The sequence below is a fragment of the Maribacter litoralis genome (genome assembly GCF_003075045.1).
Lineage (GTDB): Bacteria > Bacteroidota > Bacteroidia > Flavobacteriales > Flavobacteriaceae > Maribacter > Maribacter litoralis.
The window spans coordinates 692,056-922,741 of record NZ_QCZD01000002.1; the positions used below are offsets into that span (position 1 = coordinate 692,056).

Below are 230,686 nucleotides of genomic sequence, written 5' to 3' on the forward strand. Positions count from 1 at the left end.
GAACAACAATCAGGATCATCCTATGGATAACATTGATGATTGGGAAGATAATTTATTGGAGAGATACCCTGATCCAGAAGAGCCAACAAAAGAAAAAGAAGAGTTTAGAAATTATGTAGACTCAGAAAGGTTAGATACGGTCAAAGAATTTTATAAAATAAATCACGAATTTCAAACGTATGACTTTGTAGTTGAAAAGGAAAAGGAATTTCTGCAATTTAATAAGAGAGAAATGTCTATTTGGGAAGCCGTTGATTTTCTAAATACATTGGTAGACGATAGTGACCCGGATATTGATTTAGATCAATTACAACATTTATTGCAGACTTCAGAGGCTATAAGGGCCGACGGTCACCCAGATTGGTTTGTGCTTACAGGTTTTATTCATGATCTAGGAAAAATTCTCTGCCTGTTCGGCGAGCCTCAATGGGCTGTTGTGGGCGATACCTTCCCTGTTGGCTGTGCCTTTTCCGATAAAATCGTATATCCGGAATTCTTTAGCGCAAATCCTGATGCCACAGACAGTAGATATAATACCAAATATGGTATCTACGAGCCAAATTGCGGACTGGACAACGTGAAAATGAGCTGGGGACATGATGAATATCTATACCAAATAATGAAAGATTATTTGCCCGAACCTGCGCTATATATGATTAGATATCATTCTTTTTATTCGCAACATAGAGAAAATGATTATACATATTTAATGACGGCAAAAGACATTGAAATGTTCGAGTGGGTCAAGAAATTCAACCCTTATGATCTATACTCTAAAGCACCAGTACCGCCAGATGCGAAAAAATTACTTCCATATTATAAAAAACTGGTAGCGAAATACCTACCTGAAAAGTTGAGTTTTTAATTTTTATTTGAGTTTGGCAATGCTCTAGCATTTTTACTAGGGCATTTTTTTTGCCTTCATCTATTTATTAAACCAACTAACGATATGTATACAGCTATTACATTTATTGCTTTTACCGCTTTTGTGGCACTTTACTCATGGTATAAACTGAGAAAAGAAAAACTGGATTCAAAAGACGGTTATTTTCTTGGTGGAAGAAGTTTAACAGGTGTTGTTATTGCCGGGTCAATGTTGTTGACAAACATTTCAACTGAACATTTAATAGGTATGAACGGCTCGTCTTACAAAAACGGATTTATTATTATTGCCTGGGAAGTTACTTCGGCCTTGGCATTGGTAGTTGCCGCAATCTATTTTGTGCCAAAGTATTTAAAAATGGGGCTGACCACAATACCTGAGTATCTAGAAACTAGGTTTGACAGTACTACCAGAACGTTGGTAGCGTTATTTTTAATGGTATCATTTGTAGTAACGTTATTACCAATTGTACTTTATACCGGAGCCATAAATATTGAGAGTATATTTAATATTTCTGAAGTTCTAGATGTTACCAAAGAAGAAGGCCTTTGGGTGACAGTAGTATGTATTGGGGTTTTAGGATCTGTTTATGCCATATTTGGAGGTTTAAAAGCTGTAGCTATTTCAGATACGATTAACGGGTATGGATTATTGATCGGTGGTTTGGCAATACCTATAATCGCACTGGTAGGTATTGGTGATGGCAATCCTTTTGAAGGTTTGTCTAAAGTATTTAACCACAGTCCAGAAAAATTTAATGTCATTGGGGCTAAGGATTCCGTTTTGCCATTTGAAGTACTTTTTACGGGATTGATCATTAATCAATTATATTTCTGGAGTATGAATCAAACAATTATTCAACGTGCATTAGGTGCGAAGAATTTGGTTGAAGCGCAAAAAGGACTGCTATATACAGGAGTTTTAAAAATACTGGTACCGATAATAATAATTTTGCCAGGGGTAATTGCTTTCTATTATTTTGGAGATTCCATGTATGATAATCAAGATATGATTTATCCCGAATTAGTAAAAAAAGTATTGCCCATTGGTTTTGTTGGGGTATTTGCAGCCATAATTATGGGTGCTGTGCTAAGTACTTTTAATAGTGTTTTAAATAGTGCTGCCACCATATTTAGTATAGATGTTTTTAAAAGACATTTCGGTAAAAATGCAAGCGATAAAAAGTTGGTGAGAATAGGCAAATTGACATCAACTATACTTGCGGTATTTGCCATTTTGGTAGCGCCAATGGTAGCCAATGCTCCAGACGGTCTTTATCAGTTGTTACAGCAGCTCAATGGTATTTTCTTTATACCCATAGCATCAATAATGTTGGCAGGGTTCTTTTTAAAAAAGATATCGGCCATGGCAGCTAAAGTAGCCTTGCTCATAGGTTTGTTATTCTATATTTTGACAACCTTTATATTTAAAGTAGACATTCACTTTGTGCATATATGGGGAATAGAATTTGTATTGAACATGTTGGTAATGTTTGCAGTTTCTTATTTCTACCCGAACAAGAAAGCTATTAAAGAAGAAGCACATGATTTTGTAGAGATGAAAGAATGGAAGTACACAAAACCGATGGCAATAATTTTGTGTATTATTACAATTGTAATTTATGTGCTATTGGGCACGAATTAAGACTTTGCTATGGGTAAATTATGGGTAAAAGGCTTTGGTGTATTCTTTATTTTAGTCCTGCTTTCTTGTAAAGAGAATACCAACAAAAAAGAAATTGCAAAAATTCTTCCGGTAGATTCGCTATTGCAAATTCGGTATCAGAAGATTTTAGATTACCCTGTAGATTCTGTGTCTATACCAAGAAGTTTTGACCCCAAGATAAATAAGATATTTAAAGTAGCACCTAAAGATTGGACGAGCGGATTTTACCCAGGTAACCTTTGGCAGTTATACAAGTTAACAGAAAATGAAGCTTTTAAGTCAAAAGCAAGAGATGTAACAGCTTATATTGAAAAAGAAAAGTTCAATGATGGTACCCATGATATGGGCTTTAAAATATATAGCAGTTTTGGTGAGGGGTTTGAAGTTGCCAAAAATGAACATTATGAAAATGTGATTCTCGAGAGTGCAGGTACGTTGGCAACCAGATTTAACGAAACGGTAGGCAGTATACGTTCATGGGACTTTAATAAAGATATTTGGGAGTATCCGGTCATTATAGATAACATGATGAACCTAGAGCTTTTATTTGAGGCTACTAAAATATCGGGAGATAGTGCTTTTCATAAAATTGCTGTACAACATGCCAATACAACCCTAATAAATCATTTTAGGGATAATAACAGTAGTTTTCATGTAATTGTGTATGATACTGTCTCTGGTAATGTAATTGATAAAGTTACGCACCAAGGCTATAATGATAGTTCTTCATGGGCTAGAGGACAGGCTTGGGGTATTTACGGGTTTACTATGTGTTATAGATATACTAACAACCCCGTTTATTTGGAACAAGCGGAAAAATCTGCTGAATTTTATTTGAAACACAAAAACTTGCCAGATGATGGAATTCCTTTTTGGGATTTTGATGATCCAAGCTTACCCAATGCGCTAAAAGATGTTTCTGCTGCTACTGTCGTAGCTTCAGCATTGGTTGAATTAACATCTTTTACGAACAAGAGTTTGTATTCAGATTATTCAAAGCTTGTAATGAGAACGTTAAAGAGCAATGAATATATTTTATCGCCTGAAAAAGAAGCTCCTTTTATTTTAAAACATAGTACTGGCAATTGGCCTAAAAAGGATGAGATGGATGTGTCAATTAACTATGCAGACTTCTATTTTTTAGAATTGATGCTAAGGTTAGAAAATAGCAAGCATAAAAAAACCCCATAATCATATGGGGTTTTTGTTGTGACCTCGACAGGATTCAAACCTGTAACCTTCTGAGCCGTAATCAGATGCGCTATTCAGTTGCGCCACGAGGCCATTTTTAATTTTCCCTTAGCGGGGTGCAAATATATTTCTTTTTACTTTTACCACAAAATTAAGAACACAATATTAAATGGATTTTAAAAGCTTTATTAGAGATGTGCCTAATTTTCCAAAGGAAGGAGTCATTTTTAAGGATATAACCCTCTTGTTGCAAAACCCAGAAATGCTGAAACAAACTGCCGAGGCATTAGCGCAATTACTGAACGATCAAAAGATTGATAAAGTGGTCGGTATGGAGAGTAGGGGTTTTATTTTTGGTCCTATATTGGCAAGCAAGTTAAATGCAGGTTTTGTACCTATTCGTAAGCCCGGTAAATTACCATCTACAACCTTAAGTGAAACTTATGATTTGGAATACGGTACCGATACTTTAGAAATCCATACAGATAGTATTACTAAAGGAGACCGAGTATTGATTCATGATGATGTGCTGGCAACAGGTGGTACGGCAAGTGCAGCTTGCAAATTGGTAGAAAAACTAGGTGGTACTATTGTACAGTGTAACTTTTTAATAGAATTATCTTTTCTTGAAGGCGTTTCTAAAATAGCAGATTATCAGGTGAAATCTTTATTGACCTATTAATCGAGTGCTTTAGTGGTTATAAAATAGCGCCATCCTATTATAGCCATTTGTAGCTTACTTGCTTTAGAAAGGTCTAATTGTTTTTTACTGTATGAAGGTAATAGTGCTTTGTTAAGCTTGGCGATAAATTTGTAGAACTTCTTTTTCAATGTATTGATTTTTACAAAAATACATAATTATCAGAGGTATTGTTCATGTCGCCCTATGGTAATGGCAAAAGAATTAAATCTTACCTGATTAAAGTACCAAGGTTGTTATTAAACTGAAAATGAAAACAATTATAAGTTTAATTAAGGCTATCATAAATGTGGTTTTAGTTGTTGTTATTGATTGTTCACACAAGGTATTATAGTCTACATGTTCAGGCAAGAAATTTGCGTTATTTTATTGTAATTGACTATGAATTTATAAGTAAAATGATGAATTCAATTTAAATAAGAAATTTGTACTCTATAAAGTTGTTTTAATTTGTAGTTAAAAATGTGTATTCGATTCTTAAGTGAAGGAATTCAAGGGGTATTTTGATTGAAAATACAATTTTGTAGAAGGCAAATGGTTCAATATCGTAAGTTTTGTTCATTTTCGTCATTTAAAGCAAAATCCGAAGTAGACATTACTTCGGATTTCATTCGAAAACAGGAGCTATTTTTAGATATTATTTTTTCAAAGTAATTTCAATAACTCCGTTTTTACCTTCTTCGCCATATTTAGCTTTAGCGCTTTCACCTTTTAATACATTCATGGATTCAATTGTACTTGAATCTAAATTAGAAACTGCTTTTGAATCCCATTTTTTACCGTCTACATAAAACAATGGCTCTTTGTCATCGTCATTTGTTGTAAACTTAAAGTCTTTTTCAGTCTCTTTAGAAATTTTAAAATCGTAATCCCCAGATGATGAGGTTGCTATCGATATCTGTTCTTTATTGTTTATGACATCGCTTTTAGAAGAGGAGACCTTATGTTTTACATCTGCATTGTTTATGGAAATACTATTTTGTTTAGTGTCTAAAAATATATAAATGTTATCAATGGTATCGTTATCCGAAGCTGAGTTAAAACGGCTACTTACTTCGCCTTTACTTTTACTTCCTCCAGTTATTTCCAATGAAATATTCTGTATTTCCATCTTTTTATTTCTAACCGTGGTATATGAAAAATCAAAATTTTCTTTGGCTAGATCTTTTTTGATTTTTATTAGTTCGGCATCTGTGGTGTTTTTATCTATTAGAATTTCAATAGTATTTTTTGATAGGGTAGTACCCTCCGCTACATAAATATTGTTGGTATTGAAGCTAATAAGAAACAATGCTAATAATGGAACTATTAAAAAGCTTTTAAACAGATTTACTTTTTTTGACTTTTGTTGATTGATCATAACTATTCGTTTTTTGATTAATGAATTAAAAAAAGGATTAATGATTGATAAATTTTGTTGGCCAGTTGCCTGTTTTAGTAATACATATTGGTATTCTTTTTTATTTTGTTTAATCTCTTTGTTGTCTGTATCTGCCAGAAATTCAAGATTTTGTTTTATAGCCGTGCTATAGCGCCATGCAATAGGATTAAACCATTGTAGTGCTGTAAAAATCTCCATTAAAAGTACATCGTATGAATGTTTTTGTAGTACGTGTACTTCTTCATGTGAAATAATGGTATCTAACTCTTTTTGACTATGTAATTTGGGGTTATATATGATTGTTGAAAAGAATGAAAAAGGAGTTACTTTGTCTGTGGTGATAACATGTTTAAAACCTGCATCATCTTTACGGATTGCGGATTTAATGATTCTTTTTAATGTAATTAGTTGGAATAGAAATCTGGTCAGAAAAAAACTTGTTCCCAAAATATAGAAAGCTAGTATAATGGTAAATGGAGATATAGTATCTAAACCGTCCTGTTCATTTAGTAAATCAATACTATTTGCGTTACCAGAAATATCTTGAGTAGGAAGCTCTACAGTGTTTGTAATATAAATTAAGGGCAAGAACACAGCGCTTAATAAACCTAACAGTAGAAAGAACCTATTGAATTTGAAAAATGTTTCCTTTCTTAATAGTAGGTAGTAAATAATGTAAAAAAGACTTAAAACAAAGCTGGACTTTAGTAGGTAATAGCAAAAATCTTCCATTTATTTTCCGTTTTCAATGAGGTTGATTATTTCCTTCAATTCATCCACAGATATTTTTTCTTCTTTGGCAAAAAAAGAAACTATGTTTTTATAAGAATTGTCAAAGTACCCCACCATTTCCTTATTTACGTAGGCCTTATAATAATCCTCTTTTTTTATCAGTGGAAAGTATTGATGTGTTTTTCCATAAGCTGTAAAGCCTACAAATTTCTTGTCTTCTAAATTTCTTACTATGGTAGAAAGTGTATTGTAGTGCGGTTTGTTTTCCGTTATTTCTTCCATAATGTCTTTGACAAACGCTTTATTTAAGCGCCAGAGAATTTTCATGATTTCTTCCTCTTTGTTCGTAAGTTTTTCCATATTTAAAATGTTTACACATCTAATATAAACTATTTTTGTAGTTATAAAACTATAAAAATAGTTATTTAACGAAATTTTTAGTTTTCATTAGGTGTCAAATATCATATGCCCGCAAAAATGTTCTATCTATATTTGTTAAAATGTTTTACATGCAAGATTTTTTATTCATTGTTTGCGGACTAGCTTTATTGATAGCAGGTGGAAACTGGTTATTGAAAGCTGCGGTCGATTTATCATTGAAACTTAAGATTCCAAAAATAGTAATAGGTATGACCGTTGTATCTTTTGCAACATCGGCACCAGAATTAATTGTTAGTATAAATGCTGCATTAGATGGTTTTCCAGATTTGGCCTTAGGTAATGTGGTGGGTTCTAATATTGCAAATTTAGGTTTGGTACTTGCTGTTACTATATTATTGAGTCCTATAGAAGTGAGTAAGAGTTTTTATACTACGGATTGGCCGGTAATGATGCTTGCTTCATTACTTTTTTTCTTCTTTATATATTTTGATGGAGTGCTTCAGCAATATGAAGGTATTGTAATGGTGGTATTTTTATTTCTTTTCTTGGTGTATTTGCTGCGCTTTCAAAAGCCAGCGGTGGTGGATCCTGAAGACGAGCCAGATGTTATGATGCCAACGTATAAGACAGCCCTATATTTAGGCCTAGGTGGTACAGCACTATGGGGAGGTTCTGAGCTTTTAATAAACGGAGCGGTTGGTCTTGCCACTTTATTTGGAGTAAGTGAGCGTGTAATTGCAATAACCATTGTTTCGGTAGGTACTAGTATACCCGAGTTAGCGGCATCAATTATTGCTATATTAAAGAAAGAAAAAGCAATCTCTTTAGGAAATTTAATTGGTTCCAATATTTTTAATCTTTTAGCGGTATTGGGTATTACTTCTATAATTACTCCTATTTCTGTGATGGATGAAGGGCTTTTAACAAATGATATCTTTTGGATGTTAGGTATTTCCTTTCTTGTTCTCCCCTTGGTTTTTATACCTAAAGGATTAAGATTGGGTTGGAGAGATGGAGTGGTACTTTTAGGGATGTATTTTGCTTTTATTTATATAACCATAAGGTAATTGGAATATGGTTAACGCTAGGGAATAAAAAAACGCCCTGGAAAAAATCCAAGGCGTTTTTAATATAATCTACAATTAATTTGGTATTATACTTTAGCAGATTTAACCGTTTTAACGATAACACCTGCAATCTTGTATGGATCACCGTTAGAAGCTGGTCTTCTATCTTCCAACCATCCTTTCCAACCGCTTTCAACAGTTGCGATAGGAATACGTATAGATGCACCTCTATCAGAAATACCGAAGCTGAAATCTGTAATAGCAGCAGTTTCGTGATCACCTGTTAATCGCTGGTCGTTAAACTCTCCGTAAACAGCAATATGTTCTTTAACCACCGGTCTAAATGCCTCACATATTTTTTCATAAGTTGCTTGGTCTCCACAAGTTCTTAACGTAGTGTTAGAGAAGTTTGCGTGCATACCAGAACCGTTCCAATCCATGTCTTTACCTAATGGTTTTGGGTGGTATTCAATATAGTATCCGTAAGATTCAGTAAGTCTGTCCAATAAGTAACGAGCTACCCACAATTCGTCACCAGCTAATTTTGCGCCTTTAGCGAATAATTGAAACTCCCATTGTCCACAAGCAACTTCTTGGTTAATACCTTCAAAGTTAAGACCTGCAGCAATACATAAATCAGCATGCTCTTCTACAATGTGTCTACCGTGAGTGTTTTTACCACCAACAGAACAGTAGTACATACCTTGTGGTGCTGGGTAACCACCTCTTGGGAAACCTAAAGGTAATTCAGTAGCAGTATCCATAATGAAATACTCTTGCTCGAAACCGAACCAGAAATCATTATCATCATCATCAATAGAAGCTCTACCATTAGATTCGTGCGGAGTACCGTCTGCATTAAGTACTTCAGTCATTACTAAATATCCATCCTTTCTTGCAGGATCCGGAAAAATAGCAACTGGTTTAAGCAAACAGTCAGAAGAACCACCTTCGGCCTGGCGTGTTGAACTTCCATCAAAAGACCACATTGGGCAATCTTCTAATTTACCACCAAAGTCATTAACCACTTTGGTCTTGCTTCTCATGTTTTGGGTTGGAAAATATCCATCTAACCAGATGTATTCTAATTTTGTTTTGCTCATAATGTGCTCGTTATAATTTAAAATAAGTTACCAACAAAAATATGTTTTTTATCAATCTGTATGAATTTTTAAGGGGGTAAATCTGTAAAAATTAAATTTATTTCTATACACCCCTAATTTTTGTCGGGTATTTTATCATATTTATATTTATACAGTGTAATTTTGTCAAATTAATAATGAATTTAGATATGATGTCATCGAGATTTAAGGCAATAGCAGAAAGTCAAAATAGAAATATTATTGCTATAGAAGAGAAAGGTAGAAGGTCAGACTTGTTCGGTATCAATGTGTTCAACGAAAAAAAGATGCTGCAATACCTTACCAAAGATGCCTTTGAAGGTTTAAAAGGGGCTATGGATTCCGGTTCCAAAATAGATAGAAAAATAGCCGATCAAGTAGCGGAGGCAATTAAGGGTTGGGCCATTACAATGGGGGCTACTCATTATACACACTGGTTTCAACCATTAACGGGTTCTACGGCCGAGAAACATGATGCTTTTTTTGACCTTATGCCAGATGGTACGGCCTTAGAGAAATTTGGAGGCGGCCAATTGGTTCAACAAGAACCAGATGCTTCTAGCTTTCCAAGTGGTGGAATTAGAAATACATTTGAAGCAAGGGGCTATACCGCTTGGGATCCATCTTCTCCTGCCTTTATTTATGGTACTACATTGTGTATACCTACTATTTTTGTCTCTTATACCGGTGAAGCTTTAGATAATAAAGCGCCATTATTAAGAGCTTTGGGAGCGGTAGACGAAGCAGCAACCGCAGTTGCTAAGTATTTTGATAAAACCGTTACAAAGGTCAATGCAACATTGGGTTGGGAACAGGAGTACTTTTTAATAGATAAAGCTCTTGCACATTCTAGACCCGATATTATGATGACCGGTCGCACTTTGGTAGGGGAAACTCCTGCAAAAGGCCAGCAATTAGATGATCATTATTTTGGTGTTATACCTAGTCGTGTATTGAGCTTTATGAGCGATTTGGAACAGGAATGTACAAAATTGGGTATACCGGTAAAGACTAGACATAATGAAGTTGCGCCAAATCAGTTTGAATTGGCACCGGTATTTGAAGAAGCGAACTTGGCAATTGACCACAACCTTCTTCTTATGGATGTGATGGATAAAATAGCCGATAAGCACCATTTTAAAGTGCTGTTCCATGAAAAGCCGTTTGCTGGGATCAATGGGTCTGGTAAACATAATAATTGGTCATTGCAGACCAATACTGGTGTTAATCTGCTGAGTCCTGGTTCTACACCAATGAAGAACCTGCAATTTTTAACCTTCTTTATCAATACGATTAAAGCCGTTGATACTTATGAGGAGCTTTTAAGGTCGTCTATTGCATCTGCCAGCAATGATCATAGGCTGGGTGCCAATGAAGCGCCACCTGCTATTTTTTCAATATTTGTAGGTTCACAGCTTAGTAATGTCTTAGATGAGTTAGAAGGGGTATCTAAAGGTAAATTATCTCCCGAGGAAAAAACGGAACTTAAGTTGAATGTAGTAGGTAAAATTCCAGAAATTTTAATGGATAATACCGATCGTAACAGAACTTCTCCTTTTGCATTCACCGGAAATAAGTTTGAAATGCGTGGCGTTGGGTCTAAAACAAATTGTGCCAAACCCATGACCATTTTAAATACAATAGTTGCAAAGCAATTAAGGGATTTTAAAAAGGAAGTAGATGCGCTTGTCGACAAGAAAAACCTTAAAAAAGATGAAGCTGTTTTTAATGTGCTTCGTGAATATATAAAAACATCTAAAAGAATTCGTTTTGATGGTGATGGCTATAGCATTGATTGGGAAAATGAGGCTAAAAGAAGAAAATTAAGCAATAATAAAAATACTCCCGAAGCTCTTGAGGTGTTGACCTCAAAAGATAGTCTTGCCCTTTTTGGCTCTATGAACGTAATGAGCGAGGTAGAGGTTAACGCCCGCCATGAAGTGGATCTTGAAAATTACATTATGCACGTACAAATAGAAGGTAGGGTGTATAATGAGTTGGTCTACGGTTTTATTGTGCCGGCCGCATTGGAATATCAAAATAAGCTGATAAAAAATGTATCGGGATTAAAAGAAATTTATGGAGCTGCCCATAAAAAATTCTCCGAAGGGCAATTGACCATGATAGAAGAAATTGCAGAGCATGTAGTAAGCATCAAGAAAATGGTTGACGCTATGGCAGATGCTAGAAGAAAGGCTAACGCATTAAAAGATACCAAAAAGAAGGCTCAGGCATATTGCTATAATGTAAAACCCTATTTTTCAGACATTAGAACCCATAGTGATAAATTGGAAAAATTGATGGATAATAACATATGGCCGTTAACCAAGTATAGAGAATTGCTATTTATAGAGTAAGTCTTATTCATAATTTTTAAAAATGAGGGAATATTAAGCTGAACAGAGGTTACAGTTTTAATGATTCCCTTATTTTTGCCACAAATTTATATTATGTCTACATCAAGCAGCGAAAGATATCAGCAACGTGGGGTCTCTGCCTCTAAAGAGGACGTACACAACGCGATTAAAAATATTGACAAAGGTCTTTTTCCTAAGGCTTTTTGTAAAATAGTACCTGATCATTTAACGGGAGATGAAGACTATTGCTTGATCATGCATGCAGATGGTGCCGGTACCAAGTCTTCTTTGGCATATATGTATTGGAAAGAAACAGGAGATATTTCTGTCTGGAAAGGTATAGCTCAAGATGCGTTGATTATGAATATAGATGATTTGATATGTGTTGGTGCTACAGATAATATTATGCTTTCATCAACTATAGGTAGAAATAAAAATAAAATTCCGGGTGAAGTTCTTTCTGCAATTATTAACGGAACGGAGGAGTTAATCGGTGATTTAGCTGAATTTGGTATTACCATACATTCTACAGGAGGCGAAACTGCCGATGTGGGCGATTTGGTTAGAACCATTATTGTTGATTCTACGGTTACTGCTAGACTTAAAAGAAGTGATGTTGTTGATAATGCCAATATTAAGGCAGGTGATGTAATTGTTGGGCTAGAATCTTTCGGTCAGGCAAATTATGAAAAAGAATATAATGGCGGTATGGGGAGTAACGGACTTACTTCTGCTAGACATGATGTTTTTTCAAATTACTTAGCTGAAAAATTTCCTGAGAGTTTTGATGCCGAAGTACCTGAAGATTTGGTGTATTCCGGTGATGTTAAATTGACAGATGCTGTTGAGAACTCTCCCATCGATGCCGGTAAATTAGTTTTATCACCTACGCGAACATACGCACCAATTGTCAAAAAGATACTTTCAAAATATAGTGCGGATCAAATACACGGAATGATTCACTGTAGTGGTGGGGCGCAGACCAAGATTCTTCATTTTGTAGATAATCTTCATGTAATTAAGGATAATTTATTTGATGTGCCACCGCTCTTTCAATTAATTCAAGAACAGTCTGGTACAGACTGGAAAGAGATGTACAAGGTGTTCAATTGTGGGCATAGATTAGAATTATACCTTCCGGAAGAGATTGCAAACGATATCATTGAGGTTTCTAAAAGTTTTGGGGTAAATGCACAGATTGTTGGTAGGGTAGAGGCATCAGATTCAAAAAAACTGACAATTTCAAGCAAGTACGGCACCTTTGTGTATTAGCACATACGATTAGCGCAAATAAATCGTTCTTTTTGTATAAACCTATCTTGCTATGGAAAGAAAAGAATTTTTAAGAACCCTGGGCGCGGGTGCTGCATTTGCTATAACGTTTCCTTGTTTGGGCAGTTGTTCTAAAGACAATGAAGTTGAGGGAGATATTGTTGCGCAACCTACAGATGTAGATTTTACTATTGATCTTACTTCTGATGAAGCTTCCAATCTAGCTGAAAATGGCGGATTTATTTTAAAGAACCTTGTAGTCGTTGTTAGAAATTTAGAAGGTGAATTTGTGGCCGCTACTCAAATATGTAGCCACGAGCAGTACGACCAAGTAAGGTTTATAGATCAAGAAGGTGGTATTTTTTATTGCGATGTGCATGGTTCTAAGTTTTCACAAACGGGCTCGCCATTAAATGAAATTCCTAATAGCACATCAAAAGCATTAAAAATATATAATACCTCACTTGAAGGTGATATTCTACGTGTCTTTGAATAATCTATTAAACTACCCTATTTAAACCAATAACTCCAACCTAACTTATTATTCTTTAATGATTAACATGACCCCCAAGTAGAGAAAGTAAGTGAAACATATTTGTGCTTTATTAATAGTTTTGATGACCTGCTTTACGTACGGTCAAGATAAAAAGTACGTTACGGTAAAAAAGTCGTACGAAGTTATGGGCGGCGATTTCGATATTACTGTAATTTCCGTAGATGAGGAGCTGGGGTATATTTACATACAAGAGGCTTTGGCAGAAGTTCAAAGAATTGAAAAACTCATTTCATCTTGGGATGCGGAATCTGAAACTAGTTTGATCAATAAAAATGCGGGTATCAAACCTGTTCCGGTAAGTTGGGAACTTTTTAAATTAATAGAGCGATCCATACAAATCTCTGAGATTACAAATGGGGCTTTTGATATCACTTTTACGCCCTTAAATGATTTATGGAAGTTAGATGGTTCTATGGAGTCCATGCCAACAACTGCAAACGTAAAGGCTAGACAGGCAAGAATAGGATACAGGAATATTGTTTTAAATAGTAAAGACCAAACCGTATTTCTACGTAAGAAGGGTATGCGAATCTCCTTTGGAGGTATAGGCAAAGGTTTTGCTGCAGATAAGGCAAAGGCCTTATTGGTGTCGAAAGATGTTAAAGCCGGTATTATGAATTTAGATGGCGATATTACTAGCTGGGGTACAAAAGTAACCGGTGATAAATGGTTGATAGGGGTGGTAAATCCCGATTTAAAAGGAGGTATTGCCTCATGGATTCCTATTCTTGAATCTTCTGTTGCAACTACATCTAGTGATGGAAACTTTATTATGTCAGGTAATAAGAAATATACCCATATTCTTAATCCGAAAACAGGATTTCCTGCTACTGGTATCAATAGTGTTTCTGTATTTGCAAAAAGTGCGGAATTATCAGATGCTTTGGCAACTTCTATTTTTGTAATGGGGCTAGATGCTGGTCTGGCGCTTATTAATCAACTTGGGGATACAGAGGTAATTATAGTTGATAGTGCTAATAAAATGTATAAGAGCAATGGCATTCTGCTCAACTGAGTAAAATACATTCAAAGAACTACATTCTTTATTTTATTTCTAAGGTCGATAATCACTTTAGCGTGTCCGTAATTTTATTGTAAATTTGCCGTACAAGTGAAGTAAGCATATGATAGACAAATTAAACATAGTAAAACAACGGTTTGATGAGGTTTCAGACCTTATTATCCAACCTAACATAATATCTGACCAAGATAAATATGTAAAGCTTACTAAAGAATATAAAGACCTTAAAGATTTAATGGATAAGCGAGATGAATATCTAGAGCTTACCAATAATATTGCCGAAGCTGAGGAAATTATTGCCGATGGCAGTGATGAAGAAATGCTAGAAATGGCGAAGATGCAGATGGAAGAGGCTAAGGGTTCGCTTCCAAAGCTAGAAGAGGAAATCAAATTGATGTTGATACCAAAAGATCCTGAAGATGCAAAGGATGTGGTAGTTGAGATCAGAGCTGGAACGGGTGGTGATGAAGCCAGTATTTTTGCTGGTGACCTTTTTAGAATGTATACCAAGTATTGTGAAGGCAGAGGATGGAAAACCAATGTGATCGATCTTAGTGAAGGTACTAGTGGTGGATATAAAGAAATACAATTTGAAGTATCGGGTACCGATGTATATGGAACCTTAAAGTTCGAAGCTGGTGTTCATCGTGTGCAAAGAGTACCACAGACCGAAACCCAAGGTAGGGTACATACAAGTGCCGCAACGGTTATGGTTTTACCAGAAGCTGAAGATTTTGATGTACAAATAGACCCTAAAGATGTTCGTATAGATTTTTTCTGTTCGTCTGGTCCTGGTGGGCAATCTGTAAACACTACATATTCTGCAGTACGTTTAACGCATATTCCAACAGGCTTGGTTGCGCAGTGCCAAGATCAGAAGTCTCAACATAAAAATAAGGACAAAGCATTTAGAGTACTTCGTTCTAGATTGTATGATCTGGAATTGGCGAAGAAACAAGAAGAAGATGCTGCCAAACGAAACTCTCAAGTGAGCAGTGGTGACCGTTCTGCAAAAATTAGAACGTATAACTATCCACAGGGTAGGGTAACCGATCATCGTATAGGTCTTACGTTGTACGACTTGTCTAATATTATTGATGGAGATATCCAGAAGATAATCGATGAGTTGAGTTTTGTTGAAAATACCGAAAAATTGAGGGAAGCCTCCGAGATATTTTAAGATATGACTACCCAAGAATTGGTTGCCCAAATACACAAAAAACAATCGTTTTTATGTATAGGCTTGGATACGGACTTAGAAAAAATTCCTGCTTTTTTATTAGAGGAAGAAGATTCCATTTTTGAGTTTAATAAAGCAATTATAGATGCCACACACGATTTATGTGTGGCATATAAGCCTAATATAGCCTTTTATGAAGCCTATGGCGTACAAGGGTGGTCTGCATTGCGCAAAACAATTAAATACCTAAATAAGAACTATCCTGAAATTTTCACCATTGCTGATGCCAAACGTGGTGATATTGGGAATACTTCAACCAGATATGCAAAGGCATTTTTTGAGGATTTAAATTTTGATTCCATCACAATTGCCCCGTATATGGGAAAAGATTCCGTTGAGCCATTTTTACAGTTCAAGGATAAACATACTATTTTACTTGCCTTAACTTCAAATGAAGGTGCCTTTGATTTTCAAACCAAAAAAACCGATAATAAAGAATTGTATAAAGAAGTATTGTCTGTCTCTACGACCTACAAAGGCTCTGAAAATTTAATGTACGTGGTTGGTGCCACTAAAGCAGAGTATCTTAAAGAAATTCGAGAAATAGTACCAAACAGCTTTTTGTTGGTGCCTGGTGTAGGCGCACAAGGTGGTAGCTTGGTAGATGTTTGCGAATATGGTATGACAAAAGATATCGGACTACTTATAAATTCTTCGCGCGGAATTATCTATGCGTCTGACCAGGAGGATTTTGCAGATACCGCTAGAGAAAAGGCAAAAGAATTACAAGAAGCGATGAAAAAAGAATTAGATAAACTAAACTAAGTCTTCTAAAGTTTTTTTGATTTTCTGTGCTTTCGATTCAAAAAATTCGCCCAATTGCGTATTTGATTGAATGGTGGATGCTTTCTCTAAAAACATTTGATATTGATACTCCAATAGGCTTATCATGTCTGTATTTGCTTCTAAAGGTGTTACTGTTCCTACTTTACAATATTGCTTTTCCATAATCCTGGTTTTAGTTTCTTACAAATATACGTTCAGATTCAGGTTTTGGATGTGTGTATGTGCAGCGGTACACCTAATTTATAGGTAATATGTCTTTTTTTTAACAAATACCGCTAGAATAATTTAATTGAATGGGCATACTTGCTGAATTTTTATATTCTTAAACAGATTGTGAAAAAGAATATATACATTGTACATTACAACTTATTTTAAATGAAAACCTGTGCTCCACTATATTACTTACCATCATAAAACCGCTACTGAGTGGGTCACATTTGTACACGGTGCAGGTGGTAGTTCTTCTATATGGTATAAGCAGATACGAGAATTTAAAAAGCATTTTAATGTTTTACTGTTAGATTTAAGAGGGCATGGTAATTCTAAACCTAGTTTAAAGAATGTATTCGATGAAAAGTATACGTTTAATGTTATAACCAATGATATTGTTGAGGTAATTGATTTTGAGAATATTCAGAAATCTCATTTTATAGGAATTTCATTGGGTACTATTTTGATAAGAAATTTAGCGGAGAATCACCCTGAACGTGTAGAAAGTATGGTGATGGGCGGTGCTATAATGAAATTGAACTTAAGGTCTCAGATTTTAATGAAACTAGGTATCATTTTTAAAACGATTATACCTTACTTATGGCTGTATAAGTTCTTTGCAATTATCATTATGCCCAATAAGAATCATAGGGAATCTAGATTGCTTTTTGTTCGTGAAGCAAAAAAGTTATATCAAAAAGAATTTATTAGATGGTTTAAGCTGACGTCGGAGATAAATCCGTTGTTGCGATTTTTTCGGTCGGCAGACATCAATATCCCCACATTATACGTAATGGGAGAAGAAGATTATTTGTTTTTGCCAAGTATTCGCAAAATAGTAGACTTACATAAAAGTTCACAATTGGTAGTGGTTGAAAATTGTGGTCATGTGGTAAATGTTGAACAGCCCAGATATTTCAACGAAAAAGTAATAGACTATTTAAGTGGGCAATGCTCAATTTAGTTTTCTAACTAGTGTACTCGTCATTGCTGTGCTTAAAAGAGTATAAAATAACAAAAACCGATGCTCCCACCGGTTTTTACTAACTAACTAACTCAAAAAATAACTAACTCAAAAAATTGAAAATGAATGCTTTAATACTGTTCTGTTAAGTTTTAACGCATAACTTTTTAAGTTATTGTAGCTCAGTATAAAAAACTACTTTTTATCTTGAAGAGCGAATACTTTTTTAAGTACATCTGTAGTTCTTGAAGAAAATTGTGTTCTAATTTGTTCCTCTTCTACAGCGATCATTTTATATACACCAGATAGTGCTTCTTGGGTAACATAATCCGTTAAATCAGGATTAATATTGTTGGTCAATGGTATAGTGTTGTATTTGGTGATTATGGAACTCCAAATTTTATCAGCTCCTACTTTTTTGAAAGAATCACTGATTACGGGGTTGAATTTGGCATATAATTCAGTATTCGTTTTGGTTTCTAAATAGGTTGTTGCAGCATCGTTATCTCCTAGAAGAATATTCTTAGCGTCTGCAAAAGACATATCTTTTACGGCATTTACGAAAATAGGGGTAGCTTCGGACACTGCATCTTCAGCGGCACGGTTTAACACCTTTAAGCCTTCATCTGCTAAACTGCCTAAGCCAATATCTCGTAAGGTCTTATCTACCTTTTGTAAATCTTCGGGCAGTAAAATTTTAACCAATTCGTTTTTATAGAACCCGTCAGTTGCGGTTAATTTGCTTACTTGCTTTTCTATCCCTTGGTCTAAAGCTTCTTTTAAGCCATTGGCAATGGTTTCGTTGCTAAGTACGGTGTCTGTAGATGTAGGTAGTTGATTTACAACTTGCTGTAATTCATTACACGATACTGCTAATAGCATGCAAAGTGCCAAACTGATTTTTTTAATCATTATTGTATTATTTAAATAGGGTTTACTTTAGTATTTACGAGAATATCACTGTTTTATTGTTGTACACCATTGTTTTGCGTGCAATATGGAGTTTTACTCCTCTAGACAGTACAATTTTTTCTAAGTCTCTACCCTTGGTAATAAAATCTTCAATAGAGTGAGAATGGGTTACAGTGGTAACATCTTGTTCAATTATTGGACCGGCATCTAGTTCTTCAGTTACATAATGGCTAGTTGCGCCAATGATTTTCACACCTCTTTTAAATGCCGCATGATACGGTTTTGCTCCTGCAAATGCTGGTAAAAAAGAATGGTGGATATTTATTATTTTGTTAGGGTATTTGTCGATAAGTGTACCGCTCACAATTTGCATATATCTTGCTAAAACAATAAAATCTACATTATACTTTTCAAGAATCGCTATTTGTTCTTGTTCGGCAGCTACCTTATTTGCTTTGGTAAAGGGAACATGAAAAAACGGAATGTCAAATTGATCGGCTATGTACTTTAAGTCATTATGGTTGCTAAGAATAAACGGAATTTCTACAGCCAGTTCGCCAGATTGGTATCTACTTAATAAATCATAAAGGCAATGATTATATTTCGAGACAAATATTGCCATTTTAGGTAATTTGTCATCGGTGTGCAAGCTCCATTCCATATTATATGGTGTAGCCAACTCCTTTTGAAACAAAGTCTTAAAATGTTCTAGATTAGATAGGTCATCTTCGAATTCAACAACGGTACGCATAAAGAATACGTTGGCAGGTTTGTCTACATGCTGATCAAGATATACAATGTTACCCTGGTTTCTATGAATAAATCCGGTTACGGTGCTTATAATACCCGCTTGATCCGGACAATGAACTAGTATAGTTGTTTTCAATTGTAAGGTATTTTTGAAGTCAAAAATAGCCCATAATCCTTTAAATACTTGTTATAAAACGTTGTTATGTAATATTTTTTGGATAATTATGAATGTTCAGCTTTCCAAGCCTTGTAAGATTTTCTAAAGCTTTTGATCTCTTTTCTTAACAGGTTGATGTATTCGGTTTCCTTTACTCCATGTTTTTCAAGACCCATGCAGTAAGAGTTAATGTTTCTTATAATAATATTGATGTACGAAATGGTTTCTTTGCGCTCATTAGTACAGTTGGAGTATTCTACTTGAGCGATTTTTTGAGGTATAAGAATAGAATCCGTCAAAATGGAATTGGCCATTATATCCCTAAGACTTTTTGATTCGCAAAGGCGCATTAAATCTTTATTGAATGTAACGTACGAGGCAATCTCTCTGCTCATTGTGCAGAGTTCCAGTGCTTTTCTGTAAATAGGCAGATGTTTTAAACTTCTATATGCCATTGTGTGGGGTATTGTTAGTGTCATATAAAATTACGTTAGTTATTTGATAATATTCTATTGAATGTAAACGTAATTTGTATTTTTACCTTTGATAACAAATAATTAAACAAAAATACTTTTGAATCCAAAGATAGATGAGCTTAATTGGAAAATACTGAAACAATTGCAGGATAATGCAAGGGAATCTTTTGCTAATATTGGTCGTTCTGTAGGGCTTACGGCACCTGCTGTAGCCGAGCGTGTAAAGAAAATGGAAGACCTGGGTATTATACATGGTTACAAGGCAGAAGTGTCTCATGCATTAACAGGTCATCAGTTGAAAGCGATTATTACGTTAAGGGCGTTTATGGGAAAATTAAAACCCTTTTTAGCTGTAGTGCCAAGCTTGCAAGAAGTCATAAACTGTTATAGAATTACTGGTAATGAGAATATTGTAATGGAGGTGGTGCTTAAAGATCAATTTCATCTAGAAAAATTTATTGATCAGCTTATTCAATATGGTGAAACTAGAACCCATATTGTTCTTTCTCAGGTGATTTCCAATGCCCCAATGCATAAAATTAAATGATTTTAATCTTAAACGCTTATTGAAGCTTGGGAATAAAATCATGAATGGAAAATGAAAGTTAGCTAGTAATTAGACCTTGGTAAATGCTTCTAGATAATTTTGGCTAGATTTTTGATAGAAATTAAATAATGAAAAAAATACTACTTCTCACTTTCGTTTTAACCTCTACGGCAATATTTTCTCAAGAATTGAGGCTTTTAAGAGGTGCTATTTCAGAAAATATTATTGTTAACGATACGGTAAACGAAACCTACTCTCTTTATTTACCTACTAAATTTGAGGTCAATAAGGTTTGGCCTGTTGCTTTTGTAATGGACCTTAAGGGTAAGGGTAAGGCTGCAATGTCAATGTTGGTCAATGCCGCCGAGCAAGAGGGCTATGTTTTGGCTAGTTCAGATAATATGAGCGATTCACTATCTATCTCAGAAAATGTTCTTATAGCCAACAGAATGTTCAACTCTGTTTTTAGTACTATACCAACTGAAAAAAACCGTGCTTATACGGTAGGTTTTGGTAGCGGTGCAATGTTCGCTTCCATTCTGCCGACTTTTATAGGTAAACTAGATGGTGTAATTTCTATTGGGGCGGCTATTGGGAATGTGGAAATTTTGAACCCAAAGAAGCCTTTTCAATTTGTTGGGCTGGTAAATAGGTCCGATTATAATTTTACCGAAATGAATAATAGTAAGGATCTGCTGAATAAATTAAAATTCCCCAATGAACTTATTGTTTTTGATGGTGAACGTTTGTTACCGGAAAGTGACTTAATCGTAAATGCATTTAGAATGTTGACTTTAACAAGTATGGCTAAAGGTCATATAGTAAAAAATGATAGTTTGGTGACTTCGTCGTATAATCGGTTTTTAACCTTGGCCAATAATCATCTAAATGACCAAAAACCACTTTTGGCAAGGTATCAGCTATTGGATATGGAAAAAATCTTCAATCCTTTTATGGAATTAGATTCTTTGAAAGCCACGCAAAAAACAATGAAAAGAAGTACTATTTATAGACAAGCCAATAGAAGTCAGAACAGTTATTTTTTAAAGGAATCTTTTACTAAAGAAGATTATAGCTATTATTTAGAAGAAGATGTTATCTCTTATAATTATGCAAATTTAGGTTGGTGGAATTTTCAAATGCAAGAGTTAGATAAATTAGATAAGAGCGCCAACCTTTATGAGCGACAAATGTCTAGTAGGTTACGAGGTTATATCAATGCATTGGTGTCAGATAATATTGATTTTGTTTCCGCCCAGGAAAATTTAGATTTTGAAGCCCTTAATTTGCTGTATATGGTGAAGACTATTACTTCGCCAAAAGAATTTGATGCATATTTGAAGGTAATTTCCATTAGTTCTAAAATGGAAAATTATGGTACAGCTCTTTTTTATTTAGAAGAGTTGCTTAAAAATGGCTATACAGATAAAAATTCGTTGTATTCGCTAGAGCACACAGCTCTATTTAGAATTATGCCGGAGTTCAACGAAATGGTTGAAAAATATCTAAAAAGTGCCAGGTATGATGTTATTGAACGGTAAGGTGTGGTACATTTTCTAGATTCCAGTCTATTACCAAACCTTTAGCTAACGACTTTGCAATTTCTTTTCCGTAAAGAACTTCACATAAATACAAGGCTGCTTCAAAACTTTTTGCTCCTCCGGCTGAAGTGATATATTTTCCATCATGTACAAAAAGAACATTGTCCTTGATGTTAAGATGAGGAAACATAGCTCTGTAATTTTCAACATCACTTGGAAAAGTAGTGGATGCAACAGTGTCTAAAATTCCTGCTTTAGCTAAAGGAAAAGCGCCATCGCAATGACTGGTAACGTACAATGCATTTTTATCTACCTGTTTGATAAAGTTAATCATTACTTCATCTTTTAAGTCGTTATCCATGCTATGTTCTGCACTTGGTACAACCAAAATGTCAATTGTGGGCAGGTCATCTTTTGTATAATCATAGTCTGGTAAAATGCGCACGCCCTCAAAAGTGGTAATGGGTTCTAACGTATTTGCTACGGTAAAGGTATTCATCGCCTTTATGCCGTCTCTAAATTTTGTATGTTGAAATATATCGAACGGTGCAGTAAATTCTGTGTTGAAAGTGCCGTTCATTATAAGAAATGCAACGTTGTAATTTTCGGGGTTTAGCTCGGGCAGTGTTCTAACTACTTCATTGGTAGTAGCTTTTTCGTTTTCGTTTTTTTGTTGATTACAACTAATTAGTATAATCGGTAATAGAAATAAGAGGTATATAGATTTCATATGGATATATTTCGACTTCTAAAGTACAATGATAAGTGAAAAACTTACAATGATTATATTGTATTTTTGATGTGTAAAAGTAGAGAAATGAGAATAAGTATAATAGGATTATTGTTGTGTATAGTTGTTTCATGCGGACAAGAGAAAAAGTATCATGATGCAAAACCTGATATAAAATCAATAACTAAGTCAGATAAATTAGCGGATATTTTACTTTTTCAGGAAGAACTGAACGCTGAATTCAAAAACCCTGAAACTTCTCCTTTAGCAGATAGGTTTAGAATTGATTTTGAAACATTGAATTTCTTTGCCCCTGATACTAATTATATTGTTGAGGCAAAGTTGATAAGAACTCCGGATGCACTGCCTTTTTCTATGCCAACTACCACAGGGCGAGAGTCAACAGAAGTTGTATATGGTATTGCCAAGTTTACTTTAAATGGTAAAGAACATGAATTGGAAATTTATCAATCTCCAGAGTTAATTACCCAAGACAAATATGAAGATTATTTGTTTTTACCTTTTACCGATAAAACCAATGGGGAAGAAACTTATGGTGGTGGAAGGTATTTAGATTTAAGAATACCGAATGGCAGTACAATTGTTTTAGATTTTAATAAAGCCTATAATCCGTATTGTGCCTACAACAAAAAGTTTAGTTGCCCAATTGTACCCAAGGTGAATCATCTGGACACTGAAATTAGGGTAGGGGTAAAAGCTTTTGAACATTAATCGATGAAAATAAAAAACCTCGGCAGGTATTGCCGAGGTTTTAAAACTTAAACTATAAAATCAACCATTAATTATATCAACAATTAGAAAGAGTAGATGGCTGCTACTAAGAAAGAAGATAAGCTTTTAGAAGCTGCACCATCTGCATCAAAGTAAGGCTCTACATCGCTACCCCAAGAATCTAATCTAATTTCTGGCTTAATGATCAAGTTGTCTACTGAGTAGCTACCTGTTAATGTTAATGCAAGTACACTTGGGTCGTCATCTACTAAATCAGACATTACTGTGAAATACTCACCTCTTAAACCAATAGAAAAGTCATCTGATGTTGCGTATTGTGGGTATAGAGCTACACCAGAAAAGCCTTCGCCATCATTGTCTGCATAAGCAGCATTTATTCCTAAGAAGAACTCATCAGAAAGATCAAAACCACCTGTATAGTCAATTTCGAATCCTAATGCCTCTCCACCATCATAGTAAAGGTTTAAGTACTGACCTGCATAACCTAATTGAGCTCCTGCAGAGTAAGCACCGGTTAGGTTGTTGTTCGTGTCAGTTACGTTCATAATAGCCAACATTAAGCTGAAATCATCAGAAAGTGCGAAATCTGCTTTTAAACCAACATGAGAAAAAGGTCCACTAGAGAACAAGTAAGATGTGCTGTAGTTAAAGTTACCTACAGGAGAAATTACTTCGTACCCTAAGTATGTATTGAATCTACCCATTGTTAAAGTAGTAGCATCAGATACGTTCCAGTAAGCATATAATTGATTAAGGTTGTAACCACCAACTGCATCATCGCCTCTAGGTCCAAAAACAACATCTGCAACTACACCTGTTGATTCTCCTTCGTAAGCGGCAATAATATTTGCCATACCTAGTGCGAAACCTAGTTCATTTGCAAATGAACTACCAAATGATTGAGGTGTAGCATCTGAAGCGCTTAAATTTGTTTGGTAGTATGCATCTACAGATCCGCTAATGCTTACTTTTTTCTCTTCTTCATCTTCTTGAGCTACCACACCGGCAGCTGCAAAAAGCATAAGACCTGTTGCAAAAATATTTTTTACGTATTTTGTATTTATAATCGTTTTCATAAGTTTTGATTTAATCCCCATTGGGATGAATTAATTTTGAGAAATTTATTTATTGAAAAGGTTATGTAACGGAGCGTTCTGCAAAACGCTCCGTATTTTTTTTAGTGTTGGTTCATTCTGAAATCGGCATAAGCATCCATTCCGTGCTCATGAAGATCTAAACCTTCAACTTCTTCTTCTTTAGAAACTCTAAGACCTATAGTAGCTTTAAGTACACCTAAGATGATACCAGAAGTAACAATACAGAACCCACCTACGATCAATACACCGTATAATTGCGTCATGAACTGAGCTCCACTAGCCATGCTACCGAAGATACCTACAACCAATGTTCCCCAGATACCACAGATCAAGTGAACCGCTACTGCACCAACAGGGTCATCTAATTTTAATTTATCAACCAAAGCAACACCACCTACTATAATGATACCTGCTATGAAACCAATGATAACAGCTTCGTTAGGAGACATTAAATCAGCTCCTGCAGTAATACCTACTAAGCCACCAAGAATACCGTTTAAGAACATTGTCAAATCTAAGTTCTTATAAAGAATAGTAGAGGTGATCATTGCTCCAAAACCACCTGCTGCGGCAGCTAAACTAGTTGTAACCAATACTAAAGATGTTAATTCTGGATCGGCAGATAATACTGAACCACCGTTAAAACCGAACCAGCCTAACCATAGTATTAATACACCGGCGGTTGCCATTGGTATACTGTGACCTGGTATTGCGTTTGGCTTACCGTCTTTACCGAATTTTCCAATTCTTGAACCTAAAAGGTATATTGCTACCAAAGCAGCCCATCCACCAACTGAGTGTACTAATGTAGAACCTGCAAAATCATAGAATCCCCAAGAATCCAAGAATCCGCCGCCCCATTTCCAAGCACCTACTATAGGGTATACCAAACCAACATAGATTACTGTAAATATCATGAAAGCTCCAATTTTCATACGTTCTGCTACTGCACCAGATACAATTGTAGCTGCTGTTGCCGCAAACATTCCTTGAAAAAGGAAATCTGTCCACCATGTATAACCACCATCTGAATAATCAGGCGTCATACCGCCTTCAGGGGCATCAATACCAAAACCTGCAAATTTTAACAAGCCCATATCTCCATCTTCAAAACCTGGGTACATTAAATTGAAACCCCATGCGTAATAAAGAAGTAGACCTCCGGTAATAATGAATATGTTTTTAAATAATATGTTAATTGTATTTTTTTGTCTTGTTAAGCCAATTTCTAAAAAGGCAAAACCTGTATGCATGAAGAATACCAATGCGGTAGCCAACATCATCCATACGTTATTTGCTGTAAATAATCCTGCGTCCATTTCGTTTAGTTTTTAGTTAGTTATTTTTTATTTAGTTAATACCGGCTAAACCGTCTTCCTTAGTTCTAATTCTGTATGCTTGAAGGACTTCAGAAACAAATATTTTACCATCTCCAACATTTCCAGAGTATGCGGCTTCAAGAATTTTGCTCACCGTTTTTTCAAGAAAGTCATCAGATACTACTATTGTTAAGTATCTACGCTGAATATCAGTAGTACTATAAGATATACCACGGTATACGTGACCTTCTTTTTCGTTACCAACACCTGTTACATCCCAGTAACTGAAGAAATTAACTTCAATACTGTGCAACGCTTCTTTGACTTCGTCAAATTTTGATTTTCTAATAATTGCCTCGATTTTTTTCATTTGAATAAGTTTTTGATATTGCCAAATATATGTTAAAAACATTCACACCCTAAAAATATTAGGGGATCATCGCTAATTTTTATCAGTATCTTAAATTATACCCCCTAATTTTTAGGGTTATGCTATTTATGAATGAATATTTTGATGATATCGAGAATTGGAAAAGACGATTTTAGGTTTATCGTCGAATAATCGGCAGGAAAATGCATAATTATCTAACGATTGTTTAATAAATCGGTAAATACCTGAAAAAATGTATAAAAATAAAATAGTGTATGTTGAATGTTAGTTCTATAACATTCTGCAGATCCAAAGACCTAAAGAGATCGCTAAAATTCCAACTGCCACACTCATACCCATGTATAGTGACATTTGTAGAAGAGAAGATTCTTTAAAAAGAATATTGCTTTCCAAAGCAAAAGTGGAGAAAGTAGTAAAGCCTCCGCAAAATCCGGTGGCCAATAATAATGTTTGATTTTCTGAAATGTAATTGTTCTTTAAAGAGAGACCTATAAGGATACCAATAATTAAACAACCGATAATATTAACGAGAAATGTACCTAAGTAGAAATTTGAATAGTAGGCGTTAAGGTTTTTTGATATTAAATATCTTAATATGCTACCTAAACCTCCTCCTAAGAAAACCAGTAAAATTTGTTTCATACCTTATAAAGGTAAAAACTAAACTGCTTTCTTGTAGCTGGTGGTAAGTAAATCTAATGGATAGATAACAGAAGTTGGTTTTTTAGATAGCTTTTGAGCAGATGTTTTCGATTTTTGAGAAACACTTATTAAGCTAACTGCGACCAATGCAACGTTGATACCTACTAGCACTAAAAAAATTGTAAGAAATGTCATCATAATTTATTGCACCTTTATAGATGAATAACGCAAAATTACGGTATTTGGTATATTAAACGAGGATATTGGCCGTTTTGTTGTGAAAACGTTAATTTTTGTGGTGTAGGAAAAAAATTAACTATTCTTTTAGGAAAAACTTTATAAAGAGCAGCAAAATCAAGAAAAGTGCAAAGGAAATACCGATCCATTTAACACCCTTAAAGTTTTTGCGATGAAATTCTAGATCTTTTCTGTAAGAAATGATGATTATGATGGCAAAAACCACTGCAAATAGGATTGCAAAAATGATTTGTCCGGTGCTAAACATATTTTAATATTTTTACGCAAAGCTAACCTAAAACGATAAATTAAAGATGAAAAACAAAATCAATGCGGTTAAGGAATTTCATAATTCTTTTGGTCTAGGTGTTTCTGAGAAAATGATTGCAGATTTGGGTGCAGCAAAAAATATGTTGCGTTTTAATCTAATGGATGAAGAAAACAAGGAATATTTAGAGGCTGCCCAAAATAATGATTTGGTTGAAGTGGCAGATGCCCTTGGCGATATGTTATATATATTGTGTGGTACTATATTAGAACATGGTATGCAATATAAGATTGAAGAGGTGTTCAATGAAATACAGCGTAGTAATATGAGTAAGCTGTGCGAAGATGGTAAGCCTATTTATCGTGAAGACGGTAAGGTTTTAAAAGGTCCTAATTACTTTAAACCTAATATAGATGAGATTTTAAGTAAATAAAAAGGGGGGGCAATTTGCCCCCTTAATTGTTTTTGTTAAGATTTTACTTGGTAGCGCCATCCAAATTTATCTTCAGATTTATTGTACTGAATATCTGTAATTATTTTCTTTAAGCGTTCACCAAAACTGTTTTCAAGTTCTGGTAAGTCATAATCAGTGTCTCTATAGCCAAAGCCGGCAATAGGTGAAATAACGGCAGCGGTACCTGCGCCGAACATTTCTTTTAGAGAACCGTCTTTTGCGGCGGCAACAACTTCTTTTACCGTAATTTTTCTAACCTCGGTCTTAATGCCTTGGTCTTTGGCAATTTCCAAAATACTCTTTCTAGTGATACCGTCTAATATACGGTCACTGGTTGGGCCGGTTAATAGTGTGTCATTAATTCTTATGAAAATGTTCATTGCACCAGCTTCTTCTATATACTCATGGCTGGTGTCATCTGTCCATATTACTTGATTATATCCTTTTTCAATGGCTAATTGGGTAGGGTAAAACTGACCTGCATAATTACCACCTGCCTTAGCATAACCCACACCGCCATTGGCAGATCTAGAATATTTTTCTTCGATAAGAACCTTTACCTTGCCAGAGAAGTAAGCACCAGAGGGCGCACAAGCAATGATGAATTTATATTCATTGGCAGGCGAGGCATGAAATCCATTCCCTGAAGCGAACATAAACGGTCTAATATAAAGTGATCCCCCATCTTTGGTAGGTATAAAATCCTTGTCTAAATTTAGCAGTGTTGTTAAACCTTCCATAAAGTAATCTTCTGGAATTTGTGGTATGCACATTCTTGCTGCAGAAATGTTTAAACGCTTATGGTTGTCTAACGGTCTAAATAAAAAGACGTCATTGTTCTTGTCTTTATAAGCTTTCATTCCTTCAAAAATTGATTGTCCGTAATGGAAAATCTTAGCTGAAGGATCTAGTGTAATGGGTTGGTATGGTGTAATTGTTGGAGTTTCCCATGCTCCATTTTTATATGTACAGACCAACATATGATCGGTAAATACAGACCCAAAGGCTAAATTGTCAAAATCTACTTGGTCAATTTTTGAATTTTTAACCTTTTCTATTATAATATCTTTCGTTGCAATACTCATGAAATACGTAACTTTAGTTGAATAAAATTAAACAAATATCCCTACTAGGCCTTCTTTTTTAGTTGAAAAATGATCAGTTTTGCAGGTATATCAACATTTTTGAGATTTATGAAAGGATTTAACATATTACTTGTCTTTTTGTTTGGCTTTTTTTCATGCTTTTCACAGCAAAATACTAATGTCAATTCGTCACAATTCTATGGTGATGAGTTCGAAATCACTTCTTTAAGTGATAAGAAAGAGGTAATGAAACAATTTGCGGCCATGCCGGTTTCAGATTCTTTGAACCTTCAGTTTAAAACTAAGGTGAAAGAAGTTTGTAAGGTAAAGGGCTGTTGGATGATTGTTGAATTGTCAGAAGGTAATCAAGCGATGGTACGTTTTAAGGATTACGGTTTTTTTATGCCTGCCGATATTCTGGAGAAAGAAGTTGTTTTGAACGGATTGGCCTTTGTTGAAGAAATGAGTGTAGATGATCAAAGACATTATGCTAAAGATGGTGGTAAAACGGCCCAAGAGATAGCACAGATAACAACTCCAAAAAGAACTTATAGTTTTGAGGCTTCTGGAGTTTTAGTACCCAATTAATTGGAAAGGGAAATTATTACAACGGCCGATGGTTCTACAACCATCCAGATTAAAGATTGGCAAGAGCAGTATCATTCAAAGCATGGTGCTATTCAAGAGGCTTATCATGTCTTTATTCACTCAGGTTTAGATTTGTACAAAAATCAAACTATAGATATTCTTGAAATTGGTTTTGGTACCGGCTTAAATGCCTTGATTACTTTAATCGAGTTCCAGAAAAGAAACTTAAAGGTCAATTATACTGGGGTAGAGGCTTATCCGGTTTCTAACGATGAGCTAGTTCAATTAAACTATTTGGAACAACTCAATGCACAAGCGCTAGAAAATAATTTTAGGGTTATGCATGCATCGCCATGGGAAGAAGTTGTTGCTCTAACTCCAGATTTTAATCTTACTAAAGAGCAAAAGTTATTCAAGGACATCGATGTGATAAATGCTTTTGATTTGGTCTATTTTGATGCATTTGGTGCACGGGTACAACCCGAACTATGGACGGTTGAAATTTTTCAAATTATGTTCAACGCTGTAAAAAGTGGTGGCTATTTAGTTACTTATGCAGCAAAAGGCAGTGTTAGAAGAGCAATGCTTGAGGTTGGTTTTTTGGTAGAACGATTACCGGGTCCCCCAGGAAAAAGAGAAATGCTTCGAGCAAAAAAAACATAGTTATTTAAGCATTAATATAACTTTAACGCGTTGTAGGTCAATAAGATTGGCGACAATGTTAAATCGAAATTAAATTGCATATCTACGAGCGTCAAAAGCAATATCTTTATTCCATGAAAGTATTGATAACAGGTGCAACGGGTTTAGTAGGTAGCGAGTTGGTATCTCAATGCCATGAAAAGGGTTATGCTGTTAATTACCTTACTACACGAAAAAATAAAATTGTTTCAGAAGTAAACCATAAAGGTTACTATTGGAATCCATCAAAAGGAGAAATAGATCCTAAGTGTTTAGATGGTGTTTCTGTCATAATAAATTTAGCTGGTTCAAGTATTTCTAAAAGATGGACGAGAAGTTATAAAAAAGAAATTATTGATAGTAGGGTCAATACCCTTGATCTACTTAAAAAGACACTTCTAAAGATTGAGGGGCATACCGTTAAATCTTTGGTGTCTGCCTCTGCTATTGGTGTTTATCCAGATTCCTTAAGTAATTATTATACGGAGGAAGAAACCAAGGTCGATGATAGTTTTTTAGGCGAAGTTGTAAACCTTTGGGAAAAAAAAGCCAATGAATTTAAATCTTTAGGGTTAACCGTTGCCAAAGTTAGAATAGGTTTGGTAATGTCTAAAGAAGGTGGTGCGTTGCCAGAAATGGCAAAACCGATTAAATATTATGTTGGGTCTCCGTTTGGTACTGGAGAACAATGGCAATCTTGGATTCACGTAGTAGATTTGGCAAGAATATTTGTTCATATCGCCCAGTATAAATTAAAAGGAGTGTATAATGGCGTGGCTCCAAACCCGGTTACCAATGCCAAAATGGTCAAAGAGATAGCAAAGGCATTAGAGCAACCTTTGTTTATGCCAAATGTTCCAAAATTTGTAATGTATACCGTGTTGGGTAAAATGGCTTATATTTTATTTGCCAGCCAGCGTGTTAGTAGTAAGAAAATAGAAGAAGAAGGCTTTGTATTTAAATATGTGAATATTTGCCAGGCTCTTGGTAATATATATGATACGAGTACAAAATGCGTTGATGACAAAAGTAATGTGACAAAACAATTTGTTTCATAAATAAAATAGATTCTTACCTAGATAAATTATCCGCTTTTGGCGGATTTTTTTTTATTCTTTTGTGACATTTTGACATTTTTAAAGAATTGGCAGTACTTTTGCCTGCTTTTAAACAGCGATTTAAATTACAATTAATTATGAGTGATAAAGAAAACACTTTAGACGAAGAATTCTTGGAAGACGAGCTTTTGGAAGGCGATGCACAAGATCAGAATATAGAGGCTGAAAAGGAAGATGTGGAGGAAGAAAAATCTGTAGAAGAGAGGCTAAGTGAAGAGCTTGCAAAAGAGAAAGATAAATTTTTAAGATTATTTGCCGAATTTGAAAACTATAAAAGGCGTACTTCTAAAGAACGTATGGAGCTTTTTAAAACGGCAGGTCAAGAGGTTATAGTTTCATTATTGCCCGTTTTGGATGATTTTGACAGAGCAATGAAAGAATTGGCTAAATCTGATGATAAGGAGGTTTTTAAAGGAGTTGAGTTGATCAATGTTAAGTTTAGAGAGACTTTGAAGGCTAAAGGCTTAGAAATGGTAGAAGTTAATGCAGGTGATGTTTTTGATGCAGAAATACATGAGGCCATTACTCAAATACCTGCACCCGATAAAAAAATGAAAGGTAAGGTCATAGATGTTATCGAAAAAGGATTTAAGTTGGGAGACCGTATCATTAGGCATCCAAAAGTAGTAGTAGGAAATTAAATAATTGGAATGAAGGAAGATTATTATGAAGTATTGGGCATTAGTAAAAACGCTACTGCTGCAGAGATAAAGAAGGCTTACCGTAAGAAAGCATTACAATTTCACCCAGATAAAAACCCTGGTGACAGTACTGCTGAAGAGAAGTTTAAAAAATCTGCCGAAGCATATGAGGTGCTTAGCGATCCAGATAAGAAAGCTCGTTATGATCAATTTGGTCATGCTGCTTTTGAAGGCGGTGCCGGTGGTTTCGGTGGCGGCGGTATGAATATGGATGATATCTTCAGCCAATTTGGTGATATTTTTGGCGGTGCTTTCGGAGGCGGCGGCTTTGGCGGTTTTGGCGGCGGTGGCGGTCAAAGAAGGGTGAAAGGAAGTAACCTGCGCATTAGGGTTTCCTTGACCTTGGAAGAAGTTGCCAACGGTGTTGAGAAAAAAGTCAAAGTAAAAAGAAAAGTACAGGCAGAGGGCGTTACCTATAAAACGTGTACTACCTGTAACGGAAGAGGACAGGTTACCAAAATTCAGAATACTATTTTAGGTAGAATGCAAACCGCAGCGGTTTGTAGTACTTGTGGAGGTAGTGGTCAAATTTTAGATGGTAAACCTGGTGATGCAGATGCACAGGGGCTAAAGGTTGCAGAAGAGACTGTTTCTATTAATATACCTGCCGGTGTAGAGGAAGGTATGCAGTTAAAAGTGCCGAATAAAGGTAACGATGCTCCTGGTAACGGAGTACCGGGCGATTTGTTGGTAGCCATTGAAACACAAGAGCATAGTACCTTAAAAAGAGAAGGTGATAATTTACACTACGATCTTTATATAAGTATTTCAGATGCCGTACTGGGTACATCCAAAGAAATAGATGCTGTGGGTGGCAAGGTGCGCATTAAATTAGAACCTGGTATACAATCTGGTAAGATTTTAAGATTAAGAGGTAAAGGTATTACCAGCTTAAACGGTTATGGTGCCGGTGATATTTTGGTACATGTAAATGTTTGGACACCTAAAGAATTGAATAAAGAGCAAAAAGAATTCTTTGAGAAAATGCAGGGCAACGATAATTTTGAGCCTAAACCAGAGAAATCGGATAAGTCCTTTTTTGAAAAAGTTAAAGATATGTTCTCTTAATTGCGAATTATTTGGTTATTAAATAAAAAACGTATATTTGAGATAATATTGGGCAACCAATATTAATTTTCTTTTTCATAGCAATTTTTTTCCCATCCTTGATTCATCGAGGGTGGGTTTTGCTTTTTTAGGCACCTAGTTTTCTCTACTATTTACCATAGAATTGTTTTTGGTATAATCATAAAGAGTACAGCAGGTCAAAACATTTCAATATCTTTGTAGAAATTGAGTACATGAGTCACATTTTGGTCGCTAATGATGTCACCAAACAGTTTGGGAGCCATACGGCATTAAAGAACGTTTCCCTAGAAATTCCTAAAAATAGTATATACGGTTTATTGGGGCCGAACGGTGCAGGTAAGACTACATTGATCCGTATCATTAATCAAATAACTTTTCCTGATCAAGGTTCTGTGTATTTTGATGGTGAACTCTTAAAGACCGAACATATTGCCCAAATTGGGTATTTACCAGAAGAACGCGGTCTTTATAAAAGTATGAAGGTTGGTGAGCAAGCACTGTATCTTGCGCAACTAAAAGGTCTTTCTAAAGCAGAAGCGAAAAAGCGTTTAAAGTATTGGTTTGAAAGGTTGGAGATCGGCGACTGGTGGAACAAAAAAATACAAGAACTTTCTAAGGGCATGGCTCAAAAAATACAGTTTGTGGTAACGGTACTTCACGAACCTAAATTGTTGATTTTTGATGAACCGTTTAGTGGTTTTGACCCTATAAATGCCAACATTATCAAAGAGCAGATCTTAAGCTTAAAAGATAAAGGAACTTCGATCATATTTTCAACACACAGAATGGAATCGGTAGAAGAATTGTGCGAGCATATTGCCTTAATTCATAAATCGGAAAAAATATTGGACGGTAAACTGTCCGATATTAAAAAAGCCTATAAAAACAATATTTTTAAAATAGGTTTAGAAACCGATAATCAAGAACTATTGATAAATGAAATGAAAGATAAATTTCAGATTCTTACCCAACATTATGATGATTTGGAAAATCAGTTGAATTTAGAGGTACAATTGCCTTCCAATGAGTCAAGGGAAATTTTATCATTTCTAGGTACAAGGGCAAACGTTAATGAGTTTAAAGAAACTATACCTTCTGCAAACGATATTTTTATAAAAACTATTCAGAACAAAAATATCGATCATGAATAAATTGCCACTAATAATTAAAAGAGAATACATAGCCAAAGTACGTAATAAGTCTTTTGTGGTTATGACCTTTTTGAGTCCCTTTTTAATGGTGGGTATGATATTGTTGATTGCATATCTAACCCAATTGAACGACAATGACAAAAAGGTGATTGGGGTATTAAATGAGAGTGGATACTTTGCCAACGAATTTGTAACATCTGAAGCTACTTCTTACATAAATTTCTCTGATATTTCATTAGAAGAGGCAAAGGATTCTACCTTGAGTTTGGGTTTTTACGGACTTATTTATTTGCCTAAAGAATCGAACCTAGAGAAGGTAGCGAAAAGAGCTTTTTTCTATAGCCAAGATGCTCCTAGCTCTACAGTACTTGATAAATTGGAGTCTTCTATTAATAGTAGGCTACGGCAAGAAAGATTGCGTGAGTTGGGTGTGTCTCCAAAGGAATATGCGGAAATGGATCGTGATTACGCCATTAATATAGAAACCTTCGATGGTACACAGAATGTAAAGGGCATCAATGAAATAAAAGCTATCATAGGCGGAGCATTTGGCTACCTTATAATGATGTTCATTATTATTTATGGCGGATTTGTCATGAGGAGTGTCATTGAAGAAAAAACCAGTAGAATAATCGAAGTCATTATTTCATCGGTTAAGCCATTCCATTTAATGATGGGTAAAATTATTGGTACCTCATTGGCAGGTATAACTCAATTTGGAATATGGATTATTTCTGGTGGGATTTTACTGGTGGTTGGTTTGGCAATTTTTGATATTGATCCCGCTAGTTTAACCAAAGGCGGAGCAGTAGCGCCTGGTATGGTAGGTGGTACAAATGTAAATGTTGATTCGCTAACTCAAAATGTGCAGTTATATGCACAAGAAATATTTGAGATTCCCATTATAGCTATGTTGGTATTTTTTATTATTTATTTCGTTCTGGGGTATTTAATTTATAGCTCTATTTACGCGGCTATTGGAGCTGCCGTAGATAATGAGACAGATACCCAGCAATTTATCTTTCCAGTAATACTTCCGTTGATGTTGGCTATTTATGTGGGATTCTTTTCTGTATTTAGTAATCCTAACGGACCTATTGCAGTGGCTTTTTCACTATTTCCGCTAACCTCACCAATAGTTATGTTAATGCGTTTGCCTTGGGGTATTGGTGAAGGTGGCGTACCATTATGGCAATTGATTACATCTATTTTAATTTTAATAGGTACTTTTATAGGTATAGTATGGGTAGCGGCAAAAATCTACCGAGTAGGAATATTAATGTATGGTAAAAAACCTAGCTATAAAGAATTGTATAAGTGGCTTAAATATTCGTCATAATGCAGGAAGGTACAGAAAAAATTAAGGAGATAATTGAAGATGATGTCTGGGGTACAATAAAGAAATTTTTAGATCTGGGTTATCATTTTGGTGAAGGAGAAAAATCAATTCATATCACCGTAGGTTTACTTTTATTACTTACGGTAGCCTTCTTGCTTACCAGTACCATATTACAAGCAATACGTAGATTTTTTACCAGAAAAATGGAAGTAGATGATAAGCTTAAGTTTATCAGTATTTTCAAATTTATTAAGTATTTGGTCTATGTAGTGGTTATTCTTTTTACCATGAGTGCCGCCGGTATAGATATTACTATTCTCATAACGGCATCGGCTGCATTGTTTGTAGGTCTGGGGCTGGCTTTACAAGAAATTTTTCAAGACATTATAGGAGGTGTTTTTATCATTGTTGACAAGTCTTTAAGAGTTGGCGATATAATTGAAATTGATGATAAAGTAGGTAAAGTTTTTGAAATTAAATTACGAACTACAAGAGCGATCACTAGAGATGATAAAGTGATAATTATACCTAATCATAAATTTATTAGCGATATAGTTTATAATTATACTCAAAACCATAAAACCACCAGAGAATTGGTTCGTATTGGTGTAGCTTACGGTAGTGACGTTGACCTGGTGACTAAGATATTATTAGATGTGGTAAAGTCACAAAGAAGTATATTAAAAAGCCCTAAGCCCTTTGTTATTTTTGAGGACTTTGGGGATTCTGCACTTGTTTTTGCCGTCAACTTTTACATATCAGATAGTTTTACCGACCCTAAAATAAAAAGTGAAATAAGGTATAAGATAGATGCTGAGTTTAGAAAGCATAACATTTCTATTCCTTTTCCACAAAGAGATGTTCATTTGTACCAACAGGCACCTTTTCAACATAGCAATGTATTAAATACGGACAGTAATGAAAAAGCATAAGAATGCTTTCCTTCCGTTTCTGTGTGTAATGATGTTGATTGTAGAATCAATTTTTTCTCAAACACCAGATGTCTTTAGAATGGAGTACATGCTAATGCCCGAGAATAGTGGCGAGGTTGAAACTTCTCGTATAAAGTTAGTTCTCAATGTTCCAATAGCAGTCCGTGATAAAAAGGATTACGTGGTTGTGGGGGCAGAGTATAATAGGTACAATTTTGAGGTGCCCGATGATTTGTTTCCAGATTCTGGGGATTTGAGTAAATTTCATGTTTTAGATGTCAACTTCGCTTATTTATATAAGTTAAGTGAAAAATGGAATCTTATAGGAGTTGTAACGCCACGTTGGTCTTCAAATTTTGTTGAGGAATTACAAGACGATGATTTTAACATGAACTACACGGTTGGTGCGTATAAAAATGTAAAAGATATAGAAAAACCTTATATGCTTGTAATGGGTATATCATATAATGGCACATCTCCTATAGATGTTCCATTGCCATTTGTTTACTTTGAAAAACGATTTCACCCCAAGTGGTCTTACGTATTGGGTGCTCCAAAATCTGGCATGAAGTTTTTTACCAAAAAGGGACACTTTTTTCAAACGGAGATTTTTTTAGATGGATATTACGTCAATATTCAAAATGATATATTGTTACCTGGTAATAATTTGTCTACAGATGTATCGTCTACGGCATTATTATTGACATTAGGTTATCAGTATAAAATAACTAAGGATATGTCCGTTTACTTTATAGGTGGTAGATCTATTTATCAGAATAGCGCATTAAGAAACATAGAAAGAGAAGACATTTTTACGTTGAACGATGCAGCGGGACTTTATTTTAGAACAGGAATTAGAATAGGAATTTAAAAAGCAGTTATGTCAAAAATATTAGTAATAGAAGATGAAGCGGCAATTAGAAGGGTATTGGTCAAAATTTTGTCTGAAGAAAGCGAGTCCTATTCAGTAGAGGAAGCAGAAGACGGATTAAAGGGTATAGAAACCATAAAGAACAATGACTATGATTTAGTGCTTTGTGATATTAAGATGCCAAAAATGGATGGTGTGGAAGTATTGGAGGCCGCTAGAAAAATAAAGCCAGAAATTCCGTTCATCATGATATCTGGTCATGGAGATTTAGACACTGCTGTAAATACAATGAGATTAGGTGCTTTCGATTACATATCAAAACCGCCAGATTTAAATAGGTTACTTACCACCGTTAGAAACGCCTTAGACCGAAAAGTCTTGGTAGTCGAGAATAAAAAACTGAAGAAAAAGGTGAGTAAGAATTATGAGATGATCGGTGAAAGTGGTGAAATAAACACCATAAAAGAAATGATCGAAAAAGTTGCACCAACAGATGCACGTGTTCTAATTACTGGTTCAAATGGTACGGGTAAAGAATTAGTAGCGCATTGGTTACATGAAAAAAGCGCTAGAAGTTCGGCACCTTTTATTGAAGTAAATTGTGCGGCTATACCTTCTGAGCTAATAGAAAGTGAGCTTTTTGGACATGTAAAAGGGGCTTTTACATCTGCCGTGAAAGATAGGGCAGGTAAGTTTGAAGCTGCAAATAAAGGTACCATCTTCTTAGATGAGATAGGTGATATGAGTCTGTCTGCACAGGCAAAAGTATTGAGGGCGTTACAAGAAAGTAAAATCTCTCGCGTAGGAACAGATAAGGACATTAAAGTAGATGTGCGTGTAATTGCGGCAACCAATAAAGACTTAAAAAAGGAGATAGAAGAAGGTAATTTCAGGGAAGACTTATATCATAGACTAGCGGTTATTCTTATACAAGTGCCAAGTTTAAATGATAGAAGAGATGATATACCTTTATTAATTGAGCACTTCACCAAGAAAATAGCGGAAGAGCAAGGCATGGCGGGCAAGAGCTTTTCAAGCAAAGCGATTGATTTACTAAAAGCTTATGATTGGACAGGAAATATACGTGAACTTAGAAACGTAGTTGAACGTCTTATAATTTTAGGGGGTCAAGAGGTTTCAGAAGATGATGTAAAATTGTTTGCTAGTAAATAAGGTTCTATTTAGTGGCAGAACAGTTTCCAATTTTGTTTAAAGCTTCTTGGGTAATTTCCTTGGTGCGTAAATTGTAATATTTGCTTCCTTCGGTAATATTAGGGTTTAATAATTGTGCTTCGCATTCTTCATAAATTTTAGTTGCAAAGGCAGTGGCCTCTTTACAATCTACACTTTCAACAACCCTATCAAGTGAAATTCTATATTTCTCGAGTGAGCTGTCTATGGTTTCAAAAAGGCTTTTGCCTTTTTTTGCCATCTTATCAGTATGGGTACTTGTAGATGATGTAGTTGTATTAATAGATAGGGCATCATCTGAATAAGCACTATGGTGAGTATCGTGAGACTCCAATACTGTAATGGTATTGTTGGTAAGTGTTATAGATTCGTTTAAGTAACTAATGGTACCTTCTAATGTTGTTGACCTTGTGGCAAGCGTTAAAATCTCAATATTCTCATATAAAGTTGTTTTTGCAGACTTACAGCCACAATTATTTAACTGCGCTTTAGACTTTTCTAAGGCATTCAAAGCTTTATAAGCATAAAACCTTGCTTGGTTAATATCTTGTGTTTGTAATGCTGCGGTAAGCTGAGATTTTGCATAACCCATATTAGAGTTGGCATATTCGCATTCCACATTTGTAGCAAACGAGGATAAAGAAAATAGCACAACAGTGCAGAAAAAACAGATATTTTTCTTCATAAGTAGGTTTTTTAGGTATAAGGTTTGGGACCTTACAGGGTTAAATTTAAACGCTTTACCCTGCTGAAAATATTATTTTCGATACAATACCATTCAATCAGGTTAAACGGAATGTGTTAAAATTAGATTTTATCAGTTTTCTTAATTATTAGTATTCGTTGCCATAATATTTTATATTTCAGTATGAATAATATAAACATAGAAAAATATAGAGCTACTAAAGATTTTAAAATATCTGAAAATGAGACCTTTGAAAATTTTAATAAATCGGATAAAGAACTGAAAAAAGATTTATCAAAAATTAGGAGAGAGCTTGGTGAGTTTCAAGATACTATTTATGCCCACGGTAAATATAGTATTTTGGTTTGTTTACAGGGTATGGATACCGCTGGAAAGGATAGTCTTATTCGTGAAGTATTCAAAGATTTTAATGTTAGTGGGGTAGAGGTGCATAGTTTTAAAGTACCGACAGAATTGGAATTGAGTCACAACTACCTTTGGCGTCATTATTTGGTCTTGCCCGCTAAAGGTAAATTTGGGGTGTTCAATAGAACGCATTATGAAAATGTTCTTGTAACTCGGGTGCATCCAGAGTACATTTTAAATGAGCATATTCCAGGTATACATTCGGTAGATGATATTGATCAAAAATTTTGGGACAAAAGGTTTGAGCAGATCAATGATTTTGAAAGGCATTTAGCCGAAAACGGAACACTGATTTTTAAGTTTTTCTTAAACTTATCAAAAGAAGAACAGAGACAACGACTATTGAGAAGACTAGCTATAAAAGAAAAACACTGGAAATTTTCTCCTGGCGATTTAAAAGAACGAAAATTATGGTCGGTGTATCAAGATTGTTATGAAGAGGCGATCAGTAAAACTACTCATGATCATGCACCTTGGTTTGCGATACCCGCAGATAATAAAAAGGCAACACGTGTAATCGTTGCATCTATTTTATTACAATCGTTAAAAAAATACAAAGATATTAGGGAGCCAATGTTAAGCGAAAAAATAATGGCTAATTTAGACAGCTATGAAGAACAACTACAAAGTGAGCAATAAACTAGCGGTATTATTCATAATCGCTTGTTTGTCTGTGGGCAGGTCACAGAGTAAAGATGAGGTTCAAATCAAAAAGATGTACGATTTGGCGCTAACCGAAGGTAAAGGCTATGATTGGTTAAATTATTTATCCAATCAAATTGGCGGTAGATTATCTGGTTCGGTACAAGCACAACAAGCTGTTGATTACACAAAAGCCCAGTTAGATTCTTTAGGTGTGGACAAAGTATGGTTACAACCGGTTATGGTACCTAAATGGGTTAGGGGAACTCCTGAGTTTGCTTATTTTGAGACGACACCTGGTAGTACCACAAATGTAGCAATATGTGCATTGGGTGGATCTGTTGCAACACCTTCAACTGGTGTAAAAGCAAAAATTATTGAAGTTGATGGAATTGAACAGTTGTCTACATTGGGCAAAGATCAAATAGAAGGAAAAATTGTTTTTTTCAATAGACCGATGGATGCTACTCAAATTAATACATTTACCGCATATTCTGGCTGTGTCGATCAACGATATGCCGGAGCATTGGAAGCTTCTAAATATGGTGCTTTAGGTGTAATCGTGCGTTCAATGAATCTAAGATTGGATATTTATCCGCATACGGGATCTATGAGTTATGGTGATCAACCAGAATCTGAAAGAATTCCCGCAGCTGCGATAAGTACAAATGGAGCCGAACTGTTGAGTACTTCCTTAAAATTGAATCCTGATATAAATTTCTACTTTAAGCAGAATTGTAAACTGTTTAAAGACGTGGAATCTTATAATGTTATTGCTGAAATTAAAGGTTCTGAAAAACCCGATGAAATTATTGTTGTTGGCGGACACCTAGATTCATGGGATCTTGGTGATGGCTCTCACGATGATGGTGCGGGCTGTGTACAAAGTATGGAGGTGCTCAATCTTTTCAAAAAAACGGGCTACAAGCCTAAACGTACTGTTAGGGTTGTTCTTTTTATGAATGAAGAAAATGGACTGCGAGGTGGCAATAAATATGCAGAAGTTGCCATCTCAAAAAATGAGAAACACATATTTGCATTAGAAAGTGATTCGGGAGGTTTTACTCCTAGGGGCTTTACTTTTGATAGTTCGCAAGAGGATTTTGAAAAAGTGTTGACTTGGAAAAATTTGTTCAAACCATACTTGGTTCACTATTTTGAAAAAGGCTTTGCAGGTGCAGACATTGGTCCGCTGAAAAAAGATGGAATGGTAATGGCGGGTCTAAGACCAGATTCTCAGCGTTATTTTGACCATCACCATGCGGAAAATGACACGTTTGAACATGTGAACAGAAGAGAACTGCAATTAGGTGCCGCTACTATGGCAAGTTTAGTTTATTTGGTAGATTCTAACGGATTTTAGTATCTGGTTACAGAAGGAGTTCGTCGGTTAATGAATTGATTTCAATACAGTTTGTGAAATGTACAAACCGTTAAATTTCTTTACCTTTGCGGCTTACTAAAAAATACAATAATGGAAGAAGGAATTTACGCCAAGTTCAATACAAGTAAAGGCGAAATACTAGTTAAATTAACTCATGATAAAACACCTGGTACAGTAGGTAATTTTGTTGCTTTGGCAGAAGGTGATAAAGAAAATAGTGCCAAAGCTAAAGGTGAGCCGTATTACAACGGTTTAAAATTTCATAGGGTTATTCCAGATTTTATGGTTCAAGGAGGTTGTCCTCAAGGTACCGGTACAGGTGATGCAGGCTATAAGTTTGACGATGAATTTCATCCAGAGTTAAAGCATGATACTCCAGGTGTTCTTTCTATGGCAAATGCGGGTCCTGGTACTAACGGAAGTCAATTTTTTATTACTCATGTACCAACACCTTGGTTAGATAACAAGCATACTGTTTTTGGTCATGTAGAAGCTGGTCAAGAAGTAGTGGATGCAATAGCTCAAAACGATGTTATTGAGTCTTTAGAAATTGTTAGAGTTGGTGAAGCTGCAGAAAAATGGGATGCTTTAAAGGCATTTGAAGATTTTAATGCGTCTGGTGAAGCTAGATTGGCAGAAGAAAAAGCTAAACAAGAAGCTGAATTAGAAAAGGTTGCCGCTGGTTTTGAATCTACCGCATCTGGACTTCGTTATAAAATGATTCAAAAAGGAGATGGTGCTAAGGCAGAAAAAGGACAAAAAGTTTCTGTTCATTATGAAGGTTCTCTTCTAAACGGCCAAGTTTTTGATTCTTCATACAAGCGTAATTCTCCAATTGATTTTCAATTAGGAATTGGTCAAGTAATACCCGGGTGGGACGAAGGTATCTCTTTATTGCAAGTAGGTGATAAGGCACGCTTTGTTATCCCATCAGACCTTGCATATGGTTCTGCTGGTGCTGGCGGTGTTATACCACCAAATGCTACATTGATATTTGATGTAGAGCTAATGAAAGTAGGGTAAGAACCTTACGTTCATATAAAATAATCCAACACCTATAATTTTATATTATGGGTGTTTTTTTGTGTAATAGATTTTACTTTTTTCGAGTAACGAAACTACCTAAAAGTAAAATGATGTTGATTAGCATTAACACTAAAAATACGGTCAAAAATGTGGTCATAAATACAGGTATTAGGTTGGGGAACCTATTTTGTTTATTCAATAGATATGTATTTATGTAAAAGGTTGCGTAAAGGTTGAACAAAATTTTAAAAAAAGTTAAGCATAAAAAAACCCGAACTAATTAGCTCGGGTTTCATACTATAAAAAAGTTAAATCTTTACCTAGTCAATTACTTTCACATTAACGGCGTTTAATCCTTTTTTACCTTGTTGTAGTTCAAATTCCACAACATCACCTTCTCGAACTTCATCGATTAAGCCAGAAATGTGTACAAAATGATCTTCGTTTGAACCATCTTCAGTGATAAATCCGTAACCTTTGGAATCATTGAAGAATTTTACTGTTCCTTTACTCATAATAGAAAAATTAAATATTAATTAAAGTGCGAAGATAGTTTTTTTTTGTTTAACTACTTAAATTCTTATAGGTTATCTTAAGGTTAATAATCAACGTCTAATGTATTGAGAATGAACTGTTTTTTATGACTATGCAGTAGGGTCTGGAGTCATTCTTAAATAAGGTTTTACCTCTGTTACCCCTTTAGAAAACATGTCTTTTGCATCTGCAGTTGATATAGCCGGACTAACAACTACTTCCTTGCCTTGTTCCCAATTTGCAGGTGTTGCAACTTTATGATATGCTGTAAGTTGTAAGGAATCTATTACTCTTAACAGTTCGTAAAAATTTCTTCCCGTTGATGCAGGGTAGGTCAAAGTTAGCTTAACCGTTTTATCCGGCGCTATGATAAATACAGAACGAACAGTAAGATTGTTATCTGCATTTGGGTGAATCATATCATACAAATCGGAAACTTTTTTGTCTTCATCGGCAATTATCGGGAAATTAACTACAGTGTTCTGTACTTCATTGATGTCTTTGATCCATTCTGCATGAGAAGCGGCACCATCAACGCTAAGTGCAATCATTTTTACGTTTCTTTTGTCAAATTCATCCTTAAAATTGGCAGCAGTTCCAAGTTCTGTGGTACAAACAGGGGTGAAATCTGCTGGGTGAGAAAATAATATTCCCCAGCTATCCCCAAGATAATCATATAAATTAATTGTTCCCAATGAACTATCTGCAGTAAAATCAGGAGCTTTGTCTCCTAAGCGTATTGTTGCCATAATGCTATATATTTAGATGTTTTAATTTTATCCTATAAAATTAGTAGATTAAAAGGCTATGGCTAAAGTTTTAGGGTTAAAAGTCTATTAAATTTTTTTACTTTTATTCAATGGAAGAACTGGAAAAATTGAAATACCCAATTGGTCACTTTAAGTGTCCGGAGAATATTACCAACGATAATGTACTTAATTGGATAGAGGTTTTGGAAACCTTACCAAAGCGCCTATCGGATCTTGTGGAAAATTTTTCTGATTCTCAATTGAACACTCCTTATCGTGAAGGTGGCTGGACGGTTCGTCAAGTAGTGCACCATATGGCAGATAGTCATCATCATAGCTACACGCGCTTTAAATGGGCCCTTACCGAAAATAGACCTTTGATCAAAGTGTACCAAGAAAAAGAATGGAGTAATTTGATCGATGCAAAATCAGCGCCTATTGATTTGTCACTTTCTTACTTAACCGCTTTACACGCTAAATTGGTGTACCTTTTAAAAAGACTAACTCCAGAAGATTTAGAAAATAGCTACATTCATCCAGATGGTAATGTAAATGTTTCTGTAGCAGAAAATATAGGAAAATATGCGTGGCATAGTAACCACCATTTTGCGCACATTAAAACCTTAGCGGATAGGGAAGGTTGGTAGGTTTTTATAGAGTTCTTTTCAAAAGATACATCGGCTTTTCTTCTTCAATGACATTGCTAAACGGTACTGTGCTTTCATCAACAATTTTAAAATTATTGGCTAGGTAAAACGGCAATGCCGGTCCTTTTTGCATAGATTCTAAAAAAATTGCTTTTTTAGAAAGGTTCTGGGCTATACTTTCCACAAACTTTAAACTTGCGCCACCAATGCCGTTGCCCGCATATTCCTTTAGAATATAAATTTTATCTAAATAAAGCGCATCGTTTTGATCATAGTCCATTAAGCTTTTGTGCAAAGTGACTTTTAAAAGACCGACATATTCAGTATTTAATTTTATTAAGAAAAGAACGGTGTTTTGGTCTTTTTCCTCTTCTTCTAATATTTTCTTCGTAAAACTATGTTGAATATAGGTTATGGTATTGCCCTTGGGCCATAAGTGACGATAATGCTGATTGTAAGATTTTATACCTATTTCAATGTATACATCATGTAGCGTGGATGTAAGTTCTTGAAATTGAATGTTTTCTTGCATTGATTATAAAAGAGTATAAACTTAATGGTTTGTTTTCCACTTTATGTTACAGCCTATACTTGGCTTTTGGGTAGGATTTACTTTTTTTCCCTCAATGAGATTTTCTATGGCGGTTCTTAAATCTTTACCGTCTAAGGGTAGTCCATTGCCCGGTCTTGAATCATCTAGTTGACCTCTGTAAACTAATTTTAATTCCTTGTCAAAAAGGAAGAAATCTGGTGTACAGGCGGCATTGTAAGCTTTTGCAACTGTTTGATCTTCATCATATAAATATGGGAACGTATAATTCTCCGCCTTTGCTTTAATTCTCATAAAATGCGGAGCATCTTCAGGGTATTTCTCAACATCATTACTTGATATTGCAATAAACTGAATACCTTTCTTTTGATATTCAATTGCCATTTTTGTGATTTCGGGGTTGACATGAATAACAAATGGGCAATGATTGCATATGAACATGATTACAGTACCTTTCTCACCATTGAGGCTATGAAGGTTCATGGTTTTTTCACTTACCGTATCCAATAAACTAAATTCTGGCGCTACCGTACCTAGTGCCAACATTTTACTTTCTGTTCTTGCCATAACAACTAAAATTTTAATGTACTAAGTTAACAAATTAATGGTGCTTCCATTTACTTTACGGTATTCATAAATTGTTTAAATCAAATATCATGGAAAAGTCATACGTATCATTATCCGTTGCAATTAAAGCTTTACAAGCCGAAGGTTATACCGAAGATTTTAATCTTTGCGATGCAGGAATAGAGAATAAGAGTAAAAAAAACATTCATAAAGCTACAGAATTGGAAGTGGTGAAATTTTATCGTTTTGAGGGTATGAGTAACCCAGATGATAATACTATCTTGTATGTTATAGAAACCAGTACTGGTGAAAAAGGACTTTTGGTAGATGCTTATGGAATGTATTCTGGTAATGTACCCAAAGATTTAATAGAAAAACTTAGATTAACATAATGAACAACACAATTTCTTGGGACGACTTTGGTAAAATAGATATGCGAACAGGAACCGTCATTGCTGTATATGACTTTCCGGAAGCGAGAAACCCTTCGTACAAGCTACATATTGATTTTGGACCAGAAATTGGTGTCAAAAAAACTTCTGCTCAAATCACCGAGAAATATAAAAAAGAAGAGATAATTGGTCTTCAGGTAATTGCCGTTGTCAACTTTCCAAAAAAGCAAATTGCCAATTTTATGAGCGAATGTCTTATATTGGGAGCTGTAGAAAACAGTTCGGTAGTATTGCTTCAACCACAAATGGAAGTACCTAACGGATTAAAAATTTCCTGATTTTTTGACTGATAGTATTTTAGATAATGTTCATATTAATTTTGATTCAGGCTCCCTTTGGGTAATGAACCTTGTGTTGGGTTTGGTTATGTTCGGTGTGGCGTTAGAAATATCCATTTCAGATTTTAAACCTTTATGGTTAAAACCCAAAGCATTGATAGCTGGGCTGGTTAGTCAATTTATTGCATTACCTGCCATAACTTTTTTGTTGGTTTATGCAATAGACCCTTTGCCCAGTATTGCACTGGGTATGTTTATGGTTGCGGCATGCCCCGGTGGTAATATTTCTAATTTCATATCTTATCTTTCTAATGCCAATACTGCCTTATCTGTTAGTTTAACGGCTATGGCAACCATGCTGGCCATAGTTATGACTCCGCTAAATTTTCACTTTTGGTCTATGTTGTACACTCCAAGTTCTAGCCTTATTAATGAAATTTCTATTTCTTCTATAGAAATGTTCAAATTGGTTTTTTTGTTATTGGGATTACCTCTTTTGCTTGGCATGCTTATCAATTATAAAATACCCGAGTTGGCGTTGAAAATTGCCAAAAAACTCAAGATACTTTCTTTGGTATTCTTTATTTGCTTGGTTTTTATTGCCTTATACAACAACAGGGTTATTTTTATGGATTATATCTTATATGTATTTTGGATTGTTTTAGTGCATAATCTTATAGCATTTTCTACAGGATATAGTATAGGAAGATTATTTGGATTGGCGGAAACTAGTGTGCGCTCTATTACCATAGAAACGGGTATTCAAAATTCTGGTCTTGGACTTTTATTGATATTCACATTTTTTGACGGATTGGGCGGTATGGCGCTTCTTGCTGCGTTTTGGGGAATTTGGCATATAATTTCTGGATTAATATTAGCTGCTTTTTGGAATAGAAAATCAGTTGTAAAAGAGACTATAGCTTGAGCGGATTCACATATTCATTGGTAAAATCGATTATAAAAACAGGACTTTTCGGATACCATAAAAAAATTATGGTAAGCGGATTAGAGAATATTCCTAAAGATAAACCCGTAATGTTTTTACCTAATCATCAAAGTGCGCTGATCGATGTGTTATTAATAGCCACCGACTGCAATAGAAAACCATTTTTCTTAACCCGGTCAGACGTATTTAAGGGTAAATTATTAAAGCCTATTTTTTCCTATTTTCAAATGCTCCCTATTTATAGAATGCGCGATGGCAGAGATACCCTTTCTAACAACGATGCTATTTTTAATTCATGTGCAGATATACTACATAGAGGAGAAGCGTTGCTCTTGTTTCCAGAAGCAAATCATAATTTAAGACGTAGGGTAAGACCGTTAAGTAAAGGTTTTACGAGAATTTTGATAAGAACTTTTGAGCGTTATCCAGATTTAGATGTAACGTTGATCCCTGTAGGTTTAAATTATAAGCATGCCGATCAGTTTCCAGACGAAGTAGCGATCATTTACGGTAAGCCTATATCTGCTAAAAGTATGTACAATGCGAGTGATTTAAATATGACCAGCCGTACCATTAAGAATAGGGTTTCTTTAAGTTTAAAACAATTAACGACACATATACCAACCGTAGATAATTATGAACACATCATAAATCGTCTTACTAGCGATAAGGTAGATTTTCTAAATCCTGTAGCGGTAAACAAAAAAGTTGAACTTTATGCTGATGAAGTAGCTGATGATTTCAAATCAATTACCGAGATAAATAATCGTAATGGGTTAAGATGGATGTTTACTTTATTGAACTTCCCGTTTATTATGGTATGGCGTAAATGGTTGAAGCCAAAAGTTCCAGAGAATGAGTTTATGGGAACATTTAGATTTGCCTATACCTTACTAATATATCCTATTTATCTATTGTTACTTTTAGTTGTGCTGTCCATTTTTCTTTCATCAAAAGTAGCTTTATTAGTATCGGTAATTTTAATAATATTGAACGTATGGTTCGTAAAAAAAGGTTTGCGATAATTTTTATAAATAATTCAAAATAAAAGCGGCCCTTAGTTCTAAGGGCCGCTTTTATTTTGATTGTCGTTCTTTGCTAGATATCTTCAAAACTAACATCTGTAAAACTAGAAGTGCTGCTCGTGGTCTTTTCCACTGATTCAACAATTTCTTCTTTCTTGAAATCTTTTTGATGTCTTTCTGAAATCACTTCCGATCCTTTTTCGTTGATGATGAAATCCATCATTTCTTCAACGTTTTCTTTGAAAGCTTCAAAGTCTTCTTTGTATAAATAAATCTTATGCTTTTTGTAATGGAACGAACCATCGTCATGCGTAAATTTCTTACTTTCTGTAATAGTCAAATAGTAATCGCCAGCCTTAGTACTTCTTACATCGAAAAAGTACGTTCTTCTACCTGCGCGTAAAACTTTGGAGTGAATTTCTTCCTGATCTGATAAATCTCTTTCGCTCATTTCTAATGTTTAGTGTCGTTATACTATCAAAAATGAAAAAAAAAACGCTATCCGACAACAATTTTCTAACTTTCTTTCTCTGAGAGCTGTTTGTGGTAGAGGTCTTTATAGTAACCTTCTTGAGTATTTAATTCGTCATGCGTACCCTCTTGAATAAGTCTACCGTCATCTAAAACTAAAATTTTATCCGCGTTTTTGGCAGAAGAAACTCTATGACTTACAATTAATGTAGTTCTATTCTGAGAAGCTTTTTTAAGGTTGTTCAATATTTCTTCTTCGGTTTCGGTATCAACGGCAGAGAGGCAATCATCGAATAAATAGATCTGTGGTTTTTTGATCAAAGCCCTCGCAATAGAAACTCTTTGTTTCTGTCCGCCACTTAAAGTGATTCCTCTTTCACCTAAAATAGTATCATATTTTTTAGAGAAACCCATTATGTTTTCATGTACCACGGCATCTTTGGCAATGTCTATTATTTCTTGGTCTGTAGCATCTTCCTTCCCGAATTTAATATTGTTCTTTATACTGTCTGAAAACAAAAAGGCATCTTGGGGTACGGCACCTATAGATTCGCGTAGGCTTGTAAGGTCAACATTTTTAATAGGTTCGTCATCAATTAAAATTTCTCCCGATGAAGTGTCGTACAAACGGGCTACCAAATCTAGAATTGTAGATTTACCTGATCCTGTTTTGCCTATAATAGCTGTTGTTTCGCCTTCATTAATGGTAAAGGATAGGTCTTTAATAGCATTGATGTTGGTGTCTTGGTAAGTGAAATCAACATTTTTAAATTCAATTTTACCTTTCACATTGAGTTTGTGCGATTCGGTATTCTTTATTTCAGACTCTTGATCCAAGAATTCATTTATTCTCTTTTGACTTGCAGCTGCCCTTTGTACTATAGAAGTTAACCAACCTACTATGGCCACTGGCCAGGTTAGCATATTTACATATAAAATAAATTCGGCAATAAGACCAACTTCTATTTCTCCTGCCAAGTACTGCTTGCCACCTATATATATGACCAAAATATTACTGATACCTATTAAAAGAATCATTAACGGAAAAAACCAAGCGTTTACTTTGGCAAGACTTACACTTTTTTCTTTGCCCTCAATGGCAAGCTTTTGTAAGTCGCTATTGGTTTGTGGTTCCAGTGCATAGGCCTTTATTACTGAAACACCAGAAAATATTTCTTGTGTAAATGTAGATAAGGTAGAGAGGTATTGTTGTACAATAGTACTTCTCTTATGTATTACTTTACTTATTTGATAAATTAATACAGATAAAAATGGAAGTGGCAATAATGTATAAGCCGCTAAAGTGGGTGCCTTAATAAACATTAACGGTATTAAACAGGCAAAGAGTGTTAAAGTCTGTATGCCGTACATAATTGCTGGTCCTGCATACATACGTACTTCGTTGACATCTTCACTAATTCTGTTCATTAAATCTCCTGTTCTATTCTTTTTATAAAAGTTGAGACTTAGTTTTTGGTAATGATCGAATATTTCATTTTTAAGGTCATACTCAATATATCTAGAGATATTAATGATCAATTGGCGCATTAAAAAAGTAAAAAAGCCCGATAGTATTGCAGCACCTATAATAATGAGTATATACTCCATTAACAGTTCTTGTGCGGTAGATTTTTCTATTTCTGCCTGTATGTATTGTTCAACTACGGTAATAGAGTTGTTTACATATGATGGCATGATCAGCTGAAAGAGCCTGGCTATAATGGTAATGATAATTCCTAGAAAAAGCTTAAACCAGTATTTTTTAAAGTATTTGTTAAGGTGTTTAAGTTCTTTCATAGAATGGAAAAAAAAGAATATTATAGTTTTCTTTGGTCAAAGATAGTTTTTTGCCCTAAAACCATATGTTATAAATAAGCTAAGATAAATACGATTGCTATTGTGACCCTTTAAATAGATACTTACCTTTGCGGCTTTAAATATTAATTTATTAAAAAAGTTCTTTAAAATGCTTACAAGAAGGCACATTAGAGTTAAGGTAATGCAGAGCATTTACGCGCTCATACAATCTAAAGATGATTCATTACAAAAACAAGAGAAGTTTTTAAAAGTAAGCATAGAGAATACCTATACGCTCTACTTGTTATGGTTAAGCCTTTTTGTAGAAATACAAAAAAGAGCCGAAGAACAAATCTCTCTTTCCGCTAAAAAATACATAAGCGACAAAAAAGAAGAGTTTCCCAACCCGAAGAAATTTGTTCAAAACAGATTGTTGTTACAAATTGTCGAAAACAAAACGCTAGAGGAGGAGATTTCTCATAGAAAGTTAGACAATTGGTACCTAAATGAAGAGTATGTAAAACTTATTTACAAGGATATCATTGAAAGTGATGTGTACAACAATTACATGTCAACCCCAGAAAGTGATTACGCTGCTGACAAAGAGTTGATATTGACCTTGTTTAAAAGCATCATTGCTCCTAACGAGAAAATTTACGATTACTTCGAGGATGATAAATTAACTTGGGTAGATGATATTCCTATTGTGAATACCTTTATTTTAAAGCATTTAAAGAAGGTAAAACAAGTACATCCAGAATCTTACTTTTTGCCTAGTCTTTTAAAAGATGATGAGGATATGACCTATGCAATGCAGTTATTGTCCAGAACATTATTAAAGAATGATGCCTTGGAAAAGGAGATAGACGGTAAAACCCCAAATTGGGATAAAGACCGTATTGCAGGTATAGATAGTATACTTTTAAAAATGGCTATTTGCGAGTTGCTACATTTCCCCTCAATACCAGAGAGAGTGACCATAAATGAATATTTAGAAATTGCCAAAGAATATTCTACACCAAAAAGTAGCATTTTTATAAACGGTATTCTTGATAAGCTTACTAAAGAATACAAATCTGAAGGAAAGCTTAACAAAATGGGTAGGGGTCTATTATAAAAATATTTTATAATTTTACATTTAATTGATAAATCTAATATAGTATGAAAAAAATAGTTCTAATTGTTGGTCTTGTATCAATGGTAGCTTTTACTTCTTGCAAAGACAATGCTTCAAGTAAAATTAAATCTGATAATGTAGCTGAAGCGGCGGTAAGAGATGAGGCAGCTAAAGCAGTACCGGTGATGTCTTTTGAGAAAGCAGAGCATGATTTTGGTACAATTGAACAAGGTACTCCACAAGAGACCGTTTTTAAATTTACTAATACAGGTAATGCACCGTTAATTATTACCGATGCTAAAAGTAGCTGTGGATGTACGGTTCCTAACCCTCCAAAAGATCCTATTGCTCCAGGTGAATCTGGTGAGTTAAAAGTAAACTTTAACGGTTCTGGTCAAAACCAGGTAACAAAGACCATTACGGTAACGGCAAATACGGAAAAAGGTTCTGAGCTTTTAAGAATTAAAGCTTTTGTTAACCCAAAAGGTGCAGCTCCATTAGGACCTGTTAAATAATTATAAATTATAGATATACCAAAGATGGGTGATATAGGGCAGTTTCTTCCAATGATTTTAATTTTTGTGGTCGCATATTTTTTTATGATCAGACCTCAAATGAAAAGACAGAAGGATGAAAAGAAGTTTTCGGCAGAATTAAAACGTGGTGATCGTGTTATTACCAAAAGTGGGCTGCACGGAAAAGTAGTAGATTTAAATGATAAAGATTTCTCTTGTGTTTTGGAAACAATGGGCGGGAAATTAAAATTCGATAGATCTGCCATATCCATGGAAATGAGCAACAAATTAAATGCTCCGGAAAAAAAGTAATTTTTTTTCTAAATTCATATACAAACACCGATGGAAACATCGGTGTTTTTTTTGTTCAAATGTTGGTATATTTAAGTACACTTAAAACAACAACATGTTACACAACAGAAGAAATTTTATTAGAAAGGGAACCGCCGGTCTGGTCATGACGGGGGCTTCATTTATGTTTCCCATGGAATTATTATCGATGATGCGAAAAAGGGTAGGTCCCAATGACACCATAAATGTGGGGTTAATTGGCTGTAAGGGAATGGGTTTTTCAGACCTAAGTTCATTTTTGAAAATGAGCGAAATCAACGTAATAGCTTTATGTGACGTTGATGAGAATGTTCTTCGTGAACGTACAGAAGATTTAAAGAAAGCAGGAATAAAAAAGCCTAAATGGTATGGTGATTATAGAAAGCTTTTAGAAAATAAAGATATCGATGTAGTTATTATAGGCACACCTGATCATTGGCATTGTCTACAATTAACCGACGCTTTGCAGGCAGGTAAAGATGTGTACTGTGAAAAGCCTATTGCCAATTCTGTACAGGAGGCCAATATCATGTTAGATTTTGTGGAGTCTAGAGATAGAATGGTGCAAATTGGACAATGGCAGCGCAGTCAACCACATTTTGTAGATGCTATTAAATATGTACATTCTGGTGCTTTGGGCGAAATACGTTTAGCAAAAGCTTGGGCATACCAAGGCTGGATGAAACCTGTGCCAGTAGTAGCGGATTCTCCGGTTCCTAAAGGGGTTGATTATAAAATGTGGCTTGGTCCGGCTCCAGATAGGGCTTTCAATAAGAACAGGTTCCATTTCGATTTTAGATGGTTTTGGGATTATGCAGGCGGATTAATGACAGATTGGGGCGTACACCTAATGGATTATGCTTTATACGGTATGAAAGCGGGAACACCTAAGTCGGTTATGGCATTGGGTGGAAAATTCGCTTACCCAAATGATGCATCTGAAACTCCGGATACCTTACAAACTGTTTACGAGTATGACGGATTCTCAATTCTATGGGAGCACGCTACTGGTATTGATGGTGGTAATTATGGTAGAAACCATGGTATTGCTTTTATTGGAAATAATGGAACTTTGGTTGTAGATCGTAATGGTTGGGAAGTTATACCCGAAACCGAATTTCAAGGTTGGGGAAAAGACGGAATTCCTAAAATAGAGGCGGTTTCTCATGGTAAGGGTGATTTTAGGGGGCTAGACCTACATACCCAGAATTTTATTGAGGCGGTTAAAAGCAGAGATGGTTCTATGTTGAACGCACCTATAAAAGTAGGATATGACGCTGCATTGGTTTCCCACATGGGTAATGTTGCCTTTAAAACTGGTGACAGAATTTATTGGGATGAAACTTCGGGTAAATTTAAAAATGAAGAAGCAAATCAATTCTTAAAGGCTGCCTATCATAATGGTTGGGAGCTACCTTCATTATAAAATAACTATTTACGATAAATGTCATTTAGACCTTTACCGTTCAATATTAACGGAACTATCTTTTCTAATCGAGATAGTTTCGTTTTTTCTTGTTTGGCAGTTGCAATATAGTCGGCGTAATCTTTTTGTTTGGAATAGGTTAATTTTTTGAAAGCTACTTTTAAGTCTTCATTGTTGTCAAAGACAATAGATAAATGCTCAGGCATTACAATTTTGGTTTTTGGCTTTTTTGAAACCTTAAGTTGTAAGCCTTTTTTCTGGTTTTCCATGGCTTCTAAAATGTAGGCTGTAACAGTTTGCTCTTCTATGTCTGATGTTTCGTGAAACTTCCAATGTCGCATAGCTTTAGTTTTACCTTCTTGTGCATTTTCTAAAACTTTTTTAGGGTCGTTTAAAAATACGCCGTTGAAAAACCAAATTCCAAAATGGGACTTGAATTTACAAATGGCAATAATATTTTTATTGTCAACTGTATATGTAGGGAAACTCCATTTGTAGGTTTCTGTCATTCCACAAGCCAAAGCAAGTTTTCTCAAAGTTGCCACACCACTTTTGAATTGATGTTCTTCATTATAGAAATTGTCTAATTTTACTTGCTTTTCCATAGTATTATTGGTTTGCAGTAAGCTCACAAATTCGAACAATTACTTCTACGGCTTTTTGCATACTTTCTACCGGTACGTACTCATATTTTCCATGAAAGTTATGCCCGCCAGCAAAAATATTGGGGCAAGGCAAGCCCATATAGCTCAACTGAGAACCATCGGTGCCACCACGAATGGGTTTGATTATGGGTTCAATGCCAATATCTTCCATGGCTTTTTTTGCCGTTTCAACGATATGAAAAACAGGTTCTACCTTTTCCTTCATATTAAAATATTGATCGGTTAATTCTAGTTCAATGCAATTATCGTATTCATTATTGTATTTTTTAATAATGTCTTGTACCAATTCTTTACGTTCGTTGAAACGCTTTAAATCGTGATCTCTAATTATAAGTTCTACGGTGGCATTTTCAATTTCCCCATTGATATGGTGTACATGAAAAAAACCATCTCTACCATCGGTTTCTTCCGGTATTTCATGTTTTGGAAATTCACTTACGATCTTATTGGCAATTAAAACGGCATTCACCATTTTGCCTTTTGCATACCCGGGGTGTACACTTCTACCTTTAACCGTAATTTTGGCTTCTGCAGCATTGAAATTTTCATATTCCAATTCACCGATTTGGCTACCATCCATAGTATAGGCCCATTCTGCATTAAATTTTTCGACATCAAATTTATGTGCACCCCTGCCAATTTCCTCATCTGGCGTAAATCCAATTCTTACAGGGCCATGTTTTATTTCCGGGTTATTGATTAAATACTCCATTGCAGTTACTATTTCTGTAATTCCCGCCTTGTCATCTGCACCTAAAAGGGTAGTGCCATCGGTAGTAATAATGGTCTGCCCAATGTATTGTAAAAGGTCATCAAAATACGATGAAGAAAGAATAATGTCTTTTTCTTTATTAAGCACTATATCCTTACCATCATAATTTTCAATAATCTGTGGTTTTACGTTTGTGCCTGAGAAATCTGGTGATGTATCAAAGTGCGAAATAAACCCAATGGTAGGTACATCGTGAGTTACATTTGAAGGCAAAGTTGCCATAATGTATGCATTGTTATCGATGGTAACATCGGTCATGCCAATAGCTTTTAACTCAGCTACTAATTTGTTGGCTAAATTCCATTGTTTTTCTGTACTGGGTGTAGTGTCGGAAGAGGCATCGCTTTGCGTGTCTATCGTAACATAGCTGATAAAACGGTCAATAATATGCTGCATCGTATTAGGCTTTTATCAAAAATAAGCTTATAAATTGTAAATTGGTAAACGTATGAATCTATTAGTGTAGCATGAAAAAATATAAATTTCTAATTTGGTCGGCATTTATTTTGGTGAGTGTTAGGGTTAATTCGCAGGCAGATTGTGTTTTAGGAGTAGGTATAACCAACGATTCTATTATTTCTGAAATATTTCAGTTAAATGAAATGCAAAAAGAAAAACTGACAAGTTTTAGTGCAGAGCTGAAATATAGAAATGATGTTTTGAATAATGAACTGCGAAATGTAAAAGAGAGGCATCCGCAGGGCAGTGAAACAGAACTACGACAGCTAGCGGAAAAATATAAAAACGTAATGGATAGTATGGGTAAGTTACAGACTATGATAGATAAACGAATGCTCACATTATTCAACCCTAAACAATATGAATTATATCAGTCTTTATGCAAAGAAGCTTATAGGTCTCCATATATTATTGTGCCAACTGTATATACAGATAGTATTGTTGACAAAAACTGATAACCTTATGCTTAACATTCTCATTTACAGTTTGTATTTTTGCAGCTTCTAAAATATATACATGTACAGGCTTATTATCAGACCTATTTTGTTTCTGTTAGACCCAGAAAAAGTTCATTACCTCAGTTTTTCAAGTATCAAGTTTTTTTCTAAAATAGGACTTTCAGGTCTTATTAAATCAATGTTTGCTGTAGAGGATAAACGATTGGAGCGTGAACTTTTTGGTTTAAAATTTAAGAATCCGGTTGGTTTGGCTGCTGGTTTTGATAAGAATGCCGTTTTATATAATGAGTTGTCCGATTTCGGGTTCGGTTTTGTAGAAATTGGAACGCTTACACCTAAACCCCAAGATGGTAATCCAAAGAAAAGACTTTTCCGTTTAAAGGAAGATAAGGCAATCATTAACCGAATGGGCTTCAATAATCACGGAGTTTTTGAGGCGGTAGAAAATTTAAAAAAGAACCATAAAGTTTTGATCGGCGGCAACATTGGTAAGAACAAAGTAACTCCGAATAATGAAGCTATTAAAGACTATCTTATTTGTTTTGATGCCTTGTTTGATCATGTCGATTATTTTGTGGTAAATGTAAGTTCGCCCAATACACCAGGTTTGCGAGAATTACAAGATAAAGAGCCTTTAACGGCATTACTAAATGAGCTACAATTGGAAAATGCGAAACACAGCCAACGTAAAGATACTGTTCGTAAGCCAATTTTATTAAAAATAGCACCAGACCTAACCGAAAGTCAATTGCTAGATATCATTGATATTGTTAGCGATACTTCAATTGATGGTGTAATTGCAACCAACACTACTATATCTAGGGATAATTTAAAGTCTCATGCCTTAATAACCGAAGAAGCAGGAGGTTTAAGTGGTGCTCCTTTAAAAGATAGAAGTACAGAAGTTATTCGCTTTCTAGCGGAAAAAAGTAACAAGGCATTTCCTATTATAGGAGTTGGTGGTATACATTCTACGGAAGATGCATTGGAAAAATTAGAAGCTGGGGCAGACTTAATTCAATTATGGACAGGTTTTGTATATGAGGGCCCTGTCTTGGTAAAAGAAATAAATAAAGCCCTTTTAGAAAAAGCGGGCAGTGCTTAAAATAAATAGTAAAAAACAAAAGCCCTTGTATCGAGATACAAGGGCTTTTGTTTTGGGAATCCGATTTTTATTCTTGGGTCCAATAATCTACCACAAAAACATCTTCTAAATACGGCGTCAATACGGCTCCAAAGGCTTTATGGTCTGGGTGCGGTAAATAAATGGCACGATCTTCTTCGCTCTTAAAAGTTAAAAAGAAAGCGTGTGTGAAACCTTTATTTAATCCTTCAGGGCTATTGTTCAACCCCCATTCGTACCCTTTAATCTGCTCAATTTTTGAGGGTAATGCGCTAAAGGCATCTTCTACCTTTTTTATTTGTTCTGGGGTTGTACCCTCTTTAAATTTAAAAAAAACGGTATGCCTTAATAGACTATCTGTTTTAATCATTTTTGTCGCGGTTAAGTGTTCGTTGGTGCTAGCAAATGCATTTGACGTGATCGCAATACTAAGGAGAAATAGGAGTACTTTAATTTTCATAACGTTGTTAATTTTAAACAAGATATCAAAAATAGGTGTAAATCATGCTATTTCGTATTTTTCGAGCTGAACTAAGATTTACACAAGTGAATTACGAAATTCTTATAGCCTTTACAATGGCGACCTTTCTTTTGGCTCTTTCTCCAGGTCCAGATAATATATTTGTACTTATACAGAGTATCAGTAATGGTAAAAAATCTGGATTGGCCGTAGTTGCCGGACTCATGAGTGGTTGTTTGGTGCATACATCCTTATTGGCTTTTGGGGTTTCTGCAGTTATCAAAAATAATCCCACCATATTTACATGTATTAAAGTATTCGGTGCCGCTTATTTAATTTACTTGGCCGTCATGGTTTATAAAGGGGGAGATGCTATCTCTATTAAGGGAGAAGGATATAAAAAAAGTATGGGTTCTTTATATAGGCAAGGTTTTATAATGAATGTGTTAAACCCGAAAGTGACGATTTTCTTTTTAGCTTTCTTTCCTGGATTTCTTTTTTCTGAAAGTCTTAGTAGTGTAGTACAATTTTATATACTAGGCTTTCTTTTTATTTTGGTTTCCTCTATGGTGTTTGGCGCAATAGCAATATTGGCAGGGCAAATAACCAGTTTTTTGACAAATAATAAACGAACTGGCTTTGTATTAAAGTGGATCCAGATAGTAGTGTTTGTAGGTATTGCGATTTATTTAGTTTTAGGTTAGTTTTATTAAAATATTAGTAGCATTTACTTGTTTAGAGTTCGTATTTTTACATAATGTTTAATTCAGAGGTTAAAATAGTTGAGTGTCCAAGAGATGCCATGCAAGGCATTAAGCATTTTATACCTACCAATGAAAAGGTAAGGTATCTACAATCTTTGTTAGGCTGTGGTTTTGATACCCTAGATTTTGGAAGCTTCGTATCACCAAAGGCAATACCTCAAATGGTAGATACTGCTGAGGTATTATCTAAATTAGACCTGTCAAAAACCAGCTCTAAATTACTATCTATTGTTGCCAATGTTCGTGGTGCACAAGATGCAGCTAGTCACCCTGAAGTTGATTATTTAGGGTTTCCATTTTCCATTTCCGAGAATTTTCAAATGCGAAATACCCATAAGACCATTGCTCAATCGGTTGAAACCCTTCAAGAAATTTTCAATATTGCCGATGCCGCGAACAAAGAGGTGGTAACCTACATTTCTATGGGTTTTGGTAACCCTTATGGTGATCCTTGGAATGTTGAAATTGTTGGTGAATGGACTGAAAGGCTGGCGAAAATGGGAGCCAAAATATTATCGTTGTCAGATACCGTGGGGTCATCTGATCCAGAAACTATTTCTTATTTATTTTCCAATCTAATCCCTAAGTATCCAACTATTGAATTCGGTGCGCACTTGCATACTACGCCTACCAAATGGCATGAGAAAGTGGCTGCTGCATACGAATCTGGGTGTAGACGTTTTGATGGTGCTATACAGGGTTTCGGTGGTTGCCCAATGGCTAAAGACGATCTAACCGGTAACATGCCTACCGAAAAAATGCTATCATACTTTACTTCTCAAAAAATTAGTTCCGGCGTAAACGCCATGACCTTTGAAGCAGCTTATAATAAAGCTACAGAGCTGTTCACTCAATATCACTAATCCTCTGTTGTATTCCTCTTAATCATATTATTATTTTGTTAAGTTTATTTAGATTTAATCTACTTAACGTTGTGAAAAGTTAAAAAATGTTATAGTTTTGACCACTATTTAAAATAAGTCTTAATTAAAAAAGAAAATGAAAAAGAACCTATTCGTATTATCTTCTATTGCCAGTTTACTAATTATTTCATGTAGTGATGATGATAGTTTAGAACTGACTACATGTGATGATGGTGATTGTGATCCTGTTGAAACAACAATTGATAATCCAGATTCATATGTATTTACTAGAGATAATGAAAGCACCGTTAGCTTTGACGGCCAGACTACAAGATTAAAAATGGGTGCCGAAATTTTAAGCGCATTCACAGATGTAACATCAACATCAGATCAAATTTTAAGTATGTATGCTCATGAAGAAGGAGCCAATGATTTTGAAGAAACAGAGTTAAATGCGTCTGATAAAAGTGTAAAAAGTAAAACAGCTGCATCGGCAGATTTCTTTTCTACCAATGCAACCGACCAAACATTGATCAGAGCAGATTTTGATGGTTTTATCACGGCACAAGTAAATGAGGTGTTCCCAAATTGGGAAGTTGCCGCATCTGCAGGTGTAGCGGGTCAAATTGCCGATGGTAGTTCAACGAGATATGTAAATGCACAAGGTTTGGAGTACAACCAAGCTTTTAACAAAGGTTTAATTGGGGCGCTTACTCTTGATCAAATAATCAACAATTATTTAAGTACTGCGGTTTTAGATGAAGGTGATAATAGGGCAGATAATGATGCTAATGTTGTAGCGGAAGGTGAAATCTACACAAATATGGAGCATAAGTGGGATGAAGCTTATGGATATGTTTATGGTTTAAATGCAGATGCTGCAAACCCAAATGATGATTTAGGTGCAGATAGCTTTTTGAATAAATATGTTGGTAGAGTAGAAAGGGATGATGATTTTGCCGGTATTGCCGATGAAATTTTTCAAGCCTTTAAATTGGGGAGAGCTGCGATTGTAGCGAAGCAATATGATGTTAGAGATGCGCAGGCAGAAATTATTAAAGAGAAACTATCTGAAGTTATAGGCATTAGAGCGGTATATTATTTGCAACAAGGAAAGAATAGTTTGAATCAAGAAACTCCAGATTTTGGTGGTGCTTTTCACGATTTATCCGAAGGTTACGGTTTTGTTTACAGTTTACAGTTTACAAGAAAAACCAATTCCACAGAACCTTACTTTACCAAAGAAGAAGTTGATGCTTTCTTGGCAGATTTAATGGATGACGGAGAAAACGGACTTTGGGATGTTGAAGCGGCTACATTAGATGCTATTTCTGCTGACATCGCGGCTAGGTTTAGTTTTACTTTAGAGCAAGCTGCCGAATAAATTGGCTGAAAGTCAGGAAAAAAGCAATTCTATCGAATAAGATTGAATTGCTTTTTTTATTTTTGCATTTAATTAGAATAAATAAAAATAATAGATGAAAAAGATTATTGGGATTTTGTGTGTTTTGGCCTTGGTTTGGGCTTGTTCCAATGATAGTGAAACTGATGAAGGCGTAATCGTTGACCCAGTAGATGAGGTTTCTTTTGAACGTAGCGCTATGTTGATCAACTGGGCGGATAATATTATTATTCCCTCATATGAAGCATTTACAGGTGACTTAGAAACTTTGTTGAATTCTTTTGATACGTTTAAGGCAGAGGTTAACGAAAGTAATTTGATAGCCTTGCGGGCATCATGGTTGAACGCCTATAAAACTTGGCAACATGTTGAAATGTTTGAAATTGGTCCTGCGGAATCGGTAGGTTTTCAGTTGAACATGAATATATATCCAACGGATAATGAGAAAATCGATGGGTTTATAGTGGATGGAAGTTATGACTTATCCTTATCCTCTAACAGAAGCGCTAAAGGTTTTCCTGCGTTAGATTATCTGTTAAACGGTTTGGGCGAGAACGATGCTGAAATTTTAGGCTTCTACAACGGTGAAAACAAAGAAGCTTATCTAAAATATACAGAAGATGTTTTGTTAGACATGCAGGCTTTGACGGAAACTGTAGTGTCTGATTGGACAAATGGTTACAGAGATACTTTTGTAGCCAATGATGGGGTCTCGTCTACGGCATCTGTAGATCGTATGGTAAACGATTATATTTTCTATTATGAGAAATATTTACGAGCAGGTAAAATGGGAATTCCTTTAGGCGTTTTCTCCGGAAGTACTTTGCCAAGAAATGTTGAAGCGTATTTTGACGGAAGTATATCCAATGATTTATTTCTAGAAGGTTTAGCTGCTGTTCAAGACTTTTTTAATGGAAAACACTATAACTCTAGTACACAGGGAGAAAGTTTGGCGTCTTATTTAGACGCATTGAATACAGTTAAAAATGAAGAAGATTTATCTACCTTGATCAACGATCAAATGAATACGGCAAAAAGTATGGTGGTTGATCTTTCTGCATTTAGAGCAGAGATTGAAGATAATAACCCACCTACCAATATGCTTTTAGCTTATGATGAGGTACAAAAAGCAGTACCTATGCTTAAGGTAGATATGGTTTCGGCAATGAGTATTAGTATTGATTTTGTTGATGCCGATGGTGATTAATGGAATCGGTAATAAATAAATATTTTAAAGCTCCAACAGAGACCGCCCCTTTGGCGGTCTTTCGTATTTTATTTGGTCTAATGATGTTTTTTAGCATTGTTCGATTTTGGAGCTATGGTTGGATCGATAAACTTTATATACAGCCAAAATTCTTTTTTTCATACTATGGGTTCGAGTGGGTAAAGCCATTGGGAGTATATACTTATCTCATCTTTATAATTTGTGGTTTTGCTTCACTACTGGTGGCTCTGGGCTATCGGTACAAATTAAGTATTGTTATATTCTTTTTGAGCTTTACGTATATAGAACTAATGGATAAGACTACATACTTAAACCATTATTACTTTATAAGCTTACTTAGTTTTTTAATGATCTTTTTGCCGGCAAATGCATCGTATTCCTTAGACGCCTATCTCAATCCCAAAAAAAGTTTTGAATATGTACCAAGCTGGACAGTCAATAGCATTAAGCTAATTTTAAGCATCGTATATTTTTACGCAGGACTGGCGAAATTAAATTCAGATTGGTTGCTAAAGGCCATGCCTTTGAAAATTTGGCTGCCGTCAAAATTCGATACTCCGTTTATAGGTGGTTTACTTGGCGAAGAATGGTTGCAATATTTGTTTAGTTGGTCTGGCGCTATTTATGATCTTACCATTCCCTTTTTATTGCTATACAAAAAAACAAGACCGTATGCATTTGTAATGGTGGTAGTTTTTCATGTATTGACCAGGGTTCTTTTTCCTATAGGTATGTTCCCGTATGTGATGATTGTTTCTGCTCTCATATTTTTTGACGCAAGCTTTCACGAAAAAATCTTTAAATACATTTCTAAAGTATTTAAAATAGATAATTCTAGATTTTATAATCAAGCTGTTTTCGAAGAACGGCCTTCATTTAAGGTTAGTTTTAAACATATTGTCATTACCCTATTTTTTTGCTTGCAACTAACCATACCATTTAGGTACTTATTGTATCCTGGTGAGTTATTCTGGACGGAAGAAGGATACCGATTTTCTTGGCGGGTTATGCTCATAGAAAAATCTGGCTACGCACAGTTTAAAATAGTAGATGGAGAATCTGGCAGATGGTTTTATGTGGATAATACAGATTTTATCACTCCGTTTCAAGAAAAACAAATGGCATTTCAGCCAGATTTTATTTTAGAATATGCTCATTTTTTAAAAAATCATTTTGAAAAAGATGGTCATAAAAATGTGCAGGTATTCGTAGATTGCCAAGTTAGTTTAAATGGTAGGTTAAGTACAACATATATAGACCCTACTATTGATTTAGCGAAACAAAAAGAGTCTTTTTTACATAAGAATTGGATAACACCATTTAAAGATGAAATTAAAGGAATTTAGTTATTTACTTTTAGTATTAGTATCATTTCCATTATTTGGACAACTTCAAATTTCTGGTCAAGTAACCGATGAACAGGGAAATCCTATTCCGAATGCTGAACTATACATTAAAGAATTAGAACGCTTAGAAACTACAGATTCTGAAGGCACTTTCTTAGTGGAGAACATCGTATTGGGCACCTATACAATTGTAGTTTTTGCTTACGAATTTGAAATTCTAGAACAGGATGTTGTCATTAACGGTAACACAACTTTTAATGTGCAGTTACAGCGTTTAAAGGTAAATGCGCTTTCAGAGGTGGTTTTGACACAGAAACGTGAAGAGGTTTTTGCTTTAAAGCAATTGAAAAAAGTAGAAGGTACAGCCATCTATGCCGGTAAAAAAAGTGAGGTAGTTTTACTTGAAAGTATTACCGGAAATCTAGCTGCTAACAACCCAAGACAGATATATAGCCAAGTAGTAGGACTCAATATTTATGATAACGGCGATGCAGGGTTACAATTAAATATTGGTGGTAGAGGATTAGATCCCAATAGAACGGCAAATTTCAACACCAGACAGAATGGTTATGATATTAGCGCAGATGTTTTGGGCTACCCAGAAAGTTATTACACTCCGCCTGCCGAAGCTTTGGAAGAAATTCAAGTAGTTAGGGGCGCGGCATCATTACAATATGGAACACAATTTGGCGGATTGGTGAATTTTAAATTCAAACAGCCCAACCCTAACAAGAAGATTGAATGGGTTAGCAGGCAGACAGTGGGGTCTTATGATTTAAAAACCTCATTTAATAGCCTTAGTGGTACGGTAGGTAAAATAAGTTATTATACATATTTTAATTATAAAGAGGGTAGTGGTTTTAGACCAAATTCTAATTACAATAGTAGAAATTATTTTGCGCACATAGGGTATCAAGTTTCTGATAAAACGAAACTTACGCTAGAGACTACATTTCTTAATTATTTGGCGCAACAGCCAGGTGGTCTTACAGATGCCCAATTTATTGAAGACCCTACTTTTAGTAATAGGGAGCGTAATTGGTTTGATGTGGATTGGAAATTATTTTCATTGCGTTTGGATCATAAATTTTCTACAAAAACCGATTTGAGTTTAAATATTTTTGGTTTAGATGCTTCAAGAAGTGCTCTTGGTTTTCGTACCAATAGGGTATCGCAACCAGATGACCTTGAAGAACCAAGAGAATTGTTGATAGATAATTTTCAAAACTGGGGTGCAGAAGCTAGATTGCTTACTAGGTATAAATTGGGTAATACGGAATCGGCTCTTTTATTAGGTTCTAAAATTTATAGAACCGATAATAATCAAAGACAAGGTCCTGGTACAACGGCTTCTAATGCAGACTTTAATTTTGCAGATGATGAATTTCCAAATTATGAAAGACAATCTCAATTTAATTTCCCTAATTCCAATTTAGCATTCTTTGGTGAGAATATTTTCAATATAACTTCAAAACTTACCCTAACACCTGGTTTTAGATTAGAGCATATTAAAACAGAAAGTATTGGAAGTTATAAGAATATTGTACTTGATCTGGCAGGTAATCCACTTTTAAATGAAGAGGTGGAAGATAATAGGGAGTTCGATAGAACTTTTTTGTTATTAGGGGTTGGGGCTACATATAAGTTAAATTCCTGTATTGAGTTTTACGGTAATTTTTCTCAGAATTATAGGTCGGTTACTTTTAGTGATATACGAGTGGTGAACCCTTCTTATCAAGTGGATGAAAATATATCTGATGAAGATGGTTTTACGGCAGATATTGGATTTCGAGGTAGATATAACAACGTATTGTCTTACGATGTTAGTGCCTTTAGCTTGTTGTATGATAATAGATTAGGTGAAATTTTAAAAAGTGAAACACAGACCAATGCTTTAGGTGAAGAAGTGGAAACAGGAAGTATAGTGCGTTTTAGGGGTAATATAGGTACTGCTTTTATGTATGGTATTGAAAGTTTTGCTAATTGGAGTATCAAAGAAACTTTCCTTTCTGCTAGTGATAAACTGAAACTGAATTATTTTGTGAACTTGGCGGTGACCAATTCTGAATATTTATCTTCAGAAGAAACCAATGTAGAAGGTAATAAGGTGGAATTTATACCAGATGTAAATTTAAAAACCGGACTCAATTTTGGCTATGGTAATGTATTGGGCAGTTTGCAGTATACCTATTTATCCAGTCAATTTACAGATGCTACCAATGCACCACAAGATGTTAATGATAATCAACGTGGTATAGAGGGTGAGATACCTACGTATGATATTTTAGATTTCTCATTGTCTTATACTTATAGAAATTGGAAGTTGGAAACCGGTATCAATAATGTCATGGACAATAGCTACTTTACCAGAAGGGCAACAGGATATCCAGGACCAGGCATTATACCTTCAGAACCTAGAACTTATTATGCTACTCTGCAGTTTAAGCTGTAGCATATTCCAACAATTATGGGTTTTTGTCAAAATGTTTCAGAATATGAAAGCGCTTTAAATATGAAGTGATCGTTAAGGTATCGTGTAAAATAGATTTACCAACTTTATTCACTATATTTGCACGCAATTAAATCCTTAATTGCTATGCAAGCCCACCAAAACAAAATTCTAGGAGAAGGTCTAACTTACGATGACGTATTATTAGTACCTGCTTATTCTGAAGTGCTACCAAGAGAAGTAAGTATTCAGACAAAATTCACAAAAAATATTACGATAAATGTGCCGATTATATCCGCTGCGATGGATACGGTTACCGAGTCTAGAATGGCAATTGCCATGGCTCAAGAAGGTGGTATTGGTGTTCTGCACAAAAACATGACCATTGAGCAGCAAGCAATGAAGGTTAGAAAAGTGAAGAGAGCTGAGAGCGGAATGATCTTAGATCCCGTTACGCTACCTTTAAATTCTCAGGTAAAAGATGCTAAGGCTAGTATGAAGGAGTTTAGCATTGGTGGTATACCAATAGTTGATGCCGAAGGAAAGCTTTTAGGTATTGTTACCAATAGGGATTTACGTTTCGAAAAAAATAATGAAAGACCAATTGCTGAGGTGATGACTTCTGAAAATTTGGTCACTGCAGATGAAGGTACTTCACTATCTGAAGCGGAAGATATCTTACAACAGCATAAAATTGAGAAGTTGCCAGTGGTATCTAAAGATAACACCCTGTTGGGTTTAATTACATTTAGAGATATTACAAAGTTGACACAGAAACCAATTGCCAATAAAGACCAATATGGTCGTTTGCGCGTTGCTGCTGCACTAGGTGTTACCGGCGATGCAGTTGATAGGGCAGAAGCTTTGGTAAATGCAGGTGTAGATGCGGTAATTATAGATACGGCACATGGTCATACCAAAGGTGTTGTTGCTGTTTTAAAAGCGGTAAAACAAAAATTTCCAGAGTTGGATGTTATTGTTGGTAACATTGCAACTGGCGAGGCGGCCAAGTACTTGGTTGAAGCTGGTGCAGATGCTGTTAAGGTAGGTATTGGTCCGGGTTCCATATGTACAACAAGGGTTGTTGCAGGTGTTGGTTTTCCTCAGTTTTCTGCAGTTCTAGAGGTTTCTGCCGCTATAAAAGGTTCGGGTGTTCCGGTAATTGCAGATGGTGGTATTCGTTATACAGGTGATATTCCAAAGGCTATTGCAGCCGGAGCGGATACGGTGATGTTGGGGTCACTTTTAGCAGGTACTAAAGAATCTCCAGGAGAAACGATTATCTATGAAGGTAGAAAGTTTAAATCTTACCGCGGTATGGGGTCTGTAGAGGCAATGAAGCAAGGTAGTAAGGATCGTTACTTTCAAGATGTTGAAGATGACATCAAGAAATTAGTACCTGAAGGTATTGTAGGTCGTGTGCCTTATAAAGGTGAATTATACGAAAGCATTCACCAGTTTGTTGGTGGTTTACGTGCAGGTATGGGGTATTGTGGTGCTAAAGACATTGCTACGCTGCAAGAAAACGGTAGATTCGTGAAGATAACATCTAGTGGAATCAATGAAAGCCACCCTCATGATGTTACTATTACAAAAGAGAGTCCTAATTATAGTAGATAGTCATTTCTTTTAAATATGAATAAAAAGAGGTCATTTAGACCTCTTTTTTTATGCTTAGATATTTTTATAGCGAGTTTTCTAATTTTTTTCCAGAAGTTGAACTCTTCTTAAATCATCTGAGGCTTGTAGTACTTTAGATTTTAATGAAGGTTTTAAATCAGGATTTTCAACCAAGAAATTCTGTAAAATGTCATTTGCTTCTGATGAAGTATAATTGCCAACGGTACTGCTTAACCACCGTTTTGGGAAGAAAATATCTCCCGTTTGTTGTATTTCATCCAATAAGTCAAGGCTGGACCTTAAATAATCTATGGATTCATTTTGGTGTAACGGGTGGTTTAAGTTGTTCAAGGCAGCTGTAACCCATGATTCTTTTGCTCTGTTTTTTTCTTGTTGAAGCGATTCAAAAAATTCCTTTTTGGTTTCAGGATCATTTGAGAGAGAAGGGAGTAAAAACTTAAATCTATCAAGTTTGTCGTTGTTGGTAATTGCCTGTTCTGCTGTTTTAAGAATTTGCTCACTTTCTGAGTGATTGTACAACGCTAAATCCATTGCTAATTCTGTATAATTATCAGCGTTGAGCTTTAGATTTTTGATGGCTAATTCTTTGTTCCAAATTTTAAATAAATTTTCTAAGGACTCATCGGTATAACCTAAAGATACATAGGTTGAGTACAGGGTCTTTTTAATGCTAGTAGGTAATTCTTTATGTAATCTAGTCCATATATGACCCGTAATTCTCTCTTGATAAAAAATGCGTTGTTCTTCTGTAAGATACTTCCAGAATACAGATGTGGTATATCTAGATATGAGATTAATTAGTAACTCATTTTTTTCGGTGTTCAATCCTTCAATAAACAATTTGGCTGCAGCGGTAGGGGTAATGGTACCGTTGAGCATATTTTCGTAAGCATTAATATATGCGTAACCACGGGCAACTTGGTCTTCTAATTTAGGTATGATTTCAATGTCTTTCACTTTCAGCGGAAAAACACCATAACCTTCGGCATTTGAGTTGTAGATAATCGAAATTGGCTTTGCCAAACCTATAGCTTCCTTTATATGAAAAGTTGCATCGGTCATTTGTACGGTAAATGTTTTAGAGCTATCAGGATATATAAAGGATACATCAAAAGTTTGTGACCATACATGTTCAGAATTGTCTTCTGCAGTCTGAGTCAGTTTGAACGAATTTATCTTTTCATTGTTATCGTAAGTAATCTCATCTTTAAAAATTGGTCTACTTGAATTATTCACCCAAATATTACTCCAGGCTACCATATCTGTTGACGATTTTTTATTAAGAATTTCAATTAGGTCGCCCCACTCGGCATTTTTAAAGGCAAAGGTTTCTATATACTCCTGTATACCTTCTTTAAAAGCATTTTTGCCTAAAACGGCTTCTAATTGGCGCATCATTATTGGTGCTTTATTATAGATGATACTTCCATAAAGAGAGCCAGCATTGTTCAAGTTTTCTAATTTTTGCCGAATAGGGTTAGTACCTAAAGTTCTGTCTTCACCATATGCATTTGGGTAATGGGTAATCATAAAAGCCGATTGATGGTCTATATTCGGGAAAGCGGGATTCATAATTTTATCAGCCATAAAATTTGCAAATACCTCTTTCATCCATACATCATCAAACCAGTTCATGGTAACCAGATCTCCAAACCACATATGAGATGTCTCATGAGCTATTAATTTTGCTCGGCCAAGTATTTTATTGGCTGTGGCACTTTCATCTAAGAACAACGAACTTTCCCTGTACTGTATAGCACCAACATGTTCCATTCCACCATATTGAAATCCGGGTATGGCGGCATAATCCATCTTTTGAAAAGGAAATGGGTGTGAGGTGTATTTTTCTAAAAATGATAATGACTGTTGATGTAGGTCAAAAATAGAGTCCAGACTGTAATTAATTTTAGTAGTATCGGTTTCTCTATACAACATGCTCATTTCCATATTGCCCGGTTTTTGACTCGCCGATTTAAATTTACCTGCTACGAACGAGAATAAATATGTGCTCATTTTATCTGAAGCATTAAAGGTATGCTCAATAAAATCGCCTTTTTGATTACGGCTAATTTCTTCTGTACCACATAACACCTTCCAATCTTTCGGAGCGGTAATATGTAGGGTGTATCTACCTTTTATATTAGGTTGGTCAAAACATGGAAATAATGTTCTAGCGCGGTCCGGCACAAGAAGCGTATATAAATAATCCTCGTTTCTGTTCAAAGAAAGTTCACCTGCTATAAAGCCTATGGTAACAGTATTTTTGCCAAGTGTTAAATGCTCTTTTGGTAGTATAATGTGCTCTTGCTCATGAAGAATGGTTGCACTACCACCATTAATGGAGACTGATTTAATTTTAGAAGTTTCCTCTTTAAAATCTAAGTAAACAGGCTCTTGAAGTTGTGCTAAGTCGAAATCTAAGACGAGTTGAGAGAGAATAGGGTCTTGTTGGTTAAGGGGGATGTCAAAACTTAAGTTGTAATGAACATTAGTAACTTGCGATGCCCTGTACATAGCCATCTTCTCTGGAACTCCCGCATCTGGAGTCTTTGAAACGTGATGCTCAGTAGTGCATGAACAGATTAATGTGGCTAAAAAGCAAAAATAAATTAAAGTCCTCATGTAATAGCGTTATTGTTATTGTGAAGTTACTTGAATGGAAAATGCTTTCCAATTTTTGAACAACGTATAACGCTATTTGAGATTTGTATTATGAATTAAAATACATGCAATTTGGGCTTGCTGAATATTATTAGACCAAAGTGCAGGAAATTATTTTCCGGCTTCACCGGCATAAGCTTTCCAGTCTTTTTCTTTATAGATATCATCACCAAAGTAACGTGCTATTTCCATAAAAGGATCTGGTTTTTGATATCCAGGAACCGGTGAAAGCATATTTAATTCTTCGTCTAAGAAAATAGTTGTTGGGTAACTAAGGCGACCTTGCATCAAAGCAGCGGCAAACTCATGATATCCTTTTCTGCCAGATGGAACAAATTTGTATGTTTTTCCTTTATACTCAATGGGTTCTTTTCCTTCTCCATCAAACTTTACCATGTAGTAGTTTTCAGCCATATAAGCGGCTACTTCTGGATTTTGAAAGGTGTCTTTGTCCATTTTCTTGCACCATCCGCACCAATCAGTATATACATCAATGAATACTTTCTTAGGGTTTTCTTCAGTTGCGGTTAATTGTGCAGCTTCATCCCAAGTAATCCATTTAACCTCTTGCGCACTACTTAAGGTGGTAACAAAAAGTACCGCTATGAATAAAATCGATTTGGTGAAAAATAAAGAATACGCTTTCATGAGTTTTTTATGGATTAGTCCAACTATTATACCAAAACTAACGTATTTTTAATTGCTTTATTTCACTTTTGCCGTTTCTTTAACAGCGAACAAATCTTTAACATCTACTTGGTTGCGAATTAAATCGTCAAAAGTTTCTCTTTCACGTATAAGAATTGCTTTGCCGTTGTGCCATAGAACCTCTGGCGGTCTAAATCTTGAATTGTAGTTACTTGCCATGGTAAAGCAATATGCACCTGCATTTCTAAAGCACAGAATATCACCTTCTGTAATTTCGTTTATTCTCTTATTACTGGCAAATGTATCTGTCTCACAGATATAACCAACAACAGAGTAGTAACGCTCTCTACCACTTGGGTTAGAAATGTTTTTTATAGTGTGCGTAGCGCCATAAAGCATAGGTCTGATCAAATGATTAAACCCTGTGTTTATACTGGCAAATACAGTAGATGTTGTTTGTTTAACGACATTCACTTTTGTAAGGAATACACCAGCTTCACTAACTAAGAATTTACCAGGCTCAAAGGCAAGGGTTAAATCTTTACCGTATTCTTTACAGAATTCGTTGAAGCGTTTGCTTAATTTTTTACCAAGTTCTTCAACATTGGTCTCTATATCACCTTCTTTATAAGGTACTTTGAATCCGCTACCGAAATCAATGAAATCTAAATTTTTGAAATTACGTGCGGTTTCAAATAGAATTTCAGAAGCATATAAGAATACATCGATATCTAAAATATCGCTACCGGTATGCATATGTATACCGTTAATATTCATTTTCGTCAATTCAACGATACGAAGCAAGTGCGGAATTTGATGAATACTGATTCCGAATTTAGAATCTATATGTCCTACAGATATATTAGAATTACCACCTGCCATAACATGCGGATTAATTCTAATACAAACAGGGATGTTTGGATGCTTACTACCAAATTGCTCTAATATAGACAGGTTGTCAATATTTATTCTAACGCCTAATTTGGCGGCTTCCTCAATCTCTTCTAAAGAAACTCCGTTTGGGGTAAATATGATACTTTCCGGTTTAAAACCAGCCAACAGACCTAATTGTACCTCTTGTATAGATACAGTGTCCAAGCCACTGCCAAGACTGTTCATTAATCTAAGAACAGTAATATTAGAAAGTGCTTTGGCTGCGTAATTAAGTTTCAATTTCTTTACTGAACCAAAAGCATTGGTCAATCTATTAAACTGTGAAACTATTTTTTCCGAGTCATAAACATACACCGGATCACCGTAGGTTTTTGCAATCTGCAATAAATCCTCATTTCTCATATGAACAATTTTTATGCGAATTTACTTTTCTAAATGTATAAGTACAAAAAATAATAACAAAAGTTATGAAAAATAACAAATTGTGATATTTGAAACATTATTATCGAATCGTATTTTTTGGCACAACGTTAATACCTTTGTACTTTTAGTCATATGAAACTACCATTATTACCATTACAGTCAATATTTTTTCCGGGTGAAACCGTGCCACTACATATCTTTGAAGAGCGTTATAAGCAATTGATAAATGATTGCAGAAACGAGGCTATTACATTTGGCATACCTGTGTTCATAAACAATAAAATGGAGTATGGTGTAGAAGTTCAGTTGGTAGAAGTGGTAACTACTTATGAAACCGGAGAAATGGATGTAGTATGCGTGGCACGGCAAGTTTTTAAACTACTGGCATTTGATAATATTATGGAAAACAAATTGTATGCCGGCGGTATTGTAAAGTTGATGGAATACGATTATGAAGCATCCGAAGAAAAAAAGCAAACGATTATAAATGGTATAGAACAGTTATACGCTATAATGGAGGTGCCATATACCAAATTGAACGTAAAAGAGTTCAATAGTTTTACTTTGGCCCATAAAATCGGACTATCGTTTGAGCAAGAGTACCAACTATTACAGATACCTACAGAAAATGATCGATTAAATTTTATAGGGTTACATTTAACTTCTACAATTACGGTTTTATCTGAAGTAGAACGTACCAAAAAGATTATTGAGCTTAATGGACACTTTAAAAATTTCGACCCTTTAGATTTTAAGGATATTGAAATTTAAAATGATGAACGAAAGAAAAATTCAATTCATTTTTAAGTGTTTTGTGTTTTTATAAGGTTAATTATAATAGTTATCCTAATTAATCCTCAGTATTTTTAGATTATTACTTCCTGTTTCCTATTTTTGCTTAACAATTAAAATTCACCGAATATATGAACCTTCACGAATATCAAGGAAAAGAGATATTAGCAAGTTTTGGGGTGCGCATCCAAAGAGGAATAGTTGCCCAAAATGCAAAAGAGGCTGTTGAGGCTGCAAAGCAATTAACTGCTGAAACCGGAACTGGATGGCACGTTATTAAAGCACAAGTACACGCAGGTGGTCGTGGTAAAGGTGGTGGTGTAAAATTAGCCAAGAACCTTAAAGAGGTAGAAGAAATAGCAAACCAAATTATTGGTATGAACTTGATTACACCGCAAACTTCTGCGGAAGGTAAAAAAGTACACCAAGTATTGGTTGCTGAAGATGTTTACTACCCAGGCGAAAGTGAAACTAGTGAGTTTTACATGTCCGTTCTATTAAATAGAGCTACAGGTAAGAATATGATTATGTACTCCACAGAAGGAGGTATGGATATTGAAGAGGTTGCAGAAAGTACACCACATTTAATATTTACGGAAGAAATTGATCCAGCAACAGGACTTCTAGGTTTTCAGGCAAGAAAAATTGCTTTTAACCTTGGTCTATCTGGTACTGCATTCAAAGAAATGACAAAATTTGTTGCTTCTTTATATAAAGCATACGTTGAAAGTGATTCAAGTATGTTCGAAATTAACCCTGTGTTAAAAACGTCTGATGATTTAATCATGGCTGTTGATGCTAAGGTTTCTATTGATGATAATGCATTATACCGTAGAAAGCAGTATGCTGAAATGCGCGACCTTAGAGAAGAGAACGCTATTGAAGTTGAGGCGAGAGAAGTTGGTCTTAACTATGTAGATCTTGATGGCAATGTTGGTTGTATGGTAAACGGTGCAGGTCTTGCAATGGCAACTATGGATTTGATTAAGATGGCAGGTGGTGAGCCAGCTAACTTCTTAGATGTTGGTGGAACCGCAGATGCAAAAAGAGTAGAAGAGGCTTTTAGAATTATTCTTAAAGACCCTAATGTGAAAGCAATTCTTATTAACATATTCGGTGGTATCGTTCGTTGTGATCGTGTTGCACAAGGTGTTGTAGATGCTTATAAGAATATGGGCGACGCTATGCAGGTGCCAATTATAGTTAGATTACAAGGTACTAATGCTGAAATGGCAAAAGAGATAATAGACAATTCTGGATTGGCAGTAGAATCTGCTGTACAGTTCCAAGAAGCTGCAGATAAGGTAAAAGCTGTATTGGCTTAAATCATCTTTATTATAAGTTTAAGGACCATTCCATTGGAATGGTCTTTTTTTATGCGTTATTTTCAGTTAAACGTTTTTGATAAAAATATACTAACAGCGCCATATAGATGAATATTTTATTAAATTAATATTAAATAGATGTTAAAATTATTATATTCCTAATTATTATGGTTAATTTTATTATATGTTTAATAAATCTTATTTAAGTCAAATTATTAAAAATATATAATATGAAAAATTTAAAACTATTATTGGTTTTTGTTTTTGCTCTTGGAATAGGTACTGTTACGGCTCATGAAAAGGTGAACAATGAAGACAAAGGAGCTAAATGGATCACTACTCAGATTTATGAGATGTTGGCCGATGAAGAAATTCCCGATCAAATTAGAGGAGCAAGGGCCGAGATTAAAATTGCTTTGGCAGATGATGGTGTATATAGATTGTTATCTGTTAAAACCAACAATAAACATTTAAAGGATTTTATCAAGACAGGAATTGATTTTGAAAATCTTGAACCGGGAGATAAGGATTTAGTGTATGTTGTTCCTATTGAAATAGCGGAGTAATACTACACATTTATCTAGACTTAAAGAAAGAACGCTTATATGGCGTTCTTTTTTTGTGGATTTAGGTATCCTTATTTTATCGATATGATATTTATTGTATGCTTAAATTTAAATAAACGTAATCTAATCTATGTTTAATCTGTGGTTAATGTTACTTGATTGAAATAAAGGTTAAGACTTTAATTTCTTGTTTTTTGAACGATTTGAATTTCTAATTTTGAGGTGTAAATTGAGGAATTAATATTAAAGAGATGTTAAAAGTAAATCAAATTGTAACATTATCATTTTTCAGTCGTCTTTTTAGTAATTCATCATCAATCAATTATTAATCATGCTTCAGATCATCTGAAGTAAAAAACAAAAAGTCATGAGAAAATTAAGTTTAGTAGTCGTAGCTGCAATGCTACTTGCAACAGGTAATGTTTTAGCAAATGATGTAGCAGGTGAAAACCCTACAAAAAAATTATCTGTACAGATTTCAGAAATGTTATCAGAGAATAATTTTTCTGAAGAACATAACGATTTAACGGCCCAAGTACGTTTTACTTTAAATACAGATGGGGAAATCGTTGTATTGTCTGTACACACAGAGTTTGATAAAATGGAAAGTTTTGTCAAAGCTAAATTAAACTATCAAAAGGTTAATTTGGCAAATGTAGAGGAGGGTAAAGTGTATACTATTCCTGTGCGTGTTAAGGCATAACCAAATTTTGGAAATGCTTTTTAAAAAATCTTGATACATAGAGATGTATCAAGATTTTTTTTTGTTTTTATATTTTACAGAATCAATAGCAGTATCAACCTTTTTCATCTGTTTTGCTTTAAAATCGTTCTTTTCAGAATTTCTTGTCGCTGGTTTAGAGGTTGACTTTGCCATGGCTAATAAAACTTCACCTGGTATTTTAGGGTTATCTCTAGTGCCTCGTAAGTGAATAACCAAACCGTTTAAGAAATTACGCAATACTTGATCACCGCACTCCATATAATTAGGGTGATCTTCTTTTCTGAAAAATGCCCCTAACTCACTTTTAGAAATTTTAAAATCTACAAGTTGTAGAATATCTACAATATCATCATCCCTAAATTTTAGGGCTACTCTTAATTTTTTAAAAATATCATTATTGGTCATATCGCAATTTTATGCCTGCAAGGTATTATAAAAATATGAGGTGTTATCAATCATTCATATTATTCATGTGCGAGCAGCTGTTGTCTTTTTAAGTATGCTGTTAGTTGAATGTATAAATATATATCTGGTTTTGGTAATCAAAAAAAACGTCACATCCATATGTTAACTTGGTCTATGGTATACTTTAGTCATAAAAATAAAGTTATAATATTATTATATAATTTATTTGAATATTCATATGCCTACTGAAAAAGAGAAGCTTAGTATTTTGTCGGAAATGATTTCGTTTGCTAAAGTAAACAACGAAATTAAGGATTCTGAATATGATTTCTTGTTTTCTGTGGCACAGCAATTACGGGTGACCAAGAAAACTTTTGATAGTCTTTTTACTACAAATGTGGAGCATATAATACCCAAATCTCAATCAGACAGGCTTTTACAATTTCATAGGTTGGTTCTTTTAATGAACGTAGATAATGAGCAAGAGGATGAAGAAGTGAATAAAATTTATGACATTGGTTTAAATATGGGGTTGCCGCCGGGAGCCATTCAGCAAGTTTTGACTATTATGCATAAGTATCCTGATAAGATAGTGCCACCTGAAATTTTGATTGCAATCTTCAAGGCACATTACAATTAAGACCACGAGAAGTAATCGGTTTCTAATTGTTCATAATCTCTTTTATTCATAATATTAGCTTTAGCATCTTGTCTCAATTGAGTGATTTCTTTATCAAGAATGTTCAATTGGTCTGAGTGTATAACATGTAATTTTAAAGTTTTAAGCATGTGCATTAACTTACGCATTACTGTAATATCATGCTTGCAGTACTGTCTATAAGTAGCCATAACATTATAAAGAATTTCTGAAAACGTTGGGCATTTTTGACTTACCCAATTAAGCGAATCTTTATCCGTCAAATATTCGATGTCCTTTTTCTGCATAAGGTCAATAAATAAAGAGCTTAGGTAATCAATTGTGTTTAGGGCTGTTCCAGGGTCATTTATACCTGGTGACATTGCTTTAATTCCTATTTCTGAAATTTGCCTAAAACCATATATGTAATTCTCTCCAATGAGCTCTATATGACTAAAGAGCATTGTTTTTTCTAGTTTGTGTTTTAGATTGTTATCTATTGGTTTTTCAGTAAAAAAGCTTGTTGTTCCATCAATGATAAATTGTCCTTTGTGAAGAGGTATTTGAATTTTTAAAGCATTTTTTTCGCATAGTTCTAAAAGGTCATCTTTTAATAATCCATAGTAATACCCTTCTTGGTTAATTTTATGTGCTTCCCAGTGTTCGGTTGATGGAAAGTCTAAATTTTTATTTTTTTGGTTTTCTATAATTGTGGCTAATTCAGATTTAGTTCTGGCATGTATTGCTGTAAGTATGTTGCCAACTTGTATTGATTGGGAGATATGGTGGATAAAATAAATAAATGCTGCCAGGCAAAGAACTGTTAGTATAATGCCTATAAGAACTGAAAACCCTGGCGTTTGATATTCATTTTCGGTAGGTTCTATAGAGATCAATATGAAAATATTGTATAAAATGGTCGCAATATATAGCCCTAATACAATTTGATGTTTTTGGTCTGAAATAATACCTGGTAGCACTCTAGGTGAAAAATTGCTTGAAGCTTGATTAAGTAATACCATTACCATTGAAAAACTGAACACGGTTAATGATATCAATCCGCCAATTAAAGTGCTTAGAATCGTTTTGGCCGTATCTGTGTCGTCGATTACCAGAAAAGGAGCGACATCAATTAGAAAAGAGGAAATGTTGATGGATTCTAAATAGATCAGCAAAAAGGCCAATGCCAATCCTCCCAATGCAATTATGGAGGGAAAGAACGCAATCTTAGATCGTATTTGTTTAAAAAAGTTTAGAAGTCTATCCATGGATGAAAGTATGTCTTAAAACTAGTTTAAATGTCAGCCTTATTTGGACTGATTTGCGTAAATAACAAGCTCTTTTAGGTGTAAATTGCCATTTTGACAGTGTTTTAGATATTAAAATTGCCAAAATGGCACTAAAATTCGTGTGGTACGTATTTTGTCCATTACTAATCGAATTTGTAAATCAAATAATTTAAAAAATATAGTTATGAGTTTAGTAAAAAGAAATGACGTGTTGTTTCCGGCTTTAATGAATGAAATATTCAAGCCAGACTGGTTTGGCGGTATTGAAAACAATAGAGGTTCTGTACCGGCAGTAAATATTAGAGAAAGTGAAAAAGAGTATCACTTAGAACTTTTTGTACCAGGTAGAAGTAAAGAAGATTTTACCATTGAAATAGATGAAGCTGTTTTAACTATTTCATCTGAAGTTAAAAGTGAGAACGAAGAGGTGAATGATAACTATACTAGAAAAGAGTTTAGCATTTCATCTTTCACACGATCATTTACTTTACCGGAAACAATTGCAACCGATAAAATCGATGCAACGTATGAAGGAGGAATTTTAAAATTCAATCTTCCTAAAAAAGAAGAGGCTTTGCCTAAGCCAAAAAGAATGATCGAATTAAAGTAGTTTTTTAGGTTGGTTTGAGTTGTTTAGTTAAGTGCTTTGAGAAATCAAAGCACTTTTTTTATCGTTAGATTCTTTCGCTAAATCTCCTATCCATCTAAGATTGAAAAGATTTAAACATTATAATTTCTAGGTCTGTTATAAATGCTGATTAACTCATTTGGGGTTTTTAAAGCGGCAATTTTAATTCTTAGTATTGACTAAATTTAGGATTACAATCGGTGCGATAATTCGTTGCGTTTTAAGGTTAGGGCAGGAGCTGTTATTAGATTTTTAAAGGTACTTGTGAAAATTATTTGTTGGAAATAAACACAAAATAAATTTTGAAAATCTTTAACGGAAATTGATGAATTTACTTGAATTTCATAGTTTAAAAAAATACCGTAAATTCGTGATAATAGCACTAGGATTTGTACTTAATGGTTAAGCTGTAGTTTTATAACTATATTGAATTTCTACAAAGTTGAATTCTTCGCTATATTTCTTCTAAAATCACCTGTTTAATTCAATTGTACCTGTTTTAGTCTTGTCTAAAAAAATATGGTAAAAAACTAATTACCAGTTTTTTAATTGTATTTGAGTAAAGCTTTAATTTGTATTTTGAATATTTTATCTAAAAATTGATAGATACAATTTATTCTTGCTCTTGAAGCGCTTTAATTTCATCCCTAAGCTTTGCAGCTTGCATAAAATCGAGCTCTTTCGCTGCCTTTTCCATTGCCTTTCTTTTATCTTTAATCAGCCTTTCAATTTGTTCTTTTGTAAGATAATCCATGTCCGGTTCGGCGGCTCTCAATTCCTCTTTTATAAAGTGATATGTGGATACCGAATTCTTTGAAAGAACATTGTCCAAACTTTTATTTAAAGCTTTAGGCGTAACGTTATTTTCTGTGTTATAATTTATTTGTTTTTCTCTTCGATAGGCAGTTTCGTCAATTGTTTTTTGCATACTCTCAGTTATCTTATCTGCGTACATGATCGCTTTGCCATTTAAGTTTCTTGCTGCTCTACCAACGGTCTGTGTAAGTGATCTGTTGCTACGTAAAAAACCTTCTTTGTCTGCATCTAAAATAACTACTAAAGAAACCTCAGGTAGGTCCAATCCTTCACGTAATAAATTCACTCCGATCAGTACGTCAAAAATACCTTTTCGTAAATCTTGCATGATTTCTACTCGCTCCAGAGTATCAACATCACTATGTATATATCTACACCTAATATTAATTCTATCTAGATATTTAGCCAACTCTTCTGCCATTCTTTTGGTCAGTGTAGTCACCAATGTTCTTTCATCTTTTTCTACCCTAACCTGTATCTCTTCCACCAAATCATCAATCTGGTTTAAGCTTGGTCGCACTTCTATTATCGGATCTAAAAGTCCGGTTGGTCTAATAACTTGTTCAACATATACGCCTTGACTTAACTGTAATTCATAATCCGCAGGTGTGGCACTTACATATAATACCTGATTCTGTAATGCTTCAAACTCTTCAAACTTCAAGGGTCTGTTGTCCATAGCTGCTGGTAAACGAAAACCATACTCTACTAGATTGACCTTTCTTGAGCGGTCACCACCATACATGGCATGCACTTGCGGAATAGTAACGTGGCTTTCATCGATTACCATTAAATAGTCATCTGGAAAATAATCCAATAAACAGAAAGGCCTTGTACCCGGTTCTCGACCGTCTAAATATCTGGAGTAATTCTCGATCCCTGAACAGTAACCAAGCTCGCGTATCATTTCCAAATCAAAATTGGTGCGTTCTTCTAATCGTTTCGCTTCGAGTGGTTTTGCAATATCCTTAAAGTAGTCTATTTGCTTCACTAAGTCATCTTGAATATTATGGATTGCATTTTGTAACACATCTTTTGATGTTACAAACATGTTGGCAGGATAAATATTTAGATTCTCATACACCTCGATAATATTATTATTGAAAGGATCAAAGGCTTCTATTTCCTCAATTTCATCTCCAAAAAAGTGTATTCTATAGGCATGGTCGGCATAACTTGGAAAAACATCCACAACATCTCCCTTAACCCTAAAGTTGCCATTTTTAAAATCGGCCATAGTCCTAGAATATAGCGATTGCACCAATTGATGCATTAGCTTTGTTCTGGCAATTACCTGATCCTTTTTAATAGAAATGACATTTTTTTGAAATTCAATAGGGTTACCAATACCGTATAAGCAGGAAACAGAGGCAATGACAACAACATCTCTTCTGCCAGAGAGTAAAGAAGAAGTGGCACTCAATCTTAACTTTTCAATATCCTCGTTTATAGAGAGATCCTTTTCAATATAAACTCCACTAGTAGGTATATAGGCTTCTGGCTGGTAGTAGTCGTAGTAAGAGACAAAATATTCAACGGCATTATCTGGAAAAAACTGCTTAAACTCAGAATATAGCTGAGCCGCCAACGTTTTGTTATGAGCCAAAATCAAGGTCGGTTTCTGAACTTTTTCAATAACATTGGCCACCGTAAAGGTTTTACCCGACCCCGTAACACCCAACAAGGTTTGGTATTTTTCATTTTCATTTAGACCTTTTACCAATTCATTTATGGCATTTGGTTGATCTCCAGTGGGTTTGAACTCTGATACTACTTTGAATTTCATGCTATAAAATTACGAAAGAAGCACCATTTAAAAGGGTTCGATAAAAAGAATCGTTACAACTATCGCTTTAAAGTAAAATGACCGGTGATTTCTTGTTCATTCAATAGTCTGGCTCTAAACCAATACTCAGATTCTGGCAGTTGATTGCCGTTTAAATTTCCGTTCCAACCATCTGTATTCGGATTTATTTGGGCTAAAAGAGCACCAAACCTATCAAAAATGTGAATTACTAAAATGTTATTTTCCCTCATTTCGGTTGGGGGTATAAATTGCCAGTAATCATTAATACCATCTCCATTTGGTGTGAAAAAATTAGGGAAGCCGTTTACGGTAAAATCTTGCTGAACCAAATAATCTGATATGCCACAACCTCCTTTGTCGCGCACAAATACAGTATGATTTTCAAGTGAGATATTGGCAAACCTATTGGAATCTTGATATAGACCATCCTCGTCATCCAATGCATATTCATAATTTCCATTTGTAGTAGTTCTAATGGTATAGTCTAATGAGTTTGCGTTTATTTGTACTTCAACATCTTCTATTTTGGGTGCTTGAGAGATTATTACGTTAAAAGTTTTTGATGAGGCACATTCAACTATTCGCCCAGAGTCCTCAATATTTATATAGGCTTCGTACAAATATTCACCTTCTTCATCTATCACTACTTCTTCAGTAGTTGCAAGTAACGTTTCATTACCTCTATCGTCTAGTTTATACCATCTATACCCATCTGCCTCATCGGTTGCCGCTATACGATTTGAACTATTTCCTTCGCAAATGGAAATTGAATCCGGCAACGTTAATTCAGGATTTAAAACTACCAAATCTCCACTTGTTGGGTCGTAATAGGGTCCACAACCCAGTAATGTTGAAAATGTTTCTTGTGTACAGCCTATCGCTTCTCCTGCTTCATTGAATGGAACAATGGAGATAAAGAACGTTCTATTTGGTTCAAAATCGATGACCACTGCCGAAGTATTGAATAATATGGCATCTTCTAAAATATTGGTTTCAAAAGGTGAAGTGCCTATAGACACTTTATAACCAGTAGCATTTGGTACGGCATTCCACTCAAGTGTGGGACTCAAAGGTACATTGGTTTCTCCATCAAAAGGAGAAATCATGCTGGTGCATATCGGTAGAACAGCTGCAGCCGTAGTAGTGAATGAAACTGTGCTACAACCTATTGCCATACCTATTCTGTTGTAAGGTATTATAGTTATATAAATATCCGTTTCTGACGGTAAATCGGTTAGTGGGTTATATGAAAGTGCATTGTCAATATCGGTACTTGCTAGTAGTTCACTACCGTTCAGAGTAGTACCAATCGATAAAAAATACCCTGTAGCATTGGTAGCTGCATTCCAAGTAATGTTGGTGCCGGTATTGACATCTATTGCATTATTTGCAGGTATGCTCGCTGGTACACAGTCAGGCACATCGGTTAAACTTGCCGTGGTAAAGCTTTGACTATCACAGATTATATTGGGTTGGTTAAAGAAGAAAAGGGTAATCGTAACAAATATTTCTGTATTCTCAGGTAGTCCCGTAGTTGGAGTGAACGTGGTAGCTGCACCAACATTCCTCTCATTTAAAATGTCATTACCACCTTCGGTCGTTCCCAATGAGATGATATATCCTGGCACTCCGGCTACCGCTTCCCAGGTAATGGGGGAGCCTACCGGTACCATAGTAGCACCATTTGTAGGACTAAGCAATGGCGGACACTCTTGGGAAAAAGAAGAAAAGTTACTACTTAGAAACACAATGAAAAGTAAAGGCAGAGCCATTACCTTGGGAAAATTTATGTTCCAATTTTCTTTCATAGTATTTACGTGAACAATACAATATACTACAAAATGAAAATTTACAATCTGTTAGACCTGATAAATAGGTCCATGTGTTTTTTCTAATGGATGAATTAAAGGTCGCGTCTCTTCAATATAGCATAAGAACCATAGATAAAAATTGCCGTCCAAATTAGGACTATAAGTACCTCGTACCAATGAACGTTATAGTTTAAAGCTAATTTTTCTCCCATTTGGTTGGCTACCGATTGTACGGCGCCTAACCTAGAAAATGGTTCTTTAATTAGGTTGAACATTGACTGTAAGGGGAAAAAGTTCATGATGAAATCAGTAGTTTCCCCGTCAAATAATTTCCAACGGATGATACCTCTAAAAATACCCTCAAGCACTTGCCATAGAATTAAAAAACCTAATGCAAATGCTGATCTTTTTACTAACACCCCTAGAAATAAACAGAACGAAAAGAATCCCGTTAATTTTACAAAAAAAGCAAAAAGAAACTCTAAATCGGTTAAAATGATTGATATTTCATTGAAATCGGAGTAAAATAGCCCTAAAATCAGTGAAACAATAAATACGAATATTGTTGATACCAGTGAAAAGGAAATAACGGTCAAAAACTTAGAAAGTATAAATTCCTTTTTAGAAAGACCATCTATTAAATTTTGTTTAATTGTCTTGTTACTATATTCATTTGACATCATTGATACGATGACAATCGCCAAAAATAGTTTGAAAAATGCGGTGATAAAGGTGTTAAAATGCCAGATATACGGAAAGTTGAAAATACCTTGGTCTGCCAAATGAAACTTAATTGGTCCTATGTCAAATTTTATAGCGGCAACCAAAGCGATAGAAGTCAACAGAGCGAAGTAAGATATGATTAACACCTTACTGGCACGGTTGTTCCATAATTTTATAAATTCTATTTGAAGTAATCTTATCATGATGTAAGGGTATTAAGATTTGACATTTTTGGTTAGTGCTAAGAACTGCTCTTCTAAACTTTCTTTTCTTTTTACTAAATGCGAAACAATGATGCCATTATCAAAAAGCAACTTATTTAATGTTTGTGCATCTAATTCAGTATTTAAAAAAGCTGTGACCAAACCATTTTCTTCTTTTATTTTACCAAAATGTTCATTGCTGTTTAAGTAAGAGAATAGTTTATCGGTATCGGAACACTTTAGTTCAAAAAAGCCAAAACTGGCTTGTAAACTATCTACCCTGCCAGAATATAATTTTTCTCCTTTTCTTAAAATGACTACGTGAGAGCATACTTTTTCTACTTCGTCCAATAAATGCGATGCTAATAAAATGGTTGTACCCTTTGCCGCAATAGTCTTTATAATTTCCCTTATTTGATGAATTCCTTGCGGATCTAAACCGTTAGTAGGTTCATCTAAAATTAAAATTTCGGGGTCGTTGAGTAGGGCAGAGGCAATTGCCAAACGCTGCTTCATCCCCAAGGAATAGGTTTTGAATTTGCTATTTTTTCTATCCAATAAACCTACGAGCTCAAGCTTTTCCTCAATTTTTTCTTCTGACACCTCTTTTATTTTACAGACCAATTTTAGGTTTTGTAAAGCTGTCATGTACGGATAGAAATTTGGGCGCTCAATTATAGCCCCAACTTTTTTCAAGGCTTCATGTGTAGAAGTGCCGCCACCGAACCAAGCAAAATCGCCACTGGTTTTGTTGACTACATTTAATACAATGCCTAATGTTGTGGATTTTCCGCTACCGTTGGGCCCTAAAATTCCGTAAACGTTCCCTTTCTCAATAGTGAACGAAAGGTCTTTTACCGCAGTAAGGTATCCGAATTTTTTGGTAAGATGATTGACTGATAGAATAGTACTCACGTCAAGTGTTTTTTGATTGATTATGCTTACTTGACGACTAAAATGGTAGAATGTTACAAAAATTATTACATTCTTGTTGCTCTGAAGGTAATTCTTCTATTGGTAATGACGGTTGTAGGGGTTTTAAAATTGACCGTTACACTTTCTGAAGGGTCGTCTGTTGTAATATTACTATCCGTCTGATCTTGAGAATTACTAATGTTATTTGTGTAGTTTGCCGTAGAAGTATTTACATCTGGCAGCGTAACTCGTGTTACCAATGTTAAGGTTTCAAGATCGCCACTTGCCATATCGCCAATAGACCAATTTGGATAAGAGAAACTTCCCTTGGAAATAGATGATGATACAAAAGAGATTCCGTCGGGTAGAACATCGGTTATAACAACATTTGTAATTGGGTCAACACCTAGACTCTCTACAGTGATGGTAAAAGTGACCTCATCACCATCAACCACAGTATTTGTATCCGCAACCTTTTTAATGACTACATCAGAAAAACAATAATATGCTGCTATGGGTTGGGAATCATAGGTACAACCACCTTTGGTTACCCGAACAAAATAATCGCCAGCTTCGGTAGGGTTATAGCTTGAAAATATTGCACCAGGAACTATAGATCCGTTCTGGTACCATTGATAAGCATCAAAATTTGCATCGACTACAGTAATGATCGCTCCTGGTAAACATCCTCCACCATTAACTTCGAGATCAACTTCGGGCACAGTGTCAAATCCGGAGAAATATCCTGCAATACCACGGTTGGAGTTTACACCGAAAAAACCTACGGCAATAGGACCTGTGGACTGCACACTTACATTACCTGTTAAGTTTGAAATATAAAAAGTTTTCCAATCCGTTGATCCGGTAACGGGTATTGAAGCAGGTAATGTTACGGCACCTGAGCCATCGTTTACCGAAATATTTTCGTCTGGGGTAGAAGTGGAGGCAATTATGGTTATACCTCCGGTAAGAGTCGTACCGGCAGAATTCGTAATATCTGAAATGTTATCTAAGTTATCTGGTAATAAACAATTGACAGGGGCAACAAAGTTTAAGCCAACGGTCTGCACCCCAGAACTACCCGCTAAGTTTTGATACGCATAAGCATCTTTTGAGGTTGTGACCAGCATGTTGGCACCTGCCGAACCGCCAGAATAATTTGAACCCGGAACCATAAAATAGTCTCCGTTATTGATTGTTGCTATTGGGGTAGTGGAACCGTTTACGAATATTTCGGTATTATTTTGAGTACCGATAATAATTGGGAATTCTGTGCTGTCTCTACCATTTCCCCTAATAAATACATACTCTTTACCAATTTTATTTATTGGCACGGGTTGATCTATACCGGCATCTCTACTTCCTGTTGAGGTGGTAACTACACCATAATTTAATCCTCCATTGCTAATGGCGATATCTTTAGTTGAAACGATAGATGCGCCTAACCATCCATCTATATTTGCCGAAACTTCATTTGTATAGGCTTCTAATACAAAACTTTCATTTTTGTTTAAAGTAATTTGGATATTATCACTAGTGATACCGTCTCTATCGTTTTGTAATCTAAATTCACAATTTGGGTCGTATCCGGTAATATCAACAACGGTATTGTCTTCTGTTGCCATTATACCAAGTGAGGTAGAAATATCTGAGGTTGTGGCATAATTGGGAGCGCCACCCCATTTAAAATTTGTACCCAAAGCCTGTCTACCTTTTGAGGTTAATGATGTTGCCTGTGAGCCAGAGGTACCTCTATAATTTACATAAAATTTTTCTCCGCCAGGTGATTCAAACCGGAGTCCGCTACTGTTTATTACAACCCCTGTATTAGCACTTTTTACCATAGTAACATCGTTGTCACCATTGGCAAGGTTGTAAACACCTGGTGCTATGTTTGATATTGAAAAAGTTGCAGCGGGCGTAGTTGCGGTACCTATATAAGCATTTACAGTAAAGGCAGTCGTTTCTGGAGTAGAAAGATAAATGGCTTGCTGCTTTACCGATGAGTTGTTACTACCTTGTTTTAAAGGTGGTAAATAGTGAAGATCGCTTAACTGGGAAAATCCAGCTGCAGAGACCATCATGAATACTATAAATAAAATTAACTTTTGCCTCATTGTATGTTTGGAGTGCGGGAAAACAAAGAAACTCACAATACCTTTAAATCACAATTAATAGTTGTCAAACACCAGTAATCTGTGGTATTCATATAAAATAGTAGAGGTGGTAAAAAATTACCGCCTCTACTTTTTAATTATCTGTAAAGTGTGAAGTTGCCCACCATTTCTCTAGTGTCTGCTTCACCGTTTAACTTAATTATATACCAATAATCTCCAGTTGGCAGTTCATTGTTTTGATAAAAGCCGTCCCAACCATCTTCATTGTCTTTAAAGGTATAAACGGTTCTACCATATCTGTCATAGATCGATATGAATATTTCAGGATATATTTCAATATTATCCGGCATCCATAAATCATTTTCCCCATCACCGTTCGGCGTAAAGAAATTAGGAATTTCAATATCGATGAACTCTATGAATATACTAGCAGTAGACTCACAACCATTCTCATCGACTACGGTTACATCATAGGTATTGGTCTCGGTAATATAGAATACATTATCTGAGCCCATATCCCTGTCACCTAAATAGAAAGTATAGTTTTCTCTACCGCCGGTAACAGTTGCGGTTATCTGATTTATGTTGCTTTCTTCAACTGTTATCTCAAGAGGTTCAAATGCCTCTATTTCTATGTCATAAGTAGTTAAACATCCGTTTGCATGCGAAATACTTATGTAATGAGTACCTGGTGTCAACTCTCTGAACATTGGAGTCAATTGCATTTCTAAAGGATCAACGGTATCCAGACCAAATAAGACATCGTTTTCTATGTTAGGGTCGTTAAGAACAATATTAACATAGTTACTAGGTATATTACCATTACAACCGTATATAGGTTCAACAGTTGCACCAAGATCAACACCTGGGTCTATTGTAACTATAATGGTTTCATCACAACCTTGGGCGTCTTCAATAAAAATGATATAATCACCTGCTGCCAAGTCTGTAAAGCTCAATCTGTCTTGTACAAAGTCCGTTTCGCTTTCTAGGCGAGTGCTGTAAGGAGCAGTACCACCAATTATGGTTAAATCTATGGTTCCATCTTCTTCGCCTACACAGATTTCCGGAGTGCTTTCAATGGTCACTTCAAGAATTTCTGGTTCGGTAATAGTCGCTTCTATCAATTCAAAACAACCGTTAGAATCTTGAGCGATTATGGTGTAATCACCAGGAGCTAATTCATCAAAAGTGTTATCATCACTAAAGCGATCCAAGTTTGGTGATATTGCATATTGATAAACAACTGATCCACCAAGCATATTAACAGTTATACTACCATCATTGGCACCGTTACAAGTAACATCAACAAAAGTAGTGTTATTCGTATCGATCAAAAGTGGTGCAGGTTCGGTAATATTGATCATCGCCGACGATACTTCACAATCATCGCTCTGAACTCTTACGTAATAGGTACCTGCAAACAGGTCTGTAAATAGACCGGAAGATTGGTTAGCACGTACCTCTGCGGTAAAACCGGCATCCGAGAATAGTGCATATTGGTAATTACCTAATCCGCCTTGAGCTTCTGCATTAATAACACCGCTATCATCACCATTACAACTAATGGTAGGGTTGTCATTGTCCAATTCGACTACTAACGGCTCAATAGGATTTACGGTTATGCTGTTGCTTATGACGGAAACACATCCTAAACTATCTATTATATAATATTCATATGTTCCTGGTTGAATACCAGTGAATAAATGAGTGTTTGGTCCGTTGGTTTCATTCATAGCATTAAAGGTAGATGTACCATCTGTATTCCACATATATGGTCCTGTACCACCAGAAGCGGTTAATAACAGTTCTGTATCATTTAAACATGTGGCTCTTTGTGCAGTGACCAACTGACCTTTAACCTCAACAGGCTCAACAATTTCAACAATTGCAGTTTCGTCTGAGCAATTCAAATCATCTAAAACGGTAACACTGTAATATCCTGATCTTAAATTACTAAATGTAGCAGAGGTTTGTGTACTTGTTGATTCCAACAGGGTGGCACCTGTACCATTGCCATCATAGGTATTAAGAATGTACCTATAATTTGTGGAAACTGACCTTGGTGTAAACCCAGCTGTAATTTCTCCATCCGTATCACCTTCACATTCTAAACCTTGAACGGACTGAATATTAGCTACAATCGGTTCTGGAGGAGTAAGGGTGAACGCATTGGTAAAGGTTTCAGTACAACCTAAACTGTCGGTTACCTCTACTGTGTATTGACCATCACTTAAACCGGTAAATAAATTACTGTTCACTTGGTTAGCTGTGTAAGTTGTTGTGGAACTAACATGTCTTAATACAATATCAAAAGGACCTTCACCTCCATTAGGTGTAATATTTGCAGTACCCATGTCATTACTACAACCTACATCTGTGGTTGCTATTGTTGCCAATGTTATTGCAGCACTTGGTGATGTAATCGTAAATGATCTTTCTTGAATACATTCAGGAGTTCCAACTTGTGAAGCTCTTAAAATATAGCTACCTGCAGCTACAGGTATAGAAGCCGTAGTTCCCGTTCCTGTAAATATGCCTTCATCATCGGTACGCGTAGTATCGGTACCATCGGCATTTACTACTTCCCAATTGAAATCACCGGTATAAGTAGCATCTGTAAATGTTACTTCTATAGCCCCATCTGTTCCAAAACACACTACATCTGCAAGTTTGTTCACTTCGATTTCAAATGTATTTGGATCTTCGACAATATGGGTTCTTGTAATTTCACAACCGGTTGTTACATTTCTAATACCAATAGTATAGGTGCCAATTGCCAAGTTGGTAAATACATTGTTACCTGTTTGGTATGTAGCAGATGGCAATATTCTAAATTCATAGTTAGCAAGATTTGCCGTGGAATTGGTAACTGTACTAGTTACATCTATTGTTATATTTTCACCACTGTTAACACAATCTAGATCTCTATCAACATTTACTGTTGCATCAATAAATGTGTCATAAGGGTCTATGGTAACTATATGTTCTGCAGAACACCCAGCGTCATCATAAACACGAACAATGATATCACCACCGGCAGCATCTGTATGGGTATAGGTTAAACTACTTCCATTTTGTAACACAGTAGACGTTGCGTCATCAATGAATTCAAATCGATTGTACGTTCCACTACCACCACTAAATGTTGAAGCATCTATGGTAATTGTGGCATTATTAGTGTCGTTACCGTTAGCACAACCAAATTGGTCAGGAACGGGAGCTGTAAATGTTACGGCCGTGTTTTCGTCAACAACCACTGTTTGTACCGTTGTACAGTTATTTGGTCCTGTTGCTGTTACATCATAAGTGCCACCTGGTAAATCTATAAAAGATTGTGTGCTTGCATCCCATGATGCACCAGCAGGCATTGGAGTTAAAGCATAATCAAGTGGGTTGTTTCCATTGTTAACTTGAACCATTTCTATGCTGCCATCATCTGCACCATTACAGCTAACAGGGTTAGGAGTAGGGGTGAAATCTGGTTGAATGGCATCTGGCACAACAACAGTAAAACTTCTAAAACATTCTGGTGTTGTTGTATCTGTATCAAAAACATTTACGGTGTACGTACCTGCAACATCTATCAGTACATTATGTAAGGTAGTACTTGGTGTTGTTAGTGCTTGACGAGCAACTTTTACTGTACCATCACTATTTAATATACTAAACTCATAATTTCCAGAACCAGAAATACCTTCTATAGCTATTTCGGCCTCATATCCTGCACCGCAACCTAATTGTTTAGCTAATGTTGCCGAAGCTTGTAGGGTAGGGTGTACATCTATATTAATTGTATCGGTACAACCAGTTTCATCTTTAATATACACATCATAATTACCGGCTGAAACAGAATTGAAATTATCATCAGTTTGATACGTATTGCCGCCATCGATAGAATAAAGAATTGTACCTGTTCCACTTGCTGTGACGGTAACAGTAGCAGTTGTACTACAATTGGCAATAGCAATATTGTCAATAGTCGGTGCAGCCGTAAAGCTCATGGTAACATCATTAAGTGGGTAAGAGCAACCATATTGATCTTCTACCGTAACGGTATAAATGCCTGCTGGAGAACCTGCGGCAATCTCAATAGGGTTGTCACCGGTTGCCGTAATTGAGGTAAAAGGACTAGGGCCAGAAATGGTATAGAAGTAATCACCTCCACCTCCTTGTACGTTGTCAACTAATATTAAACCTGGGTTGTCACACGAAATATCTTGAATAGATTGGGTGTCTCCTGTAATCTCATCCAACATTTCTAGAATTTCATTTTCACTTGCACTTATACATTGTGGAGCTCCACCATTATATTGTTGTACCTCAATATAATATTCATCTTCTGGTAAGCTTGTCACATTTATCGTACTAGAATAGCTAACAATGCCGCCACTATCTCTAATAACATTGCCGTCTATATCATATAAGAACCATTCCATATCAGGTTCTATGGAACCATCTGAATCTGTAATAGTATACTCTATTGATCCATTACTTGAGCCTTCACATGCAGGAGTAATAACTGATGTAATCACCATTGGGTTCGTGATGATATCATTTACGTTAACACTACTCTGTCTAACACAACCTACAGCATCTCGTACATAGAATGCATAAGTTCTGCCTGGTACTAGATTATTGAATGTATGTGTAATACCTGCAGCATAAGGCGTTGTCCATCCGTTTACTGGTGTAACTATATTGAAATTGGCAGGGTCTTCCGAATAAGTATATTCATAAGGTGCAGTACCATTTTGGCCACGAACACTTACTTGTAGTTCATTACAGTTTACAATGATTGGTAGTATAGTTATGTCTAGATCATCTAAAGGAAAAGGAATAATTAATCGTGGTAAATCTGTCTTACAGATAGTATTACCACTACCATCTACCGTTCTTATAGATGGTTCAACTTCTTGACCAGAGGTGTATCCTCTAAATTGATCAGATGTTTGCCAAGTTGTACCACCGTCATCACTAAATTCTAATGTGCCTAAAGTAGTTGGGTAATTAAGAATGTCAAACCCAAAATCATTGGGGTCACCTGTACATGCAATTGGTGTTCTTCCTTCTGCATCTGCTGTAAGTTCTGCTGGTGCCGAAATCGTTACGGTTTCTGTTTCAGAACATCCGCCTTCATCGGTAATAATTACATCATACTCACCTGGTGCTAGGTTATAATATGTTTTAGTAGTTCCCACTACATCAGTTTGTACTTGATCTGGTGTACCATTGGTTTTATCTACCAATCGGTAATCGAAAGGAGATAGTCCGTCATTAATAGTAACCTCAATATTACCCGTGCCATCATGACAATCTGGGTCGGTTGCTACTGCGGAAATATCCAATACTGGGTTTGCTGAAATAGTTTCGGTTACCATAGCTTGGCAAGCATCTGTACCATTTGCTTTATCCCTTACATAAATATCATAAGCTCCAATATCTGCCAAGGCAATTGTTGTAGAATTACTAGCTGAGAAATCGGCATTGGTAACTGCATCGCCAGATGGAACAAAAGCATACATGAAATTATTATCTCCTCCCGATGCCGTTGCAGTCAAGCTACCGTCGGCACATAAACTTGCATTTACGGGTACTACACTTAGAGAAATTGTAGGTGCAATGGTAATGGATTGTACGGCTGTAACACAACCATATTCATCATTTACCTCTACATCATAAGTACCTTCGGATAAGTTGCTGAATGTATATGTTACGTCTGTTACAGTAGCAGGTGTTTGCCATGCTCCTCCATTGATTCTAAATGAGTAATTACCATTACCATCAGTAACCGTTGCTGTAACGGTTCCATTATTTTGACCATCATAACATTGTGTTGCCGTTAAATCAAAAGCAATAGTCTCCGGTTGAGTTACGGTTACGGTAGCAGTTGAAACTGCTTCACAATTGTTGTCATCCCTTACTCTTACATGGTAGGTACCTGCTGGTACGTTCAAAAACTGTGTAGAGGTAGCGTAGGTTCTTATTACCGTATTATCTGTTAATTCTAATTGATATTCATAACCTGGTGTGCCTTCATTTGCAGATGCTTGTAAAGTTGCTCCGGTATTAAAGCAAGTAAATTCAGCTGTTTGTTGAAGATCTGCCGTTAATGCGTTTGGCGAAGTCAACGTTGCAGATGTTGCTGAGGTTGCGGTACATGAATTGTCATCTACTTTTTCTACCATTACAGTATACGTACCATCTGCCAATGTTGCAGGGGTTGTAATCGGTGATGTGGTTTCCGTTGTCCATGTTGTTCCACCGTCAACAGAATATTGATACCCAACAGTAGGGTCGAAGTTAGAAACCTCAAAACGGATACTACCATTATTGCTACCGTTACAAGTAGGATCTGTACTCCCTAAAATGGCAACTTCAAAAGTTTTTCCTGTTTCTACTATTACCGTAATGTCTTCTGTTTGCTCACATAATTCAGGAGTCTGTGAAGCCTGAATATCATCTAATACCAAGAAATTACCGTTATCACTATCTAGGTTGGTACGTAAAACTACTCCTACAGCAGTATTGGCTCCTGGATTAAATGTAACCGTTCTTAAGTGCCAATCATCTGCATTGTTATTTTGTGGGATGGCTGCCGTAGCCTGACTGCTAATTACATTACCAGATCCATCTACCAACTCTACCAATACCTCTGGGTCGTTACCTGAAGCATTATCAACTAAAATGTTGTAGGCATAGAATGATATCGTAATATCTTGGTTGGCAAGTGCTTCCAATCCGGTTCTTGACCATAAAACATTGTTGTTCCCTGCAGAGGTACTTACGCCAATTGCCATAAACCTACCATCGGTTATACCTGTATGGTCATTAGGGCTTCTCCAAGATGTATTAGGGTTGGTAATTTGGTTCGTTACTGCATATTCCGCATTTACAAGTATTCCTGCAGGTCCTAAATTACAGTCCGTTTCAGTTCCATCTTGTGGTTCGTAGCAATATCCTGGTCCTATTTCCGCTATCTGTGTAGTTACGCCTGCACCAAAATCCTCTAAAAATAATGTGCTTTGCTCTGCAGAAATAGTACTGGTATACCCTACAGTTATCGTTTGGGTACCAGAAACCACATTATTAAAAATGTTATTATCTACTGGTGTGTTATCTGTACCGTTTAGTTTGTAGGTATAGGTAAAATCAGTAGTGTTAGAAGGTGTAATTGTCACTACTCCGTCACCATCACATTCATAGGTGATATCATCGGTAAAAGTTGGGTCTATTACCGAACTTGGCACTGTGATTTCTAAAGGTGTTTCGCAACCTAAAGCATCTTTTATTGCCAATTGATAAGTACCGGGAGCTAAACGTTGCTCATCTACACCAGTAAATGAATTGCCACCATCAAAACTATATGTATAAGGTGATTGTCCGCCACTAGCATTTAGTATTTTAACCAAAGCCGTAGGATTGGTGGCGCCAGATGTATCACATGAAGCATCTTCAATTATTGAAGGTGATGCTGTTAACCTAAAAGGCTGAGTAACTTCATATTCAATAGTCTCAGTACAAGCGTTACCAGGATTACTGTTGGAATCCATTACAGTAATGGTGTAATTACCGGCAGAAATATTATTGAAAAAGTTTTCCGTTTGGTAAGTGATACCACCATCAAGACTGTATTTATATGGAGCATTTCCACCTGTTGCATTGATCGTTAATACGGCTGTAGATGAATCTGCACAAGTAATATCTGAATTTGAAGCAGTAATTGTTATAGAACCTAAATCTTCCATAGAAACTATATTCGAGAATCCATAACATCCGTTATCATCTCTAATTACAAATACATAATCACCATCTTCATTTGGTACATAAGTAGAAGGTGTACCTTCATATCCAAATAAGAAAGATGGATTAGATGTGAAATCAGCATCTGGAATAGTAGTCTCGTCGGCATATGGAGCAACACCATCTTTACTATAGATAGCATACTCATATCCTGTTGTACCACCAGTGGCGGTTAAATTAATTATACCAGAAGTACACGTAATATTTTCCTGGTTTGTAGCTGTTAATCGTAGCTCAGGTATTTCATCTACCGTAATAGTACTCTCATCGCTACAACCATCTACAGTGGTAGTTACTATAACATAATCGTCTGCTGCAAGACCAGTAAACGTATGGGTATTATCTGTGGTAACTAATTTGTTTGCTACTAACGCACCACGGCCACCACTGCCATTGTCGAAATATAGTTCATAGCTATATTCTGGTGATACATTCAAGGCCTGTATTGCTATGGTTCCTGCATCGGTACAATCAAACGGTGTGGAACTGGCGGTTACCTCAAAAACCCTGTCTGAAATACCTATTTCTTCTGTTTCAAAAACACAACTGTTGGCTATTGGAGAACCTGTTGTAGGGTCTAATTGTGTAATTTGAACTTTATAAGTTCCGCTCGTAGCTATATCAAAGTTAGGACCCTGACCTGCGCTGAAAGGTACTGCTATATTGTTGTTTTCTACATCGAATAACTGGTAACCATAACCACTACCTAAATCAATAACTCTAATAGAACCGTCTGTATCACAAATGATATCAGATGAATCTGGTTCAGGAATGTCCAGTGTATTTTGGTATGTGTTAAAATAAAAGTCACTATAACATCCGCCTTCATAGCCTATAACTACTCGGTATTTACCACTTTCGGTAACAGTAAAATTATCGGCATCTGTCACCTCGTTCCATGTCCATCCACCATTATTATTAGCACAATTATCGCTTACATCTCCACAAGTAGCAACGTTACAACTAGTTTCGTCAAGTTTCTCCCACTTTATGGTTAAAGCATCGGTTATACCTAATTGAATAAATGCACTATCTGTTTCACCACAAAGAAATATATGTGGCATTGAACTGTTATCGTTAGAACATGTTACTGTTTCCCCTTGGATGTCGTTATCAGGATTACTATCACTATTTACTTGATTTAAATAACTGATAATTGGGTTGGTCTGTGTTTCACCATATCGTTCTACAGTAATCAATTCGGTATGGTTCGCACAACCGGATGTTGACGTTTTTTCTACAATGTAATTTCCTACTGTTGTAATCGTCAAGGTATTTGATGTACCATCGTTTAAAATAGTATCACCAGCATCTATAGCACCATCATTATTGGTGTCAATTGCCCATGTGTAGGTATCAAAACCTAAACCAGCGGAAAGAGTTCCACTAGCACCACAAAGCTCTACCGTACGTGCTACGTTACAATTTGCCAATGCATCAGATACATTATTGGCTGCAACCTCTAGGGTAGTGGTACAAGCACCTGCAGGATTGCTACCGTCTTCGTCTGAAAAAGTATTTGTATTTAATGTACCTGTATATGTAGCATAAACATGATTTTCCAATTGAGAAGCACATGCCGCAACAAATTCAGAACAGTCCCCATCAACTGAAACCGTAATTTCTATTTTATATTCTGGATCGTCTATTTGAACCAATCCGTCCGGTACGGTAAAAATTATAGTTCTCGTGCTCTCTTCATAAGTACTCGTTACTCCGGGAGCATCGTCAACACTAATATTATCTAATGTCACATTTTCAGGTAAAACATTTTTAATGGTGAAATTTGTGGCATCGTCATCTCCGGTATTCTGAAAACGTAATACATAATTGTAAGTATCGCCTAAATCAACATCTTCGCCATTTATATCTGTACCACTCAATGTTTCTGAGGTATTGCCTAAAACAATTACCGGGGCAAATACTTGAGTATAAGATGCCGCGTTTACGGTACCATCGGTAGGGTCGACTGCAGGCACACCTGTACCGTATTCACCACCATCGCCACCGTCAGTAGCATCATCTTTATAATATTCGTTGGCATCGCTACAGCCATCACCATCGCTATCTAAGTCCAAATGATCTGGATACCCATCCATATCCGTATCTAGATTCGCACAAAATCCAGAAAAGGACGCTGTATTATAGGATAAAAAGGCAACATCTGCATTAGAACTTAATTGTAGTCGTAGGTATGCCACGTCTGCCAAATTAGCTGTGGGTATACCGAATTCTGACAATTCTACTGTTGCTAATCGGTAATCTCTCGTGGTGTTATTATAGAAAATACTTCCGTTTGCGTGATAAATATCTAATCTGTACGAACCAACAATACTGGCCAGTGCTCCACCACTATAGGCTTGCACACGTACGGCATTTCCTAGAGGAGCACCTGATGCATCATAAAGACTTACAACGTGACCAACACCACTTGGGTCTGCAACTTGAGTTAATAATATATCTGGTATACCATCACCAACGTTGGTAGCTACGATAGGGTCTATTTCATAAGTCCATGTATCGCCGATGTTAACAATACCGGAACCAAGGTCCAATCCATTTTGACCGTGGGTCAATAAAGGATTCAATGGATCTGTGGTAGGATCGTTAATAATCGTTAAGCCTAATGCGTTGTCATTATTGCCATCATTTAAATTAGATTCAAAGGTTGCCTCGCCATAAATATTGTTAGAAGGTGTCAAGGCCATCCAGCTAGATTCTGTAGCAGAAATATCCGCAATTCCATCATTATTGGAATCTATGCCGTCTGATAAACCATTACCGTTAGCGTCATAAAGGTTATCGTCTGCAACCCCAGTGGTAAACGTGGTTCCACCGGTGGTGAATGCCAATAATTCATGTGATAAGTTTGGCAATACGGGATTATTTGACGAGGTAGAACTTCTCCAAAAACCAGAGAAATTGGAGAAAATTTCCGTTACCGCAGTACCACCTTGTACAGTGCTAGACGGTGAAGTGAAATTTACATCACTGGATATAATACACATTTGTTCAACAGCATCATAAATACCATCATTATCATCATCTAAATCAACACTATCTACAACACCGTCATTATCGAAATCGTTATGGACTATAATTCGTGCAGAGGGCTCATCTCTTGTAAGATTTGCATCCGTTTGGTCTTGTGTATTAGTTGCGATATTAACTAGGTTTAGTAAAGGCAAAATATCTATTTCATCTGCAGTTACTTCTAAAGTTAAAAAGGCAACTTCACCAGGAGCCAACGTTCCAATATTCCAAACACTACCATTAAATGTACCTGTTATTGTTGACGCTTGTACTAATGATAGCCCGGCGGGAATATTATCTGTAACCTGTAAATTGGTTATATCATTATAGTATAAATTCTCTGCTCTAATGGTAAATGTGGCAGTTTCCCCTTCAACTATTTCGGGTTTGTCTACAGTTTTTTCTATAAGAACATCTGGTTCGCAATAAAAGATTTTTATGGTTTGAGAATCATAGGTACATGGTCCTTTGGTACCTCTAACATAATAATCACCTGCTATGGTCGCTGCATATTCAAATGAATTTGCACCAGGAATGATTTCACCATCAAAGTACCATTGGTAAGCATCGAAGTTATCGTCAGAAGCTTCAAAAATACTTGAACCGGAAAAACACTCTCCTTCAACACCACCATTAATTTTTAAAACAACTTCTGGTACGGTGTCAAATCCTGAAAAGTATCCTGCAACCCCTTGAGCTCCATTATAGCCAAAAAAACCAATGGCCATTGGTCCGGTTGAGGTAACACTTATGTCGCCATCTAGATTTGGTATGTAAAAAGTTTTCCAATCATCTGATCCGGCAACGGGATTAGAAGCCGGTTTTGAAATTTCTACTCCGTCTTCAAATACCTTTACATTAGCATCAGGAGTGTTTACTGAAGCAATAATGGTCAATCCGCCTGTAACCGTAGTTCCTGCGATATTTCTAATATCTGGTATGTTGTCCATTACATCTGGTAAAAGACAGTTGACCGGCGCAACGAAATTTAAACCTTGGGTATATAAATTACTAGATCCCGCCATAGATTGGTAGGCATAGACATCTTTTGAAGTTTGAACGAACATATTCGCCCCCACTGTATTTGAAGAATAATAGCTGCTAGGTATTTTAAAATACTCTCCATTGTCAATAGTTGCAATTGCGGTTGTGCTTCCGTTTACATATATATGTGTATTGTCTGCAGTAGCAATTACCAATGGGAATTCCGTAAGACCATTTGTATTTCCGTTTCCTCTAATAAAAACATATTCTTTACCAAGCTTATTGATCGGTACAGGTTGATCTATACCTGCATCTCTATGACTTTGTCCATCTTGACTACCAAAGTTTATAGAACCATTACTTATCACAATATCTTTTGTAGAAACAATCGATGCCCCGATCCATCCATCTTCGTGAGCTTGTGTATGGGTGTTACCAATGTAGGTTTCATACACAAACGATTCATTGGCGTTCAGTGTAATTGTATGTGAATCAGCAGTAATACCAGCTCTGTTACCACCAACCCTAAATTCACAACCGGGGTCATAGCCAGATAATACAACAGTGGTATTATCTTCGGTAGCCATTATACCCAAGGTGTTAGATTTTGATGAGTGAGTACCTTTGTTTGGAACACCGCCCCATTTAAAATTAGTACCCATTGCTTGTCTACCCTTAGCGGTTAAAGAAGCAGCTTGAGAACCAGATTTTCCTCTGTAGTTGACATAAAATTTCTCTCCATTTGCCGATATAAAACGCAAACCGCTATTGGTCAACACTACTCCGGTATTATTATTGTCAACAAGCGTAATGTTATTGTCTCCATTACCTAATGTCCAAACACCTGGGTTCAGGTTATCTATGGTCATTGTTCTTTCAATAGTGTTGGATGTACCTCTGTAGACGTAAACGTCAAATGGTGTAGTCTCAGGTGTTGATAAATATATTGCTTGGTTTTGAATACCTGCGTTATTTTGACCCTGCTTCATTGGTGGTAAATAATGCAAGTCGCTTAATTGTGCAGTTCCTAAAAAGGAGCTAAAAGCAAGCAGAAAAAACAATAGGGATTTAATACTGGTTTTATTCTTAGTAATCATCGGTATGGTTTCAAGTAGTACTTAAAACAAATAAAGAGACCTTTTGTCTCCTATCTAAAAAAATGTTGTATAACCGCGTATTATGTGAATGTAATCGCAAATTCCATATGCTTGGGAAAAATAATTATCCCGAAATGTTTATTTTGTTAGTAAATTCGTTTTATGTCAGAAGAAAAACTAATGTCAAAAAAAAAGCCGGCTTATCCAGTAAGTGAGGCTTTGGATGGCTACTTGGATCACTATAGTAGAAAAATTGAAATCCCTATATTTTACGACGATTTGCTTAGGTTTTCTGGATCTGTTGTCGTGTACGATAAAAATGATGAAGATACCTTATGGGTAAGAGCATATTATTCTGAATTTGATAGAAAGGAAATAGACGATAGTTTAAAGAAAGTTTATTCTATTTTGCTTTCTGATGGTAGTGATAATATTCATCAATACTTGAATGTTGATGCTGTAGATTTCTGTACGTTCGGAAACTCGAAACCTTTTCGGGTGAAAATCCGTAATGTTTTAAACGATAATTTTACGTATTTCTATATTAAAAAAACCGATGCATCTCGTATATATGGGTTAGAATTGGAACATATGCTTTCCCCGTACAACCTTAACTTTTTGGTGTATAAAGACACTTTAATTGAAGAGCATATTGCCGGTATACCGGGTGATGAATTCATAAAACATAACTTACCAAAATGTACACCTCGTGAAAAAGCCCAACTGGCAAAGGAATTCGTAAAGTTCAATGAACGTTGTATGATTCGTCTTTTAGGAGATATGCGTTCATATAATTATGTTATTGTACCAACGCATGATTTTGATCATGTGGTGTATAAAATTAGAGCAATAGATTTTGATCAACAGTGTTTTGAAGGTAAGTTAAAAGTATATAGGCCACAGTTTTTTAAGGAAAACTATCAAATGGTTGAGCTGGTACGCAGTAAATTAACACACGATTCGGTTGATCAATACAAACTAGAAGAGCGTTCTATGGTAGCCAAAAGAATACTAAGTTCTGGTAATAGAATAAAGAAGTTACGTGCAATTTGCAAAACAGATGAAATCTCTACTCCAGAGAATATAGCAATGCTTAGAGAACAAATTGAGGAGCTTACCTTGGATATGGATTTCCAAAACTGCAATACGATGGGAGAGGTGCTAGATTTAGCGTTGAACTTTGTTAGAAGAAATTACGAAGATGTAAGTGTAAGGCAAATTATTGAGCATAGAATTAAAGCACATAATTAGGGAGTACTAATTTATGTAAGTAAAAAGTCCAATTTTCATATGTGAAAATTGGACTTTTTAATATAAAATATGCTGTAAATATTAGCTTTTCTGTTCTTTGTTGAAGTATACCAAATAGTAATACATTTGTCTTTCTTCATCCCATCCTTTTTCCACAAATTTCTCGGCAGATTCAGGGTTTATGAAATCCATTTTTATTTGAATATTCGTGTCTAGATTAATGACGTTCTTTATTTTTTTACGAGCATCCGATACCGCTTTGTTCGCAATATCAAAATTAGATACATCTTCAATGCTGAATTTAGGTCCTTTTTCTGTTTTGTAATGTTTAAACTCAGGAATCAATTCTGGGTTTTCCATTACTTCATTTAAAAAGGTGGTCTCCTCAAAAGCGTCATTTTTTGCGAAATGATTTACGGCACGGTTCATAAACAATACTTCTTGTTGTTTATCTTCTGCAGGTAAAACCACATCTTTTGCAAAATTCTGACAAAGTTTTAAGTAGTTTTTCGTTTTAAAGTTATCATCTGAAAGTGGATCAACCCCTAAGAAATTTTCTAACCAGTACTTGGTATCGTACTTATTACTGTCAACAGATAGAACTTTATAACCTTCCTCTTTATCTACATTGAATATTAAGCAACCTTTATCTAGCTTATTAATATTGATACCTTGCTGAATTACGATATCTAAGTTGCTACCTTTTTCTTCAAACTGAATAAAATCGTGTTTTAGCTCACTTTTAAAGATACCAATAGCATCTACCTTATTATTGTCTAACAAAAGACCGGATAGATATGCTACATACACCTCTCCACTCTTTATATGTGGGTGGTTAGATTGCTCAAATAACAATGAAGCCACTTTTTTAGAGTTTAAGTGTGCCTTAGAAGGATCCTCGAATACTTCACTTACAATTTTAAACAATTCATTGAATTCTACGTCAACTTCATTAGCGAGTTTATAATAGTTTTCTTCCTTTTCCCTAAAGGGTTTAAAGAAATATTCTTTTAATAAACCGGTGGTTTCATCGTTAAGTCTAAAAGGTTCTTCAGATAGAAAAATGCCTTCATTCTTATTTTTGTTACCAACTCTGTGTATAGAGATACTTTCTATTTGGGTAGCATATAGGTTGATCATAAAATGTTCTAAATTAAATGGTTATATGTAAATTTTGATTGAGATGAAATTGCTGGTTTAGTTCCAGTTTTCGTCAAAATCCAAATCGTCATAGTTATCAAAGGTATCATCAAAATCAAACGCACTGTTCTCTGCCTCAAAATTTTTCTCTGGCGGAGTTTCAGGTAATTCACCAAAAGTAAATAAAACATTAGGGTAGGCACGGCCATCTTCTTTTGGCTGTATATCCGCAAGTTCAACAAAGAATGTCCACATATTCATGAAATCATAAACATAGATCAACTTTGGGGTGTTTTCTGTCATAACATCCTCTAAGAACGTTTCGTTCATTAGTCTAACATCTGATCCAGATTCACTCATGTCGAAAAGTGCAATTTCTTCGTCTTGTTTCCACTCTTCATCACATGTATAAAAAGATGCCATTTCATTGCCTAAAAACCCAAATGCTTGAGTAATAGCGTTATGAAAGTCTTCTAGGGAATTGTGAGCTTCTATCTCCAAATCTCTAAAAATATCTTCTTCGGCGTCTAGAATTACACGAATTTTATAAATCATACCTTATTTTTTGCGGGAGGGCAAAGTTACGAAGTTTTAGTGTTTTTCCTAGGCTTTAATGCATCTAAAAGTATGTAGAATTGAACTCCAAATAGAATTGACGCCAACACCAAGTGTAAGGGCTGACTGGCAAAGGGGAAATCTAAATAGTTCATGGCAATACCTGTAATTACTTCTACAACCAATAAAAACAAGACCCAGTAAATTTTAAAGTGACCTAAATTCAACCTGCTAATTCTGTATACTAGATAGAAATTGACTAAAAGCACTATGATAGAAAATGATCGGTGCACGTAAAATAAAGCTTCAGGATTCTGCAACCATAAACTTTTGGCATCATAGCCGAAAATATCTATTTGCTCGTCAACAAATTGACGAACTTGCGTACCCATAGCAATTTGTATAAGGGTCAATACCAGTGCCATTACACTAAAGTTTAAAACAGTTTTGTCATACTTTATTCGTTTATTCTCATTATTGGCCAAATAGATTACATATAATAGCATTGCTACAATGACCAATGCCATGAGCATATGTATGGTTATTTTAGCGGGTTCTAAAACGGAATATACTACTGTAGCGCCTAACCAAGCTTGAAAAACCATACCTATTACAACTAGCCAAGATAAGATAGGAATACGTTTTTTCTTCTTCCAATATTTAATTGATATTATGGCAAGAATTAGGGTAGCCAAACCTGCTAGGGCACCAAATAGTCTATTAATGTATTCGATCCAAGTGTGCCAAGGGTTAAACTCGGCATAGTCGTGCTTTGTATACATCTCCCAGTTTTCTGCGTTAAATGAATCTGCGGTAGTGAACGTTTTTTTTGATACTTGTAGTGTTTCTTTCCAAATGATTACCTGACCTTTTTCAAAGGGTCTATTGGCCTGCCATTGAATTTCGGTAACTTCTGTTGGTGGTATATAATAGCCGAAACATTTAGGCCAATCTGGACAACCCATACCACTGCCGGTCATTCTAACCACTGCGCCTGCAACAATAACCAGGTAGACTAAGACTAACGATATTTTGGCAATTTTTCTAAATGTTATGTCCATACGTATCCGTTCTATTTAGCAACTTGTAAACCTAATTCAGCACCTTTAATGTACATGAATTCTTGTGCTGCTTTATATTCATTTGGAATTTCTCCCTCCAAAATAGCCTCTTTAATGGCTTCTTTTATAATACCGATTTCTTTAGATGGTTTTAAGGAGAAAGTCTCCATAATTTCTTCCCCGGAAATTGGTGGTTGAAAATTTCTTACATGGTCACGAGCTTCTACCTCTTCAATTTTCTGACGTACGATTTTAAAGTTTTGATGATATCTACGCTGTTTTTTAGGATTCTTTGTAGTAATGTCGGCTTCGCACAAGGTCATTAAGTCTTCTACATGGTCTCCTGCATCAAAAATTAGTCGTCTTACAGCAGAATCCGTTACAAAATCCTCCGATAAAACTATAGGTCTTGAGCTCATTAAAACGAGCTTTTGTACATACTTCATTTTATCGTTCAATGGCATGCGTAGTCGCTTAAATAATTTGTAGACCATTTTAGACCCAACAAATTCGTGGCCATGAAATGTCCAGCCAATTTTTTTATGGAATCGTTTTGTAGGTGCCTTTCCGATATCATGTAGCAATGCGGCCCAACGTAGCCAAAGGTTATCGGTAGCTACAGAAATATTATCGACCACTTCTAGCGTATGCCAAAAATTGTCTTTGTGTTTTTGACCTTCTATTTCTTCAATTCCTTGTAAAGCTGTAAGTTCTGGAAGAATTAACTCCAATAACTCCGTTTTGTGCAGTAGTGAAAAGCCGATAGAAGGTTTTGGGCATAGCATTATCTTATTGAGCTCATCTAAAATACGTTCGTTGCTTACAATCTTTAAACGGTCTTTATTTTCTGTTATCGCCTGCAAAGAGGGTAGTGCAATTTGAAAGTTTAATTGAGTTGCAAACCGTATCGCCCTCATCATACGTAATGGATCGTCTGAGTAGGTAATGCCCGGCTCTAAAGGAGTTTTTATAATTTTATTCCCTAGATCCTCAATACCGTTGAAAGGGTCTAACAGTTCTCCGAAATTAGAGGTATTCAATGAAAGAGCTAAAGCATTTATTGTGAAATCCCTTCTTTTCTGATCATCTTCTAAAGTACCGTTTTCGACTATGGGTTTGCGACTATCTCTGGTATAACTTTCTTTACGGGCACCTACGAATTCTAGCTCTATGCCTTCACTTTTGATCATGGCGGTACCAAAATTCTTAAAGACGGAAACTTGTGGTTTTCCTTTTAATTTAGAGGCTACTTTTTCGGCTAGGGCTATACCGCTGCCAATAGCAACGACATCTATATCTTTAGGTATTGTTCTTTTTAAAAAATAATCTCTTACAAAACCACCGATAACATAGCAGTCTACAGAAAGTTCTTCTGCAGCTTCTGAAATAGTTTTGAAAATAGGGTTGTTTAAAGCGTCTATATGGCTCTCTTGCATGTTCTTATTCTCGAATAATCTTCACCGTATTGTTATTAGAAAGTCTAATAATAGATGAGGCGGAGCTATTCTGTTTCTCTCTGTGCAAATTTACCACATAGTCTACACCTTTTAAAATGGCTTGATCTATATTTTGGAAAGATTTTGGAGTGCTGTTTCCCGATACGTTGGCAGATGTGGATACTATAGGTTTTTTAAACTTGCCAATTAAATATCGACAGAATTTATCGGAAGCTACCCTAACTGCCAAAGTGTTATCGCCCGCAATAAGATTTTTGGCAATACCGCGCGGATTGTCATAGATTATCGTTGTTGGCTTTGTGGAGAGGTCCATTAGGTCGTAAGCAAGCTCAGGAACTTTTTCTATATGCTTTTCGAGCATTGCGTCATTTGCCACCAAACAAATAAGTGCCTTACTATCATCTCGTTGTTTCAGTTGAAAAACTTTCTTAACAGCTTCTTCGTTAGTTGCGTCACAGCCAATACCCCAAACAGTATCGGTAGGGTAGAGAATGAGTCCGCCATTTTCTAAAACTTCTATGCAACTGTTGATTTCGTTATTCATCTTTTTATAAGGTAAAATTATAGAAAAGTCTCTGGTTTTATTTTGTAATGTTCCGTTATAGCTTTCCATTGGATTTTGTTTTTGTCACCTCCGATATTGGTTTTTTTTAAAGAATGTTTTTGAGAACCAATTATTGGTATAGGAGTTTTTGCTCTATTACTTGCTAAAATAGCCTTTGTGTCCTTTAATAGAGACATAGCTTTAAACCACAAATCATCGGCTTTTGGAGCTAATTCTAAAAACAAATTATAATCTGTGACCTCATTGTACAAACTATTTGGTGGGTAAAGTACGCCTTCAGCACCAATGGGAATAACGGCGGCCTCATTGATTATTTCTTCGCTGACCCAATGTTTGTAAGAAAGTAAATCGCCATTCGGAGAATATTTTATGTACCTCGTTTGATTGGCAATTATGTTTTTTGGGTTTGCCTTATGTTCTTCATATAACAAACTGAGCCAGTTAGCTCTATACATCATATCATCGTCACATGTTATGATTGTATCATTGGGATAAAGTTCCAAACTGTGAATTAATTTTCTATGTGAGCAAGTTAAATCGGAATATAGAATAGAAAACAAGTCAGATTCCAAGGATGCCAATTTGTTCGGAATTTCATTTTTCAATGAGTGATGAAGCCATAATACTATTTTTTTTGGTCTTACATTTTGATTGAGCACACTTCTTATGGTTAAATGTAACTTTTGCAACCTCGATGGAATGGAAGTCAAAGATACAATCACGGGAATTTCTTCTTTAACTTCTTTAGTCATGCTTTTGGAAGATTTTGATAAAAGTTTAGCAGAACTATATATTGAAACCGGTATTTCCTTTAACTTCATTTTCAATGTAGTAATTTGATCTACATAAAATAGACCATCTTTTCTTACTCAAAGATAGATAAGAGTTTTATATTTTTGCAGTAATTTGAAACCTAGCATGGAGATTCCTAAAATAAGTATCATTGTAAGTACGTATAATGCCGAAGAGTGGTTAAAAAAGGTGCTTTGGGGCTTTGAGCAACAGATTTTTAAAGACTTTGAGGTAGTTATTGCTGATGACGGTTCTAAAGAGCCTACCAAAATACTTCTTGAAGAAATGGCGAAAAAGGTTCATTACCCAATTGTTCATGTTTGGCAAGAAGATGACGGATTTCAAAAATCTAGAATACTCAATAAAGCGGTTACTGCTTGTTCTGCAGATTATATTATAATGACCGATGGGGATTGTATTCCGAGGGAAGATTTTGTTCAGGTGCATTATATAAACAAAGAACCTGGTTATTTTATATCTGGAGGATACTATATGCTCCCAATGAATATATCTAAATTGATAACCCTAGATGATATAGAAAAACAACGTTGTTTCAACATTCAATGGTTGAAAGAGAAAGGAATTCCGCAGACCTTTAAAAATAATAAGTTGACAGCACGTGGTATTATTTCTAAGATTCTAAATTGGGTAACACCTACCAATGCTAGCTGGAACGGTCATAATTCTTCTGGCTGGAAAAAAGATATTGAAAATGTAAACGGTTTTGATGAGCGCATGCAATACGGTGGTCAAGATAGAGAGCTGGGTGAACGTTTGTTCAATTTCGGCATAAAATCTAAACAATTACGCTATAGTGCCGTATGTGTTCATTTAGATCATAAAAGAGGGTATAAAACACCAGAATCCATTGCAAAAAATGTTGGGATAAGAAATGCTACCAAAAAAGAGAAAAGTGTGTGGACACACTATGGCATAACCAAGTAATAGGCAAGCTCATTTTTTTGCTCTAATCTTTTAAGTTCTCTGTAACGTTCCAATACACCCAAAGAATTTAAATAACAGATGGTAAAACCTTTTTTACCGTCAAGAATACCAAGTCGTAATATGTAATGATTAAAAAACTTCCAGCTTGTCTTTAGCCCCATCATTACATAACTAAACTTCTTTTCTTTATAAAATGATTCAATAGCCTTTAAGCGACCGTACTTCAGCATTTTTCCTTTGTAATCTTCGTAGTTTTTGTAACAGTAATGCGTGAGTTTTTCTTTAAGAATTCCAGATGTTCCGTCAACGTCTAAAGTTTCATGAACGATTTTACAATCAGAAAAAACTGCTTTACTTTTTCTAAAAAGTCTGTAATTTTTATCTGTTTGCCATCCGCTGAAATTCAACTTTTCATTTTTGAACATGAATTGTCTATAAAACCAAAATGCAGCAATATCTGTATCACTGGATATGGTTTCCGTTATTTCATTTTGCAAAACATCAGAAACAATTTCATCAGCATCTAAAAACAAAACCCAATCATTTTTAGCTTGTTTTAAAGCAAACGATTTTTGAGCGGTAAAATTTTCAAACGGATTTTGAATAACCTTTACTTTTGAATGCTGTTTTAGGTATTCATAAGTTCCATCGGTACTATAAGAATCAACCACAATAATTTCGTCAGCAAATGAAACGGATTCAATACACTTTTCAATGTAGCCAATTTCATTATAAGTAATGACTAATGCGGTAAGTTGTTCTTTTTTGGTACTCATACAATCCAATTTGGTAGGTTTGCTCTCATTGGAGCGAACAAAGTTATAACAAAAAAAGAATTAAAAAATTGTGTTAAGAAGTAAAATTCTTACATAATTGAATGCTAGCCATATAGACTTAATCTTTTTTATAAGAGAGTGTATTTTATTTTGGTTGCGTTTAAATACTGAAAAGTTTTTATCTTTTATAGTTAATAAACTAATCATGTAATTTTTTTGCCTAGTATTCAGAAAAAACAGGATTAAAGTATTGTGTTGATAATTATGAAATACTACAATATTTGTGTTTCGATATATGAAATGACTTGCTCGTTAAATAGAGATGGAATAAATTCTTGATATAAGTATTCTACATTTTCTTTTCTCTCTTTCTTTGACTTACCTTGAATTAGCGTCGGTTTGAAATCTTTAAGGTGTACAGCCCAATTCTTTGGATTTTGATGATAGGTAAACCAAGCTTCCTTGGAAATCCAAGGGGAGAATATTGCAAAATTTGGAACATCTAATGCTTTAGACATGTTTGAGGCACCACCTTCATTACCTAGATAACCGTCACATTGTTTTAGTAAGGCTAAAAAACTCCTAAGTGAATTACAAAAAACCTCTTCATGAATACAACTTTTAGACTTTTCAGAACAATAATTAAGAAACTCTTTTACTTTAGGTTTTTGTTCAGGAGTATAATTAAGAAGCATGTTAATATTTGTTGCTTTGGTAATCTCATTTATTAATTCTGCTAAATATGCCAAAGGGTAAGTTTTGCTGTTGCTACTGCCCATAAGACCAACCATCAATAAAGGTTTGGATAAATCCAAGTTAGATTTAAATAGAAGCTCTTTAGCTTGGGAAACCTCTTTTTCCTTAAAGAATATTTTAGGTGCTAGGTTCTTCTACTTTAAATTTTGGATTAGTGGACTCAGTAGAAGTAATCTATTTTCAACAGCTAAGCCTAATTCGCTATCGGTAGAATTTGAATACCTAAAGAGATCTGTGTAAATAAATTTTGAGTACCATTTTTCGTAAGAAATCTTTGTTTTCGACTTGGCGAAGTAACTTATTAGGTTGCTTTCTGTTTTGCAATATACATCGATTACAGCGGCATATTCTTCCTGTTTAAAATCCTTGAGGAATTTATAAAACTTGATTTTACTTCTTTTGTACTCTTTTTTAAAAAGTATTATTTTATCAATGTGAGGATTGCCTTCTACAACGGGTAACGTGTGTTCGTTGATTACATAATGTACTGTGGCATCGGGGAAATGAATTTTTAGATGTTCACAAATTAGCGTACTATTTAGTACATCGCCAATCATTTTTTGTTGAATCACTAAAAATTTATTTCCCGCCACAAATAATACTTTATTAAAATGGATATAAATGTAACTGTTATTTAAACCGCAACATCATACTCTCTAAGCGCATCGTTCAATGATGTCTTTTTGTTCGTGCTTTCTTTTCTTTTTCCAATTATTAATGCGCACGGTACTTGAAATTCACCAGCTTGGAATTTTTTAGTGTAACTACCAGGTATTACAACTGAACGCGCTGGTACAATACCTTTGGTTTCCACTGGTGTTTCTCCTGTTACATCAATGATTTTAGTACTCATGGTCAAAACTACATTAGCACCTAAAACAGCCTCTTTTTCAACTCTAACACCTTCAACAACAATACAGCGAGAACCAATAAATGCACCGTCTTCTATAATAACAGGTGAAGCTTGTAACGGTTCAAGAACACCGCCGATGCCAACACCGCCACTTAAGTGAACGTTTTTACCTATTTGTGCACAACTACCAACAGTTGCCCAAGTATCTACCATGGTACCTTCATCAACATATGCGCCTATGTTTACATAACTAGGCATTAATATTGTACCTGCTGAAATAAATGCACCATGTCTTGCTACGGCATTAGGTACTACTCTAATTCCTTTTTCTTTGTATCCTTTTTTTAATGGCATTTTGTCGTGGTACTCAAAAATACCAGCTTCTAAGGTTTCCATTTTTTGAATAGGGAAATACATAACTACTGCTTTCTTTACCCATTCGTTGATCTGCCACCCGTTTTCTGTAGGTTCGGCACATCTTAATTTTCCTAAATCTAAAAGGTTTACGACCTCTCTAATGCTATCTTGGGTAGCAGACTCTTTTAAAAGGTCTCTATTTTCCCATGCTTTTTCTATTTGAGCTCTTAATTCTGTCATTTTCATAAAATTTCCTCAAATATAAGTTGAAGTACAGTAATTACCCATGTGCAAAAGCACATATAACAAATTATCCTTTATTTTTGCCAAAAATTTAGTTTGGGAAAGATCCTTGCAATTGATTACGGAGAAAAACGTATTGGGCTGGCAGTTACCGATGATATGAAAATGATAGCGTTTGGTTTAACTACCGTAGCTACTGCCAACATATTTGAATATTTGGCAGACTATATTCCAAAAGAAAATGTAGATACCATTGTTGTTGGTGAGCCTAAACAGATGAATAATACCGCTTCTGAATCTGAAGTGCATATTGCACCTTTTTTAGTGAAATTGGCAGATAAATTTCCGGGCATAGCTATTAAAAGGCACGATGAACGTTTTACATCAAAAATGGCATTTCAGACCATGTTGGATAGCGGATTAAAGAAGAAACAAAGAAAGAACAAGGCATTGATCGATGAGATCAGTGCAACGATTATTTTACAAGATTTTTTAAAAACAGTTAAATGATATTACCCATTATTGCTTACGGTGATCCCGTATTAAGAAAAGTTGCGGATGATATAGATAAAGATTATCCAAAACTGAATGAATTGATTGCCAACATGTGGGAAACCATGTATAATGCTAGTGGCGTAGGTCTTGCAGCTCCTCAAATAGGGCTGCCAATTAGAATTTTTTTGGTAGATACTACTCCGTTCAGCGGTGATGAGGATTTAACACCGGAAGAACAGAAACAGTTAGACGGGTTTAAACGTGTATTCATTAATGCTACCATTGAGGAGGAATCTGGCGAAGAATGGGCTTTTAATGAAGGTTGTTTGAGTATACCCGATGTTCGTGAAGATGTTCGTAGAAAAGAAAGAATTAAAATTAGTTATTTGGACGAGAATTTTAAAGAGCATGTTGAAACGTATGACGGACTATTGGCACGCGTAATTCAGCATGAATATGATCATATAGAAGGGGTGTTGTTTACCGATAAGTTATCTGCTTTAAAGAAAAGAATGCTTAAAGGTAGGTTGACCAATATTTCTAAAGGAAAGATTGGTGTTGAATACCGTATGAAATTTCCGTCCATGAAAAAAGGACGTTAAAATCGCATCATTATTAATAGAAAAGTATAATATTTGTCGACTAAAATTTTAAAAGAGTATATGGGTTTAGAGAAAATTTTATCCGTTGCAGGAAAACCAGGTTTATATAAATTAATTACCCAAACTAGGACAGGATTTGTGGCAGAGTCTTTATTGGATGGAAAAAGAATTACGGTAAGCTTGCGCAGCAGTGTAAGTGTGTTATCTGAAATTGCCATTTACACACTTGAAGAGGAGGTTCCTTTAAGAGATGTGTTCAAGAAGATACAGGAAAAGGAAAATGGTGGCAAAACATCTATTGGTCATAAAGAGGAAAAAATCAAATTAGAGGAGTATTTTTTTGAAGTACTGCCTAATTATGATGAAGATCGTGTTTATGTAAGTGACATTAAAAAAGTTATTCAGTGGTATAACATATTGGTAGATAATGATATCACCGATTTTTCTAGTGAAGAGGTAGAGAGTGAAGAAGCTACAGAGGAAGAATAATATTCCTTAGTTGATAAAAAAAAGCCTTGATGAATATTCATCAAGGCTTTTTTTTATAGGTTTACTTTTTTAATCTTTTTCTATGGTTTCGTATGTGTATTCGCTTTTTTTCCAATCTATTAAAGCCGAAGGATAATACTTTACATCCATGCGGTCTAAAAATGGAGCTTGGTCTGCCAATCTTACCTTGTAATCTTCCCAATTTCTGTTTTCTTTTATACTCCAACTTAATTCTGAGTAGCCAATAATTCTAGGGAAAGCCAAGTATTCCAATTCATCTATATTGCTAATAGTTTCTGACCATAATGGTGCTTCAACACCTAAAATATTCTCCAATGGAATGCCATATTCTTCCGGGGTCCAAATATATGCTGTATCTACAGGTATGTATGCCGCCCAGTGTAAGCCGAACTTAGAAAGAGTGTCGTACTCCATATCCAAATAAGCCTTTTTTGCAGGAGAAACAATAATTTGCATGCCTTTATCCACTGCTTTTTTAGCATTCTCTTCACTGGCCCACCATTGGGAAATGGAGGAGGAATCTACATCTGCAATGGCAACTTCATCCCAACCGATCATTCGTTTACCATGCTTCTGTACTATTTTTTCAACTTTATTGATAAAATGTATGTAGTCATTCTTTTTGGTAACATGGCTTTCGTCTCCACCAACATGAAAATATGGACCCGGAGTAATTGCAGATATTTCGCGAACTACATCGTCAATAAAAGCATATACGGTATCTTTTCTAGTATCAAAAGTGCTAAAGCCAACGCGCATACCTTCGTAAAGTTTAGGTGTTTTACCATTTCCATTTAAGAAAGGATAAGAAACAGAGGCAGCATTGGTATGACCGGGCATATCGATTTCTGGGATAATAGTCATGTATCTTTCAGCTGCATAACGTACAATTTCTTTGTAATCTTCTTGGGTGTAGTATCCGCCAGCTTCTCCACCAACTTCTGTGCTACCACCAATTTCCGTCAATTTGGGCCACGATTTTATTTCAATTCTCCAACCTTGGTCATCACTTAAATGTAAATGGAGCACATTAATTTTATAATAGGATAATAGGTCAATATATTTTTTAACATCATCAACACTAAAGAAATGTCTTGCAACATCTAACATAGAACCTCTATAGGCAAAATTAGGATTGTCAACAATTTTACCGGATGGTACAGGCCATATTTTTTGAAGCGCCAAAGTGTCGTTGCTCTTTAACGGTACTAATTGTCTCAATGTTTGTATGCCTCTAAACGCTCCTTCAGCGGTGTTTGAGTTGATGATAATAGAATCTTGATTAATATATAGCTGATATGCTTCTGGTGTTTCTAAATCGGTGCTATCGCTTTGATTAATATAGATTACACGCTCAACACTGTTAGAGCCTTCGCTATTTACAGGTATGCTTAAGTTGATTTTATCCTTTAACTTTTCCGCCAAAAAAGTGCCGACCTCTTCAAAACCTGTCGCATTTTTAGAAGTGTATATTGCCGTAAATTGATCTAATGCAAAAGCGGAATTTGTAGGTATGGTTTTTAATGGCTTTGGTATTAAACTAACTTTTGATAAATCTGTGGTAGGCATTGCTATTCGCTCTTTCTTCTTTTCGGTACAAGCAATTAGTAATAAGGTTAAACTTGCAAAAAATAGACTTCGAATACAAAGGGTTTTCATTTTGTTGTGTAATTAGGGTTGGTTTACTAAATCTTTCATGGTTTCATACCAAATATCATAACCTTTTTGGTTCATGTGCAACCCGTCTTCGATAAAAATATCGGTCTTTAGTTTACGTTTGTTCAGCATGGGTTTCCATACATCTACAAAGAATAAATTTGGATCGTTCTGAGTAAAACGCTCCATTTTTCTATTTAACCTTTTATATTTTCTACGAATTTTCCATCGGCTAATACTTGGTTTTGCCGAGATCAATATAACTTGTGTAGCGGTGTTTTTTGCTTTTATTCGACGGATGATATCTGCAGTGGTATCAAGAACATCAGAAGGTCTTTTCTTGGCCCATAAGTCGTTGTCGCCCTCATAGATAAAAACTTTTTTGGGGTTGTACGATAAAATTAATTCATCTACAAAATACAGAAGGTCAGATGCTTGTGAACCCCCAAATCCACTATTGATTATTTGGTGGGCTGGAAACTCTTCTTGCAATTTTCTCCATAAACGAACGCTTGAACTACCTGTAAAAACAATAGTTTCTTTGCTAGCGTCCCAGATGCTGTCATATTTAGCTGTAATGCTATTTACTTCTTGGGTAAACATATTTTCTTCTTGTCCAAAACTGGTTATGGCTAGAAGAAAAGTGAACGCGGTTAATAAGCTGGTTTTTTGTAAGTTTTTAAAAATGGGAAGTGGGTAGCACATGCTAATTTATTTATTGATAGTTTCTGTAAGTTTTTCTGTAATAGCCCATTCGTAAAATTGCGATATCCAATTATCTGAGGCAAGGTTTTGGGTTTTCATTCCAAATCCATGACCGCCTTTTGAATACATGTGCATACCGGTATTTTTACCATTTGTTAGCCAAGCCGAATATAAATCGGTACTTGGTTTTGCCAAACCTAAAGGGTCATCAGAAGCACAAATAACCAACATAGGTGGTGCATCTTTTGGTACGGTATACTCTCCGATTACCGTCATCCAAGGGTAAACCGGCACAATAAAATTTGGTTTGTTGTTTTCTGTGGCATTAAATGTCACCCCCATAGTTACCGCACCACCTGCAGAGAAGCCCATAAACCCTATTTTATTGGGGTCTAATTGCATGTTAGAGGCATTTGTTCTTACATAGGTAATAGCAGCAAGACCATCTGCAATAGATAGTGGTAAGACTGGGGCTACTCTTTCCCCGATCTTTGCAGGGTTGGTTGCACCTTCATCAGTAATTTCTTTGATGCCATCTACACCCGTAGGTACTAATCTATATTTCAAAACAAATGCTGTGATTCCTTTTTCATTCAACCACTTGGCAACTGCTCTACCTTCACTTTCAATACTGAGTCCGTAAAGTCCGCCACCAGGCGCAACAATTATGCTAGTACCATTAGGTTGGTCTGCTTCAAAAACTTCTAACCTTGGTATGGCAACATTGGTTACTACTTCATTTTCCCAGATATCAGAGTAATATTCTCTTTCAGCCGTTGACCAAGTTACAGCGGCATTTTCTTCATAGGGCAATTCTACCATTTTCTGTGCAAGTACATTCATGGAGATAAAAATACAGGTAAGTAAAATAATTTTCTTCATATTCTTTTTTTTTATTGCATTGTTTCTATAAGCATATATACTAAGGCAGCTAATACTCCACCAATAATAGGGCCTACAATTGGCACCCAAGCATAACCCCAGTCACTTTTACCTTTGTTTCTAATTGGCAGTATGGCATGCAGCAATCTGGGACCAAAATCTCGGGCAGGATTAATAGCATAACCTGTAGGACCTCCCAACCCAAAACCTATACCCATTACTAATAATGCAACAGGTAGAGCATCTAAAGAGCCTAATGAAACTGGGCTATCGCCCACAGTACCACCGGCAATATAAAAGACACCGAACACAAGGGCAAAAGCACCGATGATTTCAGTCACCATATTCCAAAACGGACTTCTAATAGCTGGCGATGTACAAAAGGTAGCTAAAATAGCACCAGTATCTTCCGTTGCTTCATATTGTTTTTTATAGTTGAGCCAAACAAGAAAATTTCCCATCATGGCACCTAGGATCTGAGCTACAATATAACCTGGTGCCAATGACCAAGAGAATTTGCCGGCTACGGCCAAGCCAATGGTTACAGCTGGGTTCAAATGTGCACCACTGGTATCGGCTGAAATGAAAACACCGATAAATACCGCAATACCCCAAGCAAGTGAAATGCCGGTCCAGCCCGAATCACTCCCTTTTGTGCCTTTTAGAACTAAGTTGGCAACTATACCGTTTCCTATTAAAATCAGCATTGCAGTGCCAATAAATTCAAAAATAAATGTCATCATAGTTTGGTGGGATTTTAAGGTGTTTAAGATAATTAAAATCGAGGAATTATGAATAATTAAACAAGTTTGTTGTGGTATTGATAATTAAATAGGTCGAATTGTATGAATATCAGCACTTAGAAGCTTTATGCTTCTTAGTAAAAAAGGAACAAAGTTTTATTTATAGCTCTGCCTGAATTAAACACCATTCGAATTCATAATGTACTTAACTAGTACCTTACCCCGTTGACATTCATTTTTAAAGTGTAGATTGCTCCCATTGCTGTAATGAATAAAACATCTTGATTTTTACCGCCAAAAGTGATATTGGCGGTCCAGTTTTCATCAATGGGAATATGATGAATTTGTTCTCCTTTTGTGTTGAATACCGTTACACCTTCACCAGTTAAATATATGTTGCCTAGGTTGTCAATGGTCATACCATCCGAACCCATTTTTGTAAATAACTTTCGGTTGGTTAAGGTGCCATCTTTATTAATTGTAAATGTGTAAGTTTTCTTGTCTCCTATATCTGCAACATAAAGTGTTTTGCCATCGGGTGTGCCGATTATACCATTAGGTTGAACTAGGTCTGATGCTACAACGGAAACTTTTTTTGTGTCAGGAGCTATGTAGTACACGTTTTTATCCTCAAGTTCAGCTGTGGTTCTTGACCAATAATCCCTTTGGTAGTATGGGTCGGTAAAATAAATACCTCCTATGGGATCGACCCAAATATCATTAGGTCCGTTAAGTTTTTTACCGTTATAGTTTGTGAGTAAAGTATCAACGTTTCCATCATTATCAATTCGCCAAAGTTCATTTTTTTCATCGGCAGCGGCTAGTAAATTTCCGTTGTGGTCAAAATATAGACCGTTAGCTCTACCTGCCGGTTCTTTGAATACACTTAAAGTGTTGTCTTCTGCATTCCATTTAATAATCTTATCGTTAGGCTGATCGGTAAAATAGACATTACCTTCCTTATCTGAAGCAGGACCTTCGGTAAAGCTGTAAGCATTAGATACTTTAACCAATTCTGCCCCATTTTTGACAATAGATGTTTGCTGGGCTTTACAAGATAAAACAACGATTGTTAGAGCAATTGTGCTTAAAAAAGAATAAGTAGTTTTCATAGGTGCAGCTTATAGATTACGTAAATAATTCATGTTGTGCTGCATACTTTCAAACGGAGTGCTAGCATATTCTTCTTGTTCAATGTAAATATGTTGAACTCCCGAAAGTTCTTTTAACTCAAGCATTAACGGTACATCAAGTACTCCTTTGCCAAATTCGGTACTTTCTTTTTCATGCATATCCATATCTTTTAAATGCCATAAAGGAAACCTGCCCGGGTATTTTTTAAAATAGTGAAGCGGTTCTTTCCCGGCAACAACTACCCATCCTAAATCTAATTCCATATGTACCAATTCTTTTTCGGTATTATCCATTAGAACATCATAAAGTACCTCTCCATTTTCAGTTTCAAACTCATACTCATGATTGTGATAGCCAAATTTTAAACCATGCTGTCTACAGGCTTCTCCGGCTTTATTGAATTGTTCGGCTACTTTTTTGTAGTTATCTATAGTCTGACCTTCAGTCGGCAAGGATGAACAAATTAAATACTCTTGTCCAGAAGCTACCGCATCTGCCATTGTTCTTTCGAATTTGTCATCTAAATGGACATGACCACTGGTGAGTGACATACCTAATGCTTGACACGTTTTTGCCATTTCAGCAGGAGATAACCCATAATAGTAGCCTTTGTTAGAACCTGCGCTTTCAATTTCTTTAAAGCCCAAGCTGGCAATCATTTCTAAAGTTTTCTTCGGATTTTTTAGCATACCATCTCTAAATGAATAGAGCTGTACGCCATACTTTGAATTTTTAGCGGATGCCATTCTTAATTGTGGCATTATTAAGGTAGCGGCACTTAATAAGCCTGCATGTTTGATAAAATTTCTTCGTGTTTTCATTGGTGTTGTTGTTGAGTAGTTGTAACAGTTGTTGTTTTAAATTATCGATAGCTGAAAAAAATATTCCCGTTACAGATAATTAATCTTAAATGTACGAAAACAAAACAGCATTTTTAGCGAGACAATTTAGGGTTGTGTACTTTTGTTAAAACACCATTTATGAACAGCAGGAAGGAACAATTAGAGGCGATAGATAGATTGTTGACCATTATGGACGAATTGCGTGAGCAGTGCCCATGGGATAAGAAACAAACCATGCAGTCACTTAGGCAATTGACTATTGAGGAAACCTATGAATTGGGAGATGCAATTTTAGATAATGACCTTAATGAAGTTAAAATGGAGTTGGGCGATGTTCTGTTACATATAATCTTTTATTCAAAAATTGGTTCTGAAACCAATGATTTTGACATTGCAGATGTTGCCAATGCCATTTGTGATAAATTGGTGAATAGGCACCCACATATATACGGAGATGTTAAGGTGTTAAATGAAGAAGATGTAAAAAGAAATTGGGAACAGATTAAGTTAAAGGAAGGCAAGAAAAGTGTTTTAGAAGGTGTGCCAAGAAGTTTGCCCGCATTAGTGAAAGCAAATAGAATACAAGATAAAGTAGCGGGAGTAGGGTTCGATTGGGAAGAGCCACAACAGGTATTTGAAAAAGTTCAGGAAGAATTAGAAGAGCTGCAAGTAGAGGTTCAAAAAGGGGATAGTGAAAAAATAGAAGCGGAATTTGGAGATGTTCTTTTCTCCATGATCAATTACGCGAGGTTCTTAGGTGTAAATCCTGAAAATGCACTTGAGCGAACAAACAAAAAATTCATAAAGCGTTTTCAATTTCTGGAAAACAGTGCTAAGGAAATGGGTAAGGATATGAAAGATATGACTTTAGAAGAAATGGACGTTTATTGGAACAAAGCTAAAACTTATGAATAAGTGTTAATTATTAAATTCAATGTTCATAATTTTTTCTAAGTCTCTATGCTTAATGGGTTTAATGAAGTAATTTGAAATTTCTGGAAATGACTTGGCTATTTCAACATCTTCAGCATTAATAGAGGAGGTTAACATTACTATTTTAATATCCTTTTCTATCTGCGAAGCTACTTTTTGAAAATCCTTTATAAAGTCGAAACCATTTAAAATTGGCATGTGTAAATCCAAGAAAATAATATCTGGTAATTCATCTGTTGAACGAACATTATCCTGAATAAATTTTAAGGGTTGCAATGAGTCGGGGAAATCAATAATCCTAGTCACGGATAATTGATTTAGATAACGCTTCATTACATATTTGGATATATCGTCATCGTCGATAATCCAAACCAATGGATCTTGGTACATATTTTATGGTTAATGGTGTGTTAGGTTGATATAACGACATCCTTTTGCATAATAGTATTGATCTAATCCTATAGATTGAAAATTTAACAGTTTTTGGAGTGGACTATATTACTTATGAGATTAACTGTTTGTGTGTTATTTATCTGATTTTCAGTAGCGTATTTGTTATTTTTATACTGGTTTTACATATCATACAGAGGTTAATTTAGTGTAAAGTTAAAGTGTTTTTTTATTTACTTTGACTATCATTTTTAATGATAATTAATTAAAAAAATCAACGATTTTAACCACCTTTAGATTAATAAAAGTTATTCGATTAACCCTACCTTTGACAAAATTTCAGATTAGGTTTTGTTAAAAAAGTATACCAAAGAATTTCGTTATAATATTAAGCTTTCCGTTCCGGTAATTTTAGGAATGTTAGGGCATACATTTGTTCAATTGGCAGATAATATAATGGTAGGTCAGTTGGGTACTGCAGAATTAGCAGCGGTATCTTTGGGCAATAGTTTTGTTTTTATAGCCATGTCTTTGGGTATCGGTTTTTCAACGGCAATTACGCCTTTAGTAGCCGAAGCTGATGGTGCCGGTAATAAAGAAAGTGCTAAAAGCGCACTTAAACACGGTCTGGTATTATGTACTGTTTTAGGGCTAACCCTGTTTGGTCTTATTCTTTTGTCAAAGCCTATAATGTATACCATGAAACAACCCTTAGAAGTGGTTGAACTGGCTTTGCCTTACCTTGATTTGGTCGCATTTTCTTTGGTTCCACTTATTATTTTTCAAGCTTTTAAGCAGTTTTCTGAAGGTCTTTCACAGACCAAGTACCCCATGTATGCTACAATAGTCGCTAATGTCATCAACATTATTTTAAACTACCTGTTAATATTCGGTAATTTCGGATTTCCTGAGATGGGTATCGTAGGTGCGGCTATAGGTACCTTGGTGTCAAGATTTTTTATGGTATTATACCTTTGGTTTATTCTTAAAACCAAAGAAAAGTTCAAATATTATGTTACAAAATTCAATTTTGCCAATTTAGAGCAAACGGTCATAAAGAAAATTGTAGAATTGGGTTTTCCTTCTTCTTTACAGATGTTTTTTGAGGTAGGTATTTTTACCTCGGCAGTTTGGTTAAGCGGTGTATTAGGTAAAAATGCCCAAGCGGCAAACCAGATTGCATTGAACTTGAGTAGTATGACCTTTATGTTCGGTATGGGATTAGGGGTTACCGCTATGATCAGAGTGGGTAATCAAAAAGGCTTGGCCAACTTTAAAGAATTGCGCCGTATTGCCCAATCTATTTTCTTACTGACCTTTTTGTTGGAAATCGTTTTTGCAGCTTTGTTTTTAATAGGTAGGCATTGGTTTCCTTCATTATATTTGGATATTGATGATATGACGAATTTTGCCGATAATACCGAGGTTTTGGTAATTGCGGCAGAATTACTGTTGGTAGCAGCTTTCTTTCAGATTTCAGATGGGGTACAAGTTGTAGTTTTGGGAGCTTTGCGTGGTTTGCAAGATGTGAAAATACCAACCTTGATTACCTTTATATCTTATTGGATCATAGGTTTCCCAGTAAGTTATTATCTATGTCTTCATACAGATTTAAAAAGTACTGGAATATGGATCGGTCTACTTACAGGGTTAACGGCATCTGCTATTATGTTGTATCTTCGATTTAATTATTTAACTAAAAAACTAATTGCTGCTTAAACTGCAGTGGATTCAATACAATTATAGACTAGATTTTTATGGAATTTCCAAAATTTTTATTGGGCGATAATACTGATTATCCAACGGCAATATTTGTAGTACATACCGAGTTTCCAAGGTTTATAATCAACCTGGAAAATGATGAGGTAGAGTGGCTTGAAGAATTTTCTAAGGAGGATGAAAAAGAATTGGAAGAAGAGGCTGAAAATTTAATTGAGGCGGCAACCGCTTTTTATGATCGCGAAGTTTCTAGGTACGAAGATTAACTACTATGCTTGAAGAGCTATTACAGTTAGATAAGGACTTTTTTTTATATCTTAATGGATTAGGTACGCCACAATGGGATAATTTTTTTCAATTTGTTTCACATAAGTTCAGTGCTATACCATTGTATCTTTTTTTACTAATTCTGTCTTATCAGAAATATGGTGGTAAAAGAACTTTCGTGCTTTTAATTACCGTAGCCCTTTTAATTACGGTTACCGATCAGTTAGGTAATTTTTTCAAATATGGAGTTGCAAGGTTACGGCCATGTCATGATCCAGAAGTTGAGCCATATATGCGTTTGGTAAAGAGTTACTGTGGCGGTAAGTTCGGTTATTTCTCGGCACATGCTTCTAATTCTTTTGCCCTAGCAGTTTTTTTTGGTAGCATTCTAAAAGCTAGCATTAAGTATTTAGGCTTCTTTCTTGTTTTATGGGCGGCATTGGTAGCATATAGTCGTGTATACATAGGTGTTCATTTTCCGCTAGATATTATTACGGGGGCTTTAATAGGCTCATTGTTCGGCTGGTTGTTTGTAAAGTTATTTATATTTGCACTTCGCAAATTCTCCCTATGATATCTAATCTAAGGTACTGGTTTTTAATAGTTTTAATTTTTTTGGTATACGTTGCAGGTATGTTCGTAACGTTATTTGAAAATGATTCTGCACAGTTTTCTGTAATGGCCATGCGAATGGTGCAGGAGAATGATTTTTTCAGCCTGTTTAAAGGACCCGAAGAGTATCTAGATAAACCGCACATGCATTACTGGTTGGCAGCGTTAGCTTATAAAATTTTCGGAATTACCGAATGGTCATACCGTATTCCTGGAGTGCTGGCTACCTTATTGGCAGCATATAGTTGTTATGGTTTGGGCAATTTGCTGTATAATAAAAATGTAGGTAAACTTTCCGCTTTGATATTTATGACGGCACAGACCATTGTTCTTGGGGCAATCGATGTTCGTACCGATGCGGTTTTAACGGGTTTCAGTATTCTGGCTATATGGCAACTAGCCGCATATATTGAAAAAGGTAGTGCAAAAGCTATTGCTATTGGGGCGTTTGCAGCGGGTATAGCCTTCTCGACCAAGGGGCAAATAGCATTGCTGGTTATAGGTCTACCCATCCTATGTCATTTGTTCTACACGGGAAAATGGAAAGCTTTTATCAGTTGGAAGGTGTTATTGGCACTTGTAATCTTTGCAGTGACCATAACCCCTATGTTATATGCTTATTACCTTCAGTTCGATATGCACCCAGAGAAAGTTATTCGTGGTAAGGCAAATCGTAGCGGCATATTCTTTATTTTTTGGGAACAGAGTTTTGAACGGTTGAGCGGTGAAGGTATTGGTAAAAATAGTAGTGATTACTTTTTCTTTTTTCACACATTTCTATGGGTCTTTCTCCCATGGACCATATTAGGAATTATAGCATTCTATAATCAGATTAGAGCATTCATAGGTCAAAAATTCAAGTTTAAACAAGGGAAGGAATTTTTAACCGTTGGCGGTATTACCTTAATTTTTATAATTATAAGTTTTGCCCAGTTTAAACTTCCACACTATCTAAATATCACAATTCCTTTATTTGCTGTTATCACTGCAGCATATATAAATAAGTTGTACACTGCGAATAATAAAAAAACCGTAAAGTCTTTAATGATAGGGCAATACTTTGTACTGAGTATCGTCTTTATTGCTTCAGCCTTAATATGCTTTTATGTGTTTAAACTGCGTAGTTTGGTGGCATACTTCTTTTTATTGGTTGCGGCAGTCATAATAGTTTATTATGCTCTAAAAAGGGAAGGCGTGTTTATGAAATTGGTTACTATTTCGGTTTGTGCTTCTTTATTATTGAATGCTGTCTTGAACTTACATTTTTATCCAAACCTCTTAGACTATCAAGGAGGGTCGTCTATGTCAAAAATTATAACGGAGAAAAATATTCCGGTAGACCGTATTTATAAGGTAGGAAGTGACCATACTTGGTCATTGGATTTTTATAACCAATATCCCGTGCAAATAACAACGCCACAGGTTTTAAAAAACAAAAAAGATGTTTGGGTATATGTGAACGATGCTGAAATGGCTATGCTAGAGGAAAAGGGCTTTGATTGGGATGATCAGCTTTCGGTTGATCAATTTAGAATTACAAGATTACAAGGAAAATTCCTGAATCCTAATACGCGTAAAAAGGTAACACGTAAAATGCATTTGTTACATCTTTACTAAGATAACTCCTTAGGGTTATTTACTAGTTCTAACTTAATTTTCTTAAAGTGAAAAAACACTCCTACTAAAGAAACCATAGCTGTTATTAAGAAGAACAGCACACTAACACCTACAGATATATTTTGGTCTAGACCTAAGAATTTTGCACCGTAGAAAAAGGTTGCTTCACGACTTCCAATACCTCCTAAGGTCAATGGAACTACGGCTACAATTGATGATATCAAGAAAATAATGAGGTATGAAATTTGATTGGTATCAATATGTAAGGCAAGTAGAATACACCAAACACTGACCAATTGAGCTAATTGAACCAGTGCAGATAATCCAATCGATTTCCAAAAAATCGGTAGTACGTAACCAAAAAACCGTTTATTCAATAACCAGAAAACCAATACTGATAATGGTATGGCCAATAAGAACATCCAACGAAAATCATGTATTAATTCGTTATTTAAAAATCCTATTAGTGTACAGGCATAAATGAACAATAGTAGTAAGCCGGCAAGGCGGTCTAAGACAAGAACACTTACCATTTTTTTGGTTTTGACCTCAAAGGTTTTCTTTAAAATGTAGCCCTTGTATGCATCTCCACCAATACCACCGGGTAAGAATAGGTTGTAGAACATACCCAGCAAATAAAGCTTAAAGTTGCTTTTTTGGGTAAGCATAATTTGAAGCGTATGAAAGTATAGATTTAAACGAACTGCCCCTATAAGTTTAGAGATGATGAAGAATAGTGCAGCCAATAGCAAGTAAACTAAATCACTCTTGATCAGTATCCTCTTTATTTCGCTTACATTGATTTTAGTAAAGATGAAATAAATTAAAACGGCACTGATCAGTACTTTTAATACGGTAGTTACTTTTTTATTTAACTTCGCCACCTACACTTACTTTTTTAATGCGGTACGGTCTTTTGTTCTGAGATTCATAATAGGTTCTGATCAACAATTCCATAACAATACCTATTGTAAATAATTGAATACCGGCAAAAATGAACATCATACCTACTGTCAATAAAGGTCTTGTACCGATATCTTCGCCCAAGCCGAACTTAACGATCAATAGATATATGTTGATAAAAACACCTATAATAATCATTAAAGAACCGGAAATTCCGAATAGGTGAATAGGGCGTTGAAAGTATTTGCGAATAAATAGTAACAGCATCATATCTGCAACTACTTTAAATACACGTTCTAATCCATATTTAGAAACCCCTGCATTACGTGCATGGTGTTTTACGGGTACCTGCTTTATCTGTCCTCCTTCAAGAAATGCCAATAGGGTTATAAACCTGTGCATTTCTCCATACAGGTTTAAATCTTTGGCAATATCTCTTGTAAAAACCTTTAAGGCACAACCATTGTCCTTAATGTCTAATTTGGTAACACGACGAACTAAGAAATTGGCAATTTTAGAGGGTATTTTTTTAACTAGGGAATCTTTCCTTTTTTGACGGATACCGGTTACCACATCATATTCACCACTTACGGCATAGGTAAGCATTTGTGGAATATCGGAAGGGTCATTTTGTAAATCCCCATCCATAGTAATGATGTAATCACCCTCGGCATAGTCAAGACCAGCCGCCAATGCTAAACTCTGTCCGTAATTTTTCTTAAGTTCGATAAGGTGAACCTTATCGTCTTTTAAATCCTTAATTACTTTTTTGGTTTTGTCTTTTGAAAAGTCATCTACATATATGATTTGGTAATCATATCCTACCAAGCTTTCATGAATTTTTTGGGTCAACAGTGTAACGTTGTCTTCTTCGTTATATAGGGGAACAACGACAGAAAGTAGAGAATTGGTAACAGGTTGCATTGGGTTGTTTTTGAAATCGGTGCAAAGTTATGTTTTTTAAACTAAAGGAGGTCTACTTGAATGGTAGTAACGTTCTGGGGTGTTTAGGTAGATTTTAGAGCTTTTAGTAGTTTTTCCGCTGCTAAGAAAGGCGATGATTTGCCGTTGATAACCTCCTTTTTTAATTGTGGTAATAGCTCTTTCGTTTTCGGGTGCCGATAAAATTCTGATAGCAATTCTTGTTCTACATATTGAATGAGCCAATTTTCATTTTGTTGTTGCCTATGGCTATCAAAATAACCGGTCGCCTTCATGTTTTTACAATAAGAATCGATCAACTCCCAGATATCAGTAAGTCCTTTGTTTTCTAATGCAGAACAGGTTAAAACTTCTGGTGACCAACCATTTTCTTTAGGAGGGAACATATGTAGCGCTCTGGTAAATTCCATTTTGGCAAAATTGGCACGCCGCACATTATCTCCATCGGCTTTAGTTATAGCAATAGCATCTGCCATTTCAATAATACCTCTTTTAATACCTTGTAGCTCATCACCGGCACCGGCCAACTTCAATAATAAAAAGAAATCTACCATGTCATGCACTGCTGTTTCGCTTTGCCCAACGCCAATAGTTTCTATTAAAATACTATCAAAACCGGCGGCTTCGAGTATAACAATGCTTTCCCTTGTTTTTCTGGTTACACCACCTAAAGAAGTACCAGATGACGATGGTCTAATATATGCGTTAGGGTTTTTTACCAATTCTTGCATTCTCGTTTTATCGCCCAGAATACTACCTTTTGTTCTTCTACTTGAAGGGTCTACGGTTAAAACGGCTACTTTTTTTCCCAAATCGGTAAGCAGATTTCCAAACTGTTCTATAAAAGTACTTTTTCCGGCACCTGGTACTCCCGTAATGCCAATTCTGATCGCATCATTTTTTCTTGAAATACAAGCGGCAATAATATCATTGGCGATTAGGCGGTGCTCGGGCTTTGTACTTTCTATAAGGGTAATAGCTTTACTTACTATTGCAACGTTATTTGAATAGATGCCCTCAATAATTTCTGATGTAGTAAGATTAGCTAAATTCATGGTAATTACTTAAACCTGTAGTAGTGATACAAAGATACTATTTATAGTTGCTAGCCCTTAATTAGCCCTATCATGCTATAGTTAGTCTTTAGACGCAATATCAAATTTAAAGATAGAAATATTGTTGTACAGGTCGCCCGGTCTTAAAACACTCTTTGGAAAATCTGGTTGATTAGGTGCATCAGGGTAATTTTGGGTCTCAAAACATATTCCGGGGAAATCATCGGGAGTATAGACGACCAATGCAGGTTGATTGGTATACACCTTCATTGTAATACCCGAAGTTTTAGAATGTAGTTCTGCCACCTTTTCATTACCTATATCTTTCACATAAATAGCGTCAAACCTTTGTAAACCTATTTTTTTAGGCAAAAGAAAGTCATACTCAGTTTTACGAACCGGCATAATATTTCCGGTGGGCAATAAATTTTCTTGAGTTTCTAATCTATAGGGACAGTTTAGCTGTAACTCATAATCATCTATATAGGGGTTCTTATCTAACTTAAAATAAGAATGGTTGGTAAGGTTGATTACCGTACTTCGGTCTGTCATTGCCTCATAAATTACCTGTAATGCGTTACCCATTAGTTTATAGGTGACACTTACGGTTAAATTGCCTGGGTAACCTTCTTCTAAATGTTTGCTATTGTATGTAAGTTTAATGAATGGTTTATCGCTATTGTCAACTTCGTCTATTGTCCAATATTTTTGATGAAAACCTTCTTTTCCTCCATGTAAATGAACACCATCTTCTTGATAGAGGTCATATCTAGCTCGGTCTATTACAAAACCACCATTTGAAATTCTGCCGGCATATCGCCCAACACTGGCGCCTAGTACATTGTCATCTAAGCGATATCTGCTTGGGTGATTGTAGCCAACAACTACGTTTGTATAATTACCGTCTTCTCCTTTAACAAGTAATTTTTGAATGGTTGCGCCATAATCTAAAACCATTAGGGTTAAATAGGCATTGGAAATTGTAACTTGTTTCAAAGGAAATTTTTAATAGTGTAGTGTAAAAATAAAAATTTTTGCAACATTCTATTTTTTATATCGTCCTTAATACAACAACAACCAAAAACCAATCTAATTAACCGATGTTTCAAAGCAATGTCGTAGAGAAATGTAAGGCAAACGACCGCACTGCCCAGTTACAATTATATAGAAAATATTGTGACGGTATGTTTGTGGTAGCAAACCGCTTTGTAAAAAATGCAGACGATGCGGAAGATGTTTTACAGGAATCTTTTATTAAGGCATTTCAAAAAATTCATCAATATAAAGGAGATGTCACTTTTGGAGCTTGGTTAAAGAGAATAGTGGTAAATAAGAGTATAGATTTTTTAAAATCTAAAAAAGATAAAATATCTATTGATGAGCATGACATGCAGGTTGTTGCAGAAGATGATAATTGGAACGTGCCTTCTGTAATTAGTATTGATGAGGTAAGGTTGGCCATAGATCAATTACAAGAAAAATATAAATATGTGGTACTTATGTTTTTGGTAGAAGGATATGATCACCAAGAAATTGCAGAAGTTTTAAATATTTCATCATCTGCCTGTAGAACAAGATTGTCTCGTGGCAAAGGCCAATTAAAAGAATTGTTAAAAGAAAAGAATTATGGAACAGGATCTTAGGGAAATGTTCAGGAAAGATAGAGAGCAGCAAAAGCATGCCATTAAACCAGGTCATGAAGAGCGCTTTTTAAATAAACTTGAAGAAGCCTTACCGGTAAATATAAAATATAATTGGGGTTGGTTAAAGATTGCAGCATCAGTAGCAATAATTGCAAGTATAGGCTTAGGTGTGGTATACTTTAATGGAGAAAACAGTCAGAATAGCACCACTGTGGTTGATAACACCATCACTGAAGAACAAAAAAATGAATTTACGTTCGGTGATCTGTCGCCAGATCTTAAAAAAGTAGAGAATTTCTATGTAGCGAACATTAATATGGAATTGGCTAAACTAGAGGTTTCGCCAGATACGAAAGGGTTAATAGATAGTTTTATGGAGCAGCTAAATAACTTGAACCTAGAATATAAAACTTTAAATAAAGAACTAAAAGAATTAGGTCCAAATGATCAAACTATTACCGCACTTATAGAAAATTTACAATTACGATTACAATTATTACAGAAATTAAAAAGAAAGTTAAACGAATTAAAATTATCAAAAAATGAACAGATCAATGACACTAGTATCTAAGCAACTCATCATTGCATTAGGTCTTTTAACTTCAGCTGGCGTTTTTTCGCAAGCGGAAAGTAAAACTTTTCAAGAACGATTTATTGTAGCAGATGATGCTGTGGTAAATATCAATACCAGCTATGCTGATATTGAGTTTGAAACTTGGGATAAGGATGAGGTGGCCATTACGGCCACCATTTCCCTAGAAGGTGCTACCAAAGAAGAGGCAAAGGAGTATTTTGAAAATAGTCCCATCGAAATCTTAGGCAATAGCAAGGAGATTAAAATTTCTTCGAAGTCTAAAAACAATGATTTTTTTGAAAGATTTGATTCGAATACCTTCTTTAATGATAACGAAATGCACATTGAGGTACCCGAAATAGCATCGTTCGTAGTTAGTGTACCTCAGATTGCACCTTTTCCAGAGATGCCGCCCTTACCACAAACCGAAGCCTTTATATTCGACTATGAAGCATACCAAGAAGATGGTGAAAAATACATGAAGAAATGGCAAAAGAACTTTGAGAAAAGCTTTGATAAAAAACATCAAAAAAGATTGGAAGAGTGGGCTGAGCGTATGGAAGAGAAAGGTGAGGTAATCGAAAAAAGAATGGAGGAGTACAATGAAAGACGAGAGGAATTGATGGAAAAGAGAGAGGAAGCCATGCAAGAAAGACAAGAAAAAATGGAGGAGAGGCGAGAAAAAATGCACGAGGAAAGAGAGGAACGTAGAATGTTGATCAATTCTGGAGAAGGCTCTCCGAATATTTTCTATTATTCATCCGAAGGGAAACAAAAGAATTTTAAGATCAAAAAAACCATTAAGATCAGTTTACCAAAGTCTACCAGAATAAAAATGGATGTAAGACATGGTGAGGTTAAATTGGCAGAGAATACCAAAAACTTGAATGCGAACCTTTCGCATTCAAGCCTTTGGGCAGTAACTATTGATGGCGAAGAAACCATAGTTTCGGCAGCCTATACACCGGTGAACGTTCAAAAATGGAATTATGGGCAATTAAGCACATCTTATTCTGAAGAAATATCTTTGGCTGAGGTGGTGCAACTACAATTGCAAGCAACTTCATCAGACGTTACCATAGATAAGTTGTTTAAAAACGCTTTTGTAAAAAATAATTTTGGTGCGGTACACATTCTTGAAATGGGAAGCGATTTTGAAGAGCTGGATATTAGTGTTAAAAACGGAGAGTTGAATGTGAATTTACCAAAAGTAGCAAGCAATATTTATGTGAAGGGAAATTCATCATCTTTGAAATTGCCGCCCAATTTAAAAGTTATGGAAACCAAAAACGGTAGTACCTTTATACATAAAGGGTATCATTTAAACGGTAACAGTAACCGATCTGTAATAATAACATCAGATTATAGTGAAGTGGTATTGCAATAGTTATTTCAGTAATTCCAATGTCCCAAATACATTGGCATCTATCCAACCTGCATTTTTATTCTCTCCGGGTACAAAGACAGACCCAATTAGATTTTCTCTTTCTTTACTCTTATCATTATCGGCATAGGCAATTGCAAAACCGATTCTTTTGCCCTCGCTCAATACAACCGGCTTTACCGTAGGCTTATCGTTAAAAATACTTGGGTATACTTTTACGTGCATTTCCCAATACGTTGTGTTGCCTTCAGTTTGATGTTTAGAGATGATATGTTCATTATACAATGTCGGTTTTTCATTTACACCCAAGTCAACTACATTACCATCTAGGGCAACGTGATAGGTGAATGCATTATGGTTAAATCTATGTTGACCACCAGAATTGTCTTCATCAACATATACGATTACACAATCGTCGTTCCACCAAAGTTTTAAAGGGTCTTCTGTTTGTTCAAAAAGGGTGTCGTCAACAATTTCAAGCAGTATATAAAGACCATCTTCATTCCAAGCCATTTTATATTTACCGTTATAGTCCTCATGATCAAATGGTCCTCCTATCCAATTTTGGTCTATAGGCTGCCATTCTAACAGGTTCCAGTAATTTTCAATAGGTCTGCCATCAAGTGTTGGTGTCTCTTTTATGTATGAAACGGGAGTTATGTGGGTATTCTTTTTGCTTTTAGTATTAGTACACGAAGTAACGCATACTACAAGTAAAAAATAAATAGTCCATTTCATAATACTAGTTTGGAATCTATAATTTAAACACACTATTTACTTAAATATTGTAAGATTTATAGTACTTCGGTATTTAAAACAAGATATGGTAAAAATAAAGGGTGATGGTAATTTTAATGTTAACTAATACATTATTAGTGACTTATTGGAGGATATGAATAAAAAAGCGCCCCATAGGGGCGCTGGTCTTTAGCAGTAAATTACTAAATTTCTTAATGAGCATTCTTTTTCAAATATTCGCCAAAGTTTGCTTTAAATCTATTTAACCGTGGCACTGAAACATTTCTTATATAAGAATTGTTAGGGTTATTTTTTTCATAATCTTGATGATACGATTCTGCTTCATAAAATACCGTATATGGCGTTACCTCTGTAGTAATAGGGTCTGCGTCATAAACTTTATTATCTTTTAAAGCTTGAATATAATTTTCAATAATTTTCTTCTCTTCATCATTTTTGTAAAAAGCAATAGAGCGATATTGTCTACCGCGGTCTGGCCCCTGTCTATTCAATTGAGTTGGATCATGAGAACCAAAGAATACTTGTACCAATTCGGTAAACGAAATAACCTTGGGGTCGTAATATACCTCTACAGCTTCGGCATGGTCTGTTTTTCCATATCCAACTTCTTCGTAAGTAGGGTTCTTTTGTTTTCCGCCTGCGTAACCTGAAATAACTTCTTTTACACCTTTAACACTTTCAAAAATTGCTTCAACACACCAAAAACAACCACTGGCAAAATATGCTGTTTCATATTTGCTTAATTGTTGCCGACTCAACTTTACTTCCTCATACACTTCTTCTTGCTCCGCCTCTATAGCCGAGTTGGTTTCAGAAACTGTATTTTTTTTGTTCTTTGATTGGCAACTAGTAGCAACTAAGCTGGCAGTGACCAATAAAGCAATTTGTAATAATTTCATATTTCTTTTTCTTTTTGCAATTTGTAGGATAATTTACAAAGTACTTACGAGGAAAACGGTTAAAATATGTTAAGGAGATACTAAGATGATATATTTTTGAAAAATGAACGAATTGGAACGGTTGCTTTTATCATATTCTGAACAACCCATTTGTATATTGGATTCTACTATATCAATCGATAAATATATTCCTCTAGATTTATCTAAAGATAATAAGGAATTGGTTGATGTAGATATTACAAATCATATAACTTGTCAATCCTACATAGATAAAGTATTACAAAAGGAGAATGGCAAAATAGCTTATGGTGGTTATTTGGAGGAACGAAACCTGTATTCAGATAAAGTAGGTTTTACCCCGTTGAACAAGCCTAAAAGAAATATTCATTTGGGAACGGATTTTTGGTGCAAAGCGGGGACTAAGGTTATTGTTCCTTTAGATGGTAAAGTGCATAGTTTTAATAACAATAGTAGTATTGGAGATTATGGACCAACAATAGTATTGGAACATTCTATTAATAATATTACTTTTTATACTCTCTATGGCCATTTAACGCTAGATGCAATATCAGGTCTTGTTAAGGGAAAGTCGTTTTCCGCAGGAGATACCTTGGCGAAATTGGGAACGCCTGATATTAACGTAAACTATGCACCACATCTTCATTTTCAAATGATAAAGGATTTAGAGGGTAATGAAGGTGATTATCCTGGGGTCTGTGCAAAGGAAGATTTACCATTCTATAAAACCAATTGTCCGGATCCTAATCTTCTTTTAAAGATAACACAAGTGGTTAAATTTCGATAGGGTCTGTACAAGCAACATTTTTATAAAATTTGTAGTCCACCTATTAGAGTAATTTAATTTTTTGTAGGAAAATACCTATTAACTCGATGAAATGCACAATTTAGGGGTTTAGCGGGAGTAAATTTTGTAGGAAAACGGACTACAAAAATTGGTAATACATCGAAAAAGTATCTTTTCATCGTGAAAATGATACCGCTTATCGATTCGAAAATACGTTAACTTAAGGGTAGGGGGTTATCTATAAACCAAATTTACCTACTTTATTATGCGTACAATTATTTTTTTATTCCTTGTTATCTGTTTGGGAACCCAGTCCCAAGCACAAGAGAAGTCACCAGACACAAAAGTGCAGACCATTGTTATGCCCATGGCAGATGTAACAATTAAGTCTGACGTAAACGCTCAGGGTTTTCAAACAGCTGCAAGGTTTTTTAAAGTGAAGAATGCCAGAGTAAAACAAGCATTACTTTTTAAGCCAAGGGTAAGAACATTATTTTTTGCCTAGTTCAATTCTTCAACTAAGTCCTTTTCAGTTACCTCTGTTCCCCTTACAGGTAACACAATAGTCTTTAAAATTTCCCAAACATTATTTGTAACTATACGTTGCCCTTCGGCAGTTGGGTGAATACCATCTTCTAGATTTAGTTCTGGTATGCCCGCAACTCCCTCTAGTAAAAAAGGGATTAAATATGTATTGTTTGATTGTGCCAATGCAGGATACATGGCTTTAAATTGAGATGCATAGTCAGCGCCCATATTTGGTGGTATCTGCATACCTGCCAATATAATCTTGGTATCAGGATTTTTATCTTTCACCATATCGATCATTTCCTGTAAATTATTCATGGTTTCGGAAATAGGAATGCCGCGCAAGCCATCATTGGCCCCCAATTCCAAAACAAAAATATCAACAGGCTGGTTCAATACCCAATCTAATCTATTTAATCCGCCAGATGTAGTTTCACCACTTAATCCTGAGTTAATCACCTTGTAATCTAAACCTAATGAATCAATGCGTTGTTGAATTCTGTTTGGAAATCCTTCTTTTACATCTAAACCATATGCTGCGGTAAGACTGTTGCCATAAAACAATATGACCTTATCATCAGTAGAAATATCTTCCTTATTAACAGCGTTTTCTACCTCTGTTGGTGTTTCCGTTTGTTTTTTCTCGGTTTTCTCTCCGCATCCAATGAACAACAGCGCTATCAAAAAATAACGAAACTTTAATACTTTCAACATAGTCTTAACTTATTAGATTCCAAATCATTTGTTTATTTTGTTGTCTTGTACCAAAATGATTTATGACAAAGATATTAAACGTACGTAATCTAAAGAAAACGTATACGAGCGGATCAAAGAATTTGACGGTAATCGATGATATTTCTTTTTCAATTGAAGAAGGAGATACTTTTGCAATTGTGGGTCCGTCGGGAAGTGGTAAAACAACCTTATTAGGACTCTGTGCCGGTTTGGATGAGATAAATGAAGGAACCATTGAACTTTGCGGGGAAGATTTAAGTGCCTTGAACGAAGATCAACGTGCACTTTTAAGAAATGAGAAAGTAGGATTCATTTTTCAAGATTTTCAACTACTGCTTACGCTGACCGCTTTAGAGAATGTAAGTGTTCCTTTAGAATTGCAAGGGGCGCCCAATGCTACAAAAGTTGCAATGGAACTTTTAAATAAAGTTGGTTTGGGTGACCGTCATGATCATTACCCATCACAATTATCGGGCGGTGAACAACAGCGTGTTGCTTTGGCAAGAGCTTTTTCGAATAAACCTTCTATTTTGTTTGCAGATGAACCTACAGGTAATTTAGACGAGGAAACCGGTGAAAAGGTGATTAAACTTTTGTTCGACCTTAATAAGGAGATGGGCACTACCTTGGTCATTGTTACTCACGACCTAGAATTGGCGAACTTAAATAAGCACGTATTACGACTTAAAGGTGGTAAAATAGTAATCAACGAAACTACAGCACTATCTTGAGCGAAATACAAAGAACATCAAAAGCAGGTTTTAATTGGTTGTTAAAAATGGCATGGCGAGATGGCAAAGCTAGTGGTAAACGGTTGCTTTTGTTCATGGCGTCTATTATTTTGGGTATTGCCGCAGTAGTATCCATTCAATCTTTTAGCGATAACCTTAAGGATAATATCGGTTTACAGTCCAAGGCATTAATGGGAGCCGATTTTTTAATAGATAGCAATCAGCCGGCAAATGAAAGGGTGTCCGAAATAATGGATTCTTTGGGTGGTTACGATGCACGTGAAGTAAATTTTGCTTCTATGGCAGCATTTCCTAAAAGCCTTTCTACAAAATTGGTTCAAGTACGTGCCATTGAAGGCAATTTTCCCTTTTACGGTGAGCTGGAGACCGAACCTGCCAGTGCGGCAATAGCGTACCAAGAAAAAGGAGGAGCACTAGTAGATGCTACCGCAATGCTACAATACAATTTAAAACCAGGTGATAGTGTAAAGTTGGGAAATACCACTTTTCCTATTATCGGTTCGTTGATCACTGCTCCTGGTAGTACGGGTATTGGAGCAACCGCAGCACCGCCAATTGTAGTGCCGTTTCGCTTTATGGAAGGTAGTGGATTGTTAGATCGTGGTAGTCGATTAGGATACAATTATTACTTCAATAATGACAAAGCGGATCTAGAAGTTTTGAGTAAGGATGTTGATCCTCTATTAGATGCGGAAAATGCGGATATGGATACCCATACAGATACTAGTGAGCGCTTAGGGCGTAGGTATGAAATTGTGGGTAGGTTCTTGAATTTAGTGGCTTTTATAGCGCTTTTATTGGGTTGCGTTGGTATCGCCAGCTCTGTGCATATTTATATTAAGGAAAAATTGAAAGCAGTAGCCGTTCTAAAATGTTTGGGAGCTACCCGCAAGCAAACATTCTACATTTATCTTATTCAAATTGCAGGAATGGGATTCTTGGGCGGACTCATAGGAACCGTTATCGGATTGGTGTTACAACAGACCTTTCCAATTATTTTGCAAGAGTTCTTACCTTTTCAAGTTGAGATAACAACTTCTTTTCAAGCAATATTTGTGGGCTTGATTTTAGGGGTTTGCATGTCCGTTCTGTTTGCTTTGTCCCCATTGGTGAATACATGGTTTGTATCGCCGCTGCAAGTTTTAAGGGTACAGGAAAATACAGGTAAAAAAGCAAGACCTTTGCAAATTTGGGTAGTTGTTGCCATTGTAGTTTTTGTTTTGTTGTTTGCTTATTATTTGTTGGGAAGATGGACGTTCGCGTTTAGTTTCGTTGCAGGTATATTGGTGACATTCTCAATTTTAGCAGGGGTCTCCATTGGTTTTATGAGATTGATAAAACGTAATTTTCCTAAGTCATGGAGTTTTGCAGCTCGTCAAAGTCTTTTAAATTTATACAGACCTAACAACCAAACCGTAGTATTGATATTGGCCATCGGTATCGGTACGTTTTTAATCAGCACATTATATTTTACCAAAGACTTTCTTCTCGCTAAAACTTCGTTTGAGGCAAGTGCCGATAGTCCTAATTTGATACTCTTCGATGTACAGACGGCACAAAGAGATGCTGTAGCAAATACAATCACCCCAAAAGGATTGCCGGTAATAGATAATATACCTATCGTTACCATGCGTTTGGAACGCATTAAGGATCGCAATGTCAATGATATTCGTTTAGACACCACTACACGCATCAATAAATGGATATTGAATCATGAATTTAGAACTACGTATAGAGATTCAATGATAGCATCTGAAAAATTGTTGGAAGGGGAGTGGATACCGTCCGTTTCTTCAAACTCGGAAGTTATACCCATTTCACTGTCAGATAATGTGGCTAACGATGCATTGGTGACTTTGGGCGATACTTTACTCTTTAATGTACAGGGTAAATTGATGACTACGGTTGTTGGTAATATTCGCCAAGTAGATTGGGCTCGTATGCAATTAAATTTTTCAATTGTATTTCCAAATGGGGTTTTAGAGAAAGCTCCCCAGTTTCACGTCGTAACCACGAACGCACCTGATAAAAAATCCTCTGCGGATTTACAACGAGAATTGGTGAAGAAATTCCCCAACGTTTCTATAATCGATTTAAGACAGGTAGTTACCTTGGTCGAAAATATTTTAGATAAAATATCTTGGGTAATCACCTTTATGGCATTCTTTAGTATTCTCACAGGTATAATTGTGCTAATCGGTTCTGTTCGTAATAGCAAATACCAGCGCATTCGAGAAAGTGTCTTGTTAAGAACTATTGGAGCACAGAGTAAACAGATTTTAAAAATAAACGCTTTAGAGTATTTGTTTTTAGGTGTTTTAGGAAGTGGTGTGGGAGTTTTACTGTCTTTGGTCAGTAGTTTTTTATTGGCTTACTTTATTTTCGATACTCCATTTATTCCTTCATGGGTGCCTTTTTTGGTGGTTTTGCCGGGTATTACATTACTAGTCTTGACTATTGGATTAATGAATAGCAGGGGAGTATTAAATAGTCCGCCTTTACAGGTATTGCGAAAAGAAGGATGATATTTATTTCAATTGCAATTTTGAAGCTCACTTCCCTATTGTTGTGAAGTGGGCTTTCCAATATATGTATACAAAATGTAATCTGTATTTGGATCTAAGAATCTATATAGCTGTTCTCTTATTGTTGGTAGTTGAAAATCAGCTTCATTATAAACATCTAAAAATAATTTTGCATGGTCTGAACGAGATAAATTCTTTTTTTCGGCATAGATCTGCGAAGCTTTATTATTGAATACTACACTTTTTATTTCTGCATTTTTCTTGAAAAAAATCATTGGTGCGGCTTTCATTATATTGAGGTGATCATAATTCACTTGTTTAGAAAGTTGTCTCAAAGTATCTCCAATTGCATAATCACTAAAAATTTCGAAGGTGCTATCTTTACTTATTGCTGATAAAACTTGAACATATTGTTTATAGGTACCCGTTTTTATTACTCCTTTAGAAATAAGTTCCTGCTGAAAATCGTCCAATAGTCTCCCTAGTTCTTTGTAATATTTAGGATATTGATGTGCAATCTCTTTATTTATGGCTTCCTCATGAGTAATGGAAGATTCTTGAGATGCCAAAGGAGTAATGAATAATAGAATGATTATTAGTAAAATAAGACTAGCGGACTTCATAAAATATAATTACTTGTTTTTTAAAAAATAGTATTCATTATACTGTGTTGTTTTTTATAACTTTAAATACGATTCAATTATAAAGAAATCAATTGGTTATGGAAAACTTCGGTATCTCTTTTTCAATTGTGTTATTGTCATGGCAAACACTTTTTTTAGTGGTACTTTTAGTATGGACCTATTGTTTGATAGATATTATACGTCATAAGTTCAGAAATGATGGAAAAATTACTTGGTTTCTAATTGTCTTTTTTCTACCAATTTTAGGTTCAGCACTTTATCTGTCAACAGGAAAAACAAGACGTGTCATCTTAAATTGATTTCGATTTTCTATTTCATTTTTCGGTAATTTAGATTTTTAATTATTCTTCTTTAAAATATTTTATCTAGAAATGAGTAAGCGGCATACCTATTTAACTACAGTAGAATGGACAGGGAATAACGGTTCAGGTACTTCTAACTATCGGGATTTTGAAAGGAGTCATGTGGTATCTGTAACGAACAAACCCGATATCTTATGTTCATCTGATCCTGCTTTTCGGGGAGATGCTAACAAGTATAATCCAGAAGAGATGTTGGTATCTTCATTATCTTCTTGCCATATGCTATGGTATTTACATTTATGCTCAGAGGCAAAGGTAGTTGTGGTCGCATATGTTGATAACGCTACAGGTGTAATGGAAGAAACTTCTAGCGGTAGTGGTCATTTTAGAGAAGTAAGGTTAAACCCAGTGGTAACCGTAAAAGATGCTTCTATGGTTGAAAGGGCACAAACCTTACATGAAAAGGCTAATGATTATTGTTTCATTGCCAATTCTGTAAATTTTGAAGTCAAGCATCAAGCTACTTGTAAAGTGTTGGGTCAATAAGTTGTTTCCTACTTGAATATGATTTTAGAATGATTTTTTTTGAACTTTTAATAGGTTCCGTCCCATATTAAATACGATAAGTTCTTCACTATACATGATTTGTCAACTAATCAGCCTAGCTTTGCACCTGAAATACAAAAGTGAATGTTATGCCATTGTTTACCGATTTAAAAATATCTAGAAACTTAGAAAAAGCACTTGAGGATTTAGGTTTTGAAAATACTACCCCTATTCAGGAAAAGGCTTTTCCTATTGTTATGAGTGGTAGCGATGTGGTTGGTATTGCACAAACAGGTACAGGTAAAACATTCGCATATTTACTTCCTATTTTAAATACCTTAAAGTTTTCAAAGGAAATTCATCCAAAAGTTATTGTTTTAGTGCCCACTCGTGAGTTGGTAGTGCAAGTTGTGGAAGAAGCAGAAAAGTTGGCCAAGTATTCAGGTACAAGGGTTTTAGGTGTATTTGGAGGAAAAAGTATGCTGAAACAAAAAGAGGCCTTGGCATCGGGCACAGATGTGCTGGTAGCCACGCCTGCACGTTTATATGATTTGATATTAACAAAAGCTGTTCAACTAAAACAAGTTAAGAAACTTGTTATTGATGAGGTCGATGTTATGTTAGATCTAGGCTTTAGGTTTCAGTTGATAAATATATTTGAGTTATTACCCCAGAGAAGACAGAATATAATGTTCTCTGCCACCATGACAGATGATATTGAAATGTTCATTACCGATTTTTTCACCGGTGTTCAAAAGATAGCTGTTGCGGTAAGTGGTACACCATTGGAGAATATTGCACAATTTGCCTATGCTACACCTAATTTTTATACCAAAGTGAATCTTGTAGTGAAGTTATTGCAAGATGAAGCGGTGTATAATAAAGTCTTGGTCTTTGTTTCTAGTAAACGAAGTGCTGACCTACTGTTCAAAGAGTTATCTGAATTTTTTAGTGAAGAGATATGCATTATACACTCCAATAAAACACAAAACTACAGATTACGTTCTATAAATCAATTCGATGAGGGCAAGAACCGTATTCTTGTAACTACAGATGTTATGGCACGTGGGTTGGACTTGCAAGAGATATCGCATGTTATAAACTTTGACACACCTACTTATCCTGAAAATTACATGCACCGAATTGGAAGAACGGGCAGGGCAGAGAAAGAAGGTACATCGATCTTGCTTTTTACACCAAAAGAGGAAGATGCAAAAAATGCTATTGAAGACTTAATGTCATACAAGGTAAACTTATTACCATTGCCAGAAGATGTGGAAATTGCCACACAACTTACTTTCGACGAGCAGCCAAAGCATAGAGAGCGTGAAAACCCGTTAAATATTAATGAAGAGGAACGTGGTGAAAGTTTTCATGAGAAATCTGAAAAGAACAGGAAAGAAAATCAAGGAGGGTCGTATAAGCGTATCATTAAAAATAAATACTCTAAACCAAAGACGCGTGGAGATAAAAACTACGGTAAACGCGGAAGAAACAAAAAATAATTTGATGCTTTTCCTATCGCATTCTTGATTGTTTTTGCACATTTTGTAAAACAGAATATCGATGAAATGCACACCGTTTCGATATGCTGTATTTAGGGCAAAAACCGTTCGTCGACACTTTATGTCTATTCATCATAAATATCTACACTAGCCGAAAATTATAGCAGTTTAGCGAGGTGAACGGGCATGTTTACTAAGCTGAGGGTACTTTTATATTGTTCAATAATACGATATGAAAGCATTTTTCACCCTACTAGTTTTAATTTTTGCCGGAGCAATTGCGTTGGCCCAAACACCCCAAACAGATGATAAAGTTCACACTACTGAAATGGGTATTGTTATGGTTGATAGCCTTAATGATTTTAAGCCTAAGAAAAAGATTGATATCACTGAAGAAACATCTGTAGCCCGTTTATACAGATACAAGAACGCAAGGGTTAACAAAGAATTGGCATTTATTACCAACAAGAGTTATGGTAAATTGGCATAATCTTTGCCATATATTAAAAGGTGCAACGAAGCACCTTATAAATTTAAAATTATGATGTTACTTACACTTTTAGTACCGGCTTTGATAATAGTAGTAGCGGTTGCAGTTTCTTCAAATGACAAGAAAAAATTACGTCCAATAAAAGTACCTGTGAACAAACGTAAGTTTTAATTTTTTACACCGGGCTGCTTAATGGTATAATTACTTTTTGCTTTTGCCTCATCTACTTGTCGTTTAACGTCTGCCAGTAAAGCTTTGGAATCGTAAATGATACCATCTTTAACGGTATATTTAACCCCACCAACACGAACCACCTCATTGTCTTCGGTAAGCTTTATCGCTCCCGTACCGTATAATACTTTGAAATTTTGAAGAGGATTTTCTTCAACGATTACAAAATCTGCCAGTTTGCCAATGCTAACTGTGCCAATTTGGTCATCCATACCTAGGGCTTCGGCTCCGTTTAAGGTTGCCGATTGTATAATTTCCAATGGGTGAAAACCCGCTTCGCGTAATAATTCCATTTCCCTTATATATGCAAAACCATATAGTTGAAATATAAAACCAGAATCTGAACCTGTAGTTACTCTACCGCCTCTGTTTTTATATTCGTTGACAAAGGTCATCCAAAGTTTGTAATTGTGTTTCCAGGCAACTTCTTGCTCTGTACCCCAATCGTGCCAGTATGATCCATGTGAGACCTTGCTTGGTTGATAAAACTCCCATAAAGAAGGTAAGGTATAGTCCTCATGCCATTCTGCTCTTCTGGCACGTTGTAAATCTCTACTTGCTTCATAGATATTAAACGTAGGGTCTAAGGTGAAATCCAGTTCAAGTAATTCGTTCATCACATTATTCCAATGTTCAGAATAGGGTTTTGCTGCTTGCGCCCATAATTTTCCGGCGTTCTCAAAGCGGTCTTGTTCGTTTTGGTAATTGTAATCCAGCGGAAAATCTTGCACTGTACGATCATCAAAAAGAGCTTCAGGCAAACCGTACCAATGCTCCATAGATGTTAGTCCTGCCCTTGCTGAATGTAATACATTCCATCGGGCTACGCTCATTTGTGCATGGTGGCAGGCGGAACCTAATCCTAATTTTTTATTCTCGTCTAATGCAGCTGCCATAATCTCTGGTTCGGCACCGAAGAATTTAATACCGTCTGCACCTTTTTTTGCATTTGCACGTACCCACTCTCGAGCTTGCTCTGGGGTTGAAATGGGAACATCGTTTAAAGGGTTAAAAGATGCACTAGTTTGTCCAAATGCCGTATATGATATTATACGCGGGGCAATAATTTCGTTTTTCTCGCTTTTACGTTTTAGGTCTAGGGTGTAGTCAATACCTCTACCGGCAACTTCACGGGCAGTAGTTACGCCATGTGCCATCCATAGTTTAAAAACATAGTCTGGGTCTGCATCCTGCGCATCACCTCCAATATGCGTATGCATATCTATAAACCCGGGCATTAGGTACATACCGGTACAGTCTAACTCTTTACCGCCGGGTTTTAATTGTGGTCTTTTTGAATCGTTGATAGCAACTCCGGGGTAACCCACAACCTTTATATCTTTAATGATGTTATTTTCTACAACAATATCAATAGGACCTTGTGGTGGAGCTCCATTTCCGTTTATGAGCATTACACCTCTAATGATCATTTGATTGTGCGGACCATCACCTTCAAGTGATTGGGCGTTAACAGAGAATAAAACGGATAAGAGCATTGCTGCAACAAGCAGTTCTTTGCGAAACATAAGGTGGTAGTTTGAGTTAGTTACTTTAAATATAAAGAAAGCAACAGAAAGAACGGTCAACGCAACTCAACTTTACCAATAAATAACGGATTTGATATTTATGACCTATTCTAATTAAGCAACGGGAGATAATTGCTGCTTTATTTCATGGAATTTGATAATATAATTAGTTCCTTTTTTAGTCATGTCTCTGGTAATGGTTCCTTTTAACTGACGTGTTAGGTTGTGAATTAGTTTTAACCCTAACGATTTTGTTGTTTTGTAGTTCACCGTCTCTGGGAAACCAACACCATTATCACCAATTTCTAAAATATAGCAATTTTTCTGTTCGGTATCTTCTTGTAGTTTAATACTGATGATACCTTCTTTATCACCTTCAATACCATATTTTAAAGCATTGGTCAAAGCTTCATTGATTAAAAGACCTAAAGGTATGGCGGTATCTATACCTAACTTAATATCTGGAATGTCTATTTTAAAATCTACATGGTTATCATTGCCTTTTATGGATCTTATAAGGTATTCTCCTAGTTCTTGTACATAAGATTTGTATTCAATATGGCTAATGTCATTACGCATATATAACATTTCATGAACCATGGCCATGGCGATAACCCTGTTTTGTGTACCCTTTAAAAGTCCTTTCATAGGGCCGTTATCTATATTTCTGGATTGTAAGCTTAGTAGACTGGAAACCGTTTGTAAATTATTCTTTACCCTATGGTGTACTTCTTTTAATAGGTTTTCTTTTTCATGGACCTGTAAATACAACGCTTTTTTAGAACTATACATAGCGTTATAGGTCTTTAATAAAGTTTTGCCCAAAGTGTTACCTAATATAAAAACAGAAAATAAAACGGATACCAAGCTAAATATTGGTCTTGATGCTTCCGGTACGTAATTTTCCGTAATACGTAATTCTGGAATTGTTTGTGTGAAAATTAAAAGAATCAGTAATATGATAATATTAAGGTAAATTCTTCCATAACGTGTACTGTAGATAAATCCGCCAAAGGCAATTAATGGAATCATAAATATGAACGGACTATTAATACCGCCACTATAAAAGGTAATTACTACTGCGGCAATAAGCCCAATAATAGAAGAGAAATTGAATGTGGGTAAAATAATTTTATGAACCCTAAAATATAAAAGATTGATAAGATTCAATGCAGCAAAGGCAAGAAATACAAAAGGGATTACTTGGGTAATATTTAAAAAGAAATAGCACAATGCTCCAAATAATAAGGAGATAATGCTTGTGGTATAATTTACCCTTAAAAATAGTTTGGTTTTATCCTGTAGACGTTCTTTGTCAATGGTAAATCCGGGCATAGATATTATTTATGTACTAGAAAACATACGAATTACGTAATGTAAATCTAATTATGTTTTTATCATTATACTAGTAATTTCTGCTTTAGTATAGTTAAAACGACGAATATTTTTCTGAATTACATATTTTTTTTGTCTAAATAATGGTTAAAAATATGAAATAAACTGTTAATGGTTCATTTCACTTCTAATTCGAAAAAATCTAAAGTAAAACTGAATTCTTTATATGTAGTTTATTTTAAGTAAGTTAAACTGTAAAATAAAAAAGGCATCCAAATCTGGATGCCTTTTTGAAATTATAATTCTTAACTCGTTTAGTCTTGAGTTAAAACCCACGACCCATTTTGTAAAAGTGGCTCGGCTTGTTTAAATTTTACCGTTTTACTTTCTCCACTCATTACATTTTTAATGGTAACTCGCTCGTTTCTTCCAATTTTTGGTTGTTCCCTTGTAATTGTTTCAGTAACGGCAGGACGCTGAGTTTGGTTTTGACTAACTGCTCTACTACGTGCCGCTAACTCATCGCTATTAGGAATTTCTTCTTTCGTAGTCTGTAGATTTTCCTTTTTTCTGATGTTTCTTTCTTCTTGAATGGCACTTGCATTTTCAGAAGGTAATTCTCCTTTAAAAAGGAAAGAAACCACTTCTTTGTTTACCTTTTCGATCATTGATTTAAAAAGTTCGAATGCTTCGAACTTATAAATCAATAAAGGATCTTTTTGTTCGTGAACGGCCAATTGAACAGATTGTTTCAATTCATCCATCTTACGAAGATGTGTTTTCCAAGAATCATCGATAATCGCCAATGAAATATTCTTTTCAAAATCGGTGATCAACTGCTTACCGTTACTATCGTATGCTTCTTGAAGGTTGGTAACAACATTCAAACTTTTGATACCATCGGTAAAAGGTACTACAATACGCTCAAAATTATTGGCATTGTCTTCATGCACTTTTTTAATAACTGGGAAAGCTGCAGCTGCATTGCGCTCCATTTTATCATTGTAATGCTCGTAAGCCGCCTTGTATATTTTTCCGGTAATTTCTTGTGCAGATAATTTATTGAATTCCGTTTCCTCTACCGGAGCCGTCATTGAAAAATACTTGATCAATTCAAACTCTAAGTTTTTATAGTCATTGGCTGCCTTGTTGCTTTCAACAATTACTTCACAGGTATCATATACCATGTTGGCGATATCCAATTTTAAACGCTCACCTTGTAAGGCATGGCGTCTTCTTTTATACACAACTTCACGTTGTGCGTTCATAACATCATCATATTCTAACAGACGCTTACGTACACCAAAGTTGTTTTCTTCTACTTTTTTCTGTGCGCGTTCTATAGATTTGGTCATCATGCTATGCTGAATTACTTCACCATCTTCCAAGCCCATCTTGTCCATCATTTTAGCAACCCTATCAGAACCAAATAAACGCATTAGGTTATCTTCCAAAGAAACATAAAACTGTGAACTTCCCGGATCTCCTTGACGACCGGAACGACCACGTAACTGTCTGTCAACTCGACGAGAGTCATGTCTTTCTGTACCGATAATTGCCAAACCGCCTGCTTTTTTGACTTCGTCGGACAATTTAATATCGGTACCACGACCAGCCATGTTCGTTGCAATGGTTACTACACCAGCATTACCTGCCTCTGCAACAACATCTGCTTCTTTTTTATGCAGTTTTGCGTTCAATACATTGTGAGGTACTTTACGTACGCTCAATAGTTTTGATAATAATTCTGATATTTCAACCGAAGTTGTACCGATCAATACCGGTCTTCCCGCTTTACTGATTTTGGTTACCTCTTCAATAATAGCGTTGTATTTTTCCCTTTTGGTCTTATAGATAAGGTCATTTTTATCTTCCCTTGCTATTGGTCTGTTGGTTGGAATTTCCATAACATCCAACTTATAGATTTCCCAGAATTCACCAGCTTCTGTAACAGCAGTACCCGTCATACCAGATAATTTGCTGTACATTCTAAAGTAGTTCTGTAAGGTAACCGTTGCAAAAGTTTGTGTCAATGCTTCGATTTTTACATTCTCTTTTGCTTCAATAGCTTGGTGCAATCCGTCAGAGTATCTACGGCCATCCATAATACGACCGGTTTGCTCATCTACGATCATCACCTTATTGTCCATAACCACATACTCCGTATCTTTTTCAAATAGGGTATAAGCCTTTAATAATTGGCTCATGGTATGTATACGTTCACTCTTTACGGTAAAATCTTTAAAAAGCTCTTCTTTTAACTCGGCCTCTTTTTCTATTTCTAGATTTTGATTTTCGATTTTCGCGATTTCTGCACCTATATCGGGCATTACAAAGAAGTCCTTATCTTGCTCACCAGAAATGTAGTTAACACCTTTGTCCGTTAATTCTATCTGGTTGTTCTTTTCGTCTATTACAAAAAGTAAGTCTTCATCAACAACAGGCATTTCCCTGTTATTATCTTGCATGTAGAAATTCTCTGTTTTTTGAAGTAGTTGTTTTACTCCTTCTTCACTTAAGAATTTTATTAAAGCTTTATTTTTTGGGAGACCACGATATACTCTAAGTAATAAGAAACCACCTTCTTTAGTGTCACCTTCGGCAATCAACTTTTTAGCCTCTGCCAATACACCGGTTAAGTGTTGACGTTGTTTTCTTACAATCTCGTCAACCTTAGGTTTAAGTTCATTGAATTCATGGCGATCACCTTCTGGTACCGGACCAGATATGATCAATGGTGTACGTGCATCATCGACCAAAACAGAATCGACCTCATCGACAATGGCATAATTATGTGGGCGTTGAACCAAATCTTTTGGTGTGTGCGCCATGTTGTCCCTAAGATAATCGAAACCAAATTCGTTATTGGTACCATAGGTAATATCTGCATTATAGGCTGCTCGTCTACCATCAGAATTAGGTCTGTGGTAATCTATACAATCTACAGATAGTCCGTGAAATTGAAAAATAGGAGCCATCCAAGCACTATCCCTTTTTGCTAAATAATCGTTTACGGTTACCAAATGTGCACCGTTTCCGCTTAAAGCATTTAAGTATAGGGGCAATGTAGCTACAAGGGTTTTACCTTCACCTGTTTGCATCTCTGCAATTTTTCCTTGGTGCATGGCAATACCACCAATTAATTGTACATCATAATGTACCATGTCCCAAGTAACTTCTTTACCGGCAGCATCCCATGAATTTTTCCAAATGGCATCTGTACCGTCAAGGGTTACATAGTCTTTTGAGCCTGACAACGTTCTGTCATATTCAGAAGCAGTTACCTTTATTGTCTCATTATTGGCAAAACGTTTTGCGGTTTCTTTAACCACGGCAAAAGCTTCGGGTAATATATTATTAAGGGTTTCTTCAGAAATAGTGTAAGCTTCTGCTTTTAACTTATCTATTTCTGTATAGATATCTTCGTTCTTGTCAATATCGGTCGAGTTTTTTACCTCTTCCTCTAAAGTGCTAATTTGATCTGTCTTTTCTTTGATAGCATCTTGTATAGCTCTTTTAAACTCTATGGTTTTTTGCCTTAGTTCATCGTGGCTAAGCTGTTCAAGCTGCGATTCAAATGATTTTATTTTATCTACTAAAGGCTGCAATTCCTTTACGTCTTTCTGTGATTTGTCACCAACAAAAGCCTTTAGGATGGAATTAATGAAACTCATATTTTTTATACTATTAGAATTGAAACTTTCTACACTGTTATATGGTAAGAATAAATTTCAAAATATTTTAGAGCCGATAAATATTTTCGACGCTATAAAAGAGCAAAAGGTATTCCAGTCTTGATTTTTCGACCGAATTACCCAAAAACATGTCAAAATTACATAAAAAAAAAGCCTCCAAGGAGACTTTTTAGTAGTAATTATGATATCGAATATTAATATTCGTCCTCGTTCCAGAGGTAGTCTTCTTCCGTAGGATAGTCCGGCCAAATTTCTTCGATAGATTCATATATCTCGCCACCTTCTTCTTCCATAGACTGTAAATTTTCTACGACTTCTAATGGGGCTCCAGTTCTGATGGAGTAATCTATTAACTCATCTTTACTTGCCGGCCAAGGTGCATCACTCAAATAAGATGCTAATTCTAATGTCCAATACATAGTAATTGTTTGATTTTAATTTTTTGCAAAAGTAATTTTTAAATCGAGACAGCAAAGAAATTAAGTGTAAATTTCAAGTTATCGTGATATTTTTTTTGCATTTGTTTATTGATAACGAATAAATTACGGAATTATTAGTCCTTTTTTTTAGGGATCCATTTTATTTCATTCGCATGTAGATTATACGACAATTTTCGTGCCAATACAAATAGATAATCAGAAAGTCTATTTAAGAACATTAAAACGTTCGTATCAAATGGTTCAGATTCGTATAATAAAGTTGCTATTCTTTCTGCTCTTCTACAAACAGTTCTTGCTATATGACAGTATGACACTGTGGTGTGGCCCCCAGGAAGAATAAAATGTGTCATTTGTGGAAGTTCACCATCCATTTCATCAATAGCCTGTTCTAAAAATTTAATTTCAGAAAGACCAACTTTCGTGATTTTTAATCTTTCTTCACCATTTTTAAGAATTTCTTTTTCTGGATCTGTGGCTAAAATAGCGCCTACCGTAAACAAGTGTTGTTGAATTACTATCAATTGTTGTTGGTGGGTTTCATCTACCTTTTGATCTCTAATAAGGCCAAGCCAAGAATTTAATTCATCTACCGTTCCATAACTATCAATACGTATATGATGCTTGGGCACGCGCGTGCCTCCAAAAAGACCTGTTGTACCGTCATCACCTGTTTTGGTATATACTTTCATTTTAAATTTTCTGGAGTTAAGCTATAAACGAGGTTGTTTGATAATCGTAAGATGGGCAGTGGTAAGAATACTTCTATTCTTCATTTTTGGATTTACGCTTGTAATCTTCCATGAACTTTCTAGATTTACGAGCGTTAGATTTACCCTTGTTTGTTATTCGTATGGCTATGTAAATAGCGAATACAACCCCTAATACAATATATATAGTATTATTCTGCATTGTAAATTACTTTAGTTTAAAATTACTGGTTTAAATCCGTATTTTAAAATGTTCCTTTTCTTGTTCTTTTCTAAAGAAAACGAGACCACAATAAAAGAGATCAATGGTGACACGAACATGCTTTAATTCTTTCAGTTGCATCCATTTTTCGAAATTCTGTCGATTTTTATGAATTCCGTCTAAAAGCAACATCGAATCATTTGATAATTTATTCATATTAAATTCGGTCTCATCTAAATCGGACATCTTACCAAAAACAATATCGGCGTGGCTATCAACGATGGATATACTTGGGCAATTCTTTTTTATTTTTTCTTCGGATATTTTATCGGACTTCAATAACTGAAGCGTTTTATATTCAAAATAAGTAAGACTCTTAACAAGTATTTTTAAGGATATTGGAAGCTTAATTTTCGTTTTTCGGTAAAGGCATTTGGTGACATAGTTATATACGAAAGGTGAATGTACACCGTGTTGGTTGGTGGCAGAAAAAAGAAATTTTAAATAAGAAATTAAGCGGTACACGTTTTACTTTTTCAATTTTGCCAAAAGTAAGAATAGTGATGCAACTAATATATTATAGGGAACGATTATTATTAGTAAGTAGTAAGTACAGGTAAGAAATGGGGCAGGTGAAGATCGGGGGCGAAAAGGAAATTTAATAATGGTATTAAGAAAGTTTAGCTCTGTTCAATTTCGTAGCGAACTTTAAAGCCTTGATCACTCTGTTGTTTTTGTTCTTGTACAACCTTGCAACTTCGATCGTGTTTTCGGTTTCGATAGTCGGAACAACGATATCATTATTTTCAATTGTCTCAACCATCTCTACTTGTACAGTTTCGATCTCTAAAGAAACGTTCTCTTCGTTAGCCTGTGCCTGAGCGAAGAAACATGTGAAGAAAAGAGCGGTTAAAAGAATAATTGATTTCATAATATTTGTTTTACACTGCTAAAGTACAGGCAAGACCAAACATATTTTGCCGCTCGTCGTCGGTTACTATTTAACTATAGACGAATGGTAATTAGGGTTCGATTATTAATTTGAGCGAACTGTGAATTTCTAGTATATCAGCATAGGAAAACAAGCGTATCGGCTGTAGGCATTGATGTTGTTTGAGTTTTGCGTTTTGATAAAGCTAACTATAGAATGAAGTACGATGCCCGGCCGAACTGTCATTGCATCTTGAAATTGAATTTGATTTTTGAGCTTGAACTTGATTTTTTAACTTGAATGTAAAGTAGGTTACGGTAAGAAATGGGATAGGTGAAGATCGGGGGCGAAAAGGAAATTTGATAATTTTATTAAGAAAGTTTAGCTCTGTTCAATTTAGTAGCGAACTTTAAAGCCTTGATTACCCTGTTGTTTTTGTTCTTGTATAATCTTGCAACTTCGATCGTGTTTTCGTTTTCGATAGTTGGAACAACGATATCATTACTTTCAATTGTCTCAACCATCTTTACTTGTACAGTTTCGATCTCTAAAGAAACATTCTCTTCGTTAGCCTGTGCCTGAGCGAAGAAACATGTGAAGAAAAGAGCGGTTAAAAGAATAATTGATTTCATAATATTTGTTTTACACTGCTAAAGTACAGGCAAGAACAAACATATTTTGCCGCTCATAGTTGGGCGACATTTAACTATAGACGAATGGTAAAAACCATTCGTCTACTATTTTAATCAAGTATTGAAAATATAATTTTGGGAGATGTAAAATTATTTATCCCTCCATAAGGGCAGAGAGTTCAAACCACCTTTCGGTTTTGTTATCTATTGCATCGGTAATGTCGTTCAACTCAATAGATAGATTCTTAATCTCATCACCACTTAACGAACCATCGGTGAATTTTTCTTGTAGCGCAACTTTAGATTTCTCCAGTTTTTGAATCTCTCTTTCCAACTTTTTAAATTCTTGTTGCTCTGCGTATGAGATTTTGGTAGTGGTGTCAGCTTCTTTCCAATTGGTCTTATTGCTAGATTGAGATTCTTTCTGCTCTCTTTTTTCTTGAATCTGGCTGTCTTCATAAGCACGATAATCAGAATAGTTTCCAGGAAAATCCTCTACCACCGCATCGCCCCTAAATACAAATAGGTGATCTACGATCTTATCCATAAAGTAACGATCATGAGATACTACCATTAAACATCCTTGAAAATCCATTAAGAAGCTTTCTAGAACATTTAAGGTAACAATGTCCAAATCGTTGGTAGGTTCATCTAGTATCAAGAAATTAGGATTCTGTATCAATATGGTACACAGATAAAGTCTTTTACGCTCTCCGCCACTTAATTTGTCCACAAAATCGTATTGCTTTTTTCTATCGAATAGAAAACGTTCCAATAACTGTTGTGCAGATATTTGTCTCCCTTTCATTAAAGGTATGTAATCACCAAATTCGCGAATTACATCTATGACCTTTTGACCTTCCTTTATTTTGATGCCTTTCTGGGTATAGTACCCAAATTTTATGGTGTCACCAACAATTACCTTACCGCTGTCTGGTTGGTCGCGTCCGCTTAGTATATTTAAAAATGTAGATTTACCCGTACCGTTCTTACCTATAATGCCAATACGCTCCCCTTTTTGAAAAACATATTCAAACTTGTCTAGAATAGGTTTGTTTGGAAAAGACTTCGATATTTTATGGAGCTCAAGAATTTTACTTCCCATACGCTCCATATTCAATTCTAGCTGAACTTGGTGGTCTTTTCTACGTTGACTTGCTTTATCTTTTATTACGGCAAAATCATCTATTCTAGATTTAGATTTGGTAGTACGAGCTTTTGGTTGCCTGCGCATCCAGGCCAGTTCTTTTTTAAAAAGAAGTTCTGTTTTATGATGTTCTACGGCTTCTTGTTCTATACGGGCTTCTTTCTTCTCCAAGTAATAAGAGTAGTTGCCTTTGTATGGATATAATTTACCGTTTTCGAGTTCTATGATTTCGTTGCATACGCGTTCCAAAAAGTATCTGTCGTGCGTAACCATGAACAAGGTCATGTTCTCTTTAGCAAAAAATTCTTCTAACCATTCGATCATTTCTAAATCTAAATGGTTGGTAGGCTCATCTAATACTAAAAGGTCTGGCTTGTTAATTAACGCATTTGCCAATGCCAAACGCTTTTTCTGTCCGCCGGATAATTTATCTACTTTGGCGGTTAGATCATCTAACTTTAACTTAGAAAGGATCTGTTTGTACTGGGTCTCAAAATCCCATGCCTGAAAACGATCCATAGCTTCAAATGCCTTTTGATATGCATCTGCATCTTCTGGATTTTGAAGGGCTTTCTCGTAATTTTTAATAACCTCAAGAACTTCATTGTCAGAAGCAAAAATAGTTTCCTCAATGGTTAAATTTGGATCCATTACAGGTTCTTGAGCAAGAAAAGATACCCGGGTAGATTTACGATAGTTTACCTGACCGCTGTCTGGGGTGTCGGCACCGGAAAGTATGTTAAGTATCGATGTTTTTCCTGTACCGTTTTTAGCGATCAAGGCTATTTTTTGGTCTTTGTTGATGCCAAAAGAAAGGTTATCAAAAAGTACCCTTTCGCCATAGGATTTTGAAATATTTTCAACCGTAAGTAAATTCATATAAGGATCACTAAATTTTATTTTTTGATTGAGATTTCTTTTCTAATATGATGTATCAAGTACAAGTAGCGCATAGCTAAAGCTAACATTATCAAGATTAATAATATTGAAAACACTTGAATTTTAAAAACCCATAATACACATGTAATACCTAATAAAATGGTTAGAAAAATGGTGTAGGTAAGCATCCATTTGGGTATTGTTTTCTTTACTAGTATAAATGCAATAACAAGGTTAGGGGCAAAAGCCCAAAGCGCATTAAAATTTGCCTTAGTCGCTAAGTGATCCGTCGCAAACCATAAAAAGGCAATTAACACACCTGCTATTCCTGTGATAAAAAAGAGAGCAAAATCTAACCACTTACTTCGTTCTCTATTATTATAGTCCTTAAAGGTGATATAGCCAACTAGTAGTACCAATAGTCCCAACCAATAGGCAGGGCTTAAATAAAACGGAGAATCATCTACTTGTTCAGGAATATCGACCAAAACGGTTTCTTCGTTGACTATTGGTTTACCGTTTATAGTAGTATGCTTCATTTGTTCATAAACATAAATAGGAAGAAACAAATGCTCGTACGGACTCGCCTTACGGTCAATTACAGAACCCAATGCCAGGTCTATGCCGAAGTTGGACCAAGTGTTGGGGTTTAATTTTAGGCGAATTAATTCTCTAAACGTAAGATGTTCTTTTAAGTAACTATAATCAAAATCAAAGTCACTACCCAAGGTCTTTTCAAAAACCATTGGTATACGAGTAGCACAATTATCAAAAAGAAAATCGTATTTGTATTTTTTATTTTCCGGCAACAAATTGTGCTCTAAAAATGTAACAATAGCATTGCGTTGCTCTAAGGTTAAATCTAAACTTTGCTCTCGTACCCACCTTTTTTCTTGCTGATACCCATATTTAAAATATTTAAACGGTATACGTGAAATGGTATAGGAAAGCTTACCACGGGTAAAATTCAAATAGAAGTTGGGGTCCTCAAAGTCATAGGTGCCATAACCGTAAACTTCATCAATACCTAGCGTCGGGTCTTGTAAACGAATTGCACTATGCCCAAATTTTGCAGCCAATTCTTCGCCTGTACCTACCGTTAAAAGACTTATTTTAGATAACGGAGATAGCTGGGCATTTTGAGAGTACCCACAAAATGCGGAGAAAAGTATTAGGAATAAGAAAGTGATTTTTTTGAACATAACCGTACTAGTCCATAGCAGGTACAAAGATGCGAATAATAACAGACTTCGCTGATATTGGTTTTTTATAATTTTTTGTAAAAGGCATTTACTTGTGTTTATGAATCTGTTTAAATGAAAAAGCCACCTAAATTAGGTGGCTTTTAAAATCTAATACTAGATAAGATTACTATGAAATAGTTACCACAAGATCATCTTGCTTTACCATACTGCCTTCCTTTAAGCTAATGGATTGTACTGTACCCGACTTATATGCTGTAACCGTTGTTTCCATTTTCATGGCTTCAATAACGAATAACGGATCGTTTTCTTTTACGTCTTGACCTTTTTTGACTAAAACTTTATACAATGAACCTTGTAAAGGAGCACCGATTTGATCGGTATTAGCCGAATCTATTTTTTCATTTTCCTCAATTTTTAAATTCAAGGAAGTGTCTAAAACATCAACGAATCTATTTTCCCCGTTTACTTGAAAGAATACGGTTCTCATACCCAGCTCATTCGGTATACCTACAGATAGTAATCTTATTATTACCGTTTTACCAGGTTCTAACTCTATTAAGGTTTCTTCACGTAATTTCATTCCGTAGAAGAAATGTTTGGTAGGTACCAGTGCTAAGTTGCCGTAAAGCTTATAATTCTCATGAGCTTTCTTGAATACCTTTGGGTAAAGGGTGTATGAAAGAAAATCTTCCATTTCAATGGCACGTGTAAATCCTTTTTGAAATTTCTTTTTAAAGGCTTTGAATTCCTTGTCAAAATCAGTTGGAGCCAAATGGGCATTAGGTCTATTCTTATATGGTTTTTTATTTTTAAGAATTATTTTTTGAAGCTTTTTAGGAAATCCGCCAACGGGCTGACCTAAATCTCCCATAAAGAAACTTATAACAGATTCTGGAAACGAAATTTCTTCTCCACGTGTCATTACATCTTCAGTAGTAAGTTCATTCGTTACCAAGAATATAGCCATGTCGCCAACTACTTTTGAACTCGGTGTAACTTTAATCAGGTTTCCAAATAGTTTATTGACATCGGCATACATTTTCTTTACTTCATCAAAGCGGTCTCCAAGTCCCAATGCTGTTGCTTGCGGACGTAAGTTTGAATACTGCCCACCAGGTATTTCATGACCATATACTTCTGCGGTACCAGATTTTAATCCCGATTCAAATGGGTAGTATAATTCTCTGGTATCTTCCCAGAAATTAGAGAACTGATTCAGCTTCGGCATATCAAACTCATGTGCCCTTGGCTGACCCTTCATCATTTCAACTACCGAATTAAAGTTGGGCTGAGATGTTAAGCCGGATAATCCGCCTAGCGCTACATCGACCACATCAACACCTGCTTCGATAGCCTTTAAATACATAGCCGTTTGTAATGAGGAGGTGTCATGCGTATGTAAATGAATAGGTAACTTTACCGTGTCCTTTAATGCGGTTACCAGTTCTGTGGCAGCATAGGGTTTTAATAGACCCGCCATGTCTTTTATGGCAATCATATGCGCACCGGCATTTTCTAGGTCTTTTGCTAGCTGAGTGTAATATTTTAAGTTGTACTTGGTTTCGTTTACATCTAGAATATCACCCGTATAACTCAACGCTGCTTCTGCAATTCCACCTGTTTTATTACGTACATAATTAATGCTGGGCTCCATGGCTTTTACCCAGTTGAGCGAATCAAAAATCCTGAATATATCTACGCCGTTCTCCCAAGATTTCTCAACGAATTTTTCAATTAAATTATCTGGGTATGCTTTATAACCTACTCCGTTTGATCCACGTAATAACATTTGGAACAATATATTAGGTACTGCCTTACGAAGTTCACGTAGTCGTGTCCACGGACTTTCATGTAAGAATCGCATACAAACATCAAAAGTTGCCCCTCCCCAAACTTCCATACTAAAAGTATTCGGGTGATTTTTAGCATAGCTTTCAGCAACACGCAACATGTCATAGGTACGCATTCTTGTTGCCAATAGAGACTGATGGGCATCTCGCATGGTGGTGTCCGTGAAATGAATCTTCTTTTCATCCATTAACCAAGCACAAAATTTCTCGGGACCCATTTCGGTCAGCATATCTTTTGTTCCTTTCGGATGTGCTTCTAATGGATTGAATTTAGGAACCTTCGCGTTTCTAAAGACTTTGTTTTCGTCTATATACTTAACATCGGAATTACCGTTTACAATAACTTCCGCTAAGAAATTAACTACCTTAGATGTTCTGTCTTGGGGTAGTTTAATATCAAATAGGGCAGGCGTATTTTGAATAAAATTAACTGTTACCTTGCCATCTTTGAATGTTGGGTGCTGAATAACATTCTGTAAAAAGTGAATGTTGGTTTTTACACCTCTAATTCTAAATTCCTTTAAGGCGCGAACCATTTTACGGGTTGCACCATCTAATGTTCTACCGTGAGACGATACCTTGACTAACATAGAATCAAAAAACGGACTTACTTGGTAGCCCTGATAAATACTACCCGCATCTAAACGAATACCCATACCGGAAGCACTTCTATATGTAGTTACGGTACCGTAATCTGGGGTAAAGTTGTTTGCTGGGTCTTCTGTTGTTAATCTGCATTGTAAAGCAAAGCCGTAGGTGGCAATGGTTTCTTGTCCGTATATTTTAATTTGCTGACTGTCTAGCTTGTAATTTCCGGCGACAAAGATTTGTGTTTTTACCAAATCTATTCCAGTAACCATTTCCGTTACCGTATGTTCTACTTGAATTCTAGGGTTAACTTCAATGAAATAGATGTTGTCGTCCCTATCTACCAAAAACTCTACGGTACCTATATTATTATAGTTGACCTCTTTGGCAATATCAACGGCATATTTGTACAAGTTCTGTTTAACCTCTTCATTTAAATTGTGCGAAGGTGCAATCTCTACCACTTTTTGATGACGGCGTTGTACAGAGCAGTCGCGTTCGTGCAAGTGACGAATATTACCATGGTTATCGGCAACGATCTGTACTTCTATATGCTTGGGTTCTTCAACATATTTTTCAAGAAACATGGTATCATCGCCAAAAGCATTTAGGGCTTCATTTCGGGCAGAGTCAAAATTCATTTCTATATCTTCATCTTTTCTAATGATTCTCATGCCTCTTCCTCCACCACCAGATGCAGCTTTCAGCATTATTGGGTATCCAATTTTAGTTGCTTCTGCCAAAGCAACTTTTACAGAGGTCAGTTTCTTTTTGTTGCTCTCTATAATGGGTACGTTACATTTTACCGCAACTTTCTTTGCCGTTATCTTATCTCCTAAGGCATCCATTACTTTTGGATCCGGACCTATGAAAATGATATCATTGGCGGCACATTGCCTTGCAAATTCAGAGTTTTCAGATAGAAAGCCGTACCCTGGGTGAATGGCGTCTACATTCTTCGCTTTTGCCAAGGCAATAATTTGTGGAATATCTAAATATGGTTTTAATGGCTGATTGTCTTCACCTATTTGGTAAGACTCATCTGCTTTGTTTCGGTGTTGAGAATATCGGTCTTCATAAGTGTAAATGGCAACCGTCTTAATATTTAATTCGGTGCAGGCTCGTAATACACGTATAGCAATCTCACTTCGGTTAGCTACTAAAACCTTTTTAATCTTCATTTCTTGACAACATTTTAATGGTTAGTGTTATTTAATTTTGTTACAAAATTTCATTTTTTAGTGTAAATTGTTACAAAGGCTATAATTTAATTCTAATATATTAACTAAACAATGCTATGCATGCATAATATTTTTCATATCCTATTTATTTTGTGATATGTTGCTGTAAAAGTTAGGTTTTAATTTAAAGAAATCCACATAACTCCTAGTAAATCTGTAGATTATATCGATGTTTTTGGATTAAGTTATCATTAATGCTCGTAAAGCATGCCTGTTGCCTAGTGGTATTTTTCTTGCGAATATCTTTGCCACCGTTTAATTATATTATTTTTAGAGCAAATATTTTAGGATAGACCCAAAAGCAGGTTTGTTTTATACTTTACTTTAATGATTATGAAAAAACATATTCCAAATTTTATAACTCTTTTAAATGTTTTTTGCGGTTGTGTAGCTGCTGTTTTTGCCGTGTTGAACAAATTGGAAATTGCCGCTATTTTTGTAGCGTTAGGTATTTTCTTTGATTTTTTTGATGGATTGGCGGCACGTGCCCTTGATGTGAAAAGTGAATTGGGTTTACAGTTAGATTCGCTTGCGGACATGATTACGAGCGGACTAGTTCCCGGTATTGTTATGTTTCAATTATTGGCAATGTCTCAAACCAGTGGATGGGGAGATGGTTCTCACTTTTTTTTAGAAAGTAGTTCTCTCCAATTTAAAAATTTATTACCGTTTTTTGGGTTTGTAATTACGATGGCATCTGGCTATAGATTGGCTAAATTTAATATTGATGAAAATCAGACCTCTTCTTTTATAGGGCTACCAACACCGGCAAATGCCTTATTGATACTTTCCTTGCCACTTATATTGATGTATCAGAATAATGAATTTCTAAATACATTGATTCTTAACCAATGGTTCTTATTTATTTTGACTATCCTAAGTGCTTATTTGTTAAATGCCAATATACCATTGTTCGCCTTAAAGTTTAAAAATACAAGTTTTAAGGATAATGCTATGCGGTATATCTTTATCATTATTAGTTTGGTGTTAATTGTAACCATGAAATTCATGGCTATTCCTTTAATTATTCTGTTTTATGTAGTAAGTTCTATTATACAAGAGAGACTTTAATAATACATTAAATAGGAAGAAGCATTATGGAAAATGAAGAATATGAATATTGGTTAAGCGGTCCTATACCCAATGTGCCTAATTTATTACAACCAGCCGCACATGCTTTATTACAGAGCGAGCGAGAATTAAAGAAATACACTGAAGATTTCCCTAAGGAATTATTATGGGCGAAAACCGCCGGTAGGGCTTCCGTTGGTTTCCATATGAATCATATAACTGGTGTATTGGATAGAATGATCACCTATGCAAAAGGTGAATCGTTATCAGAGGAGCAGTTTCAATTTCTAAAAGCTGAGGGTTCTTTTAATCTAACTACTGAAGTAGCCGATTTGCAAGAGCAGTTTTCAACAAAGGTTGCGGAAGCTTTAGCATATTTTAAAACGTTACCAGAATCATCACTTTCTGAAAAAAGAACGGTGGGTAGAAAGAAATTGCCATCTACCGTAATCGGTCTCTTATTTCACGCTGCGGAGCATAGCCAAAGGCATATTGGTCAGTTATTGGTGACCGTTAGTGTACTGCAATCAAAGCTTTGATGAATCATTTTAATTAGTATTTACTAAGAGTATGGATACATCGGTAATAATCATCGGCGCAGGATTATCGGGTTTATTGACGGCATATCGTTTGCAAGAATTGGGTTTTGATGTTAAAGTATTAGAGGCACGAGATAGAATTGGTGGAAGAATACACACTTTACAATCGGGGAATACTAAAGTTGAAATGGGTGCTACATGGTTTAATGATAGTCATTTTCATTTATTGGACGTTGTAGAAGAATTCAAGGTTCCCTATTTTGAACAATTTATGACCGGTATCTCTTATTTTCAGACCTTTTCAAATGTGCCGCCTCAAGAAATAACGGTGCCGAATGATAGTCCTAGTTACCGATTTAAAAACGGAACTATTGATTTACTCAATTCAATAGCTGCTAAACTGAAACCAAATACCATCTTTTTAAGTGAAGAGGTTAATGAGGTTAATGTTTCAGAAAATAGCGCTGAGGTGAAAACAGTTGCTCGTACTTTAAATACAGATATCGTTATTACCACATTGCCACCAGCAGCATTAATAGATCAAATAACATTTACACCTCACTTACCTAATGAATTGGTTTCTTTAGCAGAACAAACCCACACTTGGATGCAAGATTCCATTAAAGTTGCCCTAACCTATAAAAAGCCGTTTTGGAGAACGCAAGGTAAGTCGGGAACGATATTTAGTAATGTGGGACCTTTGACCGAATTCTACGATCAATCTAATCTAGAAAATGAATCGTATGCCTTAGTTGGTTTTGCTTCGGGCAGCTGTGCTCGTTTCACTAAAGAACAGCGAATTGAAAAAATCGAGGCACAATTGAAATTGGTTTTTGGTGATGATTCCCTAAATTATGAATCGTATCATGAAACTGCATGGTATCAAGAAGAATTCACCAAATCTCATAGACAGGCAGATAATTTGTTTCCACATCAAAATGGAGGACATTCATTGTATCAAGAACCTTTATTTGATAATAAATTGTTTATTTCTGGTGCAGAAACATCAAAACATCACTCTGGTTACATGGAAGGCGCTATTTTTGCAGCTGAATCTGTTGTTGCAAAACTGAAAGGTTTGCACATAACACAGTCATAAATACATGTCAGTTACCTTATTGTCGTCTCCATTACAGGGCTTTACCGATTTTAGATTCCGTAATGCTTTCCATAAATATTTTGGAGGTATCGATACCTTCTATGCACCATACATTCGTTTAAACGGTAAAATGGTGATTAAAAATTCGTATCAAAAAGATCTTCAGCCAGAAAACAATACTACTTTAGAGGTAATACCTCAAGTAATGACGGGTGATGCAGATGAGTTTTTGTTCGTCATTAAATACATACAGAGTTTAGGGTATAAAGAACTAAACTGGATTTTGGGTTGTCCATATCCTATGGTTACAAAACAAGGTATGGGTAGTGGACTCATTTGTAATCCGGAGAAAATTGACCATATTTTAAAACGCGCCCACGAAGAAACCGATGTGGTGGTATCCATGAAAATGCGAATGGGTTATGAAAATGCAGAAGAGATTTTAGACGTTTTTCCTATTCTAGATAAGTATCCGTTAAAGAATATAGCCATCCACGCACGTATAGGCAAGCAACTGTATAAAGGCGGAGTAGATTTAGATGCTTTTCAGAACTGTACGGAAAGTACCAAACATACATTATATTATAATGGTGATATTACTACTGTAGCTAAGTTTCAGGAAATGAAAGAGCGTTTTCCTAATATTGAGCATTTTATGATGGGAAGAGGGTTAATTGCCGACCCATTTCTACCAAGTATGATCAAGAACAATACCACCGAATACCCAAAAGACCGCTGGAAGATTTTTTCGGAATTTCATGATACGATATACCAGCAATATGATGAAGCTTTATCTGGACCAACACCTATTAAAATGAAAATGAGAGGATTTTGGGAGTATTTTGCACTGTCAACATCTAATCCGCACAAAGCATTCAAGAAAATAAAAAAGGCTAATAATCCGAGAGCATATCAACAAGCGGTGCGTGAGATATTGAATAATGAGTAGAGTAACGGTTATCTTTGCAGTATTGTTCTAAAAATCGCTTGTGAAAGACCTTCTTTTAATAACACCTCCTTTTACCCAGTTAAATACTCCGTATCCGGCAACGGCTTATATTAAAGGGTTTTTGAATACAAAAGGTATTTCTTCTTTTCAGTCCGATTTAGGAATAGAGGTAATTCTATCCCTCTTCAATAAAAATACATTTCAAAAACTATTCGAAATAGCCTACGAAACAGATGCTATTGTTACTGAAAACACGCAAAGAATATATGCCCTTAGACATGAGTATCTAAAAACATTAGACGCTATAATCCTATTTTTACAGGGTAAAAATGACACCTTGGCTAGGCAATTATGTACCGATAATTTTTTGCCACAAGCTTCTCGTTTCGAGCAGTTAGATGATTTAGAATGGGCTTTTGGCACTATGGGTATGCAAGATAAAGCCAAGCATTTGGCAACCTTGTATCTTGAAGATCTTTCAGATTTTATTGTAGAATGCATTGACCCAAATTTCGGATTCAGTAGGTATGCAGAACGTTTAGGACGCAGTGCCAATTCATTCGATGAGCTTTATAAACATCTAAACGAAGAGCTCACTTTTATTGATGAGTTAACGCTAAAGATTTTAAAAGAACAATTAGAAGAAGTACAACCTAAATTGGTGTGCTTTTCGGTTCCTTTTCCTGGTAATTTATATAGTGCTTTTCGTTGTGCCCAATTTATAAAAGCAAATTATCCTGATGTAAAAATTGCCATGGGTGGCGGCTTTCCCAATACAGAACTTCGTAGTCTTACCGATGTTCGTGTGTTTGAATTCTTTGATTTTATTTCGTTGGATGATGGTGAACTTCCGTTAGAGCTTGTTCATCAATATGTAAGTGATGGTGAAGGGGAGTTAAAACGGACATTTATTTTAGAGGATAATAAAGTTGTTTATAAAAATGATAGTAAACAGCCAGATTATAAGCAGCAAGAGGTTGGTACGCCAGATTATTCGGATTTGTTATTGGATCAGTATGTTTCGGTCATTGAAATTGCCAACCCCATGCACAGTTTATGGAGCGATGGTCGTTGGAACAAATTAACCATGGCACATGGTTGCTATTGGGGGAAATGTACATTTTGCGACATCTCTTTAGATTATATTAAAATTTACGAGCCGGTTGCAGCTAGTATGTTGGTAGATCGCGTAGAAGCTTTGATGGAACAAACCGGTGAATCCGGGTTTCATTTTGTTGATGAAGCGGCACCACCTTCTTTAATGAAAGCTTTTGCTTTGGAGGTACTTAAAAGAAACCTAACCATTACTTGGTGGACGAATATCAGGTTTGAGAAAAACTTTACCCAAGATCTTTGCTACCTCTTAAAAGCATCGGGCTGTATTGCGGTTTCCGGTGGGTTGGAAGTAGCCTCTGACCGACTTCTTAAACTAATAGATAAAGGCGTTACTGTAGCACAAGTGGCGCAAGTAACACGAAATTTTACCGAAGCGAATATCATGGTACATTCGTATTTAATGTACGGCTACCCAACGCAGACTGTTCAAGAAACGGTAGATAGTTTAGAAATGGTGCGTCAGTTGTTTGAATTAGGTATTATACAATCCGGTTTTTGGCATCAGTTTGCATTGACCGCTCATAGTCCGGTAGGTTTGCATCCGGAAGAATACGGGGTCCTGCCCGATTTGAAAAACATCAGCTTTGCAAACAATGATATTGATTTTAAAGATGAAACGGGCATCGACCATAGTATTTTTAGCTTTGGGTTAAAAAAATCGCTCTTCAATTTTATGCACGGTATCGGTTTTGATATGGGTCTGCAAGAATGGTTCGATTTCGATATTCCGCAGTCTACCATATCACCCGATTATATCTATGATTGCTTGCAACAGGAAGTTGTCTTAAAAACAAGACCTACGGTAAAAGTTATCTTTATAGGTCAATTGCCATTAGTACAAGAGCACGAAAAAAAGAAAAAAGGGATGATATGGAAACAATTGCAAATGTATTTTCATTCCACTTCAGATGCCTATGAAATTACGGTAGATAGAGAGCAAGGGCAATGGCTATTAGAAAGTTTAGAAAAACTGCGTCCGGAAAACAAACAGACCACCTACGCACAACTAAAGAAAGATTTTGAGGCGCAATTTGAAGATTTTGAATTGTTCTGGTATTCAAAACAAGTATTAGGATTACGAGAACACGGACTATTAATTCTATAAAAAAAGCTGCATTGAATTTTCAATGCAGCCTCAAAATATAAATTATGGTTTGGTTTATGAATAGGTAAGGGAGTACCCAACTTGAGTACTATACGATTCCGAAAGAATAGAGTCTACAAAAATCCATTCAGAAGTTACTTCTGTCGTGGTAAAAGTGGTCATCATAAAACCTCTTCTAGAAGCATCAAAATAGTTAAGGTCATCAACTAAGGCTATCATGGCATCTTGAAAACCTGTAATTAATTCAGCATTGACATTAGCGCCAAGGTAGGTTTCAAAACCGGGTGAACTAACAGAAGATGTTGCCAATTCTATTCCCACTTCTGATCCATCCGCAGCGGTTAGTGTATTTTGCCAAGCGTTATGGGTATCTCCGGCAAGTGTTACGATCTTTTTACCGTTCAATGCACCGTATATTAATTCACGGTCTATTGGATAGCCGTCCCAGGCATCTAAATTATATGGAATAACAGAGGTCACCCTGGCAGTTTCTTCTGCTGTTAATGTTGGGTCGTTGTTTAATAATCTAAGTTTTATGGTTACCAGTTCTGTAAGTATGGCAGCAAAATTAGGAGAGCCAAATGCAGTTAATAATTCTGCCGGTACATTCATCTTGCCCATTAATACCTGTTGCCCCAATACTTGCCATTTAGCTGAACTGCTGGTTATTTCAGAAATTACCCAATCTCGCTGTGTCGTACCTAAAATAGAACGTGTGGGATCCGTTAATGCAGTTTGGAAGGCTTCGGCATCAAAACCTGTAGCGGTGAAATAATCGGTAATGTTCAATTGTTTGTCCCTCCCGATCAAGCGGGTATCCATCAGTACAAGATTAACTAGGTTCCCAATATTTACGGATCTGTAAATTACGCTGTTATCATCTGCTGAAATTCTTGAGAACGGTAAAAATTCGCTATATGCTTGCAGTGCATTCTGTTTTCTGGCCTCAAAACTACCTTCTGTAGCTTCATCATGGTTTTCTGCGCCTTCTTTATAGGTGTCGTTTGCAATTTCATGATCGTCCCAAACACATATAAACGGCTTTTTTTGATGTGCCAATTGTAAGGAAGCATCTGATCTATATTGTTTGTAACGGGTTCTGTAGTCATCCAAAGAAATAATTTCTCCCGTAGGTTCATGAAAACGGTTCAAGAAAGCATTTTCTTCCGTAGAGCCATACCCGCCGGCGCCATATTCATAAAAATAATCCCCTAAATGAACAATAATGTCAGCATCAGAATTTGCCATGGCATCGTAAACATTGAACAAACCTGCTTGGTAGTTAGAACATGAACACACTGCTAATTTTGCTTGAGTAGCATCTGTTGGTAGGGTAATAGTTTCCCCAACAACAGAAATAGAATTATCCGAAGTGCTTATAAACCTATAATATAATTTTTGATCGGCTTCAAGCTCGGTCAATTCAATAGCAAGTGTGTTATCTCTAGAGCTTTCGGTGGTTATTTTCCCCGTTCTTAAAACGTTGCTAAAATCGTTTTGGGTTGAAACTTCCCAAATGATTTCAACATTTGCAACCATGTAGCGTGTCCAAATTATTACACCGGAATTACTTGGGTCAAAACTGGCAACCCCATAGGTAAAGTTCTGTACCGTTAACTGAGATTCGTCATAATCAACTTGTAAATCGTCATCATCACTGCAGCTTATAAAGTTAGGAGCTAAAATGATACCCCCTGATGCCATTAAGGTTTTTTGAATAAAATTTCTTCTGGTGTTTTTCGTAGTTTTCATTTGGTTCATAGTTTCTTCAAAATTGTTCCAATTCTAATGAATGCATGTTAGTTCAACTTTATCTTTAGGTTATTGAAATTATTGGTGATAAGAATTGATAATTGGGGTTGGTCAATTTTCTAGATTCTGAATGATTTCCTTAAGTTTGATGATTAGCATGAATAATATGACCCCGAAAATCGTTCCTCTTAAAAAGAAAAAATTGGTCGGATTATCTACCGAGATGAGTTTGGTGGATAATAGAACTTCTGAACTTTGGAAAAACTTTAGGCAACGAAGCTCGGAAATTGTCAATAGGTCGTCCGATGATTTTATCTCCTTGCAAGAATATCCTGCTAACTATTTTCAGGAATTTTCTCCTATTGCAAAGTATGTGAAGTGGGCTTGCGTTGAGGTTGAAGATTTTAATTCTGTTCCTGAAGGAATGAATAGACTTATTTTGGATGGCGGACTATTTGCCGTATTCAATTACAAGGGGAGTGCACAAAATGTAGCTTCGTTTTTTCAATATATTTATGGAGAATGGATTCCTAATTCCGATTATAACTTAGATAACAGACCGCATTTTGAAGTCTTGGGAGCAAAATACAAAAACAACGATCCAAATTCAGAAGAAGAAGTGTGGATTCCGATTCAAGACAAATGAAACAACCCGAAAAAGCTCCATGGTATTACCTGCTATTACTGATTTTAGCAGGGGAGAGTGTTTTTATTTTGCCCTTTGTTTTACAACGTGTTTTTAGACCTACGGTTTTAAAGGTATTTGAACTTGATAATGTTTCGTTGGGTTTATGCTTTTCCGTGTATGGCTTTGTTGCTTTGGTTTCCTACTTATTGGGTGGACCTTTGGCGGATAAATTTCAGCCTAGAAAATTAATTGCAATAGCACTTTGGATGACCGCTTTAGGCGGATTGGTCTTTGCTACTTTCCCTAGTTATTTTGTATTACAGATATTATATGGCTATTGGGGGTTCACCACAATTTTCTTGTTCTGGTCACCTATGATCAAGGCTACACGTGTGTGGGGAGGCAAAGGGTCTCAAGGTAAGGCATTTGGGTTGCTAGATGGCGGTAGAGGGTTGGTAGGAGCCTTATTTGGTACCTTAGGGGTACTTGTGTTTTCCTTCTTTATGACGGCTAATTTGGAAGTCGCCACTTTAGAAGAAAGTAGGTTTGCTTTTCGCTATGTGATATTGACATCGTCTGGTATAGTTTCTGTTGTAGGAGTTTTGGTCTGGTTTTTTATGCGATTACCTGCAAGTCTTGAAAAAGAAATTATTGTTGAAAAAATTACGGTTTCCCAAATTAAAGAAGTACTGCGTTTACCTTCGGTTTTACTATTAATGATTATTATTTTATGTGCTTATGTAGGGTATAAAATCACCGATATTTTTTCACTTTACGCACAAGATGTTATGCTGTTAGATGAAGTAGCTTCGGCAGAAGTGGGTACTATTTTACTGTTTGCAAGACCGGTAGTGGGGGTTCTGATTGGTGTGGTAGCAGACCGTTCAAGACCAAGTTTATTCTTATTTTTAGGTTTTATCATTGCTTTGGTAGGTTCTTTGGTTTTTGCATCAGGAATGGTTGCGAATGTTTCCTATTTCTTTTTCTTGTTTTCAATATTAATAGTTGCCTTGGGTGTTTATGCCATTCGTTCGTTATATTTTGCGGTGATGCAAAGCGGTAGAATACCTTTGGTACTTACCGGTACAGCTGTGGGTATAATATCATTAATAGGTTATACTCCAGATATATTTGCAGGTCCCGCAATGGGGTACTTGTTAGATGCATCCCCGGGTTTGAAAGGGCATCAACATGTATTTTATATGCTTGCTGCATTTTCTTTTATCGGTGGAATAGCGGCATTTAGATATTTTCAACTATATGGCAAACCGTTCAATGAAAATTCCAAAACATCTTAATCTTCTATTTTCTGGTATAATAGTGATAATTGCCGGGATTGTATACGGTGGTCATCCAACATTTGTAATGCCTAAGCTTTTAGGTTTTCAGGTAGTTGATTTAGAACTGAAGAACATGCTACGTGCCGTAATGGGTATTTATATAGGGGTTGGCGTGTATTGGCTACTAGGTGCTTTTAAAACGAAATTTTGGTACGGGGCAACGGTCTGCAATGTGCTTTTTATGGGAGGAATTTCTTTTGGCAGAATCGTGAGTACCATTTTTGATGGTGTATCACCATTATTTACTCCCGCATTAATTCTAGAGCTTTTGTTCTTCGCTTGGGGATTGCATAATCTAAAAAAATACAAAGAGTAGCATTCTAACTATGCGATATTAAAAATCGAGCTTCTTTTTTCGTAGCTCAAAGTTTTGACCAAGGTAGACTTTACGCACCATTTCATCGGCAGCTAAATCTTCAGGAATACCAGATTTTAAAATTCCACCTTCGAACATTAGGTAAGAACGTTCTGTAATGGCAAGTGTTTCCTGCACGTTATGGTCGGTAATTAGAATACCAATGTTCTTATTTTTTAACTGCGCTACAATACGTTGAATATCTTCTACGGCTACCGGATCTACACCTGCAAAAGGTTCGTCCAACAAAATAAATTTTGGATCGGTTGTCAAGGCTCTTGCGATCTCCGTTCTTCTTCGCTCACCACCAGAAAGTAGGTCGCCACGGTTTTTACGAATATGGCCTAAACCAAATTCTTCTATGAGCGATTCCATTTTCATGTGCTGCTCTTTCTTGCTTAATTTGGTCAATTGAAGAACACTGAGAATATTCTTCTCAATACTTAACTTTCTAAATACCGATGCTTCTTGTGCCAAATAACCAATACCGTTTTGGGCCCTTTTGTACATGGGAAATTTTGTAATCTCCATGTCATCTAAATAGATGCTTCCACCATTTGGTTTTATAAGGCCAACAATCATATAAAAAGATGTGGTTTTACCGGCACCATTTGGTCCAAGCAACCCTACAATTTCTCCTTGGTTTACTTCAAGGGAAATTCCTTTTACCACCCTACGTCCTCTGTAGGATTTCATAATATTGTCGGCACGTAACTTCATGTTTTCAAATCTATTGGTTATTGGTCTGTTAGAAAAGTAATTAGGGATTTTTTAACCTATTGGTTTTCTAATTCTTCCCAATATTCATAGGCTCTTCTTAAATGTGGAATTACAATGGTACCACCTACTAGTGTGGCAATACTCAAGGTTTCCATAACCTCTTCTTTAGAGACGCCTTCTTTGTAAGAGCTTTCCAAATGATATTTTACACAATCATCGCAACGAAGAACAGTTGACGCCACTAGACCCAATAATTCTTTGGTTTTGACATCTAATGCACCTGCTGCAAAGGCATTGGTGTCTAAATTAAATATGCGTTTTACAATTTTATTGTTGTCAGCCAATAACTTATCGTTCATCTTAGAACGGTAAGCATTAAATTCTTCAATTTGATTTGACATTTCTATTTGCTTTTTTTTCTTTTTCAGCTTTTTTTCTCTCTTTCCTTAATACCATGGCAGAAATATATATACTAACTTGGTATAAGATCAATACCGGTATTGCTACTATTATTTGACTGGCAACATCTGGCGGGGTAATAACCGCGGATAAGATCAACACCACTACCAATGCTATTTTTCTATACTTTCTCATGATTTCTGGTGTAACCAAACCTATTTTGGTCAAAAAGAAAATTATGATCGGTAGCTCAAATAAAACACCACAGGCAATTACAGACGCCCTAACGGTAGATATGTAAGAAGCTAAGTCAAACTCGTTGGTTACTTCTGAACTTACTTGGTAGGTGCCTAAAAAGTTAATGGATAATGGTGAAACCACATAGTACCCGAACAGTACACCTAAAAAGAATAAGAAAGAAGCTATAAAAATAAAGCCTCTAGAGTTTCTACGTTCTTTTTCATACAAACCTGGACTTATAAATTTCCACATTTCATATAGCACATAAGGGAAGCCTATTATGAATCCTGCCCAAATTGATGTCCAAATGTGTGCAGAAAATTGTCCGGACATTAATCTACTTTGAATGGTAAACGGAAGTTTATCGGCACAAAAGGCAGAATCGAATCCAAAATAGGTGGCTATATCACAAAATAGCTTGTAGGTAGGGAAATCCATTTTCTTAGGACCAAAAATGACCGTGTCGAAAATGAAATCCTTCATTAAAAAGGCAATACTTCCAATAATGACAACTGCCAAAACTGATCTAATTAAATGCCATCTTAATTCTTCTAAATGGTCTAGAAATGACATCTCGTTTGGTGGCGTGGTAGCTTTGGAACTCATTATAAAATACCTTCGTTTATTAAATTATGTAAATGAATAACACCAACATAGGTGTCTTCTTCCATGGCCAACAATTGTGAAATTCCCTTTTTTTGCATATGCTCTAAAGCCTTAATAGCCAGAGTATTTGAAGAGATTGTTTTAGGGTTGGTGGTCATGATATCTTTTGCGGTCAATCCTTTTATATTGTCATGCTTGTTAAGCATTCTTCTAATGTCACCATCGGTAACGATACCAACTACTTTTTCGCCATCCAATACGGCAGTGACACCTAGCATTTTTTTAGAAATCTCAACAATAACACTTTTTACTTCCTCATCTTTTTGAACGCTAGGTACTTGGTTTTTGCTAACTAGGTCCGATACTCTTAAATAAAGTCTTTTTCCTAATGAACCACCTGGGTGGTATTTGGCAAAGTCAGAACTGCTGAATCCTTTAATTTCTAAAAGTACAATAGCTAAGGCATCGCCCATAACCAATTGCGCAGTGGTGCTTGTGGTAGGGGCCAATCCGTTAGGGCAAGCTTCCTTTTCTACATGGGTGTTTAAAATAAAATCTGCTTGCTTTGCTAAAAAAGAGTCCGTATTACCTGTCATGGCAATTAATGTATTGGTACCTCTTTTAATTAGCGGAACCAACATCTTAATTTCAGGAGTGTTTCCGCTGTTAGAAATACAAATTACCACATCATTATCTTGCACGGTTCCCAGATCACCATGAATGGCATCACCGGCATGCATAAAAATAGCCGGAGTACCGGTAGAATTCAGGGTTGCCACTATTTTTGTTGCTATGATGGCACTCTTGCCGATACCTGAAATTATAACGCGTCCTTTTGCCTCAATAATGCAGTTGACAATACTGGCAAAATCGTTAGTTAAAAGAGATGAAAGTTGTGCTATAGCATCACGCTCAGTTTCAATGGTTTTTTTCGCTAAGCCAATAATGGTGTCCGTTGCAATCAATCTATTATTCAAATTATGGATTGTATTCCTAAAAGAATGTATTATCTTTAAGATGACAAAATTAAACAAACTTAATTTTAAATGCCGATTATCGCATAATAATTTAGAAACGCCAAGCTAGGCAAAAGTTTAATGTTGTTCGCTTATAGATTTTTAAAGTAAGTAGTGTCCCCTTAAATGTAAAATGTGACAGACAGTAAAGAATTTGACAATATCGATTTACATTCCTCATTAAAAAAATATTTTGGGTTTTCTCAGTTTAAAGGACTTCAAGAAGAGGTAATTAAAAATGTTTTAAGACAAAATAATACGTTCGTGATCATGCCCACGGGCGGTGGTAAATCGCTTTGCTACCAATTGCCCGCGTTAATGCAAGAAGGTACGGCTATTATAGTATCTCCGTTAATTGCTTTGATGAAGAATCAAGTAGACGCCATTCGCGGAGTATCTTCTGAAAACGGCATTGCCCATGTGCTTAACTCCTCTTTGAACAAAGGGGAAATAAAACAGGTGAAGCAAGATATAACAGATGGTGTTACCAAACTTTTATATGTGGCACCAGAGTCATTGACAAAAGAAGAGAATGTGGAGTTTTTACGCTCGGTCACTATTTCTTTTGTAGCAGTTGATGAGGCACATTGTATTTCTGAATGGGGTCATGATTTTAGACCGGAATACAGAAATTTAAAATCTATTGTGGAGCGTTTGGGCGAAAATATTCCGATTATAGGACTTACCGCTACAGCTACCCCAAAGGTTCAGGAAGATATTATAAAGAATTTGGGAATTGGTGGAGCTACCTTGTTTAAAGCTTCTTTTAATCGCCCAAATTTATTTTATGAGGTGCGTACGAAAACAGAGAATATAGAAGCGGATATCATCCGTTTCGTGAAACAGAATTCTGGTAAATCGGGAATTATATATTGCCTTAGCCGTAAAAAGGTAGAAGAGTTAGCTCAAGTATTGCAGGTAAACGGAGTAAGTGCCGTGCCTTACCATGCTGGGTTCGATGCCAAAACTAGATCAAAATATCAAGATATGTTCTTGATGGAAGATGTTGATGTCGTTGTGGCCACTATTGCCTTTGGTATGGGTATCGACAAACCAGATGTTCGTTTCGTAATTCACCATGATATTCCAAAAAGTATTGAAAGTTACTACCAAGAAACGGGTAGGGCAGGTCGAGATGGTGGCGAAGGCCATTGTTTGGCATATTACTCTTATAAGGATATAGAGAAGTTAGAAAAGTTTATGTCTGGTAAACCGGTTGCGGAACAAGAAATAGGAAACGCACTTTTACAAGAGGTAGTGGCCTATGCCGAAACTTCTATGTCTAGACGTAAATTTATGCTTCATTATTTTGGGGAGGAATTCGATGAGATCAATGGTGAAGGTGCTGATATGGATGACAATACCAGAAATCCTAAGGAGAAAGAAGAGGCGAAAGATGGCGTGGAGAAGCTTCTAAAAGTGGTGACGGGAACAAGTGAAAAATTTAAATCTAAAGAGATAGTCAATACCTTAAGAGGAAAAACAAATGCAATTATTTCATCTCATAAAACCAATGAGAAGGAGTTCTTTGGTATTGGATCTGATAAGGATAAGGGTTATTGGATGGCTTTAATTCGCCAAACATTGGTTGCCGGACTTTTACGGAAAGAAATTGAACAATATGGTGTGCTGCACGTAACGGATAATGGTAAGGAGTTTTTGGAAAATCCATCTTCTTTCATGATGACCAAAGATCACGTGTATAATGCCGAGAACGATAATGCCATAGTTGGTGCTGCCAAATCTGGCGGAATTGCCGATGAAAAATTATTGAAGCAATTAAAAGACCTCAGAAAAGCACAAGCAAAGAAATTGGGAGTTCCGCCATTTGTGGTATTTCAAGACCCTTCTTTAGAAGATATGGCCTTAAAATACCCGATTTCACATGAAGAACTATTAAATGTTCATGGTGTAGGGGAAGGAAAGGCTAAAAAATATGGAAAACCTTTTATTGCCTTTATAAATGAATACGTAACCGATAATGAAATTATTAGACCAGATGATCTTGTTGTAAAAAGTACCGGGGCAAATTCTGCTTTAAAGCTTTATGTAATACAGAATGTGGATAGAAAACTACCATTGTCTGATATTGCATCGGCAAAAGGATTAGAGATACCAGAGCTTATTAAGGAAATGGAGCAAATTGTTTATAGCGGTACAAAGTTGAATCTGAATTATTGGATCGATGAGATTTTAGACGAGGATCAACAGGAAGAAATGCATGAATATTTCTTAGAGGCCGATAGTGATAACCTTGAAGAGGCAATGACCGAATTTGATGGTGAATACGAAGAGGAAGAACTTCGTTTGTACAGACTTAAATTTATTAGCGAGGTGGCCAACTAATTAGGTTTGGTATCATAAAATTAAAATTCCCTTTGTTTTTCTGATGAAGAAAACCAAAGGGAATTTTTTTCAAAACCCACTTGAAATAAGTTTAACGGGCAGCGGCACCATTATCTAACTTGCCTCTACGTAATTGTCGTTGTATTTTTTTAATGGCAGATTCTATTGATTTTTCCGGTTCTATAATATTGTATTCTCCCCAAAAATCTGGATCGGCAAAACCTATTGCTTCGTCGCTTAAAATGATAGAAGATTTCATTCTATCTTTTGTTCTAGGTATACTGTTGCTTAGATTTTGTTCCCAATCGGTTACGGCCATTTCACAACTCATACTATATACTGAGTTGAACAATTTTTTGTCCCAATTGACCTTAAATTCTAACAGTACATTACTGTAACCGTAATACCATTTTCCGTTCTTTTCCCTATAATCTACACGATAAGATACTTCGGTAGGCCAAACTTCGGCATTTTTAGGTTTTTTACGAACAAACATTTGAGAAGCTAAATGTTTATCGGTAATATTCAACGAATAAATAGCACTGGTTAAAATCTTATTCTCAGCATCTATATATAATTTTCCCTTGTATAAAGGGTCAATGATTTCGGGTTTTTGTTTGAAGTCCACCACATAAATCAATTGGTCATTTACTCGGGTAGAAGTATCAAAGGAAAAATCATAGTAGTTTAAGGTTTCCGCTGTGAAAATATATTTAGGGTATTTTACCATATCAACGAACAAAGTGTTGAACGGACCTCCTTGTAACTTTAAGGCTACGGTATCAAGTTTATTGTAATCTGTGCTCTTACGCGCCTTGTATAGTTCTAATGCATCGGACTTGTTAGAGGTGTATGATGCTTTATATACATTGACCACGGCTTCAGAGAGGCTTACGTTTGTTCTTCTCTTTTTAATAGTTTCTCTATAAAAGGCGGTCATTACGGCATTTTCGTTCAAATAGTTGCTTCCCTTTTTGTCCAAAGTTTCTTTTACTAATGCTTCAGCGTTGTTTGGGGCGTCTACTTGTGCTTCTGATAGAGCCATAACAAATTCTTCCATAAAGATTTTGTTCTTTTCTAATTGTAGTTCCGCAATATTGATTTGTTTGGTCTTATAACCCAAAAAAGCAATGGTCAAACTATTTTCTTTATACTCGTTTGGCACTTTCAAAGAAAATTGACCTTCTGAATTGGTTATGGTTGTAACATTAGTGTTATCTACCGTTAAGGTAGCGAATACCAAAGCTTTTTTGCTGTCAGCATCTAATACTTCGCCTGAGTATTCGGTGAAATTAGAAGTTTGGGCATGGATAGCATGTACTCCCAATCCAAAATAACATATCAGGGTTAAAACATAGAAGATGCTAAGAGACTTTTTTGTTGTGTAGTTGAAAGTTGACATAGTGCAAATTTTTTATTTAAAATAATGATTTTTAGTGAATTAAGCTAATTATTTAAGGTTTATTCACTCTAGTGCTATCAAAAGATGAAGAGTAAAAGAAGAGTCTCTATTTTTTTCCGTCGAATGTTTTGGAAGAGGTGCTTACAAGTCTATTGATTTCTTTTAGTTCCTCATCGGTTAAATCTCTCCATTTGCCAACGGGTACATCAAGTTGTACGTTCATAATTCTAATTCGTTTCAGCTTTTTTACACGATAATCTAAATACTCGCACATACGTCTAATTTGTCTGTTGAGTCCTTGGGTCAATATAATTCTGAACTGGTATCTGCTTACTTCATACACCTCGCATTCTCTTGTTACTTGATCTAGAATGGGAATGCCTTTACGCATTCTGTTCAAGAAATCAATTGTGATAGGTTTATCAACCGTTACCAAATACTCTTTTTCGTGATTGTTTCTAGCTCGCAAAATTTTGTTTACAATATCACCATCATCTGTAAGAAATATGAGTCCTTCACTAGGTTTGTCCAATCTTCCTATCGGAAAAATACGCTTCGGGTAATTAATGAAATCAATAATATTGTCCTTTTCAACTCCCGTATCTGTTGTGCATACTATACCCACTGGCTTGTTAAATGCTAGGTATGTAGACTTTCCTTTAGGTTCTTTGATCAGTTCACCATCGACCTTAACAATATCACCGGCTGAAATTTTGGTGCCCATTTCTGGTACTTTGCCATTAATGGTAACTCTACCTTGATCTATAAGTTTGTCCGCAGCCCTTCGTGAGCAATAACCTGCTTCGCTTAAGTATTTGTTTATTCTGGTTTTACCGGCATTGTCTTGCATAGTCGACTTCCTATTTCTAATGATTGTTTCGTTGTAATTCTTGCTGATATATTTCTCGACCTAATTGGGCTAAAAAAGGAATGCCTATTTCGTCGTACTCATAGACATCATCGTTGAATATACCATCTTTATTTACCAATATGGTAGCGGTCAAAAGAAAATCTATATTCTTTTTGGTATCCTTAATATATGCGCAATCAGTTAATGTGCCATAGGCAAATCCTACCTTATTGTATATTTCTATATGTTCTGGAATATCATCTTTAGAGTCTCCAAAAATGAAAAATTTACAGTAGCTGTCATAATATTCATTTTTGTTATATCCCATTTTTCTTGGCACTGTATGCATTGCCTTTAATACATGATCACGCTGTTCGTTACTTATATTGAACTGTTCGCTACTTGAAAATTTTTCCGGGAAAATTACTCTTTTTAACACATTGTGCTGTGCAGATATAGGGTAATAATTTTTCTCCTTAAAGCTGAATGGTTCATTTATGAATTCTTCATTTTCGTAATAACCTTTTCCCTTTTCTATATCTATAAGCTCTAAAGCCTTTGGCGTTTTGTTTAAAATGGATTGAGTTATGCCGGTAGTGGAATCATTAAGGTAGATGATGATCGGTTTGGTTCGTAGATCATCTGAATGAAAACCTAAACGGTGCGACAACCTTACAGGAGATATGCCTTTATTGGTTAGTTGTTGGTTGATGGCTTCAAAGCCAAGAAACTCGACCAACCTATTGTTGGCTAAATTATCGCTAACCGCAAAAATCTCATTTACATCATTTGCAACAGTACTTTCAATAGTATCTCCTTCTATATAGTATTTGGTATGTATGGTAAGGCTATCGGTCTGGTTGATTTTTTCCAAGGCTAAAATAGCAGTTGGGAATTTTACCGTGCTAGCGGGGTAGAAGTACGTGCTGTCATGTACTTGAAAATCGTAATCGGTAAAGAAAACATTATCGTTTCTTCTGTTAATTTGGGTGTATCTTATTTGAACCTTATACTTTTCAAGACTATCCATTACCCTTTTGATCTTTGGGTTTTTTGAAGCCAACGCCGTTTCAAGAAAATTTGAGCTTTGCTTTTCCGTAGAGCAAGAAACTATAATAGCGCAGCAAATGCAAAGTATACAATGTTTCATATGATATTGTTTCATTTAAGGAGTGTATACTTCACCTCTGTGCGGCTTTAATAGGTCCCTTACTTTGATCATTTCTTTTTCTTCGACCACCATAAATGCAGTACTGTACATATCATTAATTTCATTGTAACCGGTTAAATTAAGAGCGGTTTTTTCCAATGCTATAAATTCATTGAGATGCTTTACATGGTGCTCGGCCGTTTTTAAGGCGGTAGGACCTCTAAAATCCCAAATTAGTTTTATTTGTCGGTTCAAAAAAGTAGATATTTAATTAAAAAAATAAGTAGACAAATTTACCTAAAAAACCTTAGTTAGCTTACAATTTTAAAGGCGATTACATCTTTTGAGATAGCTATATTTATTGATTATTAGGTATTTGATTATATTGTAAGCCTCAAAAAAAGGTGTTAAGTAAATCATTAAGCACTTGCACACGATTTGGTAATTGCTATTTTTGCTCGATGTTTTCTAAGAAATCTAAATTATTACTCAACAAGTTCTACATTTTACTTTGTGTAGGGCTTATTGCCATTGGCTATACCTCATGTGAGGGTATGTTTAAAAAAGATGAGGAGCGAGAGGCGGTCGCTAGAGTGGGCGAGTCATTTTTGTATAAGGAGGATTTGGCTCCTCTAATTACAGAAAATATGAGCAAGGCCGATAGTGCGTCATTTGCCTCCAATTACATAAATAACTGGGCTTCTAAACAATTGTTATTATCTAAAGCAAAGATCAACTTGTCTGAAGAAAAACTTGCGGAATATAATGCGCTGGTAGATGATTATAGAACTGAATTGTATACCAGTGTTTATAAGGAAGCTTTGGTGTCACAAGCTACTGACACGTTAATAACAGCAGAGCAATTGCAGGCGTTTTACGAACGAGCTAAGGAAAATTTTAAACTTAAAGAACCAATTGCCAGAATTAGATTTGTTGCCTTGCCAAAGGGTTTTTTGGACAAAGACGAAGTGGGTAGGCGCTTAAAAAGGTTCAAAGAAGATGATTTACGTTATTTGGATTCTATTGGTGTTCAGTTCAGTAAATTGAATTTTAATGATTCAATTTGGGTAAGAAACACTAGAATTTATGAAGAAATACCACCAATTACCGCCGAGAATGCCAATAGGTACTTAAAAAATTCACAATTTTTTGAATTAGAGGATTCAATCGGGGTATATTTGGGGAAAATAGTAGAGACAAAGGATGTTAATGAAATTGCACCATTGTCATTTATTAAACCTACCATAGAACAAGTTTTATTAAGTCGTAGAAAGATGGACTACCTACGCAAACTAGAAACTGAATTATTAGATGAAGCAATCAAGGATAAAGATTTTGAAGTTTTCGATAACAAAAAATAGTATTTACTTAGGGGTATTACTGCTTTCTGGTTTAGTTACCGCACAAGACTCTATACCAGACGAATCACAGTCAATGGAGGCTGTTGCAGAAGAGAATACTGTTGAAAAAGACTCTACAAACAATTTCAAGAGAATTAAATTAGACGGTATTGCAGCTGTTGTTGGTGACTATGTAATATTGGATTCTGACATTGAAAAAACATTGATCGACCTTAAAAGTCAGGGTGCATCTACAGAAGATATCACCCATTGCGGACTACTAGGAAAATTGATGGAGGATAGGTTGTATGCCAATCAAGCCGTTCAGGATAGTATTTTGGTTTCAGATGATGAGGTCAATGCCACAGGTGATCGTCAGTTGCAATCGTTAGTACAACAGATCGGTTCTATGGATAAAGTTCTGAAGTACTACAAGAAAACCGATGAAGCGAGTTTTAGAGAAGAGCTTTATAAGATCAATAAGCTAAGAATGCTATCTGAGCGTATGCAGCAAGATATTATTAAGGATATTGAAATTACACCTGAAGAGGTTCGTCAATTCTTTAATAAGATTCCAGAAGATGAACGCCCTGTTTTTGGTGCTGAGTTAGAAATTGCTCAAATTACCAAAGAGCCAGAGCCTTCTGAAGAAGAAAAGCAAAAGGTAGTAGATAAATTAAATCAAATTAAGGCAGATGTAGAGGATAACGATGCTAGCTTTAGTGTTAAAGCTATTCTTTACTCTCAAGATCCTGGGTCTAATACTAAAGGTGGTTTTTACAGTATTACCAAAGACACTGGTTTTGACAAGAAGTTTAAAGATGTAGCTTTTAGTTTAAGGGAAGGTGAGGTATCTGAACCTTTTGAAACGATTTTTGGTTATCATATCATCTATATCGAAAAAATTAGAGGACAGGAATTGGATCTTAGACACATTTTAATTCAGCCAGAAATATCTCAAGATGTTTTGGATGAAGCTAAAGCGGAGTTGGATACTATTCGTAAAAAAATTATGAATGGCGAATTTACTTTTGCCGAGGCGGCCTTGAATTTTTCTGACGAAAAGGAAACAAAATTTGATGGAGGTCTTTTACGTAATCCTGTAAATTTCGACTCTAAATTTGAGTTGACAAAAATGGATCCTACGTTATACAATCAAGTTCAAAACTTAAAGGACAATGAAATTACCTACCCGGTTTTAGAAGAAGACCCAAGAGGTGGTGCGCCTAAATATAAAATCTTAAAGATTACCAATAGGTTCGATGAGCATGTGGCAGATTTTTCTAAAGATTACACCAAAATACAAGAGTTGGCGTTAACCGAGAAAAAATACAACGCCATAAAAAAATGGATGGATGAGCATATTAAAGATACCTACATAAGCGTTAACGATGAGAACAAAGATTGTGATTTCGCTAATAATTGGGTAAAAGAATAAAATATGTCAGACGTTGCAGCAATTGAACGCCTAGTAGTAAAACATGCTGAGCTTAAAAAAGAAATAGCCAAGATCATTATTGGTCAAGATGAGGTTATTGAACAAATATTGCTTTCAATTTACACAGGTGGGCATTCATTGCTGATCGGGGTTCCTGGTTTAGCCAAAACGTTAATGGTAAATACCATTGCCCAAGCTTTGGGGTTAGACTTTAAAAGAATACAATTTACGCCAGATTTAATGCCAAGTGATATTCTTGGTAGTGAGGTTTTAGATCAGAATAGAAGTTTTAAATTTCTAAAAGGACCTATTTTCTCCAATATTATCTTAGCGGATGAAATTAATAGAACTCCGCCAAAGACACAGGCAGCTCTTCTAGAAGCTATGCAAGAGAGAGCTGTTACCATTGCCGGTCATCAACACAAATTAGAACTCCCTTATTTTGTTTTGGCAACACAGAACCCCATTGAGCAAGAAGGTACGTATCCGTTACCAGAAGCACAATTGGATCGTTTTATGTTTGCTATTGAATTGAAATATCCTTCAATTGCAGAGGAGATTATGGTGGTTAAGAATACTACTTCAGATGTTAAGCAAGTAGTTAATGCACTTTTTAACGCTAAAGATATCATTGCCATTCAAGAGTTGGTGCGTAGAATTCCTGTAGCCGATAATGTAGTGGAATATGCGGTGAAGTTAGTAAACAGTACACGACCAAATTTAGACACGGCATCAGATTACGTAAAGCAATACTTAGATTGGGGTGCAGGGCCAAGAGCTTCTCAAAACCTTATTCTTGGAGCCAAGGCCAATGCGGCAATACATGGTAAATTTTCTCCAGATATTGAAGATGTGCATGCAGTAGTAAAAGGAATTCTTCGCCATCGTATCATAAAAAACTACAAAGCAGAGGCAGAAGGCATCAGTGAAGAGGATATCATTGATAAATTACTTTAATAAAGTACACACTTTTCTACGTTTATTTAAAGGGTTGAGCAATTTTGATATTAAAATTGTTTGATAACTATCGACTTTTTAATTGATTTGAGAAAAAGTCGCTAATCATACTTATTTAGTTTTAAATGCGTTCTTTATTACGTAATTTTACGAAATTGCGTTAACTTAAATGAATTAACAGATGACATTTGATTTTGATACTAGTAAAGAACTATGCATTGTTCTAATTGAATAAATGATATTCAATAATCAACTAAATCTGTCAATTTGTAGTAATAGTGAATTTCATTTCCACAAATCTTCAGAGAGAAATTTTTAATCACTATTCAACTTTTATATCCAATCTAAAATACAAATCACTTAATTAATGAGCATTTATAAAGATTACCTAAAGGAGATCGAAGAGCGTAAAAGTCAAGGTCTTCACCCAAAACCAATTGATGGTGCTGATTTACTTAGCAAAATTATTGAGCAAATAAAAGATGTAGATAACGAGTATAGAGAAGAGTCTCTAAACTTTTTTATCTATAACGTTCTGCCCGGTACAACTAGTGCTGCTGGCGTAAAGGCAAAATTTCTTAAAGAAATTATTGTTGGAGAATCTGTAGTGAAAGAAATTACTCCTGCTTTTGCCTTAGAACAGTTGTCTCACATGAAAGGAGGTCCATCGATTAAAGTATTGTTGGATATCGCTTTGGGTGATGATCAAGAGTTGGCATTGCAAGCTGCAAAGGTCTTGAAAACACAGGTGTTTTTATATGAAGCCGATACTGATCGTTTAGAAGAGGCTTTAAAGAACGGAAGCGAAATTGCTAAAGATATTATTGAAAGTTATGCTCAAGCTGAGTTTTTCACCAAACTACCAGAGATTGAAGAGGAAATAGAAGTGGTAACCTATATTGCCGGTGTTGGTGATATTTCAACAGATTTACTTTCTCCTGGTGGCGATGCACACTCACGTTCAGACCGTGAACTTCATGGTCAATGTATGTTTGAGCATAATAAAGAAATGCAAGCTGAATTATTAGCTTTAAAAGAGCAACATCCAGATAAGCGTGTTATGCTAATTGCAGAAAAAGGAACCATGGGCGTTGGGTCTTCTAGAATGTCTGGTGTTAACAACGTTGCATTATGGACAGGTATTCCTTCCAGTCCTTATGTGCCATTCATTAACATAGCTCCGGTAATTGCCGGAACCAATGGTATAGCCCCAATTTTCTTGACCACAGTTGGTGTAACGGGTGGTATTGGTTTGGACCTTAAAAACTGGGTTCAACAAAAAGATGAAAATGGTAAAACCATTGTTGATGAAGATGGTGAACCGGTGTTAAAGCAAATGTATTCTGTAGCTACAGGAACTGTTTTAACGATTAATACTAAAGAGAAAAAATTGTACCATGGTAAGGTTGAACTAAAGGATATCTCTGCAGCATTTACTCCGCAAAAAATGGAGTTTATGAAAGCAGGCGGTTCATATGCTGTGGTTTTTGGAAAGAAATTGCAAACATTTGCTTGTAAGGTCTTGGGTATAGATGTACCTCAAGTTTACGCACCTTCAAAAGAAGTTTCAATTGAAGGTCAAGGTTTAACAGCAGTAGAGAAAATATTCAATAGAAATGCCGTGGGTACTTCTGGAGCTACTTTACATGCAGGTTCTTATGTTCGTGCAGAAGTAAATATCGTAGGTTCTCAAGATACTACAGGGTTAATGACATCACAAGAATTGGAAATGATGGCCGCAACGGTTATTTCTCCGATTGTTGATGGTGCTTATCAATCAGGTTGTCATACGGCATCTGTTTGGGATGATAAATCCAAAGCCAATATACCGAGGTTAATGCAGTTTATGAACGACTTCGGTTTAATTACAGGTCGTGATCCAAAAGGAGTGTATTTTCCAATGACCGATGTGATCCATAAAGTATTGAATGATATTACCGTGGGTGATTGGGATATTATTATCGGTGGTGATTCTCATACACGTATGTCTAAAGGTGTTGCTTTTGGTGCAGATTCAGGTACCGTTGCACTGGCATTGGCTACTGGTGAAGCTTCTATGCCAATTCCAGAATCGGTAAAGGTGACCTTTAAAGGGCAAATGAAATCGTACATGGATTTTCGTGATGTTGTACATGCCACACAACAACAAATGTTAAAGCAGTTTGGAGGCGAAAACGTTTTCCAAGGTCGCGTAATAGAAGTGCATATTGGTACGCTAACAGCTGATCAAGCCTTTACGTTTACCGATTGGACCGCTGAAATGAAAGCAAAAGCATCTATCTGTATTTCTGAAGATGAAACATTGATAGAATCTCTTGAGATAGCTAAAGGTCGTATTCAAATTATGATCGATAAGGGTATGGATAACGAGAAGCAAGTGCTTAAGGGGCTTGTTGAAAAGGCAGAAACAAGAATTACCGAACTTAAAACTGGTATTAGACCATCTTTAAGACCGGATGCAAACGCTAAATACCATGCTGAAGTAGTTATTGATTTGGATGAAATTGCCGAGCCAATGATTGCCGATCCAGATGTAAATAACGAAGATGTTTCTAAGCGTTATACACATGATACTATTCGTCCGTTATCATATTACGGCGGTACCAAAAAGGTAGATTTAGGTTTTGTGGGGTCTTGTATGGTGCATAAAGGCGACATGAAAATATTAGCTCAAATGTTGAAAAATATTGAGGCGCAACAAGGCAAGGTAGAGTTTAAAGCTCCTTTGGTTGTAGCTCCGCCAACATACAATATTGTAGACGAGTTAAAGGAAGAAGGAGACTGGGAAGTACTTCAGAAATATTCGGGATTTGAATTTGACGATAGTGCACCTAAAGGATTGGCACGTACCAAATACGAAAATATGCTTTATCTAGAAAGACCAGGCTGTAACCTTTGTATGGGTAATCAAGAAAAAGCAGAGCCGGGAGATACGGTAATGGCAACATCTACACGTTTATTTCAAGGTAGGGTAGTTAAAGATTCAGGTGAGAAAAAAGGTGAATCATTATTATCTTCAACTCCAGTTGTAGTCTTGTCTACAATTCTTGGAAGAACACCTACAATGGAAGAATATGAAGCTGCTGTTGATGGTATTGTATTAACGAAGTTCAAGCCTTCTACGAAGGAATTAGTGAGATAAAAGTTCATTAATAATAATATATGGAAAGCCTGAGTATAACTGCTCGGGCTTTTTTATTTCCGTTTTTTATAATCATTCTTAATTTCATATGCGCACTTAAAATCAGTGTACATTTCGTATCTTGTACGGATAAGATAGATTAACAATTTTATAAATAGATTTTATGGCTTTTGACATAGATATGATTAAGAAAGTTTATGCTTCCATGGCGGAACGTGTAGACAAAGCAAGAGAGGTTGTGGGTAAGCCACTAACTCTTTCAGAAAAGATTTTGTATTCTCATTTATGGGATGGTAGCCCTACTGAAGCATTTACCAGAGGAAAGGACTATGTAGATTTTGCTCCTGATCGTATTGCTTGTCAAGATGCTACTGCCCAAATGGCATTATTGCAATTTATGCAGGCAGGTAAGCCAAAAGTTGCAGTGCCAACTACGGTTCATTGTGATCACTTGATCCAAGCTAAGAGTGGTGCTACGGCAGATTTAAAATCGGCTAACACGACAAGTGCCGAGGTTTTTGACTTTCTTGAGTCTGTTTCAAATAAATACGGAATAGGTTTTTGGAAGCCAGGTGCAGGTATTATTCACCAAGTTGTTTTAGAAAATTATGCTTTTCCTGGTGGAATGATGATCGGTACCGATTCTCATACCGTAAATGCAGGTGGTTTAGGCATGGTCGCTATTGGTGTTGGTGGTGCAGATGCAGTAGATGTTATGGCCGGTATGGCCTGGGAACTTAAATTCCCAAAATTGATAGGTGTTAAGTTGACCGGTAATATTTCTGGATGGACTGCTCCTAAAGACGTTATTTTAAAAGTAGCCGAAATACTTACTGTAAAAGGAGGTACCGGTGCTATTGTTGAATATTTTGGTGAAGGTGCCAAAAATCTTTCATGTACTGGTAAAGGTACCATTTGTAATATGGGGGCTGAAATAGGGGCAACGACCTCTACTTTTGGTTACGATGAGTCTATGGAGCGCTATTTAAGAGCTACGGATAGAGCTGATATTGCAGATGCGGCAAATAAAGTGAAAGAACATTTAACTGCAGATGCTGAGGTGTATGCAAATCCTGAGCAGTATTTTGATGAGGTAATAGAAATTAACCTGTCTGAATTGACTCCGTTATTAAACGGTCCTTTTACTCCTGATCTTTCAACCAAGGTAGGTAGTGATATGACCGAGAAGGCAACATCAAACGAATGGCCGTTAGTTGTTGAATGGGGTCTAATAGGTTCTTGTACTAACTCTTCTTATGAAGATTTGTCAAGAGCATCTTCAATTGCACAACAGGCAATCGATAAAGGATTGAAAATGAAGGCGGAATTGGGTATTAATCCTGGTTCTGAGCAAGTTAGATATACTGCGGATCGTGATGGTATACTTGGAATTTTCGAGAAGTTAGATGCTAAAATTTTTACGAATGCATGTGGACCATGTATTGGTCAGTGGGCACGTTATAGCGATCCTAAAAATGCACCTAAGAACAGTATAGTTCACTCGTTTAATAGAAACTTTGCGAAAAGAGCCGATGGTAACCCTAATACACATGCCTTTGTTGCATCACCTGAGGTTACTGCTGCTATTGCAATTTCCGGTAGACTGGATTTTAACCCGATGACGGATAAATTAATCAATGAAAAAGGTGAAGAGGTAATGTTCGACGAACCTACGGGATGGGAACTGCCACCTAAAGGTTTTGAGGTTGAAGATGCAGGTTATCTTGCTCCAAGGGAAGATGGTTCTGGAGTAGAAGTGAAAGTAGCATCTGATTCTGAAAGATTACAATTGTTAGAGCCGTTTACTCCAATTAAAGATGAAAGTTTAATGGGAGCTAAACTGTTGATCAAAGCATTTGGTAAATGTACAACGGATCATATCTCTATGGCCGGACCGTGGTTACGTTTCCGTGGTCATTTAGATAATATATCCAATAACTGTTTAATTGGAGCCGTTAATGCATTTGGTAAGAAAACCAATATGGTCAAAAATCAATTGACCGGCGAATATGGAGGAGTTCCTGATACTGCACGTGCATACAAAGCGGCAGGTGTTAGAAGTATTGTAGTGGGTGATCATAACTATGGGGAAGGTTCTTCACGTGAGCACGCTGCTATGGAACCACGTCATTTAGGGGTTGCTGCGGTAATAGTGAAGTCTTTTGCACGTATTCATGAAACAAACTTGAAAAAGCAAGGTATGTTGGGCTTAACTTTTGCCAATGAGAACGACTATGACTTAATTCAAGAAGACGATACTTTCAATTTTATTGATATAGCGGAATTTGCGCCAGATAAACCTTTAACGGTAGAAGTGGTACATGCCGATGGTAGTAAAGACGTAATTAAAGTGAACCATACATATAATGCCGCCCAGATCGGATGGTATAGAGAAGGTTCTGCTTTAAATGTAATTAAAAGGGAAAATGCTTCTTAAGGCAACCTTTTAAAATTTATAAGGAAAACTCCTGATATTATTCAGGAGTTTTTTAGTTTTGACGCCTAGCTAACTTTTATGAAGAGACAAACGGTTTTTACCTTATTGATCATTGCTTTTGTACTTTCTTTTTTTGTTACCCCATTGGGTGATTATAGCAAAATTATGCTCAACAGGTTCTTTGCCACTTCACCAACTATCATTAAACCAGAAAAAAGGGGTAAGATTACCGATTACGATTGGAAGTTGAAAGATGCAAATTGGAAGTTCTTTAATTTTGATGAGGCAAAGGGAAAAGTTGCTTTTATCACTTTTTGGACATCTTGGCACATGCCTTCTCAAGCGCAATTAAAAGACGTGCAGTATTTGTACGATACCTATGGTGATAAGATGAAGTTTTATGTCATTACCAATGAGGATAGAGCGCCTGTAGAACTTTTTATGGAAGAGCAGGGGTATAGCTTTCCCGTAACTTACCAGATAATAGGGGAACCAAGTCCTATAACATTGCTAAAACCACCAGGGTCATATCTTATAGACAAGAATGGGGCAATAGTAATTCATCAAAACGCGATTGCAGATTGGGACAATGATAAAATAGACGAGCTAATCAGCAAATTAATAGCGGAATAAATAATTATTTTTTGAAGTATTTAAGAGGAACGAAAAGCATTCCGAAACATTCTCCATCGCCTTTGCCTAAATGTTTATGATGCATTTTGTGTGCTCTTCGCACACCTCTGCTATACCAATTATTAGCATTTCTAAACAATTTAAAACGTTGATGAATAAAAATATCATGCACTAAAAAATAAGCAATGCCATAGGCAAGAATGCCAAAGCCCAATGGGTAGCCATACCAAAAACCGGTAGTACCTGCATAAAATAATGACATACTTACAATGGCGTAGAAAATGAAGAAAAGATCATTTCTCTCAAACCAAGAATCATGGTCTTTTTTATGATGGTCTTTATGCAAACTCCAAAGAAATCCGTGCATTACATATTTGTGCGTAAACCACGCCATGAATTCCATAAATAGAAAAGTGCCTAGAAAAATAAGTATCCAAATAACTATATCCATTATACTAAGTTCATTTTAAATTTAACATATGAACGGGCCAATAGTCCAAATTTTTGGTAGTTTGGAACCCTAATACGCGCGTTCTTAATTTCTAAAGACGGTGTGCCCTGTAATTTTTTAAGGAGCTTAAAATAATACTTGTAGGCAGTGTAAACACCAAATTTAGCTTCGGCAGGTAAACCTACAATACCTTGGTAACCCAACTTGAAATCTTCTTTAATTTCTTCAACGATTCTCTTCTTAGAAGCTTCGTCCAATTCTTTTAAATTGGTGTTTGGAAAATAAGATCTGTTCAATTCTTCGAAGTCTGCTTTTACGTCTCTTAAGAAATTCACTTTTTGAAAAGCAGAACCTAAGGCCATGGCAGATTCCTTTAACTTATTGTAAGCTTCAACATCGCCCTTTACAAAAACTTGTAGACACATTAAGCCTACAACATCTGCCGAACCATAAATGTATTCTTTATATTCTGCATCGGTTCTGTATACGTTTTTAAAGAGGTCCATACGCATACTTTTCATAAATGAATCTACCAAATGTTTGGGTATATTGTATGTATGGTATGTATGTTGAAATGAGTTTAAGATGGGGTTTAAACTTATACGGTCTTTTAAAGAAGCTTCTAACTCTTGTTCAAATTTGTTAAAAAGTATTTCTTTATCGTAGTCATGAAAAGTGTCCACAATTTCGTCTGCAAAGCGTACAAAACCATAAATATTGTAGATGTGGCTACGTATAGATGGATGCAACATCTTTGTAGCAAGTGAGAATGAAGTACTGTATCGTTTGGTAACGATTTTACTACATTGATACGAAACTTGGTCAAAAGTATCTTTCATAAACTACTAATTATCTTTTATAATTAATTCTGACACTAGTTTGCCGGAGATCAATGCTGGTGGTACTCCTGGACCAGGTACAGTCAGTTGTCCTGTAAAATATAAATTCGCAACTTTTTTACTTCTAAGATTTGGTCTTAGAAAGGCTGTTTGCGTTAGGGTATTTGCCATTCCATAGGCATTACCTTTGTATGAGTTGTATCGTTCTACAAAATCGTTGACACAGAATGTTTCCTTGAATATAATATAATTTCTGATGTTTTGACCTGTCCTTTTTTCAAAACGGTCCATAATTAAATCAAAATATTGATTCCTAAGTTCTTCGGTGTCTTCAAGGGCGGTGGCTATGGGAACCAAGAAAAATCCTGTTTCACATCCATCTGGTGCCATAGTAGCATCGGTTACAGATGGAAAATTAGCATAGAATAAAGGATTTGTAGGCCATTTTGGCTGGTCGTAAATTTCTTGTGCGTGAAGCTCAAAATCGGTATCAAAAAACAGATTATGATGTTCTATGTTGTCTAATTTGGTGTCAAATCCTATATAGAATAGTAAAGAAGACGGTGCAAAAACCTTTTTCTCCCAATAGCTCTTCCTATACTGCCGATGTTTTTCTTCGAGTAAATTCTCTGAATGTTGATAATCTGCCCCACTAAGTACTTTGTCAGCAAGGTGTTTTTCACCATTACGCATAATACCTATGGCCTTTCCATCGGATACCAATATTTGGTCTACTGCAGCGTTGGTATGAATTTCTACACCTAGTTCTTTAGCAAGGTTTTCCATTGCTTTAATAACCTCGTACATCCCTCCTTTTGGGTGCCAAGTACCTAATCCAAAATCTGCAAAATTCATAAAATTATAGAATGATGGCGTATTACTTGGCTTAGCTCCAAGAAACAACACAGGAAATTCTAAAGTTGATACCAATTTCTGGTTTTTAAAAGACTTACGTACTTGCGAGCTAATAGTTTTAAAAAATTGGTCAACTTTTAAAATGGTTTCTTTCGTAACCAATTCTAAAGGCGAAAGACCTGGTCTTAAAACTACTTTATTAATGGCAATGTCATAATTTTCTTGTGCTTTATCAATAAACTTTTTTAATGCCTTTGAACTGCCTGGCTCTATTCTTTCAAACTCTTTGCAGATTTTTTGCATGCTGTCACCTATGGTAATAACATCATCGCTAAAGAATATTTTATAAGCGGGACTAAGTTTGTCCAATTGGTAATAATCGGAAGTTTGTTTATTAAAATCGGCAAAAAATTTATCAAAAATATCTGGCATCCAATACCAACTTGGACCCATATCAAATGTGAATCCGTTTTTTATAAATTGTGAAGCTCTACCGCCAACAGATTCATTTTTCTCAAATATGGTTACCTCCCAGTCATTTTTTGCCAAATAACATGCAGCAGATAAAGATGAAAACCCCGAACCTATTACTATACAACTTTTGGTCATTTACTGCTACTGCTTATAAATTACTTACTAAACTATCTATAGAAGAGAATGTTCGACAATACTTAGGTTTAGTAGCATCTTCAATAAAAGTGATCTGTCTGCCCAGAATCCAAAAATTAGGATTTTGGTAGTCTGCAACCAATTCACTGAAATCTTCTAAATATTTGTTTACGCGATCTTTTTCAGGAAAAACGGTAAAGTACGAGACAAAATATATGTCGTCAAAGTACTTGAGAACGTCTTCTAAATTCTCTAAAGGAATAGTAGGTCCTAAATAGATACATTTGTATCCTTTTAATATGATTTCATAATTGATATATAGTAGTCCTATATCATGAATCTCGTTCTCGGGCAAGAATGCAACAAACACCTTATCGGTCTTTGTAGGTTCTAAATGTTGCAGCTTTTCAATATTTAGCAGTATTTTTTGCTTTATAAGACTGCTCATAAAATGTTCATGTGCCGGACTTATAGTATCTGTCTGCCATAATAGACCTAGCTCATTCAGTAAAGGAACAAAGGTTTCCTTAAATATTTCCCTAAATGAATTTTCACTCAAGAGGGCATTGTATGTATTAAAGAACATAGTCTGGTCAAAATTGACCATTGCTAATTTAAAAGCGTTTATTGCTTGGCTTTTATGGCTATGCTTGGCTACGATTTCACGAACTACATATGGAATATCCTTATCAGAAATTTTTGCAATCTTAGATATCTTGTGACCATTGTTGTAAAGCAATGTTACATTAAGTAATTTTTGTAAGCTTGCCAGACTATACGTTCTAATGTTAGTATCTGTTCGTTCTGGAGATAAAAGATTATATCTTTTTTCCCAAATTCTAATGGTGTGTGCTTTAATACCAGAGAGGTTTTCAAGGTCTCTAATACTAAACTGCTTTTTTACATTGTTCATGTTTTTTGAAAAAGTATTAAACAAATCTACAATTTATTAAAATGCAGTGGAGTACCAAAAAGTTAAAATTATCAAAATAAAAAAAAGGTTAGACCTAAATCTAACCTTTTGTGCCCACGACTAGATTCGAACTAGCACGTCCTTGCGAACACTACCCCCTCAAGGTAGCGTGTCTACCAATTTCACCACGTGGGCTTATGTGAAGTTTACTGAATGGCAAATATAGAAACCTATCTTTCAATTTAAAATATTATGATGATAATATATGACCTAATATTTATTAAAGTACGAGCGACTGTTGGTATTGTGTTGGGGTAACTCCTTTTATCTTCTTGAACTTTTTATTAAAATTTGAAATAGAATTGAATCCAGATAAATCTGCTACTATATTGATGTTCAATTCTTTGTTCTGGTTTAAAAGTTGGCAGGCATGTGCAACCCTTAACTCTATTAAAAATTGAAAAAAGGTTTTATTGGTTCGTTGTTTGAAAAAACGGCAAAAGGCATTTGGTGTCATAAAAGCCATCTTGGCAATTTTTTCCAATGAAATAGGTTTTTGAAAATTTTTGAATACAAATTCAAAAACAAGCTGTAAACGTTCACCTTCATTTGTGCTCAACGATTTTGTATAAACAAACTTGCTTAATACTTGAGTACTTGCTTGCCTAAGTTCCTCTAATAGTTCAAGAAAAGAAACTAAGCGTTTTAGTTTATGCTGAGACTCTAGTTTTAAAAGCTGATGTATAATTTTCTTTTTGTTGGACTCAACTTTAAAACCTGCATTGATGTTTATAAAGAACGACTCAAAATCATTAAAATATGGGAGTTTAAAAAAATTAGGGCCAAATGATTGTGAGGTAAAGAAAACGGTAATCATATGGGCATCTTTTTCACCTGGTATGCTTTTGAATACGTGAGGTAAATTACTGCCAATTATAAAAATATCACCTTTAGAAAATTGGTGTATACTGTCTCCCACTAATAATTTTCCGCTTCCATTGATAATATGGCTTATTTGGATTTCTTCATGTTGATGTAACCTATTGTAAAATACAGGCTCCTTATCCACTTGAATAATTAAATGTTCGTTGGTGGGTTTTGGTATTTTAAAGGGATACACTTTCATATGCATCTAAGTTATCATTATTAATTTCATATTAAGATAATATATGGTAATATAGTACCATGTCTGGATAATATAAAAACACTTGGCTAGTGAAACCAAGCTTAAATTTGAATATCATCAAAAAAAATAAAAATGAGTATATCATGGACAGGCGTTATGCCAGCAGTAACAACAAAATTTACCGATAAGGATGAACTGGATTTAGATATGTTCTCCATCAATATAAAAGCCCAATTAGATGCCGGGGTAAGTGGCATAATTTTAGGAGGCACACTTGGTGAAGCCAGTACACTTACCTATGAAGAAAAAAGGGTTTTAATGAAAGAAACGGTAAAACTGGTAGAAGGTAAAATACCTGTTATTATCAATATTGCCGAGCAAACTACTAAAGGAGCTATTCATGCGGCTGAGGTTGCTAAAGAATGTGGTGCTACAGGATTAATGATGCTGCCGCCAATGCGCTATAAGGCAAATGATCATGAAACGGTTACTTATTTCAAAGAAACGGCTAATAGTACAGATTTACCGATCATGATTTATAATAACCCTATAGATTATGGTATAATGGTTACTCTTGATATGTTAGATGAGTTGATGGTTTGCGAGAATATACAGGCGGTAAAAGAATCTACTAGAGATATATCCAATATCACCCGTATTAAAACAAGATTTGGAGATAGGCTCAACGTTTTAACCGGGGTTGATACACTAGGGTTAGAAAGTACATTAATGGGTGCCGATGGTTGGGTAGCTGGACTGGTTTGTGCTTTTCCGGCAGAAACATGTGCTGTTTTTGAACTGGCTAGGGAAGGAAGAATTAAAGAAGCTTTAGAAATTTATCGATGGTTCTTGCCATTATTAGAATTGGATATTAGTCCGCAATTGGTACAAAACATAAAAATGGCAGAAGTTGCCACTGGTATTGGAACTGAAAATGTTCGAGCGCCAAGATTACCATTAATAGGTAAGGAGCGAGATAGAGTGGCTGCAATTATCAAGCAAGGTATAGCCACAAGACCTACCCTGCCAGATTACAAAAATTTGACTTAATTTTTTAAAACCCATTACATAATATGTTGTACCTGAAACTTTAATGAAATGTAGTTATGGTGCAGATAATTGTTACAGGTACTTTCTTTACTTTTGAGTAATACGATAAAAATATAAAATGATCAGCGGTACAAATTCAATAGGAAATAAAGCTTCAAAACAAGGGAAGAAAACTTTTAAGACTTTCGATCCAAAACAAAATAAAGATACGGAATGGACTTTTTATGAAGCATCTTCAAGTGAAATTGATGAAGCTGTTGCTTTGGCAACCGAAGCTTTTAACATGTATAAAGATTGTTCGGGTGAAAAAAAAGCTGAGTTTTTAGAAGCGATTGCAGATGAAATAGAAGCCTTAGGAGAAGAGCTGATAGATACCTATTGTAAAGAATCGGGTTTGCCACAAGGTAGAGCAATGGGTGAACGTGGTAGAACTATGGGTCAGTTGCGTGCATTTGCCAAGGTATTAAAAGAAGGTTCTTGGGTAGAAGCCGTAATAGAAAAAGCCCAGCCCAATAGGGAGCCAATGCCTAAATCAGATATACGTAAAATGCTATTTCCTTTAGGACCAGTAGTTGTATTTGGCGCAAGTAATTTTCCGTTGGCATTTTCTACAGCTGGGGGAGATACGGCAAGTGCTCTTGCGGCAGGCTGTCCTGTAATTGTAAAAAGTCACCCAATGCATGCAGGTACCGGTGAATTGGTATCTTCTGCTATTATCAAGGCAGCGGAAAAAACGGGTATGCCAAATGGGGTCTTTTCAAATTTGAACAGTAGCGGTATAGAAGTAGGGCAGCAGTTGGTGAAACACCCAAAAGTAAAAGGCGTTGGCTTTACGGGCAGTATAAAAGGTGGTACGTCATTATATAAATTGGCAAACGAAAGAGATGAGCCTATTCCTGTATTTGCAGAAATGGGAAGTATTAATCCGGTGGTTGTTTTACCGTCGGCTTTAGAAAACGATAGTGATGCTTGGGCAACTAAATATGCTTCTTCAATTACTTTAGGTGCTGGTCAGTTTTGCACTAACCCTGGTTTGGTATTGGCAGTTAAGGGTGAAAAGTTAGATGGATTTATAAAAACATTATCAGAAGAAATATTAAAACTGGAGCCTACCTGCATGCTTCATCCAAACATCTATGCAAAGTATAATGAAGGTAAAAAGGAATTATCGGCACAGAGCGGAGTAACTATTACCGCAGATTATAAGAAGGATACTAATGCGAATACTGCCAAACCTTCTATTTTAAAAGTTAGCGGAGCAGATTTTTTAGCGAATACAAAATTACATACAGAAGTATTTGGTCCATTTTCAGTGGTGGTAATCTGTGGGGATACTGCTGAAATGGAAAATATTTTGAATCATTTAGAAGGACAATTAACAGGAACTATTTTAGGCTCTGAAGAAGATTTAGAGAATAATTCTGGGGTTGTAGATGCTTTGCAGAGCAGGGTAGGTCGTATTTTGTTCAATGGAGTACCAACCGGGGTAGAGGTAAATTCTTCTATGGTACATGGCGGTCCGTTCCCTGCAACTACAGATCCTCGTTTTACCTCTGTAGGTACATCGGCTATAAAAAGATGGGTGCGCCCCGTTTCTTTTCAAGATTGGCCAAATAAATTATTACCATTGGCTTTGCAAAATGAAAACCCTCTTAAAATCACCCGACTGGTAGAAGGCGAATACACTAAAAACTGAAAAAAATAACATACTCTTACTATGGCCAGTAGCACTTTTGTTTGTATCGATGCTCATACCTGTGGAAACCCTGTTAGGGTTATAAAACAAGGTGGTCCAGATTTGGTCGGTGCTACAATGAGTGAAAAGCGTCAGCATTTTCTAAGGGAGTATGATTGGATACGGAAAGGATTGATGTTTGAACCACGTGGTCATGATATGATGAGCGGTAGTATATTTTATCCGCCAAGTGACCCTAGTAATGATTTTGGTATCCTGTTTATAGAAACCAGCGGCTGTTTACCTATGTGCGGTCACGGAACTATAGGAGCCATAACCATTGGTATTGAAGAGGGGATGATACGGCCTAAAACTCTTGGTGAAGTTCGTATGGAAACTCCGGCAGGCTTGGTGAACATAACATATCAGCAAACAGGCAAAAAGGTAGATTGGGTAAAACTAACCAATGTTAAATCTTATTTAGCAGCTAGTGACCTAACTATAGAATCTTCGTATTTAGGCAAACTAACTTTTGATGTTAGCTATGGAGGTAATTTTTATGCTATAGTAGACACACAAAAGAATTTCAAAGGCATACAAGAGTATTCAGCCAGTCAATTGATTCAATTCAGTCAAGAATTAAGGGAAAAAATTAATGCGAAATATCCTGATTTATTTATTCACCCAGAAAATTCTACGATAAGAAATGTTAGCCATATGCTTTGGACAGGAAATACTATTTCAGAAAAAGCGACTGCTAGAAATGCCGTGTTCTATGGCGATAAAGCCATTGATAGATCACCTTGTGGTACGGGAACGTCTGCCCGAATGGCACAATGGTTTGCCAAGGGAAAACTTAAAATAGCAGAAGAATTTATACATGAAAGTTATATTGGGTCTCAATTTATTGGTAGGGTAGAAGAAGAAGCTACCTTGGCTGGTAGACCAGCAATTATACCAAGTATACAGGGTTGGGCCAAAATTTACGGTCAAAATACCATCACCATAGATGATGATGACCCTTATGCTCATGGGTTTCAAGTAATTTAATTATAACAAAATCGTAAATGAAAAATGTAGTTGTTATTGGAGGCGGTATAGTTGGTTTAAGTACAGCATATTATTTACACAAAGAAGGTTGTGAGGTTACGGTTATAGATAAGAGCGATATTACTACAGGCGCATCATTTGTTAACGCAGGTTATATTACACCAAGCCATATTATTCCATTGGCTTCTCCTGGTATGATAGCAAAGGGAATTAAAATGATGTTCAATTCGGCAAGTCCGTTTTACATGAAGCCAAGGTTTGATCTTGATTTTATAAAGTGGTCTTGGTATTTTCATAAATCATCCACAGCCGCTAAGGTGGAGAAAGCAATTTCTGTAATAAAGGAAATAAATCTTTTGAGTAGGGAGTTGTTTACCGATATAAAAAAATCTGGAGATCTTGGTGATTTTCAATTAGAGCGAAAAGGTCTTTTAATGTTATATAAAACAGATGAAACTTATCTTCATGAAAAAAAAATTGCAGAAAGGGTTCAAGATGAGGGTCTTGAAGTTGCCGAATTAAACAAGATCGAATTACAGCAGTTAGAGCCTAATGTACGAATTGAGGCAGAAGGTGCTATCCACTACCAATGCGATGCTCATACTACACCAAATGAGATTATGCCCAAATTGTTGTCATATTTAAATAAAAATGGGGTGCATATTAAAACCCATGAAGAAGTGATTGACCTAAAAACTACTGGAAACACTATTAACGAAGTTATTACCAACAAGAATAATTATAAACCAGATGAGGTAGTTTTGGCAGCTGGTTCATGGAGTGGTGAGCTAGCGAAATTGCTACATTTAAAATTACCTCTGCAAGGGGGCAAAGGCTATAGTATTAATGTAGCTAGAGAAACGGGTATTACCATTCCCGCAATTTTAATGGAATCTAAAATGGCAGTTACGCCAATGAACGGTTTTACCAGATTTGCCGGTACTATGGAGTTTTCTGGTAATAATAATGTCATTCGAAAAGAAAGGGTTCTGGCTATCGCCAATGGCGCTAGTTCTTTTTATCCCGATGTTGAAATCAATACAACTGAAATTAAAAATGTAAAAACAGGATTGCGACCGGTGTCACCAGATGGATTACCTTATATTGGTAGATCCACAACTATTAAAAACTTATTAATAGGAACAGGGCACGCCATGATGGGTTGGAGTTTAGGACCGGCAACAGGCAAGTTAATTTCAGAGTTATTGACTGATAATAAGACGTCTATGAACGTATCTTCCTTTGATCCCAACCGAAATTTTCAATAAATTTGTTAAAAGCTTAACGTAACTTAAATACCACTCACCGACAGTTAAACGTCATTCGTCTACAGTGATCAATTTATTTGTGACTTATATCTGACATTTGTAGTATCAAAATGAACAACAATGGATATTTTACTAATAGAAGACGATTTAATAGAAGTAATGAAGTTGAAGCGTACAGTTTCTAAACTTGATCTTAAGCATTCGATCGTTGAGGCAAAAAACGGAGAATCAGCATTAACATATTTACGTTCTGGTGAAAAGTTACCTGATATTATATTGTTAGATTTAAATATGCCAAGAATGAACGGCATAGAATTTCTATCGATATTGAAGGAAGATGAGCAGTTGAGATACTTACCTACAATTATTTTAACTACTTCTGAAAATAGAGCAGATTTATTAAAATGTTATGAAGTAGGCATTGCAGGTTACGTGATAAAACCACTAAAATATGAGGATTACGAGTACAAACTAAACGCTGTTTTAGAGTACTGGAGTGTTAACCAACTAGTGAAAGGCTAACAAAAAAGCTCATTTCACAACATTTTCCTGCATTTTCGTATTAATTTTCCTACGTTTGGGAAACGTTATTAAAAAATTGAAATGAAGGGAATAGTATTTACTGAGTTTTTAGAAATGGTCGAATCTGAATTTGGATTAGAGACTGTTGATAATATTATAGAAAAAGCAGATTTGCCTTCTCAGGGCATTTATACCTCTGTAGCCACCTACGAATTTAATGAAATGGTGGCGTTGGTCACCCAATTAAGTGAAGAGGTAGATTTACCTGCTGGTGACCTTATTTACGCATTTGGACTTTATCTTTTCTCAAGTCTAAAAAATGCACATCCTGAAGTTATACAAAGTTATTTGTCACCAATAGGTCTTTTATATTCAATAGAAGACCATATTCATGTACACGTTAAAAAATTATATCCGGAAGCGGAACTGCCTACTTTCAAAATTCTTGAAAAGACAGATAATTCCATATCTATGATATATAGTTCTTCTAGAGGGCTATATAGATTGGCACATGGTTTAATTGAAAAAGCATTTGAACATTTTAATGGTAAGGCAGATATTACTTATGAACTTCTAAAGGATGATGGTACCGAAGTAAAATTTGACGTTGTACAACATGGATAGTAAAGAAGTTGTTCTTTTAAAAAAAGCCCTCGAAAGACAAAAAAGAGCACGACAGCAAGCTGAAAAGATATTGGAGGAAAAATCTCATGAACTTTATGAGGTGGCCAGCCATTTAAGGGAATCTAATGCTAAGCTGGAAAATTTATTGAGCGAAAAAACGTCTGAGTTAGATGGCGTTTTTATAAATATCATTGACCCTTATGTGGTGATGGACTTATCATTTAACGTGGTAAGTATGAATTTATCTGCAAAAAACTTTTTAGGTTATGATAATAAAATCGAAGAGGTAAACCTTTGGAAAATGGTACATAAAGATTATATGGAATATACCATAGAATCTTTTAGTAGTTTAAAAGAGGTAGGCAAACTTAAAAACTATAGAGCAAAAATATTGGTTAAAGGCGGAGTTGAAAAATGGGTGGAGATTAATGCCAGCTTAGTTTACAATAAAGAAAAACAACCTGTTGCCGCCCAAGGTATTGTTAGGGATATTACTCAAGAAATGGAAGTAAGGGAGTTGCTGTCTGAACAAAAAAGACAATTAGATGTAATTGTAAACAGCTCACCCTTAGGTATTATACTTGCCGATGCCAACATAATACTTAAGGTAAATTATACAATGACCTCTTTATTGGGCTATTCTTTGAACAGCTTTATGAAAATGAACGTTGAGGACTTTACCGATAAAGAAAGTTTAGAACTAGCCAAAGAATACTCATCTAAAATGAATAATGGTGAAATAGACAATTATACTATTAAGCAGAAATTCATAAAGAGTGATGGAGAAAAATTACAAGTAAAACTATCTGTCAATGCGGTAAGGAATATTTATAAAGAAGTCAACTATATCGTAATGATGGTTGAAGACATTACCCAACAGTTGGAAGCTGAAGAACGTTTAAAGTCTGAAAGGGAAAAGTATAGTGGAATAATTGCCAATATGAACTTAGGGCTTTTAGAGGCAAATAGAGAAGGCGTTATTCAAATGGTCAATCAAAGTTTTTGTGATATGATCGGCTTTGAAGAAAGTGAATTGCTTAATACAGATGCCAAGGATTTTGTAAGCCTAGAAGATAAAAATAAAGTAGCCGATAAGATCAAAACCCGTGCAAACGGAAATTCAGATTCGTATGAAGTACATGTTATTACCAAGTCTGGAGAAAAAAGGCATTGGTTAATAAGTGTTGCTCCTCGTTATAATAAAAATCATGAGGTAATTGGTTCAATTGGTATTACACTTGATATTACTGAGCAAAAAGAACTGGAATTACAGAAAGAGAAATTGGTTAAAGACCTTGAAAATAGTAATCAAGGTTTACAAGAATATGCACATATTGTTTCCCACGACCTTAAATCACCTTTAAGAAGTATCAGTGCTCTTGCCACTTGGTTAAGTGATGATTATAAAGATGTTTTGGATGAAGGCGGTAAGCAGAATTTAGAGCTAATGCAAGAAAAGGTGGCTTCTATGGATAAGTTGATTCATGGTATACTCGAGTATTCAACCGCAAACAGTTCTGCCTTAGATAATTCTAAAGTAGATTTAAATAGTGTAATTGCCGATATAGGTGAGACTATTTTTATTCCCGAACACGTGAAATTAGAAGTGCCAAAAGTACTGCCGATCATTATGGCAGATAGAATTAAAGTGCATCAGGTATTTCAGAATATTATAGGTAATGCAGTAGTGCATATAGAAAGAGAAGTTGGTCTAGTAGAAGTACTTTATAAAGATAATGGTGATTTTTGGCAATTTACGATCAGTGATAATGGAGTAGGAATACCGGAAGAATATCATAAGAAAATCTTCGACATCTTCCAGTCTATTGGTAATAATGAAAGATCTACAGGTATTGGTTTATCCATCGTAAAAAAAATAATTGATCGTTACCAAGGTAAGGTTTGGGTAGATAGTGTAGTAGGTGAAGGTACCCAGTTTCACTTTACAATTAAAAAAGACCATAACGAATAACAGAGATATGAAAATAGTTCAAGCAATTAAAAAGGGAAATGAGCCAATTGTACTTCAAAACCCAAGTCATTTAAAGGAACCTTTGGTTTTGGTGTTTGGTAACAGGTATATGCTTGAAGATGAGGCCTTGTTTAATGAAGTAAGAGCACTTTTTCCAGAAGGTCATATCGTATTTGGTACCACATCTGGCGAAATTATAGATGATAATGTTTTAGAAGGTACAGTGGTATTGACCGCCATTGAATTTGAAAAAAGTAAAATTTTAGTAAAAAGATGTAATGTAAAAGATTACAAACATGATGATAAAAAATTAGGAGCTAATTTAGCCGCACAGTTTCCAAAGGATAATTTAAAACACCTATTCGTTATTTCAGAAGGTAGTACGGTAAACGGTAGTGCTTTAATTGAAGGAATTGAACATTTAAATAGTAACAACTTTGGACTTTCTGGAGGTTTATGTGGTGATGATGACCGTTTTGAACGCACTTTAGCCTCGTATAATGAAAACCCTAAAGAAGGGGAAATCGTTGCTATTGGTTTTTATGGAGATACACTAGAGATTTCAAGTGCAAACTATGGAGGGTGGACTACTTTTGGTCCTGAAAGAATCATTACAAAATCTAAAGGCAATATTTTATTTGAATTGGATGGTAAACCAGCTTTAGATCTTTATAAAACCTATTTAGGTGAAAAAGCCAATGAACTACCAAAATCTGCATTGCTATATCCGCTAAGTGTAAAGGCAACAGAAGATGCCGAACCTTTGGTACGCACAATTATAAATATAGATGAGGTTGAAAATACAATGACCCTAGCCGGTGATATACCTGAAGGGTCTAGGGTACAGCTAATGATGTCTTCTGTAGACGATATTGCCAATGGGGCTTTTCATGCAGCAGAACTGGCTATGCGGAACAGAAAAGCAGCGCCAGAATTGGCTTTGTTGATCAGTTGTGTTGGTAGAAAATTAGTAATGGATCAACGTACCGAAGAAGAAATAGAAGAAGTAAAGGCGGTAATTGGTGATAGTACCGTAATCAGCGGGTTTTACTCTTATGGAGAAATGGCACCCTTTGGTGGTCAAGATAGTTGTAAATTGCACAATCAGACCATGACACTAACTTTATTCAGTGAATAATGCATTCTCTTTTAAAAAGACAAATACGAAAGTACTTACCGGCCGATTTAAGGGCGCATTCAGAAATGGATAGCTTTTTAGAAGCTATAGAAAAGTCTTATGAAAATTTTGAAGATAAATTTTCTATGTTGCATAGGGCTTCTACCATAAGTTCTGATGAACTTTTTGAAGCGAACAAAAAATTACAGAAAGAGGCGTTGCAGCAAAAAAATATTCTTGTTTCATTAGAAAAGGCTATTCATAGTTTAAGAGAGAATTTAAATGATGAGCAGGAATTCGAATTTAATATCGAGAATGAATTCAACGCAGAACATCTAGCTTCGTACATAAGCAGTTTGGCATCTAAGGTTTCTAATATGACGACTGAAAAAGATAAACTGGTTGCTAATTTAGAAAACCAGAACGAATCTTTAAATAATTATGCGCACATGGTATCTCATGATTTAAGATCGCCCATTAGAAACATCAGCGCATTGATGAATTGGATCATGGAAGATGAAAAAGATAAATTTTCTCAGATCAGTAAAGATAATTGCTCATTAGTATCTGAAAATTTAATTAAGATGGATAAGCTGGTTACCGGTATTTTAAACCATGCAACAATGGGTGAAACTAAAGAACAAAGGGTAATGTTCAGTTTAGAAGAAAGCCTAAAGGATATTGAGAAAACTATTTACGTTCCAGAGAATGTAACCTTTAAGTATCAAAAAGATCTTCCAAAAATGGAGTTCGAAAAAGAGAGGTTAGAGCAATTGTTCATGAACCTATTCTTAAATGCCATTACGGCAACTGAACATTTGGAGAACGGAGTAATTGAAATTGGTTATGAACCAGATGATACCTATTGGAAATTTAGTGTTTCAGACAATGGGAAAGGTATTCCTGTAAAGCACCAAGAAGGTATATTTCAAATGTTCAAAAAATTAGAGACTTCCATTAACGCTACTGGTATTGGACTTGCAATTGTTAAGAAAATTACAGTTCTTTATGAAGGTAGTGTTTGGTTAGAGTCAGAAGAAAATGTTGGTACTACATTTTTTATAACTTTAAAAAAGAATACATGATAGAGCAACCAAACCTAGATTATGTCGATCAACTTGCTGGCGATGATATTGCTTTTAGAGGTCAGTTCATAGAAATAATTAAAACGGAGTTTCCATTAGAGAAAGAAGAGTATTTTGGTCATGTTACCAATAACAGATTTAAGGAAACCGCAGAAATAGTACACAAATTAAAACACAAGTTCAATATTTTAGGGATGCAAGATTCATACAAACTTGCGGTAACCTATGAAATGGAGTTGTTAAAAGGTAACCAAGATAGTAAGTCAAAATTCATAAAAGTTCTCCAAACTATTGATGAATATATTAAAACAATATAAATGAACTGTATTATAATTGATGACGAGGCTATGGCAAGGGCAATTGTTAAGCAATTGTGTTCCAAAATTCCTAACCTAGATGTCATTGAAGAGTTTGACAATGCTATATCGGCTATAAAATTCTTAAATCAGCAGACTATAGATGTTATTTTCTTAGATATCCATATGCCTGGTTTTAGTGGTGTAGACTTTGTACAGACCTTAAAGGATCCGCCAAAGATTGTTTTGACCACCTCAGACACTGATTTTGCTATTGCTGCCTACGAATATGAGAGTATTGTAGATTATTTGGTAAAGCCAATTACACAAGAAAGGTTTGAGAAATGTATTGATAAAATATCAAATTTACCAGCTCACAAACCAGCACAGCCAGCAGCTACAGGTAATGAAAAAGATGAAGGCGAAGATCTATATATCAATATTGATAGAAGGCTTATTAAGTTAAAGTTGAATGAGATCTTAGTCATAGAGGCTAAAGGTGATTATATTGACGTTAAAACGGAGAAGGAAGATTATAGAGTACACACCACATTAAAAAAAATTAAGGAAAAACTGCCAGAACGGTTGTTTTTACAAATACATCGCTCCTATATCATAAACTTTACTAAAATCATTGATATTGAAGACAATAGTGTGTTAATTGCAAAGAACGTTGTGCCAATTAGCCGCTCTAACCGCCCAGAACTAATGAGAAGGTTGAATTTATTGTAGAGGTGTGTAATGTATTACCAATTTTGTTGGTATATTTTTTTAAATATTTCTGCTAATTGTACTTTATTTACCGGTTTTACCACATAGCCGGTAAGTTCTTCAAAGTTAGATGCTCTTTTTATATCACTATTTCGCATAGATGAGCTTACCATATAAATATTGATGTTATTTATAATTTTTGGTTTAAGTTTTTTAAACTCATTCAAAAAGCCCCAACCATCTAAAAATGGCATATTGATATCCAAGAATATTACCTCGGGCAAATCTAAATTCTGCTTTGTACATTCTGCAATATATTCAACAGCTTGTTCCCCGTCTGTAAAAGTAGAGACTACTAATTCTTTTGATAGTTGGTGAATGGTCTTTTCCATTAAATATAAATAAAGCTCATCATCGTCTACTAACAAAATATTCGGCTTTGTATTCATAATTTAAAATTTTATTTTGAACGTTGTTCCTACTCCTTCTTCACTATCAATTGATATGGTAGCGTTTAAAGCTTCTAATTGTGATTTTATTAAAAAAAGACCCATACCCTTCCCAGATATGTTTCTATGAAACCTCTTATATAATTTAAATACGTTGTCTCCATGCCTATTAAGGTTTAGCCCTATACCGTTGTCACGCACATATAAAACCTTGTGATTGTCTTCTATGGCCGATTCAAATAAAATATAAGAATCAACTTCCTCCCTCTTATATTTAATGGCATTGGAAACAAAATTTTGTAATATACTTTGCAGGTAAAATTTTGAAAAAGTTATTTGGTTCCAGTCATCTAACTTTAACAAAACTTCAAAATCACTGTCATCTAACAATGTTTCGGTGAATTCATGTTTTACTTCTTCAATTAAATCCGTAAGATTAATGTTAGACAGTTTAATTTCTTTATTATCCAAAATAGATACATACTCATTAATATCTTTGGTTAAATTGGTGATGCTATTTGCAACCTGATCTAGCTTGGGCAATAACTGATTTAGTATTTCTGGATTTTTCTCTTTTCGTATCATTTCTACAACAACCGACATGCTGGTTACCGGAGAACGAAGGTTGTGGGAAATTAAATAATTGAAGTCGCTAAGCTGTTTGTTTCTTATTTCTAAACTATTATTTATTTTTTTGACCTCAATATTGTTTTCTTCTAATTGCTCTTTACTTCTGGTCAACAAAATATTTTTACTCTCTAACTCTTTGTAAAAATGTTCTTTCTCTAATTTCTTTTTTTGGTAAGTATGAGAAAACACGAATAAGCCAATAATTGAAATAATATTAAAGGTTAACAAACTTTCAAATACAGGCTGTAATTCGGCTTCTACTAATTTTGAAGGTATTTCCAAAGCCATAATCCAACTTGAGGGGGTTACTATTTCTGTTGGTAAGTTAGATATAGAACCAAAAGTAAATGTTGCTCCATTTAAATTGATAGATTGTTGCGACCATATATGACCATTTTCAACAAAAGCGCTATCTCGATTATGGGTTATAGCTTTGGTGTTTAAAATACCGTCTATAGTACTATTTTTATTTCCAGATTCATAGGGCAAATCTTCTTTTATAGTATTAGAACTTATAACTCTAAAATCCTCATCTAACAAGTAAACATTTTTGTCTTCAACTATGGATTTTATTTGGTCCAGAATTTTTTTCATTTTAAAATTGATGACCACTAATCCTAATTGATTTTGCTCATTATCAAAAATAGGCGCCACAGTTCTAATTACTGGCTTGTGCGGTTTTTCTATTTCTCCATTTTCTTTATTTAAGCTTATTTGAGAAAGATATATTTGATTTCTTTTCAATTGTAACCCTGCTTTTACATAAGGTTGGTGATTTTTATTTTGTAAAACGCTAATTTTAATAGAATCGTTTTCAACCCGTTCGGCTCTAAAAAATTCCTTTCCTTCTAAATCTATAAAGCGAAATTGATCGTAAAAAGTAATATCCTCTATAAGTTCTAGATATGACCTTAAGAATGAGGAATGCTCTATTAAAGGATCAAAATTCTTTGGATATTTTAAAGTAGCCCAATAATGGCTATTACGTAAAAAAGAATGGCATTCTTCTTCAAAGGAAACTTTCTTCATCGTGTTTGCACGAATCTGACGCTCCATAATAGTTTCAATTTGTTTTGCCTTTTGGGAGTAATATAAAAAAAGGTTAAGCGCAAAAAGTGGCACATAGAGGCCGATAAACATTTTTAAAACTCTTTTCCACATAAAAAATTAATTAGAGCTTCATTTTATTCGTATTTCTAGTTTGTGGAAGTGTTATTAAAACCTACGCTAAAATAAGTAAATTTCCTACAATTATGATAAATTAATTAGAGTAAATTAAAGATATAGTTTATTTATACAAAGTGTGATGAGCTAATTTGTAGGAAAGATAAAGTATGGTAAAAGACAAATTACATACACAGAAATGGTAGTAGCCTAAAAGAAAAATAAATTTTCTCCGGAAAAGATAAATTTTAAGGTAATACTAATCTAGTTTCAATTTTTTGTAGAATAATGGTTTCTTTAAAAATAACCATTTAGCCTTAAGGCCTACTTCGGTAAACTCAAACCCTGCAGCTGTGGCAGAAGCAATATTACTGTACTTGCCATATATACTTAAGCTAAAGCGTTTAGAGAATTGATGTAATACAGACGCTTCGGCCCTAAATATATTGGTGTTCGGGTCATCTTCTACTTGTTGTATACCTGTTGCTGCGCTTATTGCATAGCTTGTTTTTTCTGATATTTTACCGCGAAGGTCTGCAAAAAGCTCCACCGCTTGATACTTTTCTGGACTAAAATATATAGTAGGCACTTGATCTTTAAAGGTTATATATTGATAATTTAGCCCCATTTTTAAGGCTGGTTTTCGCAGTATATTATAGTATAAAGAAGTAAATAAAAGGTTTCTTACATTTTCATCACTTTGTTGTGTATGCATTAATTGGGTGTACCATCCAAAATTAACGTTGGTGCCTAAATTATAATTTAAACCGTAGTGGTTTTGTACAATTTCACGCTCTATTAATTCAGCATTAAAACTTTGTACTTCTCTTTGGTAACCCAATGTTAAGTTTTGAAGCTTAAAAGGTTGTAAATCTAATTTTATATCAAGAACAGGCTGTGTATATGCTTCATCTAAAAACCTAGAGTTGTTAAAACCTAATACCGTTTTTAAAACAGTCTTAGGGAATAGTTTATATTGTAAACCCATTAATGCTACATGAGAAGTGGCTTTGTTATCTGTCACCGTATTTTCGGTAGATCTAAAGAAATAAGAAAAGGTGGTTCTAAATTTGGTAGAAAAAGGCACATCGACCGTAGTATTGGTATAGAAGGCGGTATTATTACCATTATCAAAAGTATAAGCGGCATGCTCTTCTATAGTAGGGGTATGCATTAAGTTCAATTTTTCTATAAACCCTTTGGCATCTTTTTGATTCTTATAAAACTTTAGTGTCTGGTTGGCCATTTTGTACGCAGGTACGATTCGATCTGAAGCAAAAAGTGCATTTGCCTTACCAAGATTACCATCAAAAGAAGCACTGTCATTTACCAATATTCTGTCATAGCTTTTAACGCTTGATTTTGCATCGCCCGTATATAGCCCTAAAGTTGCCCTTAACGCATGTATCCAGTTTCTATTTTTATAATGTACTTCTAAACTATCTATCATTTTTTTCGCATTTATAAATTTTCTATTCCAGATCAATGCTTGTACATATCTATCATATGTATTTTCGGTAAGAGCCACATCATCTATTTTGTCCACTTTATTCGTAGCTCTCTTCGATGTAAGTAATGCTTCTTTATCATCCTCGTCAATATGATGTGCCAATGCTATACCGTTTAAGGCGGTAATGGAATCTTTTTGATTTGTGGCATAACGAGCATACATACTTTTTGCTTTATCTGCCTGTTTGGTAATTAAATAGAGATTGGCAAGGTTAATAAGTACATCTTTGTCATTAGGGAAATCTTCAAATATTTTTTTTAATGTTTGCTCTCCTTTCTTATACTGTTGGTCATTTACAAAACTATTGGCATAACCTAGTCGCATAAACTTTCGTGAAATTTTAGCACTTTCATTTTCTGGTTGAAGAGCTTTTGCTTTTTCTACCCACCTTAAAGCAAGTTTATATTCTTTAAGGTTGCTTAACGTATTTGCATAGCCTAGCACAGCACCAAATTTATCTGGAAATTTTTCAACCAAATCTGCATATAAAGGCTTCGCCTGTTCGTATTCTTTTGCCCATAAAAAAGATTCATTGTAATTGATCAATATTTCAAAATCTCCTGGGTATTCCTTTAATAGGTCCGCAAACAAGTTAGTTGCTTTTTTAGGCTCGCCACTTAGCCCTACAGCCCTGCCATAGCAAAGTTTTGCAGTTTTGTTAGTAGGGTCGTTTGTAAGGTATTCAGCAAAAAAATCTTCTGCTTCTTGAAAATTACCTTGCTCTAATAAACCAAAGCCTTTGGTCATATCAGATTGCGCATTTAGCAATGATGTGGTTACTAGAAAAAGGAATAATATTTTACGAATCATTTTAAGGTAAGATTAATACTACAAATACCTAACGGTAATTATTGAAATTTATTAGTCGCGATTAACAATGTAAAGGTAAATGCCCCTTCATAATTCCCGAAGTAAGATAATTGCCATTGGTCTACAGTAATGTGCAAGCCACCTAAACCACACCAAAATAAATGGCGATTGTACTGAAATTTGCCTTGAATGAAAATATAATTAAAGGCACTTAACATAATAGATATGACAACAAGTAAAAGAATACTTACAAGCTTCTCACCAGAGCAATTGTTAATGACAAGTATTGCGGTTCTTATCATTGGAGGTAATTATATAGCAAACCAATTTTTAAGCAGGGTATTTACCGGTACATCTAATGGTACGGCTTTCTTGTTGACCAGTTTTGTAATATTATTGGGGTTATTTGGGTTTGCGTATCATCATATAATAACAAGGGATTCTACTATTTATAATACCAATTATGACTTGGCATATCAAAGAGTCAAAAAATTTATTGTATGGATAGCATGTTATGAGTTGGTACATATAACCATTAGTTATATGCAACTATTTTTTATAAAGCATTATATGGGTGTTTTGGAAGCAGAATTATATGCATCAATAACCTTAATAGGGCATTTTGTCTATTTTATTTTTTGGGTGGTTTCGGTAATTCTCATATCTCATATAGTTGAAAGAGGTGAACAAGGTAAGATGGCTAACTCTAGAATTTTAAAATATACTATTATGGGCTTATTGGTTGCCATTTTAGTTGCTTTTTTTTGTGCATTATTTTCAGAACCTATTCTACAGAAAATATATAAGAATACTTATAGCACCGTATCAACATTGCTATGGCAATTTATTCTGGCTTCAATTTTATTTGCCATTTCAAGCGTGATAACCTTTTACTATTTATCATTGAAAAAATTTACGCCAGTAATCATCTCTGCTGTTGTAGGAATTTCTCAAATTCTTATAATCACCTTCTTGCATAATAGCTTGTCGATTATTGTACAAGTGCATATTATAGCAATGGTTGCGCTACTATTGGCTCACCTACTTTTCATCACCCACAATAGTATACTTAGTAAATTCAGTTAATGGCTAACCAGCTAAACATGTGGAACGCATTGCATGTCGATGCTAATGGGTTTAGCGCTATACCATGTTTAATTAATAACATAAAATTATTTAAATGATTGATTATGTGAACCTTATGTAGTTTGTTTTTTGTTTAACTAGTGATTTTTCCCATTCGTCTATAGTAACCGTTCACCCACCTAAAAGCAGACAAAAAACCATTGTCTTAGTTAGATATTTGTATCAGAATAACCAAATAGAATTTAAAACTTAACCTTATGAAACTTGCAATTGTAACCGCATACCCCCCAAGTAAAGTTACGCTGAACGAGTACGGATATCACTTGGTAAAACATTTTAGATTACAAAAAGAGGTAACTGAAATTATTCTGATTACAGATAAAACTAAAGGAGAAAAAGACCTGAACTTTAATGAAAAAGGGTGTAAAATTACTGTCAAAGAATGTTGGAACTTTAATGACTACACTAACTTGATCAAGGTTAACAAGGTCATTTCTGGTACTAAACCAGATGCTGTACTCTTTAATCTTCAATTTCTAAAGTTTGGAGATAAAAAAATACCGGCTGCGTTAGGGCTAATGCTTCCTTTGTTATGTAAAATGAAAGGCATACCAACCATTTCGTTATTACATAATATAATGGAGCAGGTAGATTTAAATAATGCGGGGATTACATCAAATAAGTTTTTACAAAAGATTTACCGTTGTATTGGTAATCTGCTTACAAAATTTGTTTTGGCTTCAGATATTGTTGCCGTAACTATCGGAAAGTACCAAACAATATTAGAAAACAAATATCAATCTAGAAATGTGGCTTTAATTCCACATGGCTCGTTTGAGACTCCTTCAGAACCAGATTATACCTTACCTGCCGGACCTAAAAAAATATTGGCTTTTGGAAAATTCGGTACCTATAAAAAAGTGGAGATATTGATAGAGGCAGTAGAAATGATCAGAAAGCGTTCTAAACAAGATATAGAAATTGTGATAGCGGGTACAGATAGTCCTAACACGCCTGGATACTTAAACAATGTTAAAAAGATATATGCCCATGTTAAACAATTATGTTTTACAGGGTATGTAGAAGAGGCAAAAGTAGCCACTATATTTGAGGAAAGCGCTGTTGTAGTATTTCCATATACGTCTACTACCGGTAGTTCTGGAGTATTGAATCAAGCGGGTAGCTATGGTAAAGCAGTTGTCTTGCCAGATTTAGGAGATTTAGGTACATTAATTAAAGAAGAAGGGTATAAGGGCGAATTTTTTAATGCAAACAGTGCTTCATCATTGGCAGATGCATTAGAGAATATATTGGTACATGATTCGTATAGAGAATATTTGGCAAAGGCTAATTACAGGGCCGCCAACTTATTGCCGATGTCTAAAATCACCAAAAAATACATTGAATATTTTAAAGTAATACAAGTTGCAAAATCTAAAGGATTCACCTTAGATGTTCCTTTAGTAGAGAAAAATATAGTGTTTTAAACACTACAGTTAGGTTAAGTGCAAATAGGAGTAGTGTGGTTAGCTGCTCCTTTTTATCAATTCTCTATAATAATACCGATTGCTAATATGAACTAAAAACTATTACAATTCTTACACAGCTAAATAGCGAAATAATTGGTGCCCTAGCTTAAAATCAGTTGTTTAGGTAGGTAAGAGTCAACTGTTAAATTATAAAATTTTCTTAAAAACCTACAATTTTTTAAAATTACCACGTTATATGTAGGTTAAATCTTACGTAATAAACCATGAAAATACTAACTATTGATGATCAACAGCTTATTCTTTTGTCTGTTGAAAAAAGACTTACTGAACTTGGCTATGATGTGTTGACTGCTGATTCTGGCCTCAAAGGAATTGATTTGTTCGACTCTTTTGAACCTGATCTAGTTCTAGTGGATATTAACATGCCCGATATTTCTGGATTAGAGGTTGTACGGCATATTAAAAATAGCGATAGAGGTAATACTCCTGTTCTAGTAATGTCAGGTAACACAGAAGAAGCTATTATTATGGATGGCTTTACATTGGGTATAGACGATTACATGAAAAAGCCAGTGAGCTTATCAGAAATGTCTGCACGAATTAAAAGGCTGATAGGAGCCCCTGTTGTAGAACAAAAATCCGAAATTACAAGTAGTGGAAGAATGCTACAAAAGAATTGTGTTGGGGTTGTTATTCCTTGTTATAATGAAGAAGAACGTCTTTTAGGTACCGAGTTTAAAGATTTCGCCCATAGTAACCTTGGGTATCATCTTTGTTTTGTCAACGATGGTAGTACAGACAATACCTTAAAGGTATTAGAAGAATTAAGAAAGGGCAACGAGAGTAATATAAGTATATACGATTGTGAGAAAAATGGAGGTAAGGCTGAAGCTGTTCGTTTAGGAATGCTTCATATGGCGAAAGATACTCAGTTAGACTATATAGGATTTTTAGATGCCGACCTTTCCACAGATTTTAGGGATTTTGATGATCTGGTCGAAACTCTAGATAAATCGAATTTTAAAATAGTAAGTGGATCTAGAATGAGTAGAATGGGCGCCGATATTACCAAAGAATCTGCCCGTAAGGTGATCAGTATGACTATTAACCTGATTATTAGAACCATATTAAGAATGCCTTTTAACGATACACAATGCGGAGCAAAAGTTATGGACCGCTCTGTGGTACCGTTACTTTTTAATAAATCATTTATTACCAAATGGTTGTTTGACGTTGAAATGTTTATTCGTATGAGAAAGCATTATGGTAAAACCGAAGCTAAAAAACTTATTTGTGAGCAGCCTTTAAAACGATGGATCCATGCAGATGGTTCTAAATTGTCGATGAAAGATTCTGTGAAAATTGTTGGCCAATTAGCAAAAATAGCTATCGTTTACAGGTAATACCCATTAAAACAAACCCTCTTTAAACCACCTTTATCTTATGTCAACAATAAAGTTAGCACTAAAGCGAATTTCCCCTAAACAATTGTTTATGGTTAGCGCTTTGCTTGTAAATGGCGGTAATTACCTATATAATTTATTATTGGGTAGATTGTTAGGTCCCGAGGCTTTTGCAGATGCTGCTTTGTTGGTGACATTACTCTTGGTATTGTCTTTTGTTGGTATGACTTTTCAATTGGCTACCACCAAGTTCGCAGTACTGTTTTCTGATCAAACCTGGGTGACTTTCAAGAATACCATGTATAGATACGCTCTTGTATTTGGTGTGTTTACGGGTATTTTAGTACTCATTTTTTCAAAAAACCTTCAAACGCTTTTCAATACACAAAATCATTATATGTTCATGATTTTTGCCGTTGCCATACCCTTGTACTTTGTTATGAGCGTAAATAGGGGTCGATTTCAAGGAGGACATGATTTTAGCAAATTGGCTGCTACCTACCAAACAGAAATGTGGAGTAGATTGTTACTAACGTTCGCGCTTCTTTTATTGCTGCCTTTTGAACCTGGTATTTTAATTGCCACAGGTATTTCCCTTTCTTTTGTTTTCGGACTGTTTCCTTCAGATTTTAAGGGAGTCAAGGTGTTTTCGAAAGAAAGATTGTCTACGGTAGATTTAAAACAAGTATGGATTTTTATTGGCTTGACCGCAGGGTATGAACTTACGCAAATCATAATTAATAATAGTGACATCTTATTGGTGAAACATTATTTTGATGATAAGCAGGCTGGTCTATATTCATCATTGGCTTTGATCGGTAGGGTAGTGTATTTTGTAGCTTGGATGTTTGTAATGTTACTGATGCCAACGGTTATTCAAAAACAAAAAGATGGCGAGCCTACCGCACCGGTACTTTTTAAGTACGTATTTTTTATTGGAACATTATCAGCATTTATAGTGGCGGTTTGTTATCTGTTGCCCAACTTGATTATTACGTTAATGTTCGGTGATGCTTATTTAAGCATTGCTCCTTTACTTTGGAAATATGCTTTGGCAACTTCATTATTTGCCGTGTCCAATATTTTTGCATACTATTTTTTATCCCTCAATCAGTACTCACCGGTAATATTATCTGGATTGTTAGGCTTTTCTCAAGTGGCATTGATCATGCTTTATCATGATGCTCTTGAAACTGTTGTACACATGCAGATCATTGCAATGGTAATTCTACTGGTTGCCCAACTATTATTCTTCATTATTAAGAATAAAACCGATTCTAAAATTATAAAAGAACAACAAAAATCGTAAGGAGTTTATCGCCTACGTCACTTTATATAACCTAGTTTATTAAAATTAACCACAAATGAAATTAGCAATTGTAACCGCATATCCGCCTAGTAAAGTAACCTTAACAGAATATGGTTATTATTTGGTGAAGCACTTTAGGCTTCAAGAAGAAGTAACGGAACTGATATTGATTACCGATCGTACCAATGAACCGAAAGATTTGAATTTTGAAGGTGAAGGTTGTAAAATAACGGTTAAAGAATGTTGGAGCTTTAATAACTACGGGAATATTTTTAGCATTAGTAAGACTATCTCTCAAACGAAACCGGATGCCGTTCTTTTTAATCTACAGTTTTTAAAGTTCGGAGATAAAAAAATACCTGCGGCTTTGGGGCTTATGCTACCATTTATTTGTAAATCTAAAGGAATACCAACAATATCTTTATTGCACAATATACTTGAACAGGTAGATTTGGAAAATGCCGGTTTTACTAAAAATAAAGTATTACAAAGTATTTACAATTTTATAGGAACAACGTTAACCAATTTTGTTTTAGCTTCAGATATTCTTGCGGTGACCATAAGTAAATACGTGACAACCTTAGAACAGAAATATAAGGTTAAGAATGTAGCTCTAATACCTCATGGTGCTTTTGAAACCCCACCGGAACCAGATTTTAAACTTCCTGAAGGACCAAAACAAGTTATGGCCTTTGGTAAGTTTGGTACCTATAAAAAAGTAGAGATTCTAATAGAGGCCGTTGAGGAGATCAGATCAAGAAGCAATGCCGATATTGAAATTGTTATCGCAGGTACTGATAGCCCTAATACCCCTGGTTATCTAGATGAAATGAAACAAAAATATAGTCATGTACCTCAAATTAGGTTTACAGGTTATGTGGCAGAAGAAGATGTGCCTAAAATATTTGGAGATAGTGCCGTTACCGTTTTTCCTTATACATCAACCACAGGTAGCTCGGGAGTTTTACACCAAGCCGGTAGTTATGGTAATGCCGTTGCCTTACCTGATTTAGGTGATTTAAGCGTTCTTGTTAAAGAAGAGGGGTATGTTGGTGAGTTTTTTGACGCCCGCGATACGTCATCTTTGGCAAATGCCATTGAAAAAATTATTTCAGATGATTCATATAGAATTCAATTGGCCAAACAAAATTATAGAGCGGCATGTTCGCTACCAATGTCGGCCATTACACAAATGTATATAGATTACTTTAAGGCCATTCAGAAATCTAAAGCGTCTGGTTTTAATATTGATATATCGACTATGGAGAAGAAATTGGTTCATTAGAATCGATATGGTTAGTGTTTAAGGGCTGATTAGTCACCAGCCCTTTTTAATAATAAAATATGTTACTCCTTCTTTTTTACGACGAGTTCGGAATAGGAAGGTTTTTTGTTTCCTAATGTATCTAAGCAGCCAAAATAGTGCTGTTTTTTTGTTTTCCAAGGTAAGCTTCCTGCCACTGCACTTGGTACCTTTTCAAAATCGTACAAGGTCCAGAACATATACGGTACCTTGTTCTCCCTTAATATTTGCTGTATTTCGCTATAGTACTCTTTTTGCCCTTCTTGGTCTGCTCCTCTATAAAAATTCCATGCTCCCTTATAAGATGAAATTCCATATTCTTGAAGTAGTTTAGGTTTGTTGGGCACTGCAGTACTTAACGTTTCATAGGTGGTTTTAAAATCTTCAACATCCTTATAGTAATGGAAGGATACAAAATCTACCTTGTTGGCTAGTTCTATGCCGGCTTCGGGAGTAGACCAACCTATGGTAACCGGGTGGTTTTTATCCCATTTTTTAATGTTGGCGATCATTTGTTCTAACCAGCTCAATACGCGTAATCGCCCGCGGGCACCAAAGTCTAGGTCCGGTTCGTTTTTGATATCCCAACCCAATAATGCGGGGTGGTCTTTAACGGCATTTACTATTTGTTGGGCATGTCTATGTGTCAATGTCCAATTAGAGACATCATAATCTCCATAGAAATCAAATAAAGTTATTAGCACGTCTAACTGATAGGCTTCTGCACTGTCTAAAAGTGTTTTTAAAAAGTTGAGCTTCTTTTGGTCTACCTTGTTCTTACCAAAATCTTCATATTGGATAAATATACGAATGGTATTGAGCCCCATATCTTGTATGATCTTAAAATCTTGCTTAATAATTGAGTCGTTAAATTTCTTGCCAAACGTATCCCAAGGAGAATCTTTGGGGTAATAATTTATTCCTTTTATCTGTTCAACTTTCTTCAGTTGGATATTTATGTTTCTAGGTTCTTCGGGAAGTGTATCTGGAGGAGAAGGAATTTCTTTTAAATGCCTTATGCGCCAAAAACCATCTTCTAAAAGCATCATTACTTGGTAACTGGTGGTGTCTCTTTCGGTCATCACTAAGGTCTCTCCTTCATAAATCTCTTGATATTCTTCAACATTGTAATCTTTAAATACAACCATTGTACCATCGGCAGTATAAAAATCTAAGGCAGAATTATGGTTTAGGGTAGTGCGCTTGTACCAATGATTGTTTTTTTTGTTGATGTCGATAATATCGTAAAGTCTAGCTCTGGCACTATCGGTGTAGAAATCTTCAATACCGTAGCGGTCATTTTTTTTATAAGCTATGTTTCTTACATGCCAGGCATTCATATAATCATTGGTTATCTCGGCCAAGGCTTGATCTTCCATAGGCCTACCTGGGTTGTCTAAACTAACCCAATCCATATTTGGTTTGTAGACATCTTCCATAGGCACTTCTAAATGTAGCATAGATGTTTTATCAGCACCGGTATTCATAAATGCCCAAGCCGCCCCAATACCATAGAGAATTAGCCCATTAATAGCTAAAAAGGTGAGTATAAGTACTGTTCTGTACAACGTTTTATTCAACTGTATCGCCATCTATATCTTTTATGAATTCTTTGGTTATACCAGCAGCGCTGATCTTAAGTTTATACTTGCCCGCTGCTAAGAAATATTCTCCCAAATAAATATTACACACTCCGTTTTTGGTAGTGGTTTTCTTTGAGGTAACAAAAGCACCGTTCATATCATAGATATCTAGCTTTAAAAGCAAGCCATCTGGTATTAACTGTTTCATGAAACTTTCAAACGGACCTACATCAATATTTCTATTGCCTTTAGAGAAATGAACAGGATAATCTTTTATAGCGGCTTTAAAAGTAAAGTTGTCCGTATTGCTTTCGGCTGCCCCGGTTACAAAGGCTTGTATTTCCCACGTTGCCGCCTTATCCGGATGTAATGTTTTTGCTTCTGCTACGCCGTTTATTGTGGTGCCAATGGTATATAGATAGGCATCTTGATCATTCTTTATTACAAAGGTTACCAAGGTGCCATTGGTTACAATGTTGCCGTATTGATCTTTGATAACGTCAGATTTAAAAGTTATGATCTGGTTGCCGTCAGCATAGTTGTGGGCACTTGAACTGCTTATTGAAAAATTGACCGCGTTATCTGGGTAAACTATGGTAGCAAGTTCTTTTGACGATGTTCCGTTGCACTCGGCGGTTACCAATATTCTTCCCGACTTTAATGTTGATCTTACATTATAAAAAGCAAAAAAGCTTTCTGTCTCAATTTGTAGCTCATCAATGTTATCTTGAAATTGATATTTGACCGTAACGGGTGTACCATCATCTAACGGATTGTCATACGCGTCGGTGGGGGCAATGGTTAGCATAGAGAAATCGTTGTTTCCAGCGGTAACACTGCGGGGCCCAAAATAAGATTCTATATATGTTGCTTTCGGGGCATTTGTTGCAATATCGAATGTACCTTTTTGTAGTGTATGGCCATCTACTAAAAGTTTCCATCTACACGGACCGGCAACTCTTGTATAGTTTTTCGGAATTTGGAATACAATATCCTCTTTTTTCGATACATCGGGCGACAATAGCACACTACCAAAGGCATTTTTTATCTGTAATTTAATATTGTTGATGTCTGTATCGGCTTTAAAGGTCAATGATATAGCTTCGCCCGCTATACTATTGGTAATATTGGAAACGAGGTCAACTTTAGGGTATACTACTTTGCTAGGTTGTTCTTCTTGTTTATCGGAACAACCTATTAGTATAAGACTTAAAATGAATACTATTCTAATGCGCATACTATTTTGGATTACCTATATAACTGTTAATCTCAAACTTTAGATACTCAAATCCTTTGCCATTAAAAGGTTGGGTTTGCTGTTTACCATGTATTATTTTTCTATTCGGAAAAATTTTGTCAGCAACCGCTTTGTTGGGTAAGCCGTTTACAAAAACATTTTCTAGACTACTGTTTATGACTTCTAAACTATCTAACTCTAACGGTTTGTAATTAAAGAATTGCTTACGCTGTATACGTACACCTTCGGTTATAAATTTATGATCCACCCATAACAGTTCGCTATTTTCATCGTAATAAGATATAATCAATTGCGGTATGGTCACCTCTTGTACTCCCGAATTGAATAAAACCCCATCAAAACCTTGTTCGGTATATTTCAAGTCTTGTAGAGCAACATGTTTGTATAAATCGGTATTTGCGGTGTTACCGGCAGATTGCAAATTAAACTTGGTAGGTTGCTCTTCAAAACTTACCGGTGTAAATTGGTCTGGATCAAAAGTTGGGGGTAAGGTGTCTTTGGTAGATGACCAGGCTATACCTTCAAAATTTATTTTGAACGTAGTAGTTTCTTTGGGCATCAACTTGTGTTTGATCTGGTGCTTTGCATTGTAATTTGCCAGCTCTTTGTTGTCATCATTGTACAAGGTTGCGTTGATAACCACATCGGCAGGTGTATTATCAACATTTTGTAGTTCGCCTATTACGCTGTATTGCCCTTTGTACTTCACCAGTTTTGCTGACAAAATTTCCAGTACCGGTTGTTTTAGAACATCTTCATGATAGGTTTCCTGCGTTGTTATTTTTCGTCGACCGTGATTGTAATAAGTGGTACCGTTCGCAGTAAATAATTGATCTGGCGGTATGTCATTGTCAACCTTCTCAGATTTAATGTACCACTTGTTTTTACGTTTTACGAGTTCGTGATAGTCATTGTTAAAGACATTTTCCAATGGAGTGATCCATCTGGTCGCTACTTTTGCTTTGGCGCTATTTTCAGTTTCGTCATAGATTTCAATGCCAAGGGAGTCTAGTTTTGCATAAGAACTTAAAATACCATCGGTTACCGAAACCTCTAACATGTACTGTGCAATATCAATATTATCCTCTGGATCTAAATAAGAATGAGCTGTTGAGAATTCTTTAAAATCCAAAGCATCATAATAGGATTCCACTACGTTGTTGGGCGATAATTGAGCAACGTTTTTGACGTAAAATATATACATACCATATCCTAAGCAAATCAATACTAACAAAGCCCACCAATGAGAAAAAGTCAATAGTTTAGGAGGGAATCTATTGTACGGTAATTCTAATTTCATAAAAGAATGTTCCGGCATTTTCTTAGACTTTAACAGCCTTACCCATATCATTTGGATGTTTACAAAAATTGCGATAAGAACGGTTGTTAGCGGAATGATACCCCACATAATCTTCATGATAGTGGGCACGTCTTGCTTGGGCATAATTTGCGGTATGGGTGCCACATTAAGTTTTTCCCATACCATAATACCATTCTCTAATTGTTGCAAACGCTGCCAACCACAGTAGTATAGTATAGGATCATAGAATTTATCATTGGAGAATATATACTTTAAGTTGTATTTCTCTGGTACGGTCAAAAACTGTTGTAATGACCCTATACCTTCTACACCTCTAAATTTAGAGTTCTCTATTCTTTCAATGGCCCTAGTAGTCAATTCGGGCAATCGCCTTGCGGAATGGTAGTTGCCATCTACGGTCATTGCACCGCTTTGGGCGGATAACCATGCCATTTGATCCCCAAAACCAAGCGGAAGGTAGCGCCAAGAATCATGGGAATCTGCGCCTAAAAAGTTTACTATGGGCAGCATTTTTATTTTTGCGGGTTGTGAAGGCCTAAAGTACCCCAAGGTCATGGTGAAAAGTACCATAAACAACATGCCCCCGGCAATGAGACCACCTAAGACCCTATGGTAAACTCCACCAAACTTAGACTGTATTAGCACTTTTAGGTCGCCTTCTACCATGCGGTATGCGAATTCGGCAAAAATGGGCAATGCCATAATAGTCGCCCATAAGGTAAACCTATCTAGCGTAAGAATATTGAAGGCAGTTTCACCAAGCATCATCAATGGTATCGGTGTAGTTCCACCAGTTCCCAATATGGTCAGTAAGGCGAACGATAAACCGAAGAAAACATATCGTTTACTAAAATATCTGTAAAAGAAATAGGGGAGTATAAATAGAAATACACCCCAAGGAATAATAAAAAACACCAGTCCAGATGAAGTTACCTCCAAGAAATTATCTCTAGATCCATGTGGTATGGCGACTTGTGTAATGGGGTTTCTTTTGGAATTGTACCAGTAAGGAAAAATACAGAATACAAGTAAAAATATAGCAGTGCCGCCGAATTTTGCTATGCGCCAAAAATGCTGTAAAGTTGTACCCCAAAATACTTTAAATGTTAGGGCTTTATAGGAATTGACTTTTTCCCTAGCCGCATCCATAACCGCCATGCCCATTAGTGGGGCTATAAAGAATACCATACCAAAAAGAGGGGTAACATGATGCGATGTTACCGTTACTGCCAACATGGTAGCAGATGTTATAAAATACCGTGTTTTACCTGTCTTGATCCAAAGGTAAATTTCGGTCATGGCATGTAGTAAGATCGATAAGGCCGAAACGCTGGGCAGTTGCCCGAAAATGTGCAGTGTTTCTACAAATGTTGAAGAAAATACGGCCATAACGGCACCATAACCAGCAATTCTACGGCTTCCTGTCATAAGCAGGGTATACCTGTAGGCGCCGGTAATAAAGAGTACTATAGCGATTAATGCCACCGCATACATACCGAATTTGAGTCCGCCAATATAAGAAAGGATTCCAATGAGTTGGTGCACTAAAGGAGGATAAGATTGTACCGTAAAACCGGTGTACCATCTATATTCCCAAGGATCAAACCAACTATTGGCATAATGATCCGCAAAAAATAGATGTATCAATGCATCGTAGGTAGACTCTAGTGTAAAGAAAATGGCAGAACCATGAAAAGCTAGCCCTACGATTAAAGCTAATATTAAGAGGGTATTGGTTTTTTTTTCCAAGGTTTAAGTAAGCATCAAAATCTATTAAAAGTATTAAATATATGAGTTGATGATTACAATAGAAAGGGAAATTTTAAAATATTAGTAATATAATACCTACAGGCTTTTTTGTGTGAGCGAGTGTTTATAGAAAATTGAAATACAATTACCATTGCATAAGATACTTATTTCATAAAGTTGATAAGCGTACAAAACTATTTTTCAAAGTCTATCTTTGTACTTTATTCTGTAGGTATTGAGCAAAATTCAAGTTTATATTTTAGATACGATCAAATCGCTAACTCAATTTTTGGGGAGTACCAACTTTACCAAATCTGTATTAACGGTAATTGCCGTGGTTACTCCTTTGGCCATTGGTATTTCTACGGGATATGCTGAAATCGGCGTAGCTATTTGTTTTGGTGCATTTTGGTGTAATCCTAGTGATGTTCACGGTAGCCTAAAGCACAAAGTATATGGCATTTTATTCTCTGCTGCCTTGGTTATGGTCGTAAGTTTTATTGGAGGGTATTTGCACTTTTCCCCATGGCTGTCATTGGTTATTTTGGGTGTGGTCAGTTTTGCGATATCCATGATCTCTTCTTACGGTTTTAGAGCTTCGCTAATTAGTTTTTCGGGTCTGTTGGCCTTGGTCATAAGTTTTGCACATACACCCGATCAGTTAAAAATTTACGAATATTCGTTGTTGGTTGGCCTTGGCGGAATGTGGTATTTGGCTTTGTCGCTGTTGTGGTTTAAAATAAATCCGAAAGGGCAAACCGAAGAGATTCTGTACGAAACTATTAGTAGAACGGGTAAGTTAATGAAAAAACGGGGCAAGTTGATCAGTGAGCTCTCGAACAGAAAAAAGCTTTTAAAAAGTCTGTTCTTGATGCAAAGCGAATTAACCGAGCAACATGATACCCTTCGTGAAATTCTTATTCTTTCCCGTAAAAATTCTGGTAGATCGGTGTATAATGGCAAACGTGTTTTGGTTTTGGCCCAACTGATAGAAATGTTGGAAACCGCTGGTGCAAATCCTGTAAATTATACCAAGATGGATAAGCAGTTTCAAGCGCATCCGGAGTTTACTGCACTGTTTCAAAATCTTATTTTTGAAATGGCTGAGCAGTTACAAATGATTGCGGCCATAGGTAACAAACCAAAAAAAATACCCAAGCATAACCATCTTAAGGGTCGTTTTGATGACTTGGCATTAAAGATTCAGGAATTGGGCAAAGTGAAAGATGCTAAGTCTTATGAAGCATTTATCATGTTTCAGAACTTTCTTGAATATCAAGAAAAACAGTTTGATAAGATTAAAAGGATCAAGTGGTTATTGAGTGACCATGATGTGGCATCGGAAGAATTTATAGATAAAGAAATTTTAAAACGTTTCTTAATTTCACAAGATTATAGTCCGCGTATCCTGTTAAGAAACCTAAGTTTTAGGTCAACCATTTTTAGGCATTCTCTGCGTATGTCCATTACGCTAATGATCGGTTTTGTATTGGGTAACCTATTCGCTTTTCAGAACGCATATTGGATTTTACTGACCATTATCTTAATAATGAGACCCAATTATGGTTTAACGAAAACACGATCAAAAGATAGAACTGTGGGAACCATTATTGGCGGACTCATAGCAACCGTTATTGTATTTTTAGTACAAGATGTATATGTGTATGCAACTTTGGCTTTGATCTCGTTTGTTATTGCCTTATCGATGCTTCAAAAGAACTATAAGTTATCGGCTATATATGTAACGTTAAGTATCGTTTTTATTTACGGAATACTTCAACCAGATGTAATGACGGTTATACAATATCGTATTTTAGATACGCTATTAGGTGCGGCACTTTCATATTTGGGATTTTTATTTTTATGGCCCAGCTGGAGTTTTCAGGAAATACGTAAAGATGTAGCTAAAAGTGTAGCTGCCAATAGTACATACCTAAAGGAGATTTCAGATTTTTATGTTCATAAAGGTACTGTGCCAACGAGCTATCGTCTGGCACGTAAAAGTGCTTTTTTAGAGACTTCAAACCTTAGTTCTGCATTTCAAAGAATGACGCAAGAGCCGCATTCAAAACAGAAAAATTTAAACAAGATCTATGAGTTGGTAGAGCTTAACCATAATTTCTTATCGGCTTTGGCTTCATTGAGTATTTATATTCAGCACCATACCACTACAGAAGCTTCTGAGCGATTTAATGACATCACTTCTAAAATTAATGAGAACCTTTCGTCCGTTTTGAAAATGCTTTCTGCAGTTTCTAAAAATAACGAGAAAATGAATTTAGATGAGGTGATATCATTTCAAAAGCAACTGCCCAAATTTCAATCTGAGCATGTAAACCTAAGTTCGAACGACACTCATGAATTCAAAAGAAATCATCAAGAAGAACAACTGATTTGGGAGCAGCTACGTTGGTTATATTCATTGAGTGCCAATATGATGAAATTGACTTCTACTTTATAGATGATATCTTAGTGTCCAAGTTTTTTAACTAATCATCATGGTCCATAAGCTCTTGTAGTTTTTCATAAAACTGACCAACATGTAAGCCATCTGCCAAACCATGGTGTACATGAACGGAAACGGACATCTGTTGTTTACCATCTACCGTGGTCATTTTACCAAAACTAATTTTAGGGCAACTATCGGGAAAATCATAATTTCTTGCATGGGATAACGATGTAAAATCGATCCATGGCAAAGACGAGAAATGAATTACGTTTTCTCCTGATAAGGCGGGCATAAGGCTGTTGGAGTTTTTTACCTCTTCTATTCTGGGTGCCGCAAGGTCACAAAATGTTTTAAAATCTTCGTTATAATCTAAATAAGAGAAACCAAAAGTACCGTTAGCACGATCTATGGTGGGCGATGCATTTACGACCTCATATTCATAAACTTTGCCATTATCTATGCGATACCTAAATGCCGATATACTGTTTGCGGCTTTTAAAGATTTATGTAAGTAGTACATAAAGAAAGAATACCCGTTTTCTTTAGACTTTTTGTAAGCTAACGAACAATCTATTTTTGCCGTAATTCCAAAGAAAGGCTCACTGAACTTTGAAAAAAACTCAAAGTGTTCTTTTCTAGACCATTCATCAATATTTAGTTCTTTACGCATCATTTAATTTTCGTTCAAATTGAATTTTAGCTTACAAGATATTGGTTATGGGCGTAATCAAAAAGTTATTTTACAGTATATCTTACAAGCACTTCATTATCTAGAATAACATTGGTTGTCCAAATAAATTTACCATCGTTGCCAGGGTCATCAAATAGTGTAGTGAAATTGGTGTAAGAAGGTTTGTTGGCTACACCTATGGTTTCATTGGTGTATATTGATGCATCTTGCCAATTGGAGTCATCGAAATCGGTTTGCATCCAACCATCTGGAATCTGCCAATGCATGAGTTATATAAATCTGTGGTATACGGAGAACTTTCATTCGTATAATTGGTTTTTGCAGCTGCGGTCCATTTTTACCATCACTAGAAGTAATTTCACCAACATCTGTTTTTCTGCCACGATCACATAAATACAAATCTTCTGCTATTGTAGTGGGTATGCCCTGGCTTACACTTGCAGTACCCGTATATGCTTTTGTTACTGGCTTATCTTTACATTCACCAGTTTTATTTTTAGGCTTCTTTTCTGCACAACCAATAACCAATAATAGTATTAGAAAAAATTTGAGTTTTGTTAAAGGCGTTGTATTCATTTATAGAATTTAATAACCTGTTCTAGTCATTATTCAGGTTTGCTATTAATATAATATGGTGATTTTTAAAAAATAAAAATATTAAGTGAAATAGACCTTTTGGCATTTAAGTGCTTACGGAAAATAGGTTATGTTACTATGTCTTTTTCTTGATGGTAAATGATGCCGTTAACCCTACACTAAAATTTCTTGGTAATTTTTCAACCCCAAAAATTGCTCTTGAATGTTTGCCTTTTTCCTCTAATACCTTAACGAACAGATCTGATGCTCCGTTGACAACAATGGGCGAGTCGTCCCAATCCGGTCCTGATTGAAAATAAGCATCAATGTGGTTAAGTCCTACAATATTTTCAAAACCTATTTTATGGTCTATTTGAGCCAAAACATTTAAGGCACATAATTCCATTGCTTTATACCCTTGTTCCGTAGTGATTTCTTTTCCTAATCTACCTTGATAAAGATAGTTTTGGTTCAATATTGGGAATTGAATTGCGATGTAAGCAATATTTTCTCGCACATTTACTGAAACATAACTGCCACCGGGTGTTGATACCTTTGGGAGTTGCAGCCCTAAATTTTTCAAGTTTTCTTTTGGGGTCATAATTGACACTTTTGTTTTGTCTTATTTTTTCAATAATACTACTGGGTTCTTGGTGGTAAATCACCTTTTTTTGACCATTACCTTTTTAGATTTCTATATCAAAATAGTGCTTCAATTTAGATTCAAACTCACGCTCATCAAAGTTGATTTCTTCTTCATTTTCAAGGTGAGTAATTTTTAATTGCGAATTATTCAGAGTTATTCTTCCGTTAGTTTTTGCTATTGAGATTAGTTTTTTCTTCGTGAAATGGGAATGTTCACTAGTCTGATGAAATTCGCATCTTTTGCTGAATTCAGAAAGTTTGCGCTCTTCGTTTTTAAATATGTATTGGGGTAATACATTAGTGTCCTTTACTTCATTTATTCGGTAATACTCTTTGTTGAATTTATCAAATTGAAACTTTCCAAAGCTATCGGAGATGGTTTGATTCATTTCTAATTTTAAAGGTTCTAAAGAAAATTTTCCAAAACCTACATCAACTAAAAACTGTTTGTTTTCCAAATTCACGATTATTGCCAAATGGTCATATTCAGGACTATAGTCATCGTCTTTTATATGTACTCTAGCTGATATTAATTTTGCATCAAAGCCAATTTGTTTTAATAGACTGTGAAAAAGTCCGTTGAGTTCGTAACAAAATCCTCCACGTCTTTCCTTTACTATTTTTTGATAAATGTCTGGTACCGATAGCTTTATTTTTCTGTTATAATGTATGTCTAAATTTTCGAATGGAACATTTAAAAGATATTTTCTTTGAAGTTTAAAAAGAACATTTTTATGTAGTGCGATAGTGTCTTTAAAATCAATTCTATTTAAATAAGCTTGTACATCCATACTATTCTATCGATGTTATGAACTTATTCAATTTATTTCGTACTGAAATTGGGATTGTTCCATTTTCAACCCAACAGTGCACATCTGAAATATAAATTACTTTGTTCATTTGTATTTATCTATACAAGTATTGTTTCCTAAAGAAAATTAGACTTCGCAAATATGCGAGCATTAATTAAGCAATAAATCGCAAATATGTTAAACGGTGTTAGCAATAGTATTTTTCACTATTATTTCATTCAGTTTCTGTTGGTCAGATTTTGCAATTTTATTCAAATCAAACGTAACTGTAGTTCCGTTTTCTTTCGTTATAATCAACTTTTTTTCTATCAGTTCCGTCTTTTTGATTTCATCAAATCTTAATGTTTTTCCCATAAATGAATTAATACGGACAACAACTCCTTTTTTATTCCATTGAACATAGTTTTTATACCAAAACATTTTACTGAAGTAAATCACCTGAAGGAAAAAGCCGATTGCACTTATACTTTTGTTCAATTTCGGGTTTTCAAATTCAATTAACTCAAAACTCCCTATCAAAATAAAAATTAATGAAAGGATTAGAATAACAATCCAAATCCAATTATTCATATTGTCAAATTGTATTTTTTTCGTTTCCATCTGTGATTAATTTATGTTATTGTCAACAAGTTCGTATAAGGTTGGTTACGATGTTTAAGCACCTAATTTAATAAATACAAAATGAATGAAAAATCTGTAAGGATTTTTGTAGGTATGCTAGTGTTAGCAATAAATTAAACGAGGTGTTGACTACTGGCTTTTTCAATCGTAAATTCTAATTATTTCGCCATTTCCTTTTCCGTTTACACTTCTTACATAGCCGTTAATTACTTTTTTCATTGGTATCGGATTGTGTCCTGGAAAATAGTCTTTGTATTTGTCGTAAGCATCTTCTACCATTCCAGAAGAAACAACATTTACTCTAATTCCGTTTTCAATTTCAAGTGCAACCGCTTGTACAAAACTATGAATTCCACCATTTACCATTGCAGCACTTGTTGTTTTTACAACTGGATCATCTGCTAAAATTCCTGTGGAAAGAGTTATGGAACCATTTGAATTTAAATAATTCTGTCCGATGCGTACAAGGTTTACTTGCCCCATTAATTTACTTTTCAAACCTATGTAATAATCATCTTCGGTAAGTTCATTAAAATCAGCCCATTTGGCTTCTCCAGCGATACAAATTATAGCATCCACTTTTCCAATGTCATCAAACATTGATTTTATTGAACTACTATCGGCTATATCGACATTCACATCTCCATTGGTTCGTCCAGCGATTAAAATTTCGTTTTTTTCTTTAAAATGTGAAACAACAGTTTTTCCTACTGTTCCGTTTCCTCCAATTATTAAAATTTTCATTTTTTTATTTTTACGTTAAACATTTAGTCTTGTTGCATTTCTCTTTTTTATTTCTTGACTTATATATCGTTAAAGTTGCAATGACACTCCAAAGTAAATTAGTTACAAATGGTGGAATTGCATTATAGTAATAACAGTTTATAGCTATTAAAAGTCCTCCTAGCAAGTTCAAATACTTACCATAATCTACATACTTTTTATTTTCAATTAAGGTTAGGGCATAGGCAAGGATTATTAACCCTGAACCAGACCAACCTAAAATGTCAATTAATAACTTCATAGTTTGTTATATTGCGAAATGTCGATATGTAATCGTAAATTTTTTTACGTTAAAAAATCAGTAAACTCCTTAATTGTCTTTTCATTCCTTTTTAAGTAAGACCATTTTCCGTGTCTTGTTGATATTAAAAGTCCGCACTTTTCCATATTGGTTAGATAAGTTGAAATGGTCGACTGTGATAATCCAGCTTTTTCTTGAATATAGGTAACACAAACACCATCATTAAAATGCTTTAATGTCTCGTGTGGCGGAAAATGTTTCTCTGGTTCTTTCAACCATTCTAATATCTGAAACCTGGTTTGGTTCGATAAACATTTACCGATTTCTGTCGCTATTTTCAAATTCATACCTTTAATATATCTATAATTCTCGATATATAAAAATGAAAGCATAATAATATTTGAAGTGCAATGTTTATATAGTTGGTTGTTAACAAGTTCGTATAAAGCTAGTTACGATGTTCAAGCATCTAATTTCGTAAATACAAAGCCAATGAAAAATCTGTGAAGTTTTTTGTAGGTATGCTAGTGTTAGCTATAGTAGATTGTTGGTAGTATTAAAGAAGTAATCCTATACAATTGAATAAGTTTTGTCTACTAGTCTATGCTTAAAAAAGTCGTTGTTATTTAAAAGCATTACAATTGTTAAGGGGAGCTTTCGGTCATAAATCACGAAAGTATTTGTCCCATACCAAAGTCCGGTTGAAAGAGCTAATGAATCAGTCACTTCCTAACCCATCGCATAGGATGATTCTTTATCTAATAGACTTTTTAAATCTTCTGAATGCAATTCGATGTTCATTGAAATTGGCTTGAAAATTAATTCATGTGATTCTTTAGTTAATAGAGATTTATTACGCAGTTTCTCAATATAATTAGCATAATCATTCAATCTAAGATAGATACCTCCAGCTCCAATTACTTCATCCATCCGATGACCTTCAACAGATTGCCATTGATTTAAGCTGTCTCTCTCATAACGGAATACATATTCTGGAATATTCGAGAAATCGGCATTATCAATGAATTGAGTTTTGATCATTCCGGCTTAATTGAAAACATGCTTTTTTTATAATTTTCATTGGCCGTTCCACTGAGCTTTGAATTATTTAAAAACCAATTAATTAGGCATTTTTTTTATGTGATATTATACTCACATTATTTTATTTCATTCTCAATCAGTTTTAAAATAGAATCTAAATCTTCCATTAGGGGTTGATAATGTGCTTTTTCCATTGCCTTAGCTGTTAGCACAAACATTAAAATATTATTTTCAAACTTCCTCGAATTTAATAGTTCTAGATTACTAATATTCTGCTCTGTTTTTTGTAAACCTATTTCTTGGTTTACACCGGTTAGGTCAAAGATTGTTCTCAGACTGTTATCATTTGTTCTAAAAATGTCAAGAACTTTTTCCCTTTGGATGCCAAGTTCATTTTCCTGTTTTGAGACATCTTCTATTGTTGAAATCCAATTGGTAAGTTGTATTCTTAAGTCATTATTTGAAATGTCTTTCAAGCTCCCAGAGTTTATTATCTCGTGTAAAAGGGAGTTGTTAGGGTTAAAAGAAATATCAGATGAAAATGCATTGAACAATAATTCAGAAAAATGCTTTTCCGATGGTGATTCATTTTTATTACCAACATATTTTAATAACTTCTTTGCTCCTTGGAAATTACTTTTGTTAACTTCAATCAATTCACTTAATTTAACTTTACTGATTTGAAATTCTGCTCTTAAACCATTCAAATACGTTTGCTCTTTTTCTTGAATAACCCGATTTTGATTCATGTTATTGATGGCAAGAGCAATCAAAATTCCAATAACAACAAGAATTATTTCTCCTATTGCATAAATTAGATATTTGCTGAAGTTATTATCAGATAGTAATTTTTGCCTTATTTTTCTAAAGAATTTTATCATTGGTTAAAGGTTGTTCATAAAGAAGTACAACACATAAAAAAATGCAATAGGCGTTATTTGTAAGAAAGATACAATTTTCCTTGAAATTCAATAACTAAGGGCTTTTGAAATATATAGCCGTTGAGCAATAATTATTACAAGCCGTTATATTTGTTTTTATATATTTTGCTCAATAGAATATCGCTATAAAAAAATTAATTTTCAACGGAAATGGAAGGCACCGGAATTTCATAAACCTGTAAGTGAAAATAGGGTAGGGCGGCCAGTAGGTGATCAAAGATATCTGCCATTACATATTCATAGTTTTCCCATCGTTTATCTGAGCTAAACGCATAGACTTCTAAGGGTATACCTTGCGGAGTTGGGGGTAATTGACGTACCATTAAGGTCATACCTTTATTTACGGCAGAATGGTTTTCTAAATAATCGTTTACGTATTTTCTGAACACGCCTATGTTGGTCAAATTTCTGCCGTTTATAGCGAGTTCTTTATTGATGTCGTTAGAAGTGTTGTAAGAATTGATCTGCTCGTTTCTTGTTTTAAGGTACGGTGCTATTAATTGTATTTTTTCAAACTCCGCTATATCTGTTTCTGAAAGAAAGCGTATACTTTTTTGACTTATGATCAAGGCTCGTTTTATACGTCTACCGCCAGAATCTTGCATGCCACGCCAGTTCTTAAAAGAATCGGATATTAAGGCATAGGTAGGTATGGTGGTAATGGTCTTATCAAAATTCTGCACTTTTACCGTTGCCAAAGATATTTCTATAACATCGCCATCTGCCCCGAATTTGTCAAAACTGATCCAGTCGCCAATACGTACCATATCGTTAATGCTTACCTGTATACTGGCAACTAGCCCCAAAATGGAATCCTTAAAAATTAAAAGTATAACTGCAGACCCCGCACCAAGAGCGGTAAAGAATTTCCAAACCTTAATTTCTGTTATAATGGCGAAAATGGTAAATATGCCTACCACCCAGGCAAAGATCATAAATACCTGTATGTAACTCCCCATAGGCTTATCTCTAAACCTTGGCTTGGTCTTTAGATAATCATTGATACTGGTAAACACACTTTTAACCACATACAGTGCTAAGATTACAAAAAGCACATGTAGAAATTTCATGGTTATTTCAGCTGCAAAATCAAAACCTATAAAGCCAAATGGCACAAATTCTATAAGTGTACTTAAAGGGATAATGTGCGCCAAATACCTCGGTACTCTATTCGCCACTAAAAAATTATCGAAATTGGTTTTCGATTTTCTTGCTAACTTCAGTGATAGGGAACGTAGTACTTTCCAGATTAAGAGGTCCAAGAACCACGCCAATACCAAAGCAATGACTAATAGTATGGCTAAATTTAGGTATGATGCCGCAGTATCGCTAAGACCCGCTTCCACAAGATAATTAAAGAGTATTCTATGAAAATCGTCGTTCATTATCAGGTTCTTTTTATGCTCGGCAAAGGTACAATTTGCCTAAGTAAGAACCCGAAGCAGTTAAGGTAATTTTATCATTTGCTATGTATAGCCAATACTGGTACATCTGCATAGTAACCCAAATTGTTAAGCGATATTCTGCCAAAATTGAGACGATCCCAAAATGATGGCTTTTTATCTACATAGCTGATCATGTTAGAATGCCTTATTGCTACAAAACAATTCACCGCGGTAGCAATTTTTACGTTGCGCATAGTGGTGAAACTGTGCGCTACGCCTTTTAATTGTTTGCGTATTTGCACTTTGTTTCTTTTTTGGGTAAACGATAAACTATTAGGTTGCTCCATGCTCAACACCTGTATGCTGGCATTGCTTAATTTGGCTAACTGTACCAAATATTTAATTTCAGATTTTTTGATATTGGTTTTAAAGTTTGTGGTTAACACAATTTCTTTGGGCTGATCAAAATTAACGTTGCCGGGAACTATTAAAATGGGATTTTCCCTTACGTTTTTCAATATATCCAAGGTATGTTGTCCGTAAGAAGCTTCATTTTTATTAGCCAAACCTTTTGCACCTAAAACAATAAGGTCGAACTGAATTTTTTTATTCAAATTCTTAACTGCGCTCAATAATGATATTGACTCCGAAACCGCATGAAATTTATGGTTTTCATTTTTATTTAAATGGGATATTTTAGCGATTAACTCCCTAAGCTTTTCCTTAGATTTAATAGCCGACATTTTATTGAATGCCTCATCAGGATCAAGTAAGGATAAACTATCTAGCCCATAAGTTTCTTTCGAATAGGTGTGTAATATATAAAAAGAGCACTTTCTGTCTTCAAATAATTTTATGGCGTAAAGTATGGCATTCCATGAATTATTTGAGAAATCTGTGGGTATTAAAATACTATTTTCCATATGGTTTGTTTTAGTTTTTGTTTGTGCTCTTTTTAATAGTACGGGTTCGTATTAGACCTTGGTGTACTCATCTTTTGATATTATGTTTTCTTCATTGTATTCACATATGTAATACCATTGTGTTGTCGTTATAATACCATGTTGAGGTTTATATGTTCATTCTCTTGTTCTACTTTCTCAATGGTTAGTTTTTGTTCTCCGGATGGAAATTCCCATA

Annotated in this window: 213 protein-coding genes and 2 tRNA genes (2 of these 215 running past the window's edge); 106 read left to right on the forward strand and 109 right to left on the reverse strand. The window is 35.4% G+C overall.

Annotated features, from left to right (window positions below):
- The 3 genes from DCS95_RS10295 to DCS95_RS10305 all read left to right on the forward strand — a co-directional run.
- Positions 1–865 carry the 3' portion of an inositol oxygenase family protein gene (locus DCS95_RS10295; protein WP_116770687.1) on the forward strand. The gene continues 14 nt to the left of window position 1, outside the view, so the window shows 865 of its 879 coding nt (coding positions 15–879); its start codon lies off the left edge, out of view; it ends in the stop codon at positions 863–865.
- An 84-nt stretch (positions 866–949) separates the two neighbouring features.
- The gene (locus DCS95_RS10300) at positions 950–2,527 is read left to right on the forward strand and encodes a solute:sodium symporter family transporter (RefSeq protein WP_116770688.1); all 1,578 of its coding nucleotides are present in this window, start codon (positions 950–952) and stop codon (positions 2,525–2,527) included.
- A 9-nt stretch (positions 2,528–2,536) separates the two neighbouring features.
- Positions 2,537–3,739, forward strand: coding sequence for a glycoside hydrolase family 88 protein (locus DCS95_RS10305; RefSeq protein ID WP_116770689.1), 1,203 nt, complete (start codon positions 2,537–2,539; stop codon positions 3,737–3,739).
- Between the two features lie 19 nt (positions 3,740–3,758).
- Here the strand turns inward: DCS95_RS10305 and DCS95_RS10310 are convergent.
- Positions 3,759–3,832: transfer RNA gene (locus DCS95_RS10310), tRNA-Arg, on the reverse strand.
- Positions 3,833–3,908: 76 nt separating this feature from the next.
- On the opposite strand from DCS95_RS10310, the gene DCS95_RS10315 reads away from it, so the two are divergent.
- Positions 3,909–4,421 (forward strand): adenine phosphoribosyltransferase, encoded by a 513-nt coding sequence (locus tag DCS95_RS10315; protein ID WP_116770690.1) that lies wholly within the window; start codon positions 3,909–3,911, stop codon positions 4,419–4,421.
- Here the strand turns inward: DCS95_RS10315 and DCS95_RS10320 are convergent.
- From DCS95_RS10320 to DCS95_RS10330, 3 genes are all read right to left on the reverse strand, one after another.
- On the reverse strand, positions 4,418–4,570 hold the full coding sequence (locus DCS95_RS10320; RefSeq protein WP_116770691.1) for an SsrA-binding protein: 153 nt from the start codon (positions 4,568–4,570) through the stop codon (positions 4,418–4,420). The genes DCS95_RS10315 and DCS95_RS10320 overlap by 4 nt on opposite strands.
- Before the next feature lie 506 nt (positions 4,571–5,076).
- Positions 5,077–6,408 (reverse strand): M56 family metallopeptidase, encoded by a 1,332-nt coding sequence (locus DCS95_RS10325; protein WP_164674166.1) that lies wholly within the window; start codon positions 6,406–6,408, stop codon positions 5,077–5,079.
- A gap of 144 nt (positions 6,409–6,552) precedes the next feature.
- Positions 6,553–6,912, reverse strand: a complete 360-nt coding sequence (locus DCS95_RS10330) for a BlaI/MecI/CopY family transcriptional regulator (protein ID WP_116770693.1) — start codon at positions 6,910–6,912, stop codon at positions 6,553–6,555.
- Positions 6,913–7,061: 149 nt separating this feature from the next.
- Here DCS95_RS10330 and DCS95_RS10335 point away from each other — a divergent pair, with 149 nt between their 5' ends.
- Complete coding sequence (locus DCS95_RS10335; RefSeq protein ID WP_116770940.1) at positions 7,062–8,000, forward strand: calcium/sodium antiporter; 939 nt, start codon at positions 7,062–7,064, stop codon at positions 7,998–8,000.
- An 86-nt stretch (positions 8,001–8,086) separates the two neighbouring features.
- On the opposite strand, the gene DCS95_RS10340 is transcribed toward DCS95_RS10335, so the two are convergent.
- Positions 8,087–9,103 (reverse strand): glutamine synthetase beta-grasp domain-containing protein, encoded by a 1,017-nt coding sequence (locus DCS95_RS10340; protein WP_116770694.1) that lies wholly within the window; start codon positions 9,101–9,103, stop codon positions 8,087–8,089.
- 188 nt (positions 9,104–9,291) lie between these two features.
- Between DCS95_RS10340 and DCS95_RS10345 the strand changes: the two genes are divergently transcribed.
- The 6 genes from DCS95_RS10345 (at position 9,292) to pyrF (ending at position 16,332) form a co-directional block, all read left to right on the forward strand.
- Positions 9,292–11,478 carry a glutamine synthetase III family protein gene (locus DCS95_RS10345; RefSeq protein ID WP_116770941.1) on the forward strand — a complete coding sequence of 729 codons (2,187 nt, stop codon included), beginning with the start codon at positions 9,292–9,294 and terminating at the stop codon, positions 11,476–11,478.
- Between the two features lie 93 nt (positions 11,479–11,571).
- Positions 11,572–12,750: an AIR synthase related protein gene (locus DCS95_RS10350; RefSeq protein WP_116770695.1), complete on the forward strand. Its 1,179-nt coding sequence runs from the start codon at positions 11,572–11,574 to the stop codon at positions 12,748–12,750.
- A 52-nt stretch (positions 12,751–12,802) separates the two neighbouring features.
- Entirely contained in the window at positions 12,803–13,246 is a 444-nt protein-coding gene (locus DCS95_RS10355) for a QcrA and Rieske domain-containing protein (protein ID WP_116770696.1), read from the forward strand.
- Between the two features lie 121 nt (positions 13,247–13,367).
- Positions 13,368–14,321, forward strand: coding sequence for an FAD:protein FMN transferase (locus DCS95_RS10360; protein WP_116770697.1), 954 nt, complete (start codon positions 13,368–13,370; stop codon positions 14,319–14,321).
- A gap of 109 nt (positions 14,322–14,430) precedes the next feature.
- Complete coding sequence (gene prfA, locus DCS95_RS10365; RefSeq protein ID WP_116770698.1) at positions 14,431–15,507, forward strand: peptide chain release factor 1; 1,077 nt, start codon at positions 14,431–14,433, stop codon at positions 15,505–15,507.
- Between the two features lie 3 nt (positions 15,508–15,510).
- Positions 15,511–16,332: an orotidine-5'-phosphate decarboxylase gene (gene pyrF, locus DCS95_RS10370; protein ID WP_116770699.1), complete on the forward strand. Its 822-nt coding sequence runs from the start codon at positions 15,511–15,513 to the stop codon at positions 16,330–16,332.
- Here the strand turns inward: pyrF and DCS95_RS10375 are convergent.
- The gene (locus DCS95_RS10375) at positions 16,324–16,515 is read right to left on the reverse strand and encodes a hypothetical protein (RefSeq protein WP_116770700.1); all 192 of its coding nucleotides are present in this window, start codon (positions 16,513–16,515) and stop codon (positions 16,324–16,326) included. The two genes, pyrF and DCS95_RS10375, sit on opposite strands and share 9 nt — an antisense overlap.
- Before the next feature lie 223 nt (positions 16,516–16,738).
- Between DCS95_RS10375 and DCS95_RS10380 the strand changes: the two genes are divergently transcribed.
- Positions 16,739–17,527: an alpha/beta fold hydrolase gene (locus DCS95_RS10380; protein WP_116770701.1), complete on the forward strand. Its 789-nt coding sequence runs from the start codon at positions 16,739–16,741 to the stop codon at positions 17,525–17,527.
- Between the two features lie 195 nt (positions 17,528–17,722).
- On the opposite strand, the gene DCS95_RS10385 is transcribed toward DCS95_RS10380, so the two are convergent.
- From DCS95_RS10385 to DCS95_RS10395, 3 genes are all read right to left on the reverse strand, one after another.
- Complete coding sequence (locus DCS95_RS10385) at positions 17,723–18,439, reverse strand: DUF4197 domain-containing protein (protein WP_116770702.1); 717 nt, start codon at positions 18,437–18,439, stop codon at positions 17,723–17,725.
- Positions 18,440–18,473: 34 nt separating this feature from the next.
- Positions 18,474–19,325 carry a formyltetrahydrofolate deformylase gene (purU, locus tag DCS95_RS10390; RefSeq protein ID WP_116770703.1) on the reverse strand — a complete coding sequence of 284 codons (852 nt, stop codon included), beginning with the start codon at positions 19,323–19,325 and terminating at the stop codon, positions 18,474–18,476.
- Positions 19,326–19,411: 86 nt separating this feature from the next.
- Positions 19,412–19,801 carry a hypothetical protein gene (locus DCS95_RS10395; RefSeq protein ID WP_116770704.1) on the reverse strand — a complete coding sequence of 130 codons (390 nt, stop codon included), beginning with the start codon at positions 19,799–19,801 and terminating at the stop codon, positions 19,412–19,414.
- Positions 19,802–19,919: 118 nt separating this feature from the next.
- Here DCS95_RS10395 and DCS95_RS10400 point away from each other — a divergent pair, with 118 nt between their 5' ends.
- Positions 19,920–20,369, forward strand: a complete 450-nt coding sequence (locus DCS95_RS10400; protein WP_116770705.1) for an Lrp/AsnC family transcriptional regulator — start codon at positions 19,920–19,922, stop codon at positions 20,367–20,369.
- 128 nt (positions 20,370–20,497) lie between these two features.
- Positions 20,498–21,910 carry an alpha/beta hydrolase gene (locus DCS95_RS10405; RefSeq protein WP_116770706.1) on the forward strand — a complete coding sequence of 471 codons (1,413 nt, stop codon included), beginning with the start codon at positions 20,498–20,500 and terminating at the stop codon, positions 21,908–21,910.
- Here the strand turns inward: DCS95_RS10405 and DCS95_RS10410 are convergent.
- Positions 21,897–22,640, reverse strand: coding sequence for a DJ-1/PfpI family protein (locus tag DCS95_RS10410; RefSeq protein ID WP_116770707.1), 744 nt, complete (start codon positions 22,638–22,640; stop codon positions 21,897–21,899). The two genes, DCS95_RS10405 and DCS95_RS10410, sit on opposite strands and share 14 nt — an antisense overlap.
- Positions 22,641–22,727: 87 nt before the next feature.
- Here DCS95_RS10410 and DCS95_RS10415 point away from each other — a divergent pair, with 87 nt between their 5' ends.
- Positions 22,728–23,372 carry a DUF1684 domain-containing protein gene (locus DCS95_RS10415; RefSeq protein WP_116770708.1) on the forward strand — a complete coding sequence of 215 codons (645 nt, stop codon included), beginning with the start codon at positions 22,728–22,730 and terminating at the stop codon, positions 23,370–23,372.
- Positions 23,373–23,455: 83 nt separating this feature from the next.
- Here the strand turns inward: DCS95_RS10415 and DCS95_RS10420 are convergent, their stop codons facing one another.
- The 5 genes from DCS95_RS10420 to DCS95_RS20245 form a co-directional block, all read right to left on the reverse strand.
- Entirely contained in the window at positions 23,456–24,469 is a 1,014-nt protein-coding gene (locus DCS95_RS10420; protein ID WP_116770942.1) for an outer membrane beta-barrel protein, read from the reverse strand.
- A gap of 101 nt (positions 24,470–24,570) precedes the next feature.
- A complete protein-coding gene (locus tag DCS95_RS10425; protein ID WP_116770709.1) occupies positions 24,571–25,809 on the reverse strand; it encodes an ammonium transporter in 1,239 nt (412 codons plus the stop codon).
- Positions 25,810–25,840: 31 nt separating this feature from the next.
- Positions 25,841–26,179 (reverse strand): P-II family nitrogen regulator, encoded by a 339-nt coding sequence (locus tag DCS95_RS10430; RefSeq protein ID WP_116770943.1) that lies wholly within the window; start codon positions 26,177–26,179, stop codon positions 25,841–25,843.
- Positions 26,180–26,470: 291 nt separating this feature from the next.
- Positions 26,471–26,842, reverse strand: coding sequence for a fluoride efflux transporter CrcB (gene crcB, locus DCS95_RS10435; RefSeq protein WP_116770710.1), 372 nt, complete (start codon positions 26,840–26,842; stop codon positions 26,471–26,473).
- 18 nt (positions 26,843–26,860) lie between these two features.
- Positions 26,861–27,040 (reverse strand): hypothetical protein, encoded by a 180-nt coding sequence (locus DCS95_RS20245; RefSeq protein WP_159303338.1) that lies wholly within the window; start codon positions 27,038–27,040, stop codon positions 26,861–26,863.
- A 353-nt stretch (positions 27,041–27,393) separates the two neighbouring features.
- Here DCS95_RS20245 and DCS95_RS10445 point away from each other — a divergent pair, with 353 nt between their 5' ends.
- On the forward strand, positions 27,394–27,780 hold the full coding sequence (locus tag DCS95_RS10445; protein ID WP_116770712.1) for a pyrophosphohydrolase domain-containing protein: 387 nt from the start codon (positions 27,394–27,396) through the stop codon (positions 27,778–27,780).
- 35 nt (positions 27,781–27,815) lie between these two features.
- Here the strand turns inward: DCS95_RS10445 and DCS95_RS10450 are convergent, their stop codons facing one another.
- Positions 27,816–28,886: a branched-chain amino acid aminotransferase gene (locus DCS95_RS10450; protein WP_116770713.1), complete on the reverse strand. Its 1,071-nt coding sequence runs from the start codon at positions 28,884–28,886 to the stop codon at positions 27,816–27,818.
- Positions 28,887–28,994: 108 nt separating this feature from the next.
- Here DCS95_RS10450 and DCS95_RS10455 point away from each other — a divergent pair, with 108 nt between their 5' ends.
- From DCS95_RS10455 to DCS95_RS10500, 10 genes are all read left to right on the forward strand, one after another.
- A complete protein-coding gene (locus DCS95_RS10455) occupies positions 28,995–29,474 on the forward strand; it encodes a DUF4920 domain-containing protein (RefSeq protein ID WP_116770714.1) in 480 nt (159 codons plus the stop codon).
- On the forward strand, positions 29,475–30,137 hold the full coding sequence (gene mnmC2, locus DCS95_RS10460; protein ID WP_116770715.1) for a tRNA (5-methylaminomethyl-2-thiouridine)(34)-methyltransferase MnmC2: 663 nt from the start codon (positions 29,475–29,477) through the stop codon (positions 30,135–30,137).
- 113 nt (positions 30,138–30,250) lie between these two features.
- Positions 30,251–31,213, forward strand: coding sequence for a TIGR01777 family oxidoreductase (locus DCS95_RS10465; protein ID WP_116770716.1), 963 nt, complete (start codon positions 30,251–30,253; stop codon positions 31,211–31,213).
- A gap of 137 nt (positions 31,214–31,350) precedes the next feature.
- Positions 31,351–31,914 (forward strand): nucleotide exchange factor GrpE, encoded by a 564-nt coding sequence (locus DCS95_RS10470; RefSeq protein ID WP_116770717.1) that lies wholly within the window; start codon positions 31,351–31,353, stop codon positions 31,912–31,914.
- 9 nt (positions 31,915–31,923) lie between these two features.
- On the forward strand, positions 31,924–33,042 hold the full coding sequence (dnaJ, locus tag DCS95_RS10475; protein ID WP_116770718.1) for a molecular chaperone DnaJ: 1,119 nt from the start codon (positions 31,924–31,926) through the stop codon (positions 33,040–33,042).
- A gap of 233 nt (positions 33,043–33,275) precedes the next feature.
- Positions 33,276–34,214, forward strand: a complete 939-nt coding sequence (locus DCS95_RS10480; protein ID WP_116770719.1) for an ABC transporter ATP-binding protein — start codon at positions 33,276–33,278, stop codon at positions 34,212–34,214.
- On the forward strand, positions 34,207–35,553 hold the full coding sequence (locus DCS95_RS10485) for an ABC transporter permease (protein ID WP_116770720.1): 1,347 nt from the start codon (positions 34,207–34,209) through the stop codon (positions 35,551–35,553). The genes DCS95_RS10480 and DCS95_RS10485 overlap by 8 nt, the downstream gene beginning before the upstream one ends.
- Entirely contained in the window at positions 35,553–36,485 is a 933-nt protein-coding gene (locus tag DCS95_RS10490; RefSeq protein WP_116770721.1) for a mechanosensitive ion channel family protein, read from the forward strand. The genes DCS95_RS10485 and DCS95_RS10490 overlap by 1 nt, the downstream gene beginning before the upstream one ends.
- A complete protein-coding gene (locus DCS95_RS10495) occupies positions 36,472–37,356 on the forward strand; it encodes a DUF6268 family outer membrane beta-barrel protein (protein ID WP_116770722.1) in 885 nt (294 codons plus the stop codon). Before DCS95_RS10490 ends, DCS95_RS10495 begins: the two co-directional genes overlap by 14 nt.
- Before the next feature lie 9 nt (positions 37,357–37,365).
- Entirely contained in the window at positions 37,366–38,529 is a 1,164-nt protein-coding gene (locus DCS95_RS10500; RefSeq protein WP_116770723.1) for a sigma-54-dependent transcriptional regulator, read from the forward strand.
- A gap of 4 nt (positions 38,530–38,533) precedes the next feature.
- On the opposite strand, the gene DCS95_RS10505 is transcribed toward DCS95_RS10500, so the two are convergent.
- Positions 38,534–39,232 carry a hypothetical protein gene (locus tag DCS95_RS10505; RefSeq protein WP_116770724.1) on the reverse strand — a complete coding sequence of 233 codons (699 nt, stop codon included), beginning with the start codon at positions 39,230–39,232 and terminating at the stop codon, positions 38,534–38,536.
- Between the two features lie 183 nt (positions 39,233–39,415).
- On the opposite strand from DCS95_RS10505, the gene DCS95_RS10510 reads away from it, so the two are divergent.
- The 3 genes from DCS95_RS10510 (at position 39,416) to DCS95_RS10520 (ending at position 42,707) form a co-directional block, all read left to right on the forward strand.
- Positions 39,416–40,297 (forward strand): PPK2 family polyphosphate kinase, encoded by an 882-nt coding sequence (locus DCS95_RS10510; protein ID WP_116770725.1) that lies wholly within the window; start codon positions 39,416–39,418, stop codon positions 40,295–40,297.
- Complete coding sequence (locus tag DCS95_RS10515; RefSeq protein WP_116770726.1) at positions 40,269–41,663, forward strand: M20/M25/M40 family metallo-hydrolase; 1,395 nt, start codon at positions 40,269–40,271, stop codon at positions 41,661–41,663. The genes DCS95_RS10510 and DCS95_RS10515 overlap by 29 nt, the downstream gene beginning before the upstream one ends.
- Before the next feature lie 111 nt (positions 41,664–41,774).
- Entirely contained in the window at positions 41,775–42,707 is a 933-nt protein-coding gene (locus DCS95_RS10520; RefSeq protein WP_116770727.1) for a peptidylprolyl isomerase, read from the forward strand.
- A 323-nt stretch (positions 42,708–43,030) separates the two neighbouring features.
- Here DCS95_RS10520 and DCS95_RS10525 read toward each other — a convergent pair whose 3' ends face one another.
- Positions 43,031–43,225, reverse strand: a complete 195-nt coding sequence (locus tag DCS95_RS10525; RefSeq protein WP_027064347.1) for a cold-shock protein — start codon at positions 43,223–43,225, stop codon at positions 43,031–43,033.
- 129 nt (positions 43,226–43,354) lie between these two features.
- On the reverse strand, positions 43,355–43,993 hold the full coding sequence (locus DCS95_RS10530; protein WP_116770728.1) for a peroxiredoxin: 639 nt from the start codon (positions 43,991–43,993) through the stop codon (positions 43,355–43,357).
- 110 nt (positions 43,994–44,103) lie between these two features.
- Between DCS95_RS10530 and DCS95_RS10535 the strand changes: the two genes are divergently transcribed.
- Positions 44,104–44,640 carry a YfiT family bacillithiol transferase gene (locus DCS95_RS10535; RefSeq protein ID WP_116770729.1) on the forward strand — a complete coding sequence of 179 codons (537 nt, stop codon included), beginning with the start codon at positions 44,104–44,106 and terminating at the stop codon, positions 44,638–44,640.
- Positions 44,641–44,644: 4 nt separating this feature from the next.
- Here the strand turns inward: DCS95_RS10535 and DCS95_RS10540 are convergent, their stop codons facing one another.
- Positions 44,645–45,172 (reverse strand): GNAT family N-acetyltransferase, encoded by a 528-nt coding sequence (locus tag DCS95_RS10540; protein WP_116770730.1) that lies wholly within the window; start codon positions 45,170–45,172, stop codon positions 44,645–44,647.
- A gap of 21 nt (positions 45,173–45,193) precedes the next feature.
- The gene (locus tag DCS95_RS10545; protein WP_116770731.1) at positions 45,194–45,757 is read right to left on the reverse strand and encodes a thioredoxin family protein; all 564 of its coding nucleotides are present in this window, start codon (positions 45,755–45,757) and stop codon (positions 45,194–45,196) included.
- Between the two features lie 89 nt (positions 45,758–45,846).
- Between DCS95_RS10545 and DCS95_RS10550 the strand changes: the two genes are divergently transcribed.
- The 4 genes from DCS95_RS10550 to DCS95_RS10565 are packed head-to-tail and all read left to right on the forward strand — an operon-like array spanning position 45,847 to position 48,458.
- A complete protein-coding gene (locus DCS95_RS10550) occupies positions 45,847–46,149 on the forward strand; it encodes a phosphoribosylpyrophosphate synthetase (protein WP_116770732.1) in 303 nt (100 codons plus the stop codon).
- Entirely contained in the window at positions 46,149–46,487 is a 339-nt protein-coding gene (locus DCS95_RS10555; protein ID WP_116770733.1) for a tRNA-binding protein, read from the forward strand. The genes DCS95_RS10550 and DCS95_RS10555 overlap by 1 nt, the downstream gene beginning before the upstream one ends.
- 4 nt (positions 46,488–46,491) lie before the next feature.
- Positions 46,492–47,412 carry a bile acid:sodium symporter family protein gene (locus DCS95_RS10560; protein ID WP_116770734.1) on the forward strand — a complete coding sequence of 307 codons (921 nt, stop codon included), beginning with the start codon at positions 46,492–46,494 and terminating at the stop codon, positions 47,410–47,412.
- Complete coding sequence (locus DCS95_RS10565; protein ID WP_116770735.1) at positions 47,409–48,458, forward strand: lysophospholipid acyltransferase family protein; 1,050 nt, start codon at positions 47,409–47,411, stop codon at positions 48,456–48,458. The genes DCS95_RS10560 and DCS95_RS10565 overlap by 4 nt, the downstream gene beginning before the upstream one ends.
- A gap of 73 nt (positions 48,459–48,531) precedes the next feature.
- Here the strand turns inward: DCS95_RS10565 and DCS95_RS10570 are convergent, their stop codons facing one another.
- Both DCS95_RS10570 and DCS95_RS10575 read right to left on the reverse strand, forming a co-directional pair.
- The gene (locus DCS95_RS10570; protein ID WP_116770736.1) at positions 48,532–48,909 is read right to left on the reverse strand and encodes a PUR family DNA/RNA-binding protein; all 378 of its coding nucleotides are present in this window, start codon (positions 48,907–48,909) and stop codon (positions 48,532–48,534) included.
- Between the two features lie 65 nt (positions 48,910–48,974).
- Entirely contained in the window at positions 48,975–50,726 is a 1,752-nt protein-coding gene (locus tag DCS95_RS10575) for an ABC transporter ATP-binding protein (protein ID WP_116770737.1), read from the reverse strand.
- A 202-nt stretch (positions 50,727–50,928) separates the two neighbouring features.
- On the opposite strand from DCS95_RS10575, the gene nusB reads away from it, so the two are divergent.
- From nusB to DCS95_RS10595, 4 genes are all read left to right on the forward strand, one after another.
- Positions 50,929–51,843: a transcription antitermination factor NusB gene (nusB, locus tag DCS95_RS10580; protein ID WP_244178440.1), complete on the forward strand. Its 915-nt coding sequence runs from the start codon at positions 50,929–50,931 to the stop codon at positions 51,841–51,843.
- Between the two features lie 44 nt (positions 51,844–51,887).
- Positions 51,888–52,358 (forward strand): DUF1573 domain-containing protein, encoded by a 471-nt coding sequence (locus tag DCS95_RS10585; RefSeq protein WP_116770739.1) that lies wholly within the window; start codon positions 51,888–51,890, stop codon positions 52,356–52,358.
- Between the two features lie 24 nt (positions 52,359–52,382).
- Positions 52,383–52,670: a preprotein translocase subunit YajC gene (yajC, locus tag DCS95_RS10590; RefSeq protein ID WP_116770740.1), complete on the forward strand. Its 288-nt coding sequence runs from the start codon at positions 52,383–52,385 to the stop codon at positions 52,668–52,670.
- Positions 52,671–52,764: 94 nt separating this feature from the next.
- Positions 52,765–54,114: a Gfo/Idh/MocA family protein gene (locus DCS95_RS10595; RefSeq protein WP_116770741.1), complete on the forward strand. Its 1,350-nt coding sequence runs from the start codon at positions 52,765–52,767 to the stop codon at positions 54,112–54,114.
- Positions 54,115–54,119: 5 nt separating this feature from the next.
- On the opposite strand, the gene DCS95_RS10600 is transcribed toward DCS95_RS10595, so the two are convergent.
- Together DCS95_RS10600 and pepT are read right to left on the reverse strand one after the other, a co-directional pair.
- Entirely contained in the window at positions 54,120–54,719 is a 600-nt protein-coding gene (locus tag DCS95_RS10600) for a YdeI/OmpD-associated family protein (RefSeq protein ID WP_116770742.1), read from the reverse strand.
- Positions 54,720–54,723: 4 nt separating this feature from the next.
- A complete protein-coding gene (pepT, locus tag DCS95_RS10605; RefSeq protein ID WP_116770743.1) occupies positions 54,724–55,947 on the reverse strand; it encodes a peptidase T in 1,224 nt (407 codons plus the stop codon).
- A 71-nt stretch (positions 55,948–56,018) separates the two neighbouring features.
- Between pepT and DCS95_RS10610 the strand changes: the two genes are divergently transcribed.
- Both DCS95_RS10610 and DCS95_RS10615 read left to right on the forward strand, forming a co-directional pair.
- Positions 56,019–56,465, forward strand: a complete 447-nt coding sequence (locus tag DCS95_RS10610; RefSeq protein WP_116770744.1) for a hypothetical protein — start codon at positions 56,019–56,021, stop codon at positions 56,463–56,465.
- A 61-nt stretch (positions 56,466–56,526) separates the two neighbouring features.
- On the forward strand, positions 56,527–57,573 hold the full coding sequence (locus DCS95_RS10615) for a quinone-dependent dihydroorotate dehydrogenase (RefSeq protein WP_116770745.1): 1,047 nt from the start codon (positions 56,527–56,529) through the stop codon (positions 57,571–57,573).
- 67 nt (positions 57,574–57,640) lie between these two features.
- Here the strand turns inward: DCS95_RS10615 and DCS95_RS10620 are convergent, their stop codons facing one another.
- Positions 57,641–58,051 carry a Dabb family protein gene (locus DCS95_RS10620; protein WP_116770746.1) on the reverse strand — a complete coding sequence of 137 codons (411 nt, stop codon included), beginning with the start codon at positions 58,049–58,051 and terminating at the stop codon, positions 57,641–57,643.
- Positions 58,052–58,137: 86 nt separating this feature from the next.
- Between DCS95_RS10620 and DCS95_RS10625 the strand changes: the two genes are divergently transcribed.
- From DCS95_RS10625 to guaB, 7 genes are all read left to right on the forward strand, one after another.
- Complete coding sequence (locus DCS95_RS10625) at positions 58,138–58,755, forward strand: LysE family translocator (protein ID WP_116770944.1); 618 nt, start codon at positions 58,138–58,140, stop codon at positions 58,753–58,755.
- Positions 58,756–58,808: 53 nt separating this feature from the next.
- Positions 58,809–59,678 (forward strand): hydroxymethylglutaryl-CoA lyase, encoded by an 870-nt coding sequence (locus tag DCS95_RS10630; protein WP_116770747.1) that lies wholly within the window; start codon positions 58,809–58,811, stop codon positions 59,676–59,678.
- A gap of 136 nt (positions 59,679–59,814) precedes the next feature.
- Complete coding sequence (locus DCS95_RS10635; protein WP_116770748.1) at positions 59,815–61,062, forward strand: DUF4856 domain-containing protein; 1,248 nt, start codon at positions 59,815–59,817, stop codon at positions 61,060–61,062.
- 94 nt (positions 61,063–61,156) lie between these two features.
- Positions 61,157–62,287, forward strand: coding sequence for an imelysin family protein (locus DCS95_RS10640; protein WP_116770749.1), 1,131 nt, complete (start codon positions 61,157–61,159; stop codon positions 62,285–62,287).
- Positions 62,287–63,654 (forward strand): HTTM domain-containing protein, encoded by a 1,368-nt coding sequence (locus DCS95_RS10645; protein WP_116770750.1) that lies wholly within the window; start codon positions 62,287–62,289, stop codon positions 63,652–63,654. Before DCS95_RS10640 ends, DCS95_RS10645 begins: the two co-directional genes overlap by 1 nt.
- Positions 63,635–66,106 (forward strand): TonB-dependent receptor domain-containing protein, encoded by a 2,472-nt coding sequence (locus DCS95_RS10650; RefSeq protein ID WP_116770751.1) that lies wholly within the window; start codon positions 63,635–63,637, stop codon positions 66,104–66,106. The genes DCS95_RS10645 and DCS95_RS10650 overlap by 20 nt, the downstream gene beginning before the upstream one ends.
- Before the next feature lie 144 nt (positions 66,107–66,250).
- Positions 66,251–67,723: an IMP dehydrogenase gene (gene guaB / locus DCS95_RS10655; protein ID WP_116770752.1), complete on the forward strand. Its 1,473-nt coding sequence runs from the start codon at positions 66,251–66,253 to the stop codon at positions 67,721–67,723.
- Positions 67,724–67,801: 78 nt separating this feature from the next.
- Here the strand turns inward: guaB and DCS95_RS10660 are convergent, their stop codons facing one another.
- The 3 genes from DCS95_RS10660 to lysA form a co-directional block, all read right to left on the reverse strand.
- Entirely contained in the window at positions 67,802–70,366 is a 2,565-nt protein-coding gene (locus DCS95_RS10660; protein ID WP_116770753.1) for a M1 family metallopeptidase, read from the reverse strand.
- Positions 70,367–70,516: 150 nt separating this feature from the next.
- Positions 70,517–71,053 (reverse strand): thioredoxin family protein, encoded by a 537-nt coding sequence (locus tag DCS95_RS10665; protein ID WP_116770754.1) that lies wholly within the window; start codon positions 71,051–71,053, stop codon positions 70,517–70,519.
- Between the two features lie 57 nt (positions 71,054–71,110).
- A complete protein-coding gene (gene lysA / locus DCS95_RS10670; protein WP_116770755.1) occupies positions 71,111–72,349 on the reverse strand; it encodes a diaminopimelate decarboxylase in 1,239 nt (412 codons plus the stop codon).
- Positions 72,350–72,502: 153 nt separating this feature from the next.
- Here lysA and DCS95_RS10675 point away from each other — a divergent pair, with 153 nt between their 5' ends.
- From DCS95_RS10675 to DCS95_RS10690, 4 genes are all read left to right on the forward strand, one after another.
- Positions 72,503–73,141 carry an LON peptidase substrate-binding domain-containing protein gene (locus DCS95_RS10675; RefSeq protein ID WP_116770756.1) on the forward strand — a complete coding sequence of 213 codons (639 nt, stop codon included), beginning with the start codon at positions 72,503–72,505 and terminating at the stop codon, positions 73,139–73,141.
- Positions 73,142–73,293: 152 nt separating this feature from the next.
- Positions 73,294–74,487 carry an ADP-forming succinate--CoA ligase subunit beta gene (gene sucC, locus DCS95_RS10680; RefSeq protein WP_116770757.1) on the forward strand — a complete coding sequence of 398 codons (1,194 nt, stop codon included), beginning with the start codon at positions 73,294–73,296 and terminating at the stop codon, positions 74,485–74,487.
- 230 nt (positions 74,488–74,717) lie between these two features.
- Positions 74,718–75,053 (forward strand): hypothetical protein, encoded by a 336-nt coding sequence (locus tag DCS95_RS10685; RefSeq protein WP_116770758.1) that lies wholly within the window; start codon positions 74,718–74,720, stop codon positions 75,051–75,053.
- A gap of 367 nt (positions 75,054–75,420) precedes the next feature.
- Positions 75,421–75,756 carry a hypothetical protein gene (locus DCS95_RS10690; RefSeq protein WP_116770759.1) on the forward strand — a complete coding sequence of 112 codons (336 nt, stop codon included), beginning with the start codon at positions 75,421–75,423 and terminating at the stop codon, positions 75,754–75,756.
- A 48-nt stretch (positions 75,757–75,804) separates the two neighbouring features.
- Here DCS95_RS10690 and DCS95_RS10695 read toward each other — a convergent pair whose 3' ends face one another.
- The gene (locus tag DCS95_RS10695; RefSeq protein ID WP_116770760.1) at positions 75,805–76,182 is read right to left on the reverse strand and encodes a DUF1456 family protein; all 378 of its coding nucleotides are present in this window, start codon (positions 76,180–76,182) and stop codon (positions 75,805–75,807) included.
- 238 nt (positions 76,183–76,420) lie between these two features.
- Here DCS95_RS10695 and DCS95_RS10700 point away from each other — a divergent pair, with 238 nt between their 5' ends.
- Entirely contained in the window at positions 76,421–76,822 is a 402-nt protein-coding gene (locus DCS95_RS10700; RefSeq protein WP_116770761.1) for a TerB family tellurite resistance protein, read from the forward strand.
- Here the strand turns inward: DCS95_RS10700 and DCS95_RS10705 are convergent.
- Complete coding sequence (locus DCS95_RS10705; RefSeq protein ID WP_116770762.1) at positions 76,819–78,087, reverse strand: DUF2254 domain-containing protein; 1,269 nt, start codon at positions 78,085–78,087, stop codon at positions 76,819–76,821. The two genes, DCS95_RS10700 and DCS95_RS10705, sit on opposite strands and share 4 nt — an antisense overlap.
- Before the next feature lie 205 nt (positions 78,088–78,292).
- Between DCS95_RS10705 and DCS95_RS10710 the strand changes: the two genes are divergently transcribed.
- The gene (locus DCS95_RS10710; protein ID WP_116770763.1) at positions 78,293–78,718 is read left to right on the forward strand and encodes an Hsp20/alpha crystallin family protein; all 426 of its coding nucleotides are present in this window, start codon (positions 78,293–78,295) and stop codon (positions 78,716–78,718) included.
- Between the two features lie 631 nt (positions 78,719–79,349).
- Here the strand turns inward: DCS95_RS10710 and uvrB are convergent.
- From uvrB to DCS95_RS10740, 6 genes are all read right to left on the reverse strand, one after another.
- Entirely contained in the window at positions 79,350–81,338 is a 1,989-nt protein-coding gene (gene uvrB, locus DCS95_RS10715; RefSeq protein WP_116770764.1) for an excinuclease ABC subunit UvrB, read from the reverse strand.
- A gap of 59 nt (positions 81,339–81,397) precedes the next feature.
- Complete coding sequence (locus tag DCS95_RS10720; protein ID WP_116770765.1) at positions 81,398–83,167, reverse strand: T9SS type B sorting domain-containing protein; 1,770 nt, start codon at positions 83,165–83,167, stop codon at positions 81,398–81,400.
- A 95-nt stretch (positions 83,168–83,262) separates the two neighbouring features.
- Positions 83,263–84,096 (reverse strand): ABC transporter permease, encoded by an 834-nt coding sequence (locus tag DCS95_RS10725; protein WP_116770766.1) that lies wholly within the window; start codon positions 84,094–84,096, stop codon positions 83,263–83,265.
- Between the two features lie 12 nt (positions 84,097–84,108).
- Positions 84,109–85,011 carry an ABC transporter ATP-binding protein gene (locus tag DCS95_RS10730; protein ID WP_116770767.1) on the reverse strand — a complete coding sequence of 301 codons (903 nt, stop codon included), beginning with the start codon at positions 85,009–85,011 and terminating at the stop codon, positions 84,109–84,111.
- Between the two features lie 65 nt (positions 85,012–85,076).
- Positions 85,077–87,128, reverse strand: coding sequence for a DUF11 domain-containing protein (locus tag DCS95_RS10735; RefSeq protein ID WP_116770768.1), 2,052 nt, complete (start codon positions 87,126–87,128; stop codon positions 85,077–85,079).
- A gap of 137 nt (positions 87,129–87,265) precedes the next feature.
- The gene (locus DCS95_RS10740) at positions 87,266–100,045 is read right to left on the reverse strand and encodes a T9SS type B sorting domain-containing protein (RefSeq protein ID WP_116770769.1); all 12,780 of its coding nucleotides are present in this window, start codon (positions 100,043–100,045) and stop codon (positions 87,266–87,268) included.
- Between the two features lie 162 nt (positions 100,046–100,207).
- Between DCS95_RS10740 and DCS95_RS10745 the strand changes: the two genes are divergently transcribed.
- On the forward strand, positions 100,208–101,296 hold the full coding sequence (locus DCS95_RS10745; RefSeq protein WP_116770770.1) for a hypothetical protein: 1,089 nt from the start codon (positions 100,208–100,210) through the stop codon (positions 101,294–101,296).
- Between the two features lie 81 nt (positions 101,297–101,377).
- On the opposite strand, the gene DCS95_RS10750 is transcribed toward DCS95_RS10745, so the two are convergent.
- Genes DCS95_RS10750 through DCS95_RS10775 form a run of 6 tightly spaced genes read right to left on the reverse strand, consistent with a single transcriptional unit; the run spans position 101,378 to position 106,895 of the window.
- Positions 101,378–102,436 (reverse strand): nucleoid-associated protein, encoded by a 1,059-nt coding sequence (locus DCS95_RS10750; protein ID WP_116770771.1) that lies wholly within the window; start codon positions 102,434–102,436, stop codon positions 101,378–101,380.
- A 57-nt stretch (positions 102,437–102,493) separates the two neighbouring features.
- A complete protein-coding gene (locus tag DCS95_RS10755; RefSeq protein ID WP_116770772.1) occupies positions 102,494–102,991 on the reverse strand; it encodes an IS1096 element passenger TnpR family protein in 498 nt (165 codons plus the stop codon).
- 26 nt (positions 102,992–103,017) lie between these two features.
- Positions 103,018–104,052 carry a COX15/CtaA family protein gene (locus tag DCS95_RS10760; protein ID WP_116770773.1) on the reverse strand — a complete coding sequence of 345 codons (1,035 nt, stop codon included), beginning with the start codon at positions 104,050–104,052 and terminating at the stop codon, positions 103,018–103,020.
- Positions 104,053–104,063: 11 nt separating this feature from the next.
- Positions 104,064–105,488, reverse strand: coding sequence for a CCA tRNA nucleotidyltransferase (locus tag DCS95_RS10765; protein ID WP_116770774.1), 1,425 nt, complete (start codon positions 105,486–105,488; stop codon positions 104,064–104,066).
- A 4-nt stretch (positions 105,489–105,492) separates the two neighbouring features.
- Entirely contained in the window at positions 105,493–106,053 is a 561-nt protein-coding gene (locus tag DCS95_RS10770) for an L-threonylcarbamoyladenylate synthase (protein WP_116770945.1), read from the reverse strand.
- A 17-nt stretch (positions 106,054–106,070) separates the two neighbouring features.
- The gene (locus DCS95_RS10775) at positions 106,071–106,895 is read right to left on the reverse strand and encodes a zinc-binding alcohol dehydrogenase (RefSeq protein WP_116770775.1); all 825 of its coding nucleotides are present in this window, start codon (positions 106,893–106,895) and stop codon (positions 106,071–106,073) included.
- A 97-nt stretch (positions 106,896–106,992) separates the two neighbouring features.
- Here DCS95_RS10775 and DCS95_RS10780 point away from each other — a divergent pair, with 97 nt between their 5' ends.
- Positions 106,993–107,811: a glycosyltransferase family 2 protein gene (locus DCS95_RS10780; protein WP_099189085.1), complete on the forward strand. Its 819-nt coding sequence runs from the start codon at positions 106,993–106,995 to the stop codon at positions 107,809–107,811.
- Here DCS95_RS10780 and DCS95_RS10785 read toward each other — a convergent pair.
- From DCS95_RS10785 to DCS95_RS10800, 4 genes are all read right to left on the reverse strand, one after another.
- Positions 107,793–108,587 carry a glycosyltransferase family 2 protein gene (locus tag DCS95_RS10785; RefSeq protein ID WP_116770776.1) on the reverse strand — a complete coding sequence of 265 codons (795 nt, stop codon included), beginning with the start codon at positions 108,585–108,587 and terminating at the stop codon, positions 107,793–107,795. The genes DCS95_RS10780 and DCS95_RS10785 overlap by 19 nt on opposite strands.
- 272 nt (positions 108,588–108,859) lie before the next feature.
- Positions 108,860–109,459: a glycosyltransferase family 9 protein gene (locus tag DCS95_RS10790; protein ID WP_116770777.1), complete on the reverse strand. Its 600-nt coding sequence runs from the start codon at positions 109,457–109,459 to the stop codon at positions 108,860–108,862.
- A gap of 18 nt (positions 109,460–109,477) precedes the next feature.
- Positions 109,478–109,936 carry a glycosyltransferase family 9 protein gene (locus DCS95_RS10795; RefSeq protein ID WP_116770778.1) on the reverse strand — a complete coding sequence of 153 codons (459 nt, stop codon included), beginning with the start codon at positions 109,934–109,936 and terminating at the stop codon, positions 109,478–109,480.
- Positions 109,937–109,977: 41 nt separating this feature from the next.
- Positions 109,978–110,793 (reverse strand): 2,3,4,5-tetrahydropyridine-2,6-dicarboxylate N-succinyltransferase, encoded by an 816-nt coding sequence (locus DCS95_RS10800; protein WP_116770779.1) that lies wholly within the window; start codon positions 110,791–110,793, stop codon positions 109,978–109,980.
- A gap of 99 nt (positions 110,794–110,892) precedes the next feature.
- Between DCS95_RS10800 and ruvX the strand changes: the two genes are divergently transcribed.
- The 3 genes from ruvX to DCS95_RS10815 are packed head-to-tail and all read left to right on the forward strand — an operon-like array spanning position 110,893 to position 112,382.
- On the forward strand, positions 110,893–111,306 hold the full coding sequence (ruvX, locus tag DCS95_RS10805) for a Holliday junction resolvase RuvX (RefSeq protein WP_116770780.1): 414 nt from the start codon (positions 110,893–110,895) through the stop codon (positions 111,304–111,306).
- The gene (def, locus tag DCS95_RS10810) at positions 111,303–111,893 is read left to right on the forward strand and encodes a peptide deformylase (protein ID WP_116770781.1); all 591 of its coding nucleotides are present in this window, start codon (positions 111,303–111,305) and stop codon (positions 111,891–111,893) included. The genes ruvX and def overlap by 4 nt, the downstream gene beginning before the upstream one ends.
- A 60-nt stretch (positions 111,894–111,953) precedes the next feature.
- Entirely contained in the window at positions 111,954–112,382 is a 429-nt protein-coding gene (locus tag DCS95_RS10815) for a DUF5606 family protein (RefSeq protein ID WP_116770782.1), read from the forward strand.
- Between the two features lie 69 nt (positions 112,383–112,451).
- On the opposite strand, the gene DCS95_RS10820 is transcribed toward DCS95_RS10815, so the two are convergent.
- The 6 genes from DCS95_RS10820 to DCS95_RS10845 all read right to left on the reverse strand — a co-directional run bounded on the left by DCS95_RS10820 (position 112,452) and on the right by DCS95_RS10845 (position 118,344).
- The gene (locus tag DCS95_RS10820) at positions 112,452–114,062 is read right to left on the reverse strand and encodes a family 20 glycosylhydrolase (RefSeq protein ID WP_116770783.1); all 1,611 of its coding nucleotides are present in this window, start codon (positions 114,060–114,062) and stop codon (positions 112,452–112,454) included.
- 12 nt (positions 114,063–114,074) lie between these two features.
- Positions 114,075–114,764, reverse strand: coding sequence for an SGNH/GDSL hydrolase family protein (locus DCS95_RS10825; RefSeq protein WP_116770784.1), 690 nt, complete (start codon positions 114,762–114,764; stop codon positions 114,075–114,077).
- Positions 114,765–114,770: 6 nt separating this feature from the next.
- Positions 114,771–115,646 carry an alpha/beta hydrolase gene (locus DCS95_RS10830; protein WP_116770785.1) on the reverse strand — a complete coding sequence of 292 codons (876 nt, stop codon included), beginning with the start codon at positions 115,644–115,646 and terminating at the stop codon, positions 114,771–114,773.
- 11 nt (positions 115,647–115,657) lie between these two features.
- Positions 115,658–116,419: an MIP/aquaporin family protein gene (locus DCS95_RS10835; protein ID WP_279629398.1), complete on the reverse strand. Its 762-nt coding sequence runs from the start codon at positions 116,417–116,419 to the stop codon at positions 115,658–115,660.
- A gap of 179 nt (positions 116,420–116,598) precedes the next feature.
- Positions 116,599–117,501 carry an SMP-30/gluconolactonase/LRE family protein gene (locus tag DCS95_RS10840; protein ID WP_116770787.1) on the reverse strand — a complete coding sequence of 301 codons (903 nt, stop codon included), beginning with the start codon at positions 117,499–117,501 and terminating at the stop codon, positions 116,599–116,601.
- Positions 117,502–117,510: 9 nt separating this feature from the next.
- Positions 117,511–118,344, reverse strand: coding sequence for a sugar phosphate isomerase/epimerase family protein (locus DCS95_RS10845; protein ID WP_116770788.1), 834 nt, complete (start codon positions 118,342–118,344; stop codon positions 117,511–117,513).
- Between the two features lie 159 nt (positions 118,345–118,503).
- On the opposite strand from DCS95_RS10845, the gene mazG reads away from it, so the two are divergent.
- A complete protein-coding gene (gene mazG / locus DCS95_RS10850) occupies positions 118,504–119,280 on the forward strand; it encodes a nucleoside triphosphate pyrophosphohydrolase (RefSeq protein WP_116770789.1) in 777 nt (258 codons plus the stop codon).
- Between the two features lie 3 nt (positions 119,281–119,283).
- On the opposite strand, the gene DCS95_RS10855 is transcribed toward mazG, so the two are convergent.
- Positions 119,284–119,688 carry a response regulator gene (locus DCS95_RS10855; RefSeq protein WP_116770790.1) on the reverse strand — a complete coding sequence of 135 codons (405 nt, stop codon included), beginning with the start codon at positions 119,686–119,688 and terminating at the stop codon, positions 119,284–119,286.
- A 351-nt stretch (positions 119,689–120,039) separates the two neighbouring features.
- On the opposite strand from DCS95_RS10855, the gene DCS95_RS10860 reads away from it, so the two are divergent.
- The 4 genes from DCS95_RS10860 to DCS95_RS10875 are packed head-to-tail and all read left to right on the forward strand — an operon-like array spanning position 120,040 to position 123,903.
- Positions 120,040–121,407, forward strand: a complete 1,368-nt coding sequence (locus tag DCS95_RS10860; RefSeq protein WP_116770791.1) for an MATE family efflux transporter — start codon at positions 120,040–120,042, stop codon at positions 121,405–121,407.
- 38 nt (positions 121,408–121,445) lie between these two features.
- Positions 121,446–121,673, forward strand: coding sequence for a hypothetical protein (locus DCS95_RS10865; protein WP_116770792.1), 228 nt, complete (start codon positions 121,446–121,448; stop codon positions 121,671–121,673).
- 5 nt (positions 121,674–121,678) lie between these two features.
- Positions 121,679–122,248: a phosphatase PAP2 family protein gene (locus tag DCS95_RS10870; protein ID WP_116770793.1), complete on the forward strand. Its 570-nt coding sequence runs from the start codon at positions 121,679–121,681 to the stop codon at positions 122,246–122,248.
- 59 nt (positions 122,249–122,307) lie between these two features.
- On the forward strand, positions 122,308–123,903 hold the full coding sequence (locus DCS95_RS10875) for an ArnT family glycosyltransferase (RefSeq protein WP_341865186.1): 1,596 nt from the start codon (positions 122,308–122,310) through the stop codon (positions 123,901–123,903).
- Here DCS95_RS10875 and DCS95_RS10880 read toward each other — a convergent pair.
- The 4 genes from DCS95_RS10880 to DCS95_RS10895 all read right to left on the reverse strand — a co-directional run bounded on the left by DCS95_RS10880 (position 123,900) and on the right by DCS95_RS10895 (position 127,799).
- The gene (locus tag DCS95_RS10880) at positions 123,900–124,787 is read right to left on the reverse strand and encodes a lysylphosphatidylglycerol synthase transmembrane domain-containing protein (RefSeq protein WP_116770795.1); all 888 of its coding nucleotides are present in this window, start codon (positions 124,785–124,787) and stop codon (positions 123,900–123,902) included. The two genes, DCS95_RS10875 and DCS95_RS10880, sit on opposite strands and share 4 nt — an antisense overlap.
- A complete protein-coding gene (locus tag DCS95_RS10885) occupies positions 124,771–125,730 on the reverse strand; it encodes a glycosyltransferase family 2 protein (protein ID WP_116770796.1) in 960 nt (319 codons plus the stop codon). The genes DCS95_RS10880 and DCS95_RS10885 overlap by 17 nt, the downstream gene beginning before the upstream one ends.
- 83 nt (positions 125,731–125,813) lie before the next feature.
- Positions 125,814–126,803: a methylmalonyl Co-A mutase-associated GTPase MeaB gene (meaB, locus tag DCS95_RS10890; RefSeq protein ID WP_116770797.1), complete on the reverse strand. Its 990-nt coding sequence runs from the start codon at positions 126,801–126,803 to the stop codon at positions 125,814–125,816.
- Positions 126,804–126,884: 81 nt separating this feature from the next.
- Positions 126,885–127,799 (reverse strand): aldose epimerase family protein, encoded by a 915-nt coding sequence (locus DCS95_RS10895; RefSeq protein ID WP_116770798.1) that lies wholly within the window; start codon positions 127,797–127,799, stop codon positions 126,885–126,887.
- Between the two features lie 104 nt (positions 127,800–127,903).
- Here DCS95_RS10895 and DCS95_RS10900 point away from each other — a divergent pair, with 104 nt between their 5' ends.
- From DCS95_RS10900 to DCS95_RS10910, 3 genes are read left to right on the forward strand one after another with little or no spacing between them, the layout of a single operon-like run.
- A complete protein-coding gene (locus DCS95_RS10900) occupies positions 127,904–128,446 on the forward strand; it encodes an RNA polymerase sigma factor (RefSeq protein WP_116770799.1) in 543 nt (180 codons plus the stop codon).
- On the forward strand, positions 128,430–129,017 hold the full coding sequence (locus DCS95_RS10905; RefSeq protein WP_116770800.1) for an RNA-dependent RNA polymerase family protein: 588 nt from the start codon (positions 128,430–128,432) through the stop codon (positions 129,015–129,017). Before DCS95_RS10900 ends, DCS95_RS10905 begins: the two co-directional genes overlap by 17 nt.
- The gene (locus tag DCS95_RS10910; RefSeq protein ID WP_164674168.1) at positions 128,989–130,407 is read left to right on the forward strand and encodes a caldesmon family protein; all 1,419 of its coding nucleotides are present in this window, start codon (positions 128,989–128,991) and stop codon (positions 130,405–130,407) included. Before DCS95_RS10905 ends, DCS95_RS10910 begins: the two co-directional genes overlap by 29 nt.
- Here the strand turns inward: DCS95_RS10910 and DCS95_RS10915 are convergent, their stop codons facing one another.
- Both DCS95_RS10915 and msrA read right to left on the reverse strand, forming a co-directional pair.
- Positions 130,408–131,142 carry a sugar-binding protein gene (locus tag DCS95_RS10915; RefSeq protein ID WP_116770802.1) on the reverse strand — a complete coding sequence of 245 codons (735 nt, stop codon included), beginning with the start codon at positions 131,140–131,142 and terminating at the stop codon, positions 130,408–130,410. It lies immediately after the preceding gene.
- A 212-nt stretch (positions 131,143–131,354) separates the two neighbouring features.
- Complete coding sequence (msrA, locus tag DCS95_RS10920; RefSeq protein WP_116770803.1) at positions 131,355–132,062, reverse strand: peptide-methionine (S)-S-oxide reductase MsrA; 708 nt, start codon at positions 132,060–132,062, stop codon at positions 131,355–131,357.
- Positions 132,063–132,165: 103 nt separating this feature from the next.
- Here msrA and DCS95_RS10925 point away from each other — a divergent pair, with 103 nt between their 5' ends.
- Both DCS95_RS10925 and DCS95_RS10930 read left to right on the forward strand, forming a co-directional pair.
- Positions 132,166–132,867: a peptidoglycan DD-metalloendopeptidase family protein gene (locus DCS95_RS10925; protein ID WP_116770804.1), complete on the forward strand. Its 702-nt coding sequence runs from the start codon at positions 132,166–132,168 to the stop codon at positions 132,865–132,867.
- A gap of 265 nt (positions 132,868–133,132) precedes the next feature.
- Entirely contained in the window at positions 133,133–133,372 is a 240-nt protein-coding gene (locus DCS95_RS10930; RefSeq protein WP_116770805.1) for a hypothetical protein, read from the forward strand.
- Here the strand turns inward: DCS95_RS10930 and DCS95_RS10935 are convergent.
- Positions 133,369–134,109 carry an arylesterase gene (locus DCS95_RS10935; protein WP_116770806.1) on the reverse strand — a complete coding sequence of 247 codons (741 nt, stop codon included), beginning with the start codon at positions 134,107–134,109 and terminating at the stop codon, positions 133,369–133,371. The genes DCS95_RS10930 and DCS95_RS10935 overlap by 4 nt on opposite strands.
- Before the next feature lie 62 nt (positions 134,110–134,171).
- Here DCS95_RS10935 and DCS95_RS10940 point away from each other — a divergent pair, with 62 nt between their 5' ends.
- Positions 134,172–134,861 carry an ABC transporter ATP-binding protein gene (locus tag DCS95_RS10940; protein WP_116770807.1) on the forward strand — a complete coding sequence of 230 codons (690 nt, stop codon included), beginning with the start codon at positions 134,172–134,174 and terminating at the stop codon, positions 134,859–134,861.
- A 47-nt stretch (positions 134,862–134,908) separates the two neighbouring features.
- The gene (locus DCS95_RS10945) at positions 134,909–137,407 is read left to right on the forward strand and encodes an ABC transporter permease (RefSeq protein WP_116770946.1); all 2,499 of its coding nucleotides are present in this window, start codon (positions 134,909–134,911) and stop codon (positions 137,405–137,407) included.
- Positions 137,408–137,442: 35 nt separating this feature from the next.
- Here DCS95_RS10945 and DCS95_RS10950 read toward each other — a convergent pair whose 3' ends face one another.
- A complete protein-coding gene (locus DCS95_RS10950) occupies positions 137,443–138,030 on the reverse strand; it encodes a hypothetical protein (protein ID WP_116770808.1) in 588 nt (195 codons plus the stop codon).
- 98 nt (positions 138,031–138,128) lie between these two features.
- Between DCS95_RS10950 and DCS95_RS10955 the strand changes: the two genes are divergently transcribed.
- The 4 genes from DCS95_RS10955 (at position 138,129) to DCS95_RS10970 (ending at position 140,894) form a co-directional block, all read left to right on the forward strand.
- Complete coding sequence (locus tag DCS95_RS10955; protein WP_116770809.1) at positions 138,129–138,350, forward strand: PLDc N-terminal domain-containing protein; 222 nt, start codon at positions 138,129–138,131, stop codon at positions 138,348–138,350.
- 72 nt (positions 138,351–138,422) lie between these two features.
- Positions 138,423–138,899: an OsmC family protein gene (locus tag DCS95_RS10960; RefSeq protein ID WP_116770810.1), complete on the forward strand. Its 477-nt coding sequence runs from the start codon at positions 138,423–138,425 to the stop codon at positions 138,897–138,899.
- Between the two features lie 149 nt (positions 138,900–139,048).
- Positions 139,049–140,404 (forward strand): DEAD/DEAH box helicase, encoded by a 1,356-nt coding sequence (locus tag DCS95_RS10965; RefSeq protein WP_116770811.1) that lies wholly within the window; start codon positions 139,049–139,051, stop codon positions 140,402–140,404.
- Between the two features lie 232 nt (positions 140,405–140,636).
- Positions 140,637–140,894 (forward strand): hypothetical protein, encoded by a 258-nt coding sequence (locus DCS95_RS10970; protein ID WP_116770812.1) that lies wholly within the window; start codon positions 140,637–140,639, stop codon positions 140,892–140,894.
- Between the two features lie 167 nt (positions 140,895–141,061).
- Here the strand turns inward: DCS95_RS10970 and DCS95_RS10975 are convergent, their stop codons facing one another.
- From DCS95_RS10975 to DCS95_RS11025, 12 genes are all read right to left on the reverse strand, one after another.
- Positions 141,062–142,621, reverse strand: a complete 1,560-nt coding sequence (locus tag DCS95_RS10975; RefSeq protein WP_244178446.1) for an amidohydrolase family protein — start codon at positions 142,619–142,621, stop codon at positions 141,062–141,064.
- A gap of 144 nt (positions 142,622–142,765) precedes the next feature.
- Positions 142,766–143,986 (reverse strand): sensor histidine kinase, encoded by a 1,221-nt coding sequence (locus tag DCS95_RS10980; protein ID WP_116770814.1) that lies wholly within the window; start codon positions 143,984–143,986, stop codon positions 142,766–142,768.
- Between the two features lie 314 nt (positions 143,987–144,300).
- A complete protein-coding gene (gene secA / locus DCS95_RS10985) occupies positions 144,301–147,660 on the reverse strand; it encodes a preprotein translocase subunit SecA (RefSeq protein ID WP_116770815.1) in 3,360 nt (1,119 codons plus the stop codon).
- Between the two features lie 215 nt (positions 147,661–147,875).
- Positions 147,876–148,100 carry a DUF2795 domain-containing protein gene (locus DCS95_RS10990; RefSeq protein ID WP_027064442.1) on the reverse strand — a complete coding sequence of 75 codons (225 nt, stop codon included), beginning with the start codon at positions 148,098–148,100 and terminating at the stop codon, positions 147,876–147,878.
- A gap of 134 nt (positions 148,101–148,234) precedes the next feature.
- On the reverse strand, positions 148,235–148,810 hold the full coding sequence (locus DCS95_RS10995) for a cob(I)yrinic acid a,c-diamide adenosyltransferase (RefSeq protein WP_116770816.1): 576 nt from the start codon (positions 148,808–148,810) through the stop codon (positions 148,235–148,237).
- A gap of 73 nt (positions 148,811–148,883) precedes the next feature.
- Positions 148,884–149,030, reverse strand: coding sequence for a hypothetical protein (locus DCS95_RS20250; protein WP_164674169.1), 147 nt, complete (start codon positions 149,028–149,030; stop codon positions 148,884–148,886).
- 30 nt (positions 149,031–149,060) lie between these two features.
- On the reverse strand, positions 149,061–149,369 hold the full coding sequence (locus DCS95_RS11000) for a hypothetical protein (RefSeq protein WP_116770817.1): 309 nt from the start codon (positions 149,367–149,369) through the stop codon (positions 149,061–149,063).
- A 331-nt stretch (positions 149,370–149,700) separates the two neighbouring features.
- Positions 149,701–149,961: a hypothetical protein gene (locus DCS95_RS11005; RefSeq protein WP_116770818.1), complete on the reverse strand. Its 261-nt coding sequence runs from the start codon at positions 149,959–149,961 to the stop codon at positions 149,701–149,703.
- Between the two features lie 371 nt (positions 149,962–150,332).
- On the reverse strand, positions 150,333–150,593 hold the full coding sequence (locus DCS95_RS11010) for a hypothetical protein (protein WP_116770819.1): 261 nt from the start codon (positions 150,591–150,593) through the stop codon (positions 150,333–150,335).
- 154 nt (positions 150,594–150,747) lie between these two features.
- Entirely contained in the window at positions 150,748–152,619 is a 1,872-nt protein-coding gene (locus DCS95_RS11015) for an ABC-F family ATP-binding cassette domain-containing protein (protein WP_116770820.1), read from the reverse strand.
- 17 nt (positions 152,620–152,636) lie between these two features.
- The gene (locus DCS95_RS11020) at positions 152,637–153,821 is read right to left on the reverse strand and encodes a lipoprotein N-acyltransferase Lnb domain-containing protein (protein WP_116770821.1); all 1,185 of its coding nucleotides are present in this window, start codon (positions 153,819–153,821) and stop codon (positions 152,637–152,639) included.
- A 169-nt stretch (positions 153,822–153,990) separates the two neighbouring features.
- Positions 153,991–157,443, reverse strand: a complete 3,453-nt coding sequence (locus DCS95_RS11025) for a pyruvate carboxylase (protein ID WP_116770822.1) — start codon at positions 157,441–157,443, stop codon at positions 153,991–153,993.
- A gap of 393 nt (positions 157,444–157,836) precedes the next feature.
- Between DCS95_RS11025 and DCS95_RS11030 the strand changes: the two genes are divergently transcribed.
- Genes DCS95_RS11030 through DCS95_RS11050 form a run of 5 tightly spaced genes read left to right on the forward strand, consistent with a single transcriptional unit; the run spans position 157,837 to position 163,382 of the window.
- Positions 157,837–158,574 (forward strand): CDP-alcohol phosphatidyltransferase family protein, encoded by a 738-nt coding sequence (locus DCS95_RS11030; RefSeq protein WP_116770947.1) that lies wholly within the window; start codon positions 157,837–157,839, stop codon positions 158,572–158,574.
- A 26-nt stretch (positions 158,575–158,600) separates the two neighbouring features.
- A complete protein-coding gene (locus tag DCS95_RS11035) occupies positions 158,601–159,113 on the forward strand; it encodes a DinB family protein (RefSeq protein WP_116770823.1) in 513 nt (170 codons plus the stop codon).
- A 31-nt stretch (positions 159,114–159,144) separates the two neighbouring features.
- Complete coding sequence (locus DCS95_RS11040; RefSeq protein WP_116770824.1) at positions 159,145–160,212, forward strand: flavin monoamine oxidase family protein; 1,068 nt, start codon at positions 159,145–159,147, stop codon at positions 160,210–160,212.
- 4 nt (positions 160,213–160,216) lie between these two features.
- A complete protein-coding gene (locus tag DCS95_RS11045) occupies positions 160,217–161,161 on the forward strand; it encodes a tRNA dihydrouridine synthase (RefSeq protein ID WP_116770825.1) in 945 nt (314 codons plus the stop codon).
- A 40-nt stretch (positions 161,162–161,201) separates the two neighbouring features.
- Positions 161,202–163,382 carry a B12-binding domain-containing radical SAM protein gene (locus DCS95_RS11050; protein WP_116770826.1) on the forward strand — a complete coding sequence of 727 codons (2,181 nt, stop codon included), beginning with the start codon at positions 161,202–161,204 and terminating at the stop codon, positions 163,380–163,382.
- A gap of 54 nt (positions 163,383–163,436) precedes the next feature.
- Here the strand turns inward: DCS95_RS11050 and DCS95_RS11055 are convergent, their stop codons facing one another.
- Positions 163,437–165,134: an alkaline phosphatase D family protein gene (locus DCS95_RS11055; protein WP_116770948.1), complete on the reverse strand. Its 1,698-nt coding sequence runs from the start codon at positions 165,132–165,134 to the stop codon at positions 163,437–163,439.
- Positions 165,135–165,300: 166 nt separating this feature from the next.
- Here DCS95_RS11055 and DCS95_RS11060 point away from each other — a divergent pair, with 166 nt between their 5' ends.
- Genes DCS95_RS11060 through DCS95_RS11070 form a run of 3 tightly spaced genes read left to right on the forward strand, consistent with a single transcriptional unit; the run spans position 165,301 to position 167,418 of the window.
- Positions 165,301–165,780, forward strand: a complete 480-nt coding sequence (locus tag DCS95_RS11060) for a GyrI-like domain-containing protein (RefSeq protein WP_116770827.1) — start codon at positions 165,301–165,303, stop codon at positions 165,778–165,780.
- The gene (locus DCS95_RS11065) at positions 165,777–167,060 is read left to right on the forward strand and encodes an MFS transporter (protein ID WP_116770828.1); all 1,284 of its coding nucleotides are present in this window, start codon (positions 165,777–165,779) and stop codon (positions 167,058–167,060) included. Before DCS95_RS11060 ends, DCS95_RS11065 begins: the two co-directional genes overlap by 4 nt.
- On the forward strand, positions 167,038–167,418 hold the full coding sequence (locus tag DCS95_RS11070) for a DUF4345 domain-containing protein (RefSeq protein ID WP_164674170.1): 381 nt from the start codon (positions 167,038–167,040) through the stop codon (positions 167,416–167,418). The genes DCS95_RS11065 and DCS95_RS11070 overlap by 23 nt, the downstream gene beginning before the upstream one ends.
- Positions 167,419–167,436: 18 nt before the next feature.
- Here DCS95_RS11070 and lptB read toward each other — a convergent pair whose 3' ends face one another.
- From lptB to DCS95_RS11090, 4 genes are read right to left on the reverse strand one after another with little or no spacing between them, the layout of a single operon-like run.
- Entirely contained in the window at positions 167,437–168,177 is a 741-nt protein-coding gene (gene lptB / locus DCS95_RS11075; RefSeq protein WP_116770830.1) for an LPS export ABC transporter ATP-binding protein, read from the reverse strand.
- A 56-nt stretch (positions 168,178–168,233) separates the two neighbouring features.
- Complete coding sequence (locus tag DCS95_RS11080; RefSeq protein ID WP_116770831.1) at positions 168,234–168,578, reverse strand: carboxymuconolactone decarboxylase family protein; 345 nt, start codon at positions 168,576–168,578, stop codon at positions 168,234–168,236.
- Positions 168,562–169,422 carry a twin-arginine translocase subunit TatC gene (gene tatC, locus DCS95_RS11085; protein ID WP_116770832.1) on the reverse strand — a complete coding sequence of 287 codons (861 nt, stop codon included), beginning with the start codon at positions 169,420–169,422 and terminating at the stop codon, positions 168,562–168,564. The genes DCS95_RS11080 and tatC overlap by 17 nt, the downstream gene beginning before the upstream one ends.
- Positions 169,422–170,399, reverse strand: a complete 978-nt coding sequence (locus DCS95_RS11090) for a KpsF/GutQ family sugar-phosphate isomerase (RefSeq protein WP_244178441.1) — start codon at positions 170,397–170,399, stop codon at positions 169,422–169,424. Before DCS95_RS11090 ends, tatC begins: the two co-directional genes overlap by 1 nt.
- Positions 170,400–170,573: 174 nt before the next feature.
- Between DCS95_RS11090 and recQ the strand changes: the two genes are divergently transcribed.
- The gene (recQ, locus tag DCS95_RS11095) at positions 170,574–172,784 is read left to right on the forward strand and encodes a DNA helicase RecQ (protein WP_244178442.1); all 2,211 of its coding nucleotides are present in this window, start codon (positions 170,574–170,576) and stop codon (positions 172,782–172,784) included.
- 91 nt (positions 172,785–172,875) lie between these two features.
- Here recQ and DCS95_RS11100 read toward each other — a convergent pair whose 3' ends face one another.
- From DCS95_RS11100 to DCS95_RS11115, 4 genes are all read right to left on the reverse strand, one after another.
- Positions 172,876–174,186: a carboxypeptidase-like regulatory domain-containing protein gene (locus tag DCS95_RS11100; protein WP_116770834.1), complete on the reverse strand. Its 1,311-nt coding sequence runs from the start codon at positions 174,184–174,186 to the stop codon at positions 172,876–172,878.
- Between the two features lie 106 nt (positions 174,187–174,292).
- On the reverse strand, positions 174,293–175,036 hold the full coding sequence (gene rluF / locus DCS95_RS11105; RefSeq protein WP_116770835.1) for a 23S rRNA pseudouridine(2604) synthase RluF: 744 nt from the start codon (positions 175,034–175,036) through the stop codon (positions 174,293–174,295).
- Between the two features lie 16 nt (positions 175,037–175,052).
- Positions 175,053–176,186, reverse strand: a complete 1,134-nt coding sequence (locus DCS95_RS11110; protein WP_116770950.1) for a serine hydrolase — start codon at positions 176,184–176,186, stop codon at positions 175,053–175,055.
- A gap of 15 nt (positions 176,187–176,201) precedes the next feature.
- A complete protein-coding gene (locus tag DCS95_RS11115) occupies positions 176,202–176,441 on the reverse strand; it encodes a hypothetical protein (protein ID WP_116770836.1) in 240 nt (79 codons plus the stop codon).
- A 206-nt stretch (positions 176,442–176,647) separates the two neighbouring features.
- Here DCS95_RS11115 and DCS95_RS11120 point away from each other — a divergent pair, with 206 nt between their 5' ends.
- The 6 genes from DCS95_RS11120 (at position 176,648) to DCS95_RS11145 (ending at position 186,133) form a co-directional block, all read left to right on the forward strand.
- Positions 176,648–177,547 carry a peptidyl-prolyl cis-trans isomerase gene (locus DCS95_RS11120; RefSeq protein ID WP_116770837.1) on the forward strand — a complete coding sequence of 300 codons (900 nt, stop codon included), beginning with the start codon at positions 176,648–176,650 and terminating at the stop codon, positions 177,545–177,547.
- A 73-nt stretch (positions 177,548–177,620) separates the two neighbouring features.
- A complete protein-coding gene (locus DCS95_RS11125) occupies positions 177,621–178,964 on the forward strand; it encodes a peptidylprolyl isomerase (RefSeq protein ID WP_425269157.1) in 1,344 nt (447 codons plus the stop codon).
- A 3-nt stretch (positions 178,965–178,967) separates the two neighbouring features.
- Positions 178,968–179,921, forward strand: a complete 954-nt coding sequence (locus DCS95_RS11130; protein WP_116770839.1) for an AAA family ATPase — start codon at positions 178,968–178,970, stop codon at positions 179,919–179,921.
- Positions 179,922–180,288: 367 nt separating this feature from the next.
- Positions 180,289–183,063, forward strand: a complete 2,775-nt coding sequence (locus DCS95_RS11135) for a bifunctional aconitate hydratase 2/2-methylisocitrate dehydratase (protein ID WP_116770840.1) — start codon at positions 180,289–180,291, stop codon at positions 183,061–183,063.
- Positions 183,064–183,226: 163 nt separating this feature from the next.
- Positions 183,227–185,500, forward strand: coding sequence for an aconitate hydratase (locus DCS95_RS11140; RefSeq protein WP_116770841.1), 2,274 nt, complete (start codon positions 183,227–183,229; stop codon positions 185,498–185,500).
- A gap of 78 nt (positions 185,501–185,578) precedes the next feature.
- Complete coding sequence (locus DCS95_RS11145; RefSeq protein WP_116770842.1) at positions 185,579–186,133, forward strand: TlpA family protein disulfide reductase; 555 nt, start codon at positions 185,579–185,581, stop codon at positions 186,131–186,133.
- 4 nt (positions 186,134–186,137) lie between these two features.
- Here DCS95_RS11145 and DCS95_RS11150 read toward each other — a convergent pair whose 3' ends face one another.
- The 6 genes from DCS95_RS11150 to DCS95_RS11175 form a co-directional block, all read right to left on the reverse strand.
- On the reverse strand, positions 186,138–186,584 hold the full coding sequence (locus DCS95_RS11150; RefSeq protein ID WP_116770843.1) for a sterol desaturase family protein: 447 nt from the start codon (positions 186,582–186,584) through the stop codon (positions 186,138–186,140).
- Positions 186,584–187,423, reverse strand: a complete 840-nt coding sequence (locus tag DCS95_RS11155; protein WP_116770844.1) for a phytoene/squalene synthase family protein — start codon at positions 187,421–187,423, stop codon at positions 186,584–186,586. Before DCS95_RS11155 ends, DCS95_RS11150 begins: the two co-directional genes overlap by 1 nt.
- A 6-nt stretch (positions 187,424–187,429) precedes the next feature.
- A complete protein-coding gene (locus DCS95_RS11160; RefSeq protein WP_116770845.1) occupies positions 187,430–188,887 on the reverse strand; it encodes a phytoene desaturase family protein in 1,458 nt (485 codons plus the stop codon).
- Positions 188,888–188,900: 13 nt separating this feature from the next.
- On the reverse strand, positions 188,901–189,800 hold the full coding sequence (locus tag DCS95_RS11165) for a MerR family transcriptional regulator (RefSeq protein WP_116770846.1): 900 nt from the start codon (positions 189,798–189,800) through the stop codon (positions 188,901–188,903).
- A 111-nt stretch (positions 189,801–189,911) separates the two neighbouring features.
- A tRNA-Leu gene (locus tag DCS95_RS11170) sits at positions 189,912–189,995 on the reverse strand.
- A gap of 85 nt (positions 189,996–190,080) precedes the next feature.
- On the reverse strand, positions 190,081–190,926 hold the full coding sequence (locus tag DCS95_RS11175; protein ID WP_116770847.1) for an AraC family transcriptional regulator: 846 nt from the start codon (positions 190,924–190,926) through the stop codon (positions 190,081–190,083).
- A 132-nt stretch (positions 190,927–191,058) separates the two neighbouring features.
- Between DCS95_RS11175 and DCS95_RS11180 the strand changes: the two genes are divergently transcribed.
- The 11 genes from DCS95_RS11180 to DCS95_RS11230 all read left to right on the forward strand — a co-directional run bounded on the left by DCS95_RS11180 (position 191,059) and on the right by DCS95_RS11230 (position 202,317).
- The gene (locus DCS95_RS11180) at positions 191,059–191,976 is read left to right on the forward strand and encodes a dihydrodipicolinate synthase family protein (RefSeq protein ID WP_116770848.1); all 918 of its coding nucleotides are present in this window, start codon (positions 191,059–191,061) and stop codon (positions 191,974–191,976) included.
- 118 nt (positions 191,977–192,094) lie between these two features.
- On the forward strand, positions 192,095–193,672 hold the full coding sequence (locus DCS95_RS11185; protein WP_116770849.1) for an aldehyde dehydrogenase (NADP(+)): 1,578 nt from the start codon (positions 192,095–192,097) through the stop codon (positions 193,670–193,672).
- Between the two features lie 21 nt (positions 193,673–193,693).
- Positions 193,694–194,701, forward strand: a complete 1,008-nt coding sequence (locus DCS95_RS11190; protein ID WP_116770850.1) for a 4-hydroxyproline epimerase — start codon at positions 193,694–193,696, stop codon at positions 194,699–194,701.
- Between the two features lie 17 nt (positions 194,702–194,718).
- The gene (locus DCS95_RS11195; RefSeq protein ID WP_116770851.1) at positions 194,719–195,969 is read left to right on the forward strand and encodes an NAD(P)/FAD-dependent oxidoreductase; all 1,251 of its coding nucleotides are present in this window, start codon (positions 194,719–194,721) and stop codon (positions 195,967–195,969) included.
- 120 nt (positions 195,970–196,089) lie between these two features.
- Positions 196,090–196,491 carry a response regulator gene (locus tag DCS95_RS11200; RefSeq protein ID WP_116770852.1) on the forward strand — a complete coding sequence of 134 codons (402 nt, stop codon included), beginning with the start codon at positions 196,090–196,092 and terminating at the stop codon, positions 196,489–196,491.
- A gap of 81 nt (positions 196,492–196,572) precedes the next feature.
- Positions 196,573–197,115: a heme NO-binding domain-containing protein gene (locus tag DCS95_RS11205; RefSeq protein ID WP_074672884.1), complete on the forward strand. Its 543-nt coding sequence runs from the start codon at positions 196,573–196,575 to the stop codon at positions 197,113–197,115.
- On the forward strand, positions 197,108–199,087 hold the full coding sequence (locus DCS95_RS11210; RefSeq protein ID WP_116770853.1) for a PAS domain-containing sensor histidine kinase: 1,980 nt from the start codon (positions 197,108–197,110) through the stop codon (positions 199,085–199,087). Before DCS95_RS11205 ends, DCS95_RS11210 begins: the two co-directional genes overlap by 8 nt.
- Positions 199,088–199,094: 7 nt before the next feature.
- Positions 199,095–200,225 carry an FIST signal transduction protein gene (locus tag DCS95_RS11215; protein WP_116770854.1) on the forward strand — a complete coding sequence of 377 codons (1,131 nt, stop codon included), beginning with the start codon at positions 199,095–199,097 and terminating at the stop codon, positions 200,223–200,225.
- Positions 200,225–201,289: a sensor histidine kinase gene (locus DCS95_RS11220; RefSeq protein ID WP_116770855.1), complete on the forward strand. Its 1,065-nt coding sequence runs from the start codon at positions 200,225–200,227 to the stop codon at positions 201,287–201,289. The genes DCS95_RS11215 and DCS95_RS11220 overlap by 1 nt, the downstream gene beginning before the upstream one ends.
- Positions 201,286–201,606, forward strand: a complete 321-nt coding sequence (locus DCS95_RS11225) for an Hpt domain-containing protein (RefSeq protein ID WP_116770856.1) — start codon at positions 201,286–201,288, stop codon at positions 201,604–201,606. Before DCS95_RS11220 ends, DCS95_RS11225 begins: the two co-directional genes overlap by 4 nt.
- On the forward strand, positions 201,607–202,317 hold the full coding sequence (locus DCS95_RS11230) for a LytR/AlgR family response regulator transcription factor (RefSeq protein ID WP_116770857.1): 711 nt from the start codon (positions 201,607–201,609) through the stop codon (positions 202,315–202,317).
- 14 nt (positions 202,318–202,331) lie between these two features.
- Here the strand turns inward: DCS95_RS11230 and DCS95_RS11235 are convergent, their stop codons facing one another.
- The 3 genes from DCS95_RS11235 to DCS95_RS11245 form a co-directional block, all read right to left on the reverse strand.
- Positions 202,332–202,745, reverse strand: a complete 414-nt coding sequence (locus DCS95_RS11235; RefSeq protein WP_116770858.1) for a response regulator — start codon at positions 202,743–202,745, stop codon at positions 202,332–202,334.
- A 3-nt stretch (positions 202,746–202,748) separates the two neighbouring features.
- The gene (locus DCS95_RS11240; RefSeq protein ID WP_164674171.1) at positions 202,749–204,431 is read right to left on the reverse strand and encodes a sensor histidine kinase; all 1,683 of its coding nucleotides are present in this window, start codon (positions 204,429–204,431) and stop codon (positions 202,749–202,751) included.
- 367 nt (positions 204,432–204,798) lie between these two features.
- Positions 204,799–206,859, reverse strand: a complete 2,061-nt coding sequence (locus DCS95_RS11245) for a tetratricopeptide repeat protein (protein ID WP_244178444.1) — start codon at positions 206,857–206,859, stop codon at positions 204,799–204,801.
- Positions 206,860–207,084: 225 nt separating this feature from the next.
- Here DCS95_RS11245 and DCS95_RS11255 point away from each other — a divergent pair, with 225 nt between their 5' ends.
- The 5 genes from DCS95_RS11255 to DCS95_RS11275 all read left to right on the forward strand — a co-directional run bounded on the left by DCS95_RS11255 (position 207,085) and on the right by DCS95_RS11275 (position 213,432).
- Entirely contained in the window at positions 207,085–207,945 is an 861-nt protein-coding gene (locus tag DCS95_RS11255; RefSeq protein ID WP_164674172.1) for a polysaccharide biosynthesis protein, read from the forward strand.
- Positions 207,946–208,202: 257 nt separating this feature from the next.
- Entirely contained in the window at positions 208,203–209,432 is a 1,230-nt protein-coding gene (locus DCS95_RS11260; RefSeq protein WP_116770862.1) for a glycosyltransferase, read from the forward strand.
- A 266-nt stretch (positions 209,433–209,698) separates the two neighbouring features.
- A complete protein-coding gene (locus DCS95_RS11265) occupies positions 209,699–210,838 on the forward strand; it encodes a response regulator (protein ID WP_116770863.1) in 1,140 nt (379 codons plus the stop codon).
- A gap of 40 nt (positions 210,839–210,878) precedes the next feature.
- Positions 210,879–212,147, forward strand: a complete 1,269-nt coding sequence (locus tag DCS95_RS11270; RefSeq protein WP_116770864.1) for an oligosaccharide flippase family protein — start codon at positions 210,879–210,881, stop codon at positions 212,145–212,147.
- A 55-nt stretch (positions 212,148–212,202) separates the two neighbouring features.
- Entirely contained in the window at positions 212,203–213,432 is a 1,230-nt protein-coding gene (locus DCS95_RS11275; protein WP_116770865.1) for a glycosyltransferase, read from the forward strand.
- Positions 213,433–213,494: 62 nt separating this feature from the next.
- On the opposite strand, the gene DCS95_RS11280 is transcribed toward DCS95_RS11275, so the two are convergent.
- The 3 genes from DCS95_RS11280 to DCS95_RS11290 are packed head-to-tail and all read right to left on the reverse strand — an operon-like array spanning position 213,495 to position 219,361.
- A complete protein-coding gene (locus DCS95_RS11280) occupies positions 213,495–215,042 on the reverse strand; it encodes a cellulase family glycosylhydrolase (protein WP_116770866.1) in 1,548 nt (515 codons plus the stop codon).
- The gene (locus DCS95_RS11285) at positions 215,023–216,270 is read right to left on the reverse strand and encodes a hypothetical protein (RefSeq protein ID WP_116770867.1); all 1,248 of its coding nucleotides are present in this window, start codon (positions 216,268–216,270) and stop codon (positions 215,023–215,025) included. The genes DCS95_RS11280 and DCS95_RS11285 overlap by 20 nt, the downstream gene beginning before the upstream one ends.
- Before the next feature lies 1 nt (position 216,271).
- Positions 216,272–219,361: a hypothetical protein gene (locus tag DCS95_RS11290; protein WP_116770868.1), complete on the reverse strand. Its 3,090-nt coding sequence runs from the start codon at positions 219,359–219,361 to the stop codon at positions 216,272–216,274.
- Between the two features lie 235 nt (positions 219,362–219,596).
- Here DCS95_RS11290 and DCS95_RS11295 point away from each other — a divergent pair, with 235 nt between their 5' ends.
- A complete protein-coding gene (locus tag DCS95_RS11295) occupies positions 219,597–221,822 on the forward strand; it encodes an FUSC family protein (protein ID WP_116770869.1) in 2,226 nt (741 codons plus the stop codon).
- A 28-nt stretch (positions 221,823–221,850) separates the two neighbouring features.
- Here the strand turns inward: DCS95_RS11295 and DCS95_RS11300 are convergent, their stop codons facing one another.
- The 14 genes from DCS95_RS11300 to DCS95_RS11360 form a co-directional block, all read right to left on the reverse strand.
- On the reverse strand, positions 221,851–222,480 hold the full coding sequence (locus tag DCS95_RS11300; RefSeq protein WP_116770952.1) for a chloramphenicol acetyltransferase: 630 nt from the start codon (positions 222,478–222,480) through the stop codon (positions 221,851–221,853).
- A 65-nt stretch (positions 222,481–222,545) separates the two neighbouring features.
- Positions 222,546–222,740, reverse strand: coding sequence for a hypothetical protein (locus DCS95_RS20420; RefSeq protein WP_208630759.1), 195 nt, complete (start codon positions 222,738–222,740; stop codon positions 222,546–222,548).
- Positions 222,721–223,077, reverse strand: coding sequence for a hypothetical protein (locus DCS95_RS11305; RefSeq protein WP_208630760.1), 357 nt, complete (start codon positions 223,075–223,077; stop codon positions 222,721–222,723). The genes DCS95_RS20420 and DCS95_RS11305 overlap by 20 nt, the downstream gene beginning before the upstream one ends.
- A gap of 136 nt (positions 223,078–223,213) precedes the next feature.
- The gene (locus tag DCS95_RS11310) at positions 223,214–223,678 is read right to left on the reverse strand and encodes a RidA family protein (protein ID WP_116770870.1); all 465 of its coding nucleotides are present in this window, start codon (positions 223,676–223,678) and stop codon (positions 223,214–223,216) included.
- Between the two features lie 85 nt (positions 223,679–223,763).
- Entirely contained in the window at positions 223,764–224,513 is a 750-nt protein-coding gene (locus tag DCS95_RS11315) for an arylamine N-acetyltransferase family protein (RefSeq protein WP_116770871.1), read from the reverse strand.
- A gap of 198 nt (positions 224,514–224,711) precedes the next feature.
- Complete coding sequence (locus tag DCS95_RS11320) at positions 224,712–225,134, reverse strand: hypothetical protein (protein ID WP_116770872.1); 423 nt, start codon at positions 225,132–225,134, stop codon at positions 224,712–224,714.
- Between the two features lie 162 nt (positions 225,135–225,296).
- The gene (locus DCS95_RS11325; protein WP_116770873.1) at positions 225,297–225,899 is read right to left on the reverse strand and encodes a short chain dehydrogenase; all 603 of its coding nucleotides are present in this window, start codon (positions 225,897–225,899) and stop codon (positions 225,297–225,299) included.
- A 10-nt stretch (positions 225,900–225,909) separates the two neighbouring features.
- The gene (locus tag DCS95_RS11330; RefSeq protein ID WP_116770874.1) at positions 225,910–226,179 is read right to left on the reverse strand and encodes a CBU_0592 family membrane protein; all 270 of its coding nucleotides are present in this window, start codon (positions 226,177–226,179) and stop codon (positions 225,910–225,912) included.
- Between the two features lie 44 nt (positions 226,180–226,223).
- Complete coding sequence (locus DCS95_RS11335) at positions 226,224–226,526, reverse strand: ArsR/SmtB family transcription factor (RefSeq protein WP_116770953.1); 303 nt, start codon at positions 226,524–226,526, stop codon at positions 226,224–226,226.
- A 382-nt stretch (positions 226,527–226,908) separates the two neighbouring features.
- Positions 226,909–227,220 (reverse strand): hypothetical protein, encoded by a 312-nt coding sequence (locus DCS95_RS11340; protein WP_116770875.1) that lies wholly within the window; start codon positions 227,218–227,220, stop codon positions 226,909–226,911.
- Positions 227,221–227,336: 116 nt separating this feature from the next.
- A complete protein-coding gene (locus tag DCS95_RS11345) occupies positions 227,337–228,101 on the reverse strand; it encodes a DUF6090 family protein (protein ID WP_116770876.1) in 765 nt (254 codons plus the stop codon).
- Between the two features lie 194 nt (positions 228,102–228,295).
- Positions 228,296–229,546 (reverse strand): mechanosensitive ion channel family protein, encoded by a 1,251-nt coding sequence (locus DCS95_RS11350; protein ID WP_116770877.1) that lies wholly within the window; start codon positions 229,544–229,546, stop codon positions 228,296–228,298.
- A gap of 74 nt (positions 229,547–229,620) precedes the next feature.
- Positions 229,621–230,469, reverse strand: a complete 849-nt coding sequence (locus DCS95_RS11355; RefSeq protein ID WP_116770878.1) for a universal stress protein — start codon at positions 230,467–230,469, stop codon at positions 229,621–229,623.
- A 128-nt stretch (positions 230,470–230,597) separates the two neighbouring features.
- Positions 230,598–230,686: the final stretch of a GreA/GreB family elongation factor gene (locus tag DCS95_RS11360; protein WP_116770879.1), read on the reverse strand. It continues 331 nt past the right edge of the window; only the last 89 of its 420 coding nucleotides appear in the window; its start codon lies off the right edge, out of view; it ends in the stop codon at positions 230,598–230,600.

Coding starts and splice junctions, on each gene's coding strand:
- mazG (WP_116770789.1), top strand. CDS start 118,504: ATGAACAGCAGGAAGGAACAATTAGAGGCGATAGATAGATTGTTGACC.
- DCS95_RS10780 (WP_099189085.1), top strand. CDS start 106,993: ATGGAGATTCCTAAAATAAGTATCATTGTAAGTACGTATAATGCCGAA.
- DCS95_RS10545 (WP_116770731.1), bottom strand. CDS start 45,757: ATGGCAAGAACAGAAAGTAAAATGTTGGCACTAGGTACGGTAGCGCCA.
- DCS95_RS10300 (WP_116770688.1), top strand. CDS start 950: ATGTATACAGCTATTACATTTATTGCTTTTACCGCTTTTGTGGCACTT.
- DCS95_RS11260 (WP_116770862.1), top strand. CDS start 208,203: ATGAAACTTGCAATTGTAACCGCATACCCCCCAAGTAAAGTTACGCTG.
- DCS95_RS10570 (WP_116770736.1), bottom strand. CDS start 48,909: ATGAGCGAAAGAGATTTATCAGATCAGGAAGAAATTCACTCCAAAGTT.
- DCS95_RS10640 (WP_116770749.1), top strand. CDS start 61,157: ATGAAAAAGATTATTGGGATTTTGTGTGTTTTGGCCTTGGTTTGGGCT.
- DCS95_RS10510 (WP_116770725.1), top strand. CDS start 39,416: ATGAATAATATAAACATAGAAAAATATAGAGCTACTAAAGATTTTAAA.
- DCS95_RS10935 (WP_116770806.1), bottom strand. CDS start 134,109: ATGTTGAAAGTATTAAAGTTTCGTTATTTTTTGATAGCGCTGTTGTTC.
- DCS95_RS10690 (WP_116770759.1), top strand. CDS start 75,421: ATGAGAAAATTAAGTTTAGTAGTCGTAGCTGCAATGCTACTTGCAACA.
- tatC (WP_116770832.1), bottom strand. CDS start 169,422: ATGAGTTCCAAAGCTACCACGCCACCAAACGAGATGTCATTTCTAGAC.
- DCS95_RS11080 (WP_116770831.1), bottom strand. CDS start 168,578: ATGTCAAATCAAATTGAAGAATTTAATGCTTACCGTTCTAAGATGAAC.
- DCS95_RS10990 (WP_027064442.1), bottom strand. CDS start 148,100: ATGTATTGGACATTAGAATTAGCATCTTATTTGAGTGATGCACCTTGG.
- DCS95_RS10710 (WP_116770763.1), top strand. CDS start 78,293: ATGAGTTTAGTAAAAAGAAATGACGTGTTGTTTCCGGCTTTAATGAAT.
- DCS95_RS10830 (WP_116770785.1), bottom strand. CDS start 115,646: ATGAAGAAAATTATTTTACTTACCTGTATTTTTATCTCCATGAATGTA.
- DCS95_RS11165 (WP_116770846.1), bottom strand. CDS start 189,800: ATGAACAATGTAAAAAAGCAGTTTAGTATTAGAGACCTTGAAAACCTC.
- DCS95_RS10635 (WP_116770748.1), top strand. CDS start 59,815: ATGAAAAAGAACCTATTCGTATTATCTTCTATTGCCAGTTTACTAATT.
- DCS95_RS11070 (WP_164674170.1), top strand. CDS start 167,038: ATGAAAATTCCAAAACATCTTAATCTTCTATTTTCTGGTATAATAGTG.
- DCS95_RS10755 (WP_116770772.1), bottom strand. CDS start 102,991: ATGATTTATAAAATTCGTGTAATTCTAGACGCCGAAGAAGATATTTTT.
- DCS95_RS10650 (WP_116770751.1), top strand. CDS start 63,635: ATGAAATTAAAGGAATTTAGTTATTTACTTTTAGTATTAGTATCATTT.
- DCS95_RS11280 (WP_116770866.1), bottom strand. CDS start 215,042: ATGGCGATACAGTTGAATAAAACGTTGTACAGAACAGTACTTATACTC.
- DCS95_RS10785 (WP_116770776.1), bottom strand. CDS start 108,587: ATGAGTACCAAAAAAGAACAACTTACCGCATTAGTCATTACTTATAAT.
- DCS95_RS11245 (WP_244178444.1), bottom strand. CDS start 206,859: ATGATTCGTAAAATATTATTCCTTTTTCTAGTAACCACATCATTGCTA.
- DCS95_RS10770 (WP_116770945.1), bottom strand. CDS start 106,053: ATGAATAACGAAATCAACAGTTGCATAGAAGTTTTAGAAAATGGCGGA.
- DCS95_RS10930 (WP_116770805.1), top strand. CDS start 133,133: ATGCGTACAATTATTTTTTTATTCCTTGTTATCTGTTTGGGAACCCAG.
- DCS95_RS10885 (WP_116770796.1), bottom strand. CDS start 125,730: ATGCAACCTGTTACCAATTCTCTACTTTCTGTCGTTGTTCCCCTATAT.
- DCS95_RS11320 (WP_116770872.1), bottom strand. CDS start 225,134: ATGGAAACGAAAAAAATACAATTTGACAATATGAATAATTGGATTTGG.
- DCS95_RS10965 (WP_116770811.1), top strand. CDS start 139,049: ATGCCATTGTTTACCGATTTAAAAATATCTAGAAACTTAGAAAAAGCA.
- DCS95_RS11060 (WP_116770827.1), top strand. CDS start 165,301: ATGACCCCGAAAATCGTTCCTCTTAAAAAGAAAAAATTGGTCGGATTA.
- DCS95_RS11100 (WP_116770834.1), bottom strand. CDS start 174,186: ATGTCAACTTTCAACTACACAACAAAAAAGTCTCTTAGCATCTTCTAT.
- DCS95_RS10820 (WP_116770783.1), bottom strand. CDS start 114,062: ATGAAAACCCTTTGTATTCGAAGTCTATTTTTTGCAAGTTTAACCTTA.
- DCS95_RS10800 (WP_116770779.1), bottom strand. CDS start 110,793: ATGACAGAATTAAGAGCTCAAATAGAAAAAGCATGGGAAAATAGAGAC.
- DCS95_RS11275 (WP_116770865.1), top strand. CDS start 212,203: ATGAAATTAGCAATTGTAACCGCATATCCGCCTAGTAAAGTAACCTTA.
- DCS95_RS20420 (WP_208630759.1), bottom strand. CDS start 222,740: ATGCAAACCGATTTCGATGACTCCAATTGGCAAGATGCATCAATATAC.
- nusB (WP_244178440.1), top strand. CDS start 50,929: ATGCAGAGCATTTACGCGCTCATACAATCTAAAGATGATTCATTACAA.
- DCS95_RS20250 (WP_164674169.1), bottom strand. CDS start 149,030: ATGCAGAATAATACTATATATATTGTATTAGGGGTTGTATTCGCTATT.
- DCS95_RS11150 (WP_116770843.1), bottom strand. CDS start 186,584: ATGGATATAGTTATTTGGATACTTATTTTTCTAGGCACTTTTCTATTT.
- DCS95_RS11110 (WP_116770950.1), bottom strand. CDS start 176,186: ATGAAACATTGTATACTTTGCATTTGCTGCGCTATTATAGTTTCTTGC.
- DCS95_RS10495 (WP_116770722.1), top strand. CDS start 36,472: ATGAAAAAGCATAAGAATGCTTTCCTTCCGTTTCTGTGTGTAATGATG.
- DCS95_RS10385 (WP_116770702.1), bottom strand. CDS start 18,439: ATGATTAAAAAAATCAGTTTGGCACTTTGCATGCTATTAGCAGTATCG.
- DCS95_RS11255 (WP_164674172.1), top strand. CDS start 207,085: ATGACAACAAGTAAAAGAATACTTACAAGCTTCTCACCAGAGCAATTG.
- pepT (WP_116770743.1), bottom strand. CDS start 55,947: ATGCAGCATATTATTGACCGTTTTATCAGCTATGTTACGATAGACACG.
- DCS95_RS10875 (WP_341865186.1), top strand. CDS start 122,308: ATGTTCGTAACGTTATTTGAAAATGATTCTGCACAGTTTTCTGTAATG.
- DCS95_RS10865 (WP_116770792.1), top strand. CDS start 121,446: ATGGAATTTCCAAAATTTTTATTGGGCGATAATACTGATTATCCAACG.
- DCS95_RS11235 (WP_116770858.1), bottom strand. CDS start 202,745: ATGAATACAAAGCCGAATATTTTGTTAGTAGACGATGATGAGCTTTAT.
- DCS95_RS10375 (WP_116770700.1), bottom strand. CDS start 16,515: ATGGAAAAGCAATATTGTAAAGTAGGAACAGTAACACCTTTAGAAGCA.
- DCS95_RS11135 (WP_116770840.1), top strand. CDS start 180,289: ATGAGCATTTATAAAGATTACCTAAAGGAGATCGAAGAGCGTAAAAGT.
- DCS95_RS10910 (WP_164674168.1), top strand. CDS start 128,989: ATGAACAGATCAATGACACTAGTATCTAAGCAACTCATCATTGCATTA.
- DCS95_RS10740 (WP_116770769.1), bottom strand. CDS start 100,045: ATGATTACTAAGAATAAAACCAGTATTAAATCCCTATTGTTTTTTCTG.
- DCS95_RS10585 (WP_116770739.1), top strand. CDS start 51,888: ATGAAAAAAATAGTTCTAATTGTTGGTCTTGTATCAATGGTAGCTTTT.
- DCS95_RS11285 (WP_116770867.1), bottom strand. CDS start 216,270: ATGCGCATTAGAATAGTATTCATTTTAAGTCTTATACTAATAGGTTGT.
- DCS95_RS10955 (WP_116770809.1), top strand. CDS start 138,129: ATGGAAAACTTCGGTATCTCTTTTTCAATTGTGTTATTGTCATGGCAA.
- DCS95_RS11030 (WP_116770947.1), top strand. CDS start 157,837: ATGAAAAAACATATTCCAAATTTTATAACTCTTTTAAATGTTTTTTGC.
- DCS95_RS10515 (WP_116770726.1), top strand. CDS start 40,269: ATGAAGAACAACTACAAAGTGAGCAATAAACTAGCGGTATTATTCATA.
- DCS95_RS10995 (WP_116770816.1), bottom strand. CDS start 148,810: ATGAAAGTATATACCAAAACAGGTGATGACGGTACAACAGGTCTTTTT.
- DCS95_RS10535 (WP_116770729.1), top strand. CDS start 44,104: ATGGAAGAACTGGAAAAATTGAAATACCCAATTGGTCACTTTAAGTGT.
- DCS95_RS10525 (WP_027064347.1), bottom strand. CDS start 43,225: ATGAGTAAAGGAACAGTAAAATTCTTCAATGATTCCAAAGGTTACGGA.
- DCS95_RS11340 (WP_116770875.1), bottom strand. CDS start 227,220: ATGATCAAAACTCAATTCATTGATAATGCCGATTTCTCGAATATTCCA.
- DCS95_RS10970 (WP_116770812.1), top strand. CDS start 140,637: ATGAAAGCATTTTTCACCCTACTAGTTTTAATTTTTGCCGGAGCAATT.
- DCS95_RS10335 (WP_116770940.1), top strand. CDS start 7,062: ATGCAAGATTTTTTATTCATTGTTTGCGGACTAGCTTTATTGATAGCA.
- DCS95_RS10395 (WP_116770704.1), bottom strand. CDS start 19,801: ATGGCATATAGAAGTTTAAAACATCTGCCTATTTACAGAAAAGCACTG.
- DCS95_RS10705 (WP_116770762.1), bottom strand. CDS start 78,087: ATGGATAGACTTCTAAACTTTTTTAAACAAATACGATCTAAGATTGCG.
- DCS95_RS10900 (WP_116770799.1), top strand. CDS start 127,904: ATGTTTCAAAGCAATGTCGTAGAGAAATGTAAGGCAAACGACCGCACT.
- DCS95_RS10500 (WP_116770723.1), top strand. CDS start 37,366: ATGTCAAAAATATTAGTAATAGAAGATGAAGCGGCAATTAGAAGGGTA.
- DCS95_RS10470 (WP_116770717.1), top strand. CDS start 31,351: ATGAGTGATAAAGAAAACACTTTAGACGAAGAATTCTTGGAAGACGAG.
- DCS95_RS10630 (WP_116770747.1), top strand. CDS start 58,809: ATGTTTAATTCAGAGGTTAAAATAGTTGAGTGTCCAAGAGATGCCATG.
- DCS95_RS10620 (WP_116770746.1), bottom strand. CDS start 58,051: ATGAAAATTAAAGTACTCCTATTTCTCCTTAGTATTGCGATCACGTCA.
- DCS95_RS10760 (WP_116770773.1), bottom strand. CDS start 104,052: ATGGACATAACATTTAGAAAAATTGCCAAAATATCGTTAGTCTTAGTC.
- DCS95_RS10425 (WP_116770709.1), bottom strand. CDS start 25,809: ATGGACGCAGGATTATTTACAGCAAATAACGTATGGATGATGTTGGCT.
- DCS95_RS11145 (WP_116770842.1), top strand. CDS start 185,579: ATGAAGAGACAAACGGTTTTTACCTTATTGATCATTGCTTTTGTACTT.
- DCS95_RS10405 (WP_116770706.1), top strand. CDS start 20,498: ATGAAAAAAATACTACTTCTCACTTTCGTTTTAACCTCTACGGCAATA.
- DCS95_RS10980 (WP_116770814.1), bottom strand. CDS start 143,986: ATGCCCGGATTTACCATTGACAAAGAACGTCTACAGGATAAAACCAAA.
- DCS95_RS10575 (WP_116770737.1), bottom strand. CDS start 50,726: ATGAAAGAACTTAAACACCTTAACAAATACTTTAAAAAATACTGGTTT.
- DCS95_RS10745 (WP_116770770.1), top strand. CDS start 100,208: ATGTCAGAAGAAAAACTAATGTCAAAAAAAAAGCCGGCTTATCCAGTA.
- DCS95_RS10360 (WP_116770697.1), top strand. CDS start 13,368: ATGACCTGCTTTACGTACGGTCAAGATAAAAAGTACGTTACGGTAAAA.
- DCS95_RS10445 (WP_116770712.1), top strand. CDS start 27,394: ATGAAAAACAAAATCAATGCGGTTAAGGAATTTCATAATTCTTTTGGT.
- DCS95_RS11130 (WP_116770839.1), top strand. CDS start 178,968: ATGTCAGACGTTGCAGCAATTGAACGCCTAGTAGTAAAACATGCTGAG.
- DCS95_RS11225 (WP_116770856.1), top strand. CDS start 201,286: ATGATAGAGCAACCAAACCTAGATTATGTCGATCAACTTGCTGGCGAT.
- DCS95_RS11185 (WP_116770849.1), top strand. CDS start 192,095: ATGATCAGCGGTACAAATTCAATAGGAAATAAAGCTTCAAAACAAGGG.
- DCS95_RS11015 (WP_116770820.1), bottom strand. CDS start 152,619: ATGAATTTACTTACGGTTGAAAATATTTCAAAATCCTATGGCGAAAGG.
- DCS95_RS11125 (WP_425269157.1), top strand. CDS start 177,621: ATGGAGGCTGTTGCAGAAGAGAATACTGTTGAAAAAGACTCTACAAAC.
- DCS95_RS10465 (WP_116770716.1), top strand. CDS start 30,251: ATGAAAGTATTGATAACAGGTGCAACGGGTTTAGTAGGTAGCGAGTTG.
- DCS95_RS10315 (WP_116770690.1), top strand. CDS start 3,909: ATGGATTTTAAAAGCTTTATTAGAGATGTGCCTAATTTTCCAAAGGAA.
- DCS95_RS10420 (WP_116770942.1), bottom strand. CDS start 24,469: ATGAAAACGATTATAAATACAAAATACGTAAAAAATATTTTTGCAACA.
- yajC (WP_116770740.1), top strand. CDS start 52,383: ATGGGTGATATAGGGCAGTTTCTTCCAATGATTTTAATTTTTGTGGTC.
- DCS95_RS11065 (WP_116770828.1), top strand. CDS start 165,777: ATGAAACAACCCGAAAAAGCTCCATGGTATTACCTGCTATTACTGATT.
- DCS95_RS11300 (WP_116770952.1), bottom strand. CDS start 222,480: ATGCGTAAAGAACTAAATATTGATGAATGGTCTAGAAAAGAACACTTT.
- DCS95_RS10700 (WP_116770761.1), top strand. CDS start 76,421: ATGCCTACTGAAAAAGAGAAGCTTAGTATTTTGTCGGAAATGATTTCG.
- DCS95_RS11215 (WP_116770854.1), top strand. CDS start 199,095: ATGAAAATAGTTCAAGCAATTAAAAAGGGAAATGAGCCAATTGTACTT.
- DCS95_RS10485 (WP_116770720.1), top strand. CDS start 34,207: ATGAATAAATTGCCACTAATAATTAAAAGAGAATACATAGCCAAAGTA.
- DCS95_RS11335 (WP_116770953.1), bottom strand. CDS start 226,526: ATGAATTTGAAAATAGCGACAGAAATCGGTAAATGTTTATCGAACCAA.
- DCS95_RS10925 (WP_116770804.1), top strand. CDS start 132,166: ATGAACGAATTGGAACGGTTGCTTTTATCATATTCTGAACAACCCATT.
- DCS95_RS10645 (WP_116770750.1), top strand. CDS start 62,287: ATGGAATCGGTAATAAATAAATATTTTAAAGCTCCAACAGAGACCGCC.
- DCS95_RS20245 (WP_159303338.1), bottom strand. CDS start 27,040: ATGATGACATTTCTTACAATTTTTTTAGTGCTAGTAGGTATCAACGTT.
- DCS95_RS10345 (WP_116770941.1), top strand. CDS start 9,292: ATGATGTCATCGAGATTTAAGGCAATAGCAGAAAGTCAAAATAGAAAT.
- def (WP_116770781.1), top strand. CDS start 111,303: ATGATATTACCCATTATTGCTTACGGTGATCCCGTATTAAGAAAAGTT.
- DCS95_RS11270 (WP_116770864.1), top strand. CDS start 210,879: ATGTCAACAATAAAGTTAGCACTAAAGCGAATTTCCCCTAAACAATTG.
- DCS95_RS10505 (WP_116770724.1), bottom strand. CDS start 39,232: ATGAAGAAAAATATCTGTTTTTTCTGCACTGTTGTGCTATTTTCTTTA.
- lysA (WP_116770755.1), bottom strand. CDS start 72,349: ATGAGAAATGAGGATTTATTGCAGATTGCAAAAACCTACGGTGATCCG.
- DCS95_RS10915 (WP_116770802.1), bottom strand. CDS start 131,142: ATGAAATGGACTATTTATTTTTTACTTGTAGTATGCGTTACTTCGTGT.
- DCS95_RS10750 (WP_116770771.1), bottom strand. CDS start 102,436: ATGATCAACCTATATGCTACCCAAATAGAAAGTATCTCTATACACAGA.
- DCS95_RS10695 (WP_116770760.1), bottom strand. CDS start 76,182: ATGACCAATAATGATATTTTTAAAAAATTAAGAGTAGCCCTAAAATTT.
- pyrF (WP_116770699.1), top strand. CDS start 15,511: ATGACTACCCAAGAATTGGTTGCCCAAATACACAAAAAACAATCGTTT.
- DCS95_RS11180 (WP_116770848.1), top strand. CDS start 191,059: ATGAGTATATCATGGACAGGCGTTATGCCAGCAGTAACAACAAAATTT.
- DCS95_RS11310 (WP_116770870.1), bottom strand. CDS start 223,678: ATGACCCCAAAAGAAAACTTGAAAAATTTAGGGCTGCAACTCCCAAAG.
- DCS95_RS10410 (WP_116770707.1), bottom strand. CDS start 22,640: ATGAAATCTATATACCTCTTATTTCTATTACCGATTATACTAATTAGT.
- DCS95_RS10555 (WP_116770733.1), top strand. CDS start 46,149: ATGAACAACACAATTTCTTGGGACGACTTTGGTAAAATAGATATGCGA.
- DCS95_RS11315 (WP_116770871.1), bottom strand. CDS start 224,513: ATGGATGTACAAGCTTATTTAAATAGAATTGATTTTAAAGACACTATC.
- DCS95_RS11350 (WP_116770877.1), bottom strand. CDS start 229,546: ATGAACGACGATTTTCATAGAATACTCTTTAATTATCTTGTGGAAGCG.
- DCS95_RS10330 (WP_116770693.1), bottom strand. CDS start 6,912: ATGGAAAAACTTACGAACAAAGAGGAAGAAATCATGAAAATTCTCTGG.
- DCS95_RS10665 (WP_116770754.1), bottom strand. CDS start 71,053: ATGAAAGCGTATTCTTTATTTTTCACCAAATCGATTTTATTCATAGCG.
- DCS95_RS11010 (WP_116770819.1), bottom strand. CDS start 150,593: ATGAAATCAATTATTCTTTTAACCGCTCTTTTCTTCACATGTTTCTTC.
- sucC (WP_116770757.1), top strand. CDS start 73,294: ATGAACCTTCACGAATATCAAGGAAAAGAGATATTAGCAAGTTTTGGG.
- lptB (WP_116770830.1), bottom strand. CDS start 168,177: ATGAAGTTACGTGCCGACAATATTATGAAATCCTACAGAGGACGTAGG.
- DCS95_RS10450 (WP_116770713.1), bottom strand. CDS start 28,886: ATGAGTATTGCAACGAAAGATATTATAATAGAAAAGGTTAAAAATTCA.
- DCS95_RS10305 (WP_116770689.1), top strand. CDS start 2,537: ATGGGTAAATTATGGGTAAAAGGCTTTGGTGTATTCTTTATTTTAGTC.
- DCS95_RS10825 (WP_116770784.1), bottom strand. CDS start 114,764: ATGTGCTACCCACTTCCCATTTTTAAAAACTTACAAAAAACCAGCTTA.
- msrA (WP_116770803.1), bottom strand. CDS start 132,062: ATGAAATTATTACAAATTGCTTTATTGGTCACTGCCAGCTTAGTTGCT.
- DCS95_RS11200 (WP_116770852.1), top strand. CDS start 196,090: ATGGATATTTTACTAATAGAAGACGATTTAATAGAAGTAATGAAGTTG.
- DCS95_RS11205 (WP_074672884.1), top strand. CDS start 196,573: ATGAAGGGAATAGTATTTACTGAGTTTTTAGAAATGGTCGAATCTGAA.
- DCS95_RS10940 (WP_116770807.1), top strand. CDS start 134,172: ATGACAAAGATATTAAACGTACGTAATCTAAAGAAAACGTATACGAGC.
- guaB (WP_116770752.1), top strand. CDS start 66,251: ATGCAAGCCCACCAAAACAAAATTCTAGGAGAAGGTCTAACTTACGAT.
- DCS95_RS10550 (WP_116770732.1), top strand. CDS start 45,847: ATGGAAAAGTCATACGTATCATTATCCGTTGCAATTAAAGCTTTACAA.
- DCS95_RS11175 (WP_116770847.1), bottom strand. CDS start 190,926: ATGAAAGTGTATCCCTTTAAAATACCAAAACCCACCAACGAACATTTA.
- DCS95_RS11155 (WP_116770844.1), bottom strand. CDS start 187,423: ATGAAAGATACTTTTGACCAAGTTTCGTATCAATGTAGTAAAATCGTT.
- DCS95_RS11035 (WP_116770823.1), top strand. CDS start 158,601: ATGGAAAATGAAGAATATGAATATTGGTTAAGCGGTCCTATACCCAAT.
- DCS95_RS11040 (WP_116770824.1), top strand. CDS start 159,145: ATGGATACATCGGTAATAATCATCGGCGCAGGATTATCGGGTTTATTG.
- DCS95_RS11005 (WP_116770818.1), bottom strand. CDS start 149,961: ATGAAATCAATTATTCTTTTAACCGCTCTTTTCTTCACATGTTTCTTC.
- DCS95_RS11240 (WP_164674171.1), bottom strand. CDS start 204,431: ATGGAGCGTCAGATTCGTGCAAACACGATGAAGAAAGTTTCCTTTGAA.
- rluF (WP_116770835.1), bottom strand. CDS start 175,036: ATGCAAGACAATGCCGGTAAAACCAGAATAAACAAATACTTAAGCGAA.
- DCS95_RS10660 (WP_116770753.1), bottom strand. CDS start 70,366: ATGAGGACTTTAATTTATTTTTGCTTTTTAGCCACATTAATCTGTTCA.
- DCS95_RS11355 (WP_116770878.1), bottom strand. CDS start 230,469: ATGGAAAATAGTATTTTAATACCCACAGATTTCTCAAATAATTCATGG.
- DCS95_RS10600 (WP_116770742.1), bottom strand. CDS start 54,719: ATGGAAAAGCAAGTAAAATTAGACAATTTCTATAATGAAGAACATCAA.
- DCS95_RS10845 (WP_116770788.1), bottom strand. CDS start 118,344: ATGAAAACACGAAGAAATTTTATCAAACATGCAGGCTTATTAAGTGCC.
- DCS95_RS10490 (WP_116770721.1), top strand. CDS start 35,553: ATGCAGGAAGGTACAGAAAAAATTAAGGAGATAATTGAAGATGATGTC.
- DCS95_RS10615 (WP_116770745.1), top strand. CDS start 56,527: ATGTACAGGCTTATTATCAGACCTATTTTGTTTCTGTTAGACCCAGAA.
- DCS95_RS11140 (WP_116770841.1), top strand. CDS start 183,227: ATGGCTTTTGACATAGATATGATTAAGAAAGTTTATGCTTCCATGGCG.
- DCS95_RS10855 (WP_116770790.1), bottom strand. CDS start 119,688: ATGTACCAAGATCCATTGGTTTGGATTATCGACGATGACGATATATCC.
- DCS95_RS11055 (WP_116770948.1), bottom strand. CDS start 165,134: ATGAAAACTACGAAAAACACCAGAAGAAATTTTATTCAAAAAACCTTA.
- DCS95_RS10675 (WP_116770756.1), top strand. CDS start 72,503: ATGAAACTACCATTATTACCATTACAGTCAATATTTTTTCCGGGTGAA.
- DCS95_RS10960 (WP_116770810.1), top strand. CDS start 138,423: ATGAGTAAGCGGCATACCTATTTAACTACAGTAGAATGGACAGGGAAT.
- DCS95_RS10950 (WP_116770808.1), bottom strand. CDS start 138,030: ATGAAGTCCGCTAGTCTTATTTTACTAATAATCATTCTATTATTCATT.
- DCS95_RS10455 (WP_116770714.1), top strand. CDS start 28,995: ATGAAAGGATTTAACATATTACTTGTCTTTTTGTTTGGCTTTTTTTCA.
- DCS95_RS10340 (WP_116770694.1), bottom strand. CDS start 9,103: ATGAGCAAAACAAAATTAGAATACATCTGGTTAGATGGATATTTTCCA.
- DCS95_RS10840 (WP_116770787.1), bottom strand. CDS start 117,501: ATGAAAACTACTTATTCTTTTTTAAGCACAATTGCTCTAACAATCGTT.
- meaB (WP_116770797.1), bottom strand. CDS start 126,803: ATGAATTTAGCTAATCTTACTACATCAGAAATTATTGAGGGCATCTAT.
- DCS95_RS10480 (WP_116770719.1), top strand. CDS start 33,276: ATGAGTCACATTTTGGTCGCTAATGATGTCACCAAACAGTTTGGGAGC.
- DCS95_RS10430 (WP_116770943.1), bottom strand. CDS start 26,179: ATGAAAAAAATCGAGGCAATTATTAGAAAATCAAAATTTGACGAAGTC.
- DCS95_RS10720 (WP_116770765.1), bottom strand. CDS start 83,167: ATGAAAGAAAATTGGAACATAAATTTTCCCAAGGTAATGGCTCTGCCT.
- DCS95_RS11325 (WP_116770873.1), bottom strand. CDS start 225,899: ATGAAAATTTTAATAATTGGAGGAAACGGAACAGTAGGAAAAACTGTT.
- DCS95_RS11265 (WP_116770863.1), top strand. CDS start 209,699: ATGAAAATACTAACTATTGATGATCAACAGCTTATTCTTTTGTCTGTT.
- DCS95_RS10610 (WP_116770744.1), top strand. CDS start 56,019: ATGAAAAAATATAAATTTCTAATTTGGTCGGCATTTATTTTGGTGAGT.
- dnaJ (WP_116770718.1), top strand. CDS start 31,924: ATGAAGGAAGATTATTATGAAGTATTGGGCATTAGTAAAAACGCTACT.
- secA (WP_116770815.1), bottom strand. CDS start 147,660: ATGAGTTTCATTAATTCCATCCTAAAGGCTTTTGTTGGTGACAAATCA.
- DCS95_RS10735 (WP_116770768.1), bottom strand. CDS start 87,128: ATGAGGCAAAAGTTAATTTTATTTATAGTATTCATGATGGTCTCTGCA.
- DCS95_RS10595 (WP_116770741.1), top strand. CDS start 52,765: ATGTTACACAACAGAAGAAATTTTATTAGAAAGGGAACCGCCGGTCTG.
- DCS95_RS10415 (WP_116770708.1), top strand. CDS start 22,728: ATGAGAATAAGTATAATAGGATTATTGTTGTGTATAGTTGTTTCATGC.
- DCS95_RS10530 (WP_116770728.1), bottom strand. CDS start 43,993: ATGGCAACAATACGCTTAGGAGACAAAGCTCCTGATTTTACTGCAGAT.
- DCS95_RS11020 (WP_116770821.1), bottom strand. CDS start 153,821: ATGTTCAAAAAAATCACTTTCTTATTCCTAATACTTTTCTCCGCATTT.
- DCS95_RS10815 (WP_116770782.1), top strand. CDS start 111,954: ATGGGTTTAGAGAAAATTTTATCCGTTGCAGGAAAACCAGGTTTATAT.
- DCS95_RS11330 (WP_116770874.1), bottom strand. CDS start 226,179: ATGAAGTTATTAATTGACATTTTAGGTTGGTCTGGTTCAGGGTTAATA.
- DCS95_RS11120 (WP_116770837.1), top strand. CDS start 176,648: ATGTTTTCTAAGAAATCTAAATTATTACTCAACAAGTTCTACATTTTA.
- DCS95_RS11345 (WP_116770876.1), bottom strand. CDS start 228,101: ATGATAAAATTCTTTAGAAAAATAAGGCAAAAATTACTATCTGATAAT.
- crcB (WP_116770710.1), bottom strand. CDS start 26,842: ATGAAACAAATTTTACTGGTTTTCTTAGGAGGAGGTTTAGGTAGCATA.
- DCS95_RS11195 (WP_116770851.1), top strand. CDS start 194,719: ATGAAAAATGTAGTTGTTATTGGAGGCGGTATAGTTGGTTTAAGTACA.
- DCS95_RS11230 (WP_116770857.1), top strand. CDS start 201,607: ATGAACTGTATTATAATTGATGACGAGGCTATGGCAAGGGCAATTGTT.
- DCS95_RS10520 (WP_116770727.1), top strand. CDS start 41,775: ATGGAAGAAGGAATTTACGCCAAGTTCAATACAAGTAAAGGCGAAATA.
- DCS95_RS10765 (WP_116770774.1), bottom strand. CDS start 105,488: ATGCAAGAGAGCCATATAGACGCTTTAAACAACCCTATTTTCAAAACT.
- DCS95_RS11210 (WP_116770853.1), top strand. CDS start 197,108: ATGGATAGTAAAGAAGTTGTTCTTTTAAAAAAAGCCCTCGAAAGACAA.
- DCS95_RS10975 (WP_244178446.1), bottom strand. CDS start 142,621: ATGCTCTTATCCGTTTTATTCTCTGTTAACGCCCAATCACTTGAAGGT.
- DCS95_RS11160 (WP_116770845.1), bottom strand. CDS start 188,887: ATGACCAAAAGTTGTATAGTAATAGGTTCGGGGTTTTCATCTTTATCT.
- DCS95_RS10540 (WP_116770730.1), bottom strand. CDS start 45,172: ATGCAAGAAAACATTCAATTTCAAGAACTTACATCCACGCTACATGAT.
- DCS95_RS11305 (WP_208630760.1), bottom strand. CDS start 223,077: ATGAATACAACGCCTTTAACAAAACTCAAATTTTTTCTAATACTATTA.
- DCS95_RS10725 (WP_116770766.1), bottom strand. CDS start 84,096: ATGATAAGATTACTTCAAATAGAATTTATAAAATTATGGAACAACCGT.
- DCS95_RS10905 (WP_116770800.1), top strand. CDS start 128,430: ATGGAACAGGATCTTAGGGAAATGTTCAGGAAAGATAGAGAGCAGCAA.
- DCS95_RS11045 (WP_116770825.1), top strand. CDS start 160,217: ATGTCAGTTACCTTATTGTCGTCTCCATTACAGGGCTTTACCGATTTT.
- DCS95_RS11025 (WP_116770822.1), bottom strand. CDS start 157,443: ATGAAGATTAAAAAGGTTTTAGTAGCTAACCGAAGTGAGATTGCTATA.
- DCS95_RS10945 (WP_116770946.1), top strand. CDS start 134,909: ATGGCATGGCGAGATGGCAAAGCTAGTGGTAAACGGTTGCTTTTGTTC.
- DCS95_RS11190 (WP_116770850.1), top strand. CDS start 193,694: ATGGCCAGTAGCACTTTTGTTTGTATCGATGCTCATACCTGTGGAAAC.
- DCS95_RS10775 (WP_116770775.1), bottom strand. CDS start 106,895: ATGAAGTTAAAGGAAATACCGGTTTCAATATATAGTTCTGCTAAACTT.
- DCS95_RS10355 (WP_116770696.1), top strand. CDS start 12,803: ATGGAAAGAAAAGAATTTTTAAGAACCCTGGGCGCGGGTGCTGCATTT.
- uvrB (WP_116770764.1), bottom strand. CDS start 81,338: ATGAAATTCAAAGTAGTATCAGAGTTCAAACCCACTGGAGATCAACCA.
- DCS95_RS10350 (WP_116770695.1), top strand. CDS start 11,572: ATGTCTACATCAAGCAGCGAAAGATATCAGCAACGTGGGGTCTCTGCC.
- DCS95_RS11220 (WP_116770855.1), top strand. CDS start 200,225: ATGCATTCTCTTTTAAAAAGACAAATACGAAAGTACTTACCGGCCGAT.
- prfA (WP_116770698.1), top strand. CDS start 14,431: ATGATAGACAAATTAAACATAGTAAAACAACGGTTTGATGAGGTTTCA.
- DCS95_RS10870 (WP_116770793.1), top strand. CDS start 121,679: ATGCTTGAAGAGCTATTACAGTTAGATAAGGACTTTTTTTTATATCTT.
- DCS95_RS10685 (WP_116770758.1), top strand. CDS start 74,718: ATGAAAAATTTAAAACTATTATTGGTTTTTGTTTTTGCTCTTGGAATA.